General features: G+C 56.5%; 201 protein-coding genes, 10 tRNA genes, 1 pseudogene, 2 riboswitches and 1 other annotated feature (2 of these 215 only partly in view). Of the genes and pseudogenes, 25 read left to right on the top strand and 187 right to left on the bottom strand.

Annotation, left to right across the window (positions count from 1 at the left end):
• From ACFER_RS02855 to ACFER_RS02835, 6 genes are all read right to left on the bottom strand, one after another.
• On the bottom strand, window positions 1-577 hold the start of the coding sequence (locus ACFER_RS02855) for a gluconeogenesis factor YvcK family protein (protein WP_012937933.1). 797 nt of this gene lie to the left of the window's left edge; 577 of the gene's 1374 nt are visible here — the first part of the coding sequence; it begins with the start codon at window positions 575-577; its stop codon lies off the left edge, out of view.
• 10 nt (window positions 578-587) lie between these two features.
• Complete coding sequence (gene rapZ / locus ACFER_RS02850) at window positions 588-1448, bottom strand: RNase adapter RapZ (protein ID WP_012937932.1); 861 nt, start codon at window positions 1446-1448, stop codon at window positions 588-590.
• A gap of 81 nt (window positions 1449-1529) precedes the next feature.
• Complete coding sequence (locus ACFER_RS02845; RefSeq protein WP_012937931.1) at window positions 1530-2339, bottom strand: Cof-type HAD-IIB family hydrolase; 810 nt, start codon at window positions 2337-2339, stop codon at window positions 1530-1532.
• A gap of 113 nt (window positions 2340-2452) precedes the next feature.
• Window positions 2453-2722, bottom strand: coding sequence for a transposase (locus ACFER_RS02840; protein WP_041666084.1), 270 nt, complete (start codon window positions 2720-2722; stop codon window positions 2453-2455).
• A gap of 10 nt (window positions 2723-2732) precedes the next feature.
• On the bottom strand, window positions 2733-3170 hold the full coding sequence (locus ACFER_RS10955; protein WP_071818339.1) for a helix-turn-helix domain-containing protein: 438 nt from the start codon (window positions 3168-3170) through the stop codon (window positions 2733-2735).
• A 64-nt stretch (window positions 3171-3234) separates the two neighbouring features.
• Window positions 3235-3480 carry a hypothetical protein gene (locus ACFER_RS02835; RefSeq protein WP_012937930.1) on the bottom strand — a complete coding sequence of 82 codons (246 nt, stop codon included), beginning with the start codon at window positions 3478-3480 and terminating at the stop codon, window positions 3235-3237.
• A 176-nt stretch (window positions 3481-3656) separates the two neighbouring features.
• On the opposite strand from ACFER_RS02835, the gene ACFER_RS02830 reads away from it, so the two are divergent.
• Window positions 3657-4550 (top strand): LysR family transcriptional regulator, encoded by an 894-nt coding sequence (locus ACFER_RS02830; protein ID WP_012937929.1) that lies wholly within the window; start codon window positions 3657-3659, stop codon window positions 4548-4550.
• Window positions 4551-4629: 79 nt separating this feature from the next.
• Here ACFER_RS02830 and ACFER_RS02825 read toward each other — a convergent pair whose 3' ends face one another.
• The 14 genes and pseudogenes from ACFER_RS02825 to ACFER_RS02760 form a co-directional block, all read right to left on the bottom strand.
• Entirely contained in the window at window positions 4630-4833 is a 204-nt protein-coding gene (locus ACFER_RS02825) for a hypothetical protein (RefSeq protein ID WP_012937928.1), read from the bottom strand.
• A gap of 109 nt (window positions 4834-4942) precedes the next feature.
• A pseudogene (locus ACFER_RS02820) lies at window positions 4943-5311 on the bottom strand (carboxymuconolactone decarboxylase family protein); the annotation flags it as partial.
• Window positions 5312-5514: 203 nt separating this feature from the next.
• On the bottom strand, window positions 5515-6633 hold the full coding sequence (locus tag ACFER_RS02815) for a DUF362 domain-containing protein (protein WP_012937926.1): 1119 nt from the start codon (window positions 6631-6633) through the stop codon (window positions 5515-5517).
• 64 nt (window positions 6634-6697) lie between these two features.
• Window positions 6698-7150 carry a flavodoxin gene (locus tag ACFER_RS02810; protein WP_041666082.1) on the bottom strand — a complete coding sequence of 151 codons (453 nt, stop codon included), beginning with the start codon at window positions 7148-7150 and terminating at the stop codon, window positions 6698-6700.
• Between the two features lie 250 nt (window positions 7151-7400).
• Window positions 7401-8720 carry an SGNH/GDSL hydrolase family protein gene (locus ACFER_RS02805; RefSeq protein ID WP_012937924.1) on the bottom strand — a complete coding sequence of 440 codons (1320 nt, stop codon included), beginning with the start codon at window positions 8718-8720 and terminating at the stop codon, window positions 7401-7403.
• A 341-nt stretch (window positions 8721-9061) separates the two neighbouring features.
• On the bottom strand, window positions 9062-9745 hold the full coding sequence (gene tatC / locus ACFER_RS02800) for a twin-arginine translocase subunit TatC (protein WP_012937923.1): 684 nt from the start codon (window positions 9743-9745) through the stop codon (window positions 9062-9064).
• A 4-nt stretch (window positions 9746-9749) separates the two neighbouring features.
• Window positions 9750-9947, bottom strand: a complete 198-nt coding sequence (locus tag ACFER_RS02795; protein ID WP_012937922.1) for a twin-arginine translocase TatA/TatE family subunit — start codon at window positions 9945-9947, stop codon at window positions 9750-9752.
• 77 nt (window positions 9948-10024) lie between these two features.
• A complete protein-coding gene (locus ACFER_RS02790) occupies window positions 10025-10528 on the bottom strand; it encodes a flavodoxin (RefSeq protein WP_012937921.1) in 504 nt (167 codons plus the stop codon).
• A gap of 241 nt (window positions 10529-10769) precedes the next feature.
• On the bottom strand, window positions 10770-11396 hold the full coding sequence (locus ACFER_RS02785; protein ID WP_012937920.1) for a flavodoxin: 627 nt from the start codon (window positions 11394-11396) through the stop codon (window positions 10770-10772).
• Between the two features lie 15 nt (window positions 11397-11411).
• On the bottom strand, window positions 11412-11831 hold the full coding sequence (locus tag ACFER_RS02780; RefSeq protein ID WP_012937919.1) for a cupin domain-containing protein: 420 nt from the start codon (window positions 11829-11831) through the stop codon (window positions 11412-11414).
• Between the two features lie 126 nt (window positions 11832-11957).
• Complete coding sequence (locus ACFER_RS02775; RefSeq protein ID WP_049763433.1) at window positions 11958-12545, bottom strand: alpha/beta hydrolase; 588 nt, start codon at window positions 12543-12545, stop codon at window positions 11958-11960.
• A gap of 140 nt (window positions 12546-12685) precedes the next feature.
• Window positions 12686-12868 carry a hypothetical protein gene (locus ACFER_RS02770; protein WP_041666080.1) on the bottom strand — a complete coding sequence of 61 codons (183 nt, stop codon included), beginning with the start codon at window positions 12866-12868 and terminating at the stop codon, window positions 12686-12688.
• On the bottom strand, window positions 12861-13709 hold the full coding sequence (locus tag ACFER_RS02765) for an aldo/keto reductase (RefSeq protein ID WP_012937918.1): 849 nt from the start codon (window positions 13707-13709) through the stop codon (window positions 12861-12863). Before ACFER_RS02765 ends, ACFER_RS02770 begins: the two co-directional genes overlap by 8 nt.
• Window positions 13710-13734: 25 nt before the next feature.
• The gene (locus tag ACFER_RS02760; protein ID WP_012937917.1) at window positions 13735-14586 is read right to left on the bottom strand and encodes an aldo/keto reductase; all 852 of its coding nucleotides are present in this window, start codon (window positions 14584-14586) and stop codon (window positions 13735-13737) included.
• 188 nt (window positions 14587-14774) lie between these two features.
• Here ACFER_RS02760 and ACFER_RS02755 point away from each other — a divergent pair, with 188 nt between their 5' ends.
• Complete coding sequence (locus ACFER_RS02755) at window positions 14775-15602, top strand: LysR family transcriptional regulator (protein ID WP_012937916.1); 828 nt, start codon at window positions 14775-14777, stop codon at window positions 15600-15602.
• A 2-nt stretch (window positions 15603-15604) separates the two neighbouring features.
• Here ACFER_RS02755 and ACFER_RS02750 read toward each other — a convergent pair whose 3' ends face one another.
• The 8 genes from ACFER_RS02750 to uvrB all read right to left on the bottom strand — a co-directional run bounded on the left by ACFER_RS02750 (window position 15605) and on the right by uvrB (window position 27515).
• The gene (locus ACFER_RS02750) at window positions 15605-16726 is read right to left on the bottom strand and encodes an MBL fold metallo-hydrolase (RefSeq protein WP_012937915.1); all 1122 of its coding nucleotides are present in this window, start codon (window positions 16724-16726) and stop codon (window positions 15605-15607) included.
• 234 nt (window positions 16727-16960) lie between these two features.
• Window positions 16961-18130 carry an iron-containing alcohol dehydrogenase gene (locus tag ACFER_RS02745; protein ID WP_012937914.1) on the bottom strand — a complete coding sequence of 390 codons (1170 nt, stop codon included), beginning with the start codon at window positions 18128-18130 and terminating at the stop codon, window positions 16961-16963.
• Between the two features lie 170 nt (window positions 18131-18300).
• A complete protein-coding gene (locus tag ACFER_RS02740; RefSeq protein ID WP_012937913.1) occupies window positions 18301-19434 on the bottom strand; it encodes an alpha/beta hydrolase in 1134 nt (377 codons plus the stop codon).
• Between the two features lie 123 nt (window positions 19435-19557).
• A complete protein-coding gene (locus ACFER_RS02735; protein ID WP_012937912.1) occupies window positions 19558-20451 on the bottom strand; it encodes a LysR family transcriptional regulator in 894 nt (297 codons plus the stop codon).
• 128 nt (window positions 20452-20579) lie between these two features.
• Window positions 20580-20741: a rubredoxin gene (rd, locus tag ACFER_RS02730; protein WP_012937911.1), complete on the bottom strand. Its 162-nt coding sequence runs from the start codon at window positions 20739-20741 to the stop codon at window positions 20580-20582.
• A gap of 114 nt (window positions 20742-20855) precedes the next feature.
• Complete coding sequence (gene uvrC, locus ACFER_RS02725; RefSeq protein WP_012937910.1) at window positions 20856-22712, bottom strand: excinuclease ABC subunit UvrC; 1857 nt, start codon at window positions 22710-22712, stop codon at window positions 20856-20858.
• Entirely contained in the window at window positions 22709-25528 is a 2820-nt protein-coding gene (uvrA, locus tag ACFER_RS02720; protein WP_012937909.1) for an excinuclease ABC subunit UvrA, read from the bottom strand. The genes uvrC and uvrA overlap by 4 nt, the downstream gene beginning before the upstream one ends.
• Window positions 25521-27515, bottom strand: a complete 1995-nt coding sequence (gene uvrB, locus ACFER_RS02715; protein WP_012937908.1) for an excinuclease ABC subunit UvrB — start codon at window positions 27513-27515, stop codon at window positions 25521-25523. The genes uvrA and uvrB overlap by 8 nt, the downstream gene beginning before the upstream one ends.
• A gap of 135 nt (window positions 27516-27650) precedes the next feature.
• On the opposite strand from uvrB, the gene ACFER_RS02710 reads away from it, so the two are divergent.
• Together ACFER_RS02710 and ACFER_RS02705 are read left to right on the top strand one after the other, a co-directional pair.
• Window positions 27651-29207 carry a DUF4127 family protein gene (locus tag ACFER_RS02710; protein WP_012937907.1) on the top strand — a complete coding sequence of 519 codons (1557 nt, stop codon included), beginning with the start codon at window positions 27651-27653 and terminating at the stop codon, window positions 29205-29207.
• Window positions 29208-29374: 167 nt separating this feature from the next.
• Complete coding sequence (locus tag ACFER_RS02705; protein ID WP_012937906.1) at window positions 29375-29866, top strand: YajQ family cyclic di-GMP-binding protein; 492 nt, start codon at window positions 29375-29377, stop codon at window positions 29864-29866.
• A 67-nt stretch (window positions 29867-29933) separates the two neighbouring features.
• On the opposite strand, the gene ACFER_RS02700 is transcribed toward ACFER_RS02705, so the two are convergent.
• Complete coding sequence (locus tag ACFER_RS02700) at window positions 29934-30602, bottom strand: trimeric intracellular cation channel family protein (RefSeq protein WP_012937905.1); 669 nt, start codon at window positions 30600-30602, stop codon at window positions 29934-29936.
• Between the two features lie 9 nt (window positions 30603-30611).
• Complete coding sequence (locus tag ACFER_RS02695; RefSeq protein ID WP_012937904.1) at window positions 30612-31850, bottom strand: GspE/PulE family protein; 1239 nt, start codon at window positions 31848-31850, stop codon at window positions 30612-30614.
• Window positions 31851-31974: 124 nt separating this feature from the next.
• Here ACFER_RS02695 and ACFER_RS02690 point away from each other — a divergent pair, with 124 nt between their 5' ends.
• Window positions 31975-32484, top strand: coding sequence for a hypothetical protein (locus tag ACFER_RS02690; protein ID WP_012937903.1), 510 nt, complete (start codon window positions 31975-31977; stop codon window positions 32482-32484).
• Window positions 32484-33701 carry a type II secretion system protein GspD gene (locus ACFER_RS02685; protein ID WP_012937902.1) on the top strand — a complete coding sequence of 406 codons (1218 nt, stop codon included), beginning with the start codon at window positions 32484-32486 and terminating at the stop codon, window positions 33699-33701. The genes ACFER_RS02690 and ACFER_RS02685 overlap by 1 nt, the downstream gene beginning before the upstream one ends.
• On the opposite strand, the gene ACFER_RS02680 is transcribed toward ACFER_RS02685, so the two are convergent.
• From ACFER_RS02680 to nifJ, 21 genes are all read right to left on the bottom strand, one after another.
• Window positions 33619-34287 (bottom strand): NUDIX hydrolase, encoded by a 669-nt coding sequence (locus ACFER_RS02680; RefSeq protein WP_012937901.1) that lies wholly within the window; start codon window positions 34285-34287, stop codon window positions 33619-33621. The genes ACFER_RS02685 and ACFER_RS02680 overlap by 83 nt on opposite strands.
• A 100-nt stretch (window positions 34288-34387) precedes the next feature.
• Window positions 34388-35017, bottom strand: a complete 630-nt coding sequence (yihA, locus tag ACFER_RS02675; protein WP_012937900.1) for a ribosome biogenesis GTP-binding protein YihA/YsxC — start codon at window positions 35015-35017, stop codon at window positions 34388-34390.
• Between the two features lies 1 nt (window position 35018).
• Window positions 35019-37337, bottom strand: a complete 2319-nt coding sequence (gene lon, locus ACFER_RS02670) for an endopeptidase La (RefSeq protein ID WP_012937899.1) — start codon at window positions 37335-37337, stop codon at window positions 35019-35021.
• A gap of 68 nt (window positions 37338-37405) precedes the next feature.
• Window positions 37406-38677 carry an ATP-dependent Clp protease ATP-binding subunit ClpX gene (gene clpX, locus ACFER_RS02665; protein WP_012937898.1) on the bottom strand — a complete coding sequence of 424 codons (1272 nt, stop codon included), beginning with the start codon at window positions 38675-38677 and terminating at the stop codon, window positions 37406-37408.
• Window positions 38678-38718: 41 nt separating this feature from the next.
• On the bottom strand, window positions 38719-39312 hold the full coding sequence (gene clpP, locus ACFER_RS02660; protein ID WP_012937897.1) for an ATP-dependent Clp endopeptidase proteolytic subunit ClpP: 594 nt from the start codon (window positions 39310-39312) through the stop codon (window positions 38719-38721).
• A gap of 20 nt (window positions 39313-39332) precedes the next feature.
• Window positions 39333-40649 carry a trigger factor gene (gene tig / locus ACFER_RS02655; protein WP_012937896.1) on the bottom strand — a complete coding sequence of 439 codons (1317 nt, stop codon included), beginning with the start codon at window positions 40647-40649 and terminating at the stop codon, window positions 39333-39335.
• 190 nt (window positions 40650-40839) lie between these two features.
• Entirely contained in the window at window positions 40840-42246 is a 1407-nt protein-coding gene (locus tag ACFER_RS02650; RefSeq protein ID WP_012937895.1) for an alanine/glycine:cation symporter family protein, read from the bottom strand.
• Between the two features lie 156 nt (window positions 42247-42402).
• Window positions 42403-43230, bottom strand: coding sequence for a carbon-nitrogen hydrolase family protein (locus tag ACFER_RS02645; RefSeq protein WP_012937894.1), 828 nt, complete (start codon window positions 43228-43230; stop codon window positions 42403-42405).
• Window positions 43231-43376: 146 nt separating this feature from the next.
• The gene (locus ACFER_RS02640) at window positions 43377-44375 is read right to left on the bottom strand and encodes an NAD-dependent epimerase (protein ID WP_012937893.1); all 999 of its coding nucleotides are present in this window, start codon (window positions 44373-44375) and stop codon (window positions 43377-43379) included.
• A 9-nt stretch (window positions 44376-44384) separates the two neighbouring features.
• On the bottom strand, window positions 44385-45551 hold the full coding sequence (locus ACFER_RS02635; RefSeq protein ID WP_012937892.1) for a nucleotide sugar dehydrogenase: 1167 nt from the start codon (window positions 45549-45551) through the stop codon (window positions 44385-44387).
• Between the two features lie 96 nt (window positions 45552-45647).
• Window positions 45648-47675: an LTA synthase family protein gene (locus tag ACFER_RS02630; protein ID WP_012937891.1), complete on the bottom strand. Its 2028-nt coding sequence runs from the start codon at window positions 47673-47675 to the stop codon at window positions 45648-45650.
• 18 nt (window positions 47676-47693) lie between these two features.
• Window positions 47694-48980, bottom strand: coding sequence for an ATP-binding protein (locus ACFER_RS02625; protein WP_049763431.1), 1287 nt, complete (start codon window positions 48978-48980; stop codon window positions 47694-47696).
• 183 nt (window positions 48981-49163) lie between these two features.
• Window positions 49164-50156, bottom strand: a complete 993-nt coding sequence (locus ACFER_RS02620) for a glycosyltransferase family 8 protein (protein WP_012937889.1) — start codon at window positions 50154-50156, stop codon at window positions 49164-49166.
• 5 nt (window positions 50157-50161) lie between these two features.
• Window positions 50162-51094, bottom strand: coding sequence for a glycosyltransferase (locus ACFER_RS10950; RefSeq protein ID WP_012937888.1), 933 nt, complete (start codon window positions 51092-51094; stop codon window positions 50162-50164).
• Between the two features lie 45 nt (window positions 51095-51139).
• Complete coding sequence (locus ACFER_RS02615) at window positions 51140-52339, bottom strand: O-antigen ligase family protein (RefSeq protein ID WP_012937887.1); 1200 nt, start codon at window positions 52337-52339, stop codon at window positions 51140-51142.
• Window positions 52340-52360: 21 nt separating this feature from the next.
• Window positions 52361-53290, bottom strand: a complete 930-nt coding sequence (locus tag ACFER_RS02610; protein ID WP_012937886.1) for a glycosyltransferase family 8 protein — start codon at window positions 53288-53290, stop codon at window positions 52361-52363.
• A 34-nt stretch (window positions 53291-53324) separates the two neighbouring features.
• Window positions 53325-54074, bottom strand: coding sequence for a glycosyltransferase family 2 protein (locus ACFER_RS02605; RefSeq protein WP_012937885.1), 750 nt, complete (start codon window positions 54072-54074; stop codon window positions 53325-53327).
• 194 nt (window positions 54075-54268) lie between these two features.
• Window positions 54269-54343 (bottom strand) — tRNA-Gly (locus tag ACFER_RS02595).
• Between the two features lie 131 nt (window positions 54344-54474).
• A complete protein-coding gene (locus ACFER_RS02590) occupies window positions 54475-55014 on the bottom strand; it encodes an LOG family protein (RefSeq protein WP_012937884.1) in 540 nt (179 codons plus the stop codon).
• Between the two features lie 193 nt (window positions 55015-55207).
• Window positions 55208-56812, bottom strand: a complete 1605-nt coding sequence (locus tag ACFER_RS02585; RefSeq protein WP_012937883.1) for a Na/Pi cotransporter family protein — start codon at window positions 56810-56812, stop codon at window positions 55208-55210.
• Between the two features lie 185 nt (window positions 56813-56997).
• Window positions 56998-60513, bottom strand: coding sequence for a pyruvate:ferredoxin (flavodoxin) oxidoreductase (gene nifJ / locus ACFER_RS02580; protein WP_012937882.1), 3516 nt, complete (start codon window positions 60511-60513; stop codon window positions 56998-57000).
• A 209-nt stretch (window positions 60514-60722) separates the two neighbouring features.
• A riboswitch (TPP riboswitch) is annotated at window positions 60723-60819 on the top strand.
• 65 nt (window positions 60820-60884) lie between these two features.
• Between nifJ and thiC the strand changes: the two genes are divergently transcribed.
• On the top strand, window positions 60885-62192 hold the full coding sequence (gene thiC / locus ACFER_RS02575) for a phosphomethylpyrimidine synthase ThiC (protein WP_012937881.1): 1308 nt from the start codon (window positions 60885-60887) through the stop codon (window positions 62190-62192).
• Window positions 62193-62361: 169 nt separating this feature from the next.
• Here thiC and rpsI read toward each other — a convergent pair whose 3' ends face one another.
• The 30 genes from rpsI to recG all read right to left on the bottom strand — a co-directional run bounded on the left by rpsI (window position 62362) and on the right by recG (window position 93007).
• Window positions 62362-62754: a 30S ribosomal protein S9 gene (rpsI, locus tag ACFER_RS02570; RefSeq protein WP_012937880.1), complete on the bottom strand. Its 393-nt coding sequence runs from the start codon at window positions 62752-62754 to the stop codon at window positions 62362-62364.
• A gap of 20 nt (window positions 62755-62774) precedes the next feature.
• Window positions 62775-63212 (bottom strand): 50S ribosomal protein L13, encoded by a 438-nt coding sequence (gene rplM, locus ACFER_RS02565; protein WP_012937879.1) that lies wholly within the window; start codon window positions 63210-63212, stop codon window positions 62775-62777.
• Between the two features lie 127 nt (window positions 63213-63339).
• Window positions 63340-64239, bottom strand: a complete 900-nt coding sequence (locus tag ACFER_RS02560) for an ROK family protein (RefSeq protein WP_012937878.1) — start codon at window positions 64237-64239, stop codon at window positions 63340-63342.
• A gap of 4 nt (window positions 64240-64243) precedes the next feature.
• Complete coding sequence (gene gltX / locus ACFER_RS02555; protein WP_012937877.1) at window positions 64244-65710, bottom strand: glutamate--tRNA ligase; 1467 nt, start codon at window positions 65708-65710, stop codon at window positions 64244-64246.
• Window positions 65711-65738: 28 nt separating this feature from the next.
• Window positions 65739-66992, bottom strand: a complete 1254-nt coding sequence (locus tag ACFER_RS02550; RefSeq protein ID WP_012937876.1) for a DEAD/DEAH box helicase — start codon at window positions 66990-66992, stop codon at window positions 65739-65741.
• A gap of 174 nt (window positions 66993-67166) precedes the next feature.
• The gene (locus ACFER_RS02545) at window positions 67167-68357 is read right to left on the bottom strand and encodes a pyridoxal phosphate-dependent aminotransferase (RefSeq protein WP_012937875.1); all 1191 of its coding nucleotides are present in this window, start codon (window positions 68355-68357) and stop codon (window positions 67167-67169) included.
• A 15-nt stretch (window positions 68358-68372) separates the two neighbouring features.
• Entirely contained in the window at window positions 68373-70034 is a 1662-nt protein-coding gene (locus ACFER_RS02540; protein WP_012937874.1) for a nucleoside kinase, read from the bottom strand.
• A 24-nt stretch (window positions 70035-70058) separates the two neighbouring features.
• Window positions 70059-71315 (bottom strand): pyridoxal phosphate-dependent aminotransferase, encoded by a 1257-nt coding sequence (locus tag ACFER_RS02535; protein WP_012937873.1) that lies wholly within the window; start codon window positions 71313-71315, stop codon window positions 70059-70061.
• 91 nt (window positions 71316-71406) lie between these two features.
• Window positions 71407-71970 carry a hypothetical protein gene (locus ACFER_RS02530; RefSeq protein ID WP_012937872.1) on the bottom strand — a complete coding sequence of 188 codons (564 nt, stop codon included), beginning with the start codon at window positions 71968-71970 and terminating at the stop codon, window positions 71407-71409.
• Window positions 71963-74281, bottom strand: coding sequence for a prepilin peptidase (locus tag ACFER_RS02525; protein WP_012937871.1), 2319 nt, complete (start codon window positions 74279-74281; stop codon window positions 71963-71965). Before ACFER_RS02525 ends, ACFER_RS02530 begins: the two co-directional genes overlap by 8 nt.
• Window positions 74282-74291: 10 nt before the next feature.
• Window positions 74292-75815 (bottom strand): YifB family Mg chelatase-like AAA ATPase, encoded by a 1524-nt coding sequence (locus ACFER_RS02520; protein ID WP_012937870.1) that lies wholly within the window; start codon window positions 75813-75815, stop codon window positions 74292-74294.
• Between the two features lie 178 nt (window positions 75816-75993).
• Window positions 75994-76350, bottom strand: a complete 357-nt coding sequence (locus ACFER_RS02515) for a YraN family protein (protein ID WP_012937869.1) — start codon at window positions 76348-76350, stop codon at window positions 75994-75996.
• A gap of 87 nt (window positions 76351-76437) precedes the next feature.
• Complete coding sequence (locus ACFER_RS02510; protein ID WP_012937868.1) at window positions 76438-77250, bottom strand: ribonuclease HII; 813 nt, start codon at window positions 77248-77250, stop codon at window positions 76438-76440.
• A 2-nt stretch (window positions 77251-77252) separates the two neighbouring features.
• Window positions 77253-78140 carry a ribosome biogenesis GTPase YlqF gene (gene ylqF, locus ACFER_RS02505; protein WP_012937867.1) on the bottom strand — a complete coding sequence of 296 codons (888 nt, stop codon included), beginning with the start codon at window positions 78138-78140 and terminating at the stop codon, window positions 77253-77255.
• 228 nt (window positions 78141-78368) lie between these two features.
• Window positions 78369-78908 carry a signal peptidase I gene (gene lepB, locus ACFER_RS02500; protein WP_012937866.1) on the bottom strand — a complete coding sequence of 180 codons (540 nt, stop codon included), beginning with the start codon at window positions 78906-78908 and terminating at the stop codon, window positions 78369-78371.
• Window positions 78909-78969: 61 nt separating this feature from the next.
• Window positions 78970-79311, bottom strand: coding sequence for a 50S ribosomal protein L19 (rplS, locus tag ACFER_RS02495; protein WP_012937865.1), 342 nt, complete (start codon window positions 79309-79311; stop codon window positions 78970-78972).
• Window positions 79312-79441: 130 nt separating this feature from the next.
• Entirely contained in the window at window positions 79442-80203 is a 762-nt protein-coding gene (gene trmD, locus ACFER_RS02490; RefSeq protein WP_012937864.1) for a tRNA (guanosine(37)-N1)-methyltransferase TrmD, read from the bottom strand.
• Window position 80204: 1 nt separating this feature from the next.
• Window positions 80205-80699, bottom strand: a complete 495-nt coding sequence (gene rimM / locus ACFER_RS02485; RefSeq protein WP_012937863.1) for a ribosome maturation factor RimM — start codon at window positions 80697-80699, stop codon at window positions 80205-80207.
• A gap of 4 nt (window positions 80700-80703) precedes the next feature.
• Complete coding sequence (locus tag ACFER_RS02480) at window positions 80704-81111, bottom strand: YlqD family protein (RefSeq protein ID WP_012937862.1); 408 nt, start codon at window positions 81109-81111, stop codon at window positions 80704-80706.
• An 11-nt stretch (window positions 81112-81122) separates the two neighbouring features.
• Window positions 81123-81350 carry a KH domain-containing protein gene (locus ACFER_RS02475; RefSeq protein WP_012937861.1) on the bottom strand — a complete coding sequence of 76 codons (228 nt, stop codon included), beginning with the start codon at window positions 81348-81350 and terminating at the stop codon, window positions 81123-81125.
• Window positions 81351-81361: 11 nt separating this feature from the next.
• On the bottom strand, window positions 81362-81634 hold the full coding sequence (gene rpsP / locus ACFER_RS02470; protein ID WP_012937860.1) for a 30S ribosomal protein S16: 273 nt from the start codon (window positions 81632-81634) through the stop codon (window positions 81362-81364).
• 27 nt (window positions 81635-81661) lie between these two features.
• The gene (gene ffh, locus ACFER_RS02465) at window positions 81662-83008 is read right to left on the bottom strand and encodes a signal recognition particle protein (RefSeq protein WP_012937859.1); all 1347 of its coding nucleotides are present in this window, start codon (window positions 83006-83008) and stop codon (window positions 81662-81664) included.
• A gap of 2 nt (window positions 83009-83010) precedes the next feature.
• Entirely contained in the window at window positions 83011-83376 is a 366-nt protein-coding gene (gene ylxM, locus ACFER_RS02460) for a YlxM family DNA-binding protein (RefSeq protein ID WP_012937858.1), read from the bottom strand.
• A gap of 74 nt (window positions 83377-83450) precedes the next feature.
• On the bottom strand, window positions 83451-83852 hold the full coding sequence (locus tag ACFER_RS02455; RefSeq protein ID WP_012937857.1) for a hypothetical protein: 402 nt from the start codon (window positions 83850-83852) through the stop codon (window positions 83451-83453).
• A gap of 12 nt (window positions 83853-83864) precedes the next feature.
• Window positions 83865-84497, bottom strand: coding sequence for a thiamine phosphate synthase (gene thiE, locus ACFER_RS02450; RefSeq protein ID WP_012937856.1), 633 nt, complete (start codon window positions 84495-84497; stop codon window positions 83865-83867).
• Window positions 84494-85318, bottom strand: a complete 825-nt coding sequence (gene thiD / locus ACFER_RS02445; RefSeq protein WP_012937855.1) for a bifunctional hydroxymethylpyrimidine kinase/phosphomethylpyrimidine kinase — start codon at window positions 85316-85318, stop codon at window positions 84494-84496. Before thiD ends, thiE begins: the two co-directional genes overlap by 4 nt.
• Before the next feature lie 61 nt (window positions 85319-85379).
• Entirely contained in the window at window positions 85380-87368 is a 1989-nt protein-coding gene (gene tkt / locus ACFER_RS02440; RefSeq protein ID WP_012937854.1) for a transketolase, read from the bottom strand.
• Window positions 87369-87483: 115 nt separating this feature from the next.
• A complete protein-coding gene (locus ACFER_RS02435; protein ID WP_041666075.1) occupies window positions 87484-88338 on the bottom strand; it encodes a DMT family transporter in 855 nt (284 codons plus the stop codon).
• Between the two features lie 321 nt (window positions 88339-88659).
• Complete coding sequence (gene fusA / locus ACFER_RS02430; protein ID WP_012937852.1) at window positions 88660-90732, bottom strand: elongation factor G; 2073 nt, start codon at window positions 90730-90732, stop codon at window positions 88660-88662.
• Between the two features lie 211 nt (window positions 90733-90943).
• Complete coding sequence (gene recG, locus ACFER_RS02425; RefSeq protein ID WP_012937851.1) at window positions 90944-93007, bottom strand: ATP-dependent DNA helicase RecG; 2064 nt, start codon at window positions 93005-93007, stop codon at window positions 90944-90946.
• A 119-nt stretch (window positions 93008-93126) separates the two neighbouring features.
• On the opposite strand from recG, the gene rpmB reads away from it, so the two are divergent.
• Window positions 93127-93318 (top strand): 50S ribosomal protein L28, encoded by a 192-nt coding sequence (rpmB, locus tag ACFER_RS02420; RefSeq protein ID WP_012937850.1) that lies wholly within the window; start codon window positions 93127-93129, stop codon window positions 93316-93318.
• A gap of 53 nt (window positions 93319-93371) precedes the next feature.
• Here rpmB and ACFER_RS02415 read toward each other — a convergent pair whose 3' ends face one another.
• The 9 genes from ACFER_RS02415 to ACFER_RS02375 form a co-directional block, all read right to left on the bottom strand.
• Entirely contained in the window at window positions 93372-93803 is a 432-nt protein-coding gene (locus ACFER_RS02415; RefSeq protein ID WP_012937849.1) for a zinc-ribbon domain-containing protein, read from the bottom strand.
• 16 nt (window positions 93804-93819) lie between these two features.
• On the bottom strand, window positions 93820-94302 hold the full coding sequence (locus tag ACFER_RS02410; protein ID WP_012937848.1) for a PTS sugar transporter subunit IIA: 483 nt from the start codon (window positions 94300-94302) through the stop codon (window positions 93820-93822).
• Window positions 94303-94436: 134 nt separating this feature from the next.
• Window positions 94437-96509 carry a polyribonucleotide nucleotidyltransferase gene (locus ACFER_RS02405; protein ID WP_012937847.1) on the bottom strand — a complete coding sequence of 691 codons (2073 nt, stop codon included), beginning with the start codon at window positions 96507-96509 and terminating at the stop codon, window positions 94437-94439.
• A gap of 350 nt (window positions 96510-96859) precedes the next feature.
• Entirely contained in the window at window positions 96860-97300 is a 441-nt protein-coding gene (gene sufU / locus ACFER_RS02400) for a Fe-S cluster assembly sulfur transfer protein SufU (RefSeq protein ID WP_012937846.1), read from the bottom strand.
• 23 nt (window positions 97301-97323) lie between these two features.
• Window positions 97324-98544: an aminotransferase class V-fold PLP-dependent enzyme gene (locus ACFER_RS02395; protein ID WP_012937845.1), complete on the bottom strand. Its 1221-nt coding sequence runs from the start codon at window positions 98542-98544 to the stop codon at window positions 97324-97326.
• A complete protein-coding gene (locus ACFER_RS02390) occupies window positions 98507-99631 on the bottom strand; it encodes a SufB/SufD family protein (RefSeq protein WP_012937844.1) in 1125 nt (374 codons plus the stop codon). Before ACFER_RS02390 ends, ACFER_RS02395 begins: the two co-directional genes overlap by 38 nt.
• 16 nt (window positions 99632-99647) lie before the next feature.
• Window positions 99648-101114, bottom strand: coding sequence for a Fe-S cluster assembly protein SufB (sufB, locus tag ACFER_RS02385; protein ID WP_012937843.1), 1467 nt, complete (start codon window positions 101112-101114; stop codon window positions 99648-99650).
• Between the two features lie 16 nt (window positions 101115-101130).
• Window positions 101131-101868, bottom strand: coding sequence for a Fe-S cluster assembly ATPase SufC (gene sufC / locus ACFER_RS02380; RefSeq protein ID WP_012937842.1), 738 nt, complete (start codon window positions 101866-101868; stop codon window positions 101131-101133).
• 358 nt (window positions 101869-102226) lie between these two features.
• A complete protein-coding gene (locus tag ACFER_RS02375; RefSeq protein WP_012937841.1) occupies window positions 102227-103627 on the bottom strand; it encodes a GntP family permease in 1401 nt (466 codons plus the stop codon).
• Window positions 103628-103805: 178 nt separating this feature from the next.
• Between ACFER_RS02375 and ACFER_RS02370 the strand changes: the two genes are divergently transcribed.
• Window positions 103806-104798: a helix-turn-helix transcriptional regulator gene (locus ACFER_RS02370; RefSeq protein ID WP_012937840.1), complete on the top strand. Its 993-nt coding sequence runs from the start codon at window positions 103806-103808 to the stop codon at window positions 104796-104798.
• Between the two features lie 268 nt (window positions 104799-105066).
• Here the strand turns inward: ACFER_RS02370 and ACFER_RS02365 are convergent.
• The 7 genes from ACFER_RS02365 to polA all read right to left on the bottom strand — a co-directional run bounded on the left by ACFER_RS02365 (window position 105067) and on the right by polA (window position 110248).
• Window positions 105067-105153, bottom strand: a tRNA-Leu gene (locus ACFER_RS02365).
• 52 nt (window positions 105154-105205) lie between these two features.
• Window positions 105206-105291, bottom strand: a tRNA-Leu gene (locus ACFER_RS02360).
• Window positions 105292-105321: 30 nt separating this feature from the next.
• A tRNA-Leu gene (locus tag ACFER_RS02355) sits at window positions 105322-105408 on the bottom strand.
• 54 nt (window positions 105409-105462) lie between these two features.
• Window positions 105463-106062: a lytic transglycosylase domain-containing protein gene (locus ACFER_RS02350; RefSeq protein WP_012937839.1), complete on the bottom strand. Its 600-nt coding sequence runs from the start codon at window positions 106060-106062 to the stop codon at window positions 105463-105465.
• Window positions 106063-106199: 137 nt separating this feature from the next.
• Window positions 106200-106787 (bottom strand): dephospho-CoA kinase, encoded by a 588-nt coding sequence (gene coaE, locus ACFER_RS02345; RefSeq protein WP_012937838.1) that lies wholly within the window; start codon window positions 106785-106787, stop codon window positions 106200-106202.
• A gap of 10 nt (window positions 106788-106797) precedes the next feature.
• Window positions 106798-107619: a bifunctional DNA-formamidopyrimidine glycosylase/DNA-(apurinic or apyrimidinic site) lyase gene (gene mutM / locus ACFER_RS02340; protein ID WP_012937837.1), complete on the bottom strand. Its 822-nt coding sequence runs from the start codon at window positions 107617-107619 to the stop codon at window positions 106798-106800.
• Between the two features lie 10 nt (window positions 107620-107629).
• Window positions 107630-110248 carry a DNA polymerase I gene (polA, locus tag ACFER_RS02335; protein ID WP_012937836.1) on the bottom strand — a complete coding sequence of 873 codons (2619 nt, stop codon included), beginning with the start codon at window positions 110246-110248 and terminating at the stop codon, window positions 107630-107632.
• Window positions 110249-110544: 296 nt separating this feature from the next.
• Between polA and ACFER_RS02330 the strand changes: the two genes are divergently transcribed.
• Window positions 110545-111738 carry an aminotransferase-like domain-containing protein gene (locus ACFER_RS02330; protein ID WP_012937835.1) on the top strand — a complete coding sequence of 398 codons (1194 nt, stop codon included), beginning with the start codon at window positions 110545-110547 and terminating at the stop codon, window positions 111736-111738.
• Between the two features lie 53 nt (window positions 111739-111791).
• Here ACFER_RS02330 and ACFER_RS02325 read toward each other — a convergent pair whose 3' ends face one another.
• On the bottom strand, window positions 111792-113318 hold the full coding sequence (locus ACFER_RS02325) for an alanine/glycine:cation symporter family protein (RefSeq protein WP_012937834.1): 1527 nt from the start codon (window positions 113316-113318) through the stop codon (window positions 111792-111794).
• A gap of 159 nt (window positions 113319-113477) precedes the next feature.
• Here ACFER_RS02325 and ACFER_RS02320 point away from each other — a divergent pair, with 159 nt between their 5' ends.
• Complete coding sequence (locus ACFER_RS02320) at window positions 113478-115016, top strand: Na+/H+ antiporter NhaC family protein (protein ID WP_012937833.1); 1539 nt, start codon at window positions 113478-113480, stop codon at window positions 115014-115016.
• Window positions 115017-115101: 85 nt separating this feature from the next.
• On the opposite strand, the gene ACFER_RS02315 is transcribed toward ACFER_RS02320, so the two are convergent.
• The 10 genes from ACFER_RS02315 to ACFER_RS02270 all read right to left on the bottom strand — a co-directional run bounded on the left by ACFER_RS02315 (window position 115102) and on the right by ACFER_RS02270 (window position 122054).
• Window positions 115102-115536 carry a universal stress protein gene (locus tag ACFER_RS02315; RefSeq protein WP_012937832.1) on the bottom strand — a complete coding sequence of 145 codons (435 nt, stop codon included), beginning with the start codon at window positions 115534-115536 and terminating at the stop codon, window positions 115102-115104.
• 34 nt (window positions 115537-115570) lie between these two features.
• Entirely contained in the window at window positions 115571-116008 is a 438-nt protein-coding gene (locus ACFER_RS02310; RefSeq protein WP_012937831.1) for a universal stress protein, read from the bottom strand.
• A gap of 138 nt (window positions 116009-116146) precedes the next feature.
• Window positions 116147-116584: a universal stress protein gene (locus tag ACFER_RS02305; protein ID WP_012937830.1), complete on the bottom strand. Its 438-nt coding sequence runs from the start codon at window positions 116582-116584 to the stop codon at window positions 116147-116149.
• A 13-nt stretch (window positions 116585-116597) separates the two neighbouring features.
• On the bottom strand, window positions 116598-117041 hold the full coding sequence (locus ACFER_RS02300) for a universal stress protein (protein ID WP_012937829.1): 444 nt from the start codon (window positions 117039-117041) through the stop codon (window positions 116598-116600).
• Between the two features lie 14 nt (window positions 117042-117055).
• Complete coding sequence (locus ACFER_RS02295; protein ID WP_012937828.1) at window positions 117056-117499, bottom strand: universal stress protein; 444 nt, start codon at window positions 117497-117499, stop codon at window positions 117056-117058.
• A 60-nt stretch (window positions 117500-117559) separates the two neighbouring features.
• Window positions 117560-117910 (bottom strand): hypothetical protein, encoded by a 351-nt coding sequence (locus ACFER_RS02290; RefSeq protein WP_012937827.1) that lies wholly within the window; start codon window positions 117908-117910, stop codon window positions 117560-117562.
• 97 nt (window positions 117911-118007) lie between these two features.
• A complete protein-coding gene (locus tag ACFER_RS10765; RefSeq protein WP_012937826.1) occupies window positions 118008-118829 on the bottom strand; it encodes a zinc ribbon domain-containing protein in 822 nt (273 codons plus the stop codon).
• 127 nt (window positions 118830-118956) lie between these two features.
• The gene (locus tag ACFER_RS02280) at window positions 118957-120414 is read right to left on the bottom strand and encodes an SLC13 family permease (RefSeq protein ID WP_012937825.1); all 1458 of its coding nucleotides are present in this window, start codon (window positions 120412-120414) and stop codon (window positions 118957-118959) included.
• Between the two features lie 9 nt (window positions 120415-120423).
• Window positions 120424-120990: a chorismate mutase gene (locus ACFER_RS02275; protein ID WP_012937824.1), complete on the bottom strand. Its 567-nt coding sequence runs from the start codon at window positions 120988-120990 to the stop codon at window positions 120424-120426.
• Between the two features lie 83 nt (window positions 120991-121073).
• Complete coding sequence (locus ACFER_RS02270; RefSeq protein ID WP_012937823.1) at window positions 121074-122054, bottom strand: 4Fe-4S cluster-binding domain-containing protein; 981 nt, start codon at window positions 122052-122054, stop codon at window positions 121074-121076.
• Window positions 122055-122212: 158 nt separating this feature from the next.
• Here ACFER_RS02270 and fliB point away from each other — a divergent pair, with 158 nt between their 5' ends.
• On the top strand, window positions 122213-123085 hold the full coding sequence (gene fliB / locus ACFER_RS02265) for a flagellin lysine-N-methylase (protein ID WP_012937822.1): 873 nt from the start codon (window positions 122213-122215) through the stop codon (window positions 123083-123085).
• Window positions 123086-123136: 51 nt separating this feature from the next.
• On the opposite strand, the gene ACFER_RS02260 is transcribed toward fliB, so the two are convergent.
• The 11 genes from ACFER_RS02260 to ACFER_RS02210 all read right to left on the bottom strand — a co-directional run bounded on the left by ACFER_RS02260 (window position 123137) and on the right by ACFER_RS02210 (window position 131852).
• Window positions 123137-123589 (bottom strand): deoxycytidylate deaminase, encoded by a 453-nt coding sequence (locus ACFER_RS02260; protein WP_012937821.1) that lies wholly within the window; start codon window positions 123587-123589, stop codon window positions 123137-123139.
• Between the two features lie 3 nt (window positions 123590-123592).
• A complete protein-coding gene (upp, locus tag ACFER_RS02255) occupies window positions 123593-124219 on the bottom strand; it encodes a uracil phosphoribosyltransferase (protein ID WP_012937820.1) in 627 nt (208 codons plus the stop codon).
• 22 nt (window positions 124220-124241) lie between these two features.
• Window positions 124242-125489, bottom strand: a complete 1248-nt coding sequence (gene glyA / locus ACFER_RS02250; RefSeq protein WP_012937819.1) for a serine hydroxymethyltransferase — start codon at window positions 125487-125489, stop codon at window positions 124242-124244.
• Between the two features lie 53 nt (window positions 125490-125542).
• A complete protein-coding gene (locus ACFER_RS02245; RefSeq protein WP_012937818.1) occupies window positions 125543-126085 on the bottom strand; it encodes a TIGR01440 family protein in 543 nt (180 codons plus the stop codon).
• Between the two features lie 9 nt (window positions 126086-126094).
• Window positions 126095-126532 (bottom strand): ribose 5-phosphate isomerase B, encoded by a 438-nt coding sequence (gene rpiB / locus ACFER_RS02240; RefSeq protein WP_012937817.1) that lies wholly within the window; start codon window positions 126530-126532, stop codon window positions 126095-126097.
• Between the two features lie 67 nt (window positions 126533-126599).
• Window positions 126600-127706: an L-threonylcarbamoyladenylate synthase gene (locus ACFER_RS02235; RefSeq protein ID WP_012937816.1), complete on the bottom strand. Its 1107-nt coding sequence runs from the start codon at window positions 127704-127706 to the stop codon at window positions 126600-126602.
• Window positions 127672-128580, bottom strand: coding sequence for a peptide chain release factor N(5)-glutamine methyltransferase (gene prmC / locus ACFER_RS02230; RefSeq protein ID WP_012937815.1), 909 nt, complete (start codon window positions 128578-128580; stop codon window positions 127672-127674). The genes ACFER_RS02235 and prmC overlap by 35 nt, the downstream gene beginning before the upstream one ends.
• Before the next feature lies 1 nt (window position 128581).
• Window positions 128582-129658: a peptide chain release factor 1 gene (gene prfA, locus ACFER_RS02225; RefSeq protein ID WP_012937814.1), complete on the bottom strand. Its 1077-nt coding sequence runs from the start codon at window positions 129656-129658 to the stop codon at window positions 128582-128584.
• 12 nt (window positions 129659-129670) lie between these two features.
• Window positions 129671-130555: a DUF1385 domain-containing protein gene (locus ACFER_RS02220; RefSeq protein WP_012937813.1), complete on the bottom strand. Its 885-nt coding sequence runs from the start codon at window positions 130553-130555 to the stop codon at window positions 129671-129673.
• Between the two features lie 72 nt (window positions 130556-130627).
• Complete coding sequence (rpmE, locus tag ACFER_RS02215) at window positions 130628-130834, bottom strand: 50S ribosomal protein L31 (protein WP_012937812.1); 207 nt, start codon at window positions 130832-130834, stop codon at window positions 130628-130630.
• Window positions 130835-130892: 58 nt separating this feature from the next.
• Complete coding sequence (locus ACFER_RS02210) at window positions 130893-131852, bottom strand: LysR family transcriptional regulator (protein ID WP_012937811.1); 960 nt, start codon at window positions 131850-131852, stop codon at window positions 130893-130895.
• A gap of 166 nt (window positions 131853-132018) precedes the next feature.
• On the opposite strand from ACFER_RS02210, the gene ACFER_RS02205 reads away from it, so the two are divergent.
• The 3 genes from ACFER_RS02205 (at window position 132019) to sdaAA (ending at window position 134981) form a co-directional block, all read left to right on the top strand.
• Window positions 132019-133209: a dicarboxylate/amino acid:cation symporter gene (locus ACFER_RS02205; RefSeq protein WP_012937810.1), complete on the top strand. Its 1191-nt coding sequence runs from the start codon at window positions 132019-132021 to the stop codon at window positions 133207-133209.
• Between the two features lie 210 nt (window positions 133210-133419).
• Entirely contained in the window at window positions 133420-134085 is a 666-nt protein-coding gene (gene sdaAB, locus ACFER_RS02200; protein ID WP_012937809.1) for an L-serine ammonia-lyase, iron-sulfur-dependent subunit beta, read from the top strand.
• Between the two features lie 11 nt (window positions 134086-134096).
• Entirely contained in the window at window positions 134097-134981 is an 885-nt protein-coding gene (sdaAA, locus tag ACFER_RS02195; RefSeq protein ID WP_012937808.1) for an L-serine ammonia-lyase, iron-sulfur-dependent, subunit alpha, read from the top strand.
• Between the two features lie 38 nt (window positions 134982-135019).
• On the opposite strand, the gene ACFER_RS02190 is transcribed toward sdaAA, so the two are convergent.
• The 4 genes from ACFER_RS02190 to ACFER_RS02175 all read right to left on the bottom strand — a co-directional run bounded on the left by ACFER_RS02190 (window position 135020) and on the right by ACFER_RS02175 (window position 139531).
• Window positions 135020-135241, bottom strand: a complete 222-nt coding sequence (locus tag ACFER_RS02190; RefSeq protein ID WP_012937807.1) for a hypothetical protein — start codon at window positions 135239-135241, stop codon at window positions 135020-135022.
• A gap of 46 nt (window positions 135242-135287) precedes the next feature.
• Window positions 135288-136766, bottom strand: a complete 1479-nt coding sequence (locus tag ACFER_RS02185; protein WP_012937806.1) for a putative sulfate exporter family transporter — start codon at window positions 136764-136766, stop codon at window positions 135288-135290.
• Between the two features lie 456 nt (window positions 136767-137222).
• Window positions 137223-138611, bottom strand: a complete 1389-nt coding sequence (gene citX, locus ACFER_RS02180) for a citrate lyase holo-[acyl-carrier protein] synthase (RefSeq protein ID WP_012937805.1) — start codon at window positions 138609-138611, stop codon at window positions 137223-137225.
• 8 nt (window positions 138612-138619) lie between these two features.
• On the bottom strand, window positions 138620-139531 hold the full coding sequence (locus tag ACFER_RS02175; RefSeq protein WP_012937804.1) for a LysR family transcriptional regulator: 912 nt from the start codon (window positions 139529-139531) through the stop codon (window positions 138620-138622).
• A 241-nt stretch (window positions 139532-139772) separates the two neighbouring features.
• Here ACFER_RS02175 and citD point away from each other — a divergent pair, with 241 nt between their 5' ends.
• The 5 genes from citD (at window position 139773) to ACFER_RS02150 (ending at window position 145915) form a co-directional block, all read left to right on the top strand.
• Window positions 139773-140072, top strand: coding sequence for a citrate lyase acyl carrier protein (gene citD / locus ACFER_RS02170; protein ID WP_012937803.1), 300 nt, complete (start codon window positions 139773-139775; stop codon window positions 140070-140072).
• Window position 140073: 1 nt separating this feature from the next.
• A complete protein-coding gene (locus ACFER_RS02165) occupies window positions 140074-140985 on the top strand; it encodes an aldolase/citrate lyase family protein (RefSeq protein WP_012937802.1) in 912 nt (303 codons plus the stop codon).
• A gap of 1 nt (window position 140986) precedes the next feature.
• Complete coding sequence (gene citF / locus ACFER_RS02160) at window positions 140987-142549, top strand: citrate lyase subunit alpha (RefSeq protein ID WP_012937801.1); 1563 nt, start codon at window positions 140987-140989, stop codon at window positions 142547-142549.
• A gap of 303 nt (window positions 142550-142852) precedes the next feature.
• Window positions 142853-144187: a CitMHS family transporter gene (locus ACFER_RS02155; RefSeq protein WP_012937800.1), complete on the top strand. Its 1335-nt coding sequence runs from the start codon at window positions 142853-142855 to the stop codon at window positions 144185-144187.
• 393 nt (window positions 144188-144580) lie between these two features.
• On the top strand, window positions 144581-145915 hold the full coding sequence (locus ACFER_RS02150) for a CitMHS family transporter (protein ID WP_012937799.1): 1335 nt from the start codon (window positions 144581-144583) through the stop codon (window positions 145913-145915).
• Between the two features lie 57 nt (window positions 145916-145972).
• On the opposite strand, the gene malQ is transcribed toward ACFER_RS02150, so the two are convergent.
• The 38 genes from malQ to ACFER_RS01970 form a co-directional block, all read right to left on the bottom strand.
• The gene (malQ, locus tag ACFER_RS02145) at window positions 145973-149209 is read right to left on the bottom strand and encodes a 4-alpha-glucanotransferase (RefSeq protein ID WP_222831713.1); all 3237 of its coding nucleotides are present in this window, start codon (window positions 149207-149209) and stop codon (window positions 145973-145975) included.
• Between the two features lie 168 nt (window positions 149210-149377).
• Entirely contained in the window at window positions 149378-151009 is a 1632-nt protein-coding gene (gene glgA / locus ACFER_RS02140; RefSeq protein ID WP_012937797.1) for a glycogen synthase GlgA, read from the bottom strand.
• Window positions 150984-152975 (bottom strand): 1,4-alpha-glucan branching protein GlgB, encoded by a 1992-nt coding sequence (gene glgB, locus ACFER_RS02135; RefSeq protein ID WP_012937796.1) that lies wholly within the window; start codon window positions 152973-152975, stop codon window positions 150984-150986. The genes glgA and glgB overlap by 26 nt, the downstream gene beginning before the upstream one ends.
• Before the next feature lie 48 nt (window positions 152976-153023).
• The gene (locus ACFER_RS02130; protein WP_244830071.1) at window positions 153024-155381 is read right to left on the bottom strand and encodes a glycogen/starch/alpha-glucan phosphorylase; all 2358 of its coding nucleotides are present in this window, start codon (window positions 155379-155381) and stop codon (window positions 153024-153026) included.
• A 93-nt stretch (window positions 155382-155474) separates the two neighbouring features.
• The gene (gene glgD / locus ACFER_RS02125) at window positions 155475-156587 is read right to left on the bottom strand and encodes a glucose-1-phosphate adenylyltransferase subunit GlgD (protein WP_012937794.1); all 1113 of its coding nucleotides are present in this window, start codon (window positions 156585-156587) and stop codon (window positions 155475-155477) included.
• Entirely contained in the window at window positions 156580-157806 is a 1227-nt protein-coding gene (locus ACFER_RS02120) for a glucose-1-phosphate adenylyltransferase (RefSeq protein ID WP_012937793.1), read from the bottom strand. Before ACFER_RS02120 ends, glgD begins: the two co-directional genes overlap by 8 nt.
• A gap of 171 nt (window positions 157807-157977) precedes the next feature.
• Window positions 157978-159249, bottom strand: coding sequence for an O-antigen ligase family protein (locus tag ACFER_RS02115; RefSeq protein ID WP_012937792.1), 1272 nt, complete (start codon window positions 159247-159249; stop codon window positions 157978-157980).
• A gap of 4 nt (window positions 159250-159253) precedes the next feature.
• Window positions 159254-160534 (bottom strand): bifunctional folylpolyglutamate synthase/dihydrofolate synthase, encoded by a 1281-nt coding sequence (locus ACFER_RS02110; RefSeq protein WP_012937791.1) that lies wholly within the window; start codon window positions 160532-160534, stop codon window positions 159254-159256.
• 18 nt (window positions 160535-160552) lie between these two features.
• Window positions 160553-163207 carry a valine--tRNA ligase gene (locus ACFER_RS02105; protein ID WP_012937790.1) on the bottom strand — a complete coding sequence of 885 codons (2655 nt, stop codon included), beginning with the start codon at window positions 163205-163207 and terminating at the stop codon, window positions 160553-160555.
• A 36-nt stretch (window positions 163208-163243) separates the two neighbouring features.
• Window positions 163244-163442 (bottom strand) — a binding site (T-box leader).
• Between the two features lie 232 nt (window positions 163443-163674).
• On the bottom strand, window positions 163675-165399 hold the full coding sequence (locus ACFER_RS02100) for a VWA domain-containing protein (RefSeq protein WP_012937789.1): 1725 nt from the start codon (window positions 165397-165399) through the stop codon (window positions 163675-163677).
• A gap of 6 nt (window positions 165400-165405) precedes the next feature.
• Window positions 165406-166323: an AAA family ATPase gene (locus tag ACFER_RS02095; RefSeq protein ID WP_012937788.1), complete on the bottom strand. Its 918-nt coding sequence runs from the start codon at window positions 166321-166323 to the stop codon at window positions 165406-165408.
• Window positions 166324-166590: 267 nt separating this feature from the next.
• Window positions 166591-167061 carry a DUF805 domain-containing protein gene (locus ACFER_RS10760; RefSeq protein WP_012937787.1) on the bottom strand — a complete coding sequence of 157 codons (471 nt, stop codon included), beginning with the start codon at window positions 167059-167061 and terminating at the stop codon, window positions 166591-166593.
• Between the two features lie 137 nt (window positions 167062-167198).
• Window positions 167199-167735 carry a transcription repressor NadR gene (locus tag ACFER_RS02085; RefSeq protein WP_049763425.1) on the bottom strand — a complete coding sequence of 179 codons (537 nt, stop codon included), beginning with the start codon at window positions 167733-167735 and terminating at the stop codon, window positions 167199-167201.
• Window positions 167736-168580: 845 nt separating this feature from the next.
• On the bottom strand, window positions 168581-168811 hold the full coding sequence (locus tag ACFER_RS02080; protein ID WP_012937785.1) for a thioredoxin family protein: 231 nt from the start codon (window positions 168809-168811) through the stop codon (window positions 168581-168583).
• Window positions 168812-168837: 26 nt separating this feature from the next.
• Window positions 168838-169149 (bottom strand): ArsR/SmtB family transcription factor, encoded by a 312-nt coding sequence (locus ACFER_RS02075; protein ID WP_012937784.1) that lies wholly within the window; start codon window positions 169147-169149, stop codon window positions 168838-168840.
• Between the two features lie 12 nt (window positions 169150-169161).
• On the bottom strand, window positions 169162-170160 hold the full coding sequence (locus ACFER_RS02070) for a permease (protein ID WP_012937783.1): 999 nt from the start codon (window positions 170158-170160) through the stop codon (window positions 169162-169164).
• 145 nt (window positions 170161-170305) lie between these two features.
• Window positions 170306-170382 (bottom strand) — tRNA-Arg (locus ACFER_RS02065).
• Window positions 170383-170390: 8 nt separating this feature from the next.
• Window positions 170391-170464, bottom strand: a tRNA-Gly gene (locus ACFER_RS02060).
• Between the two features lie 11 nt (window positions 170465-170475).
• A tRNA-Pro gene (locus ACFER_RS02055) sits at window positions 170476-170552 on the bottom strand.
• 50 nt (window positions 170553-170602) lie between these two features.
• Window positions 170603-170678 (bottom strand) — tRNA-Val (locus ACFER_RS02050).
• 8 nt (window positions 170679-170686) lie between these two features.
• Window positions 170687-170761: transfer RNA gene (locus tag ACFER_RS02045), tRNA-Glu, on the bottom strand.
• Window positions 170762-170764: 3 nt separating this feature from the next.
• Window positions 170765-170839: transfer RNA gene (locus tag ACFER_RS02040), tRNA-Asn, on the bottom strand.
• 266 nt (window positions 170840-171105) lie between these two features.
• The gene (locus ACFER_RS02035) at window positions 171106-171738 is read right to left on the bottom strand and encodes a hypothetical protein (protein WP_148213904.1); all 633 of its coding nucleotides are present in this window, start codon (window positions 171736-171738) and stop codon (window positions 171106-171108) included.
• Window positions 171708-172052 carry a MotA/TolQ/ExbB proton channel family protein gene (locus ACFER_RS11735; protein ID WP_244830060.1) on the bottom strand — a complete coding sequence of 115 codons (345 nt, stop codon included), beginning with the start codon at window positions 172050-172052 and terminating at the stop codon, window positions 171708-171710. The genes ACFER_RS02035 and ACFER_RS11735 overlap by 31 nt, the downstream gene beginning before the upstream one ends.
• Window positions 172019-172360: a MotA/TolQ/ExbB proton channel family protein gene (locus tag ACFER_RS11730; RefSeq protein ID WP_227898383.1), complete on the bottom strand. Its 342-nt coding sequence runs from the start codon at window positions 172358-172360 to the stop codon at window positions 172019-172021. Before ACFER_RS11730 ends, ACFER_RS11735 begins: the two co-directional genes overlap by 34 nt.
• Before the next feature lie 56 nt (window positions 172361-172416).
• Entirely contained in the window at window positions 172417-172590 is a 174-nt protein-coding gene (locus ACFER_RS11515; protein WP_187287523.1) for a hypothetical protein, read from the bottom strand.
• Between the two features lie 497 nt (window positions 172591-173087).
• Window positions 173088-175025, bottom strand: coding sequence for a TonB-dependent receptor plug domain-containing protein (locus ACFER_RS02025; RefSeq protein WP_012937781.1), 1938 nt, complete (start codon window positions 175023-175025; stop codon window positions 173088-173090).
• 4 nt (window positions 175026-175029) lie between these two features.
• Window positions 175030-175494, bottom strand: coding sequence for a NanQ anomerase/TabA/YiaL family protein (locus ACFER_RS02020; RefSeq protein ID WP_012937780.1), 465 nt, complete (start codon window positions 175492-175494; stop codon window positions 175030-175032).
• Window positions 175491-176384 (bottom strand): amidohydrolase family protein, encoded by an 894-nt coding sequence (locus tag ACFER_RS02015; protein ID WP_012937779.1) that lies wholly within the window; start codon window positions 176382-176384, stop codon window positions 175491-175493. The genes ACFER_RS02020 and ACFER_RS02015 overlap by 4 nt, the downstream gene beginning before the upstream one ends.
• A complete protein-coding gene (locus ACFER_RS02010) occupies window positions 176371-177831 on the bottom strand; it encodes a lipase family protein (RefSeq protein WP_012937778.1) in 1461 nt (486 codons plus the stop codon). Before ACFER_RS02010 ends, ACFER_RS02015 begins: the two co-directional genes overlap by 14 nt.
• Window positions 177809-178429, bottom strand: coding sequence for a hypothetical protein (locus tag ACFER_RS02005; RefSeq protein ID WP_012937777.1), 621 nt, complete (start codon window positions 178427-178429; stop codon window positions 177809-177811). The genes ACFER_RS02010 and ACFER_RS02005 overlap by 23 nt, the downstream gene beginning before the upstream one ends.
• A 306-nt stretch (window positions 178430-178735) precedes the next feature.
• On the bottom strand, window positions 178736-189415 hold the full coding sequence (locus ACFER_RS02000) for an ESPR-type extended signal peptide-containing protein (protein ID WP_187287522.1): 10680 nt from the start codon (window positions 189413-189415) through the stop codon (window positions 178736-178738).
• Window positions 189416-189651: 236 nt separating this feature from the next.
• A complete protein-coding gene (tsaA, locus tag ACFER_RS01995) occupies window positions 189652-190353 on the bottom strand; it encodes a tRNA (N6-threonylcarbamoyladenosine(37)-N6)-methyltransferase TrmO (RefSeq protein ID WP_012937775.1) in 702 nt (233 codons plus the stop codon).
• The gene (locus tag ACFER_RS01990) at window positions 190350-190991 is read right to left on the bottom strand and encodes a YSC84-related protein (protein WP_012937774.1); all 642 of its coding nucleotides are present in this window, start codon (window positions 190989-190991) and stop codon (window positions 190350-190352) included. The genes tsaA and ACFER_RS01990 overlap by 4 nt, the downstream gene beginning before the upstream one ends.
• 160 nt (window positions 190992-191151) lie before the next feature.
• Window positions 191152-192552: a hypothetical protein gene (locus ACFER_RS01985; RefSeq protein ID WP_012937773.1), complete on the bottom strand. Its 1401-nt coding sequence runs from the start codon at window positions 192550-192552 to the stop codon at window positions 191152-191154.
• 99 nt (window positions 192553-192651) lie between these two features.
• On the bottom strand, window positions 192652-193968 hold the full coding sequence (locus tag ACFER_RS01980; protein ID WP_012937772.1) for an AMP-binding protein: 1317 nt from the start codon (window positions 193966-193968) through the stop codon (window positions 192652-192654).
• A 16-nt stretch (window positions 193969-193984) separates the two neighbouring features.
• Window positions 193985-195193: a thiolase family protein gene (locus tag ACFER_RS01975; protein ID WP_012937771.1), complete on the bottom strand. Its 1209-nt coding sequence runs from the start codon at window positions 195191-195193 to the stop codon at window positions 193985-193987.
• A 1-nt stretch (window position 195194) separates the two neighbouring features.
• On the bottom strand, window positions 195195-195773 hold the full coding sequence (locus tag ACFER_RS01970) for a biotin transporter BioY (protein ID WP_012937770.1): 579 nt from the start codon (window positions 195771-195773) through the stop codon (window positions 195195-195197).
• An 807-nt stretch (window positions 195774-196580) separates the two neighbouring features.
• On the opposite strand from ACFER_RS01970, the gene ACFER_RS01965 reads away from it, so the two are divergent.
• Entirely contained in the window at window positions 196581-197534 is a 954-nt protein-coding gene (locus ACFER_RS01965; protein WP_012937769.1) for a LysR family transcriptional regulator, read from the top strand.
• On the opposite strand, the gene ACFER_RS01960 is transcribed toward ACFER_RS01965, so the two are convergent.
• Entirely contained in the window at window positions 197495-198292 is a 798-nt protein-coding gene (locus tag ACFER_RS01960) for an MBL fold metallo-hydrolase (RefSeq protein WP_012937768.1), read from the bottom strand. The genes ACFER_RS01965 and ACFER_RS01960 overlap by 40 nt on opposite strands.
• Window positions 198293-198519: 227 nt before the next feature.
• On the opposite strand from ACFER_RS01960, the gene ACFER_RS01955 reads away from it, so the two are divergent.
• Together ACFER_RS01955 and ACFER_RS01950 are read left to right on the top strand one after the other, a co-directional pair.
• The gene (locus tag ACFER_RS01955; RefSeq protein WP_012937767.1) at window positions 198520-199809 is read left to right on the top strand and encodes a dicarboxylate/amino acid:cation symporter; all 1290 of its coding nucleotides are present in this window, start codon (window positions 198520-198522) and stop codon (window positions 199807-199809) included.
• A complete protein-coding gene (locus ACFER_RS01950; RefSeq protein WP_012937766.1) occupies window positions 199799-200635 on the top strand; it encodes an alpha/beta hydrolase family protein in 837 nt (278 codons plus the stop codon). The genes ACFER_RS01955 and ACFER_RS01950 overlap by 11 nt, the downstream gene beginning before the upstream one ends.
• 29 nt (window positions 200636-200664) lie before the next feature.
• On the opposite strand, the gene ACFER_RS01945 is transcribed toward ACFER_RS01950, so the two are convergent.
• The 8 genes from ACFER_RS01945 to ACFER_RS01915 form a co-directional block, all read right to left on the bottom strand.
• Window positions 200665-201036 carry a DUF488 domain-containing protein gene (locus ACFER_RS01945; protein WP_012937765.1) on the bottom strand — a complete coding sequence of 124 codons (372 nt, stop codon included), beginning with the start codon at window positions 201034-201036 and terminating at the stop codon, window positions 200665-200667.
• Window positions 201037-201054: 18 nt separating this feature from the next.
• On the bottom strand, window positions 201055-201216 hold the full coding sequence (locus tag ACFER_RS11510) for a hypothetical protein (protein ID WP_012937764.1): 162 nt from the start codon (window positions 201214-201216) through the stop codon (window positions 201055-201057).
• Window position 201217: 1 nt separating this feature from the next.
• Window positions 201218-202855 carry a hydroxylamine reductase gene (gene hcp / locus ACFER_RS01940; RefSeq protein WP_012937763.1) on the bottom strand — a complete coding sequence of 546 codons (1638 nt, stop codon included), beginning with the start codon at window positions 202853-202855 and terminating at the stop codon, window positions 201218-201220.
• 158 nt (window positions 202856-203013) lie between these two features.
• Window positions 203014-203799 carry a ZIP family metal transporter gene (locus ACFER_RS01935; protein WP_012937762.1) on the bottom strand — a complete coding sequence of 262 codons (786 nt, stop codon included), beginning with the start codon at window positions 203797-203799 and terminating at the stop codon, window positions 203014-203016.
• A gap of 34 nt (window positions 203800-203833) precedes the next feature.
• Window positions 203834-204445 carry a hypothetical protein gene (locus ACFER_RS01930; RefSeq protein WP_012937761.1) on the bottom strand — a complete coding sequence of 204 codons (612 nt, stop codon included), beginning with the start codon at window positions 204443-204445 and terminating at the stop codon, window positions 203834-203836.
• A gap of 1 nt (window position 204446) precedes the next feature.
• A complete protein-coding gene (locus ACFER_RS01925; RefSeq protein WP_012937760.1) occupies window positions 204447-205667 on the bottom strand; it encodes a phosphopentomutase in 1221 nt (406 codons plus the stop codon).
• A complete protein-coding gene (gene udp / locus ACFER_RS01920) occupies window positions 205664-206464 on the bottom strand; it encodes a uridine phosphorylase (protein WP_012937759.1) in 801 nt (266 codons plus the stop codon). Before udp ends, ACFER_RS01925 begins: the two co-directional genes overlap by 4 nt.
• A 90-nt stretch (window positions 206465-206554) precedes the next feature.
• Complete coding sequence (locus ACFER_RS01915; RefSeq protein WP_012937758.1) at window positions 206555-207145, bottom strand: hydrolase; 591 nt, start codon at window positions 207143-207145, stop codon at window positions 206555-206557.
• A 168-nt stretch (window positions 207146-207313) separates the two neighbouring features.
• Between ACFER_RS01915 and ACFER_RS01910 the strand changes: the two genes are divergently transcribed.
• On the top strand, window positions 207314-207874 hold the full coding sequence (locus ACFER_RS01910; protein WP_012937757.1) for an ECF transporter S component: 561 nt from the start codon (window positions 207314-207316) through the stop codon (window positions 207872-207874).
• 134 nt (window positions 207875-208008) lie between these two features.
• On the opposite strand, the gene rny is transcribed toward ACFER_RS01910, so the two are convergent.
• The 15 genes from rny to ACFER_RS01830 form a co-directional block, all read right to left on the bottom strand.
• Window positions 208009-209538: a ribonuclease Y gene (gene rny / locus ACFER_RS01905; RefSeq protein ID WP_012937756.1), complete on the bottom strand. Its 1530-nt coding sequence runs from the start codon at window positions 209536-209538 to the stop codon at window positions 208009-208011.
• Window positions 209539-209778: 240 nt separating this feature from the next.
• Complete coding sequence (locus ACFER_RS01900) at window positions 209779-210276, bottom strand: regulatory protein RecX (protein ID WP_012937755.1); 498 nt, start codon at window positions 210274-210276, stop codon at window positions 209779-209781.
• Entirely contained in the window at window positions 210266-211354 is a 1089-nt protein-coding gene (gene recA, locus ACFER_RS01895; protein WP_012937754.1) for a recombinase RecA, read from the bottom strand. The genes ACFER_RS01900 and recA overlap by 11 nt, the downstream gene beginning before the upstream one ends.
• A 59-nt stretch (window positions 211355-211413) precedes the next feature.
• A complete protein-coding gene (hslO, locus tag ACFER_RS01890) occupies window positions 211414-212274 on the bottom strand; it encodes an Hsp33 family molecular chaperone HslO (protein WP_012937753.1) in 861 nt (286 codons plus the stop codon).
• A 9-nt stretch (window positions 212275-212283) separates the two neighbouring features.
• Complete coding sequence (ribH, locus tag ACFER_RS01885; RefSeq protein WP_012937752.1) at window positions 212284-212745, bottom strand: 6,7-dimethyl-8-ribityllumazine synthase; 462 nt, start codon at window positions 212743-212745, stop codon at window positions 212284-212286.
• Window positions 212742-213968, bottom strand: a complete 1227-nt coding sequence (locus tag ACFER_RS01880; protein ID WP_012937751.1) for a bifunctional 3,4-dihydroxy-2-butanone-4-phosphate synthase/GTP cyclohydrolase II — start codon at window positions 213966-213968, stop codon at window positions 212742-212744. Before ACFER_RS01880 ends, ribH begins: the two co-directional genes overlap by 4 nt.
• Before the next feature lie 12 nt (window positions 213969-213980).
• Entirely contained in the window at window positions 213981-214619 is a 639-nt protein-coding gene (locus ACFER_RS01875; protein WP_012937750.1) for a riboflavin synthase, read from the bottom strand.
• Window positions 214620-214623: 4 nt separating this feature from the next.
• Window positions 214624-215739: a bifunctional diaminohydroxyphosphoribosylaminopyrimidine deaminase/5-amino-6-(5-phosphoribosylamino)uracil reductase RibD gene (gene ribD, locus ACFER_RS01870; RefSeq protein ID WP_012937749.1), complete on the bottom strand. Its 1116-nt coding sequence runs from the start codon at window positions 215737-215739 to the stop codon at window positions 214624-214626.
• A 62-nt stretch (window positions 215740-215801) separates the two neighbouring features.
• A riboswitch (FMN riboswitch) is annotated at window positions 215802-215914 on the bottom strand.
• A 246-nt stretch (window positions 215915-216160) separates the two neighbouring features.
• Window positions 216161-218104 carry a TonB-dependent receptor plug domain-containing protein gene (locus ACFER_RS01865; RefSeq protein WP_012937748.1) on the bottom strand — a complete coding sequence of 648 codons (1944 nt, stop codon included), beginning with the start codon at window positions 218102-218104 and terminating at the stop codon, window positions 216161-216163.
• Window positions 218105-218344: 240 nt separating this feature from the next.
• A complete protein-coding gene (gene truA, locus ACFER_RS01860) occupies window positions 218345-219082 on the bottom strand; it encodes a tRNA pseudouridine(38-40) synthase TruA (protein WP_012937747.1) in 738 nt (245 codons plus the stop codon).
• Entirely contained in the window at window positions 219079-219885 is an 807-nt protein-coding gene (locus ACFER_RS01855) for an energy-coupling factor transporter transmembrane component T family protein (RefSeq protein ID WP_012937746.1), read from the bottom strand. Before ACFER_RS01855 ends, truA begins: the two co-directional genes overlap by 4 nt.
• Window positions 219879-220742, bottom strand: coding sequence for an energy-coupling factor transporter ATPase (locus ACFER_RS01850; protein ID WP_012937745.1), 864 nt, complete (start codon window positions 220740-220742; stop codon window positions 219879-219881). Before ACFER_RS01850 ends, ACFER_RS01855 begins: the two co-directional genes overlap by 7 nt.
• On the bottom strand, window positions 220727-221563 hold the full coding sequence (locus tag ACFER_RS01845; RefSeq protein WP_012937744.1) for an energy-coupling factor transporter ATPase: 837 nt from the start codon (window positions 221561-221563) through the stop codon (window positions 220727-220729). The genes ACFER_RS01850 and ACFER_RS01845 overlap by 16 nt, the downstream gene beginning before the upstream one ends.
• Window positions 221564-221908: 345 nt before the next feature.
• The gene (locus ACFER_RS01840) at window positions 221909-223453 is read right to left on the bottom strand and encodes an AbgT family transporter (protein ID WP_012937743.1); all 1545 of its coding nucleotides are present in this window, start codon (window positions 223451-223453) and stop codon (window positions 221909-221911) included.
• Window positions 223454-224020: 567 nt separating this feature from the next.
• On the bottom strand, window positions 224021-225565 hold the full coding sequence (locus ACFER_RS01830; protein ID WP_012937742.1) for an AbgT family transporter: 1545 nt from the start codon (window positions 225563-225565) through the stop codon (window positions 224021-224023).
• Between the two features lie 237 nt (window positions 225566-225802).
• Between ACFER_RS01830 and ACFER_RS01825 the strand changes: the two genes are divergently transcribed.
• Complete coding sequence (locus tag ACFER_RS01825) at window positions 225803-226432, top strand: NERD domain-containing protein (protein ID WP_012937741.1); 630 nt, start codon at window positions 225803-225805, stop codon at window positions 226430-226432.
• A 67-nt stretch (window positions 226433-226499) separates the two neighbouring features.
• Here ACFER_RS01825 and rpoC read toward each other — a convergent pair whose 3' ends face one another.
• Together rpoC and rpoB are read right to left on the bottom strand one after the other, a co-directional pair.
• Window positions 226500-230555 (bottom strand): DNA-directed RNA polymerase subunit beta', encoded by a 4056-nt coding sequence (rpoC, locus tag ACFER_RS01820; protein WP_012937740.1) that lies wholly within the window; start codon window positions 230553-230555, stop codon window positions 226500-226502.
• A gap of 16 nt (window positions 230556-230571) precedes the next feature.
• Window positions 230572-230686, bottom strand: partial view of a DNA-directed RNA polymerase subunit beta gene (rpoB, locus tag ACFER_RS01815; protein ID WP_012937739.1) — the end only. The gene runs 3620 nt beyond the window's last position; 115 of the gene's 3735 nt are visible here — the last part of the coding sequence; its start codon lies beyond the right edge, outside the window; its stop codon occupies window positions 230572-230574.

Raw genomic sequence — 230686 nt, 5'->3', positions numbered from 1 at the left:
TGCTTTTGAACCGGTACTGCATGACTTTTTCCATCAGCGGTTCCGTATCGGACAGGGCCACCAGGCAGTTCCGCATATCCCCGGGAGGCAGGATTCCCAGTTCTTTCCGCAGCCGTCCGGAAGATCCGCCGTCGTCTGCGGTGGTCACCACAGCCGTACAGTTGTTGGTAATGAGCTTGATGCCCCGGAGCAGTACGGAAAGTCCCGTCCCGCCGCCGATGACCACCACGCTGGGTCCCTTGTCCAGCTTCTGCTGGGTAAAGATCAGCTCCCGAAGGGATTCCTTTTCTCCGGGCATCACCGCATTGATAATGGTCTTGATCACATGGGTGGCCCCCAGGCACATGCACAGGATCCCCAGGACCACACTGAAGGCTCCCAGCCCGGTAATGGTGGACTGGTAATACTCTCCTCCCACGGAACTGATGAACTGCAGCACCAGGGCTTCCAGGAGCCCTACAAACTGATAATTGAAGATTAAAGTGACTCCCACACAGGCCAGTACCGCGCCCAGCGCAAAAAGAAAGAGCCAGCGCTTCAGGTTCAGCCCCGGGTACAACCACTTAATCCATTTCATACGCATTCACCTATTTCTTTATCAAATCCCTATGGATGACCTGCACCCCGTACCCGCATTTTTCAATGAACCGGCCCAGGGCATTGGCAATGAACACACTCCGGTGCCGGCCGCCGGTGCAGCCCACGCCGATCATCAGCTGGCTTTTCCCTTCCTGGACATACTGGGGCAGCAGGAACTGGATCAGGCTGAACAGCTTCTCCTCGAATTCCCCTGTCACCGGCTTTTCCTGGATGTAGTCCATCACCGGCTGGTCGTTGCCGCACAGGTTTTTCAGTTCCGGGATGTAGAAAGGATTGGGCAGGAACCGCACATCAAAGACCATGTCGCAATCCAGGGGGATCCCATATTTGAACCCGAAAGACTGGACCACAATGTTCATGGGGGGCAGTTCGCCGCCCTTGCCGAAGAGCTGGACAATTTTCTGCCGCAATTCCTTGGTGGTGGTCCGGGAGGTGTCGATGATGGTGGTGGCCCTCTGCCGGATCTGGCTCAGGATGTCCCGTTCCCGGGCAATATCCGCACTGAGCCCGTTTTTCCCCGCCAGCGGGTGGCGCCGGCGGGTTTCCTTGTACCGACGGATCAGGGTGGCATCATCCGCATCCAGGAAGACCAGTTCGTAAGGTACGCTGCTCTGGTTCAGCTGGTCCAGGACCCGGTTCAGATCCTTGAAGAATTTGCCGCCCCGGATATCCACCACCAGAGCCAGCTGAGCCCCGCCGTTCTTGTTCTGCAGGCACAGTTCAATGAATTTGGGAATAAAGGTAGGAGGAAGATTGTCCACGCAAAAATAGCCCAGATCTTCCAGGGTCCGCATGACCTGCGTCTTCCCCGCCCCGGACATCCCTGTAATCAGTAACGTTCTCGCCATTTGCATCCACCCCCTGAAAAGTATAGAACGTTTTTATTATACAATGGAAAAAAAGTCTGTGTAAAGTCCCGGTGCATTCCTTCAGACGGGCACTTCCACCTGCCGGGTCAGGATGGTCCGGATGATCCGGGCCACTCCGTTCCGGGTATTGGGCGCCGTCACCACCCGGGCCGCCTCCCGCACCGGATCGCTGGCGTTGCCCATGGCCACCCCGAAACCGGCGTGGGAAATCATTTCCAGATCATTGTCCGAATCCCCCACACAGAGGATTTCTTCTTCCCGGATGCCTTCCCGGGCAGCCAGGGCCTGGAGGGCATGCCATTTGTTGGTGCCGGGGGCCGTCACTTCCAGGAACCCTTTGGAAGAGCTGACGATTTTGATCTTCCCTCTATACTTCTCTTCCAGTTCCGGCCGCAGGGTCCTGACCTGATCGGAAATCACCAGCAGTTTGTGGGGAGCCTGGGGCAGATGACGGATGGCTTCCGTCTTTACTTCATAAGGCACCCGGGAAAACCGGGAATAGAACCGGACTTCCTCACAGTCCCGGGGAGCCCACAGGGTGTCATCCACATAGGCCTGGACATAGATGCCCCATCCCAGCAGGTCATCCAGCACGGACTGGGCCACATCCAGGGGCAGGGGCCACTGGCCCAGGTTCTCTCCGGTTCCGGGATCCCGGATCAGGGCTCCGTTGTAGACCACCAGGGGATGGGTCAGCCTCAGTTCCTGAGCGTAAGGCAGGGCCGACCGGTACATCCGGCCGGTGGCCAGGGTCACATAGTATCCGGCAGCCACTGCATCCTTGACTGCAGCCGCATCTTCCGGAGCAATATTCTTTTCTTCATCCAGCAGGGTGCCATCCAGATCCATGGCAATCATCTTCAGGGACATGCATTTTCCTCCTTCGGGTTTTCCAACAAAAAAGGGTTCTTTGTCAAATGTTGGGGTAAGCTCCAATTCATCTACCACATACGGACGTGAGCGATTTTTGCTCACGTCTGTTTTTATTTTAATTTCACCATCGAAAGCAGTAAAATCCGAGAACGGAATCGTTCAAAGTTGCGAAAACCAAATGCTACTCTCTTTAACACCTTAATCTTATTGTTCATTCCTTCCGTAAAACCATTCGAATACGCTTGACTCAATCCTTCCAAAATCTCTGTCTTCCAATCAGTGAACGTCTTTATAACACTCTTGAATTCTTCAACCCCACTTTCTTCGACTAATGATAACCAACGAGATAAGAATGAAGCAACAGCAGACCGTTCTTTCATAGAAAATACCTTAAAGAATGCCTCTTTTAAGGCATAGGCTCTCTGTAATTCTTACGGTGGAAACAGAGACACCATGGCTTCTGGCAATGGCTTTAAAGCTCGCCAGTTCAGAACAGGCTTGGATGATACTGTTCTTTATATCGTTAGAACGCCGCTGGTAATGCTCGACGCCAGGAATTTTTTCATAAAATGTCTTATGGCAGCAAGGGCAAAAAAATCTTCTTTTATGAACAATAGCAGAAACAGGATGGGTGTTCCAGTGCCCTAAGAGGACTTTTGGGTCCCGATAGTCCTTACTATGGAGAATTTTATGATGACAGTAGGGGCAACGAGAAGCTGTAGAAGTGAATTCCACGTAAAGGAGGTGGCTGGATCCCAATTTTTCAAATTCTTTTATGGAACCCTCTTCCCAATGGAAGCTTTTTTCGATAAAATGAAAGAAAGACATATCTATTCTCCTTTCAGTTCTTCGTGGTGGTTGAGGTGAAATGTAGCTTAGATATGTCTTTATTTTACCGTAAGACAAGGGGTCTTGTGAACAGGAGTGTCCACAAGACCCCAACATTTATTATAGAACCGTGGTTGCTGAATTCCAGCACGCCCTGGAAGTACACCCTGCGGTGGAACACATAGTTCATGGCCTCCTGGACGCCCCGGAACAGTTTATCCCGCAGCAGAGGGTCCTCCGTCTGGAGCAGGGCCTTATACTCCTCGTCCGTGAGTACGGAATATTCCTTCAGCTTGTCCACCAGATCCACAATGCCCACCCGTCCTTTCGATGCGTCAGTTAGATATATTTATTATAAAGCCTAACTGCCGGCCTTGTCCACACCTCCAAATATTGACATTCCTACGATTTCTTATTATTCTTATGGTATAAATATTTTGCATAATATCTTGCTTGCCATACATGCCCAGTGAAAGGAGCGTCCTTATGGAAATCCGCACCCTGAAATATTTCCTGGCGGTGGCCCGGGAACAGAACATGACCGAAGCTGCCAATTTGCTGTTCGTCACCCAGCCTACCCTGTCCCGCCAGATGGCCGACCTGGAAAAGGAACTGGGCAAGAAACTGTTCATCCGCAGCAACCGCAGCACCACCCTCACCGAAGAAGGGATGCACCTACGCCAGCGGGCCGAAGAAATCCTGGCCCTGGTGGAACAGACGAAAAGCGAGATTAAGGATGAAGATCTGAACCTGACCGGCTGCATCCGCATCGGGGCCGGCATCACCTATCTGGTCCACTATCTGACGGATACCTTCGCCGACCTGCGCAAGGAGAATCCCCACCTGACCATCGAAATGCTCACCGGCAACGCCGATATCATCCAGGAAAAGCTGGAACACGGCCTGCTGGATTTCGGCCTGTTCATCCAGCCCTTCAACGTGGAAAACTACAATTATCTGGAGCTGCCGGGCAAGAACCGGCTGGGCATCGTCACCAGCATCCACAGCCCCTGGGCAAAGCTGGATGCCGTCACCCCGGAAAACATTCTGGGAATCCCCCTCATGACCTCCTCCCGGCACAACAACCGGTCCTTCGACCTAGAAGGCTGGTCCAAGGGCAAGATCTCTGTAGAGAAGCTGAACATCGTGGGCACCATGGACCTTTCCTGCAACACCAATCCCCTGGTCTTCCAGCAGGTGGCCAACTTGCTGTGCCTGGACCGGCTGGAGCACCACGAATCCCCGGAATTGAAATTCATCCCTCTGGAGCCGGCCTACGAAGTCTCCAGCCTGGTGGCCTGGAAAAAGTACCGCCTGCTCAGCCATTCCAGCCAGGTATTCCTGGAACGACTGAAGGAGAAAGTCAATCCAGAAAAATAATATCAAAAGAACCTGTCCTGTTTCCAGGGCAGGTTCTTTCCTTTGGCTAGAGACTAGTGACTACTGACTCGAGACTGTTTCAAGCTTGCTTCTCCAACTGGTACAGCAGATAATCCAGGTTCGTCAGCCGTTCCTGTTCCCGGTGCACCTTTTCCAGCAGGCAGCGCCGGTATTTCCGCAGCTCCAGGGTCTGCTGCTGTGTCCCCTCCATCTGCTGGACTTTCCGGATGACCTCATCCGGGCACCCGGCAGCCTCCAGATTCTCACGAAGTTTCTCGTCCATACCTGTTACCTCATCTTGATCTTGTTCTTTTCTTCAAAATTTGCCTGTGGCAAATTTTCTCCTTCGGCTGGTGACTAGTGACTAGAGACTAGTGACTGCCTCAAGCTTCGTACACTTCCTTGGCCAGCCGGAATGCTGCCCAGGCTTTGGGCCAGCCGGCGTAGAAGCCCAGCTGTGTGATGATCTGGACCATTTCTTCCTTGGTCACGCCGTTGTTCCTGGCGGACGTAATGTGGTATTTCAGAGAACTGTCCGTGATGCCCTGAGAGATCAGAGCGGATACGGTAACGATGCTGCGGTCGTGCAGGCTCAGTTTGTCATTGGCGCTCCACACTTCACCGAACAGGATGTCATCGTTGTAGCGGGCAAATTCCGGGGCGAATTCCCCCAGCACGTCTCTGCCTGCGGTTTGCACGATTTTGACCGGTTTCTTCGTTTCATTTTCCATGACTGCTGCCTCCCCATAATGTATGCCCATGCAAGTCGTCATGACCAGGGCCAGCGCGAAGCCAGCAAATTGTTTCAAGCGTTCGTCCATCATGATTCCTCCTTCGGGTTCTCTCTTGGGTGTATCATAGCAAATCTGGAGAGCCATGTTAAATGCTTATCGTTCATCCATGGAAATAGGAAAAACGTATGGAAAAAGGGGGATGTGAAAAATCATACCTCTTATCAGCTGTTTTACCCCTCAAAGGGCTTCACGTCCTTCACCGCATCCGCCAGGGTCAGGGGCTGGCTGCCATGGTCCAGGTCCAGCAGCACATACCGGTCGCAGCCCATGCCCAGTTCCTTCATGTAGCTCAGCTGGCGCAGGCCGTGGCGGCTTTCCATCCGTTCCACCAGGGCGTGGCGATCTTTTTCCGGCAGGGCATAGACCAGGTCTACGGAAGCCTGATCGGCCGCCAGGATGTCCGTGGACGCCAGGATACCGATGTTGGGCGTCACCACGGGCTGGGCCCCGGTCCCTTCGCAGTCGCAGGATACGGACATGTTGCGCAGCACATTGATGTAGGCGATGTGATTGCCGAAATGGTCCGCCGTGGCCTTGGATGATTCCGTCAGCCGTTCCATGAATTCTTCCTTATCGATGCCCCACTGGCTGCCGCCCTCGCCGGAATGGATCATCTTCTTGCCGATGCGGCCGTCGGCACAACCGATGCCGATATTCTTGTCGGAGCCGCCGAAGCCGCCCATGGTATGGCCCTTGAAATGGGTCAGCACCAGCAGGGAATCGTAGTTCAGCAGATGGGAACCCACGGACATCTCCGTGAACCATTTGCCTCCCTTGACGGGCAGCATGGTGGTCCCCTCTTCGTCCAGGATATCCACCGGCGCGAAATCCCAGCCGTTCACGGCCAGGGTCTTCCGGTGTTCTTCCGTGGTGTACCGGGCTCCGCCGTAATAGGTATTCGTCTCCACGATTCTGGCATTGGGCAGCTTCGCTTCCATGAGCTGCTTCACCCAGGGCCGGGGAATGATGTTGGGGCCATGGGGCTCGCCCGTATGCAGCTTGATGCCCACCCTGCCGGTCATGTTGCCGGCAATGGTCTCATAAATCTTCAGCAGGCCAGCCGCTGACAAGTCCCGGGTGAAGTACACCACGGATTCATTGCCCTGCCGTTGTTCCGGCGGGATGTATTTGTCACCGCCCGTACCGGCCACTTTTTCCTTGCCGGTGGCGGAGCTGCCGCCTCCCGTCAGCTGTGCCGAAGAAGCCGTCTGTTTTGAAAAGCCACAGCTACTCAGGACCAGGGCCAGTGCCCCCAGTCCGGAGATCTTCAAAAATTCTCTGCGGTCCATAAGGGATCCTCCTTTTCAAAAATGCCGAAAACGGAGCTGTGAAATTAATCCACATCTCCTATTCTTACGCCAGGTTTCCAGAAATGGAGCCGTTCAGCAGCACCCCGTTCGTGATGTTCAGTTTCGGGTAGGCCTTGCGCAGGTCCCGGTACGCCTTGGAAATACTGCTGCCGCCGCTGGTGGCGAACAATACGATGTCCACGCCGGTCAGCTTGTTCTGTTCCAGGAAGCTGCGGATGATGTGGGGCGCCGTGTACCACCAGATGGGGAAGCCGATGTAAACCGTGTCATACCCCGTCAGATCCAGCCCGTTTTCCTTCAGTTCCGGACGGCTGGCGGGATCGTTCATTTCCACCGTGCTCCGGGCCTTTTTGTTCGTCCAGTTCAGGTCCGCGTTCGTATATCTATCTTTGGGAGCGATTTCGTACAGGTCCGCCCCCACCACTTCAGCCAGTTTCTTCGCCTTGGCGGCTGTAACCCCGCTGGCAGAAAAATAGGCAACCAGTTTCTTCGTCATCATGAATTCCTCCTCCAGGATTCTTCCGGTTCCAGCATACCAAATCCTTGGCACAATGTTAAATGCTTATTGCCGATACGTTGCCATAGAAAAAGAGTATCCTTTTTTTTAAATCAGTTGTTTTTCTTTCCAGGATTCCAGGGTCGCTGCCGCCGTCATCATCATGCATTCCTCCTTCTATCGCTTACAGATTGGCCCCCAGTTGTTCTGCGCAGTTCAGGATGACGTCATGCATGGACAAATTCCTCCTTTACACCCGTCCAGCCATAGCCGTGTTGATGGCCTGGGCCATGGTCAGCTTCATATTCCAGTCGCCATGGATGCCGTCCAGGGCCAGTTCCGTCGGAAGGTCCTTCTGCTCGTCGAACTGGGCCGCCACATCGATGTGGTCCCGGCTGCGGATGTAATCGTTCACCTGGGCAAAGGACTGCCGCCAGTTTTCGTAGGTGGATTCATCAAAAGCCTTCTGGATGTTGGCCGGATTGATGGGCGGAAGCGTCAAATAGATGGGGGTGATGCCCCGCTCTCTTGCCTTCTCACCTATAGCGTCCAGATCCCGGATCACATCCTCCGCCGGTACGCCGGCCCGCAGGCTGTTGGTCCCACCCATGATCAGCAGGTATTTCAGCCGGAAGGCCGGTACATCTCGATCGAACCGTTCCAGCATCATGGCGCTGGTGTCCCCGCTCTGGGACAGGTTGATGGTCCGGAAGCCCAGATAGTGGCTGTAGCTGTAGGCGTAATCCACGGGGCTGTAGGAAAGGTGCCCGCCGCCGTGGGAAATGCTGTCGCCGTAGATGCCCACCTTGATATCCCCTTTGGGAACGGTGGTGAACTTCTGGGCTTCGCTCCATTCCCCCATAGGATTGCCGGCATCATCCATGCCTCGCACCCGCCAGTAGTAGGTGCCAATCCGGGGCTTTTCATCGTACAGGTCCGTCAGCTTCGTAGTCTGAGCGAATACCCGGTACCGGGAAGGAGCCGTCCCATTGGGATTTTCCGGCCGATGGTCCGTAACTTCCACCTCATACTGGGTGGCGCCGGGGTTGCCCGTATAGGCATATACAGGGTACAGAAGCTCGGAGCCGTTGTCGTCCATGCTGCTGCGGGGCACGGGGGCGTTCCGGGTCACCTTCTGGAGGCTGCCGCTCACGGGCTGCATCTGGGAGTAAGATCCCACCGGATTGCCTTCCAGATCGTAGGCCCGCACCCGGTAATACAGAAGGGGCTGTTTCTGCTTCCCCTTCAGTTCTCCCATGGGCAGCAGGATGGCACTGCCATACACATGGCCGTTGCGATAGATGGCGTCCGGACTGGGTTTGTCCGGATCCAGGCTGGCGGGGATGCCATCCAGGATCTCCACTTCGCTGCGAACCGCATCCAGCCGCTCCCGCCACTGGAGCAGCCCCAGGTCCACGGTGGCCGCCTGGACCGTTGCCTCCTGAGAAATGGTCGTATCGGTAGAAAGCCCAAGGCTCCGGCGGACGGTGCAGTTGCTCCCCAAAAGCAGCGGGACCACCAGAAGTGCCAGCAGGTTGGCTTTTAAAGAGTGACATACGGTCTTTTTCATGGCTTTTCATCTCCTTCCTTTTTGTTGTCCCTAGAATAACACGGTGTCAGTGGTATGTTAAATACTTATAATATATTATTTGATATACGATTTTTTCATCTTTATAAAATAAAAAAAGCCCTCGGAGGACCTGGGAACGGTCTCCCCTTACGGGTAGACCCTACGAAATTTTACCGTACGGTATATTGTTTTCGTAGGGACGGCCCATCAGGGACGTCCGAACCCAGGTCTGGAGGGTTTTATTCTTTATTCTTTGCCAGCGTGAGCTGGCTTCCATCGGCTCATGGCCCTTGCCATCGCTTTCAGCGACAAGCAGATAGCCTCCGCTACATACCTGCCATTTACCGTCCCAGCCCGAACCGGATCATGCCGTAGCTCAGCTCGTAGAGCAAAATCAGCGGCACGGCCAGCAGGCACTGGGTCACGATGTCCGTAGTAGGCGTCAAAATCCCCGCCGCCACGAAACTGCCGAAGATCACGAATCGTCTGGCCTTCCGCAGCTGCTCCGACCGGATGAGCCCGGCCAGGGCCAGGAACAGCAGCGCCAGCGGCAGGTTGAACAGCACCCCGAAAGGCAGCACCAGCATCACCATGAAATCCAGATAGCTTTCCAGGGAAAGCAGCGGCTGCACTGCCGGGGACGTGAACTCCAGGAAGAACGCCAGGCCCCGGGGCAGCACGATTTCAAAGGCGAAGACGCAGCCGCCCACGAACAGCAGCACCGAAAAAGGGACGAAGGCCAGCAGGGTCTTCTTCTCTTTCTGTGTCAGCGCCGGCAGCAGGAACGCCCACAGCTGGTAGAACCAGACTGGAGAAGCCAGCAGCAGCCCGACCACCGCCAGCACCTTGAAATACGTCATGAAGGCTTCGGCCGGTTTCAAAAAGTACAGGGTCCCGGCCGAACGGGTGAGAAAGGCCATGATCGGGTCCATGAAGAAGAACGCCGCTACCATGCCGATTCCCACGGCCAGCAGGGATTTCAGGATCCGCCGGCGCAGCTCCTCCATATGTTCCACCCAGGTCATATCATCAGTCCTGCTTTGCGTCCGGCTTGCCATCCTTTCCACCTTCTTTTTCCCGGCTTTCCACGGGAGCATAGAAGGCCTCCTTGAACTCCCGGATGCTCTTGCCCAGGGCGCTGCCAATGGTGGGCAGCTTGCCCGGTCCGAACACAATCAGCCCGATGATCAGGATCATCATCAATTCTGGTACGCCCAATCCAAACATCATGTCCTCCTTCCGGATCCTTCCAAAATCCACACTGCGTTTCCGCTGATTCTTGGAATCACTTTACGAACTATTTCTTATGCCAGACAGGTTTTCACCTGCTCCAGCCAGGCTTCCACCTGCTTCTGAGGCGTCACCTGGGTACTGCCGCCCTGGGAATCGAACTGTACAGCCAGCTCCGGTCCGAACTGGGCTCCGGGGCAGGCCTTCTTCAAATCGGCCAGTACATGGGCCGGCCAGCCGCCGTGGGTGGCAAAGGGGATCACCAGCTTGCTCTTCATATCCTCCTCATGGAGGAACGTCTTTATGGCCGGGGCCATGGTGTACCACCAGGTGGGCGTGCCCAGGGTGATGGCATCGTAGTCCTTCACTTTAAAGAAACGGGGCGCCAGGACGGGTTCGTAGCCCCGTTGCACATCCTTTTCCGCCTGATCCACCACCACCTGGTAGTCCTGTTCTTTATAGGCGGTCTTCGTATCGATCCGGGCCAGGTCGCCGCCGGTAACCTTCTGCAGCTCCTCCGCGATCTTTTTGGTATTCCCGTTGGACCAGGAATAATAGACAATCAGCAGTTTCTTCATAATTTATTTTCCCTCCTGTATCCGTTGTCTTCAGCATACCAGAAATTCGCAGTAATATGAAATGCTTATTGATTCTTATGCATGATACGAAAAATGTATGGATAAGTCACGAGTCTCGAGCTTATGGAAAGAACCCGCCCTTAGCGGACGGGTTCTTCTGATTTTATTATTTAAATTTTCTCCATCGGCTAGAGACTAGAGACCATTGACTAGAGACTGAGAACCGCAATGCGGCTCTCCCTTATTTCAGTCCCAGGCTGTCGACCCAGCTGTTCACCTTGCTGTCGTCGATACCGCCGGTGAAGCCCATGCCGCTCAGCCAGTTGCCTTTGCCGCCGGCCATGGCCTTCAGCTTACCCACGCTGCCGCCCATACCGCTGCTGGCGGAAGTGCTGAAGGGGATTACCGTCTTGCCGGTGAAATCGTTGCTCTTCACGAACTGGTTCAGAGGCCAGGCTGCTATGCCCCACCAGATGGGGTAGCCCACGAATACGGTATCGTAGTCTTTCCAGTTGGCCGGTTTGGCATTCTTCAGAGCCACATCCTGCAGTTTGGGATCCTCGTGTTCTTTATACACACGGGCGCTCTTGTTGTTGTAGTCCAGGTCCGCTTCCGTGTAGGGCTGCTGGGGGTCCAGCAGGTACAGGTCGCCGCCGGTCTTCTTGGCGATGTCCTTGGCTACCTGTTCCGTCCGGTGGCTGTTGGTATAGTACACCACCAGTACCTTCCTGGCTTTGGCCGGTGCCTTTTCCCCAGCGGCGGTCTGGGTGCCGCCACCCGTGGTATTGCTGGCCTGGCTGCCACAGGCGGTCACGCCCAGCAGGCTTACGGCCATGCAGATGATAGCAAAAAATTTCTTCAGTTTCATTGTGGTTTCTTCCCCTTATTTCAGCTTGTTGTATTCGTCCGGATCCACGGCTTCGCACCATTCGTTGCTGCAGCCTTCACCGGGTACTTCCAGGGCCAGATGCTGGAAGGCACAATCCTTGGCAGCGCCGTGCCAGTGCTTCACTTCCGGCGGGATGTTCACCACATCGCCCGGTTTCAGTTCCCGTGCCGGCTGCCCCCATTCCTGGTACCAGCCCCGGCCGGCGGTGACAATCAGCATCTGCCCGCCACCCTTTGTGGCATGGTGGATGTGCCAGTGGTTCCGGCAGCCCGGTTCGAAATTCACCACAGCCGTGGGCACCTGTTCCGTGGTCAGCATATCCAAATAACTCTTGCCGTCGAAATATTGGGCATAGGCCGTATTTTCCTCGCCCAGCCCAAAAGGCGTATGTTTCAGCATTTCTTTCAGATCCATCGTTCTTTCCTCCTTCAAGAAATCCGGCGATTCTTTATCCGTTGGCTACAGCATAGCACACCTCTGCTACAATATAAAATGCTTATTTGGTTTTGTGCAATATACGGAAAGTGTATGGTTGGGATTTTACAGGTTCTTCCCGAAGAATTCCTCGAACTTGGCCAATTCCTGTTTCACATAATCAGGCTGCCAGTAGGTCTTGATGTGGCTGGCGCCGGGGATCAGGTACAGTTCCTTGTCTTTGGCATTCGTTGCCTTCTTGAAGGCATCTTCCGTCATGTACAGGGTGTCTGCGGCGCTGCCGGCTACCATGAGCAGCGGCTGGTTGATCAGATCCATATGGTCTTCCACATCGAAGGTCATCAGCTTCAGGAAGAATTCCTTCGTGTAGCTGCCCGTAGCCCGGGACGAACGGTAAGATAAGCCGTAGTAATCGATGCCGTCCTTGTACAGTCCTTCCGGCTGGGCTTCCATGATTTTTCTCAGTTCAGCATCATCTTTGTGAGGCGGAAGGAACCCTACGTATTCCACATGCCCCTTCAATTCCTCGTTGCGGGCTTCGGAAGCTTCTGCCAGTCGCTGCTGGATGGTACCGATCTGTTTGTCCTGGAAACCGTTTCTCCGTACCCGGCCGCTGTTGAACATGGACAGGGTGGCAACGGCCTTGATCCGTTTGTCCGTCTGGCTGGCCGCCTTTGTGATGCTCTCCCCCACCAGGGTGAACGCGCCGCCGATCAGTACGGAAAACAGCAGAGACGTATGCAGGATTTTCCGTGCAGCGGCCTTATTCCCTCCGCCGATGGCCTGGGCCAGCAGGACGTTGGACCCCCGAGAAAGGCCTACCAGCAGAGAGATCAGCGGGAAATCACGGGCATGTCATTGCCCACTGCCGCCATAGCATCCGCCCCCACGAAATTCCCCCAAATGAGCACATCCGTGGCATTGACCAGCTGCTCACAGATAATGGTGAAGGCCACCGGCAGGGCAAAGCGAAAAAGTTTGCCTGCCAGCGGCCCCTTCAGGAAACTGTCAGTCATGGATCTTCATCTTGCCGATGAACAGAGCTCTCTGGGGATCCATTTCATCATAAATGGGGCTGGTCTTCGTATCCAGGCTGCGGATGGCCTGCATATCGGCCTCATCCAGCTGGAAATCGAATACATCCAGGTTCTCCTGCATTCGTTCTTTATGGACGGATTTGGGGATGACCACGATGCCCCGCTGTAGCAGCCAGCGCAGCATCACCTGGCCAGTGGTCTTACCATGCTTACGGGCGATTTCCTGCAGGACCGGGTTCGTAAAGACGTGATTGGCCCCTTCAGTAAAAGGTGCCCAGGCTTCCTGTTGGATGCCCTGCTGCTTCATGAAGGCTTCTTCCGCCCATTTCTGGTTCCACACATTGGTCTCGATCTGGTTCACAGCCGGTTTGATTTCGTTGCAGTTGAACAGGTCGGCCAGCCGTTCGTTCCAGAAACTGGTGACCCCGATGGCCCGGATGTGGCCTTCTCTATACAGCCGTTCCATGGCCCGCCAGGACCCGTAGTAATCGCTGTAGGGTTTGTGGATCAGATACAGGTCCAGGTAATCCAGCCCCAGCTTTTTCATGGAAGTATCGAAAGCCTTCAGGGTATTGTCATAGCCGTGATCCTGCACCCACAGTTTTGTGGTGACGAACAGGTCCTTACGGGGAATGCCGCTTTGTTTGATGGCAGCCCCAACCCCTTCTTCGTTGCCGTAGGAGGCAGCGGTATCGATCAGCCGATAGCCCAGTTCCAGGGCCGTTCCCACGGCTTTTTCCGTTTCTTCCGGTCTGGTCTGATAGACCCCGTACCCCAGCTGGGGCATCTTGACACCATTGTTCAGCGTTACAAATTCCATCGTGCTTGACTCCTCTCTAATCCGATTATCTCTCAAAGGGCAGATGCATCTGGGCATACTGCTCTTCCAGGGCATCACTGGCCGTATAATACCGTTTCGTACCATCCAGTTTGGCGATTTCCTGCATGTCTGCCTCCGTCAGGGCAAAATCAAAGATGTCGAAGTTGGACCGTACATGGTCCGGATTTTTAGAACCGGGAATGGTCAGCACATCCATCTGCACCGCCCAGCGCAGGATGGCCTGGACAGGGCTCTTGCCATATTTTTCCGCCAGCTTCCCGAATACCGATTCATGGATCAGCCCCGCGTCCCCATGGCCCAGGGGATACCAGCCCATGAGCTTCGTGCCATATTCCTTCAGCCGGTCCATCTGCGCGTGATGGGCGAAGTACGGATGGGTTTCCAGCTGGATTACATGGGGCTTGATTTCTGCCGCTGCCAGCAGTTTTTCCAGTTTGGCATCGTGGAAGTTGGAAATGCCCAGAGCCCGGGCTTTCCCTTCTTTGTACGCCCGTTCGATGTTCTGATAGCCCGCCACGAAATTGCCTGCCGGCTGGTGGATGAACAGCAGATCCACATAATCCAGTCCCAACCGGTCCAGGGTATCGGTGACGGCGTTCTTGCTTTCATAAACCGTAGGCCACAGTTTGGTGGAAATGAACAGATCTTCCCGTTTCACCAGACCTTCCCCGATGGCCCGGGTAATGGCCTTGCCCACCGCCGTTTCATTCAGATAGCCGTTGGCAGTATCGATCATGAGATATCCGCAGCGGATGGCTTCATAAACGGAGCGTTCCGTATCTTTAAGGCTCAGCTGGAACGTGCCCAGCCCCAGGAGAGGCGCCTTGACGCCGTTCGCTAACGTTGTGTATTCCATGGAAATCATCCTTTCATTATAACTTAAACGTTGGATTCTTTTTGTTGTTCTCTTTCTGACAGGTATTATCATAGTGCATTTTTCCTACAGAGTACAGTTCTCGTTTCACAGAGCAGTATATGTTTTATGCATACTACAACTTTCAAAAAAAACTCTTCTGTGCTACACTGACAGAAGAGGTGAAAACGATGCTTGAATTGAATCAGCTGGAACAGCTGCTGACTTTTGCCCGCTGCGGCACCCTTTCCGCCGCAGCCGAGGAACTCCATCTTTCCCAGCCGGCCCTGAGCCGCTCCATGCAACGCCTGGAAGCCGAGCTATCCGTGCCCCTGTTTACCCGGCAGAAGAACCGGATCGTGTTGAACGAAAACGGGGAACTGGCCGTGGAATACGCCCGGAAAGTGGTGGAAGACGCCCTGGATATGAAGGAAAAACTGGTGGCCCAGGAACGGGCCCGGCATACGATCTTCGTGGGTTCCTGTGCCCCGGCGCCTCTGTGGACCCTGCTACCCCAAATCTCTGCCGCCTGTCCGGATATGACCATCACGTCCGAAATTCGGAATCTGGACCGTCTGCAGAAAAGCCTGGAAGACCACACCTACCAGCTGGTGGTGCTACCCTTCGCTCCGAAGGACCCGAAGCTTCTCTGCCGCAAGCTGGGTGAAGAACATCTGTACTTCACCCTGCCGCCCGCCCATCCCCTGGCCAACCGGAAGAGCCTGCACCTGGCCGACCTGGACGGAGAGACCATGCTGCTGCGTCCTAACCTGGGTTTCTGGGGCCCCATCGTGAAGCAGGCCATGCCCCGTACGAAATTCCTGGTCCAGGATAACGAAGCCTTCAACGAACTGGTGAAGTTCTCCATCCTGCCCTCTTTCGTCACCGACCTGAGTCTGCGCCGGGAAGGGCCGCCCCCGGACCGGGTGGTGGTCCCCATCGACGACCCCTGCGTGCAAATCACCTATTACGCCTGCTGTGAGAAGAAGCTGGCGAAGCGGCTGAAACTGGGATTGTAGACTTACCCTTTCCACCACGCCCCGGAATCGGACGGTCTGTCCAACAGCACCAGGGCCCCGATTTCCGGGGTCAACAGGCGGTACGCTTTCCCCCGGCTGGCTTGCCGCAGTTTTTCCATGGGTTCCTGCCAGGGATGACGGGCCAGGGCGAATTTGCTGTTGTGAGCGGGAATGACCAGTTTTGCTCCCACGTCTTCTGCGGCCCGGGCCGTTTCTTCCGGCAGCATGTGGATGGCATGCCAGGCCAGGTTGTACTGCCCGTTTTCCGCCAGCACACAATCGAACCCGCCGAACTTTTTCCCAATGGCCTTGAAATGACTGCCGTAGCCCCCATCCCCCGTATAGTAGAGGCTGCGTTCCGGGGTGAGAAAAGCCATGCCGCACCACAGCGTGGGGTTCTGTTTTAAGAAACGTCCCGAAAAATGCTGGGAGGGCAGGATGTGGACCGTCAGCGTATCTGCCAGCCGGATCTCCGTATCCCAGTCCTCCTCGTGGATGATCTTGGGAGCAAAGCCCCACTGCTCCAGATAGGCACCCACACCCAGGGGGCAGACCACCTGACGGACCTTAGGCAGAAGAGCCTTCACCGTAGGGTAATCCAGGTGATCCCAGTGGTCGTGGCTGATTGCCAGCACATCAATGTCCGGGAAATCATCGGCCGTATACACGTTGGAACCGGGAAAAGCCTTGTTCACGAACCAGAGGGGGGAAGCGAAGCTGCTGAACACCGGGTCGATGAGGATGCGGTACCCGCCCAGCTGCACGTAAAAGCTGGAATGGCCCAGCCACACCACGGCGTCCTGCTGCCGGGGCAGGGCCTTCAGGTTCGTCTTTTCCGAAGGCAGGGACCCGTCGGGCCAGAGCCCCTTTTTATCACCGAACAGGAATTTCCAGGTGGCCGTGAAACGATTTTCCCGTTCTCCTTCTTTCTGCGACATGACCGGCACCGGTACCAGGTTCTCGAAATGGTCCCCGTGGTAATGGGGGGAAGCCTGCATGCGCCGCAGCCGGTCGCCGGTGGGCAGCTCGCCGAACTGGGGCAGATGCAGATACCGGTAGACTCCGCCCGCCGCGGTAGCGGCCAAAAGGCCCAGACAGGCCAGGATGAATTCACGTCTCGTCATAGGGTATGGGTTCCTTCCTGATAAAATCTTTTTCAGCATTTCAAGCATACCAGAAACGGGGCAGGAAAACCAATGCTTATTCGATCATCCTATCCATACAAAAAACGTATCCTATCCATTTCAGCACTCCTGGGGCGGGTCGCCTTGACCCGCCCGCAAAAAAAAATCCGCCCGAAGGCGGATTTTTCCTTATGCTGCTGACTAGTGACCAGAGACTGGTGGTGGCTGCTCCGCTCACATCGCCCGGCGGAAGATTTCCCGGATTTCTTCTTTCGTCAGTACCCGGTAGCCGCCGGTCAGGATCAGCGTACCGTTCACCAGGTCGTCCAGCATGTCTTCCGTGGCGCCCAGATCTTTCAGGTGCAGTACCAGACCCAGCTGCTGCATCCAGTCTTCCATCTTTTCCAGCCCTTCCTTGGCGATTTCCTCATCGGTCTTGCCTTCCGGCCGCACATCCCATACCACTTTGGCGAACCGCACGAATTTGGGCAGCCCGTCCTTCAGGATGAACCGGTAGTAAGGCAGGGAAACGGCAGCCAGAGTCATGCCATGGGTGGCATTGGTAACACCCCCGGCAGCCTGGCCCAGCATGTGGACCATCCAATCTGTGGATTTTCCCTTGGCAATCAGGGTGTTCAGGGCCCAGGTGGCATCCCACATCAGGTTGGACCGGGCTTCGTAATCCTGGGGATTCTTGACGGCAGTCCGGCTGGCTTCCACCACATTGCGCATGAGGCCTTCGGCCAGGTAATCGCTGGTGTTGTCATCCGTGCCGGAGAAATACTGCTCGCAGATATGGTTGAAGATGTCATAGATACCGGCCACCATCTGGTACTTGGGCAGGGTCATGGTATAGACCGGGTTCAGGATGGAGAACCGGGGCATGATTTTTTCATCGGCGAATACCTTGCCCATCTTCAGCTTCTTTTCCGGATAGGTGATGACGGCCCCGGCATTCATTTCCGAGCCGGTCCCCACCATGGTCAGCACCGTGCCCACAGGAATGGTCTCGCAGGTGGGTTCTTCAAATCTCACGAAATATTTTTCCCAGGGGTCTTCGTCGCAGTTCACAGAAACGGACAGAGCCTTGGAATAGTCGATGACGGAACCGCCGCCCACGGCCAGGATGAAATCAGCGCCGTGCTTCCGGGCAATGGCGATGCCTTCCCGCAGCTTGTGGATGGTGGGGTTGGACATAACGCCGGCGATTTCGGCCACGTCCTTGCCGGCTTCCGCCAAAATCTTCGTCACCGCATCATAGATGCCGTTCTTTTTGATGGAACCGCTCCCGTAGACCAGGACCACCTTCTTGCCATACTTGGCCAGTTCAGCCGGCAGGTTCTGCAGGGCATCCTTACCGAAGTACAGTTTCGTAGGGTTGCAGTAGGTGAAATTTCCTAACATGATATTCTCTCCTTTGTAATCAGCAATTCTTTTTCCAATACTACCAACATAACAGAAACATACGGGAAAATGAAATGCTTATTGGGTTGGCCATTCCATACATAAACCGTATGACAATGGAAGCGGGTCGATCAAAACGATCGACCCCTGCTGTATTGCGTTACCGCAAATCACTTCAAATACTTCTGGAAGAATGCCGTCATTGTATCGAAGGGAATCTTTTCCAGATTGTCGTAGAGATCCGTATGATTGGCCCCCGGGATGATCAGCAGTTCTTTGTTATCGCCTTTCAGCTTCTTGAAAGCATCTTCTCCGAAGTACCGGGAATGGGCCTTTTCCCCGTGGATGACCAGCACGGCACTTTCGATTTCATCCGCATAGGAAAGCAGCGGCATATTCATGAAGGACAGGGCACTAGTGGCATTCCAGCCTTCGTTGGAATTCAGGCTGCGGGGATGGTACCCGCGTTTCGTCTTGTAGTAGGCATAGTAATCTTTCACGAACTGGGGAGCATCGGCCGGTAACGGATCCACCACGCCTCCGGCCCGTTTGAACGTACCCGTGCGGAAGTCTTCCGTCCGCTGGGCATTGAGAGCCCTGCGACTTACCATCCGCTCCTTTTTCAGGGTGGCGGCATCTTTCGTATAATCGAAATATCCGTTGGCCATCACCCGGCTCATATCGTACATGGTGGAAACCACCGTGGCCTTGACCCGGGTATCGATGGCCGCATCGTTAAGTGCCATGCCGCCCCAGCCGCAGATGCCAATCAGGCCGATCCGGTTGGGGTCCACGTCTTTTTCATTGGACAGGAAATCCACCGCAGCGGAAAAATCTTCGGTATTGATGTCCGGAGACGCCACATTGCGCACCCCGTTCACACCCCCGCTCTCGCCCGTAAAGGAGGGATCGAAGGCGATAGTCAAAAAGCCCCGTTTGGCCATTTCCTGGGCATACAGACCGGAAGCCTGCTCCTTGACCGCCCCAAAAGGTCCGCTGACGGCGATAGCGGCCAGTTTGCCCTTCACATTTTTCGGCTCGTACAGATCGGCAGCCAGCTCGATGCCATACCGATTGCGGAACGTCACTTTCCGATGATTCACTTCTTTGCTTTCTGGAAATACCTTATCCCATTCCTTTGTCAGTTTCAATGGACTTCCTCCCTGTTCCTTCGTCTGGACGGCTGCCTTAGCCTGTTTCGTCTGTGGAGCCGCCTGGGCCTCTGCCCCAAATACCCCCAGGGCACAGGTCATCCCCAGCACAGCCATTGCCAGGACCCGCTGCAGCTTCTTTTTTCCGTTCATAAAAAACACCTCTTTCTGTATTCCAAACCAGTCATTTGCTCTTTCCAATGGTTTCAGTATACAGCAGAAGGTGATTTATTACCAATACTTATATGATTTTGTTTACTATGCTTAAAAGGTATATTAATTGTGAGGTCCGAACACTTCCTCCAGCCGGGCATGGACCACGCCGGCAGCCCGGGAAAAGACCTGATTCTCCTTCCAGATCAGGTAGTTATGAGAATGCAGGGCCGGCTGCAGCGGCCGGAAGGTCAGCTGGGAATGATGATCCCCATCCAGGGCCAGCAATCCCCCAAAAGAAAACAGCAGACCCATGCGCTGCTCCGCAAGGAAAGCTGCATTATAGATCAGATTGTATGTGGCCCGCACGTTCAGCTTCTCCGCCTCGATTCCCAGCCAGTGGTTGAAGATATGATTGTTCAGCAGCTGGCGGGACAGGATAACCGACTCTCCGGCAATATCAGCCGCGGTAATGGCGTCCTTCCGGGCCAGAGGATGATCCTTGCGCAGATAGATTCCCCAGGTATCGTCATAGGGGATTTTGCGGTACACCACCCCTTCCGGCGGCGTCTCCAGGCACAGGAGCCCGAAATCCAGCGTCCCCCGCTGCAGCCCGTCAATGGTCTGTTCCTCGTTGCCACTGTAAAAATGGAAATGGACCTGGGGATAGGCACGGCCCAGGGGCGTCAGGGCCTCCATCACCAGCTTCATGGCCTCCGTCTCCCCGCCGCCGATGTACACATCTCCGGCCACGAACTCCTCCAGATGGGCGAACTGGTCCAGTGTCTTTTCTTCCAGGGTGGTCATTTCCTCAGCCCGGGCCTTGAGAAAAAGCCCGGCTTCCGTCAGTTCTATCCGGCGTTTGGACCGGATGAACAGCGGCGCTCCCAGTTCCTTTTCCAGATCCTGGAGCTGCCGGGAAAGGGTGGGCTGGGTCACGTGGAGTGCCTCTGCCGCCCGGGTGATGTTCCCCTGCCGCGCCACCTCCAGAAAATACCGCAATACACGAAGTTCCATACCGGTTTACACCTTCCTTTCAAGATACCGCGAGTCGATCACGACGATTGCCCTCTGCAGTGTCCCCCTGAAAGGGGGAAAGGACAAAAAAAAGGCTGCCGCTTTTGTGCGACAGCCCTTCCGGCTTTTTAGGCTTCTTCGGAGAACTGATCTTTGCCTACGCCGCAGATGGGGCAGACCCAATCTTCCGGCAGATCTTCGAATTTGGTGCCGGGAGCAATGTTGTGTTCCGGATCACCGGCAGCTTCATCATATACATAACCGCAAACGTCACAAACGTATTTTTTCATTGTGTTTATCCCCCTCAGGATTATTTGTTTTCGCCCTCGATTATACCAGAGCTTCTGTCTTGTGGCAATAGGTTTTACAAGATTTTTCAATAAAAGTTATTGAAAAAGAATCTTTTATTTTTCTTTTGTGCCGGCTCCCGTTTCCAGCAGCGCCGTTTTTTCCAGCAGGCTGCCCTGGAGAAAGGTATGGACCCGCTCGGCTACAGTCCGGTTCATGGTGTCCACTGCTGCCAGATCCTCCACCGAGGCCTGGCGCATGGCATCCAGGGACCCGAACCGTTTCCACAGGGCCGCCCGGCGCTTGGGCCCCAGTCCCTCCAGATGGTCCAGGACCGACACCAGGTTCCGTTTCCCCAGCCGCTTCCGATGGTAGGTAATGGCAAACCGGTGGGCTTCGTCCCGGATATGCTGGATCAGGTGCAGGGCCGGGGACATTTTGTCCAGCAGGATGCTGGTGTGGGCCCCTTCCTTGAAGATTTCCTCTTCCCGCTTGGCCAGCCCGATCACAGGGACTTCCTCCGGAGTGATGCCCAGCCCCCGGATCACCTCACAGGCGGAACTGAGCTGCCCCTTGCCCCCGTCGATGATGATCAGGCTGGGCAGATCCTCCAGATCCCGGTACCGCCGGTACACAACTTCCTGCATGGATTTGAAGTCATCAGGCTTGCCTTCCGTGGACCGGAGTTTGTACCGCCGGTAGTCCTTCTTGCTGGGGACCCCGTCCCGGAACACCACCATGGAGGCCACGGTTTCCCGGCCCTGGTTGTGGGAAATATCGAAACAGTCCATCCGTTCCAGCGGTTTGGCCAGTCCCAGGGCTTTCTGGAGCTGTTCCGCCGCATCCAGGCCGGTCTGGCCAGAAGCATGGCCCCGGCGCAGCCTTTCTTCCAGGTTCTTTTTTGCGTTGTTCACGGCCATAAGCACCAGGTCGTGCTTCAGTCCCCGCTGGGGCACCAGCAGGTTCACCGGCTTTTCGCAAAGACTGCTCAGCCACTGCCCCAGCAGGGTCCGGTCACTGTCGGCCAGTTCGGCACTGACCAGGATTTCCCGGGGCGGCCGGTGGTTTTCGTGGTAGTACTGCTTCAGGAAATCCCCCAGCACTTCCCCATCCGGCTCACCGATTTCCTGATCCAGGAAAAAGCTGTCCCGGCCCAGGATCTTTCCGCTGCGGATGAAGAACACCTGGACGCAGACTCCGCTGTCATCCATGGCCAGTCCCACCACATCCCGGTCGCCGCTTTCGGTGGTGGCCTTCTGTTTTTCCGCCAGTTTCCGGAGGCTCAGCAGAGAATCCCGGTACCGGGCCGCCGCCTCGAATTCCAGGTTGTCCGAAGCCTGCTGCATCTTGGCGGTGAGATCTTTTTCCAGCTGGGTCACCTTCCCGTCCAGGAGCAGCAGGACGGCATCCACCATCTGCCGATATTCACTGACCGGCACCTTCCCCGTACAGGGGGCCAGGCACCGGTGGAGATGGTACTGGAGACAGGGCCGTTTGGCGTTCAGGTTCCGGCAGTGGCGCAGGGGGAACATGGTCCGGATCAGTTTCATGGTGTCCCGGAGGGCTCCCGCGTCGGCAAAGGGCCCGTAATACCGGGCCCCGTCCTTCAGCACCCGCCGGGTGAGCACCATCCGGGGATAGGCTTCCCCTACGGTGATCTTCAGATAGGGATAGGTCTTGTCGTCCTTCAGATCGATGTTGTACCGGGGCCGGTACTTCTTGATCAGGTTGCACTCCAGGATCAGGGCTTCCATCTCACTGGCGGTGACAATGGTTTCAATGGAGGCCACATGGGCGTTGATGGCCCGGACCTTGGGGGACACCTGGCTGGCCGGGCGGAAATAACTGCGCACCCGGTTCTTCAGGATCACCGCCTTCCCCACATAGATCACCTTGCCGGAGGCATCGTGCATGATGTAGACCCCCGGGGCGTTGGGCAGCACCGCCAGGGTCTCTTTGATGGCATCGTTCATTCCAGTACCTTCTTTACATACTGGCCGGTGTAGGATTCCGGCACCTGGGCCACCTGTTCCGGGGTCCCGGTGGCAATCACCGTGCCGCCCCGGTCGCCCCCTTCCGGCCCCAGGTCGATGAGCCAGTCAGCACTTTTGATCACGTCCAGGTTGTGCTCGATGACCACCACGGTACTGCCCGCATCCACCAGCCGCTGGAGCACTTCCAGCAGTTTGTGCACATCGGCCATGTGGAGGCCGGTGGTGGGTTCGTCCAGGATATACAGGGTCCGTCCGGTGTTCACCTTGGCCAGTTCCGTGGCCAGTTTCACCCGCTGGGCTTCCCCGCCGGACAGGGTGGTGGCCGCCTGGCCCAGACGGATGTACCCCAGGCCCACGTCTTCCAGCACCTGAAGCTTCCGGAGGATCCGCTGCTGGTTGCTGAAATACTGACAGGCCTCGCTGACGGTCATATCCAGGACTTCCGCAATGTTCTTGCCCTTGTAGCGGACTTCCAGGGTATCCCGGTTGTACCGGGTGCCTTTGCACACTTCGCAGGGCACATACACATCCGGCAGGAAGTTCATCTCGATTTTCAGCATCCCGTCCCCATGGCAGGCCTCGCACCGTCCCCCCTTCACGTTGAAGCTGAACCGGCCCGGCTTGTAGCCCCGGAGTTTGGCATCATTGGTGGTACTGAACAGGGTCCGGATCAGGTCGAAGGTGCCGGTGTAGGTGGCCGGGTTGGACCGGGGCGTCCGGCCAATGGGGCTCTGGTCGATGTTGATCACCTTGTCGATGTGCTGGATTCCGTTGATCCGGTCATGGGCCAGTGGCCGTTCCCGGGCTCCCATGAGCTTTTTGGCCAGAGCCTTGTACAGAATATCGTTGATCAGGGTGCTTTTGCCGCTGCCGCTGACCCCGGTGACCACCGTCAGGGTCCCCAGAGGAATGGACACATCGATGTCCTTCAGGTTGTTGGCCCGGGCTCCCTTGATGGTGAGTTGTTTCCCGTTTCCTTTCCGCCGCTCTTGGGGCACCGGAATCTTTTTCCGGCCGCTGAGATACTGGCCGGTAATGGATTCCGGCACCTGGCTGATTTCATCCGCCGTGCCCTGGGCTACCACATAGCCGCCGTTTTCCCCGGCTCCCGGTCCGATGTCGATGATCTGGTCCGCCGCCCGCATGGTGTCCTCGTCATGTTCCACCACAATCAGGGTGTTTCCCATGTCCCGGAGATTCTTCAGAGTTTCCAGCAGCTTGTCATTGTCCCGCTGGTGCAGGCCGATACTGGGTTCATCCAGGATGTACAGCACCCCCACCAGACCGGAACCAATCTGGGTGGCCAGCCGGATCCGCTGGGCTTCCCCGCCGGACAGGGTGGCCGCCGCCCGGTCCAGGGTCAGGTAATCCAGCCCCACATTGTTCAAAAAGCTCAGCCGGGCCCGGATTTCCTTCAGGATCTGTTTGGCAATGAAGGCGTCCCGATCCGACAGCTGCAGTCCGTTGAAGAAAGCCAGACATTCCCGCACCGGCATCCGGCACACCTGCTGGATGTTCTTTCCATCCACGGTGATGCCCAGGACTTCCGGACGAAGCCGGGCCCCATGGCAGGTGGAACATTCGATGGCGGTCATGAAGGATTCATAGTCCAGCCGCTGGCTTTCACTCATGGCCTCTTTCAGCCGCCGTTTCAAGACCGGGATGATCCCTTCAAAGGGTGTATTGTGTTCGTTGATTTCCCCCATGAGATTCTGGTAGGAAAAGGTGAAGATTTCGTCCGGGATCCCTTCCAGAAGCTGCTGCTGGAACTTCCTGGGCAGATCCTTCCAGCAGTTCTGGAGGGAATAGCCCCGGCTTTTCAGCACCGCCGCCAGCTGGCAGAGAAAATAGGATTTCACATTGGAGCTGACCGCCGCAATGGCCCCCTGGTCAAAGGGTCTGGTCTTGTCCGGGATGATCAGATCCGGATCGAACTCCATATGCTGTCCCAGGCCCATGCAGTCCGGGCAGGCGCCATAGGGTGCGTTGAAAGAAAACAGCCGGGGTTCGATTTCCGGCAGGCTGATGCCGCATTCCGCACAGGCGAACTTTTCGCTGTACACATGGGTCTCACCTCCGATCTCTTCGATGGCCACGGTCCCTTCTCCCAGTTTCAAAGCGGTTTCCAGGGAATCGGTGAGCCGGCTTCCCAGTCCCGGCCGGGCCACCAGCCGGTCCACCACCACGGAAATGGAGTGTTTCTTCTTTTTGTCCAGCTGGATTTCCTCATCCAGGGTATACAGGTGGTCATCCACCTTCACCCGCACGTATCCTGCCCGGCGGACGGTTTCCAGGATGTTTTTGTGTTCCCCTTTCCGGCCCCGCACCACCGGTGCCAGGATCATGAATTTGGTTCCTTCCGGCAATTCCAGCACCTTGTCGGCAATCTGCTGGGGGGACTGGCGTTCGATGACTTTCCCGCACTGGGGACAATGGGGGATCCCGATCCGGGCAAACAGCAGCCGGAGATAGTCGTAGATCTCCGTTACCGTTCCCACCGTGGACCGGGGGTTCCGGCTGGTGGTCTTCTGGTCGATGGAAATGGCCGGGGACAGTCCCCCGATATAGTCCACATCCGGTTTGTCCATCTGTCCCAGGAACTGCCGGGCATAGGCCGACAGGCTTTCCACGTACCGGCGCTGGCCTTCCGCATAGATGGTATCAAAGGCCAGGGAGGATTTCCCGCTGCCGGACAGACCGGTGATCACCACCAGTTTGTTCCGGGGGATGTTCAGGGATATATTCTTCAGGTTGTGCTGCCGCGCCCCCTGGATTACAATGACATCTTCATTCATGAGCTTTCCGCTGCTCTCCTTTCAGCAATATCAGCTGGTCCCGGTATTCCGCGGCCAGTTCGAAATCCAGCTGTTTGGCCGCTTCCTTCATTTTCTTTTCCATGAGCCGGATCTGCTTGTCCAGCTCCCTGGGCTTCAGTTTCTTCACCGTTTTGGCCGTATAGCCTTTGGCGGCGGTATTGTCTTCCTCCACCTTGGTGAGCTTGATCAGATCCACCACTTTTTTCTGGATGGTCCGGGGCACAATGCCGTGGACCTTGTTGAAGGCCTCCTGTTTTTCCCGGCGCCGGGCGGTTTCGCTGATGGCCCGCTCCATGGAACCGGTGATGGTGTCCGCATACATGATCACCCGGCCGTGGGCGTTCCGGGCTGCCCGGCCGATGGTCTGGATCATGGCCGTATCACTGCGCAGGAACCCTTCCTTGTCCGCATCCAGGATGGCCACCAGGCTCACTTCCGGCATATCCAGCCCTTCCCGGAGCAGGTTGATGCCCACCAGCACATCGAATTTTCCGGCCCGGAGATCATGGATGATTTCCGCCCGTTCGATGGTGGCGATGTCCGAATGGAGATAGCGGACCCGGACTCCGGCGGTGGTGAGGTATTCCGTCAGATCTTCCGCCATCTTCTTGGTCAGGGTGGTCACCAGCACCCGTTCCTTCTGGGCCGTCACCTTGTGGATCTCGCCCAGCAGGTCATCGATCTGCCCTTTGATGGGCCGCACTTCGATTTTGGGATCCAGCAGCCCGGTGGGCCGGATGATCTGTTCCACCACCTGGTCAGTGGTTTCCATTTCGTAGGAGCCCGGGGTGGCGGACACATAGATGATCTGTCCCCGCTGGGCCTGGAATTCATCAAAGGTCAGGGGCCGGTTGTCAATGGCCGAGGGCAGCCGGAAGCCGTACTTCACCAGCTGTTCCTTCCGGGCCCGGTCCCCGGCGTACATGGCCCGGAGCTGTGGCAGGGTCACATGGCTTTCGTCGATCACCGTAAGGAAATCCTTGGGGAAATAGTTCACCAGGGTAAAGGGCGGTTCTCCCGGTTTCCGGCCGGTGAGATGCCGGGAGTAGTTTTCTATGCCGCTGCAGTATCCCAGTTCCTGCATCATTTCCAGATCGTAATTGGTCCGCTGTTCCAGCCGTTGGGCTTCCAGGAGCTTGTTCTCCCCCTTCAGCACCTTCAGCCGTTCGTTCAGTTCCCGGCGGATGTCCTTCCGGGCCCGCTCCAGGTTCTCGTCGCTGGTCACATAATGGCTGGCGGGAAAAATGGCCACATGGGTCCGTTTGTCCACCACCTGGCCGGTGAGCACGTCGATTTCTTCCAGGCTGTCCACTTCGTCCCCGAACAGTTCGATGCGGATGGCTTTTTCCCCATAGCTGGCGGGCACCACTTCGATCACGTCCCCCCGGACCCGGAACTTGCCCCGCTCCAGGGACAGGTCGTTCCGGTCATAGCGGATCTTCACCAGTTTTTCCAGGATGGCATCCCGTTCCACCGTCTGGCCGATGCGCAGGGACAGGACACTGTCGTAATAGTCCTTGGGCCCGCCCAGGCCGTAGATGCAGGAAACCGACGCCACCACGATCACGTCCCGCCGTTCCATCAGGGCGGAAGTGGCCGAGTGGCGCAGCTTGTCGATTTCATCGTTCATGGAGGAATCTTTCTCGATGTAGGTATCCGTGGCCGGGATGTAGGCTTCCGGCTGGTAGTAATCATAATAGGAAACAAAGTATTCCACCGCATTGTTGGGGAAGAATTCCTTGAATTCGCTGCACAGCTGGGCTGCCAGGGTCTTGTTGTGGGCAATGACCAGAGTGGGCTTCTGGACTTTCTGGATTACCTGGGCAATGGTGTAGGTCTTGCCGGTACCAGTGGCCCCCAGGAGCACCTGGGTGTGCATCCCTTCTTCCACCCCTCTGGCCAGGGCATCTATGGCTTCCGGCTGATCTCCCGCCGGAGCAAAAGGAGCATGAATTTCAAAAGGCATAATGGTTTCTCCTTGTTCTTTCATATTCTTCTCCATTATATCATACGGAAAAACTACTGACTGGCAAGTCAAAGTACTTTCTTTTGTCCGTAGAGATAGTGTATAATAAAATGATACTGTTACAAGGAGGAAACCATGCATTTTTCGTTGAAATCGGTCCTGGCAGGCGGACTGCTGCTGTTTTCCCTGATGGGAACTGCGGAAGCTTCTCCCAAGATCCTGTATGTCCCTCTGGACAACCGGCCCGTCTGTCTGGAATATACGGTGGATACCGCCAAAGCCGCAGGCTATCCCCTGACGGTGCCGCCGGAAAAGGATCTGTCCGACCACCGGGGTTCCGGAAACAATGAAGCCCTGTGGAACTGGCTGGAAAAGGAGGCTCCCCATGCGGAAGCGGCGGTGATCGCCACGGACAGCCTGAACTACGGCGGACTGGTGGCATCCCGGAAGCACCACCATCTGGAAAAATATCTGAAAGCTAAGGTCCAGCGGCTGGAAAAGCTGAAAAAGGACAATCCAGGCCTGAAGATCTACGCCTTCAGCACCATCATGCGGACGCCCAAGCAGAGCATCGGCAAGGTGGAACCGGGATACTACGAGGAATTCGGTCCCAAGATTTTCCGGCTGTCCCAGCTTCAGGACAAGGAAGACCAGGACGGCTCCCTGACCTATTCGGAGATCCAGGAACGGCAGACCCTGCTGGCCCAGATTCCCAATATGGTCATGCAGGACTGGCGGACCCGCCGGCTGATGAACTTCCAGACCAACAAACGGCTGATCCGGCTGTGCCAGAACGGGGTTTTCCACTATCTTGCCCTGGGCAAGGATGACGATGCCCCCCTGTCCCAGACCCATATGGAAGCCCGGCACCTGAAATATGTGGGAGATGGGATTACGGAGAACCGGTTCCAGATCCTGCCCGGGGTGGACCAGGTGGGGCTTCTGCTGGTGACCCGGGCCATCAATGAAATCCGGGGAGAGAAACCCAGGGTCTATCCCCTGTTCGCTCCCGGAGTGGGCGGTGACACCATTCCCCTGTATTCCGACGAACGGGCGGAAGATTCAGTCCGGAACCAGATCCTGGCCAGCGGCGGAGTGGAAACTTCTCATCTGAAAAAAGCGGATCTGGTGCTGGCAGTGAACACACCGGAAAATGGGGTCTGCCTGGATTCCACCGCCAATGACAACGCCCCCTATGCCAGCCGGATCAACCGGGAATTCGCCGCCGAACTGGCGGAACTGGAAACCCGGAAACCGGTGGCCCTGGCGGATATTTCCTATGCCAACGGCGCGGACAACGGGTTCATGCTGGCCATGACCGACGCCAAAGCGCTGCTGGGCCTGACCGCCTATTCCGGCTGGAACACCGCGGACAACAGCATTGGCTATGCCCTGAGCCAGGGGATCCTGGGAAAACAGATCAGACCGGAAGAACGGGAACGGCTGCTGAAGACACGGCTCCTGGATGACTGGATCTACCAGGCCAATGTCCGGTACCGGATCAGCCTGGGGATCGACCAGCATGATTTCAAGCTGAAATACGATCTGGGCAAATACTACAACCGGATCCTCAGCGGCACCAGCCGTCTATTCCGCCAGTATGTGGAAGACGAACCCACTTTGAAAGGCACCCCCTATACCGTGGAATTCCCCTGGAACCGGATGTTTGAGGTGGATGTAAGGGTGAAGTGAGGGAAACGATGCCAGGCATCGTTTCCCTGTCAGCGGTCAGCTGTCAACGGTCAGCGGCCGAATGATAAAATTTGCAGGCAAATTTTGAAACAAACCAATCAATCAATTGGGCGTCCGTATGAACCCGGCCGCCCGTAAAAAAAGATATTTACAGGAGGATTTATTTTATGGCCAAGAACAGCTCTTTCGACATCGTTTCCCAGATTGACATGCAGGAACTGGACAATGCTCTGAACCAGACCCGGAAGGAAATCGAACAGCGGTATGATTTCCGGGGCTCCAATGCCACCATCGAACTGGCGGACGGAGACCTGAAACTGGCTGCCGAAGACGAATACAAACTGGGTGCCATCCTGGACATCCTGCGGCAGCGGATGGCCAAACGGGGCCTGTCCCTCCGTTCCCTGGATCCGGGCAAGGTGGAACCGGCCGCCAAAGGCACCGTACGCCAGACCGTGAAACTGAAACAGGGCATCGACAAGGAAACCGCCAAAAAGGTCATCGCCGCCATCAAAGGGGCCAAAATCAAGGTGACCACCCAGCAGCAGGACGATCAGATCCGGGTTTCCGGCCCGAAAAAAGATGATCTCCAGGCCGTGATCCAGCTGGTCAAAGGACAGGATTTCGGAATCGACATGCAGTTTATTAATATGAGATAAGAAAAGAGGTGCTGCCGGGCAGCACCTCTTTTCTGGTCACGGGTCGCGACCAGGGAGGTGAAAATCTTCACCTCCCATTTTTTATTCCTTCTCCCCTCTTCCTCCGTTCCATGGGATGGATCAGCTGCCAGCGGAAACGGACGGCGAAAAAGCGCAGGGCCACCACCATGAAGGCCCCCAGCCAGGGCGCCAGGTCCTGGCTTTCATAATGCCAGCACAGGCACATGACCAGGCTTCCGGCCAGGGAAGCCGTGGCGTACACGTCCGTACTCAGGACACTGGGGATCCGCTGGGCCATCAGGTCCCGGAGCACACCGCCGCCCACCGCCGTCAAGAGGCCCAGCATAATGGGATAGACGAAGGTGTGGGGTCTGCCCTGGGACAGCCCGGTCAGAGTCCCGGTGACCGTAAAGGAAGCCAGCCCCACCGTATCTGCCGCAATATAGAAGAAGGTCACGATCTGCCGTTTCCGTCCGGCCACCCGATAGGAAGCGAACAGCCAGGACATGGCCAGGGCCGTCAGCACCGACAGCAGCAGATTCCCCGGATTCTCCAGGGCCATGGGCGGCGTATAGCCAGCCAGCACATCCCGGATCATCCCCCCGCCTACGGCAGTGAGCACAGCCAGTACCGTGATCCCGAACACATCCATATTCCGGGTCATGCCCACAATGGCTCCGGAAACCGCAAACGCAATGGTCCCGGCAAATTCAAACAGATTCCACAACTGCAGCATACAGCCTCCTTATCCCAATACCCGGAGCAGTTCCTCCGCACTGGTCTCTCCGGCCAGCACCTTCTCCCGTCCGTCATCCCGGAGGGACCGGAATCCGGTCTTCCGGGCTTCTTTTTCCAGTGCTTCTTCATGCCACCCGTCCAGGATTCCCTGGCGGACGGATCCTTCCACAAGCAGTACCTCCTGCAGGGGCAGCCGTCCCCCATACCCGGTATGCCGGCAGCGGGGACAGCCCTGGGCCCTGTACAGCGTCCGGGGTTCCTGCAGCCCCAGATAGCTCCATTCCCAAGCCTGCTCCTGTACAGTATACGCCTTTTTGCAGTGGCTGCACAGTCTTCGGACCAGAAGCTGCCCGGCCACCCCCTGGAGGGCAGAGGCTGCCAGATAGGGTTCCACCCCCATGTCCAGGATCCGGTTCACCGCTCCGGCTGCGGTGTTGGTGTGAAGGGTGCTCAGGACCCGGTGCCCGGTAAGCGCCGCCTGGATGGCCATGGCGGCGGTTTCCCCGTCCCGGATTTCCCCAATCAGGATGCAGTCCGGATCCTGGCGCAGGATACTTCGGAGACAGCGGCTGAAGGTCAGGCCGATTTTGGGCCGGACGGCCACCTGGCGGATTCCCGGCAGCTGATACTCCACCGGGTCTTCCACGGTAATGATTTTCTGATGGTCCCGGTCCAGGGCGGCCAGAGCCCCGTACAGGGTAGTGGATTTTCCGCTGCCGGTGGGACCGGTGACCAGGAACAATCCATGGGGTTTCTGCAGACACCGGTCCAGCCGTGCCCGGTTGTGGTGGCTGAATCCCAGCCGGGAGAGATCCAGGGCGACGTTCTCCTGGTCCAGGAGCCGCAGCACCAGACTTTCCCCATGGAGGGTGGGCAGGGAGGAAACCCTCACGTCCACCTGCCGGTCCTGCCAGGCTTCCTGGAACCGTCCGTCCTGGGGCAGCCGTTTTTCTCCGATGTCCATGCCGGAAAGAATCTTAAACCGGGAAACCAGCGGGTCCTGGAGATTTTTCGGCACGGTCCGGAGCTTCTGAAGCACGCCGTCCAGCCGGCAGCGGATCACCATCCCGTCCGTTTCCGGTTCCAGATGGATGTCACTGGCCCCCTGTTCCAAAGCCTGTTCCACCACTTCCCGGGCCAGGAGCACCGCCGGGGACACAGGACCGCTCCCTACCCTTCTTTCCAGAGGATCCTTCCACCGGAATGGTCCGACGTCCCTTTCTATCCCGCAGGAATGCCCAAACATAGCATCGACTCCTTTCTGACTGTCCATTCATATCCCTTTTTTTCCCTGTAATGACGGTTGGGGTAGGAAAGTTTCCTGAAATTTCCTATAATGGAACCTGATACCAATCAGTAAGGAGGTTCCCATGTTTTCCCACAAGATTTTGCCCACCGTCTCTCTTTCCTCCAGGATGGCCCTTTCCCTTGGTCTGGCCGTTCTGGGCACCGGATCCCTGCTGTTCCTGTTCCCTTCCCCCGCTCTTCCGGATTTTCCCTCCCTGCCCGCTCTGGCAGAAGCGGAAGGCCGGACATCGGAACCGGAAATCCGCAAACCCGGCAGACTTCCCCGGCGGGACCCCTTCCGCCCCCTGGATCATCCCAGCCTCCCGGCTTCTTCCAAACCGCCGGTAGTCCCGGCAAAGGCTCCCGTCCCGGCCGCTCCTGCTCCGGCTGCTCCACCGGCGCCGGCTCCCTGCCGCCGTCTTCTGGGAATCCTGGAACACCGGGGGAAACGCAAGGCGCTGGTAGCCCTGCCGGAAGGCACCCGGCTCCTGGGTCCGGGGGACCCGCTTCCCTCCCAGGGCATCATCCGGCAGGTGCTGCCCTCCGCCCTGGTCTGCGAAGAGGCCACCCTGGCCATTGGGGAGGTGTGGTAATGAAGCTTCTGCTCCTGTTCTGTATTTTCTGTATTTTTACCCCGGTCCGCTGGGTCCTGGCTGCTGAACCCCTTTCTCTTTCCGTACAGGAAGCGCCGGTCCGGGACGTGCTCCAGAGCATGGCCCAAATGGCCGGACGGAATCTGGTGCTGGATTCCCAGATTCCCGGGACCCTGTCCCTGGAAATCCAACAGCTGCCTTTTCCCCAGGCACTGGAAATGGTCACCCGCAGTCAGGGCCTGTGCTTCCGGGAAGAAGGGAACACCCTGTGGGTGGCCTCTCCGGAACGGATGGATGCCTTGTATGGCCGGCTCACCGTCCATCCCCTGGAATATATTTCCGCCCGGGAAACGGCGGAAACCCTGAAGCCCCTGTTTTCCACCCCCCTGGCCTGGTCCCGGGACACCAATGCCATTCTTTTCCATGGCTCCCCGGGAGAAGAAAACCGGCTGAAGGAAGCCCTGAAGGCCCTGGACCGGCCCACCCGGCAGATCACCCTGGAAGCCCGGATCCTGTCCCTGGGGGAAAGTGCCTCCCGGGAACTGGGACTCCAGTGGGACTGGAGCGCTCTTCCGGAAGGCCGGAAAAAGGGCGAAGGGGGCTTTGGCGGGCGGCTCCATCTGGGCCACAGCTACGGTGCCAGTTTCCAGGCCCGGCTCAGTGCTCTCTGTCAGGAAGGCAAAGCCAAGGTCCTGGCCACTCCCCGGATCATCACTCTGCCGGGGCGGGAAGCCAGCATCTTCATCGGGGACCATATCCCGGTGGTCACGGAAAAGGTCACCAACAGCACCACCACCAGCACCACGGAATATGTGGATGCCGGCATCCGGCTCTCCTACACTCCCTATCTGAGCCAGGACGGCCTGATCACCGCAAAGGTCCATACGGAAGTGAGCACCCCTACCCTGATCGCCGAACTGAAGAATTACCGGATCACCAGCCGGACGGCAGATACCCATGTACGGCTCCGGGAAAAGGAGACCCTGGTAATCGGGGGCCTGATCAGCGAACAGGAACAACACCGGATGGAAGCCATTCCCCTGCTGTCCAAGCTCCCTCTTCTGGGAGAACTGTTCAAATTCCGCAGCAGGAGCCGGAACCGGACGGAAGTCTGCATGTTCCTGACCCCGTATCTCAGCGGTCCCGGTCAGCCTCTTCCGGCAGCAGTCCTCCCTGACGCACCCGTTCCAGGAACTGGTGGAGGATCCGGGCAGTAATGCCCCAGATGATCCGCTTTTTCCAGGGATAGAAGAACACTTCATAACCGCCCCGGATATTCCATCCGTCCTGGAAGCCATAGGCCCACTGGGCCGGGAATCCCGGCTCCTGCCGGCTGGCGAGAGAAAGTTTTCCCACCACCGGATGGATGGCCAGCAGATCCTTCAGGGGGACGGCGAACACCTCCTCCACTTCCGTATGATCCAGACGGAGAGGGGGCTGGGCCGGAAGGATCCCGGCAAAGGGATAGATCAGGGGCCCGGAATAGCCGTAAAAATAGTCCAGGGGCCCCAACACCTGGATCTTATCCTCCGGGATTCCCAGTTCTTCCCGGGTTTCCCGAAGGGCTGTGGCGCAGAAACTGGCATCCGTTTCCTCCCGGTGGCCTCCGGGAAAACAGATGTCTCCCGGCTGCCATTTCATGGTGGCGGCCCGGACCTCAAAGAGGATTTCCCACCCGTGCCTTGTCCACCGCAGGGGCAGCAGCACAGCACTTTCCCACAGACGCAGGGTCCGGTCCACCCGCTGCCGCTGGTCCTTCCAAAGCCCGGCCAGCAGCCGGCGCTGTTCCAGTTCCTGACTCATCGCGGTTTTCTCCCTTCATTTTTGTATCGAACATAACAGAATTGTACAATATTTCAAGGAAATGGTAAAGGGGCTGTTGCTTTCGCAACAGCCCCTTCTTTTATTCCAAATGCTCCATGATCCGGTTGATCAGTTCTTTCCGTGTGGTATGGCTGGTGGAACTGTAGGTCATGATCTGCTCATCCCGCAGACCAAAGGTTTTCTTGTACAGTGCCTTCTGGCTGGCCACGGCTCCCTTGCTCAGCTTGTCGCTTTTGGTCAGGATCACCATGATGGGCAGCCCCAGATTCAGCAGCCACTGGTAGCAGTCGATGTCACTTTCCATAGGTGCATGACGGATATCCATCAGCACACAGACCAGTTTCAGATACTGGGAGTTCTCCATGTACTTGCAGATGAATGCCGACCACTGTTCCTTGTTTCCCTTGCTGGTCCGGGCAAATCCATACCCGGGCAGGTCCACCGCATAATAGGTGTGCCGTTCCGGTTCATCCTCCAGCTGCCGTTTGGCCTGGAAGGAATAGAAATTGATGGTCTGGGTCTTGCCGGGAGAACTGCTGACCCTGGCCAGGCCTTTCCGCCGGGCCAGGGAATTCAGCAGGGATGATTTCCCCACATTGCTCCGTCCGATAAACGCCACTTCATCAATGGTATCCTGGGGATACTGGGTGGCCTTCACCGCCGAAGCCACATAGGAAGCACCGATGATGTCCCATTCTTTTCCTGCCATATCATGCCTCCAGGGCCAGTTTGGTCACCTGGTCCATGCTGTCCACCGGAATAAAGGTCATGTCGTTCCGGACCTTTTCGGGGATTTCCTCCAGATCCTGCTGGTTCTGGCGGGGGATCAGCACGGTCTTCACCCGGTACCGGTGGGCGGCCAGGACCTTTTCCTTCAGGCCCCCGATGGGCAGTACATGGCCGGTGATGGTGATTTCCCCAGTCATGGCCAGATCCGCCTTCACCTTCCGTTTGGTCAGGGCGCTTTCCATAGCCGTGGCCATGGTGATCCCGGCGGAAGGCCCATCCTTGGGAATGGCCCCTTCCGGCACATGGATGTGGATATCCACTTTCTCATTGAAGTCAGCAGGCAGCCCCAGTTCCTTGGCCCGGGACCGGATGTAGGTAAAGGCCGCCTGGGCGCTTTCCTTCATCACATCCCCCAGCTGGCCGGTGAGGACCAGTTTGCCCTTGCCTTCGCAGACCACCACTTCGATCTTCAGCAGTTCGCCGCCCACGCTGGTCCAGGCCAGACCGGTGCAGACCCCCACTTCGGACCGGGCCCGGAGGTCGCTTTCCAGGAAAATGGCCGGCCCCAGGTAGTCTTTCAGATGGGCCGGGGTGACGCTGACTTTGGCCACTCCGTCTTCCACGATTTTCCGTGCCGCTTTCCGGCATACGGTGGCAATCTTCCGTTCCAGGTTCCGGACCCCGGCTTCCCGGGTATAGTCCCGGATGATGTGCTGGATGGAAGCGGCGCCCAGGCTCAGCTGCTTTCCGGTGAGGCCGTTGGCCTTCCGTTCCTTGGGCAGCAGATGGAGCTGGGCGATCTTCAGTTTTTCCTCGTCGGTGTAACTGGACAGTTCGATGACTTCCAGCCGGTCCAGGAGCGCCGGGGGAATGGTTTCCACGGTGTTGGCGGTAACGATCCAGAACACGTTGCTCATATCATAGGGAAACTCGATATAGTGGTCGCTGAAATGGCTGTTCTGTTCCGGATCCAGCACTTCCAGCAGGGCAGAGGCCGGGTCGCCCCGGAAATCCGCCCCCATCTTGTCCACTTCGTCCAGCAGGAACACCGGGTTGTCGGTGCCGCAGTCGATCATCCCGTTGATGAGCCGGCCGGGCATGGCCCCGATGTAGGTCCTCCGGTGGCCCCGGATTTCTGCTTCATCCCGGATGCCCCCCAGACTGATCCGGGTGAATTTCCGGTTCACTGCCCGGGCAATGCTCTGGGCCAGACTGGTTTTGCCCACACCGGGAGGCCCCACCAGGCAGATGATGGGTCCCCGATTGCTTTGGGTCAGGGCCCGGACCGCCAGATAATCCAGGATCCGTTCCTTGACTTTCTTCAGGCCGTAATGGTCCTTGTCCAGTACCGCAGCAGCTTTCTTCAGGTCGTAGTTGTCCTGGGTCATCTTCCCCCAGGGCAGGCTCAGCACCGTATCCAGGTAATTCCGGATCACGGCGCTTTCTGCCATCATGGGCGGCATTTTGTACAGACGGTCCAGTTCCTTGTCCATTTTTTCCTGGACATCCTGAGGAAGCTTCAGCTTCTTCATCTTTTCCTGGTATTCCTTGACTTCGGAGCCTTTTTCGCCCCCTTCGTCCAGTTCCTTGTTGATGGCTTTCAGCTGTTCCCGCAGATAGTATTCCCGTTGGTTCTGCTCGATCTGTTTCCGCACCTGCTGGGAAATGTCCTTTTCCAGGTTGACGATTTCCAGTTCCTTGCACAGGTACCCATAGAGCAGGTGGAGCCGGTCCTTCACATTGACCGCTTCCAGGAGTTTTTCCTTTTCCTCCACGTCAATGGTCAGGTAGCCGGCGATCATGTCGGCGATCTTCCCGGGATCCGGCTGATCCTTGAAGGTGAGCAGCACTTCCGTATTCACTTTTTTGCTGGCCAGGACCCACTGTTCAAAGGTCTCCACCAGCATCCGCTTCAGGGCTTCCACTTCATTGGAGTGGTCGTTCACGTCTTCCCGTTCCGCCACATAGGCTTCCAGGTTCATCCCCACGGCATCCACCACGGAGATCACTTCCACCCGGGTCAGCCCTTCCACCAGGATCCGCATAGCCCCGTTGGGCAGCTTCAGCAGCTGCTTGATTTCCGCAATGACGCCGAAATTGTACAGGCTCTTGGCGGTAGGGTCATTTTCTTCTGCGGACCGCTGGGTCACCAACAGGATCCGCTTTCCCATATTCATGGCGCTTTCCACTGCCCGGATGGAGCGGTCCCGGCCCACATCCAGGTTGATGATCATCCCCGGGAAAACCAGGATTCCCCGCAGGGGCAGCAGCGGCAGTCTCATAGTATTGGCATCCAACATCTTGTTTCACCGTCCTTACTGAATAGAGAAAAAGGGAAAAGGGATGCCAGCACCCCTTTTCCTTTTCTCTAGGCATTCTTTCTTGTATCGTTATCTTCCTGCTTCAGCAGCAGCTTGGGGTCCTTGTGTTTGGTTACCACATCTGCTGTCACGATGCATTTTTCCACATTGTCCCGACTGGGAACCTCATACATCACATTCTTCATGATGCCTTCGATGATGGCACGCAGTCCTCTGGCGCCGGCATTCCGTGCCAGGGCTTCGTGGGCAATGGCCTTCAGGGCTCCTTCTTCGAAATCCAGTTCCACATGATCCATGGCCAGCAGATGTTCATACTGCTTGGTCAGGGCGTTCTTGGGTTCCGTCAAGATCTTGATCAGTGCCTTTTCATCCAGGTTGTCCAGGGTGACCACCACCGGCAGCCGTCCCACGAATTCGGGGATCAGCCCATACTTCACGAAATCCTCCGGCAGCACCTGCCGGAAGGGATTCTCGCTTTTCTTTTCTGCCTGGGTGGGGATTTCCGCCCCGAAACCCATGCTCTTTTTCCCGGTCCGGGCGTTGATCACGTTTTCCAGACCGGCAAAAGCGCCGCCGCAGATAAAGAGGATGTTGGTGGTATCGATCTGGATCAGTTCCTGGTGGGGATGCTTCCGTCCTCCCTGGGGCGGAACATTGGCCACCGTCCCTTCCAGGATCTTCAGCAGAGCCTGCTGGACCCCTTCCCCGGATACATCCCGGGTGATGGAAGGATTCTCGGATTTCCGGGAAATCTTGTCGATTTCATCGATGTAGACAATGCCCCGTTCCGCCCGGGCAATGTCGTAATCCGCATTCTGGATCAGCCGCAGCAGGATGTTTTCCACGTCTTCCCCAACGTATCCGGCCTCGGTGAGGCTGGTGGCATCCGCAATGGCAAAAGGAACTTTCAGGATCTTGGCCAGGGTCTGGGCCAGCAGGGTTTTCCCGCTGCCCGTGGGCCCCAGCATCAGGATATTGGACTTCTGGAGTTCCACGTCCTGATGATGGCCCTGTTCATAATTGATCCGTTTGTAATGGTTGTATACAGCCACAGCCAGGGTCTTCTTGGCTTCTTCCTGGCCGATGACATATTCGTCCAGGATGGCCTTGATTTCCTTGGGTTTGGGCAGATCCGTGATGGTTTCTTCCGCCGGAGCCTTCAGGTCTTTCTCCAGCATCTCATTGCACAGGGCAATGCACTCATCACAGATAAACACATTGTGGCCGGCGATCAGTTTTTTCACCTGGCTCTGCTTCTTTCCGCAGAAGGAACAGGTATAGTCCGGACCGTCCAGACTGTTCTTGTCATCGTAACCCATCTGAAACCCTCCTTACAGCCAGGGCAAGATGGACTTACCCCTTATTTCTGGGTCTTGATCTGATGGACCACCTGGTCGATCAGACCATAATTCGCGGCTTCCTCAGCAGTCATGAAATGATCCCGTTCCGTATCCAGACGGATCTGTTCCGGGGTCTGACCGGTGTGGCTGGCCAAAATCTGGTTCATCTCTTCCCGGATCCGCAGGATTTCACGGGCATGGATCTCAATGTCCGTGGCCTGGCCCTGGGCCCCGCCCAGAGGCTGATGGATCATCACTCTGGAATGAGGCAGGGCATAGCGTTTCCCTTTGGTACCGGCCGCCAGCAGTACGGAAGCCATGGAGGCCGCCATCCCCACACAAATGGTGGAAACATCCGGCCGGATGTACTGCATGGTGTCATAAATCGCCAGCCCGGCGCTGACACTGCCGCCCGGGCTGTTGATGTAGAGATGGACATCCTTATCCGGATCCTCGGATTCCAGGAACAGCAGCTGGGCAATGATCAGGTTGGCCATGTGATCTTCGATCTCCCCGGTGACAAAGATGATCCGATCTTTCAGCAGCCGGGAATAAATATCATAGCTCCGTTCGCCTTTACTGGTCTGTTCCACCACAATAGGCACATAGCTCATGCCGTCCACCTCCTGGGGTTTTATTTTTCTTCAGCAGCTTCGGCCTTGGGAGCGTTCTTGGCGCTGTCAATAACCACACGGGCTGCTTTCCGGCGGGCAATGTTGCTCACCAGGACAGCCAGGGAGCCGTTTTCCTTCACGATTTTTTCCACCTGTTTCAGAGTGGCACCGTGCATGGCACCCAGCTGTTCCATTTCGCTGCGGATTTCATCTTCCGTAACTTTGATGTCTTCCTTCAGGGCGATGGCATCCAGTACCAGATCGGTCTTGATGTTTTCCAGAGCCACCGGTTTCTGTTCATCCCGGTAGGTCTTCACATCTTTGCCCAGGTACTGCAGGTACAGAGGCAGGCTCATTTTGTGGGCCTCCAGGTTCATGGCCAGTTCATCCATCATCTGGTTGGCCCGCTGGGTCACCATCACATCCGGCACTTCAAACTTGGCGTTTTCCACAGCCTTTTTGATCAGGTTGGTTTCGTAGTCGGACTGTGCCCGCTGAGCTTCTGCCTTTTTCAGACGGTCCATGGTCTTTTCCCGGAATTCAGCCACAGTCTTGCTGTCGCTGTTGGCAGCGATCAGTTCGTCGGTAACTTCGGGAACTTCCTTCACTTTCACATCCTGCACATTGACTTTGAACACAGCCTTCTTGCCGGCCAGTTCCTTGGAGAAGTAGTCTTCCGGGAAGGTTACGTTCACATCAGTGGATTCGCCTTTCTTCAGGCCCACCAGCTGATCTTCAAAGCCGGGGATGAAGCTGCCGCTGCCCACTTCCAGAGGATAGCCTTTGCCTTCGCCGCCTTCGAAAGCTTCGCCGTCAATGGTGCCGGCAAAGTCGATGATGGCCAGGTCGCCTTTTTCCAGAGCCTTGCCTTCCGGAGCTTCCACCATCTTGGAAGCCCGTTTCTGCAGGTTTTCCACTTCCTTGTCCACGTCAGCGTCAGTGATTTCCTTTTCGTCCTTGGCAACGTCCAGGTCTTTGTACTGACCCAGTTCCGGTTCCGGACGCAGGGTGACCACCAAGGTCATTTCCATGGGCTGGCCTTCTTCGAACTTGGAATCTTTGATTTCAGGATCGGAAACGGGAACCCACTTGTTTTCTTTCAGGGTTTCTCTATATTCACTGTTGGCAGCGATTTCGAAAGCTTCTTCTTTGATGGCATCTTTGCCCACGTGCATTTCCAGCACACGGCGGGGAGCTTTGCCCTTACGGAAGCCAGGGATGGTAACCTGTTTGTTGATCTTGGCAACGGCTTTTTCAAAAGCCTTGGCTACGTCTTCTACCGGCAAAGTGACTTTCAGGGTTGCTTCATTACCTTTTCTTTCTACGGAAACGCTCATTTAAAAAAATCCTCCTCACATGCTGTCAGCCATTCTCACCTATCATGCTTAACAGTCTGTCTGTAATTGCTTAAAAAACCGCTCATATAGCATAGCACAAAAGGTGGAAATACGCAACCAAAAGTCAGACTTTCCGGGCAAAAGAAAAACTCTCCCTGCGAGGAAACAGGGAGAGTTCTGAGGGAAAAAATCATTTCCAGTAATCCAGATTGGAATCGTCCAGACCGATATCGGAAGCCTTGAACACCGGGTTTTCCACCCCGGCATCCAGCTGCCGGCCGTAGTCATCCATAACGGCGATGGCCGTCCCGTTCAGGGCCAGGATGGAAGGGATGTTGATCAGGCACATGAAGGCCATGCAGATATCCGCTACAGCCCAGGCGTTGTCCATGGACATGCCGGCCCCTACAAAGATCACCAGCACCGCCACCAGACGGAAAATCTTCATAAAGCCCGCGCTGGGGGTCTTTTTCCCGTTCAGGTAAGCCAGGCAGTTGTCCACATAGAACAGGTTCCCGATCAGGGTGGTGAAGGCGAACAGCACCATAGCCACCGTGATCATGATGGGTCCGAAGGCTCCGAAATCCGTCTGGGTAGCAGCCTGCACATAGGGGGCCCCGGCCATAGCCTTGGTAGGCGTCACACCGGAGAACATGCACATGAGGGCGGTAGCCGTGCAAAGCACCGTATCGATGAACACGGACAGCATCTGCACCAGCCCCTGCTGAGCCGGATGGGAAACATCCGCTGCAGCCGCCGCATTGGGAGCGGACCCGACACCGGCTTCGTTGGAATACAGACCCCGCTTGATGCCGTACATCATGCAGGAACCGCTGATGCCGCCCAAGATTTTCTGGAAATCAAAGGCATCGGCGAATACGGCGGACAGGACGGAGGGGATCATCCCGATGTGCATCACGATGATCACCAGGGACAGCAGCACGTACAGCACCCCCATGAAAGGTACCAGTACTTCCGTGATCCGCAGGATCCGTTTGCCCCCGCCCATGAGGCAGTAGCCCACCAGCACGGCCAGGACGGCGCCGATGATCCAGGAGGTGACTCCTTTCACGTAGAACCCGTACACACTGAAGGTGGACTGGAGGTTGTAGGAAGCCAGGGCATTGAACCCGCCGGCATAGGTAATGATCAGGAAGAAGGCAAAGGCCCCGGCCAGCAGTTTGTTGTGCAGGGCATTTTCAATGTAGTAAGCCGGCCCGCCGTAGCTGTCCCCATTGGCATCCCGGCGTTTGTACACCTGAGCCAGGGTGCTTTCGATGAAAGCCGTTGCGCCCCCGATGATGGCAATGGCCCACATCCAGAACACGGAGCCGAAGCCCCCCAGACACAGAGCGGTGGAAATCCCGATAATGTTCCCGGTACCCACCCGGGAAGCGGTGGAAACCATCAGGGCCTGGAACGAAGAAACGGAACCTTCCTTGCTGGGTTTCTGCATGACCACGCGGATGCATTCCCGGAACCAGCGGAACTGGATCAGACGGGTGCGGACGGTGAAGAAGAGACCGGCCGCCAGCAAGACGATGATCAGGATGGGATAATACAGTACGTCGTCCATGGTGGTGAGTAGTTGTGACATTGACATTTGTCCTCCCTTTCATGGCTTTTTCCCTATCCTCATCAGGAAAAAGCAGAATATTATACTTATTATTATACACTATTTTAAAATCAATTTTGCAAATTGATTTTAAAACAGGATATACCGTAGGGGCCGTATGGACGGCAGCGCCTTTCTTTACAATTTCCTCAACTGATACACGTCCGGCCGGCGGTTGTCCAGGGTGAAGGTGCTCTGACGGACTTTGGTCACATAATCCAGGTCGATTTCCGCGGTGATGACCCCTGGTTTGTCCGAGGCCCTGGCGATCACCGTGCCCCAGGGATCCACCATCAGGGAATTCCCGTAGGCGGTGAACCGGGGCTTCTTCCCCATCTGGTTGGGGGCGATCACGTAACATTCGTTTTCAATGGCCCGGGCCCGGAGCAGCACTTCCCAGTGGTCCTTTCCCGTATTCACGGTGAAATTGGCCGGCACGGCAAAGAGCTTCGCCCCTTCCAGGGCCATGATCCGGAACATCTCCCCGAACCGGATGTCGTAGCAGATGCCAAGGCCCACTTTCCCCAGGTCCGTTTCCGCCACAGTCAGTTTCTTCCCTGGGCACACCCGGTCGCTTTCCCGGCTGGTAACCCCGTTGGGCAGTACCACATCAAAAGGATGGAGCTTGGCGTATTTGGCAGCCAGTGTTCCGTCCGGACAGATCAAAAAAGTGGTGTTAAAGGGACGGGCCGGATCTTCCGGATTGCTTTCATAGATGCTTCCGGCTTCCAGCCACAGATCCAGCTCACGGGCCAGGCCGGACAGCCGCTGGAAAGTAGGTCCCCCGGGGATGGCTTCCGCTTCCTGAGCCATATCCCGGCCGATGTAGTTCATGGATTCCGGCAGTACCACCAGCCGGGCTCCCCGGGCGGCAGCTTCCCGGATATACCTTTCCGCAGCGGCCAGGTTGGCCATTTTGTCATCCTGGGAATCCATCTGGACAGCAGCAGCAATGAATTTGGTCATGTGGTTCTCCTTTCAGCGGGGCGCCGGACCTGCGCCCCTATGGCATCGGTGTTGACAGGCAGGGAAGCCGGCTGGCGCCCCCTGTATATCCGCCCTTTTCAAGGGCGGGGGACCAGCCGCAAGGCTGGTTGCGGGTTCGTCACTCTTCACTCAATATGATAATACTCCCGGTACCAGCGGGCGAATTTTCCCAGTCCTTCCGCAATGGATGTGCTGGGCCTGAATCCGAAATCCTTTTCCAGTTCGCTCACATCCGCATAGGTCTGGTACACATCCCCGGGCTGCATGGGCATGTATTCCTTTTCCGCCGTTTTCCCCAGGGCCTTTTCCAGGGTTTCGATGAAGGTCATGAGTTTTTCCGGATGGTTGTTGCCGATGTTGTAGATCTTGTACCGGTCCCCTTCTCCATTGGGTTTGGGCGGGCAGCATAGCATATTCTGGATACCGGTGACAATGTCGTCCACATAGGTGAAATCCCGGTACATATCCCCCTGGTTGAAGATGGTAATGGGTTCCCCCTTCATGATTTTGTTGGTAAACTTGAAATAGGCCATATCCGGCCGTCCGAAAGGTCCGTACACGGTAAAGAACCGGAGACCGGTGGACGGGATCCCGTACAGGTGGCAGTAGGTGTAGGCCATCAGTTCGTCGGATTTCTTGGTGGCCGCATAGAGGCTGATGGGATGATCCACATTGTCCGTGGTGGCAAAAGGAGTCTTCTTCTGGTTGCCGTACACGGAAGAACTGGAAGCAAAGAGCAGATGCTCCGGCTGGTAATGACGGCAGGCTTCCAGGATGTTGAAGAACCCGATGATGTTGGAATCGATGTATTCCCGGGGATGGTCGATGCTGTACCGGACCCCGGCCTGAGCCGCCAGGTTCACCACAATATCCGGCCGGAATTCTTCGAAAATCCGGTTCACCGTTTCCCCGTCCGCCAGGTCTCCCTGGGTGAAGGAAAAGGCCGGATACAGTTCCAGCCGGGCCAGCCGGTCTTTTTTCAGCTGCACGTCATAATAGGCGTTCATATTGTCCAGGCCGGCCACCTGCACCCCCAGGGACAGCAGCCGTTTGGCCAGGTGATAGCCGATGAATCCGGCCGCTCCGGTAATGAGGATTTTCTTGTTGGTGTCAAAAGATTCCATAACCGCTCCTTAGTCCCGGTCAAACAGATCCCGGGTATAGACTTTTTCCTTCACGTCTGCCAGGTCCTGGGACCAGCGGTTGGCCACGATCAGGTCGCATTCCTTTTTGAACCGGTCCAGATCCCGGCATACGGGGGACCGGAAAAATTCCGGTTCCTGCAGGGTGGGTTCATAGACCACCACCGGGATGCCCTTGGCCTTGATCCGTTTCATCACGCCCTGGATGGCGGAAGAACGGAAATTGTCCGACGCGCTTTTCATGGTCAGCCGGTAGATACCCACGGTTTTGGGCTTCCGGGCCAGGATCTCATCAGCGATGTGGTCCTTCCGGGTCCGGTTGGCCGCCACAATGGCGGAAATCAGATTCTGGGGCACGTCCTGGTAATTGGCCAGCAGCTGTTTGGTGTCCTTGGGCAGGCAGTATCCACCGTATCCAAAAGAAGGGTTATTGTAGAAATCCCCGATCCGGGGATCCAGGCAGACCCCCCGGATAATCTGGAACGTGGACAGTCCCCGCATTTCCGCATAGGAATCCAGTTCGTTGAAATAGGCCACCCGCAGAGCCAGATAGGTGTTGGCAAACAGCTTGATGGCTTCCGCTTCCGTGGAACCGGTGAACAGCTGAGGAATATCCTCCTTTTCCGCCCCTTCCGCCAAAAGAGCCGCAAATTCCCGGGCCCGGGGAGAATCTTCCCCCACCACAATCCGGGTCGGATGGAGATTGTCATACAGGGCCTTCCCTTCCCGGAGAAATTCCGGAGAGAAAAGGATATTGTCCGTGTGGTAGCGCTCCCGGATTTCTTCCGTATACCCCACCGGTACCGTGGATTTGATCACCATCACTGCTGCCGGGTTGATGGCCAGCACTTCCTCGATGACCTTTTCCACAGAAGAGGTGTCAAAGAAGTTCTTCTGGGGATCATAGTTGGTGGGGGTGGAAATGATGATATAGGAAGCTCCTGCAAAGGCGTCCCGGGGATCCAGGGTAGCCCGGAACCGGATGTCCGTCCGTTTCAGGAACTGGGAAATATCCGCATCCACCAGAGGGGACCGGCCTTCGTTGAGCATTTTTACTTTTTCCGGCACAATGTCCAGCGCCACCACTTCCTGGTGCTGGGCCAGCAGGAGCCCGTTGGAAAGGCCCACATAGCCAGTGCCTGCAATCGCGATTTTCATAAAAAAGGCTCCTTTCCTGCAATAAGATTATTATACCATAAAAAAAGGGGCTGTTGCGTGTGCAACAGCCCCCCGTCAACGGTCAGCTGTCAGGCTTTATCTCCCCAGCACCTCCGGATGCCGTACCAGATACCCGGTGAGATCCATCCATGCTTCCCGTTCTTCTGTGTAGGGTTTGGGTCCCTCTTTCAGGTCTTCCGGGCCGTACTGCCGTCCCAGGGGCTGGTAGAAATCCTGGCTGTAGCTGCCGTAGGCATCCTTCCGCAGCCAGTGATAGGGCGACACCACATGGTCGATGGGTTCCAGCAGGGACGGATACAGGGAATAATAGGTGAATCCCGCCGGAGCGATCAGTTCGAAGATGGTGGGCGCAATGTTCATATGGCCGCCGATGGTGTTGTCCGCCAGGCTGTGGGCATCCAGTTCCCGGTGGTTCACCAGCAGCACCGGGCTGTGCCGTTCCCGCAGATTGCAGTCCCGTCCCATCAGGGAAGTCTTGCCCAGTACCGGGCTCATATCGATGGAATGGTCCCCGGTGAGGATGAACAGGCTGTCCGGATAGGCCTGGCGCATGGTTTTGATGAATTTTCCCAGGGCCTGGTCCGAGAACCAGAAGGTTCCCAGGTTTTTCTGGATTTCCTTGTTCCGCCGGATATCCCGGGGCGCCTCCGGCATCACTTTTTCCGGATCATAGCCATAGTCTGCCAGAGGGATCTTGAAAGGACCATGGTAACTGGTGGTATACAGGAAATGGAACTGGTAGGGCCCGTTGGCCTCCTCCTGCTGCTGGATCAGTTCCGCCGCCTTTTCCAGGAACACATTGTCATAGATCCCCACCCAGGTCTTGGGCGCATCCTTTCCGCAGAAATCCGTGGCGGTCATCACCTGGTCGAACCCGCAGGCGGGAGCAAACTGGTTGAAGTTCCCGTAGGTCACATTGCCGCCGTACCAGTAGGTGGAATGGTATCCCAGTTTTTTCAGCTGACGGGGCAGGGCCGTGGGCAGGTTGTTCCGCCAGAAGCTTTCCTTTTCGTTCAGTTCCAGTCCCGCATCGAAGATACCGCTCATCAGGCTCACAATGGACGGACGGGAAATGATACCGGCAGAAAGGGCACTGGTAAGGGACGCCGTATGGGGGTCCTCCATCAGCTGCCGTCCCCCGGATACCAGATTCAGACAGGCAAACTGGGGATCGAAGAACTGCTGGAGATAGGTTTCTCCCACAAAAAGGAATATATGGGTGGGTTTGGTGATCCGGGCTCCCTGGGCCGTCCGTCTGAACCCATAGGCCGGGTTGGGCAGGTCCTTGATGGGCATCTTCTCCGTGAGGAAAGGCTGGATGGCCTGCAGATCCTGGGCATCGGTATGTTCATAGGCCGGATTCAGCTTGTGTTTCATCACCTGTTCCAGGGCCACCAGATCGTCCACGGTAGCCTTGGCAAAGAAAATGTCCTTTTTCACCACACTGGGGATGGTATCCCATTCCGGCTTGTCGTCATGCCAGAAGGTTCCCCCGTACCGGAACCAGTAAAAGGCTGCGATGGATCCCAGGAAAATCAGCCCATTGTACACATACTGGAGCACCGGGCTGAAAAAGATCAGGTACTGGAAACTGGGCAGCTGGAGCAGTTTGCGGATACAGAAGCCGCAGAGGCCCAGATAGGGCAGAATTCCTGCCAGGATCCAGGCACCATGGTCCTGGTGGAAGAAAATATCCACCAGATTGTGCTTTTCCGCTTTGGCCCCCAGCTTCATGGTCTGGTTGTAGATATCGTGGAAGTGCTTGTAGAACAGCATTTTCCCGGCAAAAGCCAGGTACAGCACCAGACTGTAGGTAAGTCCTCCGGCCAGCCGCAGCAGATCACCCCGGCGGTACCAGGAAGGGAAAAAGGCCCCGGGCAGGGACAGGACCACCAGCGGGATCAGGAACACATAGGCGTTGAAATCCATCCCCCACCAGAATCCGTACCGGAAACAGTGCCAGAGGACTTTCCCTTTTCCCTTCAGACTGCGGTAGGGATTGTAGACCATAATGAAGATCAGACGAAAAACCGCACACAGAATGGGAAAGAACAAAAACAGCTTCGCATTCTGCTGCAGGGATGCGTAGAATAGACTGAACAAAATTATCCTCCTTCTCAATTACTGCCGCTGATAGCGGGTACCCCGGCCTTTCCCCACTTTGAGAACAGCCTTTTTCCCCACCAACCGGTTCAGCAGGCGGATGACTTTGGTTTTTTCAAACCCGGTAGCCTGTTCGATTTCCTGACGGCTCAACAGCCCGTTTTCCGGAAATACGGCACAGACCTGCTGTTCTTCCTGGTCCAAAGGAGGCATGCCATCCACCAAAGGCAGCGTCACCTGGATGATATGCTCTGTCACCTGGAAATCCGGCTTGACCCGGCTTTGGCGATAGGCATAAAGGATTCGCTGGATGCCTGTTCCAAAAGCTTCAATATAACCAAGCCGGTAAAATACATTGGCCAGTTTGGGATTCCGCAGAATGGAAATCTGATGATGGAGATATTCCTCCTGGCTGATTCCTGCAGGAAGCCCTCCCGGAGATGTAATTTCCACCTTGTCCGGATACATGGCCACCCGGATGGCGGTGGGAATATCCCATGTCCGATGAACCAGGGCATTGGCCAGGGCTTCTCTGATGGCCTGACTGGGAATCTTTTCCACCATCCGCCGCTCCACTCCATCAATTTTCTCCACCTGATACTCCCGGGCAATCCGTTCCACAGCCTGGTGGAACAGGGACAATACGGAACATCCCTGGATTTTGATCCGTTCCCGGATTTCATTGATGGACCGGCCAAAGATCATCATGTCCACGCCTGGAAAAGGATTTTGATCCGAAAAAAGTTCCGCCACATGGGTCGATTTTCCTTCTGCCGTATAAAAGCCAAGAGTCTTCAGCACATCCGTATTCACTTGGGAAACACCCAGCTGTTTTTTCATTTCCCGGGCCAGGACAGAAAAAGTCAAGGGAGCAGTACCAGCTGGTAAGTCCTCATAATAACGATGGGAGCCTTCCAGAATCAGACGATTCAGAGCAACACGGTCCACTTCAAGAGAGGCGGAATCACTCCGTCGATACGCTTTGTTTTTGTACAGATATGGTGGATTGTCTCCTTTTTTTACCGTCAGGACAATGGTCTGGTTATCCTCATTGATTTTCAGCATATAATCAGGCTGCGGTGAAATACTGTCATTGATTTTGTTTTCTATATCCAAACATTTTTGCACGGCTTGGGGAATCCCCTTAACCGTACCATCATCTCGGACACCAAAAATGATTTTTCCATCCTGATAATTGGCAAAAGCACTGACGGTCTTCAAAAAGGTGTTGGTCATATCTTCCTTATATTCCAAGGTACTGCTTTCCCGTTCCACAAAATCATCCTCCTTCCTGTTTCGTTTCATTTGCGTTGCACTAATTATAACAACGAATGCAACGTAAATGCAACGTAAATTTTTCGTTGCATTTGCGTTTGCAACGAAAAAAAAGAAGCCGTTGCAGCCAACAGCTCCTTTTTACATTTATAATCCATCAATCAATTTTATTTTTATAATAAATTGACATAATGAATATTCCTGTGATTCCATTTACAGTTTGTATCTAATTTTTAATATTCCATACCAAAATAGACATTCTAACTCTTTGAGATGATTTCCTTTTTTACTATATACTTGAGCCAATTTTTTAAAGCTGTGATAATATATTGGCCTCTTTGGAGGCATAGGATTAGGCATGCTCGGCCACGGTGAAATATCTAAATAATGTCTCCATAATTCGTCATCTTCATCTAGTACAATTTCCCATGGTTTATCTCTTCCCGAATAATGGATTAGGATTCCATCGACACTAAAATCCTTATCCATATGGTGAAATAATGCAGGAATAGGCTGTACATTCCCATCAAGGACAAGGTTCATTAAATCTTGTGTCTGACCTTTAAAACGAGCAGGATCTGCCCCTTGATAGGAAAATACTCGTTCTGTTACCCTCTGTTTAATCCATTCATCAACATTAATCCACATCAGCCCATCTGAAAAATAAACATTTCCCTTCATTTTCAAAAATGCAATTCTTTCGGGCGTATCGTACACTAATGCACCTACCGCTTTATCTTTTAAGTCATAATTGAAAAATACCCTCAAGCTCTTTACGCATACCATATCAGCATCCAGATATAGATAACGATTGGTCACATTTCGTAATACCCATGGCATCACAATTCGAATATATGTAACTCTCGAAAATCGCTTAACTTTGATATGAAAATTTTGGTATATACTCATATCCATTTTATAAAGATATGCGTTACAGCCATATTTTTCAGCGGTTTTCCTAAGATTTTCCTTGTTTTCATCACTACAAGAATCAACAAAAACATGGAAATTAAGTGCAAGATCCTTATTATTCTCACAAATCGAAGTCAATAAAACTCCCGCCGGTTTAAAAAACAAATCATTGACATTGCAGCAAATATGTAAAATATCTTTTTTCTTATTCTCTGCAGTCATATATTCAAAACTATCCTTAGTTAAATACAGTTTGTGCGTTTGAAAATATTCAGTATTATAAGGATTTTCCATAGGACTCAGTTTTCTCCTTTATAAATTTTAATATTCTTTTTACAGAGTAAAACTAGAAAACGAATTTTTCGACTAAAATCCAGCCATTTAAGTATATCATATTTTTGTTTCTTTTTTATGGCAATCACTTGACACCTTGAATCATTAGAACGGATATAATGAAACAACTCCCTTGCTAATTTCCTTTTTAGCTGAACTTTATATTTTTCTGTAACGATTCCATCTTTAGGTAGATCCTTTATTAGGAGGCTAGTACAAATACATATATCCCAAGGTTTTATTTTATGTGCACGAGTAATTCCATCTGGATTCATCCAATAATGATGAAGTACCTTGCTAGTGATCCATATTCGTTTGCATCTAAATAAATATCTACCTGAAACATAGTTATCTTCAGATTGGTGCCCCTCTGGCGAAAGGATTCCATCTACAATGTCTCTTTTATATACTGCATTCCACACAACTTTACAAAGAAATTCATGAAAGTATAGGTCCAAGCAAGTATTATTTTCATAAACTCGATTTGCATATTGTTTTGATGGGGTTTTGAGTCGGTGAAAAGAACCATCCGTTTCATCAATTGAACAGCGAGCCACATCGAGATTATTTTTTTCCATAAGGCCAATTAGTGTTTCATACATGTCGGGTTCAATCCAGTCATCACTATCTAAAAAGGCAATGTACTCCCCTCTAGCTTCGATTAAGCCTCTATTTCTTGCGCCACTAAGACCTTTATTTGACTGATGAATAACCTCTATTCTAAAGTCCTTTTTCGCATAGTAATCACAGATTATCCCAGAATTATCCGGAGAACCATCATCTACCAAAATAATTTGCAAATTCCTGTATGTTTGTTTTAAAAGAGATTGAATACAACGATCCAGAAATTTTTCCACTTTATAAACTGGAACTATCACAGAAAGTAGTTTTTGCGCCATATTTATCCTTTCAAAATTATAGAACCTGTTTATTCAAAAACAAATCTAATGCATATCACAAGCATCTTGTTTTAATGAAATTAAAACAGCTTCTAAAAACCACATAATTCTTACTCCCGAAGTTAAGTCAAGTGTGTATTCAATTTGCCCAAAAAAAACAACATATCCTAAAAAGCTTATGCAGGCCATTAAATCATAGGGATTTTTATTTTTCTTCCAGTTGATAAAACTTCTGCTTACAAAGTAAACAGTGAAATATAAAAGGCCCAAAAGTCCTATAATACCAGTCTCTGCCAATATATGAAAGTAATTACTATGAGCGTGCGGCAATTTCTGTGTATCTTCTGGAGTCCAATATTGAGTGCCATATACTTTACCCCATCTGCCAAGACCAATACCAGTCAACGGATGATCTTTTACCATTTGGATACAGGATTTCCAAGCAACAATCCGGTCCCCATTGGATCGGTCAGTGGTGGTATTGGCAATAGATTCAAATCGTTTCAAATATTTGGGAGAAGAAACCATAAATACACCGGAAGCCAGGAAAAACACGGCTATCACAGCCAGCGCTTTTTTGGAATGTTTGATATAATTCCATGCGGACACAGGTACCAGGATCATATTGGACAGCCAGGCCCCCCGGCTTTTATTGCAGAACAGCCCTATCCAGTTGCAGATCAGCGTAACTCTCGCCACATTTTTCAGCCGTTTTTCGAAACTTGAATCTAAAATAATGATGAATGTAATGGGCAGCATCATGCACATGATGCTGGCAATCCCCAGCTGACTGCCCCCCAGCCCCCATCCTCTGTCATTGTTTCCCAAATGGAACAGGACCTGGATCAGTGTCAAAAAACAATCTACACCGAAAACAGCCATATAAGCCGTCAGCATATTGATCAGATAATCTCGTTTCTTAATAAATACAACTATGGGTAAAAAAACTACAAACCGCCATACCCACATCTGCAGGAACTCATGGACTCCTTTTGAAACATTACCTCCAAAAATAACCGAGGGCAAGGTGCAGAGGACAAAAATGAGATAGGCTTTCAAATACCCCTTCAATTCAGGAGAAAGATGGATTTGCTTACGGTTGTAATAATACAGGATCAATCCAAACAGCAAAACCAATCCATTCAGCACTTCTCCCAGTGCCATAGAAATCCGGGTCATACAGGCCATCCCTGCAGCACAAATTGCCAATGCCTTGATTATTTTCTGCTGTGTTGCCTCTGACATTTCTTAACTCCCCCAACTTCCTTAAAACAGTTTCTTCCACAATTCTGCCAGCTTCAACCGCCACTCCTGACGGGTAAAGGATTTCCCCTTCATATCCTTTCCCGGTTGGGGCATCTTGGCCCCGGCAAAAGCGGTCCTGGCCAGATAGGTATAGTATTTTTCATTGAAATGGCCCTTGGGTGGAAATTCCCAGGGTTTGTACCGGCCTGCCCAATGGAACACCGCCGGCCGCTCCAGGGCTTCCAGGGCCAGGTTCCGCCAGCGGGATTTTTTCAGCACCTTCACCGGCAGGGTGAACACCGGCGGAATCACATTCCACCGGAGGGGCAGGGGCTGCCAGTTGTCCTGGAATACTTTGTTCAGCCCGTCCTGGTCGTGGTGGCGGAAGTTCCCCTCTTCCACACACCGGATCACCTGGTCCCCGTACTGCTTTTCCCGCCAGGCTTCCAGTTCCATGACCATGACCCCGGAATTGAAATACAGTTTTCCCTCTTGGATTCCCAGGGTCTCTTCCTTCTGCCGGCGCATCCGGGAAGAAGCCAGGATGCCAAGGTCAGGCACGGCTCCCACCGGTTTCCCCTGAAGATCCATTTCCCACAGTTCCTGGATATCATCCAGCACCACCAGGTCCGTATCCAGATAGATCACACGGTGCACCGCCTGGGGTACCAGCTCCGGGATCAGCAGCCGCAAATAGGCGGCCCGGTTCACATGCCCGCTGGTATGGGCCTGGATTTCTTTCCCGGCTGTGGGGATGAAGGTAATGGACCCTTGCAGACCGGTCACCGTTGCGGCAATGCCTGCCTGTTTCTCTTCGCTGATGCCGTCGTCAAAATAGTAAAAATGGATGGGCCGTTCCCCCCGGTGGTTGGCCAGGATGGAGGCACAGGCCACCGCCCCGTGCTGGGCGTAATTGTCATCAGAAGCCAGGACAATGGAAATCTCGTCCATTTCTGTCACCTCTTTTGCTGTTTGATGGGTCTTGTCACTTTCTGCTGCAAAGCTCCGCCAGTTTCATGTACTTCATGGCGGTATAGATTCCGTGCTGAAGCGCTGCAATGAATCCCATGCTCCCTTCCAGGAACCCGCCTTCCAGCACATAGGCTTTCACCATCCCCAGCAGGGCATGTCCGGCAGCGGTCCGGGCCGTAGCCTTTTTGCCCCGTTCCCGGGCTTCTTCTGCCCACAGGGAGGTATAATGGCCGGCCTTGTTCCACCACTGGGCAAAGGAATCATAGGTGTAATGGTGAAGGGATTCTCCCAGCTCCGTCACCGGCAGTGGACATTCCGGCCGTTCGTGGACTTTTCCCACCCAGCAGACTTTTTCCCGGGGAAACAGCCGCTTCACCCGGTCCGGGCTGAAGGCTCCATGATGGAATTCATGGCCGAAGGCTATGTTGATCCGTTTGAAGGAATACTGATGGTCCTGGTTTCCTTTTTTAATGGCATTGATTTTTTCCACCAGCGCCGGGGTCAGCCGTTCATCGGCATCCAGATACAGGACCCAGTCTCCCTTGGCCTGGGAGAGAGCAAAATTCCGCTGAGCGGCAAAGTCCTCATCCCATTCCCGGAAGGCGATTTCCGCTCCGGCCTCCCGGGCCAGGGACACGGTATGATCCGTGCTTCCGGAATCCACCACCAGCAGCTGATCGGCACAGGGGCGGGCGGAATCCAGGGCAGCCAGGATGTGTTTTTCTTCATTTTTCGTCAGGATAGCTACCGTACAGGTTCCCATAATGCGTCTCCTTTTCTCATTCAACTTTAAGTCTACCCTAAAGATAGAGGAAAGGCAAGGCGGCAAGGTGGATTTTTTAGCCAGAGGCAGTCACTCGTCTGCAGTCACCAGTCTCCAGCCGAAGAAAGCCGGCTTTTTGCCGGACTGGAACAAAACAAGGGCCGTTGCCTCAGCAACAGCCCTTTGATTCCGTATGGAGCGGAAAACGAGATTCGAACTCGCGACCCCCACCTTGGCAAGGTGATGCTCTACCACTGAGCTACTTCCGCAAATAGATTACTTGTACAGTATATTACAGTTTTGGATTTATGTCAAGAGAAAGAAGTATTTTGCGGGCCGCCCGGCGTACGGCCCTCCGGTACCGTGCGGGGCAGCCGGAGTCCATTGATTCCGCTTTCCCCTATTTTCTTTCGCCGCAGTACCGCTCCAGTTCTCCCAGATCCCTGATAAAGGGGATTTTTTCCACCCATTCTTTCCACACAAACCCTTCTCCGGCCATCCGGTCCAACAGGGTCTTCATGGGCTGCCAGTAGCCTTCGTAATCCAGGAAGGCAAAAGGGTTGGGCATCATATCCAGCTTGTTCAGGCTCATGATTTCGCTGATTTCTTCCAGGGTTCCGATACCCCCGGGAAAGGCCAGGAACAGATCTCCCAGTTCCAGCATCTTCTGTTTCCGCTGGGCCATATTCTCGGTAACGATCAGTTCCGTAAGGCCTTCATGCTGGAGTTCCTTTTCCATGAAGAACCGGGGTTCCACGCCAATCACCCGGCCGCCCTGTTCCAGGGCCCCGTCAGCCAGGTTTCCCATAAGACCGGTACGGCTGCCCCCATAGACCAGGGTATGGCCGTGAATGGCGATCCACCGGCCCAGTTCATAGGCATACCGGGCGTATTCAGGCCGGTTTCCCGGGTTCGCCCCCAAATAGACAGTGATGTTCATGTGTGCCTCCTTTTTTGCAGTCACTAGTCTCTAGTCACTAGTCTGCAGCTTATGGAAAGGACCCGCCTCTAAAAGGCAGGTCCTTTTGATGCTACAAAATCATTAAAATTTGCTTGCAAATTTTTACCATCGGCTAGTAACTATTCGCTAGTGACTAGTGACAGGATGTGAAAAAAGTATTTTTCACATCCTCTTAGAAGTCCCCCAGCACCAGCTGAGAAATGTTCTTGCTGTGGTCGCTGACCCGTTTCATGTTGATCAGCAGTTCCAGCATCACAAATCCGGTTTCCGGGGTGCAGACCCCTTCGTTCAGCCGTTCCACATGGCTCTTCCGCATGGCCTTCTGCTTGATCTTGACCTGATGGGAGAAGTCCAGGGATTCCCGGGCCAGGTCCTTGTCATTGTTTTCCAGGGCCTTGATAGCCTTGGTGGCGGCGGACACCACCAGGACTTCCAGTTCCTTCATTTCCCGGTTGGCTTCGGGAGAGAAGGTGGTGCCGTCTTCCCGCATGCTCCGGACCCGTTTGGCAATGATTTCCGCATGGTCACCGATCCGTTCGATGTCATTGCAGGCATGGATCAGGCCAGTGTGGAGATTGGACATCTCCTTGGTCATGTTCTTTTCGCTCATCTTGGTGAGATACACGGTAATGGCCTCTTCCAGACTGTCGATCACCGGTTCATGCTCCAGGATGAAATCCACATCTTTCTTGTTGTAGTTGTCCACACAGGCAAAGGATTTCCGGATGTTCTCCAGGGCCAGATCCCCCATCCGGACCACTTCCTTGGCAGCCAGTCCCAGAGCCACGGCCGGAGTATTCAGCACGTTTTTGTCCAGGTACTTGGGCTGATAGGAAATGTCGTTTTCTTCCCCGGGCATCAGTTTTTTGATGAACCGGGTGAAGTAAGGCGCCAGAGGCAGGAAAATACAGGTATTCACCAAGTTAAAGGTGGTATGGGCATTGGCAATCTGCCGGCCGATGTTCCCGGCTGGAGAAATATCCTTTACAAAGGAAATGAAAAAGGGCAGAAGGATCAGGGCGATGATGCTCCCGCACAGGTTGAACATCACGTGGGAGCAGGCCACCCGCTTGGCATTCAGTCCGCTTTGGAGAGTAGCCAGGACGGCAGTGATGCAGGTACCGATGTTGTCACCCAGGATAACGGGAATGGCCCCTTCCAGGGGAATCAGGCCCTGGCTGGCCATGGCCATCAGGATACCGATGGTGGCGGAGGAGGACTGGATCACCAGGGTCATCACCAGACCGGTGAGCAGCCCCATAAGAGGATGGGTGGAGAATTTGCCCAGGATATCCACAATCCGGGGATCCTGCCGGAGAGGAATCACCGCATTGCTCATCATGCTCATGCCCAGCATCAGGATTCCGAAGCCCAGGAGCACCGCCCCCAGATTTTTCAGTGTCCGTTTCTTGCACACGATCTGCATGACGAACCCGATGGCAATGATCAGGGTGATGTAATCAGTCAGGTTAAAGGCAATCAACTGGGCGGTCATGGTAGTCCCGATGTTGGCCCCCATGACAATCCCAAAAGCCTGTTCCAGGTTCATGAGCCCGGCGTTCACCAGACCCACGGTCATCACCGTGGTGGCACTGGAAGACTGGAGCACTGCCGTAACCCCTGCCCCCAAAGCCACCCCATAGATGGTCTTTTTCGTCAGCTGCCCCAGGATCTTCTGGAGCCTGGCTCCTGCCGCCTGCTGCAGGCCGTCGCCCATCATCTGCATGCCGTACAGGAAAAGAGAAATACCGCCTAAAAACAAGAATAGCTGAACCAAAATGATCTCCTCCGCAGTTTGCGTTCCATTGTTCTATTGGTTGATGAAATTGGTATACATTTTGATTTTACCACATCTCAGCTGTTTTCACCAGTTCACTATGGAAATATGCAACATTCTGAACATTTTAGTGCAAAAAAAATCTCCTGTCACTTTCGTGACAGGAGATTTTGAAGAAACGAGGCTTATTCAGCGTCCAGTTTTACATAGCCGGCCAGACGTTCTTCAGCGTCTTTCTTGGTCTTGGCATACAGAGCTTCTGCAATGTCAGGGAACCCTTTGGCCAGGGATGCATACCGTACTTCGCCCTTCAGGAAGTTTTCGAATTCATCGAAGTTCGGAGTCTTGGTGCTGTCCAGGAAGAAGGACTTCTTGCCTTCAGCCTTCAGAGTCGGGTTGTACCGGAAGCAGCTCCAGTAACCGCAGTCAACAGCAGCCTTGGCTTCCAGGAAGGAGTGCTGCATGCCTCTCTTGATGCCGTGGTTGATGCAGGGGCTGTAGCAGATGATCAGGGAAGGACCATGGTAAGCTTCAGCTTCCCGGATGGCCTTCAGAGCCTGGTTCTTGTCAGCGCCCAGGTTGATCTGAGCCACATATACATAGCCATAGGTCATGGCCATCATGCCCAGGTCCTTCTTCTTGGTCCGTTTGCCGGATGCGGCGAACTGAGCCACAGCAGCTTCAGGAGTGGACTTGGAGGACTGACCGCCGGTGTTGGAGTAAACTTCGGTATCGAATACCATAACGTTTACATCGTCGCCGGAAGCCAGGACATGATCCAGACCGCCGTAACCGATATCGTAGGACCAGCCGTCGCCGCCGAAGATCCACTGGGACCGTTTCACGAAGAACTGTTTGTTTTCATACAGAGCTTCCAGTTCCGGTTTGCCGGCTTTTTCAGCTTCCAGCAGTTCAACCAGTTTTTCAGCCCGGGCACGAGAGCCTTCGCCTTCATCTTTGTTGGCGATCCAGTCTTCCATGGCAGCCTTCAGGTCAGCGGAAGCAACAGCTTCAGCAGCCTTCATTTCATCAACCAGACGATCCCGGACAGCTTTTACGCCCAGGTACATACCCAGACCGTATTCAGCGTTGTCTTCGAACAGGGAGTTGGCCCAGGCAGGACCATGGCCCTTGTGGTTGGTGGTGTACGGCATGGAAGGAGCAGCAGCAGCCCAAATGGAGGAGCAGCCCGTAGCGTTGGCAATCATCATACGGTCGCCTACCAGCTGGGTTACCAGTTTGGCATACGGAGTTTCGCCGCAGCCTGCGCAGGCACCGGAGAATTCCAGCAGCGGCTGTTCGAACTGAGAACCCTTCACCGTAGCGGTGGTCATGGGGTTGGCTTTCGGAGCAACCTTGTTCACAACATAATCCCAGATGGGAGCGCGGCCTTCCTGGGTAGCGAACGGCTTCATGGCCAGAGCCTTGTTGCCTTTCATGCCCGGGCAGGCATCCACGCAGTTGGAGCAGCCCTGGCAGTCCATCGGGCTGACGGTGATGCAGAAGTTCAGGCCTTTTGCACCCAGAGCCGGTTTGGTCTGCAGACCTTCCGGAGCGTTCTTGACTTCTTCGTCAGTCAGCAGGAACGGACGGATGGCAGCGTGCGGGCACATGATGGCGCACTGGTTGCACTGGATGCAGTTTTCAATGTTCCATTCAGGAACGTTGATGGCAATACCGCGTTTTTCATAAGCAGCAGTACCGGAGGGGAAGGTACCGTCGGCCTGGCCCATCAGAGCGCTGACCGGCAGGCTGTCGCCTTCCTGTTCGTTCATGGGAATCATGATGTTGTCGACGAAATCGTTGCCAGTCTTCTGGTACAGGTCTTCGTCTTTTGCATCAGCCCATGCAGCGGGGATTTCTACCTTGTTGATGGCATTGACGCCCTGATCAACAGCAGCGTTGTTCATGTCAACGACCTTCTGGCCTTTCTTGCCATAGGAGGTGACGATGGATTCCTTCAGATACTTCACAGCATCATCCACGGGGATAACGCCGGTCAGTTTGAAGAATGCAGCCTGCATGATCATGTTGATACGGCCGCCCAGACCGATTTCGGAGGCGATCTTCACAGCATCAATGGTGTAGAATTTAATGTCGTTGGTTGCCAGGTAACGTTTCAGCTGGCCAGGCAGTTCCTTGTCCAGTTCTTCAGCGTTCCAGGGGCAGTTCAGCAGGAACACGCCGCCTTTTTTCAGGCCGGAGGCTACGTTGTAACGATGTACATAAGAAGGATTGTGTACAGCAACATAGTCAGCGAAGTTGATCAGGAACGGCATATGGATCGGAGTATGGCCGAAACGCAGGTGAGATACGGTGATACCGCCGGACTTCTTGGAGTCGTAAGCGAAGTAGCCCTGTGCGTACATGTCGGTCTTGTCGCCGATGATCTTGATGGCGCTCTTGTTGGCACCAACGGTACCATCGGAACCCAGGCCCCAGAATTTGCAGGAGATGGTGCCTTTCGGGGTGATGTCCAGGGTCTTTTCCTTCGGCAGGGAGGTGTTGGTCACATCGTCCACAATGCCTACGGTGAAGTGGTCTTTCGGTTCAGCAGCCTTCAGGTTGTCGAACACAGCCAGAGCATCGCCAGGATAGAATTCCTTGGAACCCATGCCGTACCGGCCGCCAATGATCAGAGGCCGTTCAGCCTTGTTGTAGTAGATGTCGCGGACATCCAGGTACAGAGGTTCACCGTTGGAACCAGCTTCCTTGGTCCGGTCCAGAACAGCAATCCGTTTTACGGTTGCGGGCATAGCCTGGAAGAAGTGTTTGGCGGAGAACGGACGGTACAGATGTACGTTCAGTACGCCGACTTTTTCACCCTGAGCGTTCAGGATCTTGACAACTTCTTCAACAGTCTGAGCGCCGGAACCCATGATGACAACAACGTTTTCTGCATCGGGAGCACCGGTGTAGTTGAACAGTTTGTAGTCACGGCCGGTCAGCTTGCTGATTTCGTTCATGTAGCCTTCTACGATTTCCGGCAGAGCTTCGTAGTATTTGTTTACAGCTTCACGGGTCTGGAAGTAGATATCCGGGTTTTGGTTGGTACCACGGATAACAGGATGATCCGGGTTCAGCGCATTTTCACGGAATTTCTTCAGTTCATCGTAGTCAACCAGTTTTTTCAGTTCATCATAGTCCAGCAGTTCGATCTTCTGGATTTCGTGAGAAGTACGGAACCCATCGAAGAAGTTCAGGAAAGGCACATGGCCTTTGATGGCGGACAGGTGAGCAACTGCGGTCAGGTCCATAACTTCCTGAACGCCGCTTTCTGCCAGCATGGCAAAGCCGGTCTGACGGCAAGCCATAACGTCACTGTGGTCACCGAAGATGTTCAGAGAGCTGGTAGCCAAAGCTCTGGCTGCAACGTCGAAAACGGCGGGCAGCAGTTCGCCAGCGATTTTGTACATGTTCGGGATCATCAGCAGCAAGCCCTGGGATGCGGTGTAGGTCGTGGTCAGAGCACCGGAAGCCAGAGAACCGTGCACAGCACCAGCTGCACCAGCTTCGGACTGCATTTCCATGATCTGTACCGGGCGATCGAAAATGTTCTTCTTGCCATGAGAAGCCCATTCATCACTTGCTTCTGCCATAGGAGAAGAAGGAGTGATCGGGTAGATCGCTGCAACTTCCGTAAACGCATAAGAAGCATATGCGGCCGCGGTGTTGCCATCCATTGTCTTCATTTTTTTCATTTAAATAGCCCCTCTTTCTAAGAGATACTGACTACGATAGTAAGACTTCCATAGTCCCCCTAGTCGCCTATAATTATATATCAAAATGAACAGAATCTCAAATAAATTTTTTCTTATTTGTAGACAATTTATTATGAATTGTCTAACAACTCCCAAGAGTACATTTTGAATTTTCCTGTTGCATTCTTTTCGTTTTTTTGTTAAAGTTGAAGCATCACTAGGGGCGCTATCGCTGAGAGACCTGACGGTCGACCCTTTGAACCTGATGCGGTTAATACCGCCGAAGGAAAGTGGTAAGGCTGTTTTTTCGGGCCGCTTTCCTTTTCCCAGGGAAGCGGCCCTTTTTGCATCCATGAAGGAGGATATGTTTTATGCTGACCCAAAGACAAGCTGCGCTGCAGGGAAAAATCACTGACCAGATGGCGGAAGTAGCCCGCCAGGAGGGAGTCACCCCCGAATTCATCCGGGACGGAGTGGCCAAAGGCACCATCTGCATCCCAGCCAACATCAACCATAAGAACCTGGTTCCCCGGGGGGTGGGCGAAGGCCTTTCCACCAAAGTCAACGCCAATATCGGTACTTCTTCCGCTTTCCCGGATCCCGCTCCGGAACTGGACAAACTGAAAGCGGCCATCGACGCCGGTGCGGATGCGGTCATGGATCTTTCCACCGGGAACAACATCGATGCCTCCCGGAAGGCCATCATCGAACATTCCACCGTCATGGTGGGTACGGTTCCCATCTACCAGGCCACGGTACAGGCCATCAAAGCTCATGGCAAAGTGACCGAAATGGACAAGAACGACATTTTCACCGTGGTGGAACAGCAGGCCAAAGACGGGGCTGACTTCATGACCATGCACTGCGGTCTCACCCGCCAGTGCCTCCACAACCTGATCAGTGAAGGCCGGGAAATGGACATTGTGAGCCGGGGTGGTTCCTTCCTGTCCGGCTGGATGCTCCACAACGGGAAGGAAAACCCCTTCTACGAATTCTACGATGAAATCCTGGACATCTGTGCCAAATATGACGTGACCATCAGCCTGGGCGACGGCTGCCGTCCCGGTTGCCTGGCGGACGCCACCGACCGGACCCAGATCCAGGAACTGCTGAACCTGGGCGAACTGACCCAGCGGGCCTGGGCCAAGGGCGTACAGGTCATGGTGGAAGGACCGGGCCACGTCCCCTACAACCAGATTGCCACCAACATGCAGCTCCAGAAACGGATCTGCCATGGTGCTCCCTTCTATGTGCTGGGGCCTCTGGTCACCGATATCGCTCCCGGCTATGACCACATCACCTCCGCCATCGGCGGCACCCTGGCCGCCTTCACCGGCGCCAACTTCCTGTGCTATGTGACCCCGGCGGAACACCTGGGCCTGCCGGACATCAACGATGTCCGGGAAGGGGTCGTGGCCGCCCGGATCGCCGGCCATGCGGCTGACGTGGCCAAAGGGCTGCCCTCTGCCGTAGCCCAGGATCTGGCCATGGCCAAAGCCCGGAAAGTACTGGATTGGGACAAACAGCTGAGCCTGGCCATCGATCCGGAAAAAGCCAAAGCCATCCGGGCCGCCAAGAACAAGAGTAGCGAAGAATACTGCTCCATGTGCGGCGACTACTGTGCCGTAAAGATCATGAACGAATACATGGACGAAGTGAAAGCGAAGAAGAACAAGTAAAAAAGGGGCCTGGACGGCCCCTTTTTTCAACGGTCAACGGTCAGCTGTCAGCGGCCGATGGAAAAGACCTGCCCCACGATCCGGGGCAGGTCCTTTTTTTGCAGAAGAACAAAAAACGCACCTCCCGCAGGAGATGCGTTTTGCACTTTCCATAATCCGGAACGGAAAATTACCGTTTGGAGAACTGGGAAGCCTTTCTTGCTTTTTTCAGACCGTACTTGCGGCGTTCCTTTTCCCGAGGATCGCGGGTCAGCAGGCCGGCTTTCTTCAGCAGGGGACGGAAGTCAGCGTCCACTTTCAGCAGGGCACGGGCAATACCATGACGGATTGCACCAGCCTGGCCGGAGATGCCGCCGCCAACAACGTTGGCCAGTACATCATATTTGCCCAGGGTTTCAGTGGTGTCCAGCGGCTGCCGAACAACCAGTTCCAGGGTCTTCAGGCCGAAATATTCACTCAGTTCACGGCCGTTTACAACGATCTTGCCTTCGCCCGGAACAAGGCGAACACGGGCAACAGAGCTTTTGCGGCTGCCAGTTGCATCATACGTAACTTTTGCCATTTTCTAGTTCTCCTCTCCTCTTAGCGAATATCGATGGTCAGAACTTCAGGCTTTTGTGCAGCATGAGGATGTTCAGAACCAGCGTATACATGCAGTTTTTTGATGATCTGATTGCCCAGACGGTTATGGGGAACCATACCCTTGACAGCCAGTTCCACCATTCTTACAGGGTTATTTTTCAGCATATCCCCTGCTTTGGTGTATTTGTCGCCGCCCAGATACCCGGAGTGACGGAAGTAAACCTTCTGCACCAGTTTTTTGCCGGTCAGTTTCACCTGAGCAGCATTGATGATGATCACGTGATCACCGGTATCCATATGCGGGGTAAAAGTCGGTTTATTTTTACCGCGGAGCACTTTGGCAACTTCTGCAGCCAGACGGCCCAGAGTCTTGTCAGCGGCATCCACTACATACCATTTGCGTTCAATGGTAGCCGGGGTGGCCATGTATGTTTTCATCCTTATTCCTCCTAATAAAAACTCATTCTTGAAGTGTATCCGGTGATGAGTCTTTGGGTACGGGCCGGGGCTAACGGCGCATGCTCAAAGTGATACCGTAATATTGTACAGTATATTACAGGTATTGTCAACTTCTTTTCTTTTCCCGGGCCAGGAAATTGTACAGGGCTCCAATCAGGCCCGCATCATTGCCCAGGCCGGCAAAAGCCACCGTGGTCTTGTCCAGCACCACCGGCAGCAGTTCTTTTTTCAGGCTGTCCTGGAGCATGGGTTCCAGCAGTTCCTGCTGGGCCATGATGCCCCCGCCCAGGATCACACGCTGGGGATTCAGCAGATAGCAGATGGCGGCAATACCGGTGGCCCACTGATGGACGGTTTCCCGGAGCAGCCGGTGGAGGGGCTTGTCCCCGTGCCGGACCATCTCACAGAGGATCTTCCCGTTGAGGGTCTCCGGCTCCACCCCTTTCAGGCGGGCAGCTTTCTGGACCAGGGCCGTTACCGAGGCGGCGTCTTCCCAGTGGAGCCGTCCTCCCAGTTTCGCCTGGCCCACTTCTCCGGCGGTGCAGGAATGGCCGGGCCACAGTTTTCCGTCCAGCACAAAGGCGCCGCCGATGCCGGTACCGATGGTGATGCAGAACAGGCTTTTTGCGCCCCGTCCGTTCCCCAGCCAGTATTCTCCCAGGGCCGCTGCATTCACGTCATTTTCCACCCAGCAGGGCAGCTGGAGTTTCCGGGCCACCAGCTGGACCAGATTGGTACCGGTGAGCCCGGGAAAATGAGGGGCCGCATGGAGCACTTCCCCGGTGCGGGGATTGATCATGCCGGCCATGGAAATGGCTGCCCCCTGGATCTTGAAATACTTCTGGTAGGATCCGATGAGTCTCAGCACCTGTTCCAGGAATGCATCCACCCCGTCTTTGGCAATAACATTGGGGAGACTGTCCTTGTTGAACAGTCTCCCTCTGCTGTCTGCCAGGCCGTATTTGATGGCGGTGCCTCCAATATCCAGGCAGATGTATTTGTCCATGGTGTCAGCCCTGTGCTTTGATAAAGGAAATGGCCTTTTCCAGCCGTTCCAGGGTCTTTTCCCGGCCCAACAGCACCATCACATCGAACATGCCCGGGCTGAAGGTCCGGCCGGTGAGGGCCAGGCGGGTGGGATGGATCACCTTGCCCAGGGACAGCCCCAGTTCTTCCGCCAGTTTGTTGTAACATTCCTCGGTGGTCTTCAGATCGAACACCGGCAGGGCTGCCAGGGCATCGTGGGCCTTCTGGAGCAGGTCGGCGGCTTCCGGCTTGAAGGATTTGGCTGCCCCTTTGGGATCGTAGCTGTCGAAATCATGGAAGAAATAGCTGGACCCGTCCGCCAGTTCTTCCAGGGTCTTCACCCGTACCCGGACCACATCCACCAGATGGTCGAAGTATTCCTGGTGGGCCGGCAGATAGCTGTCGTCGATGAGCCCGGCTTTCTTGAAGAAAGGCACGGCCGCGTCAGCAATTTTCCGCAGAGGCAGGTTGGACAGGTACTGGCCATTGAGCCAGGTGAGTTTCTTCACATCATAGACGGCGGCCTTTTTGGACATTTTGCTGAAGTCGAAGGCTTTCACCGTATCTTCCAGGGTGAAAATTTCCTCATCGTTCCCGGGAGCCCAGCCCAGCAGGGTCAGGTAATTGATGATGGCTTCCGCCAGGTACCCTTTGTCCCGGAATTCTTCCACGGAGGTAGCCCCATGCCGTTTGCTCAGCTTGCTCCGGTCCGGTGCCAGGATCATGGGCATATGGCCGAATTCCGGTGCCTTCCAGCCCAGGGCCTCATAAATCACCAGCTGCTTGGGAGTGTTGGTCAGGTGTTCTTCTGCCCGGAGCACGTGGGTCATACCCATGAGATGGTCATCCACCACCACGGCAAAGTTGTAGGTGGGGATGCCGTTGGTCTTCATGATGACGAAATCATCGAACTGGTTCCAGTTGAAGGTCACATCCCCATGGATCATGTCATGGACGGTAATGGTACCGTCGTGAGGCAGTTTGATCCGGATGGAATGGGGTTCGCCGGCTTCCACCCGTTTTTTGGCTTCCGACGGATCCAGGTTCCGGCAGGTGCCGGCATAATGGAAGGGCTGCTTTTTCTTCCGCTGTTCTTCCCGCTGGGCTTCCAGATCAGCGGCGGAGCAGAAGCAGTAGTAAGCCTTGCCTTCATCTACCAGCTGCTGGCAGTATTTCCGGTACAGATCCAGCCGTTCAGACTGGTAGTAGGGGCCATGGTCCCCGCCCACTTCCGGGCCTTCATCCCAGTCCAAGCCCAGCCATTTCAGGCTGGTGATGATCTGGGAAACGGAATCTTCCTTCAGCCGGTCCCGGTCCGTATCTTCGATCCGCAGGATCATCTTCCCGCCCTGGCTCCGGGCAAACAGCCAGTTGAACAGAGCCGTCCGGGCCCCGCCGATATGCAGATACCCCGTAGGACTGGGGGCAAAACGTACACGTACTTCACTCATGGTAAGCACCTCTCCCTTTCAATTGCCTTTATTTTTCCTTGCGTTTCTGTTTCCGGGACGCTTCCGCGTATTTGGTTCCCCGTTTGTTGGGCCCCACGGCGCTTTTTCCCCGCTTTGGCACCCGTTTCTTTTTGGGGCGCACCGGTTTCACCGTCCGCCGGACTGTTTCCCCGGCCAGGTTCTGCCGTTCCAGGGTGATGTCCAGCTTCTTTTCCAGATTCTGGAGCCACCGGGTCTCATCAGCCGTATAGAACGTGATGGCCGTCCCTTCGCTGCCGGCCCGTCCGGTCCGGCCGATCCGATGGACATACCAGTCCGGATCGTGGGGGATGTCGTAGTTCACCACCTGGGTGATGCCTTCCACATCCAGCCCCCGGGCGGCGATGTCGCTGGCCACCAGGATCTGGAGCTTGGCCTTCCGGAAGTTTTCCATCACCTGCCGGCGCTTGGTCTGGGACATGTCCCCGTGGAGCACGTCCACATTGAACCCTTCCCCGTAGAGCCAGTCAGACAGCTCGATGGCCCGTTCCTTGCTGCAGCAGAACACCAGCATCAGGAAGGGATTGTATCGGCGGATCAGGGATGCCAGGGCATCGGCCTTGTGGTCTTCGCTGACCTTGATGCAGATCTGATGGATGGTGGAAGCGGTGGATTCTTTAGGGGCAATGTCGATGACCAGGGGATTGGTGGTCAGCTGCCGGCCCAGTTTCCGGACTTCCTCATCCAGGGTGGCGGAACACATCATGGTCTGGTGGGGCTGGGGCATCAGGCTCAGGAGGGTTTCGATATCTTCTCCGAAGCCCTGGCGGAGCATTTCATCCACTTCATCCAGCACCAGGTATTTTACCCCGCCCAGACTGGTGTTCCCTTTCCGCAGGTGGTCCAGCAGCCGGCCGGGGGTCCCCACCAGCACCTGGGCCCGATGTCCGATTTTCCGTTTTTCTTCTTCAAAATCCCGTCCGCCGCTGACTGTCAGGGTGCGGATGCCCGTATCCCCCTCCAGTTTCCGAATCTCTCCGGCCGTCTGCTGGGCCAGTTCCCGGGTGGGGGAAAGAATCAGGGCCTGGACAAATTCCTTCTGGGGGTCCACTTTATCAAACAGGGGGATCACAAAGGACAGGGTCTTCCCTACCCCGGTCTGGGCACGGGCGATTACGTCCCGTCCGTTCAGGAGGGCCGGGATGGCACGCTCCTGTACAGGGGTGGGGATGTCCTTCCCCGTCCGATGGAGCTTCTCCACCATCGTTTCGTCCACTTTCAGCTGGGCAAAACCTGCCGCCATGGGATCATCTCCTCTCAATTTTCAATCGTACCCTTTATTATAGCGTAAAAAGGAAAGGAATGGAAGGAAAAAGGGGTGCCAAGGCTCCTGGGGTATCAGCAGTTGACCGCTGACAGAAAGGGAGGGTACTGCAAGCGTAAACTTTTCACGCTTCCAGCACCCTCCCTGCATTTCTTATTTCCTTCCCGGGTACTTCTTCAATCCTTCCGCCAGGATGTGCATGGCCTTTTTCAGGTCATCGGCATTGAGCACGTAAGCCAGCCGGGCTTCATCCTGTCCCCGCTTCACATCGGAGGCATAGAATCCGTTGCCGGGGGTGATCATCACGGTTTCCCCGTCGATGTCAAAATCTTCCAGCAGCCATTTGGCGAACTTTTCCGTATCGTCGATGGGCATTTTCACCATCACGTAGAAAGCCCCTTTGGGATCGGAGGAAATCACCCCATCCATCTGGGCCAGGCAGGCTTTGATGGTATCCCGGCGTTTGGTGTATTCCTTCTTCACACCTTCCCAGTAGGATTTGGGCGTGGTGTAGAGGGCCGCCGCTCCCAGCTGCTCGATATTGGGGCAGGACAGCCGGGCCTGGCAGCATTTCAGCAGTTCCTGCTGGAGTTCTTTGTTCCGGGTGATCACACAGCCGCTCCGGGCACCGCAGGCGCTGTACCGTTTGGACACGGAGTCGATGAGCACCAGGTTGCCATCCAGTTCCCGCAGCCGTCCGAAGCTGGTGTATGCTCCGTCATAGACGAATTCCCGGTACACTTCATCAGCAATCAGAGCCAGATCGTACTTCCGGACGATCCGGGACAGCATGTCCATTTCCTCCCGGGTATAGATCACCCCGGTGGGGTTGCCCGGATTGGAAATCAGGATGGCCCGGGTCCGGCTGTTGATGTATTTTTCCACCGTGGCTTCATCAGGCAGATGATAGCCGGTATCCGGAGATGTGGGGACCCCATTGATTTCCACATTGTACGCCCCGGTGAAACTTTTGTAGTTGGCGTAGAAGGGCTCGAACATCAGCACATTGTCCCCTGGATCACAGATGGTCATAATGGCAAAGGAAATGGCTTCACTGCCTCCGTTGGTGACAAAAATGTCGTCCAGGGCGTAGTCCATATCCCAGGCGGCATAATATCCCTGGATGGCCTTCAGCAGTTTTTCATCTCCCTGGGATTTTCCGTAGGCAACCACTTTGGGATGGTAGGAGGCCACCCCTTCAAAGAAACTTTCCGGGGTGGGGATGTCCGGCTGTCCGATATTCAGGTGATAGATTTTTTTTGTTTTTTCCACCCGGTTGGCAATGGGAGCCAGCTTGCGGATGGGTGATGTGGGAATGTGCAGTGTCCGTTGGGAAATGTGCATCGTTCTTGCTCCTCCTTACAGTAAATCTCCAAAAATGGAATGGCCGATGAATTCCCGGATGATGGAGTTGTTGGGAATGGCCTTGTCATCAATGGATTCCACGATCTGCAGCATATCCAGGAAGTTCCGGGCCACCGGATATTCTGCTGCATCCCGGGGAATCTGCTCCAGCAGGGGACAGGCATACTTTTTGAACACTGCCAGTTCGTAGATGAGGGTGGTGTTGAACATGATGTCCGCCTCTTCGCTGAAGGGAAAGATATTCTTTTCTTCGCCCTGGCGCACCTTGGGCCAGTTCTGGATGGTCTGCCGGGCGTCATGGGACCGGAACTGGGAATCCCGGACCATCCGCCGCAGAAGGCGCATGTCCGTAGTGGGGATCCGGTTGTAATCGTCAAAGGAAAGCGGTGTCAGGGCACTGATGTAGATCTTCATCTTGTTCCGCCGGCGGACCCGGGCGGATAGCTTCTCGTTCATGCCGTGGATGCCTTCCACCACCAGCACGCCATCGTCTCCCAGGAACACCTTCTGGCCCCGGTATTCCCGGTGGCCGGTCTTGAAGTTGAAATAGGGCAGTTCCACGGTTTCGTCCCGGAGCAGCCGTTCCATATGGTCGTTGAACAGCTCTGTATCCAGAGCCTCGATGGATTCAAAATCAAAGCTTCCGTCCGGCAGCCGGGGTGTGTTTTCCCGTTCCTTGAAATAGTTGTCCAAGGAAATGGGAATGGGCCGGAGTCCGTTCACCCGCATCTGGACAGCCAGCCGCTGGGAAAAGGTGGTCTTGCCGGAAGAGGAAGGCCCGGCAATGAGCACCAGCCGCACATTCCGCCCGTCCGCATCGATCTCGTCAGCGATCCGGGCAATGGATTTTTCGTGGTAGGCTTCACTCATCTGGATGATGCCCCGGCTGTTCCCTTCCCGGATGTACTGGTTCAGGGCCGCCACCGTAGGACAGTGCATCACCTGGCCCATTTTCTCCGAACCGGCATAGACCGCCGCCAGTTTCTTCCGTTCCACATAGGGTTCCAGCCGGTCCAGCTGGTCCTGCCGGCCGTACCGGAGCAGGATCCCGGAGCCCATCCACCGCAGTTCAAAGACTTTCAGACAGCCCAGATTGGGCAGAAGCGGAGTAACTGAATAAGCCAGCCGGTGCCCCCCCACCCCATAAAGATTGATCTGGTAATTCTCCGGCAGTACATCCAGGAGAGGCGCCTCGTCCCGGTAAAAAGCCGGATTCACGTAGTTCCAGGCCTCATCCCGGGTGATCTGCTTCACCTGGACCGGTTCCTGGTCCCGGATCATCTCTTCCATGCAGCGGGTCACATCTTCCAGGTCGTACTTGCTGAGAAAAATCTTGTTCTTCACGGCACAGTACAGCCCGTGGCCAAAGGTGTTTTCCACTTCCAGCCGGATTTCCGGGCGCTGCCGGCGCATGGCTTCGATCAGGGCAAACTGGAAGGTGGCGATGTAGGCCCGGTACCCCGGTTCACTGTCCAGGGCATAGAAGGTCACATGGTCCCCTTCCTGAGGGCACAGCTGCAAAGGCCGGAGCTGACCGTTCACCACGCCCAGGGCAATGGTGCTGGAATACATTGACTGGTATGTTTTGGCGATGACGCCCAGTGGTGTATGATCCTGGAATGATTTTGGTTTACCGTCCGGCCCGATGATCTGCATCTTCTCTGCTCTCCTTTTCTTTTTTCAGTCTTCTCCTACTGCATCCATGGCCGCTTTGATCTTGGCCGCCATGCCGTAGACCTTGTGTTTGGGCACGCCGCACACAGCCACCCGCACGCCGGCCGCCAGAGGCACACAGAAGATATTGTCTTCATGGAGCCGGTTGCACACGGCTTCCGGATCTTTGGCAGGAATGGACAGGAAGAACCCGGAAATGTAGGGCAGCATTTTCAGGCCGCACTGTTTGGCTTCTTCCGTGAAGATGTCCCCCCGTTCCTGGATCATGCTGTAGTAATGGGCCCGTTCCTTCTGGATGGTATCCAGCAGTTCCGGATTGCTGTAAATGGTGTCCAGGGTATCCATGGCGCCCCGGTTGCAGTTGGACCAGCAGGCCCGGCTGGTGTATTTGTTGGCGTTGATGAATTCCAGGATCTGTTTTTCATCGCTGGTGACCCCGATGAGAGCCCCACAGCGCTGGCCGTACATGGTAAAGCTCTTGGACAGGCTGTAAGCGATGAGACCGAAGATGTTTTTGGGCAGGTTGGACAGTTTCCGGAAGATTTTCCGGACTTCTTCCCGTTCCCCGGCATAATCGATGTAGGCCACATCCAGGCACAGGGTGGCGGTCTTGTCGGTGCCGGCAACGGCATTTTCCAGCATCTTCAGTACATTCTCGATGTCTTCCGGCGTCAGGCTGAAGCCGGTGGGGTTGTGGGCCGGGGTATTGATGATCAGCAGGATCCGGTCCTGATGGGCCAGGATTTCCCGGACTTTTTCCTCACAGGCAGCCAGGTTGAATTTGTGGTCCGGCGTGGTCATGGGATAGGTGGCCAGGTGCCGGTCCATGTCTTCACAGATCTGGTTGTAGGCACCCCAGTACCAGGCAGAGGTCAGGATGGTATCCCCGGCTTCCGCATAGTTCCAGACTGCATGGTGGATGGCACCGGTGCCGCCGGCCGTGGCGATGGCTGCGGTGAATCCTTCCGGACGGGACTGGCTGAAGCAGGCGTTCTGGACCAGTTCCAGGTATTCCGGCAGTCCCATGATGGGAGCGTACTTGAAGTATTCCGCATCTTTCAGTCCACGGAATACCTTGCTGACTGTGGGCAGCACCACAAAGTTTTCATCGTTGTCCAGGATGCATCCGATGGTGGCGTTGATCACTGCATCTGCGCCGATTTCACTGATCCGTTTCTGGGCGGCTTCACTGGCCCCGAAAATACGGTCCTTGGACGGTTTTGTCTTTTTCTGCGCATGTGGTGCTACACAGCTGTTCATCATAATGATAGGTCCTCCCCTCAGTAAAAAGCGAACGTTTTAAAAACGAAAATAATCGTTGTACATTCTATTATCTCATTATTAACGAAATCGGTCAATAAGAACTGGGTATTTCTCTTGATTTGGAACTTTTTACAGGACCTGTTATAAATTTTCCGTGAAACAGGACTTTTTTTCCTCTTTCCCGGGTTTCCAGACGCCCATCTCTGGTATAGACACCGGGATACCGGGTTTCCCACTGGCGGAAAAAGGTGAAGAGCTGAGGGAAGGATCCTTCCAGATCAGCTTCCAGCCCGGAAGGCAGCGCTTTGCCCTCCGGGTTCAGAGGTGCCAGCCGGAGTACCTGGAGCCCGGACCGGGCGGCTTCCGTCTCCAGACACCCTGCCCAGGCTTCCGGGCTCTGCTGTCTGTTTTCCCTGGCATACCGGTCCAGCCGTCTTTTTTCTTCCCCAGACTTTTCCGGATCCCACTGGCCGGCAAAGACGGCCAGCTGCCGGATCCGGTTCCTCATTGCTCCGTTCTGCCGGTTCCGATCCAGGATGTCCCGTCCCAGGGGAAGCAGCAGACAGATCCACAACAGAAAGAGCCCCAGGCAAAGCCCCAGGCCCCGGAGGTTCCTTCCCCCCAGGGGAAGGACTCGTCTCTTTTTCTCAGCCATGGGCCTTCTCCCCTTTCAGCTGGATCCGCAGGGAAAAGCCTGTAAGATCCGATTCCCGTTCTTCCTGTTCCATCCGTTCCAGCTTCACCTGCGCCAGTTCCGGCTGCTTCCGAAGACGGCTGACCAGGGCCAGCGCTCCGTCCCGTTTCAGGCTCCGGCCTTCCAGGACCAGGGTCCGCCCTTCTTTCTGCTGCTCCACCCGGGTCAGACAGCAGTCGGAGGGAACCTGGTTCCCCAGCAGTGTCAGGAATCTTCCCCAGGAAACCTGCTGCTTCATCCGTTCCCTGGTTTCCTTTTCCTGCCGGACCAGGAGCTTCCGCCTCTCCTGCTGCTCCGTCCAGCGGCTTTCCCAACCAGCCGCCTGCCGGAGATGTTCCCGGCAGCGGGTTTCTTCCCGCAGGCACAGAAACCGGGCCCCCAGGCCCCACAAAAGGAGTGCCAGCGTACCTGCCGCCATTTTCTTCCCCAGATCCAGCCAGGAGATGCCGGACAGCCACCGTCCCCTTTCCCCGCCGGAAGCAAAGCAGAATGCACTGGGCCTGCCTTCGGACAGTACGGCTCCCAAGGCCCCGCAAAGGCCGGAGGTCAGCCCGGAAGGCTGCTTTTCCGTGTAATAAGGCGCCCATTGGAACTGGGCCTTTCCCTCCAGGAGCCGGACCGGACAGTCCCACTGCTGCTGGAAGAATTCCTTCCATGCCTGCTGTTCCTCTTCCGTGCCCCCTGCCAGATACAAGCCGGTGGGCCCTGTCTGGAACCGTTCCCGGATTCCGGCCGGCAGTTTGTCCCACAGGAGCCCGGCTGTTTCTTCCGGCATTGCCTCTTCCCCATCGGCCAGGGGAAGATTCCGCAGGGCCAGCAGCCGGCCGTATCCATACCAGGCGCCCTGGATCCGGTCCAGGTCCCGGACCAGGAGAAAAGCAGCAGGTTCCTGCTCCATCCAGCGTCCCCAGGCTGCCGGCGCTGCTTCCTGGCGGAGCAGTTCCCAGTCCATTTGCCGGGCAATGGTTTCTCCAGTTTCCAGAAGAGCCAGGGGGACGGCGGCAGCCAGGATATCTTCTCCCGTTTCCGGTCCGGCTTCTACCCCCAGGGCAAAGGTCCCGGGAGGATATTCGATTTGCTGGAGGATTTCCCAGGATGCCGCCTCCGCCTGTTCTTTCCGGGACAAACCGGGCAGGAGCAGGTTCCGGAATTCCATCAGGTCAGGGCTCAGGGTCCACAGCACGGAGGAAGCGGTCAGCCCCCGTTTGGCACAGACCTCCTGGAGCCACAGGGCCACTTCTTCTCCCTGGTCCCGGGAAAAAGCCCGGCGGATCCGTTCCGGCCAGGCCAGTTCCAGGAACCGCTCCACTTCCCAGCCGCCTTTCTTCCTTTGTACCTGGACCAGGGTCACCGTCCTGGCGCCGGCCTGGACGGCCAGCAGATGCCCGGGCCAGGGAGCCAGATGCCGTCTGATCCACTCCCCGGCCCTGGACAGCCAGTACCGGCCCTTTGTCCGGTCCAGTTCCAGGATTCCCAGGAAGCAGAACAGTTCCGGCATCCCGCCTGTATCCACGGGGCCCAGGAGAGCCCGGCTCCGCAGCAACAGTCCCGCTCCAAAGAAAAAAGGAGCCAGGGGGACCTGCATGGCCATGTGTTCCTGCCACCGGCTGTGGGTCTTGAACCCCAGGAAAGCCACGGACAGGAAGGCCATGCCCATGGCCAGGAAAAAGCTCCGGAGTCCCAGGACCGGTCCCAGCCACAGGCCCATCACCGCAGCCAGTTTGGGATCTCCCGCTCCCATGCCCTCAGGGACCTGCCAGTGGATCAGGGCCAGCAGCGCCCACAGGATGGCCGCACCTGCCACCGGCCCCAGGAAATCCCCATCCGTCAGTCCATGGAGGATCAGGAACAGCAGTCCCAGAGGAGGGAAAAAATCTTCATACAGCTGGAGTTCGTCCATGTCCAGCCAGGAAACCACCAGCATCAGGGACAGGCAGAGCAGCCGTACGGCCAGTACCGCCGGAGAGCCGGGCATCCGGGCCACCAGGACAAAAAGGGCCCCGCAGGCAGCCTCCCGCCAGAACAGGGAACCGGACAGTTCCGCTCCGCAGTGACGGCAGCGTCCCTTCTGGGCCAGCCAGCTCACCAGGGGGATCAGTTCCAGAGGACCCAGCACCGCACCGCAGCTGTCACAGTGGGAACGGGGACGAAAAATGGATTCCTCCCGCCGGATCCGCTGGGCCCACAAATCCAGGAAGCTGCCCAGGCAGCAGCCCACGATGCCCCAGAACATTCCGGGGAGGTATGATATCATATATTCTGTCATTGCCATCTTCTCCCTTCTATCCCTGGATACTGGTCCGCAGCTGGATGGCTTCCCCCAGATGGAGGGGTGTGATTTCCCGGCTGCCGGCCAGATCCGCGATGGTCCGGGCCACTTTGATGATCCGGTCATGGCTCCGGGCGCTGAGCCCCAGGCTGACGAAATATTTTTCCAGCAGGGCTTCCGCCTGCGGAGTCAGGGGACAAAAGGCTTTCACTTCCCTCCGTCCCATGCTGGCGTTGCAGAAAAGATGGGTCCCTTTCAGCCGTTCCCGCTGGATCTGCCGGGCCGCCACCACCCGCTGCCGGATCACCGCTGAACTTTCTTCTTTTTTCCGGCTTTTCATCTCCTGGTACTGGAGCCGGGGCACATGGATCTGGATATCGATCCGGTCCAACAGTGGACCGGAGATTTTTTTCTGATACCGGGCAATATCCCCGGGCCGGCAGGTGCACTGATGGAGATTGTCCTCTTCTCCCCAGAAACCGCAGGGACAGGGGTTCTGGGCCGCCACCAGGATGAACCGGGCAGGATAGGTCAGGGACGCCTGGACCCGGCTGATGGTGACCATCCCGTCTTCCAGAGGCTGCCGGAGCACTTCCAGAGCACTCCGGGAAAATTCCGGCAGTTCATCCAGGAACAGGACCCCATGGTGGCTGAGGGTCACCTCTCCCGGATGGGGGATGCTGCCCCCGCCGATCAGGGCCGACTGGGACACGGTATGATGGGGACTCCGGAAGGGCCGTTCCACCATGATGCCGTGGCGACCCTTCAGCAGCCCGGAGATGCTGTAGATTTTGGTCACTTCCAGAGCCTCTTCTTCCGTCATGGGAGGCAGGATGGAAGGCAGACGGCGGGCCAGCATGGTCTTGCCCGCACCGGGAGCTCCCACCATCAGCACATTGTGTCCTCCGGCAGCGGCGATTTCCAGAGCCCGTTTGGCCACCTTCTGCCCCTGGACATCGGCAAAATCCACCGTATCCTCCAAGGGCTTTTCCAGTTCCAGCACTTTCTTGGCCAGGGGTTCCAGAACCTGTTTCCCCTGGAAATGATCCACAATCTGCCCCAGATTGTCCGCGGTATACACGGCAATCCCGTCCACCAGTTCTCCTTCCGTGGCATTGCCGGTAGGGATGAACATGGAAGGCAGGCCTTCCGCCCGGGCCCGGAGGATCATGGGCAGGATCCCGTTCACCGGCCGCAGGGACCCGTCCAGGGCCAGTTCTCCTGCAAATACCGGCATGGGTTCCGGCAGTTTCACGTATTTTTTAGCCGCCAGCACCCCCAGGGCGATGGGCAAATCCAGTCCGGCTCCGTCTTTTTTCAGGTCTGCCGGGGCCAGGTTGACGGTAATGTGGGTATCGGGAAACCGGAAGCCGGAGTTCTTCACTGCCGCCTTCACCCGCTCCCGGGCTTCTTTCACCGCCGTATCCGGAAGGCCCACCATTTCAAAAGCCGGCATGCCGTTGGTCACATCCACCTCCACCGTAACCATTTCTCCGTTGATGCCTCGGGTGGTCTCCCCCCAGGTCCGTGCATACATGGAATCAGCTCCTTTGTCGTGTATCGTTCATCGTGAGTCGTTCATCGTTTGTCGTGAGTCGTTCATCGTTTGTCGTTCATCGTAGGTAAAAAAGAAGGCTGCTGTCTTTGCAAAGCCAGCTTCGCTGGCTTCCTTCGGCAGTTGACCGTTGACAGCTGACCACCGACAGAATTTACTTTTAAAAACAATTCTTCAAATGATTCAGAGAAATTTTCCCATACAGATCCAGGATTTCGATGATATCGAACCGGCTCCGGTACCGGAACACCTGGTTTTCCCTGAGATAGCACCAGGCGGTTTTCCGGAGACGGATCTGTTTTTCCCGGGTCACGGCCGCAGCGGGACGGCCGAATTTCAGACTGTGCCGGGTCTTCACTTCCACAAAAGCCAGGACGCCCCGGTACCGGGCAATGATGTCGATTTCTCCCCAGCTGCTCCGGTAGTTCCGATCCAGGATTTCATACCCCCGGGTTTCCAGATAGCGGACAGCCGCATCCTCTCCCCAGTTGCCAAATCGGCGGCGCTGGTGGACCATGACTGTTTCCTCCTTTCAGCATGATGCAAAGCCAGTTCTGCTGGCATCCTTCAGCCGTTGACAGGCTGTTGCAAAGGCAACATCCCTTTACTTCAGCTGCAGCAGCTGATTTTCGCTGACGCTTTCTTCTTCCAGGTCCATGGATTTCAGCGGTTCGAAACTTCTCCGGTGCCAGGGCGTGGGCCCGCAGTCCAGGATGGCCTGGATGTGCCGGGCGGTGCCGTATCCCTTGTGTTTGGCAAAACCATACTGGGGATACTGCCGGTCCATGTCCTCCATGAGATGATCCCGGGTCACCTTGGCAATGATGGAAGCCGCTGCCACAGCCGCACTTCTGCTGTCTCCGTGGACCAGATCTTCCACCTCCATGCCCGGGATCTCCAGGGGCATGGCATCGGTGACGGCTGCCTGGGGCCGGACCTTCAGATGGGTCAGGCACAGGGTCATGGCGGTTTTGGCCGCCTGGTAGATGTTCAGCCGGTCGATTTCCCGGGGCCCCAGGATGCTCACGGTCACACTCACCGCCTGTTCCAGGATTTCCCCGTACAGGATTTCCCGCCGGGCCGCCGTGACTTTCTTGGAATCGTTGAGGCCCGGCAGCCAGATGGAATGGGGCAGGATCACAGCAGCCGTTACCAGCGGACCGGCCAGAGGTCCCCGGCCCGCTTCATCGCAGCCGGCCACCTGGTCCATGCCCCTTGCCCAGAAGGCCCGTTCCAGATCCTGGAATCTTTCCAGCCGTTCCCGTTCCTCTGCCTGGGCCTTCTGTTTCCGGTCATAGGTTTCCAGCAGCTTCCGGACTCCGGCCCGGGAATCCTGCCGCCACCGTTCCAGTTCGGCAGGTTCCGGCCTCCCCTTCAGTTTTTCCCGGATCTGCTGGATGCTTTCTCCTGTTCCCATGGTCAGGCCTCTTCCCGGGGCGGCGCTTCCAGGGTAAAAGAACCCAGTTTCCCCGTCTTGAAGTCCCGGAGGATCATCTGGATGGTCTTGTTCATGTCCAGGACGCCGCCGGCTTTCAGACAGCCCCGGGCCCGGGCGATTTTTTCTTCCACGGTTTCCACCGTATCTTCCGGAGCCAGTTCAATCCTGTAACTGGCGGACAATTCCTGAGGATACAGTTTCAGCAGCCGCTGGACCAGGATATGGACGGCAGTTTCCTGATCGAACACCTCTTCCCGGATGGCTCCGGTGACCGCCAGACAGAATCCGGTTTCCGGATTGTCGAACTTGGGCCACAACACCCCCGGGGTATCCAGCAGTTCCAGCCCCTTGCCCAGGATCACCCACTGGGGTCCCCGGGTCACCCCCGGCTTGTTCTGGGCCGCTGCCTTGTTCTTGCCCAGCAGACGGTTGATCAGGGTGGATTTCCCCACATTGGGGATCCCCACGATCATGACCCGGATGGAGCGGTTCCGGACCCCTTTTTTCCGCCATTTTTCCAGGGTGGGTTCCCCGGCTTTCTGGATGGCGCTGACCAGGGCCTTGACTCCTTTGCCTTTCTGGCAGTCCACTTCCAGGGCTGTAAAGCTGTTTTTCTTGAAATAAGACAGCCAGGCCTGGGTCCGTTCCGGATCTGCCATATCCGTTTTGTTCAGCACCACGATTTTCTGCTTGGCGCCGATCAGCTGCTGGAGCATGGGGTTGGCACTGGACCGGGGAATCCGGGCATCCAGCAGTTCCACCACCACATCCACCAGTTTCAGGTTGGCTTCCATCATCCGCTTGGCTTTGGTCATGTGACCGGGGAACCACTGGATGTGGAATTTCTTTCCGCTGATTGTATTTTCCATGAAAACTTCCTTTCTGATCCAATCAGGCAGTCCGCACTGCCCGCCAATATGCATAGGCTCCATTATACCATGATTCCCTGTGAGAAGCGAATTCTGGAAAAATCGGGTCATTATTGGGAATTTGGTGCAGTAAAAGGGGGTGTGAAAAAATAGCTTTCACACTCCCTGTCAACGGTCAGCTGACAAAAAAAAGGGTGTTGCACAGAACGTGCAACACCCCCCCCTTTATCACGGCAGCGCCCTTACCTGGCCCAGGGGCCAGAAAATCACGCTGGCCTTGCCTTTGACCAGGCTCAGGTCCACAAAACCCACATCCCGGAACCGGCTGTCTTCCGAATTGTTCCGGTTGTCCCCCATGACAAAGATATGGCCGACAGGAACGGTGGTCCTGGGCAGGTTGGTATGGAAGGGTTCCCGGATGTAGCTTTCATCCAGGGCTTCCCCGTTCACATAGGTCTTCCCGTCCCGGATCTCAATGGTATCTCCGCCCACGGCAATGACCCGCTTGATGAAATCCCGGCGGGTATCACTGGGATACTTGAATACGATGATCTCCCCCCGTTTGGGCTGGCGGGTGTAATAGACCAGTTTGTTCACCAGCAGCCGTTCCCGGTCCTGGAGGGTATTCATCATGGAAGGTCCGGATACCATATAGGGTTCCACCAGGAAGGTACGGATCCCGAAGGCCAGGACCACCGCCACGATGATAGAGATCAGCCAGTCACTGACCGTATCCTGCCAGGAGCCGGATTTCTTTTCTTCGCTCATGACGTTCTCCTTTGCAACAATAAAAAAGGCAGTTGCCGGAGCAACTGCCTCATTGATCCGATTACCGACGTTCTCTGATACGAGCGGCTTTACCGGTCAGTTTACGCAGATAATACAGTTTGGCTCTGCGTACCACACCTCTGTGGGATACAACGATCTTTTCCAGACGCGGGGAATGAACAGGGAACATTCTTTCCACGCCCACGCCGGAAGCAACACGGCGGACGGTGAACATTTCCCGGGCACCGGAACCGCTCCGGGCGATGCAGACGCCTTCAAACAGCTGAACCCGTTCACGGGTACCTTCCACAACCTTCACATATACCTTCAGGGTATCGCCAGGACGGAATTCGGGAATGTCGGAACGCAGCTGTTCCTTTTCGATTGCTTCAATAACGTTCATTTATATTTTCCTCCTCAGAATCCAAGACGTTCATGTCTAGCCACGTGCTAACAGCGGACCGCCCGTTAATGCATACGCTGTATTATACCATACAGCCGGCTCCCAGTGCAACCGGAAAACCTGGGTTTCTTCAGTCTTCCCGGTGCCTCTGGGACTTCTCTTTTTCTTCTTCTTTCATGGCCAGGAACAGTTTCCCATCCCCCTTCTGCCACTGCATGGACCGCAGCAGCTCCGGACGGTAGCGGCAGGTGGCCCGCAGGCTTTCCTTCCGCCGCCATTGGCCGATTTTTGCGTGGTCGCCGGAGAGCAGGAGCTCCGGCACGGATTTCCCTCTGTACGCCACCGGCCGGGTGTACTGAGGATATTCCAGCAGACTGTGGTGGAAGGAATCCTCTTCCGCACTGACCTGTTTGCCCAGTACCCCGGGAATGAACCGGGCCACCGCATCCATGACGCACAGGGCCGGCAGTTCTCCCCCGGTAAGCACAAAGTCCCCGATGGAAAGCCGGAGATCCGCTTCCTCGAGGATCCGTTCATCAAATCCTTCGTAGTGTCCGCAGAGCAGGATCAGATCCCGTCCGCTCCCGGCCAGATCACACACCCGTTCCTGCCCAAGGGATTCTCCCACCGGCGTCATGGCCGCCACCAGGGCCCCCGGTGCCAGTTCCCGGGCCCGGTCCAAAGCCGCCAGAAAGGTCTGTGGCTTCAGCACCATGCCGGCTCCGCCCCCGCAGGTGGTATCATCCACACTCCGGTGACGGTCCGTGGCATAGTACCGGGGATCCACACACTCTACGGACAGCAGGCCTTCCCGGGCCGCCCGGCCCAGGATGCTCCATTCACAGGCGCTGCGGATCATTTCCGGAAACAGGGTAACAAAAACAAATTTCATATCAGATCCACTCCGGCAGCACTACGGTAATCTGCTTCTTTTCCCAGTCGATGTTCCGGATGTTGTCCCCAATGGCGGCCACCAGGATATCTTCCCCCTGGGGCGGAGCAATCACGAACACATCGGTGGAACCGGGACTGAGCACATCCTTCAGGGTCCCCACCGTTTCTCCTTCCGGAGTCACGGCGGCAAATCCGATGATGTCCCGGACGTAGAACTGGCCCTCCGGCAGGGGAGGCAGTTCTTCCGGACGCAGGACGATGGTCCGGCCCCGGAGGGTTTCCGCATCGTTCATGGAATCGATGCCTTCCACCTTCATCAGGTATACATTCTTGTGCTGACGAAGGCTGACCACCGTATATTCCCGACCATTGTCCAGGGTGATTTTTTTCATTTTGGCGTACCGCTCCGGATGATCCGTCTGCGGCATAATGCGAAATTCGCCCCGCACGCCATGCGGGGCGACAATTTTGCCAATCACGATATGCTGTTCCATAGGCTTATTCTCTGAACCCGACGACTTTGCCGTCTTCCACGACGATTTCCGCCCCCATCAGGGCTTCCAGGTCGCTGCCCACAGTGATTTCTACGGAACGTTCCAGTGTACCATGACCGACTTCACTGCCGATTTCCAGGTTTTCAGCCCGTTCCAGCTTGTCTTTCAGCTCCTGGAGAGCATGGCCCCGCTGGGCCTTCTCGTATTCGATCTGCTCCTGGAGCCCACGGACAGCTTCCGGACCGGCAGGGGCCTGTTCATTCAGTGCCCGCTTGGCATTGAACTGGAACTGTTCAAAATCCAATTCCGCCGCCTGGACCTGACGTTTCATATCTGCAATGATCTTGGCTTTCAGGTCTTCAGTGACCTTGGCCTTGATGACTACAGGCACCCGAACGATCATTTTATCCATGGTAACCACCTTTAGTCGATATCAACGATGACTTTCACGTTTTCGCGGGTAGCAGCTGCTTTCATCACCAGACGGATGGCCTTGGCAATGCGGCCTTGTTTGCCGATCACTTTACCCATATCTTCAGGCGCCACGTGGAGTTTCAGGATCACGGAAGATCCGGTCCTTTCTTCCTCCACCTGGACCTCGGAGGGATTATTCACGATAGCCTTAGCAATCACTTCAACTATCTCTTTCATAGTCTTCCTCCTTATTTGGCTGCCTTTTCGCCAGCCAGTTTCGCCATCAGACCCTGTTTGCTGAACATGGAGCGAACCGTATCAGTCGGTTGTGCCCCCTTCTTCATCCAGGACAGAGCTTTTTCTTCGTCGATGGTAACCACGGCGGGATCAACGGTAGAATCGTAGGTACCTACGGTTTCGATGAAACGGCCGTCACGGGGAGCCCGTTCGTCAGCAACGACGATACGATAGAAGGGGCTCTTTTTGGCACCCATACGTTTCAGACGGATTTTAACTGCCACAACATTCACCTCCTTGCCAGATTGGTTTTATTGCATGAAAGGCAGTTTGAATCTGCCCTTCCGTGCATACTTGTTCATGCCCTGCATGGTCTTCATGAGCTTTTTGCTCTCTTCGAACTGCTTCAGCAGCCGGTTCACATCCTGCACCCGCTGACCGCAACCGGCGGCAATGCGCTTGCGCCGGGACCCGTTGATGATACGGGGATTCTGCCGTTCCTGGGGCGTCATGGAATAGATGATGGCTTCCAGCCGACGGACTTCCTTGCCGTCCAGATCCACCCCTTCCAGCTGCTTGGCAAATTTTCCCATGCCGGGGATCATGCTGAGAATGGATTCCAGGGACCCCAGTTTCTTGACCTGTTTCATCTGATCCAGGAACATATCCAGGGTGAATTCATTCTTTTTCAGGGATTCTGCCATCTTCTTGGCAGAGTCCACATCGATGGCTTCCTGCGCCTTTTCGATCAGGGACAGTACATCCCCCATACCCAGGATCCGGGAAGCCATCCGGTCAGGATAGAAAGGCTGGAGAGCATCCAGTTTTTCCCCCATCCCCACGAACTTCACCGGGCAGTTGGTCACTGCCTTCACACTGAGTACGGCACCGCCCCGGGCGTCACCGTCCAGTTTGGTTACGATCAGCCCTGTGATGCCCAGGGCCTTGTTGAAGGAATCGGCCACCGTAACGGCGTCCTGACCGGTCATGGCATCCACCACCAGCAGGATCTCATCCGGGTTGACCGCAGTTTTCATGTCTTTCAGCTCATTCATCAGGGTTTCGTCCACATGGAGACGGCCGGCGGTATCGATGAGCACGGTATCGCACAGCAGGGCATTGGCCCGTTTCAGGGATTCTCTGGCGATTTCCACCGGAGAGACCTGATCCCCCATGGAAAAGACCGGCATATCCAGCTGTTTGCCAATGACTTCCAGCTGGGTGATGGCTGCAGGACGGTATACGTCACCGGCCACCATCAGCGGCTTTTTCCCGTTCTTTCTCAGGTAATTGGCCAGTTTGCCCACCGTGGTGGTCTTGCCGGCGCCCTGAAGCCCCACCAGCATGATGACCGTAGGCGGATTGGCCGCCACGTTCAGCTTGCTCTGGGTACCGCCCAGGAGCTCGATCAGCTCTTCATGGACGATTTTCACAATATATTGGCCGGGAGTGAGATTGGGGTCAACCTGCTGCCCCATGGCCCGCTCCCTGATCTTTGCGGTAAATTCCTTGACGACCTTGAAATTCACATCGGCTTCCAGGAGAGCCAGCCGCACTTCCCGCAGGGTCTCTTTCAGATCCTGTTCGGAAACGGTTTTCTGTCCCCGGAGCTTCTGGATGGCTGCCGTCAGTTTGTCAGTTAGGATTTCAAAAGCCATAGTTACCTGCTTTCGTCAATGATGCTTTTCAGGATGCCTTCCACCTTCCCCAGCCGGGGATCGGTGCTGTCACTGGTGCGGCAGGCTTCCAGGAGCTTTACGGCTCCCCGCAGCCGGAACTGCCGTTCCTGATCCTGGTGCAGCAGGTGGAGCCGGCTTTCGTACTTTTCCAGGGTCTGTTCCACCCGGCGCAGCAAATCATAGACCGCCTGCCGGCTGGTCCGGGTATTTTCCGCGATTTCCCCCAGTGACAGGTCATCGTAGAAATACTCTTCCATGATTTTCTGCTGTTTCTCCGTCAGCAGACCGCCATAGATGGCGTACAGCTGACCGAAGCGGATCCGTTTTTCAAAGCCTTCATCCTGCATGAATATCACCGGGTGCTATTGTACTATAAAGAGAAAAACCTGTCAAGGATTTTTCCTTGACAGGCGTGTTTTTTTCAAAAAAGACTTTCCTGGTCCGGTCCTTTCTTTCTGACGGTCTTTTTCTCCTCGCTGGGTCGGGGATTGGGAGTGAACAGGTCCCGGTCCCCGTACAGGACCTTCTTCTGGACCTCCAGATCCTCTTTCTCCCACCGGATGGCATGGCGGGTGTACTTTTTCAGCAGCGGGGACTGGGGATGGGTTTCCTTGTTCAGGTTCACCAGATCATAGGCTTCCGTGATCATCCGGCCCAGGACGGAGTTGACCCCGTTGGAGGAACTTTCCCGGACCAGGGCCTGGTATTCCTGGTACAGTTCCGGATCCTGCTGGAGGAACAGGAATACCTGATCCGTCAGCTGCCGGGTAAACCGGGACAGGAGTTTTTTTCCCAGTTTTTCCGTTTTCAGGTCGCTTGCCATAACTGCCTCCTGTTATTTCTCCCGGGCCCGGATCCGTGCCTTCATCCGTTCCACCGCAGCTCCAATATCTTCAGCTCCCAGGATGGCGCTGATCATGGCACAGCCTGCCGCTCCCTGATCCAGCACCTGATCCAGCTGGGCTTCATGGATGCCCCCGATGCCCACCACCGGGATTTTCACTGCCTGGACGATCTTTTCCAGCATCCCGGGTGCCAGCAGGGACGCATCCTTCTTGCTGCCGGTGGGATACAGGGCCCCCACGCCCAGATAATCGGCACCGCTTGCCTGGGCTTTCAGGGCTTCTTCCAGATTGTGGGCGGAGATGCCGATGATGGCTTCCGGCCCCAGTACGGAACGGGCTTTTTCGATGGCATCGTCTTCCTGTCCCAGATGGACCCCGTCCGCTTCCAGGATCCGGGCGGCCTCCACATTGTCGTCCACCAGGAAGGGCACCTGGTATTTCCGGCAGAGTTTCCGGACTTTCCGTCCTTCTGCCACCAGTTCTTCCAGCCCCATGTCCTTTTCCCGTAGCTGGAGCAGTGTCACACCGGCCCGGAGAGCTTCCTCCACCGCTTCATAGAAATCCCGTCCCCGGAGACAGTGCCGGTCCGTCACCAGGTACAGGCTCAGATCGAATTTTTTCATTTGCCTTCCTCCCATCCGGCTTTCCGGTACAAATCCACGAAATGATGGATGGGTCCATGGCCATGGCCCACCGCCAGTCCGTGCTGGATGCCCAGGGCCACATAGGCTTTGGCTTTTTCCACCGCTTCCGGCAGGGAGGCTCCGGCCGCCATTTCAGAAGCCAGGGCGGAGGACAGGCTGCAGCCGGTGCCGTGGGTGTTGGGATTGGCAAACCGCTGGCCCGGGAACCACTTGCCCTGGAGCCAGTTCCCTTCTCCGGGATACAGCAGGTAGTCGTCAGCGGTTTCCGCCAGGTGTCCCCCCTTCAGGAGTACGGCCCGGGCACCCTTCTGGCAGATCACCGCCGCTGCCTTCTCCATGTCTTCCCGGCTGTGGATGGAAAGACCCGACAGGGCTTCCCCTTCCTGCATGTTGGGGGTGATCAGGGTGGCCAGGGGCAGCAGCTTTTCCTGGAGATCCTTCCGGGCTTCTTTTTCCAGGAGATAACTGCCGGAGGTGGCCACCATCACCGGATCCACCACCAGAACAGGGGGTGCATACTGCTGCATTTTTTTGGCGATGGCACGGATCAGGGCGGAATTGGACACCATCCCCACCTTGACCCCGTCCACCCGGATATCCTGGAACACCGCATCGATCTGGGCTTCCACCACCTCCGGATCGATGTTCTGGATGGCCGTCACTCCGGTGGTGTTCTGGGCCGTCACAGCGGTGATCACGCTCATGCCGTAGCAGCCATGGGCGGCAAAAGTCTTCAGGTCTGCCTGGATGCCGGCGCCGCCGGAAGAATCCGACCCGGCAATGGTCAACAGATGGAACATGATTTTCTCCTTCTTTCATAAAGGGGGTTGCTGCACCATGTGGGCAGCAACCCCCGATCCGTTACTTCAGTTTCTTCACCATATCCACCACATGGTCCACGGTGAATCCGAATTCTTTGTACACTGTCTTGCCGGGGGCGGAAGCACCGAACCGGTCGATGCCCAGGACTCTGTCCTCACTGCCGGTATACCGGGCCCAGCCGGTGCGGACACCGGCTTCCAGTGCAATGGCCAGAACATCCTTGGGCAGGACTTTCTTCTTGTAGGCGCTGCTCTGCTGTTCGAACACATCCCAGCTGGGCATGGACACCACATTGACACCGATGCCCTTTTCTTCCAGGGCCTTCTGGGCATCCAGGGCCAGGTGGACTTCACTGCCGGTGGCAAGGAGGACGGCCTTCACCTTGTCTTTGGAAGACGGGCTCAGCACATAGGCTCCTTTGGGTGCTCCCTTGGCAATGGTCTTGGCATAGTCATGGAGCACCGGCAGCCCCTGACGGGTCAGCAGCAGGCAAGTGGGCTGCTTCCGGTTTTCGCAGGCGGCTTTCCAGGCCACAGCCGTTTCCAGGGCGTCCGCCGGACGGAATACGGACACATTGGGGATCAGCCGCAGGCTCATGGTCTGTTCAATGGGTTCATGGGTAGGACCGTCTTCCCCTACGAACACACTGTCATGGGTATAGACGAACACGCTGCCGATGCCCATCAGCGCCGCCATCCGCACCGTGGGACGCATGAAGTCAGCAAACACCAGGAAAGTGGCGCCGAAAGGCAGGATGCCTCCATGGAGACACAGGCCGTTGACGATACAGCCCATGGCATGTTCCCGGATGCCGAAGTGGATGTTCCGGCCGGTCCGGTCTTCTGCAGAGAAGAACCCCTTGCCCTTCATTTCCGTTTTGTTGGAAGGCCCCAGGTCGGCGCTGCCGCCGGTAAGGGCCGGGATCCGGTCCGCCAGCAGCTGGAGCACCGTGCCGGAAGCGGCCCGGGTGGCCACACTGTCCGTATCCTTGAAGGCACCCATCAGTTCCTTCAGATCCAGGTCCATTTTCCCGTCCAGCCGGTCGGTCAGTTCCTGGGCCAGTTCCGGATAGGCTTTGCTGTAGGCTTCCACCAGTTTGTTCCAGTCTTCTTCATTTTTCCGGCACTGGGGCAGTTTGGCGTCGAAATGGGCCTTCACTTCTTCCGGTACCACAAAGGACTGGCTGCCGTCCCAGCCGGCGGCTTCCTTGGTCTTTGCCACGTTTTCCGCACCCAGGGGTTCCCCGTGGGCACTGGCCATGTCCTGCCGGGGACTGCCGAACCCGATATGGGTCTTCACGATGATCAGGGACGGTTTCTTCGTTTCCTTTTTGGCGGCTTCGATGGCTTTGGTCAGGGCTTCCACATCTTCCGAAGAAGCCACCCGCAGGACCTGCCAGCCATAGGCTTTGAACCGGGCTCCCACATCTTCCCGGAAAGCGATGTCCGTGCCGCCTTCAATGGTGATCTTGTTGTCATCATACAGGAAGATCAGTTTGCCCAGCCCCAGGGTCCCTGCCAGGGAAGCGGCTTCGGAAGCCACCCCTTCCATCTGGTCCCCGTCGGAGGTGATGCCGTAGGTGTAATGGTCCACCACTTTGTACCCATCTCTGTTGTACCGGGCAGCCATCATTTCTTCCGCCATGGCCAGACCCACAGCCATGGCAAAGCCGTGGCCCAGAGGACCCGTGGACACATCCACCCCGGGGGTCACGCCGTATTCCGGATGGCCCGGAGTCTTGCTGCCCCACTGACGGAAGTTCTTCAGGTCTTCCAGGGACAGGTCATAGCCGGCCAGATGGAGCATGGCATAAAGCAGGGCACTGCCGTGGCCCGGAGACAGGACGAACCGGTCCCGGTCGAACCAGTTGGGGTTTTCAGGATTGTATTTCATGAACCGGTCCCAGATGGTGTACATCAGGGGTGCGGTTCCCAGAGGCAGTCCCGGGTGGCCGGAATTGGCCGCCTGCACCTCATCGATGGACAAAAAACGCAGGGTGTTGATGCTTTCAGTATCAATATTTTGCATGAAAAAAATCCCTCCATACCGGATATAAAAAATGCCAACTACAGTCATTCATTCTGATTATAGGCCATTTAATGGGGTAACGCAAGGGGTGCTGCTTCATGGGCAGCAGCACCCTTCACTGTTTCAGCAGCAGCACGCTCCCCAGAACGATCAGGCTGCCGCCCACCCAGGAATACAGGGTCAGGGTTTCTCCCCACAGCAGGACCCCGGCCAGGATGTGGAACAGGATCCCGGTGTACATGAGGAAATTCACCATGGTGGGATGGATGTGGGTGCAGCCCCAGGTCAGACACACCTGCCCCAAAAGGGCCGACAGGGCCAGTTCCAGGATCCACCCCCATTCCGCTCCCACCGGCAGGGCCCAATGTCCCAGTCCCATGAGCAGCAGGCCCCCCAGAGCACTGTACAGCTGGAAGTAAAACACCAGTTCCGTCTGGGTATGCCCGCCCCGTTCCGTCATGATCCCGATGCACACATAGGCACAGGCGGCAAAAAAGGCGGACAGGATCCCAAAGACCGCGAACAGATTGAAGGAATGGTAATTCCACACCTGGAGGACAATGGCCGCCCCCAGGGCAATCATTCCCAGCCGGGGCACCGCCCGTTTCTGAAGCTTCCCCTTCAGGAACACCGGGGACAGCAGGCACATGAAAAAGGCGGAAAGCTGGGTCAGGATCTCTGCATCCCCCAGGGTCAGTCCGTTGAGACAATAGAAGAAAAACAGCAGACAGGCACAGCCGAACAGTCCCCGGAGATGGAGCAGCAAATGGTCTTTTCCGGAAAACACCGGACGGGATTCCATCCGGGCCATAAAGGGCAGCAGCAGAAGCCCGATCACGCCCCGGAAGAACGTGATTTCCCCGGTCCCCAGATGGATCAGTTTTTTGGCCCCCACATCCATGGTGGTGAAGAACACCGCCGCCAGGATGGAAGCCAGAATGCCTTTTTTTGCCGTAGACAATGTCACCATGCTTTCCCCCAGTTCTCTTCCTTTCTTTTTAGTGTACAAAAGGGACTGTAGCATGAGCAACAGCCCTTGTCAACTGTCAACGGCCAAATGAGGCCAGCAAAGCTGACGTTGGATAATGGCAACAGTTGTATCAATCGTTTTCGTAGGGACGGCAGGCCCGGCCGCCCGCCAACTCAGCAGTTGACCATGTGTTTTGCGGGGCGCCGGGCCTGCGCCCCCTACAGTTTATGCTGTTTCAAAATCAATTTGCAAAGTTGATTTCCAGCGGCCGCTGAAAAAAAAGGGGCATGTGTGAGTTTTTCACACATGCCCCCCCTTATCTTATTTCTTTTCTGCCGCTGCCTTGGCGTCGGCAATGATCTTTTCCGCCAGTCTGGGCGGCACATCTTCATAATGGTCGAATTTCATTTCAAAGGTCCCGGTCCCCTGTGTCAGTGCCCGGAGATCCACTGCATAATCCAGGATTTCCGCATAGGGCACCTGTGCCTTGACCACAGCCCGGCCGTCTTCTGCGGACTGCATCCCCAGGATCCGTCCCCGTTTGCTGTTCAGGTCGGAGATGATATCCCCGGTCATCCGTTCATCACAATACACATCCAGGTTGTAATAGGGTTCCATCAGTACCGGTTTGGACAGTTCCGCCGCTTTCTGGAACGCCATGTGGGATGCCACTTTGAAGGCCATTTCCGAAGAGTCCACCGTATGGTAGGAACCATCCAGCAGGGTGATCTTCAAATCCACCACCGGGTATCCTGCCAGGATCCCGTGTTCCATGGATTCCTTCATGCCCTTTTCCACTGCCAGGATATACTGCCGGGGCACGGCGCCGCCAAAGATCTTGTCCTCGAACACGAACCCGGATCCCGGAGGCAGGGGTTCCATCTTGATGACCACATGGCCGTACTGCCCGTGGCCGCCGGTCTGTTTCTTGTATTTGCCTTCCACTTCCGCAGAACCCCGGATGGTTTCCCTGTATTCCACCATGGGCGGTTTCAGCACGGCATCCACCCCGAATTTCCGTTTCATCCGCTCCATCAGGATATCCAGATGCTGGTCCCCCATGCCGCTGATCAGGGTTTCCTTGGTCACCGGGTTCCGGCTGACGATGAAGGTGGGATCTTCATCCATCAGTTTGTTCAGGGCCGATGCGATCTTGTCTTCGTCCCCCTTCTTTTTGGGAGCGATGGCCCGGCTGTACATGGGCAGCGGATATTCAATGGGAGCGAACTGCACCGGTGTCTCTTTGGCGCTCAGGGTATCCCCGGTCATGGTAAACTGGAGACGGGAAATCACTCCGATATCCCCGGCAGGGATCTGTTTCATGGGGATCTGGTTCTTGCCCCGGAGGGTGCAGATGGTCCCCACTTTTTCCACTTCATCCCGGCTGGCGTTGTACACGGAGCTGTCGGCTTTGATGACCCCGGAGAACACCCGGACGAAACTCATCCGGCCCACAAAGGGATCGGAGGTGGTCTTGAACACCAGGGCCGCCAGCGGGGCGTTGGAATCCCGCCGTTCCACTTCACCATTCTTCAGGTTGGTCACATGGTATTCGTTCAGGATAGCCGGGAAGGTGTAGTCCACAATGGCGGACAGGGTCCGGCCCAGTCCGATGTTCTTGAAGGCGGAGCCGCAAAGCACCGGGAAGATGATGCCCTGCCGGATGCCCTTCACCAGACAGCTCATCACTTCTTCATCGGAAATGGGTTCTCCTTCCAGATACCGTTCCATGATTTCATCATCGGCTTCCACTGCCGCTTCCACCATTTTGTCATGGGCATCCTGGACCCAGTCCTTCATGTCGTCCGGGACTTCGATTTCGTCAGCCCCGTTGCCGTTGCCCTTGTAGGCTTTCTGGTTGAACACGTCGATGACCCCGCAGAAATTCTCTTCCTTGCCCAGGGGCAGTTCCAGGGGCAGGATCCGTTTACCGATCTTGGCCCGGAGATTGTCCAGGATATTGTCATAATCCGCATTTTCCCGGTCCATCTTGTTGACAAAGATCAGCCGGGGCAGCCCGGCTTCTTCCGCCAGTTTCCAGCACTGTTCCGTGCCGATCTGGACACCGCTGGTGGCACTGACCACGATCAGCACGCTGTCCACCGCCCGGAACGCCCCCTTCACTTCCGCCACGAAATCCGCAAAGCCCGGGGTATCGATGAAGTTGATCTTCACATCCCGCCATTCCACAGGAGCCAGGGTGGCGCTGACAGAGACTCCCCGTTTGATTTCTTCCGGTTCAAAGTCCGTGGTGGTCTGTCCGTCTTCCACTTTGCACATCCGGCTGATGGCCCCGCTGCGATAGAGCAGCGCTTCCGTCAGGGAAGTGGTGCCTGCGCCCCCATGACCTACAATTGCCACGTTTCTGATTTTATCACCTGTATACTCTTTCACTGTACAGCCCCCTTTGTTCCGTATGGTTGTGGGATTGCCGGCTGCCGAAGCCAGAGTCCCAAACTGTCTGATGGTACTCTTTTTCGGGGCTCCTTCCCGTTTTTCCTGCTTTTAACAGAAAATTTTCCCTATTCTCCCAAAAGAAAAAGGAATGTGTAACGATAGATACACATTCCTTTAGTCGAGGGCTGTTTCTCACGCAACAGTCCCCTCACGCATTGAATATCCTTTCGAACCGGCCGTCGAACTGGGTGACGGCTGCGGCCCGGATCACTTCTTTGGCGATTGACGGATTCCCCATGGCCCACTGGGCCGCTTTCCGGGCTTCCACCAGGGTATCCGTATCCCGGAGGATGTCCGCAATGTACAGGTCGCTGAGCCCGTGCTGCCGCAGCCCGAAGAACTGGCCGGCCCCCCGGAGCTCCAGGTCCTTTTCCGCCAGCAGAAATCCGTCACTGCAGCTGCGCATGATCTGGAGCCGTTCCAGGGTCACCGGATTGGTGGAGGCCGTCAGCAGCACACAGTAGGACTGGGCGCTGCCCCGGCCCACCCGGCCCCGGAGCTGGTGCATCTGGGCCAGGCCGAACCGGTCCGCCCCCTCGATGACCATCAGGGTGGCGTTGGGCACGTTCACCCCCACTTCCACCACGGTGGTGGTGATCAGCACCTTGGTCTCGTTCCGGGCGAAGCTTTCCATCACCGCATCCTTTTCTTCCGGTTTCAACCGTCCGTGGAGCAGGCCACAGGGAATCCCCCGGAGATAGGTGGAGGTCAGTTCCTCATAGAGTTCCTCCGCCGCCTTGGCATCCACCCCTTCGCTTTCCTCGATCAGCGGGCATACCACATAGGCCTGATGGCCCTCCCGGATCTGATGGACCATTCCCTGATACACCGCCGGCCGTTTCTCCTCCGTATAGCACAGGGTCCGGACCGGTTTCCGTCCCGGGGGCAGCCCCTTCATCAGGGACACATCCAGGTCTCCGTACACCGTGAGGGCCAGGGTACGGGGAATGGGCGTGGCGGTCATGACCAGCACATGGGGCGCGTACTGGCTCTTGGCCTGGAGTTTGGCCCGCTGAGCCACCCCGAACCGGTGCTGTTCGTCGGTAATGGCCAGGGCCAGGGAGTGGAACACCACCTTGTCCTGGATCAGAGCATAGGTCCCCACTACCGCCTGGATGGAACCATCCGCCAGCCCTTCCAATACCTGCCGGCGGGTTTTGGCAGAAAGTCCCCCGGTCAAAAGGGCCGTACGGATGCCGGCCGGTTCCAGCACCTTCTGCATCTCCTGGTAGTGCTGCTCTGCCAGGATTTCCGTAGGCGCCATCAGGCATCCCTGATAGCCGTTCTCCACCGCCTTGGCCAGGGCCAGGAGAGCCAGGGCCGTTTTCCCGGAGCCCACATCCCCCTGGACCAGCCGATTCATGGGCTCCGGACTCTGCATATCATCGTCGATTTCCTGCCAGGCTTTTTTCTGGCTGTCCGTCAGGGAAAAGCCCAGGTTGTCCAGAACCTTCCGGACCAGCGTCCCGCACCGGGCCATTTTAATGCCCTGGCTGTCCTTCTTGATCTCCACCCGGTGGTGGAGCAGGCCGCACTGGAGAAAGAACAGTTCCTCGAAAATCAGCCGCTGCCGGGCCTTTTCCAGAAGTTCCGGACTTTTGGGAAAGTGGATGTTCTCCAGGGCTTCCAGCCGGGGCAGGAACTGTTTGGCCCGGAGGATTTTTTCCGGCAGGCATTCCGGCAGTTCCTTCCGGGCCAGGGCCAGGGCCTGGCGCACTGCTCCCCGGACCTGGTTCTGGGTCAGGCTGCCGGTGAGGGCATAGGTGGGAAGAATCCCCGGTGCTTCCGCTCCGTCCTCTTTTACATGGGACAGGGACGCCCCCGTAACGCTTTTGGCCGTGCGTCCCGGCATCACCTTGCCGATGACCAGCACCTCATCCCCGGTGTGATAGACCCGGGTCATGTAGGTCTGGGCCCCGAACAGGACGATTTCCGCAAACCCGGTGCCGTCCCCGATGGTGATGGTGGCGTACTTCAGGTTCCGGGCACTCCGCCGGTTGTTCATCCGTACGATGGTCCCCCGGAACAGCTGCATTTCCCCTCCGGTGGTCAGCTCACCGATGGTCCGGATATGGGAATAATCCAGATAGCATCCCTGCCGGGGAAAATGGTTCAGCAGGTCGCCGATGGTTACAACATTGATATTTTCGAATTCCAGGGCCTTTTTGGGCCCGATGCCTTTGAGTCTGGTTACTGGTTCCTGCCACCACATGGTCATTTTCTCCTTTTCTCATGGTTTTCTACTTGCAATTATAATCCAATTTGTGTTAAAATAGCTACATTGAGTTTTAAAAATAAAGCATTGCCTTATAACTTGAAGGAGGTGGGACCATGGCATGCATCTGTGAAATCTGCAACAAAGGTGAGCTGTCCGGCAACAACGTCAGCCATTCCAATAGACATGTAAAACGTTCTTGGAAACCTAACGTTCAAAAGGTTAAAGCGGTGGTAGACGGTGAAGTGAAGAGCATCAACGTGTGCACTCGCTGCTTACGTTCCGGCAAGGTAACCCGCGCCATCTAAGCTATAGGTTACGACATAAAAAAGCTGGCTGCTTCGGCAGTCAGCTTTTTTTGTTACAGTTTTGCCCCGCAGAAGGGACAGAAAGCCACGTTCTTCGGCAGGGCCGCATGGCACTGGGGGCAGATCCGCCGGTCCAGATAGGCCTGGGCCTTTTCTTCGAACAGGGCTACGAACTTGTCCGTTTCCCGGTTCTGGGGTGTCAGGCTGTAGACTTCCATCCGCTTTTTATGGATGTCCAAGATCACCGTACACCCCTGTTCCAGGGGCTGCACGGCAAACACGATTTCCTTCCGCTTGGGTTTCCCGAACAGGAAGGATTTTTCTTCGGAAACCAGGGATCCGTTCAGGAGCATCCCGGCATCATCCTGCTGGGCCACATCCACCTGCATCTCCCGGCACACCTGGAGTCCCAGTTCCCAGGCCACTGCCGGAGCCAGGTTGTAGACCTGCTCCACAAAACTGCCGCCGCTGCCTTTTACCTGCATGTTCCCACCTCCCGTCTCAGCTGAGGGTAATGATCAGCACCGGATCATGCCCGGCCTGCACCGGACCGGATGGCACCTTTTCCATTTTGCCCACCTTATTTCCGTTGGTGATCACCATGGGGGTGGCAAGATCACAGCCGGCCTTTTCCAGACATTCCTGGTCAAAGGCCAGCAGGGGCTGCCCCATTTTGACCATATCCCCGGTTTTCACCAGGGCACGGAATCCCTTTCCCTGCTGTTCCACCGTATTCACGCCCACATGGAGCAGGATCTCCAGTCCATGTCCTTCCGTCAGGGCAATGGCATGGGCCGTATCCGGCACATAGGTGATTTTTCCGTCACAGGGAGCCACCAGTTCTCCTTTTTCCGGCCGGACGGCCACCCCATCCCCCAGCATTTTCTGGGCAAAGGCCTGGTCCGGAACCTGTTCCAGGGGAATCACCATCCCGGTCACCGGAGCCATCAGCTTCACTTTCGTCTTTCTGAAAAACAATCCCATAGTATGATCTCCTTGTTTCTGTGTGTACGGTATCATTGTAGCATAGAAAGGGGCTGTGAAAAAATGAGAAATCATTTTTTCACAGCCCCTTTTTTGTCAGCTGTCAACGGTCAGCTGTCAGCAGTCCCCTTTTTTTATTTCAAGCAAGCCTTCCGGGACAGGTTCAGCCGTCCTTTGGAATCGATTTCCACCAGTTTGACCACGATTTCATCGCCCACATTGACCACGTCTTCCACTTTTTCCACCCGTTCCTTGGCCAGCTGGGAAATGTGTACCAGCCCTTCCCGGCCGGGCATGAATTCCACAAAGGCCCCGAAGTTCATGATCCGGGTCACTTTGCCGGTATAGATCTTGCCCACTTCCGGTTCCGCAGTGATATCCTGGATGGTCTTGATGGCCGCATCAGCAGATTCGCTGTCAGCAGCGGCAATGTATACGGTGCCGTCATCGTTGATGTCGATCTGGGCTCCGGTATCTTCCACGATTTTCTTGATAATCTTGCCCCCAGGCCCGATGATGTCTTTGATCTTCTCCGGGTTCACCTTGATGGTGGTGATCTTGGGCGCATATTTCTTCAGCTGTTTCCGGGGTTCCGCAATGCATTCCAGCATCTTGCCCAAGATGAAGGCACGGCCTTTCTTGGCCTGGGCCAGGGCAGCCTGGAGGATGTCCTTGGTCAGTCCGTCCACTTTGATATCCATCTGGATGGCGGTGATCCCTTTGGAGGTACCGGCCACCTTGAAGTCCATATCCCCGTTGGCATCTTCCAGCCCCTGGATATCGGTGAGGATGGTGAAGTTTTCTCCTTCCTTCACCAGGCCCATGGCCACGCCGGAAACAGGCGCCTTGATGGGCACGCCGGCATCCATCAGGGACAGGGTGCTGGCGCAGGTGCTGGCCATGGAGGAAGACCCGTTAGATTCCAGCACTTCAGACACCAGACGGATGGTGTAGGGGAATTCTTCTTCAGAGGGAATCACCGGCAGCAAAGCCCGTTCTGCCAGGGCCCCATGGCCGATTTCCCGGCGGCCCGGGCTGCGCAGAGGTTTGGTTTCGCCCACGCTGTAGGGCGGGAAGTTGTAGTGGTGGATGTACCGTTTCTGGATGTCGCCGGCCAGGGTTTCCAGGTTCTGTGCTTCCCGGAGAGGCGCCAGAGCCAGGCAGTTGAGCACCTGGGTCTGTCCACGGGTAAACAGGCTGCAGCCGTGCGGACGGGCCAGGAGACCCACTTCGCAGCTGATGGGACGGACTTCGTCCAGGGCACGGCCGTCCGGACGGATCTTGTCCACGGTGATGATGTGCCGGAATACCCGTTTCACCAGTTTGGCCACCACATGGGCAATGTCGATTTCATTGTCCGGATACAGTTCCGTAAAGTGGGCCAGGATCTCTTCCTTGGCTTCGCTGACCATTTTGTCCCGGTGCAGTTTGTCCGGATCCATCAGGGCATCGTGGATCTTGGGTTCCCCGTAGGCTTCGATTTCCTTCGCCAATTCTTCAGGAGGCGTGTAGACCTCAAAGTCCATTTTGGGCTTGCCCACTTCCGCCTGGATCTTTTCCTGGAATTCCACCAGTTTCTTGATTTCCCCATGGGCAAACCAGATGGCATCCAGCATCACTTCTTCGGAAACTTCCTTGGCTCCGGCTTCCACCATCAGGATGGCATCCTTGGTGCCGGCCACTGCCAGGTTCAGTTCGCTGACCTTGGCCTGTTCCACCGTAGGTTCCACAATGAACTGGCCGTCGATGAGCCCCACCCGCACACCGGCAATGGGCCCTTCAAAGGGAATATCGGAAATGGACAGGGCACAGGATGCACCGATCATGGCCGGAATGTCCGGAGCGTTGTCCGGATCCACGGATACCGCCGTGCATACGATCTGCACATCGTTGTGGTACCCGTCCGGGAACATGGGACGGATGGGCCGGTCGATGAGCCGGGAAGTCAGGATGGCCGTTTCTGCCGGCCGCCCTTCTCTCCGCAGGAACCCGCCGGGGATTTTGCCCACCGCATACATTTTTTCTTCAAAATCCACTGTCAGCGGGAAGAAATCCACCCCTTCCCTGGGAGTATCGGTCCCCGTTGCAGCCACCACCACGGCGGTTTCGCCGTAGCGGACCAGAACAGCCCCATTGGCCTGTTTGGCAATCTTACCGGTTTCAATGGTAAGGGTCCGGCCTCCAAAATCCGTGCTAAAACTATGCATCCTCTGCATCCTCCTTCTGTTTCACTCTTGACATTATGGGTAGATTATACTACACCGGCGGGGAAAAAGCCATAAAAGGGGGGTGAAAATATATTTTTCACACCCCGTCGCGGGCCAAGGGTCATGGGTCGCGGGCCTGGACAGCCATGTCGCAACTCCATGCAGCATACAAGAAGCTGGACTTCCCTCTTCTTTCAACAAAAAAGTGTTGTCCGTCCAAAAAGCACGAACAACACTTCTTCAAATTTTAGTTCTATTTCTCAAAATGCACAAACAGGGTCATTTCGACAAGCATTGGAAAATCCCGTTGATTGCCGACAAGCCCGCTTCCGGTGCTGCGAACCAGGACCTTATTTCTCCTCTTCCTTCTCCAGGGCATCCTTCAGGGTGTGCCAGGCAAGGACCGCGCATTTTACCCGGGCGGGCATGTTGGAGATGTTTTTCAGGGCGATGGCTTCGTCCAGTTCTTCCAGCTTGCCGTCATCCGTTTCTTCCCGCTTGATCATGGCCAGGAACAGATCCACCAGCCGGAGAGCTTCCTTGACGGATTTCCCCCGGATCAGATCGATCATGATATCCGTGGATGCCTGGCTGATGGCACAGCCGTGGCCGGTATAGGCGGCATCTTTGATGATCCCGTCCTGGATATCCGCCTGGAGGGTGATGTCATCCCCGCAGCTGGGATTGTGACCGTGTTCCTGGAGATTATGGGGATCCAGCTCATGTTTGTTGGCCTGATCCTGATTGTGTTCCAGGATAATGTCAGAATACAGTTGGTTCATGTCTTCCATTATCGTTCACCTGTTTCCTTCTATCAATCTTTGAAGCCCATGACTTTCCGGACTTCCGGCAGTTTGGAAAGGAAATAATCCACTTCTTCCAGGGTGTTGTAGATGTAGAAGCTGACCCGGTTGGACGCTTCCACATGGAGATGGGCCCCCAGAGGCTGGGCACAGTGGTGTCCGCTGCGGATGGCAATGCCGTAGCTGTCCAGGATGGTGGCCGCATCGTGGGGATGGACCCCGTCGATGGTAAAGGAGATGACCCCGGTCTTTTCTTTGGGATCCGTGCTCCCCAGGATATGGATATGGGGCATCTTCAGCATCCCTTCCAGGCACCGGTCGGTCAGTTCCCGTTCGTGTTCCTCCACCTGGTCCATGCCGATGTCGTTCAGGTAATCGATGGCCGCATGGAGGGCCACGGCCCCTTCCACATTCTGAGACCCGGCTTCGAACTTGTAGGGCAGTTCATTGAAGCTGGTGGTCTGTTCCTGGACATATTCGATCATATCCCCGCCCAGCAGGAAGGGTTCCATTTCTTCCAGCAGGGCCTTTTTCCCGTACACCACCCCGGTGCCGGTGGAACCCAGCATCTTGTGGCCGGAAAAAACGTAGAAGTCGCAGTCCAGATCCTGGACATCCGTCTTCATGTGGGGGGTGGACTGGGCTCCATCCACAATGGCGATGGCCCCCACCTTGTGGGCCCGTTCCACCACTTCCTTCACCGGCCGCACCATGCCCAGCACGTTGCTCACCGCTGCAAAGGAAACGATTTTGGTCCGTTCGTCGATCTTGGCCAGATCTTCTTCCGTAAAGTGCCCGGTTTCATCCAGGTACATATAGACCAGTTCCGCACCGGTCTTCCGGCAGGCTCTCTGCCAGGGAACCAGGTTGGAATGGTGTTCGGAAATGGGGATCACCACTTTGTCGCCCTTTTTCAGATGGGTTTCCCCATAACTCCGGGCAATCAGGTTCAGGCCTTCGGTGGAGTTCCGCACAAAGATCACTTCTTCGAAATGCTTGGCGTTGATGAACTTCCGCACCGCTTCCCGGGCCTTGTCATACAGTTCCCCGGCTTCGATGGACAGCACATGGGCTCCCCGGTGGGGGTTCCCGTTGTGGTGTTCCAGCAGGTCCACCAGAGCATGGATCACCTGATAGGGTTTCTGGGTGGTGGCCGCATTGTCCAGGTACACCAGAGGATGTCCGTTGTGGACTTTAGTCAAGATGGGGAAATCTCTGCGTACATTTATCATGGCAATTTCCTTTCTGGTGGCAGAACTGCATTTTCGTCCGTACAGCCTGGAGCGCCCTGTTTTCCAGATTTTCATCTCCCAGCTGGTCGATTACCGGCCGGATGTTGCTTTCCACGATGATCAGCTGGGCACCGGCTTCATTGAAGCCCCGGCTCATCAGATAGAAGAGCATATCCTGGTCGATCTGGCCGGAACTGGAGGCATGGTTGCCCACCACATCATCTTCCTTGCACAGAAGCAAAGGAACGGAAATGGAATGGACGCCCTTGTTCAGCAGCAGGCACACGTCGGATTCGTTGCCCACAGCCTTCTTGCCGCCCCGGAGGAAATCGATGGTCCCCCGGAAATATTTCTTGCTTTTGCCCATCAGTGCACCGGTGGTCAGGATGTCCGTATCCGTCTTGCAGCCCTTGTTGGGCACCCAGTAGGAATAGTCGAACAGCTGGTCATCGCTGCCCAGATACATGGAAGCGCTTTTGAATTCCGCTTCGTCGTGATCCAGATCCGTGCGCACGTACACCAGGTTCTGACGGCCGCCCACTTCAGCGCTGACAAACTTCACACGGGCTTCCTTCCCTTCCCGGGTCAGCCGCTGATCGATGTGCCGGACCTGTTCCCCGTGCACCTGGACCTTGCTGATGGTAACCTGGGCCCCGTCTTCCGCTTCCACAAACTGGAGCAGGTTCACCAGACCCTCTGCCGCATCTCCTTCAAACAGCTCGTACACATGGAGCCGGCTATCCTTCCCTGCCTGGATCTTCAGCTGCCCCACCAGACGGGGAACCGCTTCCGTTACCGTATAGTTGATCCACACAGAAGCTTCTTCCCCTGCAGGGACCGTTACGCTGCAGTTCACATTGCCACCCTGCCGGGCCTGGGCCAGGGCTTCCGCACTGGCACCCTGGAAATCCCCCAGATCCGGCAGCCCGTTGCCTTCATAGGTGCGTACCTCTGCCGTGCCTTCCTGACGGACGGCCAGTTCCACCGGCGCCAGGGCTTTTTCAGCCAGGGGATCCAGTTCCAGGTGGTTCACTTTCATCCACCGGAAAGTGGGACGCGGAAGTGCGTTGAATTGTTCTTTGGTCATGATCTCCGCCTCCCTTTTACATGGAACCTTTCAGTTCCAGATTGATCAGATTGTTCATTTCCACCGCATATTCCAGAGGCAGAGCCTTGGAAACCGGATCCACAAAGCCCCGTACCAGCATGGCCCGGGCTTCATCCTCGCTGAGGCCGCGGCTCATCAGGTAGAAGATGGCTTCATCGGAAATCCGGCCGATCTTGGCTTCATGGCCCAGATCCACATTGTCGTTCTTGATCACAATGGCCGGAATGGTATCGGACTGGGACTGTTCATCCAGCATCAGGGATTCGCAGCTCACATTGGATTTGGATCCTTCCGCACATTCGTTGATCACCACGCTGCCCCGGTAAATGCACACCCCGCCGTCCTTGGAAATGGACTTGGAGTTGATGTTGCTGGTGGTGTGGGGGGCATTGTGGACCACTTTGGACCCGGTATCCAGATACTGCCCCTTGCCGGCAAAGGTGACCCCGGTGAATTCACAGTGGGCTCCTTCCCCGTTGAGGATGCTCATGGGATACAGGCAGGAGGTGTGGGATCCAAAGGACCCGGTCACCCAGTTGATGGTACCGTTCTTCCCCACAATGGCCCGTTTGGTGTTCATGTTGTACATGTTCTTGGACCAGTTTTCAATGGTGGAATAGGTCAGGGTGGCGTCATCCCCGATGAACAGTTCCACCGCCCCGGCGTGGAGGTTGGCCACGTTGTACTTGGGGGCGGAACAGCCTTCGATGAAATGGACCTTGGCACCTTTTTCCACAATGATCATGGTATGTTCGAACTGGCCGGCTCCCGGTGCGTTCAGCCGGAAATAGCTCTGGAGGGGAATGGAAACATCCACCCCTTCCGGCACGTACACGAAGGATCCCCCGGACCATACCGCCCCGTGGAGAGCCGCAAACTTGTGGTCCGTCGGCGGAATCAGCTTCATGAAGTGCTTCCGGACAATGTCTTCATATTTCTTGACGGCCGTGTCGAAATCAGTGTAGATGACCCCCTGCTGCACCAGTTCGTCCTGGATGCTGTGGTACACCACTTCTGAATCGTACTGGGCTCCCACCCCGGACAGGGAAGTCTTTTCCGCTTCCGGGATCCCCAGACGGTCAAAGGTATCCTTGATGTCTTCGGGCAGGTCGTTCCAGTTGGCACTCATCCGGGCATTGGGCCGCACGTAGGTGACGATGTTGGCCATGTCCAGGCCGCTGATATCCGGGCCCCACACCGGATAGGGGATCTGGTAATACAGATCCAGGGATTTCAGCCGGGCATCCAGCATCCATTGGGGTTCATCCTTCTTGGCGGAGATTTCCCGGACCACATCCGGCGTCAGCCCGGCTTCCGTCTTGTATTCGTGATTGGAATCCTTTTTGAAATCGTACATGTTGCTGAAATCAGTCAACGCGTCGATGGTCTTCCGTTCTTTCTGCAGTTTCTGTTCGTCAGCCGCGGTTTCCCCGGCCAGCGCTGCTTTCTTTTCTTCGGTCATTCTGCTCACCCGCCTGTTATTTCTTGTAAGCGTCGTAGCCGTTGGCTTCGATTTCTCCGATCAGGGAAGCATCCCCGGTCTTCACGATCCGGCCGTTGATCAGCACATGGACCACATCCGGATGGAGTTTTTGCAGGATTTCGCTGTGATGGGTGATGATCAGCAGGGAGTTGTTTTCGTCATGGTATTTGTTCACTGCCTGGGAAACGATCCGTACGGCATCCACGTCCAGACCGGAATCGATTTCATCCAGCAGGGTCAGTTTCGGTTCCAGCATACACATCTGGAGGATTTCATTCTTTTTCCGTTCCCCGCCGGAGAACCCGTCATTTACATACCGTTCCGCATAGCTCCGGTCCATGGACAGGGCATCCATTTCCTGGTGGAGTTTCTTCCGGAAAGGCATGATCCGCTGTTTTTCCCCGGAGATGGTGCCTTTGGCGTTGCGGATGAAGTTTTCCACGGTAATCCCCTGGACGGAGATGGGAGCCTGGAAAGCCATGAAGATCCCGGCTTTGGCTCTTTCGTTCACCGGTTCGTGGGTGATTTCTTTTCCTTCAAAGTAAATGTGGCCTTCGGTCACAACGTATTTGGGGTTGCCCATAATGGTGTTGAACAGGGTGGATTTGCCGGCACCGTTGGAGCCCATGATCACATGAGTTTCACCCTTGTTGATGACCAGATCCAGGCCTTTCAGGATTTCCTTACCTTCAACGGCAACTTTCAATCCTTCCACTCGCAATAATTCACTCATACTAACCTCTCCTACCCACAGGCCCTTCAACGCCTGTGTACTGAATTTAAACCTTCTTTGTATCTTACCGCTCCGGATCCCGCCCTGCGCAAAGGAACGGAACCGTGGGGAAATAAGAAAAGGGATCGGATCCCGGTTCTACTGTAATCAAAAAATATTCACCTGAATCCTTTCCCTATTATAAATGATTTTCCCTGGTTCGACAATATATCATAGTGCAGTCAGGGGAATTTTTTTGAAGATTTTTTGAAAAATCCTGTTAGAGATGAAACAGAAAAAGAGGGACTGTGAAAAAATGAGAAATCATTTTTTCACAGCCCCTTTTTTGACAGCTGACCGTTGACCAATCCCTTTATCCTCACCCCAGAATCAGATACAAAATATACACATTGATCATGGCGGCGATGCCGGTTACCAGGGTCCCCATGGTCTGGGCCCGGTAGCCGTCCTGGACTTCCATGTCCCCGAAGTTGGTGACCACCCAGAAATAGGAGTCATTGGCATGGGACACCGTCATGGCACCAGCCCCGATGGCAATAACCGTAATGGCGGCCAGCATGGGAGTCCCCAGTCCCAGGGTCCCCATGAGGGGTGCCATGATCCCGGCCGTAGTGGTGATGGCCACGGTGGAAGACCCCTGGGCCGTCTTCAGGATGGCGGACAGCAGGAAGGGGAAGAAAATCCCCAGGCTGGCCAGGGTGCTGGAATTGGCCTTGATGAAGGCCACCATGCTGGTGGAAGCGATGACCTTCCCCAGTACGCCGCCGGCGGCGGTGATGAACAGGATGGGCCCCACCACTTTCAGGGTGTCATCGGTAATCTGGTAAAAGGCTTTCATCTTGTCCTGGATGCTGCTCTGCATCAGGACCAGGATCCCCAGGAGCACCCCTACGCTAATGGCGATGATGGGCGTCCCCAGGAAGGTGATGATATCCGTCCGGTTCCCGCTCATGGCCATGGCACTGGACAGCCCCATGAGGATAATGGGAACCACGATGGGGGCAAAGCTCATAAAGGCACTGGGCAGCTGGCCATAGCTTTTGATCAGGTCTTCATAGGTCTGCTGGGTCTCTGCGGGATCCGCTCTTTCCGCCTGTTCTTCCTTGGATTTCACTTTGGAGCCGATATAATTGGCATAGAAATAGGCGGCGATCATGGGCAGGATGGAGGACGCAGTCCCCAGCCCGATAATCAGGATCAGGTTGGGTTCCATGCCCATCCCTTCATAAATGGTGTTGGCAGCGGCAATGGGCCCTGGTGTGGGCGGAATGAAGCAATGGGAGATATACAGCCCCATGGACATGGCCACAGCCGTTGCCACCGCAGAGCAGTGGGTCCGGCGGACCAGCGCCTTCCGGATGGGGTTCAGGATGACGAACCCACTGTCACAGAACACCGGAATGGATACGATCCACCCCATGATCAGTACAGCCAGGCTGGTGTTGTTCTTCCCCACCAGGCGCACCACGCAGTCAGCCATTTTCAGGGCCGCCCCGGTCTTTTCCAGGATGGTCCCGATCAGGGCCCCCATGATGATCACGATGCCGATGCTGGTAAAAGTCCCGGCGAACCCGGCACTGACCACATCAGCGATTCCCAACACTTTCCCGTGCTTGACCAGAGGGATTCCGCCGATCAGACCGAAGATCACGGAAACACCCAGGATAGCCAGGAAAGGATGGATACGGAATTTGGAAATGGCTACGATCATAACGATGATGGCAATCACAAAAGCAAAAATTAACGGTAAGCCAGTCATTTTCCACACATCCCCTCAAAAAAGTTAGAATATTTCGGCCTCTCGGATTATAGTATACGCTGTTTCCCAAAAATGTAAACTGTTTTTTCAGCGGCCGGACTCTTTTCTTCTTTTTCTGTTCCCTTTTCTTCCCGGAAAAGGTATCATAGAAGAAAAACGTCCAGGGAGGAAAACTGCCATGACCAAAGGGATCAACCAGAAACAGAAGATGCTGTACCTGGAAAAGATTTTCCAGGAGGAAACCGATGATGACCACGGTCTCACCCTGCAGCAGATTGCAGAATGGCTCCAGAAACACGGGGTCAATGCGGACCGGAAGACCCTGTACAGCGATTTTGACGAACTGCGGAACTTCGGTCTGGACATCATCAGTTCCAACAGCGGACGGAACTGCACCTACCACCTGGGCAAACGGGAATTCGAACTGGCCGAACTGAAGCTGCTGGTGGATTCCGTCCAGGCCGCCCGGTTCATCCCGGATAAAAAATCCCATGCTCTCATCAGGAAACTGGAAAAACTGGCCAGCCGGGAACAGGGAAAAAGTCTCCAGCGCCAGGTGGTCATCGCCGGCCGGGTGAAGACCATGAACCGGAACGTGTATCTGACCGTGGACAAACTCCACCAGGCCATCAACACCAATGTCCAGGTCCGCTTCCACTATACCCGGTGGAACACCCGGAAAGAACTGGTGCCCCGGAACAAGGGGAACTGGTTCCAGGTCAGTCCCTGGCTGATGATCCTGTCCGATGAAAACTACTATCTGGCCGCTTACTATGGGGAAACCGGAGAAATCCGCCACTACCGGGTGGACAAGATCAAGGATCTGGAACTGCTGGAAGACCAGCCCCGGGAAGGCCAGAAAGCCATTGCCCAGCTGGATATCCCCAAATATGCCAATATGCATTTCGGCATGTTCAATGGAGAACAGACCGATGTGGAACTGAAAATCAGCCAGGACAAGGTGGGCATATTCATCGACCGGTTCGGCAAGGACATCATGCTGGTCCCCGACGGGCCGGACCAGGTGCGGCTGACGGTAAAAGTGGAAGTCAGCGACCAGTTCCTGGGCTGGATCATGGCCCTGGGGACCGGAGTGGAAATCACCAGTCCCGGCTGGGTGCGGGAAAAGATGGTCAAGGAAGCAGAACGGATTTTGGGAGTATATAAATAGAGGGGGGCGCCAGGCGCCCCCCTCTGTTTGTCAATGGTCAATTGCTGATGGAAAGAACCCGTGGCTGACAGGTTCTTTCTAATAAAAACAGGACTGTGCTTTTCTTTTCATCCTTTGCTTGTTTTGAGTTCTTCTGGAGAGGCAAGGACAAACCAAAGGCGCGTCCGATCCAGCATCATACAATGAAAGGCAGCCGCAGCCCGGCGGCCCATTTCCCTTTCCACGCACAAAAAAAGCACACCGCTTTCACGGTATGCTCACTTTTGAATGGTGCGGGCAAGAGGACTTGAACCTCCACGGGGTTGCCCCCACTAGCTCCTGAAGCTAGCGCGTCTGCCAATTCCGCCATGCCCGCATATGAAATTTGTTGTCGAGCCCTCTCGTTTTTCCCCGCGTGTTTGGAAAGTTGGTGCGGTTGGCGGGACTTGAACCCGCATGAGGTTTCCCTCACCAGCCCCTCAAGCTGACGCGTCTGCCTTTCCGCCACAACCGCAAAGTTGTGTGATTGCTGAGGTGAAAAGTTTGGTGCGGGCAAGAGGAATTGAACCTCCACGGGGTTGCCCCCACTAGCTCCTGAAGCTAGCGCGTCTGCCAGTTCCGCCATGCCCGCTTGTTTGTTTCTCAATCGGCAACAAAGAAATAATACCACAATCGGGAATTCCCGTCAATAGTTTTTTAAAGTTTTTTTGTATAAATTTTGGTAGTTGTTCCGGTCGTCCAAAACCTTCTGCACATAGGCCCGGGTGTCGCTGAAGGGAATCTGGGAGATGCTGTTGAAATCATAGCCCCAGCCGTTGTCCTTCATCCATTCCTTCACCGTGCCCCGGCCTGCATTGTAGGCCGCCAGCATCAGCACTTCATTGCCGTGGAATTCATGTTCCAGTTCCGCCAGATACCAGCAGCCGAATTTGATGTTGAGCTCCGGCTTCAGCAGCATGGAATCCCGGAAATTGGGGAAATCCGTGCATTTGGCGATCCATGCGCCGGTTTCCGGAGTAATCTGCATCAGGCCCAGGGCCCCGGCCTTGGATTTGGCCTCCGGTTTGAAATTGCTTTCATTTTTGATCACAGCCACTGCCAGAAAAGGATCCACCCGGTACTGGGCGCTGTACAGATGGATTTCCCGGGCATAGGGCCAGTTGTACACGAATTTCCGCTGGGCCGTATCCGTTTTCCAGCCAAAATAGCCGGCCACCATCAGCAGCAGGAAAATCAGCACCACCGGCAGACATCCTGGCCGTTTTTTGTTTCTTTTCCGTTCCAATCCTATCCCTCACAATATATCTGCTGCGCCGTTGGAGGAAACATCCGCTTTCCGACCGGCGCTCATTCTTTTTTATCTATTATCATATCAAATCTGCTGATGGTGTTTCAACCGCTCTTTGCAACAATCCGGTAAACTCAGGGGAGGATCCGTGCCAGTTCCCGGTCCACCTGCCGGTACAGGGCCTCCAGGCTGCCCTGGTTGTCCAGGACCACCTGGGCTTTTTTCTTTTTTTCTTCCAGAGACATCTGCTTCCGGATCCGGTCCGTCACTTCTTCCCGGGTCATGCCGGACCGGATCATGGCCCGTCGGATCTGCTCCTCTTCCGGGAGGTAGACCAGCCATACGGTATCCGTCACCTTTTCCCAGCCGCATTCCAGCAGCAGCGGAGCATCCAGGATCACCACCGGATCCTGCCGGTGGGCAGCCAGGAACCCATCCCTTTTCTGCTCCACTGCCCGGTGGACGATGGCATTCAGCTGCTGCAGGACCCCGGGATCATGGAAAGCCCGCCGGGCCATTTCCTTCCGGTCCAGTTCCCCTTCCGGGGTCAGGATCCCTTCCCCGAAAGCATCCGTCAGCTCCCGGAGACAGGGGGACCCGGCCTTTTCCACCTCCCAGGCCGCTCCGTCCGCATCGAATACGGGAATCCCCTTTTCTTTCAAATAGGCACTGACGGTGCTTTTTCCTGAAGCAATGCCTCCGGTAAGACCAATGACTGTCATGGCGTCCTCCTTATTTCTGGCAGTGGGGACAGTATACGCTGCCCCGTCCGGCCACTTTGATCTGTTTCAGCAGGGTGCCGCAGCGCCGGCAGGGCAGCCCCTTCCGGTGGTACACCTGGAGATACCGGCTGTTGTCCCCCATTTTCCCATCCGCATCCTGATAGTTTCGGAAGGTGGTCCCGTGATGCTCCAGTCCCTGATGGATCACCGCCCGGACTCCGAGGGTCAGAGCTTCCCATTCCTTCCGGGTCAGGCGGTTCACCCGGCGGGTGGGTCGGATCCCGGCGGCGAACAGGGCCTCATCCGCATAGATGTTCCCCAGGCCGGCGATCACGGACTGGTCCAGGATGAACCCTTTCACCACCGTGGTTTTCCCTTTGGCTCTGGCCCGGAGGTACTCTGCGGTGAGGGCCGGTTCCAGAGGTTCCGGTCCCAGGCTTTCATACCCCTTGTCCCTCCAGCCGTCCTCTCCCACCAGAGCGGCCACCCCAAAGGTCCGGATATCCGTAAAATACAGGTTCTCCCTCCCGGACAGGAAAAAGGCCATCCGGGTGTAGGGCGGTTCCTGCTGGTCCTTGGGCAGGGCCAGCAGGGCGCCGGTCATCCGGAGATGGACCAGCAGCCAGTCGCCCCCTTCCAGTTCCAGCCCCAGGTATTTGCCCCGACGCCGGACACCGGTGAACCGGGCTCCCTGGAGCCGGCGTGCAAAGGCGTCCGGATCCGGGTGGAGGATCATTTTGGGCAGATCCACCCGGACCTTTTCGATGGTTTTTCCCACAATATGGGGCAGCAGGCTGATCCGCACCTGCTCCACTTCCGGCAGTTCCGGCATGGCATCCTCCTTACTTGGCCCGGGCCCAGTTCTTCCCTACGGCCACATCGGCCACCAGGGGAACGGCCAGATCCACGGCATGTTCCATGGTTTCCTTGACGATTTTCCCTACGGTTTCCTGTTCAGCCGCCGGGATTTCCAGTACCAGTTCGTCGTGGACCTGGAGCAGCACCCGGCTCTTCACCCGGGCTTCCTTCAGGTTCCGGGCCACCTTCAGCATGGCCACCTTGATGATATCCGCCGCCGTCCCCTGGATGGGGGTATTGATGGCAGTCCGTTCCGCAAAGCTCCGGCGGTTGAAGTTCTTGGCGTTGATGTCCGGCAGATACCGGCGGCGGCCGAACAGTGTCTCCACATAGCCCATTTCCCGGGCCTTCTGTTTTTCCCGTTCCATATACGCCTTCACCCCGGTGTACCGGGCAAAATAGCTTTCAATATATTGGGCCGCTTCGCCCCGGGGCACCCCCAGCTGCCGGGCCAGGCCGAAATCGCTGATGCCGTAGATGATCCCGAAGTTCACCGTCTTGGCCTTGCTCCGCATGTAGGGCGTCACCTGGTCCAGGGGCACTCCGAAAATTTCCGAAGCCGTCCGGGCATGGACATCCTGGCCGTGGCGGAAGGAATCCAGCAGCAGTTCGTCCTGGGCGATGCTGGCCATCACCCGGAGCTCCACCTGGGAATAGTCGCAGCTCATGAGCAGGTCGTACCCTTCCCCGGGCACGAACATTTCCCGCATCCGTTTGCCCACTTCTGTCCGGGTGGGGATGTTCTGGAGATTGGGTTCCGTACTGGACAGACGGCCGGTGACTGTTGCCATCTGGTTGAAATGGGTGTGGATCCGTCCGGTGGCAGGGTTGATCAGGGGATGGAGCCCCAGAAGATAGGTGGAAAGCAGTTTGGACAGCTGCCGGTAACTGATCAGGGTTTCAATCAGAGGATGTTCTCCCTGGAGGGCTTCCAGAACGGACACATCGGTGGAATACCCGGTCTTGGTCTTTTTGATGATGGGCAGCCCCAGTTTTTCAAACAGCAGCACCCCCAGCTGTTTGGGGGAATTCAGGTTGAACTGTTCTCCTGCCTGATCCCAGGCCTGCTGTTCCAGTGCCTGGACCTTTTTCGTCATTTCCCCTGTGACCTCATCCAGCATGGCCTGGTCCACCGCAATGCCGGTAAACTCCATTTCCGCCAGATTTTCCGTCAACGGCAGCTCGATGTCTTCATAGAGCCGGGTCAGTCCCCGTTCCTCCAGCTTTTCCCGGAGCACCGGCACCAGGGCCGCCGTATCCTGGGCCCCTTCTCCGCTGGCGGCGGGCAGGAATTCTTCGCCCAGTGCCTGGATTCCGTATCCGGAGGCGCCCGGTTCGTAGAGATAGCCGGCCAGAGCCGGGTCATCGGTAATGCCCTGGAGATTCTTTCCCTGCCCCATCATGTATTTGTACAGTTCTTTGGGATCCGCTGCCGCCTTGGAGATGGCAGGATCCTGGAGCAGGGACAGTACCGCTTCCTTCCCGGCGGTTTCCGGGCAGAACACATAGTGTTTCCCGGCAAAGGCCAGATCCAGCCGTTCCATTTCCAGCACCGGCAGGCTGCCCTTCAGCTGCCAGGCCAGGGCCACCTGTTTGCCCCGGGCGCGGATTTCTTCCACCAGAGCTTCCCCCTGGGCATCGCTGGTGATTTCCACCGTATCCAGGGTTTCCGCCGCCACCGGCTGCCCGAACAGGGAAAGGGGATCGCTGCTGCCGGCGTCCGTCCCGGCGGCACAGCCCAGTACCGGTACGAACCGGTCCCACAGGTTCTTGAACTGGAGTTCCTGCATCAGCTGCCGGCTTTCCTCCGTAAGCCCGGTGAGCACATAGGCTCCGGGATCCCGGTCGATGGGCACCTGGAGACAGATGGTGGCCAGGTCCTTGGACAGAAGGGCCTGTTCCCGGTTGTTCCGGAGTTTTTCCTTCAGGGCCTTGCCTTTGACTTCTTCCGCATGGTCCAGGACATTTTCCACCGTCCGGTATTCCGTGATCAGCTTCAGGGCCGTTTTGGGCCCCACCCCGGGCACTCCGGGGATATTGTCGCTGGTATCCCCCATCAGCCCTTTCAGATCGATGATCTGCCGGGGCTGCAGCCCCTGGTATTCTTCCCCGAAGGCTTTTTCATCATAGACGGCGATATTGGAGATGCCCTTTTTGGTGAACAGCACCTGGACATTGCCCTTAATCAGCTGGAACTCATCCCGGTCCCCGGTGACGATCCGTACCTGCACATTCTCCGGAGCCCCGCTGGACAGGGTTCCGATAATGTCATCCGCTTCATAATTGTCCACTTCCAGGGTGGGGATCCCCATGCTCTGGAGCAATTGGATGGACAGGGGGAACTGTTCTTTCAGTTCCGGAGGGGTGGCTTTCCGCTGTCCCTTGTATTCCGGGAATTTTTCTGTCCGGAAGGTTTTCCGGGATTTGTCAAAAGCCACCAGCATATAGCTGGGCTGGATTTCCTGGAGCAGCTTCAGGATCATGTTGCACAGGCCGTACACCGCCCCGGTGTTCACGCCGTTTTTATTGGTCAGGGGCGGCAGCGCGAAGAAAGCCCGGTGGATCAGGCTGCTGCCGTCGATGAGAAGGAATTTTTCGTCCATGTCGCACCATCCTCAGTGTATTCTAATTCCTTCCATTATATCATACTTGCCCCCGTTCATCGTGAACCGTTGCCGATATACCCGGATGCTCTAATTCATGGCATTTCAGTATGCTTATAAATACTGTTCTATTTTTGTACAAAACGATACAAAAATGAATATATTCATATTTTGTATACTGGATATTAAATTCATTAGCTTGACGGTAAAAAAAGATAGTGATAGCATTTTCTAAGATAAAATGAAATTGGGCCTGTCCGGAAAGGACAGCTGATTTTTTGGGGAGGTTTTTGATTATGGAATACAAATTTGCCAAACGCATGGCCGGGATGCAGGCTTCCGCCGTCCGGGAAATCCTGAAGGTGACCCAGCGTCCGGAAGTGATTTCCTTTGCCGGAGGACTGCCGGCACCGGAACTGTTCCCGGTGGAGGAAATCGGCAAAGTCTGTCAGGAAGTCTGCGCTGCGGAAGGCCACAAGGTGCTCCAGTATGCCACCACGGAAGGCCGTCCTTCCCTGCGGGCCAAGATTGCCGACCGGATGAACCGGAAATACAAATCCCATCTGGGTGCCGAAAACATCCTGATCACCACTGGTTCCCAGCAGAACCTGGATATGGCCGGGAAGATTTTCTTTGACGAAGGGGATGTGGTGCTGATGGAAAGCCCCACCTACCTGGCAGCCATCAACGCTTTCAAGGCCTACCAGCCCGTATTCAAGGAAGTCCCCACTGACGACAAAGGGATGATCCCGGAAGAACTGGACAAGATCCTGGCGGAAACGCCCCGGGCCAAACTGATCTACGTGATCCCGGATTTCCAGAACCCCACTGGCATCTGCTGGAGCCTGGAACGGCGGCAGAAATTCATGGAAGTGGTCAACAAATACAATATCCCCGTACTGGAAGACAACCCCTATGGGGAACTCCGGTACGAAGGGGAAACTCTCCCCTCCCTCCAGAGCATGGACACCAAGGACCTGGTCATGGCCATGGGGACCTTCTCCAAGACCTTCTGCCCTGGTCTGCGGATTGGCTGGCTGGCGGCTCCCGTCACCCTGATGAAAGAATTCGTCAAGGTAAAACAGAGTGCTGACCTGCACACCTCCGCCTTCGATCAGGCCATCATCGACCGGTACATGGATGAATACAGCCTGGATGAACATGTGGCAGAAATCAACAAACTGTACAAACACCGCCGTGACCTGCTGCTGAAGACCATGGAAGAAACCTTCACCGACGGCACCACCTGGACCCGTCCGGAAGGGGGCCTGTTCCTGTGGCTGACCTTCCCGGAAGGAGTCAGCGCCCGGAAGGTCTTCGACAAATGCATCGAAAAGAACGTGGCCGGTGTGCTGGGCGAATTCTTCTATCCCAACATCAAGAACGACCGGCACATGCGGATCAACTATTCCAACATGCCGGATGACCGGATTGTGGAAGGGGTCAGACGGATGGCGGAAGCGCTGAAGGAAATCAAAGAAGGGAAGTAAAATAAAAAAAAGGGCTGTTGCACGTGAAAAATACGTGTGTAACAGCCCCTTTTTTATTTCCTCGGCCAGCAGGGGGTATCGATCCCCAGGATTTTCTTTCCGTCAAAGGGTTCGGTGCTGCCGCTGACAAAGTGGCGCTGAGCTTTCAGCACGTACTGGAAGCCTTTGTACAGCAGAGGCACGTTGCAGTAGACCATGACGATGTTGGCCAGATCGGAGAAGGCCCACAGGTTGCTCAGGTCATAGCCGGCAATGTTCACCAGGATCCCGAAAGCGGCCACCAAAAGACACAGGCAGCGGACGGCAACGATGACCCGGGGATTTTGGCTCAGCCGGGCCGAAGCGATTTCCGAGAAGGAAATCATCCCAATCAGGCAGGTATAGGCGAACAGGCAGAAGCACAGGGTCAGGGCCAGTGTCACTGCAGTGTTGATGCCCGCCGTAGGGGTCATGCTGGTTACGGACAGCAGATACCTGGGCAGCTTGCCGGCGGCTTTCCAGGCCGTGGGATCCTGGGTCCAGGCATGGGCCATGATCACAATGAACCCGGTCATGGTGCAGATGATGTGGGTATCCAGGAACACCCCGGCAGCGGACAGAAGTCCCTGTTCACAGGGATGTTCATCATCGGCGGAAGCCGCGGACATGGTAATGGTTCCCTGGCCGGCTTCGTTGCTCATGAGCCCCCGTTTTACCCCTTGTACCAGGACGGTGCCGAACACCCCGCCGAAAAAGGCTTCCGGCCGGAAGGCCCCGGTAAATACCGCTTCAAAGAAATAGGGAACGGACTGGACATTGGTCACGATCAGCAGCACCGTAGTGGCCACATAGATCACGGCCATCACCGGCACCATGGCATTGGTGGCCCGGGTGACTTTCTTGATGCCCCCGAAAGCCAGCACAGCCGTAAAAAGCAGGACCACCGCCGCTGTTCCGTAATAAAAGAACGATTTGGTGGGAACCTCCACCCCGGAAACCAGGGATCCGATGGCGCCCACGGAAGAAACCACATTATATCCCTGGGCCGGCAGACAGCCCAGGGCATAGAAAATGTACAGCAGGGAAAGAAAAATCCCCACAGTCCGGCTGCCGCCGAACAGGGCCCTGCCGTAAAAAGGCAGACCGCCTACAAACTGTCCCCGGCGTTTTTCCTTGAACAGCTGGGCCATGGTCCCTTCCACAAAGGCGGTACCCATACCGAAAAAGGCGGAAACCCACATCCAGAACAAGGCTCCCGGTCCTCCTACGGAAATGGCCCCGGTGACTCCCAGGATGTTCCCAGGACCCACCCGCATGGCGGAACTGAGCATAAAGGCGGCCAGAGGCGATATCCCCGTTTCTGCACTGCGCCGGCGGATCAGGAGACGGATGGCCTCCCCCATGTGGGTCAGCTGGATGCAGTGGAGCCGCAGGGTAAAGTAGATCCCCGACCCCACCAGGACGATAATGGCGAACGAAAAGCTTCCCAACAAAGGCAGATTTTTGTACCAGGAAAACTGGGTGGGAATGTCCCAGAAAAAGTCAGAAAGGGGGCCGACAAACTTCAGAACGGAATTGATCCATGCAAACAAATTTTCCATGAGCATCTCCCTCATTCGTATTTGATTTCTTTTACTATAACACAGTCTGAAAGATTTTCAACAAATTCAGGCATATTTGTGAAATGACAGGAGAAATATGATAAAATAAAACATATTTTTTAAACCAACCTACAATTTCTGAACAAAAAGGAGTCGATTATGGAACCTGTTGATGTGGGGATTCTTTCCCTGCTGCCCCCGATTATTGCCATCTCTCTTGCGCTTGTCACCAAAGAAGTGATTTCTTCCCTGATGCTGGGGATCCTGTCCGGCGGCCTGATTTATGCAGCTGCTTCCGGCGGCGGTCTGGTGGCCATGAGTTCTGCCGCTTTTGAAATCATGTCCAAGACCGTAGGGACCCCGGACAAATTCAATATCATCCTGTTCCTGGCCCTGCTGGGTGCCCTGGTCTGTGTGGTGAACAAGGCCGGCGGTTCCCAGGCCTACGGCCAATGGGCCACCCGGAAGATCACCAGCCGGCGGGCCGCGGAACTGGCTACCAGTATCCTGGGCATCCTGATCTTCATCGATGACTACTTCAACTGCCTGACCGTGGGTACAGTCATGAAGCCGGTGACGGACAAATACCGGATTTCCCGGGCCAAGCTGGCATATATCATCGATACCACCGCCGCCCCCGTCTGCATCATCGCCCCCATTTCCAGTTGGGCGGCAGCCGTGGGCTCCACGCTCTACGAAACCGGAGCCTTCCCCAACGAAATGTCCGCCTTCTTCGCCACCATCCCCTACAACATGTATGCCATCCTGTCCATCCTGATGGTCACCGTCCTGTCCCTGACGGATCTGGAATTCGGTCCCATGGCCAAAGTGGAATACCTGGCGGAAACCAAGGGTGAACTGGGGGCCATTGACCAGAAGGCCGCCCAACAGCAGCAGCCGGTAACCGCCAAAGGCACGGTGTATGACCTGCTGATTCCCATTGCCGCCCTGATTGTCTTCACCATCCTGGCCATGCTCTACAACGGCGGATACTGGTCCAAGGGGCTTTCCTTCCAGGCAGCCATCGGCAACAGCAACTCTTCCGCCGCTCTGGTACTGGGCGGATTCTGGGCCCTGCTGGTGGCCTTCTTCCAGTTTGTTCCCCGGAAACTGCTGACCTTCCGGCAATTCATGGACAGCATCGGTGCCGGGATCAACACCATGGTGCCGGCCTACATCATCCTGACCCTGGCCTGGACCATTGGCACCCTGTGCCAGAACTACCTGGGAACCGGGAAATTCATCGGCATGCTGGTCCAGACCAGCCACCTGCCCATGGAACTGCTGCCGGCCATCGTCTTCCTGGTGGCCGCCGGCCTGTCCTTCTCCATCGGCACCGCCTGGGGCACCTTCGGACTGTTCATCCCCATTGTAGTGTTCATCTGCCAGTCCGCCACCCCCACCATCATGACCGTCACCCTGTCTGCCACCCTGGCCGGCTCCGTGTTCGGGGACCACTGTTCCCCCATTTCCGATACCACCATCCTGTCCTCTTCCGGGGCCGGCTGCAGCCACATCCAGCATGTGGGCACCCAGATCCCCTATGCCTGTGTGGTGGCCGCCTGCTGCTTCGTGGCTTACCTGGCTGCCGGTTTTTCCGGCGGCAGTGCCCTGCTGACCCTGGTCACCGGCATCGGCCTGCTTCTGTTGTCCCTGTTCCTGCTCCACAGACGAGCGAAGAGGAGATTGGCGAAATGAAAAAGGGGACTGTGAAGAAATGAATTTCTCATTTCTTCACAGTCCCCTTTTTATTCCAGCGTTTGGAGTTGTGGTGATCCCGCTCTTACTTCACAATGGTCACCGGGCAATGGGCACTCTGGGATACTTTGGTGCTGACACTGCCCAGGAAGAATCCGGCCAGCACACCCATGCCCCGGTTCCCCATGATGATCAGATCCGTATCGTCCTTTTCCGCTTCGGCACAGATCCGTTCTGCCGGATCGATGTCCACCACTTTCTTGAAGGTGATTCGTTCATACCCTGCCTTCTTGGCTTCCTTTTCCGCTTCTTCCAGCGGAGTGGGCGCCGCGGCTTCCACCGGGATCACATTGCCGTTCTTGTCTCTCCGAGGAGGTTTGATCCGGCTCAGGTCATAGGGCACATCGATATTGATGACAATGATTTCCGACCCGAATTTGCCGCCGATCTCCATGGCAAATTCCAGGGCACGGAGCGCAATCTTCGAACCGTCTACAGGAACCAGGATTTTGTTGATCATAGAGACTCCTCCTTTGCAGGAACTTGTATTCCCTTTATTTTACGATCAGTACCGGTACGTCGGCATACTGGGAAACCTTGCTGCTGACGCTGCCCAGGAAGAACTCGGCAATGCCGCTGAGACCCCGGCTGCCAATGACGATAGCCGTGCATTTCTTTTCCTTGCACACGGCCAGGACCCGTTCGGACGGATGACCCACTTCCAGGTCGAATTCCGCTTTGCCCTTGAAGTCCTTCAGTTTTTCCTTGGCCGTATCCAGTACGCTGTTGCCGATTTTCGTCAGTTCTTCATTCCCCTGACTGATGGTAGCCTGATCCAGGGGCACCACCAGCATGGCCGAATTGTTGTAGGGCTGGATCACATTGACCACCAGCAATTCGCCCTTGAAGGCCTCTGCCAGTTCTTTGGCTTCTGCCAGAGCTCTCCAAGAAGTTTCGGAACCATCCACCGGAACCAAGATTTTTTCAAACATACAACCACCTCCAACGCATTTTCCTTTACATTTCTTTTCTTACTATAGTATATATTCACCGCAAGACTGTAAAACCCTGCTTCTTTTCAAAAAAATTGCTGCCGAAGCAGCAATTTTTTTGCCCGTTATGAAAAACTGTTATTTTACCACCACAACCGGAACTTTGGCATACTGGGAAACCTTGCTGCTCACACTGCCCAGCAGGAATTCCTCCACGCCGCTGAGGCCCCGGCTGCCGATGACGATGGTATCACAGCCTTTTTCCTTGCATGCATCCAGGATCAGTTCCGCCGGATTCCCGGTTTCTTCCAGATATTCCACATCCCCTGCGTAACTGCCCAGTTTATCCTTGGCCATATCCAGGGTGGCAAAGCCGGCCTTTTTCATGGCTGCATTGTTCTGATCGATCAGGGTCTGATCCAGGGACATCTGCAGGAAGCTGCCGGACCCATAGGGGATCATCACCGTAATCACCAGCAGCCTGCCATCATATTTTTCCGCCAGGGATCTGGCAGTATCCAGTGCCTTCCAGGAAGTCTGGGAGCCATCCACCGGTACCAGGATTTTTTTGAACATAGACATGCCTCCTTTATTTCACCACAAGAACAGGAATTTCCGCATACTGGGTCACCTTGGTGCTGACGCTGCCCAGCAGGAATTCCGTGATCCCGCTGAGGCCCCGGCTGCCCATGACCACCGAATCAGCCCCTTCTTTCCGGGCTACGGAGAGGATCAGTTCCGCGGCATTTCCCTCTTTTTCCACAAAATCTGCCTTCCCGGCAAAACCTGCCTTTTCCAGTCTGGCCTTGGCATCATCCAGCACATCGAGGCTGGCCTTTTTCATGGCCTTCAATGCCTTTTCCAGGACCACCCGGTCCAGATGCATGGACATGCTGCTGATGGCGTCATAAGGTTCCACCACATTGACGACCACCAGGTCCCCTCCATACTTTCCAGCCAGAGAAGCTGCCGTATCCAATGCCTTCCAAGCCGTCTTGGATCCATCCACCGGAACAACGATCTTCTGGAACATACCAACACCTCCCGTCATTTCACCACAAATACAGGAACTTCCGCATACTGGGAAACTTTGGAGCTGACACTGCCCAACAGGAATTCGGTGATCCCGCTGAGCCCCCGGCTGCCCATGACCACTGAATCACAGCCATCTTCCCGGGATTTCTCCAGGATCAGTTCCGCCGGATTCCCAGCTTTTTCTTCATAGGAAACCCCGCCTTTGAAGTCATATTCCGTGAGTTTTTCCTTTGCTGCATCCAGGATCGCCAGGCTGGCTTTCTTCAATTCCCGGTTGCTGCGGTCCATGATGTTTTCATCCAGGGTAATCTGGAACAGGCTGAGGCTGTCATAGGGTTCCGTCACGGTGAACACCTGCAGCTCTCCCTGGAATTTTTCTCCCAGGACAGCCGCTGTTTTCAGGGCTTTCCATCCTGTTTCAGACCCATCTACAGGGACCAGGATTTTCTGGAACATCTGCTCATCCCCTTCCTTGTTCTTTATGGATAGTATTCGTCTTTTTGGAAAAAATCCCTTTTATTTTTTTACTTTTTTCTGATTTCTTTTCTGGTACCGGCGCATTTTCCGGTCCGGAGTGAAGCCGTTCTGTCTCCGGGCAAGTTCCAGGGGTTCCGGATTCTCTTCATACTTTTTCCGGGCATACAGGAACAGCCCCACCACCGCCAAAATGGGCAGAGCGGCCAGCACCCAGCGAAGAGGCTCTCCCTGGATCACTACCAGGAAATCCCAGCCCACCACACAAAGAGGCGTCAGGATATACTGGACCACCTTGGATCCCTTGAAAAACCGCAGGGTCAGACCGTAGCAAAGCACGGCCATACAGAAAGAAACTACGGACAGCATTACCACAAAGAGAAAAAATTCCATATGATCAAAACCTTTCCAGTATGTTTTCAGTGTCAGCTGTGCCGGACTTCTTCTCCGGAGACCTGATTGAGGCCCGGAGGAAATCCGTCAGCCGCGGTTACAGCATGATATGATTGGCATTGGCATTTTCGTGGAGGGCCTGCATTTCCGTCAGCACCAGGTTGGCCAGATCCACATGGCGCTGTTCCTGGAGATAGCCATGGTAATGGGACGGCCTGGCACCTGCGCCGGTATTCAGCATACCCGGCACCACTTTTCCCTCCCCGTCAAAGGAATACTGGGCATAGATGGGGATCACATGGCTGGTTCCATCCCAGTATCCGGCTTTTTCATCCTCTCCGGGTTTCTCATTGAGGACTCTCATCTGGAAGATGACAGGAGGAAGATTCCCTGTACGGTGATTGATGAACTGGTACAATTTTGAAGTGGCTTCCACGAAAGCCTTCTGGTGATTCTTTTCATCGATGACCAGAAGGCGGCGTCCCTTGCCCCCGATCAAACTCAGACTGCCGTTGGGATCATGCCCATAGGACGTGGCCAGGACTTTTCCGGAAATGCCTTCCTGTTCCATGATTTTCTGGACGGTCCCGATGGAGTCATTGGCTTCCTGTTTCTCCGCCGTTTTTTCCTTCTTTTCCTGTTTGGCTTCCTGGGCCGCTATGGCTGCCGCCTGGGAAGCATCCCGGGATTTCTGCTGCTGGATATAAAAAGCGCCGCCTCCCAGGAGCAGCAGCACAACGAGCCCTCCCGCCAGGATCCTGTTTCTGCTGCCGGAAGCCGGTTTGCTTTCAACCGGTCCGGCCGTCTGTGTTCCCCCTGCTCCCTTGCTTTCTGTTTCCGGAACCGCTTTCCCACAGGAAGGGCAGAACCGCACACCCGGTTCCAGTTCCTTCCCGCAATGAGGACAAAATCTGACCATCGTTCCCGACCTCCTGTCATTTGCTTTCCTGTTTATTATAGCAGAACAAAGGGAGTGCGGCACGTGCAGCACCCCCTTTGTTCTGTCAGCCGGCTGCTGACAGCTGACCGTTGACAAAATACAACCCCTACCCCAAAATCACGCTCCCGATGGGATAGCCCACGAAGGTCATGGCCAGGATGGCCAGCAGGGCGAAGATACCGCCCCAGACGAACATATCCCGGGCTGTGGTCCAGCCGGACCCGATGGCCACCGTATTGATGGTGGACTGGCCCGCCGGGGTCATGTTGCAGATACCGGCCCCGAAGCCGATCAGGCAGACCACCGCTCCCACGGAAATCACTCCTGCCGGCAGGGCCTGGCACACGGACAGGGCCACGGCGCTGACCACGGTGGTGGTGACGATGTTGGAAGAGAAGTTGGTCTCCAGCACGCACCAGGCAAAGAAAAACAGGATCAATCCCAGTACGGGCAGCCCGCTGGCCACGGGAGCCAGCATGCCGCTGAGCCAGGCCTTGATGCCCATTTCATTGTGGGTCAGGGCGGAACCCAGCATGGTGGCCGCCCCGGTCATCACGATGGAAGCCCACAGCACTCCCTTGGTCATCACTTCTTTAAAATTCATGATGGGTTTCCCCTCATGACGGGCAATGAACAGGATGATGCAGCCCAGAAGGGGAGGCATGGCCGTGGTCAGGCTGCTGATGCTCTTGTAAAGGCCGGGATTCCAGCCCTTCACCAGACTGGGCCCCACCCACAGCAGGACCGTCAGGGCCATGGTCCCCAGGATGATCTTTTCCCGGCTGTCCGCCCGGGGCACCGTTCCCCGGAGCCCCATTGCCTTCTGGGGATCGATGGCGTGGATATCCGCCGGACGGAACAGGAATTTGAATACCAGCAGCAGCAGGACCACCAGGAGCACCCCGGTGGGGATCCCCATGGCCATGTACTGGAACTGGTTCACATCCCGGCCGGTGGCCGCCGTATAGTACCCCATGGCCATGGTGGGCCACACATGGCCGATGGCGGTCATCCCGGAGGACAGGCTGATGCAGAAGGCCGTCCCCAGCATGATCATGTTGGCGGAAGGACTCCCCTTCTTCAGCCCCAGCACCTGGAAAATATCTTCCAGGAAGGGCATGAAGGCCACAAACAGCACGGAGGGCGAAATGAACAGCCCCATGAAGGTGACGGCAAAGAACAGGAAGGCCACAAAGGACCAGGGCCCCCGCCGGGCAATGGCGTTGGTGATGAAGGTCACCGTGCAGCGCCGGACGAAATGTGTCTGGGAGAGGGGATACACCAGCATAAAGGTGAACAGCAGAAAGGCCACCGTGGTGTTCCCAAAGGTTCCCTTCAGGGTGTTCCCAAATCCGAAATGGGGCAGGAAACCCAGCAGGAACACAGTGATCAGGCTGGGCCAGTCAATGGAAATGGTGATCCACATCATCAGGGAAGTAAGGAAAATCCCCAGAACAGCCAGCCCTTCCTGGGTCAGGGGCGCCGGAGCCGGCAGGAAGCGGACGGCGAAACCCGCAGCCAGAGAAGCTGCCAGCCAGAATATGTCTTTTTGTGATTTTGTCATGGCAGCCTCTTATTCGTTCTTCAGAATCTGGAAATCCTGACTTTCCTTGGACAGCTGGAACATGAGCTTCTGCATGTTGGTTTCGCTGAGATCTCCCAGGATGGTCAGATCAAAGGTCACGGTCTTTTCCGGTTTGTTGAAATGGAGCAGTTCCATGTACTGCATATTGTATCCGTAATCTCCCACCATGTTCAGGATGCTGCTCATGGCGTTGGGCTGATCCGGACGGGTGAGCCGGACCACCACCCGGGTGCCTCCGGGCCGGATTTCAATGTTTTCGGCCAGTTTGGCAAACAGCTGGGGATTCCAGTCAAAGAGCATGCCATACTGGTACATCCGGCTGGTCTCCATGATTTTCCGCACCACCGCCAGATATTCCGGCAGCCGGTCTTCCGGGACTCCCTGGGACAGTTTTTTCAGGATGGCCTGTTCCCGGTCCGCCCGGTAAATATTGATTTCCCCGGCTTCCTGCTTGGCTTCCGCCACCATTTTGGAGCAGTCCAGCCGTTCCATGAGAAGAGAACGGATCTGGGGGTCGATGGCATCGATTTTTTCACGAACCTGATCAAGTTTCATAACAATTCTTCCTTTCCTACCCTGCTTCTGGATTTTTTCCCATTATAACAAAGGGGGTGCTGCAAGGCAACACCCCCTTTCCTTCACACCGCCGTGCAGGGTTCCGCACCCAGCAGGGCTTCTTCTTCTTCCTCCACCTGACGGGCCGGTACCCGTTCCAGCCATTTCAGGTCGTACGGTTCGAATTTGCAGTGGGCATAGGCGTCCACATCCATCACCGTCCCATCCCAGTCAGAATCGATCCGGCCGTTCTGTTTGATCAGGATATCGTACAGGATGGCATAGGTCTTCCCATCCTCCGGATCCTTTTCCACAATGGTGCTGTAGGGCAGGGTCTTGTGGTACACCAGTTCCAGATCCTTGTAACGGAAATGGAAACCGCAGCGCATCCGGCAGCCGTCCAGTCCCGTATAGCAGGCCACCTGCTTCAGATCCCGGAGGATCTGGTCATGAGGCTCGTCATACAGGTTTTCCGGCGTGGTTTCCGTATAGTCGAACCGGAACTGGATGGAAGGGGCATGGACCTTCCGGAACCGTTCCATAAAGGGAATCAGCTGATCCTTGGGATACTTTTTGTACAGCACGCAGTTGATCCGGAACCGGACCGGCAGACGGGCCAGCATCTGGTCGTTGGACTCTTCCACATAATGCTGCATGTGCCGGGAAATGTTCAGACAGGTGATTTTCCCCGCATTTTTTTTCAGGAAAGCCAGGACTTCCTCTTCACTCTGTTCCCGGCTCACCGGCAGGGTGGTGTTGATGTACACCTTGTGGGTATCGGACACCTGGTCCAGCATCGCCTGGAGGCTTTTCAGGTTGGCCAGCGGTTCCCCGCCCGTGAAAACGAAATCACAGTAGGGAGTCAGGGCATCCATTTTCCGGATGCTCTGGCAAATGGCTTCCAGGGAAAACCCCGTCATATCCGCATATTCTTCTTTATTCACACAGAACGGGCAGTGGTTCCGGCAGTCATACGGCACGAAAACGGTCACCGTGGCCCCGCCGCTGCGGGTCTTGTACGGATGGACGGCTGCTTCCACTGCGGTTTTTTCTCTCTTGATCATGGTCAATCCCCTCGAACTTCTATTCCGGCCCCACCGGGGACCGAAGGCAAACTTTACATACGAATCTAGCTTATATTTTACCATAAACCGTGAAAGTGTTCCAATTTTTTCAGAAGAACTTCCATGGTATAATAAAACCATGAAAAGGAGGCATTTCCATGATTTCCATCATCCCGGAAGGGTTCAACGATTTTTCCTGCAAAGGAGGAGCCTGCCGCCACACTTGCTGCCAGGTGTGGGAAATCGACATCGATGAAGATACGGCGGCGTACTACAGTCAGCTGCCGGGAAAACTGGGAGACGATCTGCGCCGGGCCATGGTCCGGGAAAAAGACGGTACCTGGCACTTCCGGCTGAATCCGGAGGGGTACTGTTACCTGCTGGATCCTGACGGTCTCTGCCGGGTAATCAAAGAACAGGGAGAAGACGCCCTCTGTGACATCTGCACCGTCCATCCCCGGTTCTTCACCTACGTGTATGAATACATTCTCTGCGGCACCGGTCTGTGCTGTGAAAAGACCTGCGAGATTCTGTCCGCCCTCCCCGGCCCTCTCCACTTCACCCAGGAAGAAACCGGGGAATCGTTTACCTTTCCGGAGCTGCTGGAAGAAATGGGACTGGAAGCCCTGCCGGAAGACAGCCTCCATTTTGCCCCGGATCTGACCCTGGAGGAACTGAAACGGATCATCCGGGACCTGGGAGCCACGGAACCCATTGACGCTGCCTGGACAAAGGACCTGGCGGCCATCCGGGAAAATCTCCCGGCCGCTCTGGACCGGTACCGGGCCTATACGGAAAAAACGTCTCTGGCCTTTTTCGACCGGCTGTACCAGTTCATCTTCTACCGGCAGCTGGATCAGGAAGAACCATACGGCATGGAGCTCCTGGCCCGGTACGCCCTGGACAGCACCCGGTTCATCCTGCTCCAGGCCGCCCGCACCGGGGATCCTCTGGAAGCCGCCCGCCGCTGGTCCGAACAGATTGAATATGATACGGAGAATGTAGGTCTGCTGCTGTCGCAGCAGACCTGACAGCAAAAAGGGATGTTGCACATGAAAAATATATGTGCAACATCCCCTTTTTCACTTCTTATGAAACTCTTCCAGCTCCAGGGACGTATCCGCGTGGAGCATTTCCTGCGCCAGTTTGTCCGGATAGGGATTGGCGTAGACGATCCGCTTGATGCCGGCGTTGATCAGGATCTTGGAACATACCACACAGGGCTGATGGGTGCAGTACAGCGTGGCCCCCAGGGTGGATACCCCGTTCACCGCCGCCTGGATCACCGCATTCTGCTCCGCATGGATGCCCCGGCACAGTTCGTGGTTCTGTCCGCTGGGCACATGGAGCTTCTCCCGCAGGCAGCCCACCTGTTCACAATGGGGCAGCCCCTTAGGGGTCCCGTTGTACCCGGTGGCCAGGATCTGCCTGTCCTTCACCAGTACGGCTCCCACCTTTCTCCGCAGGCAGGTGGACCGCTTGGAAACCACTTCTGCGATTTCCATGAAATAACTGTCCCAGTCAGGTCTTTCCATGGCTTATTCCACCGTCCCGAACACCCGGTCCCCGGCATCTCCCAGGCCCGGTACGATGTATCCGTGCTCGTTGAGATGGTCATCCAGGGCTGCAGTGTAGATGGGAACATCCGGATGTTCCCGGTTCACCAGTTCCACCCCTTCCGGAGCGGCCACCAGACACATGAACCGGAAGTGTTTGTATCCTTCTTCCTTCAGCATGGTCAGGGCTGCTGCCGCACTGCCGCCGGTGGCCAGCATGGGATCGATAAGGATGATTTCCGCATCCTTGTCCTTGGGGATCTTGCAGTAATATTTGATGGGTTCCAGGGTTTCCTCATCCCGGGTCAGGCCGATATGACCCACCCGTGCTTCCGGGATCAGGTCCAGCACCGCGTCCAGGAAGCCCAGCCCGGCCCGGAGGATGGGCACTACGGTAATGCCGCTGATATCCAGGGCATAGCCGGTGGTTTCCGCAATGGGTGTGGTCACCGGCACTTCCCGGATGGGCAAATCCCGGGTCACTTCAAACAGCAACAGCTGGGCAATTTCATCCAGCAGCCGCCGGAAGTTCCGGGGAGCTGTTTTTTTATCCCGCAAATGGGTCATCTTTTCTTTGATCAGAGGATGGTTCACAACATGGATTTGCATGGATTTCAGGCTCCTTTCCCAATTACAGATTCGGATAGAGAGGATGTTTGTCGCACAGGACGGCCACCCGGGCAGCCGCTTCCTTCTGGGCTTCTTCTTTCCCGGGATTGCTCAGCACCAGGCCGATGATCCGGGCCACTTCCCGGAAGTCCTCTTCCAGGAATCCCCGGGTGGTGGCAGCCGGTGCACCCAGACGGATGCCGCTGGTCACAAAGGGACTGGCCGGATCATTGGGGATGGTGTTCTTGTTGCAGGTGATGCCGATGGCATCCAGCATATGTTCCGCATCCTTGCCGGTCAGGTTCTTGGACCGGGTATCCACCAGCACCAGGTGGTTGTCCGTGCCGCCGGAAACCAGCCGCAGGTCCTGTCTGGTCAGCTCATCCGCCATGGCCGCCGCATTTTTGATGATCTGTTTCTGGTAATCCCTGAATTCCGGTTTCAGAGCTTCACCCAGCGCCACCGCCTTGGCAGCGATGATGTGCATCAGGGGACCGCCCTGGGTGCCGGGGAATACTGCCTTGTCGATCTGTTTGGCGTATTTTTCCGGGCACAGGATCATGCCGCCCCGGGGTCCCCGGAGGGTCTTGTGGGTGGTGGTGGTCACCACGTCCGCATAGGGAACCGGACTGGGATGGAGCCCGGCTGCCACCAGACCGGCAATGTGAGCCATATCGATCATCAGGAAGGCTCCCACTTTGTGGGCAATGGCCGCCATCCGTTCAAAGTCGATAATCCGGGGATAGGCGCTGGCCCCGCCGATGATCATTTTGGGCCGGCATTCTTCCGCGGTCTTTTCCAGTTTGTCATAATCGATCCGTTCCGTTTCCGGATCCACCCCATACGGGACGATGTGGAAATATTTCCCGGAAATATTCACCGGGGATCCGTGGGACAGATGGCCCCCTTCAGACAGGTTCATGCCCATCACCGTATCTCCCGGCTGGACAAAGGCAAAGAACGCCGCCAGATTGGCATTGGCACCGCAGTGGGGCTGCACATTGGCATGTTCCGCACCGAACAGCTCACAGGCTCTCTGCCGGGCCAGTTCTTCCACCTTGTCCACGAATTCGCAGCCCCCATAATACCGGTGGCCGGGATACCCTTCCGCATACTTGTTGGTGAGGACCGTGCCCATGGCTTCCATCACCGCGGGAGATACGAAGTTTTCCGAAGCAATCAGCTCGATCTTGTGCCGCTGTCTGCCCAATTCATCTCCGATTGCGGCGGCAATCTGAGGATCTGCCTGACGCAGTTCCTGGTTGTTCATCTCGTTTCTTCCTCCTTGTTGGATAGGTACGGAACGGGCCGGGGCCCTCCGTTTTATTTGTAGACAGCCCGTTCCCCACCGATGAGAGGCGGACGGGTCCGTGCTGCCGTCAGCACCGCATTGCCCAGTTTCTTCCGGGAAAGGCGCACCGGCACCGCCACCCGCTTCAGGTGCATGCCGATCAGTGTCTGGCCGATATCCAGTCCCATATCCGCCTGGATTTCTTCCACCACCACCGGATTCTTCAGTTCATTGTACGCAGTGGCGGCAAAAGCGCCGCCGGCATGCTCGATGGGACGGACCGTCACCTGCTGCCAGCCGAATTTTTCCATGGCTTTCTGGTCCACCACCAGGGCCCGGTTCAGATGCTCACAGCACTGGGCGGCCAGGATCATCTTGTGTTTCCGGCACACTTTCCGCAGGGTGGTGTACAGCACCTTAGCCACTTTCATGGAGCCGCCGGTGCCGATTTTGTTCCCCAGCACCTCGCTGCTGCTGCAGCCCACCACCAGGACCTGGCCGGATTTTCCCTTGGCCACACTGATCAGTTCTTCCGCGTCTTCTTCGATTTCCTGTGCAAGGGCTTCCAGATTCATGCCATCACCTTATTTCTCCAAGTCCATGATCTTCTGGACCCGCTGGGTATGGTAGCTGCCCAGGAAAGAAGCTCCCAGATAGGCATCCACGATCTGTTCCGCCAGGCCGGTGCCCAGCACCCGTGCCCCCAGGCACAGGATGTTGGCGTTGTTGTGTTCACGGGCTTTTTCCGCGCTGTAGCAGTCTCCGCAGACCGCTGCCCGGATGCCGTGGATCTTGTTGGCGGCAATGGACATGCCCAGGCCGGTGCCGCAGATCAGGATGCCCTGGTCCGCCTTGCCGGCAGCCACCGCTTCTCCCACTTTTTTGGCATAGTCCGGATAATCCACCCGGTCCGGGGTATAGGCTCCCGCGTCTTCCACTTCATACCCCTTGTCCGCCAGATATTTCTTCAAAACTTCCTTCAATTCAAAACCGCCGTGATCACAGCCGATCATGATTTTCATAAGTTTTGCCTCCCTGTATCAAAGTACCATGCGGTCTCCGCATATCGTATTTATTGTAACACACCTGTTACTCTATTACCATTCCCTGCAGGAACTCCGGCACCTGGCCGCTTTTTTTCCGGAACAGGCCCCGGTCGTAGACCAGGATGTTGTGGCCGGCACTTTTCCGCATCCGGTTCATGATGGCCAGGCCCAGTCCCCGGGTGGACACCCCTTCTCCCAGGATGATGTCCACCTGCTGCCGGTCGAATTCCCGGAGTTCCGTGTACAGGTTCTCCGCCAGGTCCCCCAGATCCTTTCCGGCGTTGCAGATTACCAGATGGGCGGCATGGGGCAGATGCCCGACCGTTTCATCCAGGGCCAGCACCCCCACTTTCAGGCCCCAGGCTTCCGCCATGATGGCCGCCCGGATCACACCCAGGCCGGCTTCCGGTCCTTCAATGAGCACCATGGGAGCCTTGGGGGCATAATGCCGGTACTTCATGCCCGGCGCTTTGGGTTTCTGGTCCGGCCGCACCAGTCCCGGATCCAGTTCCACTTCTCCCATGACCTCCTGGATCATCTCTTCGGTGATGCCCCCTGGACGGAGGATCACCGGCACCGTCCCGGTGGTATCGATGATGGTGCTTTCCACCCCGATGTCACAGGCACCGCCGTCCACCACGCCGCCGATGATACCGTCCATGTCCTGGAGCACATCCTGGGCGTTGGTGGGGCTGGGCTTCCCGGATTTGTTGGCGGAGGGAGCCGCCAGAGGCCGTCCGGTGAGCCGGATCAGCGCCCGGGCCACCGGATTGCTGGGGAACCGGACCGCCACCGTTTCCTGTCCGGCGGTGACCACCTCCGGGATCCGGTCCGACTTGGGCACAATCAGGGTCATAGGACCGGGCCAGAAGGCTTCCATGAGTTTTTCCGCCATGGGAGAAAGACCAGAAGTGAGAGGCAGGATTTCTTCCTTTTCACTGATGTGGAGGATCAGCGGATTGTCCGCCGGCCGTCCCTTGGCGGCAAAGATCTTCCGGCAGGCCTCCCCGTTCAGGCCGTCCGCCCCCAGACCGTACACCGTCTCCGTGGGGAAGGCCACCACTTCCCCCTGCTGCAGCAGGCGGGCCGCCGGGGCCAGCTGGGCCTCCAGTGGTTCATCGTCCTTTAATTTCCAGTATTGCGTTTCCATAGACCGTACCCCCTTTGGCGGCAAAGACCATCCGGTCCATGTCCCCATAATCTTTCCGTACTTTCACACAGTCAAGGCCGGCTTCCCGGCACAGACGGGCCACATCTTCTCCCTGGCCCTGGCCGATTTCAAAAGCGGCCATCCCTTCCGGATCCAGATACGACCACAGATCCCGGAGGATCCGCCGGTAAAAATCCAGTCCGTCCCGGCCTCCGTCCAGGGCCCGCCGGGGTTCCCGGTGGACTTCCGCCTGGAGCCCGGCCAGATCCCCTTCCGGAATGTAGGGCGGGTTGGAGACCAGCACCTGGAATTTTTCCTCCCGGGGCACTTTTTCGTAGAGATCGGACACCACCGTTTCCAGCCGGTCCCCCACCCCGAGGCTTTGGGCATTTTCCCGGGTCACCGCTGCCGCCCCTGGACTGATATCTACGCCCATGCCCCGGGCTTCCGGCAGTTCCGCCAGCAGGGAATCGATGATGGCCCCGCTGCCGCAGCCCAGATCCAGGATCCGTACCGGTCCCCGGTCCCGGTTCAGGCTCACCAGCTGTTCCACCAGGAGCTCTGTTTCCGGTCGGGGGATCAGGGTGTCTTTTGTCACCTTGAAATCATACTGGAGGAACCCCTTGTGTCCCAGGATGTAGGCCACCGGTTCCCTGGCTGCCCGCCGGGCCACATAGCCCCGGTACTGTTTCAGTTCCTGTTCTTCCAGGGGCTCATCAAAATTGGTGTACAGCTGGATCCGGCTCTTGTCCAGCACAGCACAAAGCAGCACTTCCGCATCCAGGCGCGGATTTTCCACGCCTTTGGACTGGAAGTACTGCTGGGTCCACTGAAGGATTTTCAATATGGTCCAAACGGTTTTTTGTTCCTGCATCTTATTTCACCTGCTGGAGTTTTTTGGCCTGTTCCGCCATCATCAGGGCATCCAGGAGCTCATCCAGATCTCCGTTGATGATGTCCGGCAGCTTGTGGAGGGTGAGCCCGATCCGGTGGTCGGTGACCCGCCCCTGGGGATAATTGTAGGTCCGGATCCGTTCACTCCGGTCCCCGGTCCCCACCTGGCTTTTCCGTTCCGCAGCCGTGGCAGCCCGCTGTTTTTCCTGCTCCGCTTCCAGTATCCGGGACCGGAGCACCCGCAGGCACTTTTCCCGGTTCTTGGCCTGGGATTTTTCATCCTGGCACTGAGCCACGATGCCGGTGGGGATGTGGGTCATCCGCACGGCGCTTTCCGTCTTGTTCACGTACTGGCCCCCGGCTCCGCCGGCCCGGTAGGTATCCACCCGGATATCCGCCGGATTCAGTTCAATGTCCACTTCCTGGGCTTCCGGCATCACCGCCACCGTCACCGTGGAGGTATGGACCCGGCCCTGGGATTCCGTATCCGGCACCCGCTGGACCCGGTGCACGCCGCTTTCGAATTTCATATGGCTGTACACGTCGGTGCCGGACACCATAAATACCACTTCCTTGAAGCCCCCCAGGCCCGTGGGACTGGAATCCATCAGTTCCACCTTCCACCCCTTCTGCTCCGCATACCGGGTGTACATCCGGAACAGGTCCCCGGCAAACAGGGCCGCTTCGTCCCCGCCGGCTCCGGCCCGGATTTCCATGATGATGTTCTTTTCATCATTGGGGTCCCTGGGCAGCAGCAGCAGGGTCAGCTTTTCTTCATAGGCTTCCAGCCGGGGCTGGAGTTCCTGCATTTCCTCTTCCGCCATGGCGGTCAGTTCCTGGTCTTCCCGGGCTTTGACAATGGCTTCATCGTCCTTCCAGGTGTCCACCAGTTTCTTGTATTCCCGGTATACCGTGACGATTTCCGTCAGTTTGGCATGGGCTTTGGTGTATTTCAGCCATTCCTCCTGCCGGGCGATCACCTCCGGATCGCTGATCTTGGCTTCCAGGTCCAGGTACCGGTCTTCCAGATCCTGGAGTTTGTCCAAATTCTCAAACATAATGATTCCCCGTTATTCAATGATTTCTTCCGGCGGCAGCACCGCTTTCAGGGAAGCGATGGCCACTTCGATCTGGTCGTCGTCCGGCTGGCGGGTGGTCAGTTTCTGGAGCGCCAGGCCCGGCAGGATGGCTGCCCGGACCCAGGGTTTTTCCATATGCTTCCCGGCGAACCGGATGATTTCGTAGCTGATGCCCGCCACTACCGGCATCAGCAGGATCCGGGACAGGATCCGCTCCCACAGGCTGGGCCAGCCCAGGAAAGTAAAGATGAAAATGCTGATGAGCATGACGATCATCAGGAAATTGGTGCCGCACCGGGGATGGAGAGTGGAAAAGGGCCGCACGTTCTCCACCCGCAGGGGCAGCCCGTGTTCATAGGTATAGATGGTCTTGTGTTCCGCCCCGTGGTACTGGAACACCCGCTGGATATCCTTCTGCCGGGAAATCCCCCAGATGTACAGCAGGAAGATTCCCAGCCTCAGCAGGCCTTCACACAGATTCAGCACCATGGGACTGAACCCCTCATTCTGGAGCAGCTTCATGGCCCCCGTGGGCAGCACCACGAACAGCAGCACCGCCAGCCCCACGGAAACGGCAATGGTCCCCGCCAGTTCCAGACTGCTCATGCTCTCTTCGCCCTCTTCTTCCTCCCCGGAAGCCTGGGCGGAAAAAGACAGGGCCTTCATCCCGTAGCTCAGGGATTCCACCAGGGACACCACGCCCCGGAGAAAGGGCTTCTTCAGAATGGGGTACCGGTCGCTGACGCTCCCGGCGTCCTTCAGGTCCACGGTGATTTCCCCGTTGGGTTTCCGCACCGCCACGGCAAGCTTCCCCGGTCCCCGCATCATCACTCCCTCGATGACCGCCTGGCCACCGACACTTAATTTTTTGGTCATACCATGACTCCCCGGATACAAGAAAAGGAGTGCTGCAATGTCTGCAAGTCACTCCCTGTTCATGCGCATTTTTTATTTTGCGTCTTTGCCGTACCGTTTGTTGAATTTTTCGATCCGGCCTCTGGCAGACATATCACGCTGTTTACCAGTGAAGAAAGGATGGCATTTGGAGCAAACGTCCACGCGCAGTTCCTTTTTCACACTGCCAGTTTTGAATGTATTCCCACAGCCACAAATCACGGTGCATTCACCGTAGTTAGGATGGATTCCCTTTTTCATTCCTGAAACACCTCTTTCTGAAATTGCATTAATATATCCCGACATTAACGCTTGACAATTATATCATACTCCCCCCTTCCGTGCAAGGGTCCTCCTCCGGATTTCCGGAAAAATCGGGGATTTTCTCCCCGTCTTCCGGAGGATTTTCCCGGACAGCCAGCTGAAGGAATACTTTCATGGCCTGGGTCAGCCATTTGTCCTTGTGGTAGAACAGCTGCCGGTACATGTGCATACGGAAATCCCGTACCCGGAGGATATGGAGCCGGTCCTGCCACAGACTGTTTTCCACCACGTACTGGGGCAGGAAGGACAGTCCCAGATTCCGTTGGACCATGTCCAGGATGAACCCGGTGTCACTGACTTCCAATAAAGGCTCCAGGGCACACTGCCGGGCCGCCAGATGCTGATCCAGACTCAGCCGGTAATTGTCCTCCTTTTCCGTCAGGAAAAAAGGCTGCCGGATCACTTCTTCCAGCTCCACTTCCTTTTTCCGGGCCAGGGGCGAATCCTGGGAACAGACAAACACGATGTTTTCCCGTTTCTGGAACACTTTCACCCATTTTACATCAAATAAAGGTTTGTCCAGCACATACACCAGATCCACCTTGTTGTGGTTCAGGGCATCCAGCAGCACACTGGGGGAATCAATGGTAATCGTAATGTGGAGATCCGGCAGGTTCCGGGCCGCATACTCCATCACCCGGGACATGTGGGCCTTGCACAGGCTTTCGATCATCCCCAGCCGCAGGGCCTGGGCCGGCGGCCGGTTGTGCATCACGTTCTCCACTTCCTCCACTTGCTGGAGAATGGGCAGTGCCCGGCGGGCCAGTTCCCTGCCCGGGGGTGTCAGGACCACCTGCCTGCCCAGCCGGTCAAAGAGCCGGACCCCCAGTTCACTTTCCAGAGAATGTATTTGTACACTCAGAGCGGACTGTGAGTATCCCAATTCCTTCGCCGCCCTGGAAAAACTTTGCACTTCCATAATTTTCAGAAAGCTTTTTAATTCTCTTAGTTCCATTCTGTCAACCGCCTTTTTCAATTATGAGAAATTTTCATCGATTAAATCGAGTTTATTAATTTGCTTTATGAGCACAACCATAGTACACTGAATAAACAGAAAAGTCAAACGTGATCTCCCAGCCGGCGGGACAGGGTTTGTCAAGTTCAGGGGAGGTTACATTTTCATGAAACTCGGTCTTGTACCAAAAATCATCATTGCCATCATTATCGGTATCCTTATTGGACAGTATCTGCCGGAAGATATCTGCCGCACCGTCGTTACCCTTTCCGGCATCTTCAGCAATTTCCTGAAATTCGTCATTCCTTTGATGATCCTGGCCTACGTGACCATGGGGATCGCCGATCTGTCCCAGGGAGCAGGGAAACTGCTCCTGATTACTGCCGTCATCGCCTACGGTTCCACCCTGGTGGGAGGCACCTTCTCCTTCACGGTGGCTGACACCCTTTTCCCGTCCTTTATCAGCGCCGGGGTGCTGGATGAACTGGCCAAGACCGCCGGCAAGAGCCTGCCGCCCTTCTTCTCCATTACGATCCCGCCCATCCTGGACACCATCTCCGCCGTGGTGCTGGCTTTCATCATCGGCCTGTGCCTGTCCTCCCTCCGGGGCAAGGAAATCGGCGACACCCTGTACAACGGCTTCAAGGATTTCTCCAAGATTATCGACCAGGTCCTGACCCACGCCATCGTCCCCTTCCTGCCCCTGTACATTTGCGGCACTTTTGTGGACATGACCCGTTCCGGCAAGACCTTCGTGATCCTGAGTGTACTCTGGAAAGTTTTCCTGGTGGTCATCGCCATGCATCTGATCTTGTTGTTTGTCCAGTTCATGATTGCCGGTTCCTTCAGCGGGAAAAACCCCTTCACCCTGATGAAGAACCAGATCCCGGGCTATACCACCGCCCTGGGGACCCAGTCTTCCGCAGCCACCATTCCGGTCAACCTGGAATGCTCCAAGGCTGACGGGGTCTGCGAACAGATCCGCAACTTCGTGATTCCTCTGTGCGCCAACATCCACATGTGCGGTTCCATGATCACCATTACTGCTTGTGCCACGGCGGTCTGTCTCATGTACCAGATCCCCATCCACCTGGGCACGGTCATCCCCTTCATTATGACCCTGGGCGTTGCCATGGTGGCTTCTCCGGGTGCTCCCGGCGGATCCATCATGACGGCCCTGCCCTTCCTGTGGATGATCTTCGGGAAAGAACAGGGAGACCCCAATGGTCCCATCTGCGCCCTGATGGTGGCCCTGTACATTACCCAGGATTCCTTCGGGACTGCCTGCAACGTATCCGGGGACAACGCCATTGCGGTGATTGTGGACAAGATCTACAAAACCTGGATCAAAAAATAATTTCTGCCAAAAGCGTTCCATCTCCATCTGATCCCCATCTGCAGCTGTCTGCTTGACAAGTTTCAGGCACCATGGGTATAGTTGTCAGGGAAAAACAAGTCAATCCTTCCTATTGCAATCCCCTTTTCCCTGACTTCTTCCCCCTGCTCCGGTTTTGGTCGGAAAAGGAGACTGGGACGTTTTTTCTATCTATTTTTCAGGAGGTTTCCCATGAATATATTTGATATCATCGGGCCGGTGATGATCGGTCCCTCCAGTTCCCATACAGCCGGTGCCGTCCGTCTGGGACGGGTGGCCAACAAACTGCTCCAGAGCGAGCCCAGGGACATCCGGATCGAACTGTCCGGTTCCTTTGCCAAGACCTACAAGGGTCATGGCACCGACAAGGCCCTGCTGGCCGGGATCCTGGGCTACCACAGCTATTCGGAAGAAATCCGCAGCATCTTCTCCATTGCCGACAAAAAAGGCATCCATTATACATACATCCCCACGGACATCCCCAATACCCATCCCAACACCGCCCGGATCCAGGTAACCTGTGAAGACGGCAGCCAGCATACGGTCCAGGGGGCCAGCATCGGCGGCGGCAACATCCGGGTGGACTATGTGGACGGCATGAAAGTGGACTTCACCGGAGAACGGAATACCATCCTGGTGCCCCACTACGACCGTCCGGGGGTCATTGCCGCGGTGACCAACATCATGTGGCAGAAACACAAGGACGTGAACATCGCCAACTTCAAGCTGTCCCGTCCGGTGAAAGGCGGCATTGCCATGATGACCATTGAAATCGACGGGATGCCCCCGGCGGACGTGATCGAAACCATCCGTTCCGTCCAGTACGTGACCAACGTGGTCCTGATCCGGGCTATTTGAGGAGGAATCTTATGTTTACCTATACATCCATTGCTGAACTGGTGGAAGCCGCAGAAAAAAGCGGAAAAAAAATCAGTGAACTGGTCCTGGCGGACCAGGCAGAATCCATGGAACAACGTCCGGAAGAACTGTTCGACAAAATGTCCACTGATCTGGACGTAATGGCCGATGCAGTAAAATTCGGAGAAAAGAAAGACCAGCGCTCCACTTCCGGACTCACCGGCGGAGAAGGCTGGAAAATGAACGACTATGCGGCACGGACCCAGGGAGGCCTGTCCGGCACCATCATTGACCACGCCATTGCCCGGGCCCTGTCCGTGGCCGGCTGCAATGCCTCCATGGGCCGGATCGTGGCCACCCCCACCGCCGGCAGCTGCGGCATCCTCCCCGGCTGTCTCCTGACCATGATGGAAGAAAAGGGCATGGACCGGAAAGATGTGATCATGTCCATCTTCACCGCCGGTGCTTTCGGCATGGTCATCGCCCAGAACGCCTGCATCGCCGGTGCCCAGGGCGGCTGCCAGGCAGAATGCGGCAGCGCTTCCGGCATGGCAGCAGCAGCCCTGGTGGAACTGGCCGGGGGGACGCCCCAGCAGGCTGCCGATGCCTGTGCCATGGCCATCGCCAACCAGCTAGGCCTGGTCTGCGACCCGGTGGCCGGACTGGTGGAAATCCCCTGCATCAAACGGAATGCCAGCGGGGTGGTCATCGCCTTCTCCGCAGCGGATATGGCCCTGGCCGGGATCCGCTCCTGCATTCCCGTGGATGAATGTGTGGAAGCCATGCGGGCCGTGGGCAATGCTCTCCCCGCCTCTCTCCGGGAAACTGCCGGAGGCGGCCTGGCCGTCACCAAAACGGGGATAAAGCTGAAGGAAAAGGTGTTTGGGAAGGAATAAAAAAGGGGAGCTGTTGCGCATGCAACAGCCCCTTTTTTTCATATTCTCTCAAACACTCCAATAAACACCGCCATCAGGGTCAGCCCCACTCCCAGGGACCAGGCGCAGAGTTTTTTCTCGATGGGCTGGAGGGGGAAGTATTCTTCTTCGTCGGCGTCCAGCTCGGCAGCGTGGACCCGGGCCCCGGTGGGACGGACCACCTGTTTTTCATAATACTGGTCCGCCGTGGAATGGACATTGGTCAAAATTTCGCTTTCCATATTATATACCTTCTTTCTTGGACAGAATGGGACTTTCAACCCTTCCTTACAGGGTGGGCGGCAGGATGCCATGATAGAAAATGTAGGAAATGCCCAGCCCCACCCAGATGATGAATCCGGCCAGGGCAACGGAATACACCCCGATTACCCGGCTCAGGCCGGCCTTCCACAGTTTCCGCACATTGGTCACCAGACCGATGGAGAAGAAGCAGAGACCGAAGAACACCGCCCGGAGCAGGTTGGCCTGCCCGGCACCGGCTTTGGCGCCGGCCACAATGGAGGGATGGGCCCAGCCGGCCAGGAAGATCCCCACCAGGGCCAGGACGAAGCCCAGGATGAATTTGGGGAACCGGTTCCAGATTTCCCCTTTGGAAACCCTGCCGCTGCCGGCAGCTGCCTTGGGGTCGTTCAGATGGTATACGGACCAGACCACCGCCAGGATAAAGGACCATACACCGATGAAAATGTCGATGAATACCTTGGAAGTGGTGGCGGCCATGAGGATCCAGCCTTCCTGGTAGCGGACTCCGAACAGTTCCAGGGCACGGCTGCGGATCAGGCTGTCGGCAATGGCCCCGGAGGCCACGGCCCCGCCGTCACTTTTCACCACCAGCCCCAGCCAGGAGCCGGCCACCATGGGATCCCCCGGCAGGAAATAGGCGGCGGCAAAGGGCAGGATCAGCAGTTCAACCGCCACGAAGACAATGATCACCGACGCCAGGATGGTGGGGATGATCTGCCGGGCCTTGATGGCGCTGCCGGTGGCAATGGCGGCAGCCACCCCGCAGATGGAGATGCCGGAAGCCATGGGAGCGGCCCATTCCGGCGTGAATTTGAAGAATTTCCGGGCCACAAAATACACCACCGGCCAGTAGATCAGATAGGCTTCCACCACAGCGCACAGCCCCCGGAGGATGACGGTGCTGGCCAGGCCCAGGGCACTGATGGCCTGGATCCCGATGTTGGCCCCCAGGATCACGATGCCGGTTTTAATGTACCACTCCGGTTTGGCCGCATGGGACAGGTACCGGGCCAGACCCGGGAAGAAGTTGCCGATCACCAGTCCGGCCAGCAGGGCGAACACAAAGCCCAGTTCCCCCAGGCTCAGGGACCAGCCGATGTGGAAGGCTTCCCGTTTGTTGGGGGTGGCGGCCAGATAGGCGTAATTCCCCAGGATGTTGGACAGGATGGTGATCCAGTAGATCACGGAGAATCCCCCGGCGAACTTCTTCACATCCGCCTTCATGAAATGGGCGCCCAGGGAAGTGACCCCCAGGGTGAACAGCCAGGTGGCCGCCAGCGCTCCGGCGCTGCCCAGCCAGGCATAGGCCTTGGATCCGGTGCCCACCGCCTTGGCGGGATCGATCCACACCCCGAAAGTGGCGGCCCAGCCCAGCAGGTCAAAGCCCCAGATTTTCCCCAGGCCCAACAGGGTAATGAACAGGCCCAGCCATACCGCCCACCAGTCTTCGCTGCCCAGCAGTCCTGTGGGACGGACCGCCGGAATCGTTTTTTCGTTTGTCATCATGAACCACCTCATCTGCATTTTTTTCAGGAGGCGTAAAAAATGCGCCACCTGTCCGACAGATGGCGCGCAAAAGAATCAACCATGGGTCTGCACAGACTCATCTGCCGGGCTATTTCCCGCTGGCAGCACCATCGGAACCATGTTCCATCGGCGGCAGCTTCCCAGGGGCCAGTCCCTCCGCTGCGGATGATTTTCTGTGCAGTCTTTTCACTTGTCCGGATGCCGGTTACCGGCCTCCCGTTCCGCTGTGGCTGCACATTCGGCAACAACAGCAGCACATGTTCAGAATTCCCATGATTTCTTCTCCCCATTTCCAGATTTGTAATTCCTATGATTTCAATATGCATTTTTCTGCATAGGGAAAGTATAGTTAATTGGTGGGGATTTGTCAAGAAAAAAATGGGCCGTAAAAAAATGATTTCTCATTTTTTTACGGTCCATTTTTGTCAGCAGTCAACGGTCAGCTGGACCCAGCCCCTCCATCTTCTCCAGGAAGATGGCCAGGATCAGCAGATCGGCACAGCCGCCGGGGCTGATGTTCTTCTCCACGAAGCTTGCGTTCAGATCCCACACCGCCTGGATCCCTTCCGGGGTGAAGGCACCGCCCCGGTCCAATACGGCCCGGGCTTCTTCCTGGGCCTGCCGGAGGGTGGCGGCATCGGACCGGCTCAGGATGTTGGTGTCTTCCACCTGGCTCAGGAGCAGCAGCAGGGTCTGGATATAGGCCTCATTGTCCGGACGTCCTTCCTGCCGGAACCGGCGCAGAGCCGGCAGGGCGATCCGGGCCACTGCCGGGAATCCGTCCATGGCTTCGCCCCGGATCCCCCGGCAACCCTGCTCCACATACAGCACTTCCCCATGGGTATGGGGATGATACCGGTCGATTCTGGCAAAATCCCTTTCCAGGAGAGGGGTTACCGCTTCCCCGATTTCCCGGAGCACAGCTTCGCTTTCCACTTTCCCTGTCCGGGCCAGATGCCAGAGGGTGAAGCTGGTCACCAGGCCCAGGGAAAAGATGATGCCCTTGTGGGTATTCACATTGCCCGTAGCCCGGAACATGGCCTTTTCGGCTGCCGCCCCCATGGGCCGCAGAGCCGCGAACAGCGCTTCTCCCGTGCCTTCCCAGTCCCAGCCTTTTTCTCCCATCTGCCGGAGATGAGGCACAATGGCATCGGTGCTCCGGGCAAAGGTATGCCAGTCCATATCCCGGTGGGCTCCCGGATTGTCCCGGTCCACCAGTCCCGGTTTGGGGGTGGCGTCCACTTCCCCCTGGAGGCCCTGGCGCAGGGCGTCCTCCACCCGGTCCATGAGGAAATCCCCCAGCACCCGGTGCACGTTCCGCACCAGTACCGGCACACTGTGCTTCCGGCTCCGGGCACAGGCCTGGGCCGGCTGGGAACATATCAGGCACAGCCGCCCGGGGAGCCCGATGTCCGTCCGGGAAATCTTGTGTCCGTCTTCCGCCAGTACATCCATGTCGTAGAGACGGCCCAGCCGGTCCTGTCCCTCTATGGCGCAGGCGATTTTCTTGATGGCCAGGGCGTTCCCGTCCAGCACATAATATTTTTCATAGCCGGTTTTCCATTCAATGGTTTTCTGGAACAGGATGGGGATCCCGGCTTTCTCCAGGGCTTTTTCCAGCCGACGGATCCCTTCCAGGAATCCCAGATGGATCAGGACGGACGTCTTCACCGGTCCCGGGATGTTCTGGGTGAAGAACAGCAGGGGACGATGATACCGTTCCAGGAGCTTTTTCTGGGCTGCCGCCCGGCCGTCCCGGGCCAGGAGCATGTCCGGCACTTCCACAGCAGGGCCTGCCAGACGGATTACAGGTTCTTTCATAATGGTCTTTATTCCTTCCTTGTTTTCCCCAGGGTCCGGATCAGTTCAATGAAGGCCCGGGCATAGGGGCTGAGATAGGCGTCCTTCCGGCAGCAGACATAGCAGTACCGTTTGTTGGCCACACCCAATAAAGGATACAACACACACTTGTCCTGTGACAAGAAGTAATCATCCAGATATACATCCGGACAGATGAACACCGCTTCCATGGCGGAGACCAGCCGCTTGCCCACTTCAATGCTGGAAGTTTCCAGGATCACATTGGGTTTGATTTCATACACGCTGAACAGGGTATCCTGGACCCGCCGCACATTGTGGCCTTCCGTAATGGAAACGAATTCCTCATTCTTGGCTTCGGTGATGTGGATGGGCGTCCCCGCCTTCACCCGCTGGGCCAGTGTGGTCATCTTGTTGGCCACAAGCACCACATCTTCCGTTTCCACCAGTTCATACTTCAGTTCGTCATTGGTGGGGGTGGTGGTCAGGATGGCCAGGTCCACGCCTCCGTTGAGCACTTCGTTTTCCGTGATGTTGCTCCCGGCTTCATGGATCTGGAGCTTGATGTGGGGATACCGCTGACGGAATATCGGCATCACCGCCGGCAGCATCTGCATGGCCCGCTGGACCGGAATCCCCAGCCGGAGGGTGCCATACCCTTCATACTGGATGTCCGCCACTTCATGGAGCAGATTGGAACTGATGGTGATTACCTGCTTCACAGCGGCAATGTACTTTTTCCCGGCCTCCGTCAGCACAATGGGGTTGGTGTTCCGCAAAAAAATCGGCGCTCCCAGATATTTTTCCACCGCCTTGATGGTCTGGCTCAGCGCCGGCTGGGAGACATGCATGGTCTTGGAAGCATTGGTGATGCTCCCTTCCTTGATGATCTCCATAATGTACTGCGCATGTTTCAGATTCATAAGCCCCTCGCTTTCCGTTTCCCCAAAATCCTTCTATTTCCAAAGAAATTTTAATTTCGCATATTTTGACACAATTGAATGAATCCCCAAACTCCGCATGGAATGGGAGTTTTCGCCCTATAATAAGGAATGGCTTATACAGATTATATCATTATTTATATTCGATTTCCATTTTTTCCTGTGATACTATCAAAGTGCACCAAAATGTACATTGTACCGATTTTCAGAAGGAGTGATTTTAATGGAATTGAAGAAGGCAGCCATGGCTGGCACTGTTGAGTCTTCCGATGCCCAGATCACGGTTGAACCCGGGACCAACGGCATTGAGCTCACTGTTGAAAGCAGCGTCATCCATCAGTATGGACGGCAGATCAAAGCTGTTGTCCTGGAAACCCTGAAGAAACTGGACGTGACCAACGCGAAAGTTTCTGTTGTGGACAAGGGCGCTCTGGACTGCACTTTAAAAGCACGCGTGGAAGGCGCAGTGTTCCGTTCTGTCAACGAGGATCCTGATACGCCGAATCCCTGGGAGGTGCTGTAATATGGTTATCAATACGAATCCGAACTTCAAGCGTCTGAGAAGATCCATGATGTTCCTGAACGCGCAAAAACCGAGCCTGGTCAAAGACCCGTATGTATATAAACCCGATTCCATTATGCTGGACCTGGAAGATGCTGTGGCAGAAAACCAGAAGGATGCTGCCCGCTACTCCCTGTTCCATGCCCTGAAAGAAATCGATTATCATGGCTGTGAAAGAGTGGTCCGGATCAACGGTCTGGAAACTCCTCACTGGAAAGAAGATATCCGGGTTTCCGTTGCCGGTGGCTGCGATGCCATCCGTCTGGCCAAGACGGAATCCGGCAAAGACATCAAGACTGTGGAAGAACACATCCTGGCTGCAGAAAAGGAATTCCACCGTCCCATCGGCAGCACCCTGATCATGGCTGCCATTGAATCCACCAAAGGGATGCTGAACCTGTATGACATCTGCACCTCTTCCGACCGTCTGTTCGGGATTGCCCTGTCCGGCGGGGACTACACCCGTGACCTGCAGACCAGCATTTCCAAGAGCGGTGTGGAACTGATGGGCGCCCGTCAGCAGATGGTGATCACTGCCCGTGCCACCGGCCGTATGTGCTTTGATACTGTTTACACCGACCTGGACGACATGGAAGGCTTCCGCAAAGACGTGGAAATGATCAAACAAATGGGCTTCGATGGGAAATCCATCATCAACCCCCGTCAGATCCCTGTCTGCCATGACGTATTCACCCCGACTGAAAAACAGATCCACTGGGCTGAAGCTGTGGTACGGGAAATCGATACCAAGAAAGCCATGGGTATCGGTGTATTCCAGCTGAACGGCAAGATGCTGGATATCGCCTTCTATGACGGCGCCAAGAGAACCATTTCCATGGCCAAGGCTGCCGGTGTGTACAAGGGGGATTTATAAGATGAAGAACGCAGTAGGTAGAGAGATTCCGGAAGAAATCCTGAAGCTGACCGGGAAAGAAGCTTTTGCCGGCAGCTATGCAAAACATCAGGCTGTATACCAGGCCGCAACCCACAAAGTTGCTCCTGTAATCGATCCCAACTACAGCAAAGTAGTGGATTCCATTGAAGAAGTCCTGAAGAAATGCGGCATCAAAGACGGCATGACCCTGGGCTTCCACCATCATTTCCGTGAAGGGGACTATGTGGTGAACATGGTTATGGAAGCTGTCCACAAAATGGGCATCAAAGACCTGACCATCTGCGCCACCTCTCTGGGGAAAGCCCAGAACGCCATCGTTCCCATGATCGAAGACGGCACCATTACCAACATCCAGGCTTCCGGCGTACGGGGCAAGATCGGTGAAGCCATCTCCAACGGCAAACTGAAGGGCCTGGCCATCATGCGCAGCCACGGCGGCCGTGTCCGTGCCATCGAATCCGGCGAAACCCACATCGACATCTCCTTCATCGGCGCTCCCAGCGCTGACGACATGGGGAACTGCCGTGCCATCGGCAGCCAGAACGGCGCTGACTGCGGCGTGCTGGGCTATGCCGCCATCGACGCCCAGTATGCGGACAAAGTGGTTGTGGTCACCGATACCCTGGTACCCTTCCCCAACGTTCCTGCCTCCATCGATATGACCAACGTGGACTATGTGGTAAAAGTGGATGCCATCGGCGATCCCACCAAGATTGCCACCGGCGCTGCCAAACCCACCACGGACCAGAGAAAGCTCCTGATGGCCAAGTATGCCGCTGACTTCATGGTGCATACTCCCTGGTACAAGGACGGCTTCATTTACCAGACCGGCGTAGGCGGTGCTTCCATCGCTTCCACCAAGTTCCTGGCTGAACATCTGCGGAAAGACAACATCCATATCGGGGTTGCCATGGGCGGTATTGCCCAGGCCATCTGCGAACTCCAGCATGAAGGCCTGATCGACAAAATCGCCGACACCCAGGATTTCGACATGGCTTCCATCGAAGACATCAAGACCAACCCCAACCATTACGAAATCACCACCTCCCAGTACGCTGATCCCTTCAACAAGGGCGCTTATGTGAACAAGCTGGACTATGTCATCCTGGGCGCACTGGAAGTGGATACCCACTTCAACGTCAACGTTGTGGTAGGTTCCGACGGCGTGATCACCGGTGCCCAGGGCGGCCATCCGGATACCGCTGCCGGTGCCAAATGCACCATCGTCATCGCTCCCCTGCTGCAGGGCCGTATCCCGGCAATCTGCACCGAATGCACCACGGTTACCACTCCGGGTGAAACCGTTGACGTGGTTGTCACCGACTACGGCATCGCCATCAACCCCCGCCGTCAGGACATCATCGATGCAGTAAAAGACACCGATCTGCCCATCTGCACCATCGAAGAACTGCGGGATACCGCTTACAAGATGGTAGGCACTCCTGACCCTGTACAGTTCGGCGACCGGATCGTGGGCATCATCGAAGCCCGTGACGGTTCCGTCATGGACGTTGTACGCCAGGTGAAGAAAGCTGAATTCTGATTGAATCTGTAAAAAGGGGGTTGTTGCACGTCCTGTGCAACAACCCCCTTTTATTAAAATTTTCTCAAATTATCTTTATTTATGTTCAAATGAAACAATTTTAAATTTCGGCGGGAACCCGCATCCTGCCTGGCTCTGCAGGCGTTCTATAAGCATATACTTATGGGGTTTATTCCGATTTTTATATTCGTTTTCAAAATGTTCCTATGGTACTATGTATGAGTGTTATGCACTACTTTCCGGTTTCTGGGGCTTGCCCGTCTCAGAGACACCCATTTTATTTCCAAAGGAGGAAATTGCACTATGTTTTTGGGCGTTGTTGGTTTCTTGATGGTTGTCATCATCGTGGCAGCTCTGATCCGTGGTAAATCCAACCCGGTTCCTCTGTTCGTGATGGTTCCCGTCATCGCTGCTCTGATCTGCGGGTTCACTCCTGTAGAAATTTTCGGATTCGTGAAGGCTGGTGTGGCCAAGACCTGGTCCACTGCCGTACTGTTCATCTTCTCCATCGTTTACTTCTCCATGATGGGTGATATGGGTCTGTTTGATCCCATGGTAAACTGGCTGGTGAAAAAAGCCGGTGACAACATTGTGATGGTTACCGTGGCCACCGCCTGCATCGCCGTTATCTCCCACCTGGATGGTGCTCTGGCTTCCACCCTGCTGATCACCATCCCCGCCATGCTGCCCATCTACAAGAAGCTGCACATGCGTCCTGTGGTGCTGGTCTGCATCATCGGTGCCGCCATGTCCATCATGAACCTGCTGCCCTGGGGCGGCCCTGTGGCCCGTACCGGCGTGGTGCTGAATGCGGACGTTAACGTTCTGTGGCAGCAGCTGCTGCCTCTGCAGGGTGCCGGCCTGGTGATCCTGCTGATTTTCGCCGCTTACATGGGCGTTATGGAAAAACGCCGTGGCGCCGGCCTGAACGCTACCGGCAAAGCAGCTGAACTGTCCGAAGACGAAGACGAAAAATCCGCTGACGACGATCTGTCCGCTGACGACGCCGCTTTCATGCGCCGTCCCAAGATGATCTGGTTCAACGGCATCCTGACCCTGTTCGTCATCGGCCTGCTGTGCTTCACCAAGATTCCTCTGTACGGTGCTTTCATGTTCGGTCTGGCTGTAGCCCTGATTGCCAACTTCCACACCGCCAAGGACCAGGCCCGTGCCATTAAGATGCACGCTGCCACTGCTCTGACCATGCCCATGATCCTGCTGGCTTCCGGCGTGTTCCTGGGTGTGCTGTCCAAGACCGGCATGATGAAAGCCATGGCCCAGATGCTGATTAACATCATTCCGGCTGCTCTGGGGCCCCATCTGCAGGATGTGTTCGGATTCTTCGCCGTGCCCATCGGCATGATGCTGGGTACCGACTCCTACTTCTTCGGCCTGCTGCCTCTGGCCATCGGTGTTGGCCAGCAGTTCGGCGTTGATCCTCACAACATGGCCATGGCCATGCTGATCGGCAAGAACTACGGCGTTATGGTCACTCCTCACGCCGCCACCACCTTCCTGGCCTGCGGCCTGGCTGGTATCTCCATCAAAGAACTGCTCACCTTCTGTGCTCCCCGCCTGTGGGTCCTGTCCTGGATTTCCCTGGCCTGCGGCCTGGTGCTGGGTCTGTTCCATCTGTAAGATTCAAGAAAAAAGCCATCTCCTTTCGGGGGTGGCTTTTTTTGTCAGCTGTCAGCGGTCAGCGGCTGTTCGATTTACCCATTCAGAAAATTTGTCGGCAGATTTTCTCCATGGGCTCCGGACTTCATCAGTCTCGCCTTTGCCGGGATTTCCCAAGTTATTTTTATTGCCGGTTACTTCAGATAATTGTTCTCATCCCCGTTTCCCCGCATCCCGCCTTGCTTTGGGCCCGTTTTATAAGAATTTTCTTATGGCTTTTATATTCATATTTATATTAGTTTTCAGAAAGTTCATATGTTACACTGGAGCCATAGAAAAAAGGATTCATCCAATCCGCTTCCGGCGGCCTGCCCGCCCCGGAAGCACCAGTCCAATCAAAGGGGGAAATGCATTATGTTCTTGGGCGTTGTTGGTTTCCTGATGGTTGTGATCATTGTGGCGGCCCTGATCCGCGGCAAGTCCAACCCTGTACCGCTGTTCGTGATGGTTCCTGTCATCGCGGCACTGATCTGTGGGTTCACTCCTGTAGAAATTTTCGGATTCGTGAAGGCTGGTGTGGCCAAGACCTGGTCCACTGCCGTACTGTTCATCTTCTCCATCGTTTACTTCTCCATGATGGGTGATATGGGTCTGTTTGACCCCATGGTGAACTGGCTGGTGAAAAAAGCCGGTGACAACATTGTGATGGTTACCGTGGCCACCGCCTGCATCGCCGTAATCTCCCACCTGGACGGTGCTCTGGCTTCCACCCTGCTGATCACCATCCCCGCCATGCTGCCCATCTACAAGAAGCTGCACATGCGTCCCGTGGTGCTGGTCTGCATCATCGGTGCCGCCATGTCCATCATGAACCTGCTGCCCTGGGGCGGCCCTGTGGCCCGTACCGGCGTGGTGCTGAATGCGGACGTAAATGCGCTGTGGCAGCAGCTGATTCCCCTCCAGGGCGTTGGCCTGGTAATCCTGCTGATCTTCGCCGCTTACATGGGCATGATGGAAAAACGCCGGGGCGCCGGCCTGAACGCCACCGGTAAAGCAGCTGAACTGTCTGAAGACGAAGACGAAAAATCCGCTGACGACGATCTGTCCGCTGACGACGCCGCTTTCATGCGCCGTCCCAAGATGATCTGGTTCAACGGCATCCTGACCCTGTTCGTCATCGGCCTGCTGTGCTTCACCAAGATTCCTCTGTACGGTGCTTTCATGTTCGGTCTGGCTGTGGCCCTGATTGCCAACTTCCACACCGCCAAGGACCAGGCCCGTGCCATTAAGATGCACGCTGCCACTGCTCTGACCATGCCCATGATCCTGCTGGCTTCCGGCGTGTTCCTGGGTGTGCTGTCCAAGACCGGCATGATGAAGGCCATGGCCCAGATGCTGATTGCCATTGTTCCGGCTGCTCTGGGGCCCCATCTGCAGGATGTGTTCGGGTTCTTCGCCGTGCCCATCGGCATGATGCTGGGTACCGACTCCTACTTCTTCGGCCTGCTGCCTCTGGCCATCGGTGTTGGCCAGCAGTTCGGCGTTGATCCTCACAACATGGCCATGGCCATGCTGATCGGCAAGAACTACGGCGTTATGGTCACTCCTCACGCCGCCACCACCTTCCTGGCCTGCGGCCTGGCTGGTATCTCCATCAAAGAACTGCTCACCTTCTGTGCTCCCCGCCTGTGGGTCCTGTCCTGGATTTCCCTGGCTTGCGGCCTGGTGCTGGGTCTGTTCCATCTGTAAGATTCAAGAAAAAAGCCACCTCCTTTCGGGGGTGGCTTTTTTGTCAGCTGTCAACGGTCAGCGGCCCCATTCCCTCACCATCTTTCTCAATCTTTCCGCCAGCTCCCGGGGCAGCTGGCCTTTTTTCAGCTTCCACTGCCAGTTGCCCTCGGGGGTACCGGGAATGTTCATCCGGCTGCCGGAGCCCAGGCCCAGGAGATCCTGGCCCGGCACCATGGCCCACCTGGCATTCCGGCTGTACAGGTACCGGAGCAGGGGCTCCGTCATTTCCCTGGCCCGGCTCCGGTCCGGAGCACCGGCTTCCCCGGGCATCACCATCTGCCAGATCCGGGCGAAGGTTTCCTCATCCAGATCTTCCTGGAGCCAGCCCAGCAGGGTATTGTTGTCGTGGGTCCCGGTATAGGCCAGGCAGCCGGGCTCCGTGGCAAAATCCGTGAGCCCGTCCTGCCGGGTCCGGGTATGGAACTGGAGGATCCGCATCCCCGGAAAGCCCAGCCCTTCCCGGAGTTCCGTCACCGGCCGGGTGATGAGCCCCAGGTCTTCGGCCACAAATCCCAGGTCCGGCACCGCCTGTTCCACTGCATGGAACAGGGCAGCGCCGGGACCCGGTTTCCACCGGCCCTGACGGGCATCCCGGGCTCCTGCAGGCACCGCCCACAGAGCCTCAAAGCCCCGGAAATGGTCGATCCGCACCCAGTCCGCTTCTTCGCCCAGTACCCGGAACCGTTCCTGCCACCAGCGCCAGCCGTCCTGAGCCATGGCATCCCACCGGTACAGGGGATTCCCCCACACCTGGCCCTGGGCGCTGAAATAATCCGGGGGCACCCCGGCCACTTCCGTAGGATAGCCGTCCCCGTCCAGCTGGAAATATTCCCGGTGGGCCCACACATCGGCGCTGTCCGGAGCCACGAAAAGGGGCATGTCTCCCAGGAGGGTGATGCCCCTGTCCCGGGCCGCCCGGCGGATCTTCCCCCATGCCTTGAAGAACACATACTGCTTTCCGGCCGCCCGGGTCACTTCTTCCGCCAGCTCCTGTCCGGCCCTGGCCAGGGCTTCCGGATTCCGTTCCTTCAGGGCTTCCGGCCACTGCTGCCAGGGCATTCCTCCATACTGCTTCCGGATGGCCTGGAACAGGGCATAGTCCTCCAGCCAGTACTGCTGTCTCCGGCGGAACACAGCAAATTCCGGATCATCCGCCCGGGGCAGGGGAAAAGCTCCGGCCAGCAGTTCTTCCTGTCCGGCAAAAGCCGAAAGAGAGAGATAGGGAGAATCCCCCAGGCCCGGCGGATTCAGGGGCAGGATCTGCCAGATCTTCTGGCCGGCGGCCTGGAGGAAATCCAGGAACCGGATGGCGGATTCCAGGATCTCCCGGCCGTTTTCTCCCGGCAGGGAAGTGGGATGGAGCAGCACCCCGGCTCCCCGTTCCATCCGGGGCCGTTCCGGCGGCAGAGCCTTCTTTTCCCGGCACCGGTAGATCAACCCACTCCGGGGCGGCAGGTCCAGGACAAAATCCCCGCCTGTCACCGGAATGGGCTTTGGAGCCTGTTTCGGTTCCTTTCCTGTATCGCCATACCCCATCCAGTCTTCCAGGCTCCAGAGAGGCTCCAGTTCGCCCCAGGCCGGTCCATCTGTCTGGACCTCCACCTGCAGAGCCTGCTCCCCCCGGTTCAGGGCGGTAACAAAGACCCCGTTTTCGCCCGGCTGACCGAACACATCCCGGCCCCCTTCCAGGAACCGACCGTACACATACACATCTCCCCGGGCCAGGAAGGTCTGGAACCGGCCGGTGGACAGGGCGGTGTGCTGCCGGCGGAGATGGATCAGGCTCCGGCAGCAGCCTTCCAGGGAAGGCTCTTCCTTCCCCCAGGGAAAGGGCTTCCGGTTCTCCGGGTCTTTGCCCCCGGTCAGGCCCGCTTCGTCCCCATAATACACCGAAGGAGCCCCCGGCAGGGTCATCTGCCAGGCCCGGAGCAGCCCTTCCATCCGCAGGGCCTCCCCTCCGGGATACCGGGCCTCCAGCAGGGTCCGGATCCGCTCCACATCATGGCTGCCCAGCAGGTTCAGCATGGCGTACAGGTTCTCCCGGGGATAGTTTTCCGCCTGGTGCCAGTACCGGCGGTCCGCTTCCCCTGCATCGGCCCGTCCCAGGGCAAAATCAAGCATCAGATCCCGGAGCACATAGTTCATCACACTGTCCAGTTTTCCCCCGGACAGATACTGGCGCTGGACCCCGTAGCTTTCCTTGTTGGAGGCATCCTCCCACACCTCCCCGATCAGCACCGCTTCCGGATCCTTCTGTTTCAGTTCCCGGTAGAAACAGGTGAGGAATCCGTCCGGCAGTTCATCGGCCACATCCAGCCGCCAGCCGCTGATTCCTGCATCCAGCCAGTGCTTCAGCACGCTGTCCCGGTCCCGGATGATGAAATCCAGGTAGGAGGGCTCCGTTTCCGTCACTTCCGGCAGGGAATGATCCCCCCACCAGCAGGCATAGTCCTCCCCACCGTCCCGGAACTGGTACCAGCCATAATAAGGGGAATCCGGTCCCTGCCAGGCCCCCGGCTCCCCATAGGTCCCTTCCCGGTTGAAGTACCGGCTGTCCGCTCCGGTGTGGCTGAACACCCCGTCCAGGATAATCCGCATCCCATGGCGCCGTGCTTCCCGGCACAGGGTCCGGAAGGTCTCCTCCGTGCCCAGGAAGGGATCGATGGCTTTGTAGTCCCCGGTATCGTACCGGTGGTTGCTCCGGGCCTGGAAAATGGGGTTCAGGTACAGGCAGTTCACCCCCAGCTCCTCCAGGTAAGGCAGTTTTTCCAGGATTCCCTCCAGGGTCCCACCGTAAAAATCGTAATACCGTACCTGGCCCCGTTCATCCTTCACATAGCAGGGATTCCCTTCCCAGGTGCTGTGGATCAGGGCCCCCGGCTTTCCCTGGAACCGGTCTGCAGATACCGGTCCCCGGCAGAACCGGTCCGGGAAGATCTGGTACACCACCGCCTGTTTCAGCCAGGCCGGCGTCACGGAATCCCGGTCATACACAGTAATCTGGTAAGAGGGAGGCTCCCGGTCCCACAGCCGGCCCATGCCTCCCTGCCGGGCCTCATTGTTCCCGTAATACAGGGTCCTCTCCCCCAGACGGAGGACAAAATAATACCAGACCAGGGTTCCCCGGTCCGGCACGGAAAAGGTCACCCCGTACCGGCGTTCCCGGATTTCCGTCCTGTCCGGCGGCTCCGGTTCCGTCTCCCTGCAGGCCATGGGCAGGAGGATTTCCCGGTTGTCCTGCCAGAGACGCAAAAAAACAGCTTCCGTCCCGTCGCCCTGCACCGTAAGATGCAGGGTAACGGCAGTCCCTCCGGGGACCGCTCCAAAGGGAAAACGGCAAGCTGTCTGGCGTGAATCATGATAAGCAGTAATCTCCACGTTCCTATCCTTGTCTTTCTGCCATCCTGCCGCCGGGATCCCTCAGCGGAATTCCGGCTTTTTCCGGACGGCTTTCCGGACCGTTGCTTTCCGGACCGGTTTCTTTCTTTCAGTGGTTTTCCGGACGGTCTTTTTCCGGGTCCCGGCGGCTTTGGCCCGGATCCCGTCTCCCGCCGGCTTTTCCGGCAGCGGCATATCCGCTTCCTTCAGGGTCAGCCGGGGTGCCGGTGCTTCTTCTCTCCGGCCCGCCAGCTTTTCATACAGGGCTTTGTAGGCCCGGGCGGATCTGTCCCAGCTGTTGTCGCTGTGCATGGCGTTCAGCACCAGTTTCTCCCACACCGTGTCTTCCTCATAGTCGCTGAGCCCCCGCTTGATGGTGAACAGCAGCTCATGGGCATTGAAATGGGCAAAGGACAGCCCGTTGCCCTCCCCGGTGAATTTCTGAAAATCCTGCACCGAATCCTTCAGGCCGCCGGTGGCATGGACCACGGGAATGGTCCCGTACTTCATGGAAATCATCTGGCTCAGGCCGCAGGCTTCGTACCGGGAGGGCATCAGGAAGAAATCCGCCCCGGCATAGACCCGGTGGGCCAGATCCTCGCTGAACAGGATGTTCACGGACACCTTGTCCGGATACCGGGCTGCCAGGGCCGTCAGGGCCTGTTCATAGGCCTTGTCCCCGGTGCCCACGATTACCAGCTGCACATCCTCCTGGAGCATTTCATCCATGATGCAGGTGAGGAGATCCAGTCCCTTGGCCTCCACCAGCCGGGAAATCATGGCAAACACCGGGATCCGCCGGTTCACCGGCAGCCCCAGTTCCTTCTGGAGGGCTTCCTTGTCCAGGGGTTTCCGGATGAACACATCCTTGTCCGTATACCCATAAGGGATCCGGGGATCCTCCGCCGGATCATAGGCCTTTTCGTCCATACCGTTGAGGATGCCGGTGATTTTCCCCCGGCAGAGCCGCACATACCCGTCCAGCCCTTCCCCGAAATAGGGATACTGGATTTCCTCCGCATAGGAAGGACTTACGGTGTTCACCGCGTCCGCGTATTCCATCCCCGCCTTCAGGTAGTTCACGCAGCCGTTGTTCTCGATCCGTCCACTGTCAAACAGGCTCCGGGAGAGTCCCAGCACATCCTCCACCACTTCCGGGGAGAAGATGCCCTGGTATTTCATGTTGTGGACGGTGAACAGGCTCTTCATCCCCTGGTAGAAGGAATCCTTCTGGAAATCCTCCTTCAGGTAGACCCCCACCAGCCCGGTGTGCCAGTCGTTGCTGTGGATCACATCCGGCCGGAACCCGATATGGGGCAGCATGGCCAGCAGGGCCCGGCAGAAATAGGCGAACCGTTCCCCGTCGTCATAGAACCCGTACAGGCCGTCCCGTTTGAAATAGTATTCGTTGTCGATGAAGAACACCGGGACCCCGTCCAGGACGATTTTCTCCACCCCCACGTACTGCCGGCGCCAGGCCAGGTCCACCGTGCCTTCCCAGACCGTTTCCATCTGGCTGCCGAACCGTTCTGCCACCCGGCTGTACTTGGGGATCACCAGGGCCGTTTCCACCCCTTCCCGGCGCAGTTTGGCCGGCAGGGCCCCCATTACATCGGCCAGTCCCCCGGTTTTGATGAAGGGCACAGCCTCAGACGCTGCCAATAACACTTTCATGGGAATCACCTTCCATTTTCTTTTTCCCCAGAGGGGTATTCTGTTTTTCTGCTGTTTCCTTTTTCCGCTGGAAATACACCACTGCCAGAGGCGGCAGTGTCAGCACCAGGGATTGCTCCCGGCCGTGGCAGGGAACCTTTTCCGTCCGGATCTCCACTTTTCCGTTTTCCTGGAGGGTGCCGCTCCGGACTCCGCTGCCCCCGAAGGCTTCTGCATCACTGTTGAACACTTCCTGCCAGGTTCCCGGCTCAGGAGCCCCGATCCGGTATTCCCGCCGGACCACCGGGGTGAAATTGCACACCACCACCGTTTCCGTCCCCGGCTCTTTCCCGGTACGGACAAAGGCAATGACGCTGTTGTCCCGGTCGTCGCAGCTGATCCACTGGAACCCCTTCCAGTCAAAATCCTCCTGCCAGAATTCCGGATGGTCCAGATAGTACCGGTTCAGATCCCGGCTGTAATCCTGCATCTGCCGGTGCATGGGGTAGTCCAGCAGCAGCCAGTCCAGCTGCTCCGCATACCGCCATTCGATGAACTGACCGAATTCCCCGCCCATAAAGAGCAGTTTCTTCCCGGGATGGCTCATCCAGTACCCGTAAAAGGCCCGGAGCCCGGCGAATTTCTGCCAGTAATCCCCAGGCATCCGGTCGATGAGGGATTTCTTCCCGTGGACCACTTCGTCATGGGACAGGGGCAGGATAAAATTCTCGGAAAACGCATAATACAGGGAAAAGGTAATCAGGTCCTGGCACCCTTTCCGGAACAGGGGATCCGTGCTCATGTACTGGAGCATGTCGTTCATCCAGCCCATGTTCCATTTGTAGTTGAAGCCCAGGCCCCCCTGGTCCACCGGCCGGGAAACCAGCGGCCAGGTGGTGCTTTCCTCGGCCACCATCAGGGCCTGGGGCATTTCCCGGAACACCGCCGTGTTCAGCTGCCGGAGGAATTCCACGGCTTCCAGGTTCTCCCGTCCTCCGTACTTGTTGGCCTGCCATTCTCCCTCTTTTTTCCCATAGTCCAGGTAGAGCATGCTGGCTACCGCATCGATCCGCAGCCCGTCGAAATGGTATTCCTCCAGCCAGAACAGGGCGCTGGAAATCAGGAAACTCCGGACTTCCGGACGGCCGTAATCAAAGTTCATGGTGTCCCAGTCCTTATTTTCCGCCAGCAGGGGGTTCCCGGATTCATACAGGGGTTCCCCGTCGAAATGGCGCAGGCCGTGGGCGTCCCGGCAGAAATGGCCGGGCACCCAGTCCAGGATCACCCCGATGCCGTTCCGGTGGCACTGGTCCACCAGATACATCAGGTCTTCCGGCTCCCCGTACCGGCTGGTGGGTGCAAAATACCCGGTGGCCTGATACCCCCAGGATCCGTCAAAGGGATATTCGCACAGGGGCATCAGCTCCACATGGGTGTAGTTCATGTCCTTCACATAGGGGACCAGTTCCTCCGCCAGCTCCCGGTAGCTGTAGAAACTGCCGTCCGGGTGCTGCCGCCAGCTGCCTGCGTGGACTTCATAGATATTCATGGGACGGCTGTAGGAATCCCCCGCTGCCTGTTTCTTCCGCCAGGCCCCGTCCCGCCACCGGTAGTTCAGGGACGCCACCACCGACGCCGTATCCGGCCGCAGCTGGGCCCGGAACCCGTAGGGATCCGCCTTCAGGATGGTTTCTCCCGAGGGGGTGACAATGGCATATTTGTAAAGAGTCCCTTCCGGCAGATCCGGGATGTAGCGTTTCCAGATCTCTCCGTCCTCCGCCCGTTCCATGGGGTGGGTTTCCGGATTCCAGTCATTGAAATCCCCCACCACGCTGACTTTTTGGGCATGGGGCGCCCAGACGGAAAACCGGACACAGGGCTTCCGGCGCCATACCGTCCGATGAGCCCCCAGCAGCCGGCAGCTGCTTCCGTTGGTCCCGTTGTGGAACAGGTACATACTGTAAGAATCAATGGCACTGAGACGCATAAGGACTCCTTTCAAAATGATTCCGGCCCCGGTGGGGACCGGGGCAGATTACACCCGTATGGGCTTGACCTTCCAGATATCCCGGGCGTACTGGGACACGGTCCGGTCGCTGGAAAAATGGCCGGACTGGGCGATGTTCACCGCCGACGCCCGGAGCCAGCCCGGCCGGTCCTGATACCGGCGGAGGATCTCCTGATGGGCTTCCCGGTAGGCGGCGAAATCCTTCAGGACGAAATATTCATCATTCCGCCGGAGCAGGTCTTCATACAGCTGGCTGAACAGGGGATTCTTCTGGAACACGTCCAGCACCCGGCGGATTTCCTCATCCTGCCGGTACAGATCCCAGGAAGAATACCCCCCTTCCCGGTAGTACTTCTGGACTTCTTCCGCCCGGAGGCCGAAGATCACGCAGTTTTCGTCCCCCACCAGCCGGTGGATCTCCACATTGGCCCCGTCCAGGGTGCCCAGGGTAATGGCCCCGTTCATCATGAACTTCATGTTGCCGGTGCCGGAGGCCTCCTTGCTGGCCGTGGAGATCTGCTCGCTCACATCCGCCGCCGGGAACAGCCGCTGGCCCAGGGACACGTTGTAGTTTTCCAGGAACAGCACCTTCAGCTTCTCCCGGACCCGGGGTTCCTGGTCGATGAGCCGGGCCACGGTATGGATCAGCTTGATCACCACCTTGGCTTCCCCGTAGGACGCCGCCGCCTTGCCTCCGAACAGGAAGGTCTGGGGCAGGGGCACCGCATCCGGATCATCCAGCAGCCGCAGATACAGGGAATACACATGGAGGATGTTCAGCAGCTGCCGCTTGTACATATGGAACCGTTTGATCTGGATATCGAACAGGGAATGGGGATCCACCGCCACTCCCCTGGTTTCCTGGATCCACCGGACCAGGGCATCCTTCCGGTCCTGTTTCACCTGGGCCAGTTTCTCCTGGAAAGACGGGTCGTCCCGGTAGGGCAGCAGTTCCTTCAGTTTCTTCGGATGCCGGATCCAGTCCGTACCGATGGTGTCCGAAATCAGCGCCGCCAGGGGCGGATTGGATTCCAGCAGCCAGCGCCGGTGGGTCACCCCGTTGGTCTTGTTGTTGAACCGTTCCGGATACACTTCGTAGAAGGGATGGAGGGTGCTCTCTTCCAGGATCTTCGTGTGGAGTTCCGCCACCCCGTTGACACTGTGGCTCCCCACCACCGCCAGGTTGGCCATGCGCACCTGGCCGCCCCAGAGGATGGCCACCTGTTCCGCCTTGTCCTCCCGTCCCGGGAATTTTCTCCGATAGGCCGCCAGCCAGCGCCGGTTCAGTTCCTCCACGATCAGATACACCCGGGGCAGCAGGCTCTGGAACAGGGGAATGGACCACCGTTCCAGGGCTTCCGGCATAATGGTGTGGTTGGTGTAGGAGGTGCTGGCTACGGTGATCCGCCAGGCTTCCTCCCAGCCCATCCCTTCCTCGTCCATCAGGATCCGCATCAGTTCCGGGATCAGAAGGGCCGGATGGGTGTCATTGATGTGGAGGGCCACATACCGGTCGAACTCCCGGAGATCCCGGTGCTGGCCCCGGTAATGACGGACGATGCTCTGGAGTCCGGCGGACACGAAGAAATACTCCTGCATCAGCCGCAGCTTCCGGCCCTCTTCCGTGGAATCATCCGGATACAGGAACCGGGAAATCTGCTGGGTGGTGTCCCGGTACTGGAGCACTTTCCGGAAATCGCCCCCCTGGCCCTGGCCGAACAGCCCGTCCGGGGTGTATTCCGCCTGCCACAGCCGCAGGGTGTTCACCGTATGGTTCCGATACCCGGGCACCGGCACATCGTAGGGGATGGCCAGCACCGAGCTGTACCCTTCATGGACACATTCCAGTCCCCCCTTGCCGTCCGGCCGCATGTAGGCGGAGCCCCCGTACCGGACATGGACCGCCTTGTCCGACCTTTTGGTTTCCCAGGGGAATCCGTCCTGGAGCCAGGTATCCGGCAGTTCCACCTGCTGGCCGTCCACAATATGCTGTTCGAAGAGACCGTACTGGTACCGGATGCTGCACCCGTGGCCCGGCAGCTGGAGAGCCGCCAGGGAATCGATGAAACAGGCCGCCAGACGGCCCAGGCCCCCGTTGCCCAGCCCCGGATCCGCCTCCAGGGGCATGATGGCATCCAGGTCGAATCCCAGTTCCTTCAGGCCCTCCCGGGCCATGTTCTCCATGCCGCAGTTCATCAGGTTGGCATCCAGCAGCCGGCCCAGCAGGAATTCGATGCTGAAATAATACACCTGTTTGGTCTGCCGGGCGTCATACCGCTGTTCCGTAGCCAGCCAGTCATCGTAAATCAGGTCCTTCACCAGGTTGGCCAGCACCAGGTACACTTTTTTCGGTGTCAGCGCTGCCGGTTCCTCATTGAAAAGGATCTTGGCCTTCTGGGTGAAGAGACAGACAAATTGTTTCGGACTTTTCCAGTTTTTCGTAATGACCCCTGCCTTCCTGTTCCTCTGCCCCCAGGGTCAGAGGATATCGTACTGGGTTACACACAGAGGTGCCTCCGGTTTGCCGTTCAGATAGGCTTCCGGCTGGATTTCCTGGTTCTTGTCACAGATCACCCGGTCCACCCGTGCTTCTTCCCCGATTTCCGTATTCTGCATGATGATGGAATTCTTCACCACCGCGTTCCGTCCCACCCGCACCCGGCGGAACAGGATGGAATTTTCCACGGTGCCTTCGATGATGCAGCCATCCCCCACCAGGGAATTGGTCACCTTGGCATCCGCCATGTACTTGGCCGGTGCCTCGTCCTTCACCTTGGTGTAGATCTTCCGGTCCGGCCGGTAGATGGCCTTCCAGTTTTCCAGCTGCAGCATGTCCATATTGGCTTCGTAATAGCTTTTGAGAGAGTGGATCCGTTTGGCATAGCCCCGGTATTCATAGCCGTAGATCCCGGGACGGGACACGTTCCGGGCCAGCACATCGATCAGGTACTGGTTGGGATCCTGGGCAAAGGCCCGGCGGACCATGGCCACGAACAGGTTCCCGTCCATGAGCACGCTGCCCAAAAGGATCCTGTCTCCTTTTTTCAGTTTGCTGGTCTTTACCAGACGGGTCACATGGCCGGCCTCGTTGACGGATACCGCATACCCTTCCCCTTCATAATCCTTTTCCAGGGTCTTGTAGGCCAGGGTCACATCCGCATTCCGGTTCCGGTGATAGTGGAGCATCTCCTTGTAGTCGATGTTGTGGACCACATCGCAGCGGCTCAGCAGCAGGTAGTGGTTCTGTTCCCGTTCCACGAACCGCAGGTTCTTGTAATAGGTGCGGATGTCCCCCACCTGGGGATTGGTCACTTCCCGGGCTTCATCCACCGGCAGATAGAACAGACCGTGCTGTTTCCGGGCCAGGCTCCAGTCCTTCCCGGACCGGACATGATCCAGGACGGAACGGCTGTGGAAAGGCAGCAGCAGCCCCACCGTGTCCACCCCGGCGTTGACCATGGTAGACAGGGCGAAATCGATGAGCCGGTATTTGCCGGCAAAGGGTTCGGAAGCCATGGGACGCTTCCGGCTCAGTTCTTCCATGTAATTGGGCCCCTGCAGATTGATCAGGCCGATGATGTTGTTATCCATTGACCACCGCTCCTTTTTCCTTGGATTTCATTTCTCCGACAGCGCCGGTAACCGGCTGGGCCGAGGATTCCAGCACATCCGTTCCCGGCACCACATCGTCATTGCCGTACACCTGGATGCTGCCTGCCGCTCCCCGGACCACACAGCCGGCCCGTACCCGGCAGCGTTCTCCCAGGATGGCATGGTCCACCACGGCGCCTTTTTCCACCACCGTGCCGGGCATCAGCACCGAATCCGTCACCGTGGCCCCTTCTTCCACCGTTACATTGTAGAAGATCACCGAATGGAACACATTCCCCAGGATCACGGCCCCTTCCCCGGTGAGCGAGCTGATCACCGAAGCATTGGGCCCCACATAGTGGGCGGGCAGGGACTGGTTCCCGGAATAGATCCGCCAGTGGGGATCGTTCAGGCTGATGGGCGGATTGTCGGACAAAAGGTCCATATTGGCCTGCCACAGGCTTTCAAAGGTTCCCACGTCCTTCCAGTACCCTTCGAAGGGATAGGCGTAGGTGGGCACCTGGTCTTCCAGGAGCCGGGGGATGATGTTCTTGCCGAAATCGTGGTCGGAATCTTCCCGGGCCGCGTCTTCCATCAGGTATTTCTTCAGCACATCCTTGTTGAAGATGTAGATGCCCATGGAAGCCAGGGTGCTTTTGGGATGGGCGGGCTTTTCCTCGAATTCCCGGATGCTCATGTCCTCATTGGCGTTCATGATGCCGAACCGGGAGGCTTCGGAAAGGGGCACCCGGAAGGTGCTGACGGTGACCTTTGCCTGATGTTTCTTGTGGAAGGCCAGCATGGTGCTGTAATCCATGGAATAGATATGGTCCCCGGACAGGATCAGCACATACTCCGGATCGATCATGTCCAGGAAATTCAGGTTCTGGTAAATGGCATCCGCCGTGCCCTGGTACCAGTTGGAGGAATCCTTGTCGTTCATGTAGGGCGGCAGCACAAAGGTGCCCCCGTTGTCCCCGCTGTCCAGATCCCAGCTGCTGCCGTTGCCGATGTACCAGTTCAGTTCCAGGGGCTGGTACTGGGTCAGGATCCCCACGGTGCCGATGCCGGAATTCCGGCAGTTGCTGAGGGTAAAGTCGATGATCCGGTATTTGGCGCCGAAAAGCACCGCCGGTTTGGCCACATTTTTCGTCAGGACCCCCAGCCGGCTTCCTTTGCCGCCGGCCAGGATCATGGCAAGACATTCTATTTTTCTCAAGGTCATCGCCTCCTGTTTCTATGGGTGCCGCGTCCATTGTCAGTACATTGTTCCAGATGGTTTAACGGACAGGACTCTCGACAGCTGCACCATGACTGTTCTTCTGTTTATTTTACCATATTTACGAAAAAAAGGGGGCTGCTGCAAAAGCAACAGCTCCCTTTTTGAAAGTCACAGGCAACGGGAAGAGGCTGCGCCGCTTCTTCCGCTGCTCAGCCGGTCCGCTATGAGCAGGATGGCATTCCCTGCCCAGAACAGCATGCCCAGCTGGCTGTTGAACAGGGTGTGGTCCGTCAGTCCACTGATGAAGATTCCCACCAGGGACGCCATGTACCCGCAGGCCACCCCCCGCAGCCAGGGCCGGGTCCGCTGCCGGTGCCGGATTTCCCGGGCCAGCAGGAACAGCCGGACCATCACATACAGGAACAGCAGCAGCCCGGGGATCCCCAGTTCCGCCGTCACATTCAGCAGCAGGTTGTGGCTGTGATACATGAACACTTCTTCATCGATGAAGAAATTGTAGTCCGGGAAAGCATAGCCGTACCCGTACCAGCCCACCCCGAAGGGATGGTCCCGGATCATGTCCAGGGAACTTTCCAAATAAAAGAACCGCAGTTCCGCCGAGGTGTCATGGACGGAAAAAATGGACATGAGCCGTTCCGCCAGCTGGTTCCAGAACAGATACAGCACCCCCAGCCCGCCCCCGATAAAGGGCAGAAAGGCCTTGTGGTAAAAGGCCCCGGCAAAAATGAACAGCACCCAGAAATAAGCCACCCAGTTGCCCCGGGAAAAAGTCAGGATCAGGCAGGCCGTGGCCAGGAGAAAAATCCCCACCAGGGCCCACCGGGTCCTCCCCCCTTTCAGGGGCGCAAAGAGTCCTTCGCAGTAGGCCACCGTGGTCACCAGGAAGGTTCCCAGGATATTGGGGTTCACCAGGGTGGAAAAAGCCCGCCGGGACAGATGCTTGAAGGCCTGGTGGTCGATCCATTCCAGGTTCTGGAGACTGCTGCTGAAAAAGTACTGCCAGATGCCGTAGGCCGCCACCAGTCCGGCGGAGATCATGAAGATCTTGATCAGGAACAGGGTCCGCCGTCCGGTGCTGGCATACCGGAGCACCAGATAGAAGATCCCCGCCTCCTGGCCCACCACCCACAGCCAGTTCAGGGCACAGGCAGCCGGGTTGGCCGACCACAGGGTGCTGACCCCGCTCAGGAGGAACAGGGCCCACAGGGGCCGGCTGATGGTCCGGGGAATCTGGATGGCCGGCCAGAACTGTCCGGTCTTCCAGATGTTCACCAGGTTCAGCGCAAAGCAGATGCCGAAGATGATCCCTGCTCCCAGCTGGTGCAGGGGCAGCACGAAAAACAGTACGCAAAGGACCCCGAAAGTAATCTGGTTCAGGTTCCAGGATGCTGGGAGGCCCCAGCCTCTCGGTCGCTCCATGATCCTACCGGTCCAGTCCCAGTTCCTTGAAGGTGCCGATCAGATACAGGGATCCGCAGACGATCACCACATCCTCCGGACCGGCTTCCTGTACCGCCCGGCGGTAGGCCGCCGCCAGTTCATCCATGGGCACCGCATTCTTGTGGAGCCGCCGGGCCAGTTTCTCCGGTTTTTCCGACCGGTCTCCCTCGTGGGCCAGCACCGTGTAGATGGTGTCCTCCGGCCGGAACAGGATCTCCGATACCTGGCTCACATCCTTGTCCGCCATCATGCCGAACACATAGATCCGCCGGGCCCCGGGATAATATTCATCCAGGGCCTTCCGGAGCACCGTCACCCCGGAGGGATTGTGGGCCCCGTCCAGGATGATGTCCGGATTCCGGTGGATCCGTTCCAGCCGGCCCGGCCACCGGGCTGCGTCCATGCCCCGGAGCATGGCGGCCTCATCGATGCTGCCGTCCTTTTCCCGGAGGATTTCCGCTGCCGCAAGGGCTGCCGCCCCGTTGAGGATCTGGTGCTCTCCCGGCAGATGGATGGTCACTTCCATTTCCTTTTCTCCCATCCGGTACAGGAAGGTCTGGGCATCCATGGAACTGGTCAGTTCTTCCGTAGAGAAGTCATCCCCGTACACATACAGGGGTGCGTGGCTGGCTTCCGCCGTGCCCCGGATCACTTCCAGGGCCTTGCCTTCCGCTTCCGTCACCACCGGGACCCCCGGTTTGATGATCCCGGCTTTCTGGGCGGCAATGGCTTCGATGGTCTTCCCCAGCCGATCCGTGTGTTCCAGGGTCACATTGGTGATCACCGAAACTTCCGGAGTGATGATGTTGGTGGAATCCCACAGGCCTCCCATGCCCACTTCGATCACCGCGTAATCCACCTGTTTTTCCGCAAAATACAGGAAAGCCATGGCAGTGATGAATTCAAACTGGGTGGGCTGTTCGCCCCCTTCCGCCAGGAACCGGTCCAGGGCGGCTTTGGTCCGCTCCGTCACGGCGGCGAAATCCTCGTTGGAGATTTCCTCCCCGTTCAGGCAGATCCGTTCATTGTAGCGGACAAAATGGGGGGAGGTGTAGCTCCCCACCTTTTTCCCCGCCTGCTGGAGCATATTGGCCAGGAACGTGGTGACACTGCCCTTGCCGTTGGTCCCGGTCACATGGATGGTCCGGATCTTCCGTTCCGGATGGTCCAGAAGGGCTGTCAGGCCCTGGATCCGTTCCATCCCCAGATGGATGCCGAATTTTCCCAGGCTTTCCACATATGTTACTGCGGCCGAATATTCCATAGTCTGCTCCTTTCCCTTTTACAGGCTGCGCAGGGTTGCGATCCGTTCCTTCAGGCCGTCGATCCGCGCCAGGATCTCCGTCTGTTTGTTTTTTTCCTTTTCCACCACTTCAGCAGGTGCCTTGGCCAGGAAGTTCTGGTTGCTCAGTTTCCCGGCAGCCCGCTTGGCTTCCTTTTCCGCCCCGTCCAGTTCCTTCTGGAGCCGGGCCAGTTCCTTTTCCACGTCGATCAGGCCCTTGAGGGGCAGGTACACTTTGGCGCCATTCACCACAGCGGCCATGGCGTTTTCCGGAGCTGCATCCTCCATGGCACCCAGGGTCAGTTCATCCACCGTACCCAGCTGCCGGATGTAATCCCCGTTGCCGGCGAACACATCCTTCAGGTCTGCATCCACCAGCACCGTAGCCGGAGCCTTGTGGCCGGGAGCCGCATTCACTTCCGCCCGCATGTTCCGGATGGCCTTGATCACGTCCATGACGGCGGTCATCTGTTTTTCCACCGAGTCGTCCATCAGGCTGTCATCAGCCACAGGCCAGGGAGCGATCATGATGCTCTGGCCTTCGTGGGGCAGGTGCTGCCAGATTTCTTCCGTAATGAAGGGCATATAGGGGTGCAGCAGCTTCATGGCGTCTCCCAGTACCCGGCACAGCACCGTCTGGGCCGTGGCCCGGGCAGGGGCATTTTCCCGGTCGTAGAGACGGGGTTTGGCCAGTTCGATGTACCAGTCGCATACTTCGCCCCAGATGAAGTCGTAGATCAGCCGGCCCGCTTCGCCCAGTTCGAATTTCTCCAGATAGGTGGACACGTCCTGGATGGTGTGCTGGAGCCGGGACAGGATCCATTTGTCCGCCAGGGTAAGGGGCGCCTTTTCCGCATCCTTGTCATAGCCGTCCAGGTTCATCAGGGCGAACCGGGAGGCGTTCCAGATCTTGTTGGCAAAGTTCCGGGTGCTTTCGATCCGGTTCCAGTAGAACCGCATGTCGTTGCCCGGGGTATTGCCGGTGATCAGCATGAACCGCAGGGTATCCGCCCCGTACTGGTTCACCACTTCCACCGGGTCGATGCCGTTGCCCAGGGATTTGCTCATCTTCCGGCCCTGTTCATCCCGTACCAGACCGTGGATGAACACGTGCTTGAAGGGTTCCTTGCCCATGAATTCTTCGCCCATGGTGATCATCCGGGCCACCCAGAAGAAGATGATGTCATAGCCGGTGACCAGCACGCTGGTAGGATACCAGTGTTCCAGTTCTTCCGTCTTGTCCGGCCAGCCGAAGGTGGAGAAAGGCCACAGGCCGGAGCTGAACCAGGTATCCAGGCAGTCTTCCTCCTGATGGATGTGGGTGCTGCCGCATTTGGGGCAGGCAGTCAGGTCCGTCCGGGAGGCAGCCACTTCCCCGCAGTCGTCGCAGTACCAGACCGGGATCCGGTGGCCCCACCAGATCTGCCGGGAAATGCACCAGTCATGGATGTTTTCCATCCACTGGAGATAGGTCTTGGTGAACCGGCTGGGCACGAATTCCGTGTGGCCTTCAGTGACGCATTTGATGGCGGCTTCCGCCAGGGGTTTCATCTTCACGAACCACTGGGTGGACACCATGGGTTCCACCACATGGTGGCAGCGCTGGCAGTGGCCTACGGAGTGGGGAGCGTCTTCGATCTTCACCAGCAGGCCCATATCCTTCAGATCCTGGACAATGTGCTTCCGGCATTCATACCGGTCTTCCCCTTCATATTTGCCGGCTTCCCTGGTCATCTTCCCGTCCAGACCGATGACCACGATCTGTTCCAGGTTGTGCCGCTGGCCCACTTCATAGTCGTTGGGGTCATGGGCCGGGGTGATCTTCACCGCGCCGGTACCGAATTCCAGGTCCACATATTCATCGGCGATGATGGGGATTTCCCGGTTGGTGGTGGGCAGGGCGATTTTCTTCCCCACCAGTTTCCCGTACCGTTCATCCTTGGGATTCACGGCCACGGCCGTATCCCCAGGGATGGTTTCCGGACGGCTGGTGGCAATGGTCAGATACTGGTCCTTTTCGCCCACGATGGGGTAGTTGATGTGCCACAGGGCCCCTGCATCATCCTGGTGTTCCACTTCCACGTCGGACAGAGCCGTGCGGCAGTTCACGCACCAGTTGATCATCCGGGTTCCCTTGTAGATCAGGCCCTTTTCATAAAGGCTCACGAAAGCTTCCCGGACAGCCCGGCTCAGGCCTTCATCCATGGTGAACCGCTGCCGGTCCCAGTCGCAGGAAATCCCCAGGCTCTTCAGCTGGCGGACGATTTCGTCCCCGTAGGCTTCCTTCCATTTCCAGACCCGTTTCACGAATTCTTCCCGGCCCAGGTCGTAGCGAGTCAGGCCTTCCTTCTTCTTCAGTTCTTCTTCCACCTTGATCTGGGTGGCCAGGCCTGCATGGTCATAGCCCGGCAGCCAGCAGGTGTTGTCCCCCATCATCCGGTGCCAGCGCACCAGGATGTCCTGGAGGGTATTGTCCAGGGCATGGCCCATGTGGAGCTTGCCGGTGATGTTGGGAGGCGGGATCACCACACTGAAGGGTTTCCGGCTCTTGTCCACCGGCTGATGGAAAAAGCCCTTTTCGGTCCAGTATGCATACCATTTTTTCTCCACCGCAGCCGGATCATAGACCTTGGGGATGTTGTTTTCTTCTGCCATAACTCTGCCTCCTTAAAAAAATAAACCCGTCCTGCTGTATAGGACGAGTTGTTCGCGGTACCACCTACATTCTCAATTGCTTGAGCACCTCAAAGGCGTAACGTGCCGAAACGGGCAGGTCTTTCCTCCTGCCGGCTCAGGGACGACTTCCAGCGCATTGCCCGGATGCTTCCACCAACCGCATCCTCTCTGCCGATGCAAGGGGCGCTGTACTCCTTCCCGTCACAGCCTCTGACTGTATGGGTGTATGGAGTCATTGTAACAAGGGGGCGCAGGATTGTCAATGGGGAATGGAAGATGTCAGTTTGCCCGCAATCAACATAAAACCGCAGGGGGTGCAGGCCCGGCGCCCCGCAGAATGCACCGCCAGACGATCATCCAGCGGGCCGCCCGGCGTGCGGCCCCTACAGCATTGCAATGCAGCATTGGATTTCCACCGTTCCTGGCTCTTCACCCTGCACTGCTTTTCACAGCGCCTCGATCTGCCGGGTGAGCATCCTGCCCACGCTGTCGGCCATTTTGTCCAGGTCCCGGACTTCCACACAGTCCTCCCCGAAGATCTTCCGGGCGTCTTTCATGATGTGCTGGTTCTCCCCGTTGATCAGGCCAATGATCCGGATTCCCTCCCGGCGGAGGGCGGCAGCTTCATCCGCCGTATTGGCCACGGCCTTTTCATCCCGGTATTCTGAGGAACTGAACAGTCCGTCCCCCACCAGGGGCTTGTCGTCGTTGGGTTCCCCGTCGGTGAGCATAATCAGGATTTTTTTTGTCCGGGTAAAATCCCCCATCAGCTGCCGGGCACCCCGAAGGGCCAGGCCGTCCCGGTTCCAGCCGGTTGCTACATAGTTGAAGATGTTGGTACACCGCTTCTTGTCGGCATAATCCTTGAACAGGGTGAGCACCGTATAATTCCGCAGGGTGCAGAAGGAATACACCTGGTAGGGGATCCCGCACTGGCGCAGGCTTTCAGCGATCACATAAGCCTGGGAAGCAATCACCTGCTGGTATTCGCCCCGGGATGCCGAAGCATCCAGCATCAGATCCACGGTAAAATCCGGGCTGGAGACCGTTTCCCGCTGGTAGAACACCCGGGGATCATTCACCTTCAGTGCCCGCCACACCATTCCGGGCACCAGTTCCCCTTCCTTGGCGGGCACCGGCAGTCTGGTCCGGGCCATGCGCATGACGCTCCGGAGCTGGGTGGTGAGCCGGGCAATGCTCTTCCGGCACTGTTCTCCGTGATCCTTGTAGTAGGCCAGGTTCTTCACCCGCTGGGCATGGGCTCCCTGGAGCCACCGGGAGGCTTCCCCCGTGGCGCCTTTGCTACCCAGCCGGCCCCGGGTAAAGTGCAGGTGACAGCCCTGATGGGGCCCGCTGCACCAGGCCTGGTCGATGTCCAGCATTTTCCGGGGCGGATAGATGCTGGCCCCGAAACAATCCACGATGTACTGGTAGTTTTCCGCTGCGGTCTGGCCGGTGATGATGGCCATCAGTCCGTTGTGGGCCTTTTTCCCGGCCAGGATATCCATGGCCTGTTTCTTGGAATACAGGAAATTGAACACGCTTTCCTGCTTCCGGAACACATGGGGCAGCAGCCAGTCCATGAAATCCCCCAATCCCTTGCTGATGATCACCTTTTCCAGGCTTTCCCGGACCAGGAAATGGGAGACGAAGTACTTTTTGGTGATTTTCCGGAAATGGTCACACAGGGTCCGGGTATCCCAGGAAGGATCGAAGCACAGATTGGCATACAGCCCTTTGGCCCAGGGATCGTGGAGATCCAGCCCTTCTCCCAGCACTTCGTGCCACCGGGCCGCCTGCATCTCGTGGGCCACCCCGGTCTTGTCCAGTTTGGTGCCGTCAAAATAGGCCCGGGCATGCTGCTGCCGCAAATAGGGCAGCACCGGACGCACCGGAGCCTCTTTGGCATAGGTGGCGTATTCCAGTCCCAGCCAGAACAGGTCCGTAAAAGTATCCCGGAGGGCGCTGTCCTCCATTTCTTCGAACATCTGGTGGATCAGCTTCACATCATAGTATTTCCGGGTGAACCCCACCACCGCATTCAGATACAGATCCGGAGTGCCCTGCTCCGTATAGGCCAGGAAATCCGGATTGAACCGGTAGTCCCAGGATACATCCCATACGATATTCAAAGCCCGGCGGCGTTTGGCATCGTATTTCAGTTTTCCCATGGTTCCTCAGTCCTCGAAAATGTCCTTTTTGGTATAATTCCCGGGAATGTGGAGATTGATCACATCCCGGATCAGCCCCGGTTCGTATTCATCAAAGGACTTGTTCACAATCCCCAGATCCAGGGCTTTGTGGGCTTCCAGCCCCGCTTCCATCAGATGGATGGCATCCAGCATCCCCCGCAGGTCCAGGGCTTTTTCCGAAATTTCGCTTTCCCGGCATTTCTTTTCCAGATCCTTGAAGATCTGGCAGAAAGCCTTCAGGGATTCCTTCCGGAGGGTGGGGAATTCATCCCGGAGCAGCCGTTCCAGGGCATCCATGGAAATGGATGGCAGCTGGATCACTGCAAACCGGGAAGCCAGGGCTTCGTTCAGTTCCCGGGTGCCGGAATACCCGTAGTTCATGGTGGCGATGAACCGGCAGGCCTTGTCCGCATGGAGCAGGTCATAGCCGGGGATATCCACCGTATGACGGAAGTCCAGCAGAGAATGGAGTACGGCCATGGCTTCGTTCCGGGCCATGTTGATTTCATCGAAGACCCCGAAGCCGCCTTTTACCGCGCACTGGTACACGGGACCGGGGCGGAATTCCACTTCTCCGTTTTTAAAGGTATCGGTTCCCAGCATCCCGGTGGCATCCATATTGATGTGGAAGGACACGTTCCACATGGGCCGTCCGAACACCGCCGCCAGGTTTTCCGCCAGCACGTTCTTCCCGGTGGCCTTGGGGCCGGCCAGCAGCAGGTTCTGCCCGCACAGCAGGGCGGCAATGGCCTCTTCCCACACGTCTTTGCCATAATAATGGAAGTGAGGGATGGGGACCCGGGCCTGGAGTTCCGCCGGCGTGGGGAATTCTTTCCGATAGGCCTCCAGTCCCCGGAGCAGGTCCGGATTGATATGTTCATTCTCTAAAAATTCCAGCATCATAAGGGCTCCCCTCGATTGACTAGTCGTTGCATCAGTATTTATTATAGCACAAAAGGGGGGTGTGAAAGAAATTCACACCCCCCTGTCGCGGGCCGCAGGTCACGGGTCGCGAGCCTGGACGTCTAAACCGTTCGTCCTTTTTCTATAGAATGATAAGACAAATTCGACCGGAATCCGTAAAGCTGAATCTTCGGTCTGCAGCAACAAACCCGCGACTCGCGACCCTCGGCCCGCGGCCAGAAGTTCTGCCGCCCCTGCAGCAGAACCTCACTCCGGCACCCCTCCGAACCGGTTTGCTCCCGGGGTGCCCTTTTTCGTCATCAGGTAGATGTAGGTGGCCAGGTTGACGATGGGCACGCAGAACAGCATCACCCACCAGCCGCTTTTGTCCATATCATGGAACCGGCGGGCCAGCAGGGACAGCCCGCATAAAAACATGACAAAATAGGTCAGCAGCCACAGGCCCATCAGGGCAATGGCCCCCACCCCGCTTTCAAACAGGGTAAAGAGAAAGACACAGCCCATCAGGAAAAACGTCAGGCAGCTGGCGCCCCCCAACAGGAGCGCTCCCCGCAGGGCCAGTTCCACCCGGCCCAGACGGCCGTGGAAGTTCAGATACAGAGCAAGCAGGGACGGCCAGTCCCGGGGAATCTGCCGGGCGAAAAAATGCTGTTCCATCCACTGGTAGGGAGAAAGATTCTCCAATTTGTTTTCAACCATTCCGCCATTCAAGTCCATACATCCTCCTTACCATCAGCGATTCCTATCTATTCAGTCGAAAGATATTATATCCATTTTTGCCCGGAAAGAAAAGGGGCAGGACATAAAAAAGACGCATTTTACAGGAAAACCATGCCTGTAAAATGCGCTCCTGCTTACTTCTTTTCTCCGTCCGTTTCTTCCACCAGGAAACCGCCTTCCGCCAGTCCATCCCGGATGGCTTCCAGTTCTTCCTGGGAATCCGCCGCTACGGAAAGAGTATGGACCCCCTGGGACAGGGTGGCGATCAGCGGAATGTTGTACTTGCGGAAATTCTCCAGATACTGGTTCACATCCCGCCGGTTCTTCAGGTTCAGGAATGCCTGGATGGGACCGCAGAAATCCGGCACCAGGGTAATGCTGACGATCATGCCCCCGTTGTCCACCACGATGTTCATTTCATCCCGGGCACTGTCCGTATCCATGGCTTTGTACCGGCATTCGAAATCCATGGTCAGGCTCCGTCCATTGATCTGGTAACCCCGGCGGGTGGAAACAATGGCCGTACCGGCGCTCCGCAAAAGGGCCATATCCAGGACGATCACCTGCCGGGACACATTCAGGTCCTTGGCCAGCTGATCCCCGGTCACCGGACCGTTGCTGTTCCGTAAGATCTCCATGATTTTCTTTCTGCGTTCTTGATTCTTCATCATACCCCTCCCCCTAAGATTTCTTTTGGATTCCCTGCGCCGGGAACAGATGCGCAATGGCTGTACGGCAGGGTGTCATTCCTAGAGCATTCATATGTATTCTATCACAATTACTTATAATTGTCGAAATGCAATCATACAAAAAAAGGGGGGGTGAAAAAATTTCACATCCCCCTGTCAACGGTCGGCGTTTGTCCAGGTGTTATGCGGGACGCCGGGCCTGCGCCCCCTACGGTTCATGCTGTTTAAAATCAATTTGCAAAATCGATTTCCATCGGCCAGTGGCTCGTGACCGTTGGCCAGTAACAAAAAAGAAGCTGTGAAAATTTGTTTTCAATTGGTGACCCCGGAGCGATTCGAACGCTCGACACACGACTTAGAATTTAGCAGGTGAATCGCAATTACAAGTTGGGCACCCTCCACCAGGCAGCAGCCTGGTGGATTCGGTCTATTTTCTCCTCGAATATTTCATCAGTTTTTTATGCCCCAGGACCTTTCTTGGGAGGCAGTTACACCAGGTCTCCACATCGGAGATCTGCTGACCAGTTAAGTCATCATTGAGGACAGCGCATCCTACACAGGCGTCCAATGACCAGCCATCTCCTGTAAAGCATTTACGTACATAATTGAGAAATGCTGATCTACTCAGAAAGCCTATGAAGATAACTGTGCTTGCGGTTATCTTCATAGGCTTTCTGAATGGCAGACGCCTTATAACGTGTCACGTGGCCGTTATACTATGAATGCAACAGGAAAGGCAGGAAGCATACTCCATCCTGTATCTTTGGAGCATCTTCCTGCCCAAGCAGCTCCGGATTCAGTCCTGCTCCCAGGACACAGATCATTTTTCAACCTAAGAGTGATTCGATTTCCTTGGTCTTCAGTACGCGTCCAGATGAAACCACCTTTCCATCAATAACCAGAGCTGGAGTACTCATGATTCCCTTGCCGGCAATGATGGCAAAATCCGTAACATATTGGATTTCCGCCGTTTTCCCCGTATGGGCCACCGCTTCCTTGACATTTTCCAGCAGCGTTTCACATTTGCTGCATCCTCCGCCCATGACTTGAATAACCATATTTTCTCATCCTTTCTTATTGCTTTCTATCTTCCGCTTTCATCCATGCAGCTGCAGGCTCTCCCTTTTCGGCAGGTCAGCGTTCCTATATAATTCCTGAATGCCGTGAGAGTTTCACAGTTCAGGGAATAATAGGTATTCTTCCATTCCTTCCGGCTGCAGATCAACCCACATTCTGCCAGTACCTTCATATGGTGGGACAGGGTAGGCTGGGTAATGTTAAAATACTCCAGCAGTTTGCAGCCACACAGTTCCCCCTGGGTCAGCAGCTCCACGATTCGGATCCGGTTGGAATCTCCCAGGGCCTTGCAGATTACTGCCGCGTCCATTGCATTCATGTCTTCACCTCCTTACAGCAGCCAGGCCTGGAACAGATTGAATCCATATCCTACGGCAATGATTCCCGCCGTACAGATGGCCACAAACGTCCGCAACAGTTTGGGTTTCACCGCCTTGCCCAGCATGATCATGGAGGGCAGGCTCAGGGTGGTCACCGCCATCATGAAGCTCAGTACCGTCCCCAGCTGGGCTCCTTTTCCCAGCAATGCCTCCGCCACCGGTATGGTGCCGAAAATGTCCGCATACATGGGTACCCCCACCAGTGTGGCCAGCACCACTCCAAAGGAGTTCCGACTCCCAAGTACAGCCGTCACCAGATGTTCCGGAACCCATTCATGGATCACTGCCCCGATGCCCACCCCCAGGAGAATATAGGGAAAGACTTTCCGGAAGGTGTTTTCCACCTGCTCCCGGGCAAAAGCGGTCCGCTGCCCGACCGTCAGATGTTCCGGAGCCAGGCTGGTTTCTATCCGGGCCTGCCGAATGAAATCCGCCACCTGATCCTCCATATGGAGATGTTCAATCAAAGTCCCGCCGGCCACGGCAATCACCAGTCCCATCACCACATAGGCCAGGGCGATTTTATAACCGAATACTCCCATCAGCAGTACCAGGCTCCCCAGATCTACCATGGGAGAAGAAATCAGGAAAGAAAAGGTAACCCCCTGGGACAAGCCGGCGCTGGTAAATCCCATGAAAAGGGGAATGGAGGAGCAGGAGCAGAACGGTGTCACCGTTCCCAGAAGGGCCCCAATCAGATTGGCACCCAACCCATGGAATCGGCCCAGGATCTGTCGGCTTCGTTCCGGCGGGAAGTAGCTCTGGATATAGGAGACACAGAAAATCAGCACTACCAGCAATACAGAGATCTTGATCACATCGTACAAGAAAAACTGCACACTGCCCCCCAGCCGAGACCCCAGGTCCATCCCTGCCGCCCCAAGACCGGCCCCAATCAGACGGTTCAGCCACTGCATTCCCAGGATTTCATTTTGTATAAATGTCCACATTTCTTTCTGCCTCCATCATATTGATTATTATCTATCTGATACCAGTATAGCATAATATAGATGATTGTCAATATGAAAAAAATAAAATAAAAAAGAAGCTGTGAAAAATGATTTCTCATTTTCTCACAGCTTCTGTGGTTTCAAGTGGTGACCCCGGAGTGATTCGAACACTCGACACACGGCTTAGAAGGCCGTTGCTCTATCCAGCTGAGCTACGGGGCCAAATAAAATGGAGCGGGTGATGGGAATCGAACCCACGTAACTAGCTTGGAAGGCTAGGGCTCTACCATTGAGCTACACCCGCAAAGTGAAAATTGGTCGGAGCGACAGGATTTGAACCTACGACCCCCTGCTCCCAAGGCAGGTGCTCTACCAAACTGAGCTACGCCCCGTCGCACAAACAGGCCAACTTGATTATAAGCAAAAAAGGGTAAAAAAAATATGGTGGGCGCTAACAGGATCGAACTGCTGACATTCTGCTTGTAAGGCAGACGCTCTCCCAGCTGAGCTAAGCGCCCAAAAGAAGTGGTGACCGGAGGGGGAATCGAACCCCCGATACCGCCGTGAAAGGGCGGTGTCTTAACCGCTTGACCATCCGGCCACTTGGCTCCCCGAGTAAGACTCGAACTTACAACAACTCGATTAACAGTCGAGTGCTCTACCATTGAGCTATCGGGGAATTTCTTGCGACGCTCATGCGCTGCGAGTGTTATTATATAAAAGATGGTACAAAATGTCAACAGGTTTTCTAAAATTTTTCAAGAAAATTTGAGATGCCCTGCCTCACGCTAAAAAAGATGTCAGAGTAGGTCAGATGCGCGAAAGCAGGGATTTTCGAATGCGGCATAGTACTAAATGGTACATGTCGCTTTCGAAAATCCCCGCTGACAAAACAGCTGGATTCATATCGTGCGCCTGGGTTACGCGGCAGCAGTAATGGTAGCGTTAGCCCTGCTCCGCCACCCTTGCCTCCGCTGCTTTCCCCTGTTCCGCTCCTTCCATGAGCAGTTCCACACATTCCAGGACCGTCTGGGTCATGTTCACTTCCCAGAACTGTCCAGCTTCGGTAAGATGATACAGATATCCATTGTGCTTCCAGAGCCCATACTCTTCCCATAGGTCACCCAGCCACTGGAGGTCAGAAAGACGGCTGTCCATACGGGCCAAGTCCTCCAAATCCAGACGGCACTGGTTCAGCTGAGCCTGGATCCGGTCAGCGATCCGGGCATAAGGCGATTCCTGCTGGAGGAACATAAGGGGTTTCTGACCGGCGGATACCATTTTTTCGTACATGGGCAAGGTCCGGTGGAGCATGGTGGAAATACCGTCCACATGGCCTCCAGCCCCGCAGCCGAAGGGGAACAGATGGACTCCGCCCCGGGCCAGGGTGTTATACAGGCTCCGTTCCCGGTTGTTCCGGGCCCAGTGACAGAAGCTGAGCCGCTTGTACCCCAGGGCATCCAGGTATTTCTTCCCGAAGGCGAACATGGCGGTCTGCTCCTTTGTGGTGGCAGCCGGTGACAGATTCCCCCGCTTCTTCAGCTTGATCATGCCCGCCTCCGTTCCGGATGGCAGCATACGCTGCAGGTTTCCTTCTTGCGCACGGCTTCCAGCAGGGTATTGCCCATTTCCTCGATGTTCAGGGTGATGATTTTCATCCGCCGTTCAAAGTATCCATGGAAGCACACGGCCACAATGAAAATGCACAGTCCGAATACGGTGGTGATCAAAGCTTCTGCCAGGCCGGCCGTGACCCCCATGGGATTTTCCATCCGCTGGGTAATGTGGTTGAAGGCACCCATCATCCGGGTAACCGTGCCCAGAAGCCCCAGTACCAGTGCCAACGTCACAATGATGTTCAAATAGGGCAGGTTCTGTTCAAATTTGTCCAGGGCCCGCTCTGCCCGGTAGCTGATGAAATTTTCCAGGAACTCATAATTTCCATGGCTGCCATGACAATGGTGGCCAGTTTGACAATTTCTCCCCGGGTGGTATCCGCCAGCTGTTTGGCCGCATCCCAGTTGTTTTCTTCGATATACGTGCAGAACTTCTCGGTGAATCCCCGTCCGCTGTCCGCTTTCCGGAAGTACAGGGTCCGTTCCACCCCAATGGCCAGTGCAGCGATGGAGCAGACCAGCAGGGGCCACATGACCCAGCCCCCTTTGATGAAATAATCGATTCCTGCTGCAAACAGATTCATAGACGTCGTTCCTCCTGTATTTTTAACGTTAGTTTTAGCTAACTAATAGGTACTATTTACCGGATTTCTCCATACACCAGGACGGGTCGTTTCCGTCCCGGCAGTTTGACCACATCACAGTCCACCTGGTAGACTTCCTTCATCATCCGGGGCGTGATAATTTCTTCCGGTGGCCCTTCCGCATACTTTTTCCCGTCCTTGATGACTACGATCCGGTCGCTGACTTCCATGGCTCAGTCCACCACCCGGTCATCTTTCTCCGTATTGCCCCCGTGCCAGTTCTGGTAGGGTACACGTCCAAAGCTCACCAGATCCCGTACGGTGAAATCCAAGTGCTGCCCAGGCCCAGGGCCAGCAGGCAGAGCGCCCCCAATACCATCCATTTTTTACCCATAAATTAGTTTCTCCTAACTATACAGTGGCATAACCTAGTAACTTATTCATTTGTCATTCTCGATAAGTTAGTGTAATCTAACTAAACATGGTATAACTATACCATCACATAGAAAAAATGTCAAAAAAAAATATGACCCTCCGGGTGACCTGGCGACGGTCTCCCCTTACGGGTAGACCCTACGCATGATTTCGCAAATTCCGTTTTTATGCGTAGGAACGTCCGAACCAGGTATCCGGAGGGTATATTCTGTTAAAATTTGCCCCGGCAAATTTTATCCTTCGGCGTATGACGTATGACAGGGGGGTGGAACTTCCACACCCCCTGTTTTCCTTACCATTTCAGCTCGACCCCGGCTTCCCAGGTGCGGCCGTACAGCCCCATCAGGTCCTCCCGTCCGAACTTCTTGTCGAACAGGTTGTCCACCCCCAGCTGCAGGGTGGTCCGGTGCCCCAGGTCCTTCACGGCGTGGAACCCGGTCAGGCTGTACGTATACTGCCTGCCGTCGTCGTTCAGGTAATCCCGGTACCACCTGTTGTCCAGGGTCAGGGTCCAGGGATGGGCCCCGCCGTCCTTCCAGGAAAGTTCCACATTGCCGCTGGTGCGGGCGTCCCCCGTCAGCCGGCTGTGGTCCTTCCGGTTCCGCGCATCCAGATACGTGTACCCGGCCCCCAGGCTCCAGTGGCGGTCGAAGGCGTACTTCCCCTCGGCCTCCACCCCCTGGGTCTGTGCCTTGTCGATATTTTCGTACTGATACCGCAGCCGGCCGCCGTAGAATCCCAGCAGATGGGTCCGGATCATATCGTCGATTTTATTGTGGAAATACCGCACGCTGCCGCTGCTCTTGCCCCGCTGCATCTCCAGGGCGAAGTCGAAGTCCCGGGATTTTTCCGGCCGCAGGTCCGGATTGCCGTCCACCTCGTATACCATGCCCATGGCCCGTTCCATACGGGCGTACAGCTCGAAGATGGTGGGCGCCCGGTAGCCCCAGCCGTAATTGGTCTTCACGGACAGGCCCGGTGTCATCTTCCAGGTGAGCCCGGCCCTGGGCGACCAGCGGCCACCGAAGCTCTGATAATGGTCGTACCGGAGCCCGGGCACGAAATACACATTGCCGCCCAGGTCCCACTCATCCTGCAGGTAGGCCCCGCTGGTCTCCACCTGGGCCGAAGACCAGGGCTTGGCCTGGCCGCCGGACCATTCCAGCCGGTAGTCCCCGGTGCCCCGGCCCATGCGGGTGCCCCCGGCCTTTTCCTTCCTGTATTCCGCCCCGTAGGTCAGGATGTGCCGGTCACTGGCCGTATATGCATTTTTGAATTCCGCGCCCCAGGTCCGGTATTCACTGTGGTCGAAATCCCGTCCCAGCAGGGGCGTGGCCGTGTGGGACTCCTTTCCCAGCCGGTTGGTGTACAACAGTACATTGTAATCATTCCGGGCATCGCTACCGCTGTAGCGCAGGTGGTAGTCCTGTCGGTTGTTGTCGTTCCATTCCCGGCTGGCCACGGAGCTGTAGCCGTGCATGGGCAGCTTTCCCGCCGCCGTATCCTGGCGCAACTGCTCCCGCAGGTACGAAGCCCCGAATTCCAGGCTGCGACTGCTGTCGAACCGATACGTCCCCGTAATGTCCAGGAACCGCCGGGGTCCGTAGAAATTGGAATAACCCCCGTTGGTCATTTTCCGCAGGTCCTGGAGCTTGGCGTCGACGGAAAGGTCCAGCTTGCCCACCTTGCCCGTGGACACGCCACCGTACACCGTTTTTTCCCGGGTACCGATCCGGGTGCCGGCATAGCCCCCCGCCCGGCCGGGCTTCCGGGTGAAAATCTGGATGATGCCACCCATGGCATCACTGCCGTACATGGCTGAAGCCGCACCCCGCACCACTTCGATGCGTCGCACCCGATCCAGGTTCAGCCGGTTCAGTTCGTACACATTCATGGTCTGGGGCGAATCTTCGCCGGCCAGTCGCCGTCCGTCCACCAGGATCAGGGTACTGCCATTGCCCATACCCCGCAGGGACACCTTATTGCCGGTCATGCCCCCTTCCACCACGTTCAGGCCCGGGACCCGCTCCAGGGCATCCCGTACCGTCAGGGCCCCGGTCTTTTCCCAGTCTTTTGGCGTCAGCACCGTCACCCCGGCCGGCACCCGGTCCTCCCCGGTGGCGTTCCGGGTGGCCGTAATCACGATTTTCTGAGGTGCCGCCTGGACCGCCGTACAAACCAGCAGCACCAGAGCGGGGACCCCTCCCCACAGCAGCTTCCTTTTCCGCATCAACTTACGCCCGTACCTTCACCACGATCTTCTTCACCGTTTCCGGTCCCTCTCCAAACCAGCAGTTGGGCCGATGGACTTCCCAGGGGAAGAAAATGGCGAAATCTCCTTTCTCCAGCTTCACAAAGTTCTCTTTTCGGGTGCTGCCATAGAACACCACATCGTCCTTTTCCCGGCGGTCCTCCGTCAGGCTGCCGACGTTTTCCACATCCGTGTACCCGATGGATTCCCGGCCGGCGCCCAGCACCTGGATGTCGATGTACTGGAAATGTTTTTCCGGCCGCCGGTCTTCCACCGGTTCCGTTTCATATTCATTGACACTGGCGAAGATGTCCTCACCGGCCAGGGGCGTTTTCCCCACCGGCAGTTCCGTCACGTCCCGTTCCGCCAGCAGTTCCAGGGCTTTTTTCACCGGTCCGGTGAGCTGACCGGCCAGCCGGTCCAGATGGTCCAGATTTCCTGTAATCATGCGTTTCCCTCCTTGGGCAAAAGGCCCAGCAGTTTGGTATACACCCGCAGGGCGTTTCTGTAGAAAAACTCCTCATGGTGGGCTTCCGGCACCACCAGTTTCATGTTGTCGATATAGCTTTGGATGTTGATCAGGGGCCAGTCGGTGCCGTAAAGCACCTTGTCGTACCGGTTCACATAATCCAGCCACATCCGGATGTAGCGGAAATAATCCCGATGTCTTTCATAGAAGAGCGCCCCGTCGAACTTCCCTTCCAGAAGTCCGGACAGATCCACATACACATTGGGGTTCTTGGCCACCACTTCCATGGCGTCCAGGATCCAGGGATTGCCGCAGTGGGCGATGACGAACTTCACCCGGGGGAACTGGGACGCCACCTCGTCGATGGTGAGGGGATGGGCGTATTTCAGCAGCCCGTGGCCCCCGGCGGTATCTCCCGTGTGGAACACCACCGGCACCTGGTAGGCTTCCGCCAGTTCGTACAGGGGAAAATGCCGGGGATCGTAAGCATAGACCTGATTGTAGCCGGTATAGATCTTGATGCCCACACAGTGGGGATTCCGGACCACCGGTTCGAATTCCCGGGCGGTTTTTTCGCAGTTCTCCTCCGTCAGGCCATTGCTTTCCAGTCCGGCGCAGAAGGCAATCTCCGCCGGCTGGTTGTAGGGCTCCAGGGTGCAGGGGCCCGCCAGATCCGGCACCCGGGGCACCACCCCTCCGAACCGGCTGGGCCCCAGGGGCGCATTGCCCATGGCCACCGACAGCACCACGTTGTTCTCCCGGCAGGCCTGGAGATAGTTCTCCACTGTATTTTCGTGACCGGCGGCTCTGGCCACCTGGTCGAATCCGGCGTACCGGAAAAAATGCATATGGGCATCAATGATTTTCATCCCAAGTCCCCTCTTCTCGTAAAAATATCCATAACGGCTCCTGATCCCGGGTTTCCGGCAGGGCCTTCTTCAGTTCTTTTTTCTGGTCTTCCCACAGGCTCAGGAGGCTTTGGACGACCCCCTGTTCAAAGCGCACCCGGGTGCTGCCGGCGGTGACGGAATGGACGCCTCCCGGCTGTAGGCCCACCACTTCCTGGCCCAGCAGGATGGACCATTTATCCGTCTGTCCCAGCCGCTGCCGTTCCACCTGGGCGATCACCAGCACATCGGCCCCGGCCTTCCGGGCTTTCTGCCGCAGTTCTTCCTGGAAGGCGGGAAGATCGCTGCCGGCGGTGTGCCGGTAATCCAGCACCACATACCGGGGCAGCGCCCCTCTGTATTCGTCCAGCAGGAACTGGCCCAGATCCGGGGAAAACCGGGTGTCCGCCCCATTGTCCAGGCACAGCACCGCCAGAGCTGCCAAAGGCCCCTCCCCCTTTCTCCGTTCCAGGGGAACCGGGGCCCACAAACCGTCTTTTTCCGCCTGATCCCGCTGCCGGTAATAATCCTGCACCGCCAGGTCCAGGTAATAGGAAATGGGATGCTGGTAATCGGTGTACTTGCCGGACAGGGCGTATTCCTTTTTCTCCCCGAACTGCTGGTACCCGGACCGGGTCACGGTCTGGAGGGCGCCGGCCACCGGGTCCAGGGTGGTTACCACCCGGAGCAGATCGATTTTGGATCCGTACCTCCGGGCAAAATCCCGGTTCCCCACCGCCGGGGCTCCGAAGGTGATCACCGGGATCCGGTTTTTGTCCACTCCCTGGCGGACTAGTTCTTCTCCCGCCAGGGTAGCGCCGGCTCCTCCCAGGCTGTGGCCGGTGAGCACCATCTTTTCTTGGGGATGCTCCTTCAGATAGGCCGCCAGGGTTTCCTCCCGGCCGTCCCCGTCCACATCCAGAGGCCGGGAAAGGGCCGCCCGGGCATACCGGAGGAACCCTTCATGGACGGCGGGACCTTTCTCCTCCCCATCCTGATTTTTCCGGGCATTGCTCCCTTCCGGATAGGGCACTGCCTTCATCTTCATGTTCAGCTTCCAGTCGTCCCGGGTGGCACTGCCCCGGAAAGCCAGTACGGTCCAGTTTTTACCCCGGAGCAGTCCCTGTTTCCGGGCCAGGGTGAAGTTCACTTCTGTGTCCCCATCCTTCAGGGTATAAGGGGTCATGGTCCAGCCATAGTCTTCCAGATACCGGATCTCCCGACTGTTTTCCGGGTGGTAGCTGCCGGCGCACACAGCTGCGGCCATGGCCGTCATGGCCGCCTGTTCCACCGGATGGTCCGGAGACACCGGAGCAGCGGCCCGGGCCGCCTGGGGAAGGCCCAGGGCAGCCAGGCAGAGCCCCGTCACCAGTACCCGGCCCAGCCGCTGCTTCCAGCCGTTCCGGTCAGACACGGGGATTCCGGGCATTCAGTTCCCGGAGATCCTGCTGGGTCAGCCGGATGTACACCGGCCCGTCCAGCAGGGTGCCCAGCTCGTCGGTCTGGAACAGGACGGAAATGCTGCCGTCCTGGTTCAGGAAGAAGTCCTCCGGCACCCGGGTCACCTGCTTCGCCGGATGGATCTTCACATCACTGCTGTTGTAGCACTGGGTGGCCAGATAGCCGTTCAGGTCGCTGACCGTGACCCGGACAAAGGCGGACAGAGGCAGCCGCTGGCCGCTGGCCAGTTCGTACACCACGCCGCTGGTCCGGACCTTGTTGTTGCCGCCCTGGGTCCGCAGGTCGCTGAGCACCAGGGATACCAGCTGGGTATCTTCGTATTTGGTTTCGTACCAGGTACGGCCTGCAGTGAATTTCCGGTCCACAAAGCCACCCCGGAAATCATCCATGAAGGTCTTGATGTCCTTGTTGATCAGGGTATCGGCTTTTTTGTTTTTCGTATGGACCACCGGCCAGGTCATTTCCAGGTTCCCCACCTGGGCCTGTTCGCTTTCCACCTCGGCAAAAGCCGGGACGGACAGGCTGAGGCAAAGGGCCATGGCCGCCAGAGTCGCTTTTTTGAACATGGTTCCACGCTCCTTTTTTCCTTAATAGTCCTAGTATAACACAAAAAGATGCGGTTGCATAAGCAACCGCATCTGGTCGGAAGTCGGGAGTCTGAAGTCTGAAGCCTCAGGATAGAATCCGCCTGGCAAGTCGGATTCTTTTGATTGTGTAAAACCGTAGGGGCGCAGGCCCGGCGCCCCGCAAAATACACAGACTGCCGGCAAATCGGCGGGCTCCCCGGCGTGGATCCCCTACAGATTCGATTTACACCTTCAAAAATTTGCCTGCAAATTTATCCTTTGGCTCCCGACTCTTTTATCCGTTTTTTATCCCTTCACCATCTTCAATTCTCCCCGGAACTCGCTGGCCATCCGGTTCAGGCTGTTGTCACTGTTCAGGGCCGGGTTGGTGGTGGCCCCGTTCTTCAGGGCGGTGTAGAGGATCCGGGCGAAGTCCTTCCGGGTCAGGAGAGGATTCCCCTCCACCTGGAGCCCGCCAAGGCCTTTCAGCACCCCGGCCTTTTCCATCTTCAGGGCACATTCATAGGCCCAGTGGTTTTCCGGCACATCGGTGAACAGGTCGTCTCCGCTCGCTGCCGGTGCTGCCGCCGGAACCGCTTTCTGTTCCGACAGTTTCTCCAGGATGGCGGTCTGCCGGGCCAGCAGTTCCATCAGCTGGGCATTGGTGTCCGCCGTTCTGACCGGAGCCACAGCCGGCTGTACGGGCCGTACCCGGGCCGCAGGAGCCACCAGTGCCACCGTTTCCACCGGCCGGACGGAAGTCCGTACCACCACAGGTCTCACTGCCGGTGCGGTTTCCACAGGACGGACCGGTGCCGCCGCTGCCGTGGAAACAGGTACCAGGGCAGGAGTCCCAGGAGCCGCTTTCACCGGTACCGGCTGGGGTGCAGCAGGTGTCCGCCGGCCCAGTTTCCAGGTAACCCCGGCGTTCACCATGTTTTCGCCGCCGCCCATGGCAACCCCCATGGACAGGATGGTCCGTTCATCGGGATGGTAATACATACCCACGGCCGCAGCGCTGGCGCCCCGGTAGTTGCCGTACCCGGCGGAGAAGTCCACTTTGTCGTTGGGATCATAGGCTCCCGGATGGAGGGCGGCCAGAGCCGCAGCACCGGCGCCCACCCGGTCGATCCGGGAATCCAGTTTGTCCACTTCCCGGCCCAGCTGGGAGATGTTCCGGGCATTCTGTGCAATGCCTCCGGCCAGCTGTTCATCGGCTTCCCGGACCTGGCCCACATTGGCCGCATCCGTATCCGCCGTGCCCGCCTGGACATTGGTGATCTTCTGGCTGTTGGCGTTCAGGCCGTCGCTGGAGATGTAGGTCTTGTTGCCCACCTTGTATTCTTCTGCCGTCACGGTCTTGGCCGTCACAGCCCCGCTCTTGCCTTCGATGGTCACTTTGTCCAAGTCGATTTTTTCCCTGTTCAGGCTCAATTTGTAGTCCGTGCCGCCGGATTCATTTTTGGCAGAATGGTCCACAACGATATTGCTCTCGGAGCTGACAGAGGAATGCTGACCGGCCGTGGTGTAAATGTTGTCCATCCGGTTATCCAGCCCAGTTACCCGGTCATCCAAGTTGTTCAAAGCTCCGGTGACATTCTTTTTTCCATCGGCATTTTTCAGGGTATCGTGTAGATCACTTACATTCCCCAAATCACTGGCCTTGGCCACATCTTTGATGACCACATGTCCTTTGACAGCTTCCGGTTTGGAACCATCTCCGGTAATAATGTCAATGGATACTCCCTGAGACTTCGATCCATCCCCATTGTTTATGGTCTGGACACTGTACTCACCATTTCTGATATGTTGCTCATTCTGGGCAGCCGTAGAAGTAGCTGTGGAGATAGCTTCTGCCAGCTGGCTTTCCGTGGCAGCTTTGGTGGAACCCTTATAGCCGCCAGCCGATGCTTCCTGGTTGACTTTAGCTGTCTCCCAAGTGGTATTGCTCAGATTGCTGACCGTTCTTTCTGAATCACTGCTGCTGATTACAATTCCATTGTTTCCTACGGTGACCCTGTTGTTCTTCAACGTTACGCCGCCTGCCTGGAGAGATCCGTCCGTACCCAGATCGATGTGCTTGTTCAGGCTGACTTTGATATGCCCATTGGGATCCGCAGTCGTCGTTTCCGCAGTAGTGGTAATATTGCTGTCCCCTACAACTCCGATAGCCTGGCCCAGTACCTGGGAAACTTCGTTATTGTTATCGTCAGACAGCTTGAAACCGCCGGACTGGGAAGCCAGGGTCACCTGTTGAATGGCGGAAGCCAGCTGGGCTTCCGTAGCCGCCCGGTTCTTTACATAGTTGGACTGGTTCCAGGATGTATTGTCCAGACCGGTGATGTAGTACCCTTCATCGTTGCTTACCCCGTCTTTCTGCTTGCCGATGACCAGACTGATAGGATGTCCGTCAGCGTCATTTCTCGGAGTAAAGGTAATGGTATTCATGCCAGTCAGATTCGCCTGGAGCCCATAGGTGAAGGAAGCTCCGTTCTGGACCAGGGACAGGTTGTTCCCGGCATTGAAGGTTACCGTATCTCCGGCCGAAATTTGTTTGTCCACAGGGTTGGCCGTTTCATCCGTATGGCTGCCGCTGCCGAATGTTCCGGAAGCCGCCGTCCAGTACGTCTGATTGATGGTTTCCGCCACGTTCTTGGCGGTAGCCAGACCATCCTCTGCCGTATCAACGGCAGATACTTTGCCATCCACAGCCGTCAGTGCCTTGGTCTTCAGTCCATAGGTCACATTCGCTGCATCAGTTCCGGCAGATTCTGTGTTAGCGGTCAGATACTGGCTGCCCGTCTTGAAGGATACCTTCTTGCCGGCACCGATATCCGCGACCTTCTGTCCATCATTACCGGCAATCTGCCAGCCGCTGCCCACCTTGTCATTGACTTCTTTTAGCTGGGCTACATTGACTGCATCGGCATCATCTGTACCTTTTCCAACTCCGGTAATCTTATTACCGCCATTATTCAGGCCAGTATTGGTCAGTTTCACAGGAGACTTGGTCTTATCAGAAGACGTCAGGGTAATGCCCTGTCCGTTCTGGATATAGGTATTGCCCGCGGCGTCAGTGGTCGTAATCCCCTTCGCATCCTGAACCGTGGACCCATTCGTCGCATCGGACGTAGTGACTTTGGAAATACTGATTTCTGAATTCAGTCCATAGGTAAAGGTAGTACCATTCTGCACCAAAGTCAGGTTGCCATCCTTGGCAAAATGGATGGTATCCCCGGCTTTGACTGAGGTCTTGTTGTCCGGCGTATTATCGGCTACTACATTGATAGCTGCGCTGTTGATGGCGTTGGCCACATCCTGGGTCGTTGCCAGGCCCTTAGCCGTGGAAGTGACTGTACCAGCTTTGTCGCCAGCTCCCGAGCCAAAAGTGCCGGTAGTCACATCCACCTTCACCGTGGCATTGCCAGTACTGTCATCCTTCGTCACCACGGACTTGGTATAGTTGCCGTTATCATAGGTCACGGTCTTGCCCTTACCGATATTGGCGCTTACATCTGCATTCGCCGTATCCTTGCCTTTGATTGTCCAGCCTGCATTGATATCCGACTGAACAGCTTTGAGCTGAGATATATTGACGGCATCGTTGTCGCCAACGCCATTAGCAACGCCAGTGATTGTCTTGCCTCCAGCGTTAATCCCGCCAGCTGCAATCGTCGGGCCGCCCGAGATAGCCAAGCCATTGGTATCCAGGGTTGTATTACCAGCCTTCACAGAGTCAAGGTTGATATTCTTATTCAGCTTTACCGTCAAGGTAGCATTGCCTTGTCCATCATCTTTAGTTACTACACCGATGTTGCCATCCGACAGCTTGCTGGTATCATTGGTTCCGCCTACCACATTAAGCTGCTTGCCAAGTTTCACCTTCTTAGCAGTTACATCATCGCCTTTGACGTTGAAGCCTGTCTCAGTCGTACCACTAGCCGAAGCCTGCACCAGACGCTTGACATCGCTGATATTGGCCGCATTGGTGTCTGTATCGCCGCCGCTTGCCACATCAGTGATCTGCTTGCCACCATTGTTCAAGCCGTTGGCAGTCAAGGAGACCGACTTATTGCCAGTACCCGACGAAGCAATTGTCACGCCACTTGCGGCAAGAGTCGTAGTGACTCCATCCTGAGCAGCAGTCGTCAGGCTCTTGATACCAGTCAGCTCATCCTTCAGTGCATAGGTGAAAGCCGTGCCACTCTGGGAAAGTGTCAAGTTGTTGCCCGCCTTGAGTCCGACAGTCGTTCCAGCCTTGATTGCAGTAGTATCATTATCGTTGGCCTTGATTTTCCAAGCCGCACTGTTGATGGCCTCAGCTACATTCGCTGCCGTCGCTACGCCGTCAGTTGTCGGCGCAGTTATCGTGCCATTGGCACCAGTAGTGAGTTTGGCCGTATTGATATCATACTGAACATTAGCCCCATCCGTGGCCTGGGTCACCTTCGCGGTCGTATAATTGCCATTCGTGAAGGTGACTTTCTTGTCGGCACCGATATTGGCAGAGGTCGTACCGTCAGTTACCTGGAAACCGCTTGCGACTTTATCGCTGACGGATTTCAGCTGATCTTCTGTAGCCGCCCGGCCTGCCTCGTAGGTGGTCTGTCCGACTGTCCAATTCTTATTCTCCAATCCGGTGACGTAGTTCTTGTTGTCCGCCCCCTGCTTGCCAACTTCGACATTGCCTGCCTGAATGGAGTTACTTGCCGTAATGGTATCAATATTAGTGATGTCCTTCTTTAGGTCAAACGTCACCTTTCCATTCGACACCGTGGCCGACGTATTGGTTCCATCCGCAAAATTGATGCCATCAGCCAACGTGACTGTACCAGCCGCCGTGCCATTCTGTTTCAAGCCCAGGTTGTCGACATTGACCGTATAAATTTTATGCTGATCCGTCTGATTGGTCTCTACCGTCCCCAACGATGCATTGGTTCCAGCCTTGACTTCAGTCGATGCGGCTGCCTTCGCTGCATTCATGTCTGCTGTGCTGGCAGCGCCCAAATCACTAAGGCTCAAAGTCGTTTCCGGAGTGGTGCCGTCGTTGCTGGTGAACGTGACAGTCTTGGCTTCGGAGTCTTTCGTGACCGTAAGATGCGTGTTCTTGATATCAACAGACGCAGTATCACCATCATTGCCGGTGATGGTCAGCGTGGACACATCATTGGACTTTGGCGTCAAAGTAGCTGATTTCAGAGCATTGTGAGTGGCACTGATGGTGAAGGTTTTGGACAGGCCATCCGTACTGGTGGTCTCTACCTTTACATTCGAACCGGCAGACATATTGATGGCATCCTTGGCCTGTGTCTTGATGGCATCATTGGACACATTGAAGGTAATAGCGCCATTGTCACCAACAGAAGCAGTGGTGTTGGTGCCGTTGCCAAAGACGAGACCTTCGCTGAGCGCAACGCTCTTCTTCTGTCCATCAGCCACCTTGACACCCAGATTGCTGACATTCACTTTGTAGATATGGTGACCATCAGCAGAAGTAGTATCATCATCTACACTATCAACGTTGGTACCCTTGATTACCGTCGTGGTTGCTTTGGCCGCAGCCTTTGTCAGTGCTTCATTGCTGGCACCATCGAGATCATCCAGAGAAATGCTGACCGGGTTGCTTCCATCATTGCGCTTGAAAGAAATGGTGTGATCCGTATTCTTAGAAACGGTGGTATAGGTGTCAGTCAGATTCAGCGTGGTTTCGTTACCATCCGTATCCTTCAGTTTCACCGTCGTCTGGTTGCTGGAATCAGACGGCTTAGACGCCGTATAGGACGCAGAATCCAATTTGTTGTGGGTAGCGCTGATGGTCACTGTGCCATCCGTATCGACGGTCGCCGTGGTATTCGTACCATTCTTAAAGTTGATGCCGCCATCCATGCTGACAGATGCCTTATTGGTGCCATTGGCTTCGAGCGTCAGGTTCTTGGTATCGATGGTGACGTTGCCACTGGCATCGACAGCACTGGTAGTGTTGGTACCGTTCTTGAAGTTGATGCCATTGGCCAGTGCAACAGAAGCATTACCATTTGCTGCTTTCACTGCCAGGTTATCCACATTCACCGTATAAATCTTGTGTTTATCGGCTGCACTGGTCTCCACTGTTCCCAAGGATGCATTGGTCCCGGCTTTCACTTCTGTCGTTGCTTCAGCAGCCGCCGCATTCACCTGTCCCACATTGGCCGCATCTGCATCATCCGTACCTGCCGTCACATGGTTGATTTTCTGGCTGGCTGCATCAATGCCGCTGCTGGTGAATTTGGGCCCATTGGCAATCGTAAGGCCTGTGGTATCCAGGGTAGTCTTTACGGTTCCATCAGCACCAGCCAATGTCATCTGGCCGCCGGTGGTCCCGGTGCCGTCGAGCTTGATGGTTTCTTTATAACTATCTCCACTGCCGGAACCCAGCTGAGCGGTGTTCAGATCCTCCAGATTGCTGGCCAGCTTCACCGTCAGGGTATTGTTGGTGCTGTCAGCCAGGACCCCGATGTTATTATCCGTAAGCTTGGTGGTATCTTTCTCACCACCAATAATATTCAGGGTTTCATTGGAGCCCCGGGCCACTACGTTCTGGTCATCGGCCGTAGTGGTACCGAAGCTGGAATTGTCGCCGCCAAAACGGATCTGCCGGGTCAGGGCATAGAGCTGGGACCCGTTGACAGCATCGGTGCTGGAAGCGCTGACCAGGCCGGCGGCCACGTTCTGGATCCGGCGTTCGCTGCCTGCCTTGCCTACGGTCACCACGCCCACCGGACTGGAACCGGCATAGGTGTAACTGGTACCATCATCATAGGTGGTATCGGTATTGAGTACCTCTGTTCCGGCAGTGGACCCTTTATTGGCTTTCATGGCAGCCAGCTTGACTGCATAGCGTGCCTTGGCCTTGGCATCGCTGAGGGCAGTGGTTTTTTCATCATCGGTCATGCCCGTGGTATCCACTGCATTGGCCGCGTCCGTTTCCGCTTTGACCAGGGTATCGGTGTCTGGAGAATTGGCATTCTTGGCAGCCGAGCCAGTACCCAGGTAGACGGAATTCCCCAAAGTTGCGGTCACATCATTGCCCAGAATCTGGGTATTCGCCAGAGAAGTAGTGGCCTCTTTCTGATTGACCTTATTGCCATAACCGATAATGGACGTGCGGGTCAGCTGGTTCCAGGTCTTGCCCATGTAGTCGGAGCCTGCCCCATCACGGCCAGTGACTTCATTGTTTCCGCCAATCACAGTGATGTTGGCCGTGGTCCCTGCATTGGCTTCATCACTGCTGGCACCGGTAACACTGTTGCTGTTACCCAGAATAGAGATATTCTGTACCGTATCAGAATAGGATCCCTGGCCGATGGTATTGCTGTTGCCGGTGATGAAAAGGCTGTCCATGCCGTGTTTCGTATTGCCCGACGTATCAGATACCGGATTGACGATGTTCTTGCTGCCATAGAGACCGCTATAGGTAACGGCTCCCCAATTGCCATTAACCTTGTTTTCACTGCCTACGGTATAGGTATTGCTGCCGTTGACGGTATTGCTCTTGCCCAAAATGCCGGAAGAGGCACCATTAGCCGTGCTGGATGTACCGAGAACGATGGCATCGGTTCCCTGGGCATAGGCGCCGTGGCCGATAGCTGTCGAACCATTGCTATAGGCCTTGGCATCACTGCCGATAGAGGTAGCATTACTGTTTCTTGTTTCAGCCTGATAGCCAATGGCAATGGACTGCTGGCCGACCTTCATTGTTGTACCGGTCGTCTTGTCCGTCATATCTGATGTATAAACGGATGCGCGAGTACCTAAAGCAACAGAATTATCGGTCTGAGCAATGGCTGACGTACCGATGGCCACACTATTTACCCCTTCGGCGGAAGTTACATGGGGATTGGCGCTGGTATTACCGCCTGCTGCAACAGTTGTACTTGTGGCCGGATTATCTGCCGTGCCGAGGGCGATACTTCCCTTGCCGCTGGCGGAAACGTTGTTGCCAATGGCTACGGCCTTGGCGCTGGTGGCAGTAGCGTTAGGACCGATGGCCATGGCGTCGGCAGCGCCAGTAGTGCTGGCCCCATCATTGTTCACATTGGCCGTCAGGGTATCACTGGACGGATTGATGGAAAAATATTTGGTCTGGGATGCAGTGATTTTTCTCTCTACAGTGGAAATTTTGGAATCGATGGCCGACTGGGTGTAGGTATCCGTAATTTTATTATCGGTGGTCTTGATGGTACCTTCCAAATTCGTATAAGCCTGTTTCAACTGGGCTACCGTAACTGCATCCTGATCGGCCGCCCCATCGGCAACATTGGAAATCCGGCGCAGGACCGTAGTGCCCGTGGCACTGGTAGTACCGCCTACGGAAATATAGCCGTTAACAGAAGTGCTGCCGGTCAGATACCCTTTGTCATAGGATGCAACAGCCGGAGCCTGGGAACCGCTGCCGATGGCAATATTCCCGCCTCCCGCACTGGCGTTGTCTCCCAATGCGATACTGTCTGTATCAGCAGCTGTGGCATTGTACCCCAAAGCCATGGATTTATCTCCCGACGCCGCTGCTCCCGTACCTAAAGCTGTTGCCTCAGACACCGCATTGGCACTGTGCCCAATGGCGATGGATTCCTTAATGTTTTTGGCATTGGCATCAGCACTCTGGTAATTGGCTTCGTAACCAATGGAAATGTTGTAGCCATTCTGAGGATTGGAATCGGCAGCGGCTGCATAGTTGATGCCGGACCCGGCATTGGACCCGATGGCCACGTTGTAACTGCTCTTGACGTTACTGCCGGCCCCGCTGCCCAGGGCCACGTTCTGCATGCCTTTGACATTGTTGCCTGCATTGGTACCGATGGCAATAAGGGAACCATAGCCACTGGTACGGCCCTCGGCCGTATCCTTGCCTGCCTGATGGCCGATGGAAATGGAATCATTGGCATTGGCCTGGGCCCCGTTGCCGATAGCAACCGCATCGGTATTATTGGACTCCGTTTTTACTGCATTACCAGCGTTATCTGTCGCATAGCCAATGACAATGGACTTGCCAGATACGCTGGTACCGCTGCCGATGCTGATGCCGCCTTCTGTGGAGGTGGATGTATTTTCACCAATAGCGACCGCCCCTGCGCCGGTAGCACTGGCGTTGTAACCAATGGCAGTGGTATTAGAGGTATTGGCCTTGGCCCCATTGCCCAATGCTATGGCATTATCTGCCCCACTGGCAACGGACGCACTGGTACCCAAAGCCATGGCATCTTTTGCCGTCGCTACAGAAGCACTCTTACCGAGGGCCAGGGAATCATCAGCATTGGTTCCCGTTCCTTCGACTTTTGCACCGCTCCCGAAAGCCACAGCATCGTTGGCGCCGGTAACGACAGCGCCGCTGCCGATAGCTGTACTGCCGGAATTGACTGTCTTGGTCACGGTGGTACCGGACTGGGTGGTATAGTTGTTGACCTGTGCTCCCTTGCCCAGAGCCAGGGCCGTGTTGCCGCTGGCCTTGGCAGAAGTCCCCAGAGCCACGCTGTTTTCACCGCCCACAGCAGCCACATTGGCCGTTACATCGCCAACTGTCACAGTTCCTTTGTCTTCTCCTGTGACTGCATTTTTACCAAAGGCAATGCCGCCCGTTGCCGTTTCGTTGACCTGAGCACTCGTGCCGACAGCCGCTGCATCCGTTGCGCCGTTGACCTTGGCACCATTGCCGATAGCTGTGCTGCCAGAAATCGTCGCTGTCGTCTTACCCGACTGATCTGTCGTATTGAGAACCTCGGAGCCATAGCCCAGGGCCACCGCCTGATTGCCATTGGCCTTGGCACTGTCGCCCACAGCGGTGCTGCTGGTGCCGCCGGTCACAGTCGTCGTGGAAGTGGTGGCATCTGTCGTGCTTTCGCCGGCCTGGGCGCTGGGGCCGATGGCCACCGCGTTCGTGCCGTTGGCGGCGGCGTCGGGGGCATACGTCGTGGTGGTCGTCGTGCCATCCGTGCTGGTTGTAATCTTCGGATTGACCTTGAAGTATTTATTCAGCTTGGACGTATAGCTCTTCGTCGTATCATTGACATCCAGCCCCAGGGCATTGACCACGTTCACCAGGTTCGTATCCAGAGCCAGCAGATTGGCAGCCGTGGTATTTCCTGCCAGAACATAGGTGCCACCCGTCGGCCGCAGTTCCGTATACATCGTACCGCCGGAAACCAGGTTCGTATCGCCGACGGAAATGGCCCCATTGTTGGCCACATTGATGGTATAGATCAACGTGCTGTCATCATCTTCCGAACCGGTGGTGCTGACCGTGGCATTGCCCGTAGCGGCCACTTTCACCGCCTGCTTGGCCTGCTTTTTGATGACAGTTTTCCCGGCATCTGTAATGTTGGCAAGATCCTTCAGGTCTGTAATATCCGAAGCGTTGGCAGCAATACTGGTTTTATTGGAAGTTATGGCAGTTGTGTTGTTGGCAATATTTGTTGTGTTGGCTGCAATTTTTTGGGTATTGGTGGAAATGGCAGATGCGTTTTTGTCAATGGCCGTCTTGTTATCCGCAATGGCCGTTTTATTCTCAGAGATATTGGTTGTATTCGTCGCAATATCCGAGGTATTCTTGCTTATTTTTGTCTTGTTGGAATCAATAGATGTTTTGTTGGCTTCTATATCGGCTCTATTTGCAGCAATATCGGATTTATTGGTATCCGTCGTAGATTTGCTGGCAGCGATATCTTGAGCATTCTTGACTACCTGCTTGTCCAGAGCCTGGATATTCTGGGCTTCTGTATTGGTATCAGAGATATAGGTAGTATCCCCGCTCCCTGTACTGTTCCCATCCGCCGCATACCCCGGGGATGCGATCATCAGGGTGGCCAGGAAGGTGAGCAGGACTTTGGCCAGCCCCCGTACTCCTCCTTTCCGGGATTCTGACACTTCTTTGCCTCTGTTTTTGGCATATTCTGGCACCACCTGGACCAGCTGGCGGTTCCTGTTGAAAATAACCTTGAAAATCCGATTCATAAATACAACCCCTTTGACTGCTGTCCCTTCGACAGTCAGCATGTGTATAGACTCTTTAGTCAAAATTATATACCTTTTTCTTACACAATTTCAACATTCAGATTTTAATTGTAAATATGGGCTGCGTTTTTCTTAAAAAGAAAAGGGGGTGTGAAAAAATAGCTTTCACACCCCCTGTCAACGGTCAACGGTCAGCTGACAAAAAAGAGGCTGTTGCATGGCAACAGCCCCCTTCCTCATCCTTTTTCCAAACCAATGACCCGTACCATTCCCTGTTCCACCTGGAACTTTACATTCCATTCTCCAAAGGCCATGCCGTAGATCCGGTCCGGATCGTTCTGGTAATGGGGCCTTGGATCCTGGGCCAGGACCCCCAGCAGGGCAGCCCGCTGGTCTTCCGGCAGTCTGGCCAGAAGGTCCGGCGGGCACTGGACTTCCAGGGTGCCGTCCGCTCCCTGGGCAAAACCGCTCCGGGCCTCTGGCCGGGCATCGGCGTAGGGCACATAGGGCTTGATGTCGTAAATGGGCGTGCCGTCCATCAGGTCCGCCCCCTTCACCTGCAGTTCCGGACCATGGGGGCCATCCCAGACCACCTTTTCCAGTTCCACCAGGGAAAGCCCCAGAGGGTTGGGCCGGAAAGGGGACCGGGTGGCGAACACCCCCAGCCGGGTATTGCCCCCCAGCCGGGGCGGCCGCACGGTGGTGGACCAGGTGTGATTCCGGGAAAAGCCCCAGACCAGCCACACATGGGAGAACCCTTCCAGTCCCCGGAGGGCTTCCCGCTGCCGGAATCCTTCTGCCATTTCCACCCGTCCGGCCAGATCCGGCACCAGACCGCTCTGCCGGGGCAGGCCGAATTTCTCCGGCAGCAGGCCCCGGTACCAGGCCACCGGGCGGATCGTCAGCAGGCCTTCTTCCGGATGCTGCGGTTCCGTCATTTCACCACCGTATCCACGTTCAGGTCCTTGTCCACGTAGAACCGGGTGCCTTTCACCGTAAGATCCGCAGCCAGGCCCTTGGTGGTCACCTGGTACATCCACATGCCGGGGGCCACCTGGAAGGAGCCTTCCAGGGCATCCCCGCTGACCCCGTCTCCGGCGGCGGCCACCGCTTCGCCCCCAAAGGACCAGCCTTTGGTGATGAAGGAATTGAAGGCGTCTTCATTGCCGAACACGAAGATGATGTTGGACTGCCGGACCCCCAGGCCCAGGCCCACTTTCATCTCACCCATTTTCATGAATACTTCCCGGCCGCTGTGCTGGTTGATGGCCCTACCCCGGCCATGGCCCCCACCCAGGATTCCCAGGCTGTAGCTGGTATCCACGAACACCGCATAGCCGAAGGCGTTCTGGATGGCCTTCCGGGAGTTGGGCTTCTTCTGGTACAAGTCCAGCAGGGCCTTATAGGTCTTGGTCCGCAGTTCCGCCCGTTCCTTGTCCTCTTTGGTCACCGTGGCCGCCGCTGCAGGCTGCGTCCCGGCAGCAGCCTGCACCACCGCCGGTACCGCTCCCAACGCCGTGGCACTCAAGGTGAGTGTGGCCAGCAGCGTTGCTGCCATCGTTCTTGCTTTTTTCATAGAGATCACCTCATCCTGGTAAGATGTCAGACCGCCCTGACGGGCTCAAAGATGTCAGAAGCCAGCTTGTTCCAGAAAACCGACCGTCTGACTTTCTGTCAACTCGCTGCTATCTGACATCTCAAAGGCCACAGCGTGGCCGCTCTGACTTCTTATTGAATTATTTATTCGGCTTCAGATACCCGCCGCCCTGGAGCTCGTAGGTCTTGCCTCCCAGCCAGGCGTTGGCGGCGTTGCTGCTGTTGTAGAACAGGGTATGGCCGTTGCCTTTCAGGTTGGTCAGGGCCGTGGTCCCGTCGGTAAAGCCATCCACATGACAGTCAGCCGTCAGGGACCAGCTGGAGGAAGCGTCCAGGTTCACATCGATCTTTTTGGCGGAATTGTCCGTGTTGATGGCCCCGGACCAGTGGCTGCCGTTCTGGAGATCCATCATGATGGTGCTGCTTCCGTCAGCGGACACATTGCCATAGAGCCCCTGGTTGTTGGCCATGAAGGTCAGGTCGCCGCCGTTGGAGCCGGCATCTCCAAACTGGTTGGCTTCCACCCGGATCAGGGTGCCCCCCAGATACTGCATGGTGGTCATTTCCGAATAGATCCGGGCCGCCGTGTTGGTCACATAGAACAGGGGGCCTTCCTTCAGGCTCCGGAGAGCGGAACCTTTGGCGGAGAACCGGCCCAGGCCCTTGCCGTCAGCGCCGTTGTCCCGGGACTTGTTCTGGTAGAGCATCACCCCATGGGTTCCGTTGCCGGACAGGTCCACATATTCCAGATGGATGGCATTGTTCCCTTCCACCACGGCGATTTCACTGGCACCGGCCGTACCCTTGGCTTCGCTGACTTTGATGGAGCCTTTGGAATAGATGAGAGGGGATCCTTCCCCGGAGGTGTTGATGGTACTCTTGCTCACGGTGACGCTGGCACCGGAGGGTTCCGTGGCCAGGGCGGCGGAACGGATCCCGGCGGTGCCGATGTTGATGTTGTCCGCGGTGATCTTGCCCCCTTCGGTGGCGTCCAGACCCCGGGAGGAAGCGCCAGTGGTCCGGATGTTGGAATCGTGGAGCTTCACGCTGCCCTTGGCGCCGGTGGCGAACACCGCATTGGCCCCGTCCGCTTCCGTGCGGATGGTGCAGCCATCCATGGAGAGGGCCCCATCTGCGGCCAGCACGGCGGCATTCTGGCCGTGGAATTTGCTCCCCAGCACATCGGTGGTGGCGCCGCTTTTGGTAATGGCCCCGTGGGACAGTGTCACCTCCGCCCCGTTCTTCACCAGCAGGGCGCTTTCGTCCGCTACCAGTGCCGCATAGCTGTCCGCCAGGGCGGTCTTTTCTCCGCTGACCACCTTGGCGGCACTGTAGCTGTCCGCCGGCAGAGGTTCAGCCGCTGTTTCGGCAGCCATTTCCGTGGCTGCGGCAGTCTTTTCCGTCTTGGCCGGTTTTACCGTTTCTGTCTGGGCGGCCGGTTTGGCATCCGCAGCTGCCCCAGTCTTATGGGCTGCCCAGGCACAGGGACTGGACAGTAAAGAGGCCATAATGGCCAGAGTTAAAATTTTTGAACTTTTCATGGGAATCCCTACTTTCCTGTATAGACTTCTACATAGTATAGTATAACGCAAAAGGGTGCCACCGTAAACGATGGCACCTTTTTGTCACGACTTCAGACTTCAGACTCCCGACTCCAGATTATCCCTCACCTTCCTGCAGTCCACCTTCCCCACCCCGCTGAGGGGCAGGGCTTCCCATGTCTTCCACTGGCCGGGGATCTCTCCCGGAAGCAGGTTCTTCCGGAGCGCTTTCCGCACCTGGGCCAGGGGGATGCCCGGTTCCAGCACCACCGCCGCTCCCAGGTCTTCTCCCCGCTCTTTGTCCCGGATGGGCACCACGCAGGCATCCCGGACTCCGGGGACCTTCATCAGGGCCTGTTCCACCCGGCTGCAGCTGACGGTGAGGCCGCCCTTGTTGACCACCTGCCCCCGCCGTCCCTGGAAGATCAGATACCCATCCCGGTCGAAATATCCCATGTCTTCCAGGGTGCAGGGCCGGGGCATGCCGTCTACCCGGTAAGGCGTATCGATGTAAATCATTCCCTCCCGGATCTCCACCTTCACCCCGGGACAGGGCTTTCCCACGCTCTGGGGATGGGCCAGCAGTTCCTCATAGGTGAGCCAGGTGATGTAATCCAGTTCGCTGGCTCCGTAATACAGCAGGATCTGGCTCCGGGGAAAATGCTTTTTCAGGGCCCGGGCCGTTTCCGCATCCAGCAGCTGGGAACCGGCCAGTACCATTTTTAAAGACGGATACTCCTTTTCCAGTACCTGGAGCAGCAGCTTCAGCTTCACCGGCACCAGGTACAGCAGGGTCACCGGATACCGGTCCAGCAGGGCCCGCCAGCGGGTGCTCCGAAGGCTCGTGGCCAGCACCAGGGTGGCTCCGGCATGGAGGAGCTGGGCCCACACATTCAGGTTTCCGGTAAAGCTCATGCTGCCTTCCGCAAAGCCCAGGGTATCCCGGTCCACCTGGAATTTCCTGTCCTGTTCCGGAAAGAAATCCCCCCAGCTTTCCCAGGTCCGGAACATCAGCTTGGGAAGACCGGTAGAGCCGCTGCTCAGAACTCCCATGCACCACTCCGGTGCCGGCACCGGTGCGTCCCCACAGCCGGGCCGCAGGTTCCCGTCATCGATCCAGCCGATCTGCCGCACCCGGGCCAGTTCCTCCGCTCCTTCCAGGGACAGATCCGGATGTCCCAGCACCGGCACCCAGCCCGCCTGTTCCGCCCCCAGAAAGGCGGCCAGCTGGTCCGCCGGTTCCTGACGGACGATCAGCACCGTCTGCCGGGGGATTTCCAGCCCTTCCAGTTTTTTCCCGTATGCCCGGGCCAGGGCGGCCATCCGGCCATAGGTCAGGGTCCGTCCCTCTTCCACCAGACAGGGTTTGTCCGGCTGGATCCGGGCCCATTGTTCCAGTATTTTTGCATAATCCATTTTTTTCTTCTTTCTGCTACAGCGTTTCCAGGAGCACCCCGGCTCCCGTTCCCCCGGCACCGGCAATGGCGCACAGGGCTTTCTTTCCTTCCTGGCCCTCCAGGGCTGCCAGAGCATGGAGCACCAGCACGGCTCCACTGCACCCATAGGGATGGCCGTAGGCCAGAGCACCCCCCAAGGGCAGGTATCGGTCCGTACAGGTGGGGTAATGCCGGGCAAACAGGGCGGAGATCACGGCAAAGGCTTCATTGTATTCAAAATCATCGATGGCCTCCACCGGCAGGCCGGTTTCTTCCAGCAGCTTTTCCCCCACTGCCAGGGCTCCCAGGGGACTGAACCGGGGATCCACCCCTGCCGCCGTGCAGTGGAGGATCCGGGCCAGAGGGCGCACCGGCTTTCCTGCCCGGCGCCACTCCGCCAGTTTTTCTCCGGAGGCCAGCACCAGGAACGCCGCCCCGTCCTGGGTCAGGCAGGCATTGGCCGCGGTCAAGGTGGGGGTGCCGTCCCCCGCCAGTTTCGCTTCTTCCGGGGTCAGCAGGATTTCCGTTTCCTCCCGGGTGAACAGGGTGGGCATCCGCCGGGCCAGCCGTCCGTTCATCCGGGGCCGGATGCTTTCATCCCGGGTACTGCCGAACAGGGACACCACCCAGGGTTCCAGCCGTCCTTCCTCCCAGGCTTCCGCCGCCTTCCGGTGGCTGCGTACCGCCCACCGGTCCAGTTCCTCCCGGGAAACCCCGTACACCTGGGCCGTCCGTTCCGCCCCTTCCAGCATGGCCCGGGGGCTGTGGGTATCCGGAGAAAACTGGGCGGTCATATATCCTTCCGGAGTGTACCGGCTGTCCCAGGGCTGGTACACCCGTCGGGGCTGCAGGGAGGACGATTCCACGCCCCCGCACAGCACCAGCTCCAGCTGACCGCTGGCGATCTGCCCCCAGGCCAGGGATAGGGCTCCCAGGGCGGAAGCGCACTGCATGTCTAGGGTCATGGCGGGCAGTTCCGCTGGCAGTCCGGCCGTCAGGGCCATGAGCCGCATCAGGTTGCCGCCACTGCCCACGGCGTTGCCTCCAATGACCAGCTGAGCCTCCCTGGCCACCGGCACCTGGACGCAAAGCTGCCGGAGAAGGGCAGCGCCCAGCTTCTCCGGCGGAACTTCCTTAAATATGCCATTCTGTAATCCCAGGTGGCTGCGCAGCCCGGCCACCAGATAGACGTCACGGCCCTCCATATCAGAACCCGTACCGCTGCAGCCGGTTGGCCAGGAACGCAGCCAGTACCACCTTCAGGGTATCCCCGATCAGGAAGGGGAACACGGCCATGACCAGAGTCTTCCACACGCCCACTTTGGCCACCGCGTACATGCTGATGCAGCCGCCGATGTAGATGATGGGCATGCCCACGCAGATGCCGATGGCTACCAGTTTCTTGAAGGAACGGCTGTTGCCCCGCACAGCGCTCATGGCGATGGCCGCCACCAGAAAGCCCAGGTTAAAGCCCCCGGTAGGCCCGATCAATTTGATCAGCCCGGACGTACCGCCCACGAACACCGGCACCCCCACAGCCCCCAGTAGCAGGTAGATGCCCAGGATGATCCCTGCCTGTTTTGGTTTCATGACAAAGGCCACCAGGTTCACCATGATGGTCAGTGCCGTCACCATGGCCGGTGTAAAAGGCAGCGGAAAAGAAATGTACGCCGAGACGGCCAGCAGCGCGACACAGACCGCACTGGCCGTCATCACCCGTACCTGTTCCCGCTGGCCGGTCACTGCGGCCGCAGATGGATGCAAATTCTCTCTCATTTCGCTCATTCTTTTCTTCCTCCCTGATATAGATCATGTTTCCCGCATGGACGGGAACGTAAAAGGCCATATGGAACCGCTCCGGTTCTCCCAGCTGTTCGAACAGGCTCCGCCACAGCAATAACCCCTGGACCACCGGAACCACACCCAGATGGATAGGATTCGTGTCTCCGGTAACCCGGGCAAAGGCCCGCAGTTCCTCCGACGAAAAACTCCGCCAGGGGGTATAGCCTTCCAGGCTTCCATCTTCTGCTTTTTGTAAACCTATTTTTTCGCTATGGTTTACCTTTTGGGCAAAAAAGAGCAGCTCCGCCTGGAGCCAGCCCACCTGTTCACCCCGTTCCCAGCCTTCCACCAGCAGCTGCTGGTAATTCTTCCGCTGCCGCCGGCACCGGGCTGTGAACCGGGTTTCCGGTCCTGCCGGCTGGAAGCGCCGGTAATGGAGCCGGCCGATATAGCTGTTGTCGTAAGCGGGACCCTGGAACGCACCCAGGCCCCTGATGTAACCATCCATGTTTTCTCTCATAATACGTATAAGCGTAGCAGATTTTTGCTTTCTGTTCAACTATTTTCGCAAGCAGGTTAACGCAAATGGTTCCTTATTTTCTCCCTATCTTTCCGGTCGGGCAGCCTGCCGACGTTCCGTAAATTGTATAATCAAGGCATCTGAACAAAGAGGAGGCCTTTCCATGAAAATCAATGCCTGTTATGTGAACCAAGAATGGGCCGGTGGGTGCAAAAATGCGTGGAAACACCCTCTCTTTCCCGGTAACTATGGTATCATAGAGAAAATACGGCACGGCAGGAGGGATGGTTATGAACCAGAAACAGCTGCAATATTTTCTCGATTGCTGCGAAACAAAAAACATGCAAAAGACGGCGGACCGGCTTTTTGTCTCCCGTCAGGGCGTCAGCAAAATGATCCGGGACCTGGAAACCGAATTGGGGACACCGCTGTTCCACCGCTCCCAAAAGGGGCTGGAACCTACGGATTTTGCGTTTTCTCTGATTCCCCATGCCCGGAACCTGCTGGACGAATACGCGTGCATCACCGGCATGAACACCCTGGCCGGCCAGAAGCAGAACGTGGTCACCCTGTATGCACTGGACCATGTCCTGGAATACCTGTCTGCGGATTTCCTGCGGGATTTCCGGAAAGCGTTCCCCCATACGATCCTGAGTACGGTGGAAAGTACGGATACAGGAGCGCTCAACGGCCTGCTTGCGCAGGAAGCCGATTTCGCCATCACCACCGGTCCCATCGACAGCACCCGTTTTACCGCTGGCCCTCTGTTCTATTCCCGTTTCTGCTTCCGCATGGCCGCCGATCATCCGCTGGCACGCAAAGAAAAACTGACCTACCAGGATCTGGCAGGTCAGAAAATCATCAGCAAGGGGCGGGCGTACCGCTGTTTCCGCACCCATATGGATGAAAAGATTCTGGGTGCCGGCATCGCCGTGGATATTTTTGCCGAAACGTCGGATGAAACCATCGCTCTGGACCTGATCCGGAAGGAAGGGGTCATCTCCATCGGTTACGACTATATGGATTTGCTGCATCCCGCCCCGGACATCGCCGTCCGTCCCCTGGACGCTTCCGAATCGGGCTCGGAGCTCTATCTGGTCACCTTGAAGAATACCCTGCCCCGGAAAAGCGCCCGCCAGTTCCGGCAATTTCTGCTGGACTGGATCCCAGCCCATGGCAAAGATCAGATTGCCTGGCCAGGAGCTCAATATTCTACAGTCTCCCCGTCTTCCGGCATATCGTAATCGGTGATGCCCCGCTTCTGCAGACGGCCGCGCATTTCCATACGGGTAATGGAAGCATGGGATACATTGTCAAAGTGCGTGAGGAAGAGCTTCGCTTCCGGCAGAGTCTGGTGGACGCAATCCACATCTTCGTCATCCATGATCAGACGGCCGAAGCCCACCAGTTCCGCGGCACAGGCGTTCAGCGTCACCACATCGGGCTTGTATTGGAGCAGCGTATCCTGGACGCCCTGATACCAGACCGTATCCCCGGTGACGTACAGTTTCTTTTCGCCGGCTGCCTCGAAAACCACCCCGCAGGCTTCACAGGATGCCTTGACCAGACCGTGACGGGCCGGAGCGCGATGCAGCGTCACGTTCCCGAAAGAGACGCCTTCTGCCGTCAGCAGACGGACATCCGTAAAGCCGGATTTCCGCAGGACCGCCGCATCGGCTTCATCCTGGGTGAAGATCGGCAGGCTGTGGTCCAGAGGAGCACCGATGGTCCCCTGGGCCATATCCATGTCGATGTGATCGGGATGGATATGGGTCAGGATATAGGCGTCCACGCCGGCCAGGATGGATTCCACTGATTCCGGCAGACCGAATAACGGCATAGGGATCTGCTCCTTCACCGGATCCGGCACCGTAAACGGATGGCCGGGAATGGTAGCAACCGTGCCAATGCCATACTGCGGCGCCAGCCAGGGGTCAAGCAGGAATGTTTTGTCCCCGAATTGGATCTTATTGGTTGCGTTGCGGATCTGTTCGATTTTCATATGATCTACCTCCTAAAATGCCTTCTCAAGGCAACTTGCTCTTTGGTTCGTTTCGTTGTGTTCATTATACAGGGAGAGGCGCTGGCAGGAAAAGAACAGAAATCCATGCAGTCCGCAACCATTTGATTGTCAGTACATATTTTTCACAAATTCTTGAATTTACCCTAGTAAAGTTCTATAATTTGTTCATATCTTCATAATCCATTTTATACAAGGGGGAGATTTGTATGACAGCCGCAAACGGCAAATCCCGGTCCACACTGGCCAACTACCGGGATCCCATCATCCTGATCACGTTCTGCGTCCTGGGCGCCATCCTGGGACTGCAACTGGGGCCCAAGGCCGCGTTCCTGAAGCCCATCGGCCAGATTTTCCTGAACTTATTGTTCTGCCTCATCGTTCCTCTGATTTTCTTCTCCATCGCCGGTTCCATCGCCAACACCAAGGATACGGGCAAGGTGGGGAAGATGATCGGCTACACCCTGATCATCTTCATCATCACGGCCACCATCTCCGGTGGCCTGATCCTGCTGGTGACCCACTTCACCGGAGTGCCCACATCCTTTAGTGTGCCCACAGCTGCCGCCGGTGCCGCCGCCGGGAAACCGGTGACCATCGCGGACCAGATCGTCAACACCCTGACGGTGGGGGATCTGCCCCTTTTGATTTCCCGGTTCCACGTGCTGCCGCTGATCATCCTGACCATTTTCTTCGGCATCTGCGTTTCCATGATCGGGGAAGCGGCCAAACCGGTGGTGGACTGGATGAACGCCATGAGCCTGATCTGCTATAAAATGGTGGCCATCCTCATGAAGGCGGCTCCCATCGGTCTGGGTGCCTATTTTGCGGATCTTACCGGTACCTACGGGGTGGATCTGCTGAAGACGTACGGAAGCGCCATGGCCGTGTTCTACACCGTGGTGTTCGTCTACTTCTTCGTGTTCCTGGGCTTCTACGCCTGGCTGGCCGCCGGCAGCTGGGGCGTTCGGAACTACTTCAAGGTCATCCTGGCTCCGGCCCTGACCGCCCTGGGTACCCGTTCCTCCGCCGCCACCATCCCTCTGCAGATGGAAGCCTGCGACAAGCTGGGCGTGCCCCGGGAGATTTCTTCCGTGGTGGTTTCCATGGGTGCCACCTGCCACATGGACGGTGCCTGCATCGCCGTGGTGTACTCTGAAGTGCTGGCCACGGCTCTGTTCGGCCATCCTCTGGCCGGTTTCGACTTCATCCTGGCCCTGTTCCTGGGCGTGTGCGCATCCGTAGCCACCTCCTCCGTACCCGGTGGTGGTGCAGCCGGTGAAACCATGATCGTCTCCGTGTTCCACCTGCCGGAAAGTGCGTTCCCCATCCTGCTCATGGTCATCGAGCTGTTCGACCCCGGGTGCACCCTGCTGAACTCCTGCGGCGATACGGTGGTGTCCATGATGATCAGCCGCATTTTCTACGGCAAAGACTGGTATAAAAAGAATCTCAACGGAAATCTGCCCGGAAAGGAAGCTCTCGTCCATGAAAATTGATGCCCGCTATCTGCTGGAAGAACCGGAACTGGGTGACGCCGCCCTGCCCGATTCCCTGGAACTGGACCTGCCCATCGAAGGGGACCGGGTGCTGGGAGAGATTTACCTGCCGGCAGGGATCTATGATGCCCCCCACCCGGCAGTGATCCTGTGCCACGGTATCCCGGGCACCAACAACAATGACGACCTGGCCCAGTGTCTGCGCCGGATGGGCTGTGTGGTGATCCGGCCCTACCACCGGGGTGCCTGGGGCAGCGAGGGGATCTATTCCTTCTCCCACTGTATCGAAGATGCCATTGCCCTGGCCCGCTGGGCCCGGGAAGAGGTGGCGAAAGCCTATGACATCGACCCGAAGAACATCTTCCTGGCCGGCCATTCCAACGGGGGCAACACGGTACTGAACGCTGCCCGCTACCTGCCGTTCCTGCGGGGCGTCATCGCCTTCTGTCCCTACGACCACCAGGCCGGACTGGAGCACATCCCCCACCAGGACCTGAAGACTGCCTTCGAGGAAGCCGCCGCTGTGCTCCATGTGGGCCGGTTCGAAGACCTGTGGCAGGACAGTGTGGAGCACGCCAGCGAATGGAGCTTTACCGCCAATGCCCACCGGTTCCAGGACCGGAACCTGCTGCTCATCGGCGGCCGCCGGGACACGGTGGCTCCGCCGGAATGGATGATCGAGCCCCTGTGGCAAGAGCTGGAAGCCATGCCCACCCAAAGCCATCATAAAAAAGTGCTGCTGGATACCAACCACGGCCTGGACAACGCCCGTCTGGAGCTCATCCGGACCATGGGCCAATGGATCCAGGAAGTCGTGGTAGACTGATTCCGGGGCATCAAAAAAGAGTGCCGCGCTCATTGCGCAGCACTCTTTTTTTCGATCCACTCTTTCAGGACCACCGCATTGTTGTGTTCCGGATCTTTGGCACCATAGAGAAGCGTTACGTTGCCGGTCTCCAGGAACGATTTTATTTTTTCCAGAAAGGCACCACTTTCCGGACTCTTTTCCAGCTCGTCCTCATACTTCTGGGCGAAGGCCGGGAACTTTTCCGGATCATGGCCGAACGCCTTCCGCAGTTCATTCGTGGGAGCGATGGCTTTCTCCCAGGCGGTCAGCTCTGCCTTTTCCTTCTTGATGCCCCGGGGCCACAGCTGGTCCACCAGGACCCGGCTGCCGTCCGTTTCTTCCGGAGCTTCATAAATCCGTTTCACTTGCAGCTTTCCCATGGAAAAGCCTTCTTTCTGTTATTTCGCCTGCCGTTTTTCCTTTTCGGCCACCTGTTCACAGGCCGTCAGAGGGTAGCGGTCGGAATTGTGATGGAACTCGATGCAGGGTTCACAGTCCTTATACCGGGGGCAGTCGAAATTCTTGCACGGGCAGGTGTCCGGATCGTACAGTTTAATCATATTAGGCACCGAAGAACAGTTTCATGTCGTCTTCCACCGTGCCGATACCAGCGATGCCGAAGTTCTTCACCAGGACGTTGGCCACGTTCGGGCTCAGGAAGGCCGGCAGGGTGGGTCCCAGATGAATGTTCTTCACACCCAGGTACAGCAGGGCCAGCAGCACGATGACAGCTTTCTGTTCGTACCAGGCAATGTTGAATACCAGAGGCAGGTCGTTGATGTCTTTCAGACCGAAGACCTCCTTCAGTTTCAGAGCGATCAAAGCCAGGGAGTAAGAGTCATTGCACTGACCGGCATCCAGGACACGGGGAATGCCACCGATGTCGCCCAGGTTCAGTTTGTTGTATTTGTATTTGGCGCAGCCGGCGGTCAGGATGACGGTATCCTTCGGCAGAGCTTTGGCAAATTCCGTGTAGTATTCACGGCTCTTCATACGGCCGTCGCAGCCAGCCATGACCACGAACTTCTTGATGGCGCCGGATTTCACAGCGTCGACCACTTTGTCAGCCAGGGCGAAGACCTGTTCATGAGCGAAGCCGCCCACGATGGAACCGGTTTCGATTTCAGTAGGAGCCGGGCAGGTCTTGGCCTGTTCGATCAGGGCGCTGAAGTCCTTGTGCCCGTTTTCGTCAGCAGCTACATGGTTGCAGCCAGGATAGCCGGCAGCACCGGTGGTCCACAGACGGTTCTTGTAGCTGTCTTTCGGAGGAACGATGCAGTTGGTGGTCATCAGGATGGGGCCGTTGAAGCTTTCGAATTCTTCCTTCTGTTTCCACCAGGCGTTGCCATAGTTGCCGGCGAAGTTCTTGTATTTCTTGAAGAAAGGATAGTAATGAGCCGGCAGCATTTCGGAATGGGTGTATACATCCACGCCAGTGCCCTGGGTCTGATCCAGCAGCATTTCCAGGTCTTTCAGGTCGTGACCGGAAATCAGGATGCCCGGGTTCTTGCGCACGCCGATGTCCACAGTGGTAATTTCAGGGTTGCCGTAAGCCGTGGTGTTGGCTTTGTCCAGCAGAGCCATGCCCTGTACGCCGTATTTACCGGTTTCCAGAGTCAGGGCAACCAGGTCGTCCACGGATTTGGTATCATCCAGGGTAGCAGCCAGAGCGCGTTGGATGAAAGCATCCACTTCTTCGTCGTCCTGGGCCAGTACGTTGGCATGTTTGCTGTAGGCAGACAGACCTTTCAGGCCGTAGGTGATCAGTTCCCGCAGGGAACGGATGTCTTCGTTTTCGGTAGCCAGTACGCCCACGGTCTTGGCTTTGGCATCGAATTCTGCTTCAGCGCCGTTCCACAGAGCAGCTTCCAGCAGGTCAGCGGTGTCACCCAGCTGAGCCAGCAGGTCAGCTTTCACTTTCAGGGTATCTTTGATCCGGTCGATGATGGCTTCCCGATCGAAGTTGGCGTTGGTGATGGTGGTGAACAGGTTGACAGTCACCAGATGGTTCACGTTGCGGTCAACGTTCTTTCCGGCAGCCCGCAGAGCGGTGGTCACAGCAGACAGACCCTTGGTCACGTAGATCAGCAGATCCTGCATAGCAGCCACTTCCGGCTTCTTGCCGCAGACACCCACGATGGTGCAGCCTTTGCAGCCGGCGGTTTCCTGACATTGATAGCAGAACATCTTGTTTTCCATTTGTATAACTCCCCTTTTCTGATTGAAACTCTCGCAGGTTGTTTTCTTCACTCGATGGCTCTATTATAGTCCGGTATAAAAAAACAATCCGTTGTTTGAACAACATACTTAAAAAATTACGGAGCAGCGGGGAAACCGCATTTCCGGCTGCTGCCCCTTTACCCCAGTGCCACGTCCAGGGTCATCATCACGGTGAACCCCAGGGCAAAGGTGAGCACGCCGATGTTGGAATGTTCTCCTTCGGACATTTCCGGGATCATTTCCTCCACCACCACATAGAGCATGGCCCCTGCGGCAAAGCTGAGGAAATAGGGCAGCAGGTGCCCGATGATGCTGGAGGCCAGGATGGTCCCCAGGGCCGCAAGGGGTTCCACGATGCCGGACAGTACCCCGCCGGCAAAAGCCTTGTGCCGGTTCATCCCCGCCGCCCGGAGGGGCAGGGAAATGATGGCCCCTTCCGGAAAATTCTGGATGGCGATCCCCAGGGACAGGGCAATGGCACTGCCCAGGGAAATGGAACCCGGATCCGTGACGAACCCGGCGTAGATCATCCCCACCGCCATTCCTTCCGGGATGTTGTGGAGGGTCACCGCCAGCAGCATCATGGTGGTCCGGCCCAGATGGCTCCGGGGTCCTTCCGGTTCATCGGTGTTCATGTGGAGATGGGGGATCGCCACATCCAGCAGCAGCAGGAACAGGATTCCGGCCCAGAATCCCACCACCGCCGGCACAAAGGCGAAATGCCCCAGGGCCGCACTTTCTTCCAGGGCCGGGATCAAAAGGCTCCAGATAGAGGCCGCCACCATGACCCCGGCGGCAAAACCGGTCAGTCCCCGCTGGACATTCCGGTGGAGCTGTTCTTTCATGAAATAGACACAGCCGGCTCCCAGGCTGGTCCCAAGAAAGGGAATCAGGATCCCCTTCCAGACATCTGCACTGATCAATGGGTCACCTCCTTTTTAGTGAGTCCCAAAGAACTCAAATGAGTTCCTTGCCCTCCATGGTCATGGCCAGGTTGCTGAGGGCGTACTGGATCTCTTTTTCCGGATGGACCGCCAGGGCCACATCGGTGGTTTCCACCTTCCGGAGCTTCTTCTTCATGTATTTCCCCGTATCCTTCCGGTACAGGTACATGTCCGCCCCGGAAATCACCCGCAGCAGGGTATCCGGTCCGTCGTCATCCCAGCCGCCGTAGAACAGGGGCTGGATGTAGAATTCGTCCATGGCCCGGACCACCAGGATCCCCACCACATCGGCGCCGGTCCGGTCCGCGATTTTCTCCATCACCTCCTTTGCGATGGGATATCCGTCTCCCCCGAACTGGGTCAGTACTTCGTTGGCCCCTTCCGCCGCCTGGGGATCGGGCAGGAAGGCGAACTGGGACCGGGGATAGGCCTGGCGCACCTGGCGCTTCCACACTTCCTTCATGGAAGCCGTGGCCTCTCCCGTATGGTCATAGACCACAAAGGCGATGTTTTTCCGGGCCAGAGGTTCCCTTCCCGCCGTCCCCGCTGCTTCCGCCGGCACCAGCAGGAACAGTCCTCCCAGGAGGAAACAGAGGGTCAGCAGCAGGTTTCTTATCCTTTTCATTTCAATACACCTCCTGGGCTTTTCCCCGGGTCAGTTCCAGCCCCAGATGGCGGGCCAGGATCTGTCCCCCATCACCATAGGTATCCATGGGCTGCAGGGCCCCCGGTCTGACTCCGGGACCAAAGAACAGCATGGGCACGTGTTCCCGGGTATGATCCGTTCCCTTCCAGGTGGGATCGCAGCCATGATCCGCGGTGACCAGCACCAGATCTCCGGGCTGGAGCCGGGCCGCCAGTTCCGGCAGTCTCCGGTCGATGGTCATGAGCCCTTCCCCGTAGCCTTTGGCATCCCGCCGGTGGCCGTAGGTGGAATCGAAATCCACAAAGTTGGTGAAAATCAGGCTCCCGTCCCCGGCAGCCTCCAGGGCCTCCAGTGTGGCATCGAAAAGTACATCCAGACCGGTGGCATGCCAGGCCCGGGTAATACCCCGGTGAGCGAAGATATCGGCAATTTTCCCCACTGCATAGACCCCTCCGGCCTTTTCATACACCTCATCCAGCAGGGTCTTTTCCGGGGCCGGCACGGCATAATCGTGCCGGTTGCCGGTGCGGGTGAATTCCCCGGCCTTTTCTCCCACAAAGGGACGGGCGATGACCCGGGCGATGTGGTAGGGCTGGACCAGTTTGTAGGCGATTTCACAGAGTTTGTACAGGTTCTCCAGGCCGAAGGTCTTTTCATGGGCGGCAATCTGGAGCACCGAATCCGCCGACGTATACACAATGGGCTTGCCGGTGCGCATGTGTTCCTCCCCCAGTTCCTGGATGATCACCGTGCCGGAGGCATGCTTTTCTCCCAGCACTCCGGGGAGATGGCCTTCCCGGATCAGCCCGTCGATGATGTCCGGGGGAAAACAGTGGGGTTTGTCCGGGAAATAGCCCCAGTCGAACATCACCGGCACCCCGGTCAGTTCCCAGTGGCCACTGAGGGTATCCTTGCCGCTGCTCACTTCCCGGGCATAGGTGTAAGCCCCTTCCAGGGGCTCCGCGGCCCCGATGGATACCGCCAGTTTCTGTCCGGTACTCATTTCATGGGCCCGTTCCAGCCCGTATCGGGCCAGATTGGGCAGGGCCAGCAGCGGGGCGGACGGGTCCTTGGCCCGTTCTTTCCCGAACCAGCGGGCAATGTGCCCCAGGGTATCCGCTCCCTGGTCTCCGAACCGTCCGGCGTCTTCCGCGCCGCCGATGCCAAAAGAATCCATCATCAGGATGATGCTGCGTTTCATTTTTTTCCCTCCCTTGCCAGCAATTCGTTCAATGCCCGGCGGACAATGGTCTGGAACCGGTTCTCCGCCAGCCGGTAGATTTCCGGCGAGGCAATGCTTTCACTTTCCGTCCGTTTGGCCACCACTCCGCACAGGCTGGCTGCCTGCAGCCCCAGTGCCTGGGCGGTGACGAACACGGTGGCTGTTTCCATTTCATAGTTGGTGACGCCCAGCTGCTGCCATTCCTTCATGCTCCCCTGGAACCGGCGGAGCACATAGCCGGTAAAGCTGTCATACCGTTCCTGGCCGGGCCAGAACGTATCGGAACTGCAGCAGATGCCCACCTGATGGGGCACACTTTCCACCAGGGCCGCATAGGCCAGCAGCTGGGTCAGCTCAAAATCCGCCACTGCCGGGAATTCCAGGGGGGCATAGTGGGCACTGGTTCCCTCCAGCCGTACGGCGGCCTTGATGATCACCACATCCCCCAGTTCCAGCCCTTCCTGGATGGAACCGGTGGTCCCCACCCGGATCACCCGTTTGATGCCCAGCCGGGCCAGTTCTTCCAGGCAGATGGCGGTGGAAGGGCCGCCCATGCCGGTGGAGCACACCAGTACCGGCCGGTTCTGGACCTGGGTCAGGCAGCTGGTGTATTCCCGGTGGCTGGTGAGATCCACCGTGGGACCCATGGCTTCCGCCAGGGACCGGACCCGGCCGGGATCTCCCGGCAGCAGGGCCGTATCCGCCCCCATCAGCATTTCCCGGGACAGCTGGGTGTGGTACATCACTTCATGAGGTTCCGCATAATGATGATCCATGGTATCACTTCCTGTTACAGTGCTCTTTTCTCCTATTATACGAAAGAGCAGGACCCCTGTTCAAGGTCCCGCTCCCCCGTTTTTCAGCCCTCAGGCCTTTCCTTCTTCCTTTTCCATGGTTTCCCGTACGCTTTCTTCACAGGACCGCATGGCCAGGATGCTCTGTTCAAAAAGTTTGTTCAGATCCCAGCCCAGCAGGTCCGCCCCCTGCTGGATCACGTCCCGGCTGCAGCCGGCGGCAAAGTGTTTGTCCTTGAACTTCTTCTTCAGGGATTTCACTTCCATATCCTGGACGCTTTTGCTGGGCCGCATAAGGGCCGCTGCCCCGATGAGCCCGGACAGTTCGTCCACCGCATAGAGGACCTTTTCCATTTCCTCTTTGGGTTCCACATCGCTGCACCGGGGCCAGCCGTGACTGGCCACCGCATGGATCAGCCGGTCGTCCCAGCCCTTTTCCTTCAGGATCTCCGCTTCCTTCCGGCAGTGCTGTTCCGGATACTTTTCAAAGTCCAGATCGTGGAGCAACCCCACCAGGCCCCAGAAATCCTCTTCCTCTCCATAGCCCAGTTCCCGGGCAAAATAGCGCAGGCAGCCTTCCACCGTCAGCCCATGCTGGAGATGGAAGGGTTCCTGGTTGTATTCCTTCAGCAGTTCCCATGCTTCTTCTCTTGTATTCGGCATTTCTGTCTCTCCTTCCCGTGTCATTATCCCCAGTATACCACAAGGAAATCAGAAGGAGAAACAAATCTTTTCAAAAGAAGCACATTTTTTGCACAAAATCGTTCAAACTGTGCATTTCCATACACCGGTTCCCCCACTATAATAGAGGGCTGTAAGGAGTTGATACCCATGCAGGAACAAAAAATCAAAAAACTGACCCTGGCAGGGATGTTCGCCGCTCTGGCCTTCGCCTGCTTTTCCTATCTCCGGATCGAAATCCCCATGGGCCTGGGGCTCACCGGGAAAATCTACGTAGGCCACGCCTTCATCCTGCTGTCCGCCCTGGTGCTGGGAGCAAAATACGGAGCCCTTTCCGGGGCCATCGGCCTGGCCCTGGCAGATCTGCTGGCCGGATACACCACCTCCGCGCCCCCCACCTTCCTGGCCAAGTTCCTCCTGGGCTGGTCCACCGCCTGGGCCGCTCAGCACCTGTGCCATCTGGACCGGCAGACCGATGACAGAGCCCGGCTCCGGGCCGCAGCCCTGGCGGCCGTTTTCGGTTCCGTGGTCAACGTGGTCACCGAACCCCTGATCCGGTTCAGCTTCAAGTTCTTCATCCTGGGGATGCCCCGGCAGATTGCCTACATAAGCGCCCTCAACTGCGCCGTAAGCATGGCCGTAAGCAATGTGGTGTCCGTGGTGCTGACGGTAATCCTGTACAAGGTTGCAGAAAAAAGCATCCGGATATAAAAAAGGGGATGTGAAAAAATGATTTTCACATCCCCGTCACTAGTCTCTAGTCACTAGTCTCCAGCCGATGGAAGCCAGCTTACGCTGGCAAATTTAAGGCGCTGTGAATGATTTTTTCACAGCGCCTTTTTGTCTTACTTTGCGTAATCCACCGCTCTGGTTTCCCGTACGATGACCACTTTGATCTGTCCCGGATATTCCATATCCTCTTCGATCTTCTTGGCCACATCGTGGGCCAGGATAGTGGCGGCATCGTCGTCCACCTTTTCCGGTTTCACCATGATCCGGATTTCCCGACCGGCCTGGACGGCATAGCATTTTTCCACGCCGTCGAAGGATTCGGCAATTTCTTCCAATCGTGTCAGCCGTTTCAGATACGTTTCCAGGGTTTCCCGACGGGCTCCCGGACGGGCAGCCGAAATGGCGTCGGCGGCAGAAACCAGCACGGCCTGGACGGACGTGGGTTCGCAGTCCCCGTGGTGGGACATGATGGTGTTGATCACGATATCGGATTCGTGATACCGTTTGGCCACTTCCGCCCCCAGGTCCACATGGGACCCTTCCACTTCGTGGTCCACGGCCTTGCCGATGTCGTGGAGCAGCCCGGCCCGCTTGGCCGAGTTCACGTCCACGCCCAGTTCGGCGGCCATCAGGCCGGCCAGATGAGCCACTTCCGTGGAATGCTTCAGCACATTCTGCCCGTAGCTGGTCCGGTATTTCAGCCGGCCCAGCAGCTTGATCAGTTCCGGATGGATGCCATGGACACCCACCTCGAAGGTGGCCTGTTCCCCGGCTTCCTTGATCTTCTGATCCAGTTCCTTCTGGGCTTTTTCCACCATTTCCTCGATCCTGGCCGGATGGATCCGGCCGTCGTTGATCAGCTTCTCCAGGGCGATCCGGGCCACTTCCCGGCGCACAGGGTCGAAGCCGGAAATGATCACCGCTTCCGGCGTATCGTCGATGATCAGGTCGATGCCGGTCAGGGTTTCCAGGGTCCGGATGTTCCGGCCTTCCCGGCCGATGATCCGGCCCTTCATTTCATCGTTGGGCAGGGGCACTACCGTAACCGTGGTTTCCGCCACCTGATCCGCCGCACACCGCTGGATGGCCAGAGAGATGATTTCCCGGGCCTTCTGGTCCGCGGTATCCTTGGCTTCCTGTTCCATTTCCTTGATCAGGCGGGCTTTGTCATGTTTGACTTCTTCCCGCACATTGTCCAGCAATTCCTGTTTGGCTTCTTCGCTGGTGAGCCCGGAAATCCGTTCCAGTTCCACCATCTGCTGGTCATACAGGGCATCGACTTTGGCCTGGGCTTCCCGCAGGCGGTTGCTTTGTTCCAGAAGTTTTTCTTCCTTCTTTTCATAAGCATCCATCTTTTTGTCGACGTTTTCTTCCTTCTGGACCAGACGCCGTTCATTTTTACTGAGCTCTGCTCTTCTTTCCTTGTTTTCCCGTTCCATTTCGGACCGGAGACGGTGGATTTCTTCCTTGGCTTCCAGCAGCGCTTCCTTCTTTTTGGCATCGCCTGCTTTTTTTGCTTCTTCCAGGATCTGTTTGGCAGTCTCTTCTGCGGAACCGATTTTGCCTTCTGCTACGTTTTTACGAGCCAGATATCCGCCTCCAACGCCTAATAAACAAAGGACTACAGCAATAACTACACTCATGGGATCTATGATGAGCACCTCCTCTTTTGCGTATTTTTCATCAAACCCTACTCATACAATAAATAAGGCAACCCGAGGTCGCCTTAACACCCAATGAACACGATTGGACAGAAATATTTTATAGTATTTTCACAGAGGTGTCAATAAAAAGGGGCTGTTGCCTGGGCAACAGCCCCTTTTTAGTCTCTAGTCACTAGTCCCCAGTCTCTAGCCAGTGGAGGGAACCCGGGCTGCGGGTTCCTATAAATCCTTTGAAAAATCTTCCAGTGCGCTGGCTATGGCGCCGCTGCCGAAGCCCCGGCTGGCCAACATCCTTGCCAGAGCGGCCTTGGCTTTCCGGTGATCTTCCGGATATTTCCGCCGGATTTTTTCCCCCTGGGCTTCCGCCAGGGCCAGGGCCCGTTGGGTTTCTTCCTCTTCCGTCACGTCTCCCAGCGCGTCCCGGGCCTCTTCCCCGGACAGGCACCGCCGGGTAAGCATCAGCCGCAGGTACTGCTTCCCGTAAAACTTTTTCCGGCGCCAGGCGTCCAGCACCGAATGGGCACAGCGAAAATCATCCACAAAATGATGGTCCGCCAGCTTCTGGATCACCTGGTCCTGGAGTTCTTCCGGGCAGCCCCGTTCCCCCAGCTTCTGCCGCAGTTCCCGGGTGCTGTGGTCCCGGAGGGCCAGTTTGTCCAGGCAGTAATTGTAGGCTTCCGCATGGGTGGTCAGGGATTTTTTGGATTTACTCCACATGGTCTCCATCCGTTTCCGGAGTCATCACCAGTCCGTCCGGTTCCTGGGCCGTTTCCTGGACCGGCACCGGTTTTCCGTCCGCCGGCAGGCCGGCAGCCGCCCGGATCCGGGCTTCCACTTCTGCGGCCATATCCGGATGTTCCTTCAGGAAGGTCTTGGTATTTTCCCGTCCCTGACCGATCCGCTGGTCTCCGTAGGAATACCAGGCACCACTCTTGTTCAGGATGTTGTACTGGACCCCCAGATCCACCAGACAGCCTTCGTGGGAAATCCCTTCCCCGTACATAATGTCGAATTCCGCCTGTTTGAAGGGAGGCGCCACCTTGTTCTTCACCACTTTCACCCGGGTGTGGTTCCCGATGATGTCGTTGCCGCTCTTCAGGCTTTCCACCCGGCGCACATCCATCCGGATGGTGGAGTAGAACTTCAGGGCACGGCCCCCGGTGGTCACTTCCGGATTTCCGAACATGACCCCTACTTTTTCACGGATCTGGTTGATGAACACCGTCGCCGTCCGGGATTTGGCAATGACCCCGGTGAGTTTCCGCAGGGCCTGGCTCATGAGCCGGGCCTGGAGGCCCACATGGGAATCCCCCATATCCCCTTCGATTTCCGCTTTGGGCACCAGGGCCGCCACCGAGTCGATGACGATGATGTCGATGGCACCGCTGCGCACCAGGGCGTCACAGATTTCCAGAGCCTGTTCCCCAGTATCCGGCTGGGAAATCAGCAGGTTGTCGATGTCCACTCCCAGGTGCCGGGCATATTCCGGATCCAGGGCGTGTTCCGCATCGATGAAAGCCGCATAGCCGCCCCGTTTCTGGGCTTCGGCGATCATGTGCAGGGCCACGGTGGTCTTCCCGGAAGATTCCGGTCCGTAGATCTCAATGATCCGGCCCCGGGGAATCCCCCCGACCCCCAGTGCAATATCCAGGGACAGGGCCCCGGTGGGAATGGTTTCAATATTCATTTTGGCGCTGGCGGCTCCCAGCTTCATGATAGATCCCTTGCCGAAATCCTTTTCGATCTGTTTCAGGGCCGCATCCAGCGCTTTATTTTTCTCCGCATCCAAACTCATGTTGTCATCTCCTTGTACCACAGTTGCTCTATCTAGTATATAAACGTTTGTTCGTAAAGTCAAGCTTTTCTGGGGAGATCTTTCAGTTCCTGCTGGGTGAATACGTAGGATTTGTTGCAGTACTGGCAGTGGACTTCGGTCTGGGGATCCTGGAGGATCTCTTCAAAGTCTTTCTGAGGCAGACCGCAGAGCATCCCGGCCACCTTTTCCCGGCTGCAGCCGCAGTGGAAGGAAACAGGATGGGATTCCAGGATTTCCACCGGCAGCCCCTTGGCCACCTTCCGGATCATCCCTTCCGCATCCAGACCGGTCTGGAGCAGCTCCGTCACATAGGGAAGGGTCAGGATATTGTCTTCCAGGGTCTTGATGGTTTCTTCCGAAGCATCCGGCAGCAGCTGGACGAAGTACCCGCCGGAAACAGCCACGGACCCGTCTTTTTCAATGAGCACGCCCAGGGCCACACTGGAGGGAGTCTGTTCGGACACCGCCAGGTACCGGGTGAGATCCGCTGCGATTTCCCCGCTTTTCAGGGTGGAAACCCCGGTGAAAGGTTCTCCCTGGAGAGGGCACCGGGTCACGGTGACCACCCCATAGTGGCCCACGCCGCCGCCCACGTCCAGCTTGCCGTTTTTCGGCGGCAGCATCACTTCCGGATGCATCACAAAGCCCCGGACCTGATAATCCCGGGCATCGGCCATCACCTGGCCCAGGGGGCCATCCCCCTTGAACCGGACCGTCACCGCTTCCCCGGCCTTCATGGTGGCGGCCAGCAGCAGGGCCCCGGCAGCGGTACGGCCCAGGGCCGCCGCTGCCAGAGGGGTACAGTGATGGATCTCGTTCATGTGCTGGGTCAGATGGGTGGTGGTCACGGCATAGATCCGGGCATCCCCGGCAGTGGCCTTGACTAACACGTCTTCCATAGGCACCTCTTACAGTTCCTTGGTCAGGTTGACCATTTCAATGACTGCCATGGCCGCATCGGAACCCTTGTTCCCGGCCTTGGTGCCGGCCCGTTCCACAGCCTGTTCGATGTTTTCAGTGGTCAGCACCCCGAAAGCCGTGGGGACTTCCGTTTCCATGTTCACCAGGGCCACCCCTTTGGACACTTCGTTGCACACGTAGTCGTAATGGCTGGTGGCACCCCGGATCACGGCGCCCAGGCAGATGATGCCGTCATATTTGCCGCTTTTGGCCATTTTCTTGGCAATCAGGGGGATTTCAAAGGCACCGGGCACCCAGGCCACAGTAATGTCGTCCTCATTGGCCCCATGCCGGCGCAGGGTGTCTTCCGCCCCGCTGAGCAGTTTGCTGGTGATGAATTCGTTGAAACGGGACACCACGATCCCGATTTTCAGACCTTCCGCTAACAGTTGACCTTCCAGAATTTTCATTTTGCATCCTCCACATCTTCATGTAATTCGTGGCCCATCCGGACCTGTTTGGTAACCATGTACCGATGGTTGTAGCAATTGTCTTTCATAATGATGGGTACGGTTTCCGTAATGGTGATCCCATAACCGGAAAGCCCTGCCCGTTTGGCCGGGTTGTTGGTCATCAGCCGGATGCTGGTGAGCCCCAGATCCGCCAGGATCTGTGCCCCGATGCCGTAATCCCGCATATCCGGTTTGAAGCCCAGCTTCACATTGGCATCCACCGTATCCAGCCCCTGATCCTGAAGTTCATAGGCCCGGAGTTTGTTGGCCAGGCCGATACCCCGGCCTTCCTGCTGCATGTACAGCACCACGCCGCAGCCTTCCTTTTCGATCATCTTCAGGCTGGTGGCCAGCTGATCCCCGCAGTCGCAGCGGAGGGACCCCAGGGCATCCCCGGTGAGGCATTCCGAATGGACCCGGACCAGCACATCCTTCTTGCCGGCCACATCCCCTTTGATGATGGCCACATGGCATTTGTCGTCCAGGTCGTTTTCGTAGCCGATGGCCCGGAAGGTGCCGTATTTGCTGGGCAGGGCCACATTGGCGATCCGGTGGACCATTTTTTCATTTTTCTTCCGGTAGGCGATGAGATCCGCCACGGTGATGAAGGTCAGGTTAAATTTCCTGGCGAATTCGATCAGTTCCGGAGTCCGGGCCATGGTGCCGTCTGCGCTCATGATTTCGCAGCAGATACCCACCGGTTTCAGTCCGGCCAGCCGGCACAGGTCCGTAGTGGTTTCCGTGTGGCCGGTACGCCGGAGCACCCCGCCTTCCCGGCTGCGCAAAGGGAACACATGGCCGGGCCGGCGGAAATCTTCCGGTTTGGCGCTTTCGTCGGTGCATTTCTTGATGGTGTAGGCCCGTTCCACGGCAGAGATCCCGGTGGTGGTGTCCTTGTGGTCGATGGAAACGGTGAAGGCCGTTTCATGGTTGTCCGTGTTGTTGGCCACCATGGGTTCCATCTGGAGCCGGTCCAGGATGGCCCCGTCACAGGGCATGCAGATCAGGCCTTTGGCGTGGGTGGCCATGAAATTGATGTCGTCCGGAGTCACATACTCCGCACTCATGATCAGGTCCCCTTCGTTTTCCCGGTCGGGATCGTCAGTGACCAGGACCATTTTCCCGGCCCGGATGTCTTCAATGGCCTGTTCAATGGGGGCAAACTGAAATTTTTTATCCATGATTTTCTCTCCTTACATAAATCCATTTTCGAAAAGGGTGGCTTTGGTCAGCCCCCCGGATTTTCTGGTTTCCAGCATCCGTTCCACATATTTCCCCAGGATGTCCGTTTCCAGGTTCACCTTGTCTCCGGTCTTTTTGAAGCCCAGGGTGGTGAACTGGACGGTGAGGGGGATCAGGGAGACGGAAAAGGTGGTGTCCGTCACTTCCGTGATGGTCAGGCTGATGCCATCGATGGCAATGGATCCCTTGGTGACCATGCCCCGGAGCAGCTCCGGGCTGCAGCTGATGGTGGTGACTTTGGCAATGCCTTCCGGGCGGATCTTCACAATGGTTCCCACCCCGTCCACATGGCCGCTGACAATGTGCCCATCCAGTCCGTCCCCTACATGGAGGGTCCGTTCCAGGTTGATCCGGTCCCCCTTCTTCAGGGAACCGATGGTGGTCCGCCGGGCGGTTTCCGGCATCACATCCACGGTGAAGCGCTGGCTGTCAAACTTCGTCACCGTCAGGCAGGCCCCGTTGCAGCAGACGCTTTCCCCGATTTTCAGCAGGGGCGGAATGGTCTGGGCGGCAATGGTGAGCCGGTAGGAATTCTGTTCCCGGCGCAGGTCCTCCACCTTGCCCAGTTCCGCAATGAGTCCCGTAAACATGGCCTCAGCTCCTTTCCAACAGGCCCGTGACCATCAGGTCCGTGCCGAAGGCTTCGTACTGAGGTTCCTGGAGGGTCACCCGCAGGTCCATGTTCCGGGCCCCCCGGCCCCCGATGGCACCCAGGTTCCGCTTGCCCCCGATCAGGCAGGGAGCGATGAAGGCATAGACCCGCTGGGCCAGCCTGCCGTCAAAGAAGGCACCATGGACCTGGCTGCCTCCTTCCACCAGCACGCTGGTCTTTTCCTGCTGTCCCAGTCTGTCCAGCAGGATGCCCAGATCCAGGGCCCCGTTCTTTTCCGGGATCTGCCATACGGTCACCTGGTCCAGGGCCTGGAAGGCTGCCGCTTTGTCCCGGTCCGCTTTCAGGGAGGTGACCAGGAGGGTCCTGGCTTCCCCGTCGGTGAACACCTTCCGGTCCATGGGCAGCTGACAGTGGCTGTCCAGGACGATCCGCAGGGGATTCTTTCCTTCCACCAGCCGGCAGGTCAGGGACGGATCGTCGTTGAGCACCGTGTTCTTTCCCACCAGGATGCAGTCGTAGATGCTCCGGAGCTTGTGGGCATAAGTCCGGGACTGCTCATTGGAGATCCATTTGGAATCTCCGGAGGCCGTGGCGATTTTCCCGTCCAGGGTCATGGCGTATTTCAGGGCCACAAAAGGACGGCCCGTCTTCATCCAGTGCATGAACACTTCGTTCTGCCGGTTGGCTTTGTCCGCCAGTACCCCCCGGACCACTTCCACCCCCGCTTCCTGGAGCCGGGCAAAGCCCCGTCCGGCCACTTTCGGGTTGGGATCGTCCGCCGCCGCCACCACTTTTTTGATGCCGGCCCGGATCAGGGCCTCACAGCAGGGGCCCGTACGGCCGTAATGGGAGCAGGGCTCCAGGGTCACATAGGCGGTGCAGCCTTCCACCTGGTTCCCGGCATCCGCCATGGCCATGATTTCCGCATGGGGCTGGCCGGCTTTGTGGTGGTAGCCTTTGCCAACGATCTGCCCTTCCGGGTTTACGATGACGCAGCCCACCAGAGGATTGGGACTGGTGCAGCCCCGGGCTTTTTCCGCCAGGTCCAGGGCCATCTGCATATATTCTTCGTCTGTCACTGTTTCACCCGCTTTCATGATTTGCCAAATACAAAGCCGTGCCATCCGGGGAGGATAGCACGGCAAATATACTTTTCCGAACCTGTCTTTTCTCATCCAGACTGTACTGTCGGTATCGGAATTTCACCGATTCGTGCCAAGGCTCGCGGACTTTACCGCCGGTAGGGAATCGCACCCCTCCCCAAAGACAAAACTTATGATGTTGTTCCGGAAATATTATATCATATCTGTATGGGATTGCAAGAAGCCAGATACGGCGCGGTGCGCCTTGAAAAACTCATATCGAACCGCAGGGGCCGCAGGCCCGGCGGCCCGCTGGATGCACGGACAAGCAGCGGTTTGGCGGGCTGCCCGGCGTGCAGCCCCTACAGGATCGCAACGGGGTATCGGATTCCAGCCGTCCCGTTCTTCACTCTGCACTCTTCCCTTTTTCCTGCAATCAGAAGGAGTATTCCGCCCCTACGATGATCCGCCGGCCGGGCATGGGATAGATGTCCTGGTTTTTGAATACACCGCTGTATTCCGCGTAGGCTGCATTGTTCAGGTTGTAGAAGTTGGCAAAGCCGGTCCAGTTGTGGGTGAACTTGTACCGGGCAGCCAGGTCCAGGGTGAAGTAATTGTGTTCCCCATACTTTTCGCCGGACAGCCCGGAACCGCCCCGACCCGTCAGGGACACGTTCCACTTGGTGTCGTGGTAGCGGACCCCGGCCTGGTAGTAATTGGGGGCATAATTCACATCCTTCACATAGCCCTTTCCGTCATTCCTGTTGTCTTCCACCTTCACATAGGTGTAGGCGGCATTCAGTTCCCACAGTTTGTTCAGGTGATGGGTGACGGACAGGCTCATGCCCCGTTTCTTCTGCTTGTTGATGTTTTCTGCCTGCCAGTAATACCCATAATCAGCCCACCGGATGGCATCGTTCAGCTGGCTGTAGAAACCGGTAATACCAACGTCGGTTTTTGAATCGATTTTGAAGTTGTATCCGGCGCTCCATACATTCCCGGTTTCCGGTTTCAGATTTTCATTGCCCCGCATGAAATCATAGGAATCCCGATAGAACAGATCATCAGTGGTAGGTGCTCTGAATACGGAGTTCCAGCTGATATAGGCATTGCTGTCCTTGCTGAATTTCTTGTTCACCGCCACGCTGCCGGTGGTCCGGTTCCCGGCCTTGCTGTGGTCATCATACCGGACGCCGGTATTCAGCTGCCAGGTGGGAGCGAATTTCCACTGATCCTGGAGGAACACGGCTTTGTTGTTGTATTTGCCATCAGTATAGATCCCCACATGATCCACTTTGGCATTCCGGTATTCCAGACCTGCCACCAAAGTATTGGTATCGCTGAGGACGAAATTCTGCTGTCCTTCCAGTCCCCAGTCTGTTTCATTCATGTCACCATCATTATAAGAGAATGTCCCGAAATTGGTATATCCATAGTAATTTCGGTAAGCCTGCACATATCCGGCATTCCCGGCCTCCCGATTCCATTCATACCGGATTCCCACATTGTTGGTCTTTTTCGTTGCATGACGCTGGTCCGTATTGGGATAATACGCTTTTGAATAAGAATCATAGGTATACAGTCCGGAACGGAAATTCCCGTCCAGATTGGAGTAATCGTAGTTCACCGTCAAGCCGTCGCTTTTGGTAAAATCCTGGGTCAGTTTCAGGGAAATGGAATCCTGGGTGTAGTTGGACTGTCCGTCCCATCTTTTGGTATCCCCATTGGTGTCTTTGTATTTCAGGTAAGAAGCCTTGTTCCGGTTGATTCCTACCTGGAAGCCGGTCTTATCCTGCTTTCCGCCGAAAGAAAGTCCCAAGTCCTGGGTACCCCAGGAGCCATAACCCACATGGACTGTGCCGGTGGTCTCTTCCGGAGTCTTGGTGATGATGTTGATGACACCTCCCACCGCATCAGCCCCGTACAGGGTGGAAGCCCCGCCTTTCACCACTTCGATCCGTTCGATCATGCTGACCCCAGGAAGGGTATTGGCGTCAAAAGTGGATTTCCCATTGGTGGAGCCCATGCTGTAGTTGATCCGGCGGCCATCCACCATCACGACCACCCGGTCGTCCCCGTTCAGAATCACCCGCCGTTCAAAAGCCGGACCACTGGCATCCAAGACCCGTGCCCCTGGCACATCCTCCAGGGCATCGATGACCGTCCGGTAGCCCCGGTCGGAGATCTGCTGGCTGGTGATCACGGTTACATCCGCCGGCGTATCCACCTTCTGGTTCTTCAGCCGGTTGGCCGTGATCACAATTTCCTGGGCAGGTTTTTCTGCCTGTTCCTGTTCTGCGGCCCACACCACAGACGTACTGCCGGCCAGTACGGCCGTCAGCACGGCGGCAGCCAGTTTTTGATTCCACACTTCTTTCATCCGATAACTTCCCTTCTTTTTCATAGAATAGTTTTCTATTAGTCTATCCTATCTGCTGTTATAACACAAGTAGACTGAAGTTATGGACTCCTATAGATTAAAGGAATAGCAAAAGGCGCTGTGAAAAAATCATCCACAGCGCCTTTATTTCGCCAGCGTTAGCTGGCTTCCATCAGCTAGTGACTATTGACTAGTGACTAGTGACGGGGTGTGAAAAAGCATTATTTCACACCCCCTGTCTCAATAACTCACATGCATCAGATACAGCCCCTGGGCCGGGGCAGCCATGCCGGCCTGTTTCCGGTTTTTGGCCGCCATCACCCGGGCGAAATCTTCTTCATTCCACTGGCCCGTGCCCACCCGGACCAGGCAGCCCACGATGTTCCGGACCATCCGGTACAGAAACCCGTCCCCGGTAATGGTGAAGGTGTACAGATTTCCGTCCTGGACCCAATGGGCTTCGGTCAGGGTCCGCACCGGCGAGGTATCCTGGCTTCCCTGGTTCTTGAAGGAGGTGAAGTCATGCTTTCCCAGGAGCAGGGCCGCCGCCCGGTTCATGGCCTCCACATCCAGTTTCTCCCGGATCTCCCAGGTAGTGTTCCGCTGGGTGGGATCCGGCAGGGGGGAATAATAGATTTTATACTGGTAGGTCTTGTCCACCGCGTCGAACCGGGCGTGGAAATCATCCCGGACCACTTCCGCTTCCCGGATGGCAATGTCCGGCGGCAGATGGGGTTCCAGTGCCCGGCGGTAGTTTTCCGGCGGGATCCGGGAACTGGTGGCAAAGGAAATCACCTGGCCCAGGGCGTGGACCCCTGCATCGGTCCGTCCGGCGGCCTTGATCAGGATGGGTTCCTTCAACACTTCCGTCAGGGCCTTTTCCAGCACCTGCTGGACCCCCACCCCGTTTTTCTGCCGCTGGAACCCCTGGTAACGGGTTCCGTCATAGGCCACTGTGGCTTTAATGGTCCGGATCATGCGGGGATCCCCCAGCGCAGGAAAGCCAGCAGGACAAACAGGGCCAGCATCACCAGCCCGGTCAGGGCATCGGCTTTGCCGTAGACCAGTTCATGCATCCGGGTCCGTCCTTCCCCGCCCCGGTAGCACCGGGCTTCCATGGCCAGAGCCAGTTCGTCCGCCCGGCGGAAGGAGGAGATGAACAGGGGAATCAGGATGGGCAGCATGTTTTTGGCCCGCTTCATGATGTTCCCGGAGGAAAAATCCGCCCCCCGGGACATCTGGGCCTTCATGATCCGGTCTGTTTCCTCCAGCAGGGTGGGAATGAACCGGAGGGCGATGGTCATCATCATGGCCAGTTCGTGGGCCGGCACCCCGATTTTTTTGAAGGGACGGAGCAGGGATTCAATGCCGTCGGTCAGCACAATGGGAGACGTGGTGAAGGTCATCAGGGAAGACACCAGGAGCAGCAGGACCAGCCGCAGGGACATCTTCACCCCCAGCACGATCCCTTCTCTGGTGACGGTGATGAACTTCCAGTGCCACAGGGCTTCCCCCGGATCCGTGACAAAATGGATCACCATGGTCAGCAGGATGATGATCCACAGGGGCTTGATGGACCGGAGCAGCAGTCCTGCCGGCAGTTTGGCCAGGGCAGCCCCCAGCACGATGAACCCGATGAGGATCCCGTAGGAAAGGGGCGAATTGGCCAGGAATACCATGACCATATAGAACAGCACCGCCAGGATCTTGGTCCGGGGATCCAGCCGGTGGATGCAGGAATTCCCGGGATAGTACTGTCCCAGGGTAATGTCTGTCAGCATGTTTTCCACCCCTTTGCTTTGTCAATGGCCCGGATCAGTTCTTCTTTGGTGAGGGGCGTCCCTTCAATGGGCAGGCCCTGGTTCCGGAGTTCTTCCGCCAGTTTCACGCTTTCCGGCACGTCCACGGAAAGGGATTCCAGTTTTTCCCGTTCATGGGTGAACAGCTCCCGGGCCGGACCGTCCAGCTGGAGCCGGCTGTCACTCATGACCAGGAGCCGGCTGGCGTACTGGGCGGCTTCTTCCATGCTGTGGGTAATCAGCAGCACCCCCATTTTCCGTTTCTCGAAGATTTTCCGCAACTGGCCGAAGATGCTGTCCCGGCTGATGGGATCCAGCCCGGCACTGGGTTCGTCCATGATCAGGTAATCCGGTTCCATGGCCACCACCCCGGCAATGGCCACCCGGCGCATCTGCCCCCCGGAAAGCTGGAAGGGTGACCGCTGGGCGAAGGTGTCGAAATCCAGGTCCACGAATTCCATAGCGCTGCGCACCGCTTCTTCCACCTCCGGTTCGGACTTTCCCTGGTTCCGGGGCCCGAAAGCGATGTCTTCGTAGATGGTTTCCGCAAACAGCTGGTGTTCCGGATACTGGAACACCATACCCACCCGGTTCCGGGCCGTCTTGGCTTCCGGAGTCTTTGCCGCCAGGTCCACCCCGTCCACCAGCACCTTCCCCGCCATGGGATGGAGCAGTCCGTTGAGATGCTCCGCCAGGGTGGATTTGCCGCTGCCGGTATGGCCGATGAGAGCCACGAACTCCCCTTTTTCCAGGGTGAAGCTCACATCATCCAGGGCCTTCTTTTCCAGGCTGGTATGGGTCATATAGGTATAGGAGATATGGTCTACTTGGATGGACATAATGCTTCACACAACTCCTTATGGGTAATGATGGGCGGCAGCCGGTGGCCCTGTTTGTCCAGGGCATCTGCCACTTCCGCCGCCAGGGGGCATTCCAGCCCCAGGCCCCGGATCCGGTCCACCTGGGTGAATACTTCCTTGGGTGTCCCTTCCAGGACGATCTTCCCTTTTTCCATGGCGATGATCCGGTCGGCCAGGATGGCCTCTTCCATTTTATGGGTAATGTACACAATGGTGATATGCTTTTCTTTGTTCAGCTTCAGCACCGTGGAGACGATTTCCTTCCGTCCCTTGGGATCCAGCATGGCGGTGGGCTCGTCAAAGACGATGCACCGGGGTTCCAGGGCCAGCACCCCGGCAATGGCCACCCGCTGTTTCTGGCCTCCGGACAGCCGGTGAGGGGCCCGTTTGGCATAATCCAGCATATCCACGGCCGCCAGGGCTTTTTCCACCCGGGGACGGATTTCCGGCCCGGGGACACCGATGTTCTCCAGCCCGAAAGCCACATCTTCCTCCACAATGGCTGCCACGATCTGGTTGTCCGGGTTCTGGAACACCATGCCCACGGTCTGGCGCACGGGCCAGAGATTTTCTTCTATGGCGGTATCCAGGCCGCCCACCAGGCAATGACCGCTGGTGGGGGTCAGGAGACCGTTGAAATGACGGGCCAGGGTGGATTTTCCACTGCCGTTGGTCCCGATAATAGCCACAAATTCGCCGGGAGCAATGGACAGGTCGATTCCCTGGAGTGCCGTCATTTCCTGATTTTGCCCATCCACATAGGTATGGGTCAGATTTTTCGTTTCAATGATCGGTTCCATAACATCCTCCATAAAGTTAAATTATAGCTTCGTTTACTGGAATCAGTCAATAAAAAAGGGGGGTGTGAAAAAATGCTTTTTCACACCCCGTCACTAGTCACTAGTCTCTAGTCACTAGCCGATGGAAGCCAGCTGACGCAAGCGAAATAAAGGCGCTGTGGATAATTTTTTCACAGCTCCTTCTCAGTCAGCGGTCAGCAGCCGTTGGAAATCAATTTTGCAAATTGATTTCGAAATGGGAAAACCAATGATTCTCCGAAATCGTTTCATCGTTGTTCAAAGCCAGCTTTGCTGGCTTCATTTGGCCGTTGACAGGGCTGTTGCATATGCAACAGCCCTGCACACTTACAGCACCCCTGCGGGCAGAGTCATTTCCACTCCCGGTCCGATGGGCAGGCCCAGGGTCATCCAGACAATCAGGAAGATGATCCAGACGATCTGCAGGCAGACGGCAATGGGGATCAGGTTGGAGACCAGGGTCCCGATGGCGGCCTTGGGCATGTATTTTTCCTGGGCCACACTGAGGATCATCCACAGATAGGGGTTCATGGGCGTAAAGCAGTTGGTGGGAGAATCCCCCAGCCGGTACAGCAGCTGGGTAAAGCCCGGATGATACCCCAGCAGCATGAACATGGGGATGAAAATGGGGGCGAAGATGGCCCACTTGGCGGACCCGGAGGACATGAAGATATTCACCAGGCTGGTAATCAGCACAAACAGCACGCACATGGGCAGTCCGGTAAAGCCCACGTTCTTCAGGAAGTCAGCGCCTCCGATGGCCAGCAGGGTCCCCAGATGGGTCCAGCTGAACAGGGCCTGGAACTGGCCGCAGAAGAAGCAGAACACCACAAAGGCGCCCATGCCGCTCATCTGATGGACCATGGCCTTGTTCACATCTTTGATGCAGGTGAAGGAACCGGTGGTGAAGCCATAGGTGAGCCCGGCCAGGCTGAACATGACGAACAGCAGGGGAATCAGGCCTTTCAGCAGCGGGGAACCCACAAAAGTGTGCCCGTCCTTGGACAGCACACCGGTGAAGAACCCGGCAGCCAGGATCAGGATATAAATCACCACCACAAGAGCGGCCCGGTTCAGCCCCTTCACTTCGATGGGCTTCACCTCTCCCAGTTCTTCATCGGCCCCCGGTCCGTCATAGACCCCGAAACGGGGTTCCACGATCTTGATGGATACCAGGGCGATGATCAGGGCACAGAGGAAGGTGGATGCGAACATGAAGTACCAGTTGCAGGTTACATCCACCGCAAAGACCCCGGCCTTGCCGAAGAACCCGTCAATGGCCTGGTTGGTCAGCCCCTGGAGCAGGGAATCAGTACCGGCGATCATCAGGTTGGCCCCGAAGCCGGCTTCTGCCCCGGCAAAGCCCACCATCATCCCCACTACAGGATGTTTCCGCACCCCGATGTAAGCAACGGCCGCCAGGGGCGGGATCACCACCATGGCCGTATCGGAGGCGATGTTGCCGCAGACCCCCAGGAACGCCACGATGAAGGGCACCAGGGAAGGCGGTACCCCTTTCATGCACCGGCGGAGCAGAGCCGCCAGCATGCCGGATTCTTCACAGAACCCGATGGCCAGGGTCATGGTAATCACCAGGCCCAAAGGAGCAAACCCGGTAAAGTTCTTCACCAGGGTGGTCAGCAGCCATTGGATGCCGGCCTTGGTGAAAAAGTTCTGGGAGGTGACGATTTTGTGGGAAGCGGGGTTTTCCAGAGCAAATCCCGCCTGGGTGCAGATGGCCCCCACCACGGCTGTGATCACAAACAGGATGCAGAACAGGATGGCCGGGGGCGGCAGCCGGTTGCAGACCCGTTCCACGGTATTGAGAAAACGGTCCAGCAGACTGCCTTTTGTTGCGTTCTTTGTTTCCATTGAGAGTCCTCCTTTGATCCAGGTTCCTTTGGGAAGAGACAGTTCCTTTCTCTCTGCAAAAGAGCCCTTTGTTCTCCGAAAGATTTTTCAGAGACAATGTTAAAAAAATTACAAGAATTCCTTTATATTATACCAGAAAGCGGGACAGAATTGTTGAATTTTCAATACTTTTCTGAAGAAAAGTCCATTTCATACGGACATTGTCAGATTATTTTCCGTTTTTTGTTCCGGTTCCTGTGCCCTCCTGTTTTCAGTCCCGTTAGCCCTACTGTAAGTACACCTTTTTATACTTTTTACAGAATATTGTACTTTCTTGCTTTTCCACTCTAAAGTGTATTCCCCAATGCCCCGGAAAGAACAGCACCATCCGCCAGCACTGTCCCCTGTCATTTCCATCCAGTTTCCCCATGGTTCCGGCAACAAGGATCATCGTTCGGATGCCCCTCTTCTCCACTATGGATTCTGCAATAAAAAAAGAACCCGTCCGTTTGGGACGGGTTCTATCCATCGGCTCGAGACTCATGGCCCGAGACCCAAGACCGTGTGCCGCCTGGCGGCACACAAAACTTACAGCACTCCGGCCGGCAGGGCAATGCCCACGCCCGGTCCGAAAGGCAGACCCAGCATCATCCAGATCACCAGGAAGATGATCCAGGCGATCTGCAGGACAACGGCAATGGGGATCATGTTGGAAATCAGGGTCCCGATGGCGCAGTCCGGCATGTATTTTTCCTGAGCCACACTGAGGATCATCCAGATGTAGGGGCTCATGGGCGTGAAGCAGTTGCCCGGAGAGTCACCCAACCGATACAGCAGCTGGGTAAAGCCAGGATGGTAACCCAGCAGCATGAACATGGGAACGAAGATGGGGGCGAAAATGGCCCACTTGGCAGAACCGGAAGACACGAAGATGTTCACGATGGCGGAGATCAGGATGAAGGCGATACACATGGGAATCCCGGTGAAGCCCACACCCTTCAGGAAGTTTGCCCCGCTGATGGCCAGCAGGGTGCCCAGTTTGGTCCAGTTGAACAGACCCTGGAACTGGCCGCAGAAGAAGCAGAACACCACATAGGCACCCATTCCGCTCATCTGTTTCACCATGGCGGAGTTGATGCTCTTCACATTGGTGAACTTTCCGGTGGTCTTCCCATATACAATACCCGCAATACTGAACAGAAAGAACAGCAGCGGGATCAGGCCTTTCAGCATCAGGGATCCCACCACGGTCACACCGTCCTTGGACAGGACCTGGGTCTTGAAGCCCACGATAACGATGGCAATGTAGACCAGGCAGGCCAGGCCGGCATTGTGCAGCCCCTTGATTTCCAGGGGAGTCACTTCTTCCATCAGGGATTCTTCTTCGGATCCTTCATATTTCGGGAACCGGGGTTCGATGATGTGGATGGAAACCCAGCCGATGACGGCACCGCAGAGAAAGGTGGATACAAACAGGAAGTACCAGTTGCAGGTAACATCCACAGCAAACAGCCCGGGCGCTCCCAGGAACGCATCGATGGCCTGGTTGGTCAGGCCCTGGAGCAGGGAGTCAGTACCGGCCACCATCAGGTTGGCGGTGAACCCGGCCTGTGCCCCGGCATACCCCACCATCATGCCCACTACCGGGTGTTTCTTGACCCCGATGTACACAATGGCTGCCAGAGGAGGAATGACGATCATGGCCGTATCGGATGCGATGTTCCCGCAGGTTCCCAGAAAAGCGATCAGATACGGAACCACACCGGGCGGCACATTTTTCAGAGACCGTCTCAGCATGGCCACCAGCAGACCGGATTCTTCACAGAACCCGATGGCCATGGTCATGGTGATTACCAGACCCAGAGGAGCGAATCCGGTAAAGTTCTTGACCAGGTTGGTCAAAAGCCACTGGACCCCCGCTTTGGAGAACAGATTCTGAGAGACAACGGCTTTCCCCGTTGCCGGGTTTGTCAGGCTGAAGCCCGTACTGGTCAATCCGGCACCAATCACAGCAGTAATGAGGAATAAGACCACGAAAAGGATGGCGGGCGGCGGCAGTTTGTTGCATACCGTTTCGATGGTATTCAGGAAACGGTCCACCCACGTTTGCTTTGCTGCGTTTTTTGCAACCATTGAATGACAACCCCCTTAAATAAAATATTTGTATGCTGAATGCAGTATATCAAAAACTGCATCGCAACCAGAATATCAAACATTTTTATTCATAGTCCTTGAATCGTTTATATAATAGCACTGTTTTCCTTTCCTTGTCCAGTGATTCTTTCCTCTGGACGTGTATACTTTCAATATGTTATAATCTGTACAAGTTTTCACTTATAAATTTGTAACAGGAAAGGGCGGAACACAAAAATGGAAGAAGTTGTGATACAGATTTTCCCCAATATGACCGTGTGGAAGCTACATTCCCTGAAGGAATACCTGGTTTTCTTTCTGATGCTCCTGGGCGGATTCCTGGTGTTCCGGTTCTGGATCCGCCGGATGAAAAAGAACCGGACATGGGAAGGCGGCAGAAAAAGGACATTGGATGCGGTAAAATCGGGATCCCGGAAGGATTTCACCGATGTTTCTTCCTATACATTCGATTTTTCCCCGGATTCCCTCTGTATTCTCCTTCCCCATGACATCCTGTTGTTACGGGTAGTGTATCATGGATACAGGATACAAGGTTCGGAACGGAGTGAACAATGGGAGTTGAAAGACAATTCTGGAATCATTTCCGTACCCAATCCCCTGCAGCTTTTGGAGAAAGAGCGGGAAAAGCTGGAAAAATCGCTGGAAGCCGCCCACAGTCCCCAGCTGCCCATCCATACCTTCGTCATCGGAGCGGATAATTATGCAGAACCGGTGTTCCAGCTGGACGAAGGAGCCCGGTCCCACGCCTTGAGCCTGCCGGAACTGAAAAAATGGATCCGCCAGCGGAACCTGGATCCCATCACCGAAAAAAAACGCCAGGAAATCCTGGCTGTCTTTGGCCGCTGACTGTTGACAGTTGACAAAAGAAGAGAGTGTTGCACGTTTCGTGCAACACTCTCTTCTTTTGTATTGTTTATTCTTCCACCGGTGCTTCTGCAGCAGGAGCTTCTGCGGCAGGGGCTTCGGATGTCACAGCGGGAGCTTCCTCGGCGGCTTCTGCCGGACGATGGATCTTCAGCTGGATGTTCCGGTACTTGGGCATGCCCGTACCAGCCGGGATCAGTTTCCCGATGATAACGTTTTCTTTCAGGCCCAGCAGCGGATCCACCTTGCCCTTGATGGCGGCATCGGTAAGGTTCCGGGTGGTTTCCTGGAAGGAAGCGGCGGACAGGAAGGAATCGGTGGCCAGAGAAGCCTTGGTGATCCCCAGCAGGATGGGATGGCCGGTAGCCGGCTGTTTCCCTTCGGCCAGGACTTCATCATTTTCGTCTTCAAACTGGGCGATATCCACTACGGAGCCCGGCAGCATGTTGGTGTCGCCGGCTTCGTCGATCTTGTACTTCCGCATCATCTGACGGACCATGACTTCCACGTGTTTGTCGTTGATTTCCACGCCCTGGGATTTGTAAACGCCCAGAACCTGCTGCACCAGATAATGCCGGGTGGCGGCAGGACCGGAAATCCGCAGGATGTCGTGGGGGTTCAGGGAACCTTCGGTGAGCCGGTCGCCCACTTCCACTTTGTCCCCTTCTGCCACATGGATCTTGGCACCATACGGAATATGGTAGGATTCTTCCGTACCATCTTCCTTGCGGATGACCACAAAACGGCCTTCGTCCTTTTCCTGGATATCCACAGTCCCGGCCACTTCGGTCAGGATACCAGGATGTTTCGGTTTCCGTGCTTCGAACAGTTCTTCGACACGGGGAAGACCCTGGGTGATATCGTCAGCACCGGCAACACCGCCGGTGTGGAAGGTTCTCATGGTCAGCTGGGTACCCGGTTCGCCGATGGCCTGGGCAGCGATGGTGCCGACGGCTTCGCCCACTTCCACCTTCTTGGCGGTGGCCAGGTTGCGGCCGTAGCAGGCACGGCAGACCCCAAAGTGGGATTTGCAGGTCAGTACGGAACGGATCTTCACTTTTTCCCGCAGGTCAGCGATCACATCGGCCATGTCTTCGGTGATGTAGTCGTTGATATGGTAGATGACCTTGCCGTCTTTGTCAGCAATGTCTTCGGCCAGGGTACGGCCCACCAGACGGTCACGGAGAGATTCCAGCACCGTGCTCTTGTTTTTGCCGGAGGTGATGGCTTCCACATAGACACCATCCACTTCGTTGTTCCGGATTTTCAGTTCCTTCACAGTCCCGTCTTCCAGGATCTTTTCGATCACGTCAGCGGTGAACTTGTCGCCGGCTTTGGCCAGGACTTCATCCTTTTCGTTGACAATGTCTTCTTCCACCTGTTTGTCCAGGAAGTGATGGGTCATGTGTTCCCGGAAGGCAGCCTTGACTTTGTCTTCCGGCACGTTGATGGCCAGAGTTTCCGGTTCTTCGCCGCTTTCCTCGTCAGCCGGATACAGGCTGATTTCCAGGATATGGGCGGCCATGAGACGGTCGTACACTTCTTCCGTCACCACCGTATCGGCTTCGGCCAGGATGGAATCCCCTTCCGGATCCATCACGCTGGCAGCCAGGGTACGGCCAATGGCATAGTCCTTCAGTTTATGCTGGCTGGAACCCAGGACGGCTTTGCAGAACCGTGCCCGTTCCCGGACCAGATTCATGCCGGTCACGTCGCAGTCGTCTTCCCGGACGATAACGTCCTGGGCCACGTCTACCAGACGGCGGGTCAGGTAACCGGAGTCAGCGGTACGCAGTGCGGTATCGGTCAGACCTTTCCGGGCACCGTGGGAAGAAATGAAGTATTCCAGAATGGTCAGGCCTTCACGGAAGTTGGATTTGATGGGTCGGTCGATGATCCGGCCGGAAGGGTCAGCCATCAGACCACGCATACCGGCCAGCTGACGGATCTGCTGCACGTTACCACGGGCACCAGAGTTGGCCATCATGTATACAGGGTTGAAGGGGTCCATGGTGTGTTTCATCAGGGCGTTGGCCACGTCTTCGGTGGCTTTGTCCCAGATGGCGATGACCTTGCGGTACCGTTCGTCATCACTCATGAGACCGCGGTTGAAGATGGTTTCCACTTTGTCGACCTGCTTTTCAGCGGCGGCCAGGATGGAAGCCTTTTCTTTCGGGATCTTGATATCGGAAGCGGCGATGGACAGACCGGATTTGCAGGCGTTGTCATAGCCCAGCTTCTTGACGATATCCAGGACCCGGGCAGTACCGAAGTTGCCGTACAGTTTGTGGGCTTTGGCAACCAGGCGGCCCAGTTCCTTCTTGTCGATCAGTTTGCCCAGCAGCCAGGTGCCGTCTTCCTGCTTGGAATAATACCGCATTTCCACAGGCAGTTCGCAGTTGTAGATAATGTTGCCCATGGAGGTGGTCACCAGGCTTTCGCCCTGGTCGGAGGGTTCCGGGAAGATTTCCGCATTGGGAACCTTCACCTTGATCCGGGCCTGGAGGTCGATCACATGGTTGAAATAAGCCAGACGGGCTTCGTCAAAGCTGATGAACCGGCGGCCTTCGCCTTTGGCTCCATCCTTGAAGATGGTCAGGTAGTAGGCCCCCAGAACCATATCCTGGGTAGGAACGGTAATGGGTTTCCCGTCTTTGGGTGCCAGGATGTTGTTGACGGACATCATCAGCACCCGGGCTTCGGCCTGGGCTTCAGCGGACAGGGGCAGATGGACAGCCATCTGGTCCCCATCGAAGTCGGCGTTGTAGGGGGTGCAGACCAGAGGATGCAGCTTGATGGCCCGGCCTTCGGACAGGATCGGTTCGAAGGCCTGGATGCCCAGTCTGTGCAGGGTCGGAGCACGGTTCAGCAGTACAGGATGTTCTTTGATGACATCTTCCAGTACATCCCATACGGCATTGGTGGCCCGTTCCACCATCCGTTTGGCGCTCTTGATGTTGGTGGCGGCGCCGGTTTCCACCAGGCGCTTCATCACAAAGGGCTTGAACAGTTCCAGTGCCATTTCTTTCGGCAGGCCGCACTGGTGCATCTTCATTTCAGGCCCTACCACGATTACGCTACGGCCGGAGTAGTCAACCCGTTTCCCCAGCAGGTTCTGACGGAAACGGCCCTGCTTCCCTTTCAGCATATCGGACAGGGATTTCAGAGGACGGGTGCCGGGACCCGTTACGGCACGGCCGCGGCGGCCGTTGTCGATCAGGGCATCTACGGCTTCCTGGAGCATCCGTTTTTCGTTCCGGACGATGATGTCCGGAGCCTGGAGTTCCTGGAGCCGTTTCAGACGGTTGTTCCGGTTGATGACCCGGCGGTACAGGTCGTTCAGGTCACTGGTGGCGAAACGGCCGCCGTCCAGCTGGACCATGGGGCGCAGGTCGGGAGGGATGACCGGGATCACGTCCATGATCATCCATTCCGGCTTGTTGCCGCTCTTCAGGAAGGCTTCGCACACATCCAGACGGCGGACAATGTTCCGTCTCTTCTGGAGGCTGGTTTCGGTCTTCAGGGCAGCCCGCAGTTCTTTGGTCAGTTCTTCCACGTTGATTTCATGGAGCAGTTCCTTGATGGCTTCTGCACCCATGCCAACCCGGAAGGTGGGACCGTATTCATCCAGTTTTTCCTGGTATTCCGCTTCGGTGAGCAGCTGTTTCTTGGTCAGGTTGGTGTCACCGGGATCCAGGACGATGTAGCTGGCAAAGTACAGGACTTTTTCCAGGGCTCTCTGGCCGATGTCCAGGATGGCCCCCATCCGGCAGGGAATCCCCTTGAAATACCAGATGTGGGATACGGGAGCAGCCAGTTCGATGGAGCCCATACGGTCACGGCGGACCTTGGAGCGGGTGACTTCCACGCCGCATTTGTCGCAGACAACGCCCTTGTAACGGATGCGTTTGTACTTGCCGCAGTGGCATTCCCAGTCCTTGGTGGGCCCAAAGATCCGTTCGCAGAACAGACCGTCCCGTTCCGGTTTCAGGGTTCTATAGTTGATGGTTTCCGGTTTGGTCACTTCCCCGTGGGACCAGGCTCTGATCTTCTCCGGGGAGGCCAGACCGATTCTCATAGAATGAAATTTATTTACGTCCAACAAGAGCGCTCACTCCTTCCTACTCTGCATCAGACCCGTTGTCATCGCCATCATCATGGGAATCATCCAGACTCATGTTCCCGATATCGGCAATCACGTCGAAGTCGCTGCCTTCCGGCTGGTCTTCATCCGGG

The sequence above is a fragment of the Acidaminococcus fermentans DSM 20731 genome (assembly GCF_000025305.1).
Taxonomy (GTDB): Bacteria; Bacillota; Negativicutes; order Acidaminococcales; family Acidaminococcaceae; genus Acidaminococcus; species Acidaminococcus fermentans.
The sequence above is the reverse complement of the archived record's forward strand: the minus strand, read 5'-3'. Positions and strand labels throughout refer to the sequence as shown.

What these genes read in the sequence shown, in the direction of transcription:
- rapZ (WP_012937932.1), bottom strand. Translation starts at nt 1,448, where the DNA reads ATGGCGAGAACGTTACTGATTACAGGGATGTCCGGGGCGGGGAAGACG.
- ACFER_RS02845 (WP_012937931.1), bottom strand. Translation starts at nt 2,339, where the DNA reads ATGTCCCTGAAGATGATTGCCATGGATCTGGATGGCACCCTGCTGGAT.
- ACFER_RS02840 (WP_041666084.1), bottom strand. Translation starts at nt 2,722, where the DNA reads ATGAAAGAACGGTCTGCTGTTGCTTCATTCTTATCTCGTTGGTTATCA.
- ACFER_RS10955 (WP_071818339.1), bottom strand. Translation starts at nt 3,170, where the DNA reads ATGTCTTTCTTTCATTTTATCGAAAAAAGCTTCCATTGGGAAGAGGGT.
- ACFER_RS02830 (WP_012937929.1), top strand. Translation starts at nt 3,657, where the DNA reads ATGGAAATCCGCACCCTGAAATATTTCCTGGCGGTGGCCCGGGAACAG.
- ACFER_RS02825 (WP_012937928.1), bottom strand. Translation starts at nt 4,833, where the DNA reads ATGGACGAGAAACTTCGTGAGAATCTGGAGGCTGCCGGGTGCCCGGAT.
- ACFER_RS02815 (WP_012937926.1), bottom strand. Translation starts at nt 6,633, where the DNA reads ATGGACCGCAGAGAATTTTTGAAGATCTCCGGACTGGGGGCACTGGCC.
- ACFER_RS02810 (WP_041666082.1), bottom strand. Translation starts at nt 7,150, where the DNA reads ATGACGAAGAAACTGGTTGCCTATTTTTCTGCCAGCGGGGTTACAGCC.
- ACFER_RS02805 (WP_012937924.1), bottom strand. Translation starts at nt 8,720, where the DNA reads ATGAAAAAGACCGTATGTCACTCTTTAAAAGCCAACCTGCTGGCACTT.
- tatC (WP_012937923.1), bottom strand. Translation starts at nt 9,745, where the DNA reads ATGACCTGGGTGGAACATATGGAGGAGCTGCGCCGGCGGATCCTGAAA.
- ACFER_RS02795 (WP_012937922.1), bottom strand. Translation starts at nt 9,947, where the DNA reads ATGTTTGGATTGGGCGTACCAGAATTGATGATGATCCTGATCATCGGG.
- ACFER_RS02790 (WP_012937921.1), bottom strand. Translation starts at nt 10,528, where the DNA reads ATGAAGAAACTGCTGATTGTCTATTATTCCTGGTCCAACGGGAATACC.
- ACFER_RS02785 (WP_012937920.1), bottom strand. Translation starts at nt 11,396, where the DNA reads ATGAAACTGAAGAAATTTTTTGCTATCATCTGCATGGCCGTAAGCCTG.
- ACFER_RS02780 (WP_012937919.1), bottom strand. Translation starts at nt 11,831, where the DNA reads ATGGATCTGAAAGAAATGCTGAAACATACGCCTTTTGGGCTGGGCGAG.
- ACFER_RS02770 (WP_041666080.1), bottom strand. Translation starts at nt 12,868, where the DNA reads ATGACTGACAGTTTCCTGAAGGGGCCGCTGGCAGGCAAACTTTTTCGC.
- ACFER_RS02765 (WP_012937918.1), bottom strand. Translation starts at nt 13,709, where the DNA reads ATGGAATTTGTAACGCTGAACAATGGTGTCAAGATGCCCCAGCTGGGG.
- ACFER_RS02760 (WP_012937917.1), bottom strand. Translation starts at nt 14,586, where the DNA reads ATGGAATACACAACGTTAGCGAACGGCGTCAAGGCGCCTCTCCTGGGG.
- ACFER_RS02755 (WP_012937916.1), top strand. Translation starts at nt 14,775, where the DNA reads ATGCTTGAATTGAATCAGCTGGAACAGCTGCTGACTTTTGCCCGCTGC.
- ACFER_RS02750 (WP_012937915.1), bottom strand. Translation starts at nt 16,726, where the DNA reads ATGACGAGACGTGAATTCATCCTGGCCTGTCTGGGCCTTTTGGCCGCT.
- ACFER_RS02745 (WP_012937914.1), bottom strand. Translation starts at nt 18,130, where the DNA reads ATGTTAGGAAATTTCACCTACTGCAACCCTACGAAACTGTACTTCGGT.
- ACFER_RS02740 (WP_012937913.1), bottom strand. Translation starts at nt 19,434, where the DNA reads ATGAACGGAAAAAAGAAGCTGCAGCGGGTCCTGGCAATGGCTGTGCTG.
- ACFER_RS02735 (WP_012937912.1), bottom strand. Translation starts at nt 20,451, where the DNA reads ATGGAACTTCGTGTATTGCGGTATTTTCTGGAGGTGGCGCGGCAGGGG.
- rd (WP_012937911.1), bottom strand. Translation starts at nt 20,741, where the DNA reads ATGAAAAAATACGTTTGTGACGTTTGCGGTTATGTATATGATGAAGCT.
- uvrC (WP_012937910.1), bottom strand. Translation starts at nt 22,712, where the DNA reads ATGAACGATGCCATCAAAGAGACCCTGGCGGTGCTGCCCAACGCCCCG.
- uvrA (WP_012937909.1), bottom strand. Translation starts at nt 25,528, where the DNA reads ATGAATGAAGATGTCATTGTAATCCAGGGGGCGCGGCAGCACAACCTG.
- uvrB (WP_012937908.1), bottom strand. Translation starts at nt 27,515, where the DNA reads ATGCCTTTTGAAATTCATGCTCCTTTTGCTCCGGCGGGAGATCAGCCG.
- ACFER_RS02710 (WP_012937907.1), top strand. Translation starts at nt 27,651, where the DNA reads ATGCATTTTTCGTTGAAATCGGTCCTGGCAGGCGGACTGCTGCTGTTT.
- ACFER_RS02705 (WP_012937906.1), top strand. Translation starts at nt 29,375, where the DNA reads ATGGCCAAGAACAGCTCTTTCGACATCGTTTCCCAGATTGACATGCAG.
- ACFER_RS02700 (WP_012937905.1), bottom strand. Translation starts at nt 30,602, where the DNA reads ATGCTGCAGTTGTGGAATCTGTTTGAATTTGCCGGGACCATTGCGTTT.
- ACFER_RS02695 (WP_012937904.1), bottom strand. Translation starts at nt 31,850, where the DNA reads ATGTTTGGGCATTCCTGCGGGATAGAAAGGGACGTCGGACCATTCCGG.
- ACFER_RS02690 (WP_012937903.1), top strand. Translation starts at nt 31,975, where the DNA reads ATGTTTTCCCACAAGATTTTGCCCACCGTCTCTCTTTCCTCCAGGATG.
- ACFER_RS02685 (WP_012937902.1), top strand. Translation starts at nt 32,484, where the DNA reads ATGAAGCTTCTGCTCCTGTTCTGTATTTTCTGTATTTTTACCCCGGTC.
- ACFER_RS02680 (WP_012937901.1), bottom strand. Translation starts at nt 34,287, where the DNA reads ATGAGTCAGGAACTGGAACAGCGCCGGCTGCTGGCCGGGCTTTGGAAG.
- yihA (WP_012937900.1), bottom strand. Translation starts at nt 35,017, where the DNA reads ATGGCAGGAAAAGAATGGGACATCATCGGTGCTTCCTATGTGGCTTCG.
- lon (WP_012937899.1), bottom strand. Translation starts at nt 37,337, where the DNA reads ATGTTGGATGCCAATACTATGAGACTGCCGCTGCTGCCCCTGCGGGGA.
- clpX (WP_012937898.1), bottom strand. Translation starts at nt 38,677, where the DNA reads ATGGGTTACGATGACAAGAACAGTCTGGACGGTCCGGACTATACCTGT.
- clpP (WP_012937897.1), bottom strand. Translation starts at nt 39,312, where the DNA reads ATGAGCTATGTGCCTATTGTGGTGGAACAGACCAGTAAAGGCGAACGG.
- tig (WP_012937896.1), bottom strand. Translation starts at nt 40,649, where the DNA reads ATGAGCGTTTCCGTAGAAAGAAAAGGTAATGAAGCAACCCTGAAAGTC.
- ACFER_RS02650 (WP_012937895.1), bottom strand. Translation starts at nt 42,246, where the DNA reads ATGTCACAACTACTCACCACCATGGACGACGTACTGTATTATCCCATC.
- ACFER_RS02645 (WP_012937894.1), bottom strand. Translation starts at nt 43,230, where the DNA reads ATGACCAAATTCATTGCTGCTGCTGTCCAGATGGATTCCCAGGATGAC.
- ACFER_RS02640 (WP_012937893.1), bottom strand. Translation starts at nt 44,375, where the DNA reads ATGGAATCTTTTGACACCAACAAGAAAATCCTCATTACCGGAGCGGCC.
- ACFER_RS02635 (WP_012937892.1), bottom strand. Translation starts at nt 45,551, where the DNA reads ATGAAAATCGCGATTGCAGGCACTGGCTATGTGGGCCTTTCCAACGGG.
- ACFER_RS02625 (WP_049763431.1), bottom strand. Translation starts at nt 48,980, where the DNA reads ATGAAACGAAACAGGAAGGAGGATGATTTTGTGGAACGGGAAAGCAGT.
- ACFER_RS02620 (WP_012937889.1), bottom strand. Translation starts at nt 50,156, where the DNA reads ATGGAAAATCCTTATAATACTGAATATTTTCAAACGCACAAACTGTAT.
- ACFER_RS10950 (WP_012937888.1), bottom strand. Translation starts at nt 51,094, where the DNA reads ATGGCGCAAAAACTACTTTCTGTGATAGTTCCAGTTTATAAAGTGGAA.
- ACFER_RS02615 (WP_012937887.1), bottom strand. Translation starts at nt 52,339, where the DNA reads ATGTCAGAGGCAACACAGCAGAAAATAATCAAGGCATTGGCAATTTGT.
- ACFER_RS02610 (WP_012937886.1), bottom strand. Translation starts at nt 53,290, where the DNA reads ATGGACGAGATTTCCATTGTCCTGGCTTCTGATGACAATTACGCCCAG.
- ACFER_RS02605 (WP_012937885.1), bottom strand. Translation starts at nt 54,074, where the DNA reads ATGGGAACCTGTACGGTAGCTATCCTGACGAAAAATGAAGAAAAACAC.
- ACFER_RS02590 (WP_012937884.1), bottom strand. Translation starts at nt 55,014, where the DNA reads ATGAACATCACTGTCTATTTGGGGGCGAACCCGGGAAACCGGCCTGAA.
- nifJ (WP_012937882.1), bottom strand. Translation starts at nt 60,513, where the DNA reads ATGAAAAAAATGAAGACAATGGATGGCAACACCGCGGCCGCATATGCT.
- thiC (WP_012937881.1), top strand. Translation starts at nt 60,885, where the DNA reads ATGCTGACCCAAAGACAAGCTGCGCTGCAGGGAAAAATCACTGACCAG.
- rpsI (WP_012937880.1), bottom strand. Translation starts at nt 62,754, where the DNA reads ATGGCAAAAGTTACGTATGATGCAACTGGCAGCCGCAAAAGCTCTGTT.
- rplM (WP_012937879.1), bottom strand. Translation starts at nt 63,212, where the DNA reads ATGAAAACATACATGGCCACCCCGGCTACCATTGAACGCAAATGGTAT.
- ACFER_RS02560 (WP_012937878.1), bottom strand. Translation starts at nt 64,239, where the DNA reads ATGGACAAATACATCTGCCTGGATATTGGAGGCACCGCCATCAAATAC.
- gltX (WP_012937877.1), bottom strand. Translation starts at nt 65,710, where the DNA reads ATGAGTGAAGTACGTGTACGTTTTGCCCCCAGTCCTACGGGGTATCTG.
- ACFER_RS02550 (WP_012937876.1), bottom strand. Translation starts at nt 66,992, where the DNA reads ATGGCGGCAGGTTTTGCCCAGCTGAAAGTGGACGAAACGATGGTGGAG.
- ACFER_RS02545 (WP_012937875.1), bottom strand. Translation starts at nt 68,357, where the DNA reads ATGCACATTTCCCAACGGACACTGCACATTCCCACATCACCCATCCGC.
- ACFER_RS02540 (WP_012937874.1), bottom strand. Translation starts at nt 70,034, where the DNA reads ATGCAGATCATCGGGCCGGACGGTAAACCAAAATCATTCCAGGATCAT.
- ACFER_RS02535 (WP_012937873.1), bottom strand. Translation starts at nt 71,315, where the DNA reads ATGATGAACAGCTGTGTAGCACCACATGCGCAGAAAAAGACAAAACCG.
- ACFER_RS02530 (WP_012937872.1), bottom strand. Translation starts at nt 71,970, where the DNA reads ATGGCTGAGAAAAAGAGACGAGTCCTTCCCCTGGGGGGAAGGAACCTC.
- ACFER_RS02525 (WP_012937871.1), bottom strand. Translation starts at nt 74,281, where the DNA reads ATGGCAATGACAGAATATATGATATCATACCTCCCCGGAATGTTCTGG.
- ACFER_RS02520 (WP_012937870.1), bottom strand. Translation starts at nt 75,815, where the DNA reads ATGTATGCACGGACCTGGGGGGAGACCACCCGAGGCATCAACGGAGAA.
- ACFER_RS02515 (WP_012937869.1), bottom strand. Translation starts at nt 76,350, where the DNA reads ATGGTCCACCAGCGCCGCCGATTTGGCAACTGGGGAGAGGATGCGGCT.
- ACFER_RS02510 (WP_012937868.1), bottom strand. Translation starts at nt 77,250, where the DNA reads ATGGGAACAGGAGAAAGCATCCAGCAGATCCGGGAAAAACTGAAGGGG.
- ylqF (WP_012937867.1), bottom strand. Translation starts at nt 78,140, where the DNA reads ATGGAAAATACAATCAGCGGAAAGAAATTCCACATCCAGTGGTTCCCC.
- lepB (WP_012937866.1), bottom strand. Translation starts at nt 78,908, where the DNA reads ATGAGCGAAGAAAAGAAATCCGGCTCCTGGCAGGATACGGTCAGTGAC.
- rplS (WP_012937865.1), bottom strand. Translation starts at nt 79,311, where the DNA reads ATGAACGTTATTGAAGCAATCGAAAAGGAACAGCTGCGTTCCGACATT.
- trmD (WP_012937864.1), bottom strand. Translation starts at nt 80,203, where the DNA reads ATGAAATTTGTTTTTGTTACCCTGTTTCCGGAAATGATCCGCAGCGCC.
- rimM (WP_012937863.1), bottom strand. Translation starts at nt 80,699, where the DNA reads ATGGAACAGCATATCGTGATTGGCAAAATTGTCGCCCCGCATGGCGTG.
- ACFER_RS02480 (WP_012937862.1), bottom strand. Translation starts at nt 81,111, where the DNA reads ATGGATAAAATGATCGTTCGGGTGCCTGTAGTCATCAAGGCCAAGGTC.
- ACFER_RS02475 (WP_012937861.1), bottom strand. Translation starts at nt 81,350, where the DNA reads ATGAAAGAGATAGTTGAAGTGATTGCTAAGGCTATCGTGAATAATCCC.
- ffh (WP_012937859.1), bottom strand. Translation starts at nt 83,008, where the DNA reads ATGGCTTTTGAAATCCTAACTGACAAACTGACGGCAGCCATCCAGAAG.
- ylxM (WP_012937858.1), bottom strand. Translation starts at nt 83,376, where the DNA reads ATGCAGGATGAAGGCTTTGAAAAACGGATCCGCTTCGGTCAGCTGTAC.
- ACFER_RS02455 (WP_012937857.1), bottom strand. Translation starts at nt 83,852, where the DNA reads ATGGCAAGCGACCTGAAAACGGAAAAACTGGGAAAAAAACTCCTGTCC.
- thiE (WP_012937856.1), bottom strand. Translation starts at nt 84,497, where the DNA reads ATGAAAAAATTCGATCTGAGCCTGTACCTGGTGACGGACCGGCACTGT.
- thiD (WP_012937855.1), bottom strand. Translation starts at nt 85,318, where the DNA reads ATGTTCCATCTGTTGACCATTGCCGGGTCGGATTCTTCCGGCGGCGCC.
- tkt (WP_012937854.1), bottom strand. Translation starts at nt 87,368, where the DNA reads ATGCAAAATATTGATACTGAAAGCATCAACACCCTGCGTTTTTTGTCC.
- ACFER_RS02435 (WP_041666075.1), bottom strand. Translation starts at nt 88,338, where the DNA reads ATGGTGACATTGTCTACGGCAAAAAAAGGCATTCTGGCTTCCATCCTG.
- recG (WP_012937851.1), bottom strand. Translation starts at nt 93,007, where the DNA reads ATGTGGTGGCAGGAACCAGTAACCAGACTCAAAGGCATCGGGCCCAAA.
- rpmB (WP_012937850.1), top strand. Translation starts at nt 93,127, where the DNA reads ATGGCATGCATCTGTGAAATCTGCAACAAAGGTGAGCTGTCCGGCAAC.
- ACFER_RS02415 (WP_012937849.1), bottom strand. Translation starts at nt 93,803, where the DNA reads ATGCAGGTAAAAGGCAGCGGCGGCAGTTTTGTGGAGCAGGTCTACAAC.
- ACFER_RS02410 (WP_012937848.1), bottom strand. Translation starts at nt 94,302, where the DNA reads ATGGGATTGTTTTTCAGAAAGACGAAAGTGAAGCTGATGGCTCCGGTG.
- ACFER_RS02405 (WP_012937847.1), bottom strand. Translation starts at nt 96,509, where the DNA reads ATGCATAGTTTTAGCACGGATTTTGGAGGCCGGACCCTTACCATTGAA.
- sufU (WP_012937846.1), bottom strand. Translation starts at nt 97,300, where the DNA reads ATGGAAGACATGAACCAACTGTATTCTGACATTATCCTGGAACACAAT.
- ACFER_RS02395 (WP_012937845.1), bottom strand. Translation starts at nt 98,544, where the DNA reads ATGATAAATGTACGCAGAGATTTCCCCATCTTGACTAAAGTCCACAAC.
- ACFER_RS02390 (WP_012937844.1), bottom strand. Translation starts at nt 99,631, where the DNA reads ATGACCAAAGAACAATTCAACGCACTTCCGCGTCCCACTTTCCGGTGG.
- sufB (WP_012937843.1), bottom strand. Translation starts at nt 101,114, where the DNA reads ATGACCGAAGAAAAGAAAGCAGCGCTGGCCGGGGAAACCGCGGCTGAC.
- sufC (WP_012937842.1), bottom strand. Translation starts at nt 101,868, where the DNA reads ATGAGTGAATTATTGCGAGTGGAAGGATTGAAAGTTGCCGTTGAAGGT.
- ACFER_RS02375 (WP_012937841.1), bottom strand. Translation starts at nt 103,627, where the DNA reads ATGACTGGCTTACCGTTAATTTTTGCTTTTGTGATTGCCATCATCGTT.
- ACFER_RS02370 (WP_012937840.1), top strand. Translation starts at nt 103,806, where the DNA reads ATGACCAAAGGGATCAACCAGAAACAGAAGATGCTGTACCTGGAAAAG.
- coaE (WP_012937838.1), bottom strand. Translation starts at nt 106,787, where the DNA reads ATGACAGTCATTGGTCTTACCGGAGGCATTGCTTCAGGAAAAAGCACC.
- mutM (WP_012937837.1), bottom strand. Translation starts at nt 107,619, where the DNA reads ATGCCGGAACTGCCGGAAGTGGAGCAGGTGCGGATCAGCCTGCTGCCC.
- polA (WP_012937836.1), bottom strand. Translation starts at nt 110,248, where the DNA reads ATGGACGAAAAATTCCTTCTCATCGACGGCAGCAGCCTGATCCACCGG.
- ACFER_RS02330 (WP_012937835.1), top strand. Translation starts at nt 110,545, where the DNA reads ATGGAATACAAATTTGCCAAACGCATGGCCGGGATGCAGGCTTCCGCC.
- ACFER_RS02325 (WP_012937834.1), bottom strand. Translation starts at nt 113,318, where the DNA reads ATGGAAAATTTGTTTGCATGGATCAATTCCGTTCTGAAGTTTGTCGGC.
- ACFER_RS02320 (WP_012937833.1), top strand. Translation starts at nt 113,478, where the DNA reads ATGGAACCTGTTGATGTGGGGATTCTTTCCCTGCTGCCCCCGATTATT.
- ACFER_RS02315 (WP_012937832.1), bottom strand. Translation starts at nt 115,536, where the DNA reads ATGATCAACAAAATCCTGGTTCCTGTAGACGGTTCGAAGATTGCGCTC.
- ACFER_RS02310 (WP_012937831.1), bottom strand. Translation starts at nt 116,008, where the DNA reads ATGTTTGAAAAAATCTTGGTTCCGGTGGATGGTTCCGAAACTTCTTGG.
- ACFER_RS02305 (WP_012937830.1), bottom strand. Translation starts at nt 116,584, where the DNA reads ATGTTCAAAAAAATCCTGGTACCGGTGGATGGCTCCCAGACTTCCTGG.
- ACFER_RS02300 (WP_012937829.1), bottom strand. Translation starts at nt 117,041, where the DNA reads ATGTTCCAGAAGATCGTTGTTCCGGTGGATGGATCCAAGACGGCTTGG.
- ACFER_RS02295 (WP_012937828.1), bottom strand. Translation starts at nt 117,499, where the DNA reads ATGTTCCAGAAAATCCTGGTCCCTGTAGATGGGTCTGAAACAGGATGG.
- ACFER_RS02290 (WP_012937827.1), bottom strand. Translation starts at nt 117,910, where the DNA reads ATGGAATTTTTTCTCTTTGTGGTAATGCTGTCCGTAGTTTCTTTCTGT.
- ACFER_RS10765 (WP_012937826.1), bottom strand. Translation starts at nt 118,829, where the DNA reads ATGGTCAGATTTTGTCCTCATTGCGGGAAGGAACTGGAACCGGGTGTG.
- ACFER_RS02280 (WP_012937825.1), bottom strand. Translation starts at nt 120,414, where the DNA reads ATGACAAAATCACAAAAAGACATATTCTGGCTGGCAGCTTCTCTGGCT.
- ACFER_RS02275 (WP_012937824.1), bottom strand. Translation starts at nt 120,990, where the DNA reads ATGAAACTTGATCAGGTTCGTGAAAAAATCGATGCCATCGACCCCCAG.
- ACFER_RS02270 (WP_012937823.1), bottom strand. Translation starts at nt 122,054, where the DNA reads ATGATCAAGAGAGAAAAAACCGCAGTGGAAGCAGCCGTCCATCCGTAC.
- fliB (WP_012937822.1), top strand. Translation starts at nt 122,213, where the DNA reads ATGATTTCCATCATCCCGGAAGGGTTCAACGATTTTTCCTGCAAAGGA.
- ACFER_RS02260 (WP_012937821.1), bottom strand. Translation starts at nt 123,589, where the DNA reads ATGGAAAGACCTGACTGGGACAGTTATTTCATGGAAATCGCAGAAGTG.
- upp (WP_012937820.1), bottom strand. Translation starts at nt 124,219, where the DNA reads ATGCAAATCCATGTTGTGAACCATCCTCTGATCAAAGAAAAGATGACC.
- glyA (WP_012937819.1), bottom strand. Translation starts at nt 125,489, where the DNA reads ATGAACAACCAGGAACTGCGTCAGGCAGATCCTCAGATTGCCGCCGCA.
- ACFER_RS02245 (WP_012937818.1), bottom strand. Translation starts at nt 126,085, where the DNA reads ATGAATCTGGAAGCCCTTGCACAGGAAATCGAAGAAGACGCGGAAGAA.
- rpiB (WP_012937817.1), bottom strand. Translation starts at nt 126,532, where the DNA reads ATGAAAATCATGATCGGCTGTGATCACGGCGGTTTTGAATTGAAGGAA.
- ACFER_RS02235 (WP_012937816.1), bottom strand. Translation starts at nt 127,706, where the DNA reads ATGGAAACGCAATACTGGAAATTAAAGGACGATGAACCACTGGAGGCC.
- prmC (WP_012937815.1), bottom strand. Translation starts at nt 128,580, where the DNA reads ATGCAGGAACAAAAAACCGTTTGGACCATATTGAAAATCCTTCAGTGG.
- prfA (WP_012937814.1), bottom strand. Translation starts at nt 129,658, where the DNA reads ATGTTTGAGAATTTGGACAAACTCCAGGATCTGGAAGACCGGTACCTG.
- ACFER_RS02220 (WP_012937813.1), bottom strand. Translation starts at nt 130,555, where the DNA reads ATGACCAAAAAATTAAGTGTCGGTGGCCAGGCGGTCATCGAGGGAGTG.
- rpmE (WP_012937812.1), bottom strand. Translation starts at nt 130,834, where the DNA reads ATGAAAAAGGGAATCCATCCTAACTACGGTGAATGCACCGTGATTTGT.
- ACFER_RS02210 (WP_012937811.1), bottom strand. Translation starts at nt 131,852, where the DNA reads ATGGAACTAAGAGAATTAAAAAGCTTTCTGAAAATTATGGAAGTGCAA.
- ACFER_RS02205 (WP_012937810.1), top strand. Translation starts at nt 132,019, where the DNA reads ATGAAACTCGGTCTTGTACCAAAAATCATCATTGCCATCATTATCGGT.
- sdaAB (WP_012937809.1), top strand. Translation starts at nt 133,420, where the DNA reads ATGAATATATTTGATATCATCGGGCCGGTGATGATCGGTCCCTCCAGT.
- sdaAA (WP_012937808.1), top strand. Translation starts at nt 134,097, where the DNA reads ATGTTTACCTATACATCCATTGCTGAACTGGTGGAAGCCGCAGAAAAA.
- ACFER_RS02190 (WP_012937807.1), bottom strand. Translation starts at nt 135,241, where the DNA reads ATGGAAAGCGAAATTTTGACCAATGTCCATTCCACGGCGGACCAGTAT.
- ACFER_RS02185 (WP_012937806.1), bottom strand. Translation starts at nt 136,766, where the DNA reads ATGACAAACGAAAAAACGATTCCGGCGGTCCGTCCCACAGGACTGCTG.
- citX (WP_012937805.1), bottom strand. Translation starts at nt 138,611, where the DNA reads ATGAAAGAACCTGTAATCCGTCTGGCAGGCCCTGCTGTGGAAGTGCCG.
- ACFER_RS02175 (WP_012937804.1), bottom strand. Translation starts at nt 139,531, where the DNA reads ATGAATCTGAAACATGCGCAGTACATTATGGAGATCATCAAGGAAGGG.
- citD (WP_012937803.1), top strand. Translation starts at nt 139,773, where the DNA reads ATGGAATTGAAGAAGGCAGCCATGGCTGGCACTGTTGAGTCTTCCGAT.
- ACFER_RS02165 (WP_012937802.1), top strand. Translation starts at nt 140,074, where the DNA reads ATGGTTATCAATACGAATCCGAACTTCAAGCGTCTGAGAAGATCCATG.
- citF (WP_012937801.1), top strand. Translation starts at nt 140,987, where the DNA reads ATGAAGAACGCAGTAGGTAGAGAGATTCCGGAAGAAATCCTGAAGCTG.
- ACFER_RS02155 (WP_012937800.1), top strand. Translation starts at nt 142,853, where the DNA reads ATGTTTTTGGGCGTTGTTGGTTTCTTGATGGTTGTCATCATCGTGGCA.
- ACFER_RS02150 (WP_012937799.1), top strand. Translation starts at nt 144,581, where the DNA reads ATGTTCTTGGGCGTTGTTGGTTTCCTGATGGTTGTGATCATTGTGGCG.
- glgA (WP_012937797.1), bottom strand. Translation starts at nt 151,009, where the DNA reads ATGAAAGTGTTATTGGCAGCGTCTGAGGCTGTGCCCTTCATCAAAACC.
- glgB (WP_012937796.1), bottom strand. Translation starts at nt 152,975, where the DNA reads ATGCGTCTCAGTGCCATTGATTCTTACAGTATGTACCTGTTCCACAAC.
- glgD (WP_012937794.1), bottom strand. Translation starts at nt 156,587, where the DNA reads ATGGATAACAACATCATCGGCCTGATCAATCTGCAGGGGCCCAATTAC.
- ACFER_RS02115 (WP_012937792.1), bottom strand. Translation starts at nt 159,249, where the DNA reads ATGGAGCGACCGAGAGGCTGGGGCCTCCCAGCATCCTGGAACCTGAAC.
- ACFER_RS02110 (WP_012937791.1), bottom strand. Translation starts at nt 160,534, where the DNA reads ATGGAATATTCGGCCGCAGTAACATATGTGGAAAGCCTGGGAAAATTC.
- ACFER_RS02105 (WP_012937790.1), bottom strand. Translation starts at nt 163,207, where the DNA reads ATGGCAGAAGAAAACAACATCCCCAAGGTCTATGATCCGGCTGCGGTG.
- ACFER_RS02100 (WP_012937789.1), bottom strand. Translation starts at nt 165,399, where the DNA reads ATGGGAAAACTGAAATACGATGCCAAACGCCGCCGGGCTTTGAATATC.
- ACFER_RS02095 (WP_012937788.1), bottom strand. Translation starts at nt 166,323, where the DNA reads ATGATGCTGGAATTTTTAGAGAATGAACATATCAATCCGGACCTGCTC.
- ACFER_RS10760 (WP_012937787.1), bottom strand. Translation starts at nt 167,061, where the DNA reads ATGGACTTGAATGGCGGAATGGTTGAAAACAAATTGGAGAATCTTTCT.
- ACFER_RS02085 (WP_049763425.1), bottom strand. Translation starts at nt 167,735, where the DNA reads ATGATGAAGAATCAAGAACGCAGAAAGAAAATCATGGAGATCTTACGG.
- ACFER_RS02080 (WP_012937785.1), bottom strand. Translation starts at nt 168,811, where the DNA reads ATGGTTATTCAAGTCATGGGCGGAGGATGCAGCAAATGTGAAACGCTG.
- ACFER_RS02075 (WP_012937784.1), bottom strand. Translation starts at nt 169,149, where the DNA reads ATGAATGCAATGGACGCGGCAGTAATCTGCAAGGCCCTGGGAGATTCC.
- ACFER_RS02070 (WP_012937783.1), bottom strand. Translation starts at nt 170,160, where the DNA reads ATGTGGACATTTATACAAAATGAAATCCTGGGAATGCAGTGGCTGAAC.
- ACFER_RS02035 (WP_148213904.1), bottom strand. Translation starts at nt 171,738, where the DNA reads ATGCTGCCATCCGGAACGGAGGCGGGCATGATCAAGCTGAAGAAGCGG.
- ACFER_RS11730 (WP_227898383.1), bottom strand. Translation starts at nt 172,360, where the DNA reads ATGAATCTGTTTGCAGCAGGAATCGATTATTTCATCAAAGGGGGCTGG.
- ACFER_RS11515 (WP_187287523.1), bottom strand. Translation starts at nt 172,590, where the DNA reads ATGGAAGTCAGCGACCGGATCGTAGTCATCAAGGACGGGAAAAAGTAT.
- ACFER_RS02025 (WP_012937781.1), bottom strand. Translation starts at nt 175,025, where the DNA reads ATGCGGAAAAGGAAGCTGCTGTGGGGAGGGGTCCCCGCTCTGGTGCTG.
- ACFER_RS02020 (WP_012937780.1), bottom strand. Translation starts at nt 175,494, where the DNA reads ATGATTACAGGAAATCTGGACCATCTGGACCGGCTGGCCGGTCAGCTC.
- ACFER_RS02015 (WP_012937779.1), bottom strand. Translation starts at nt 176,384, where the DNA reads ATGAAAATCATTGATGCCCATATGCATTTTTTCCGGTACGCCGGATTC.
- ACFER_RS02010 (WP_012937778.1), bottom strand. Translation starts at nt 177,831, where the DNA reads ATGCCCGGAATCCCCGTGTCTGACCGGAACGGCTGGAAGCAGCGGCTG.
- ACFER_RS02005 (WP_012937777.1), bottom strand. Translation starts at nt 178,429, where the DNA reads ATGTTCAAAAAAGCGACTCTGGCGGCCATGGCCCTTTGCCTCAGCCTG.
- ACFER_RS02000 (WP_187287522.1), bottom strand. Translation starts at nt 189,415, where the DNA reads ATGAATCGGATTTTCAAGGTTATTTTCAACAGGAACCGCCAGCTGGTC.
- tsaA (WP_012937775.1), bottom strand. Translation starts at nt 190,353, where the DNA reads ATGACGGAACCGCAGCATCCGGAAGAAGGCCTGCTGACGATCCGCCCG.
- ACFER_RS01990 (WP_012937774.1), bottom strand. Translation starts at nt 190,991, where the DNA reads ATGAAAAAAGCAAGAACGATGGCAGCAACGCTGCTGGCCACACTCACC.
- ACFER_RS01985 (WP_012937773.1), bottom strand. Translation starts at nt 192,552, where the DNA reads ATGAAAAGTTCAAAAATTTTAACTCTGGCCATTATGGCCTCTTTACTG.
- ACFER_RS01980 (WP_012937772.1), bottom strand. Translation starts at nt 193,968, where the DNA reads ATGGATTATGCAAAAATACTGGAACAATGGGCCCGGATCCAGCCGGAC.
- ACFER_RS01975 (WP_012937771.1), bottom strand. Translation starts at nt 195,193, where the DNA reads ATGGAGGGCCGTGACGTCTATCTGGTGGCCGGGCTGCGCAGCCACCTG.
- ACFER_RS01970 (WP_012937770.1), bottom strand. Translation starts at nt 195,773, where the DNA reads ATGAGCGAAATGAGAGAGAATTTGCATCCATCTGCGGCCGCAGTGACC.
- ACFER_RS01965 (WP_012937769.1), top strand. Translation starts at nt 196,581, where the DNA reads ATGAACCAGAAACAGCTGCAATATTTTCTCGATTGCTGCGAAACAAAA.
- ACFER_RS01960 (WP_012937768.1), bottom strand. Translation starts at nt 198,292, where the DNA reads ATGAAAATCGAACAGATCCGCAACGCAACCAATAAGATCCAATTCGGG.
- ACFER_RS01955 (WP_012937767.1), top strand. Translation starts at nt 198,520, where the DNA reads ATGACAGCCGCAAACGGCAAATCCCGGTCCACACTGGCCAACTACCGG.
- ACFER_RS01950 (WP_012937766.1), top strand. Translation starts at nt 199,799, where the DNA reads ATGAAAATTGATGCCCGCTATCTGCTGGAAGAACCGGAACTGGGTGAC.
- ACFER_RS01945 (WP_012937765.1), bottom strand. Translation starts at nt 201,036, where the DNA reads ATGGGAAAGCTGCAAGTGAAACGGATTTATGAAGCTCCGGAAGAAACG.
- ACFER_RS11510 (WP_012937764.1), bottom strand. Translation starts at nt 201,216, where the DNA reads ATGATTAAACTGTACGATCCGGACACCTGCCCGTGCAAGAATTTCGAC.
- hcp (WP_012937763.1), bottom strand. Translation starts at nt 202,855, where the DNA reads ATGGAAAACAAGATGTTCTGCTATCAATGTCAGGAAACCGCCGGCTGC.
- ACFER_RS01930 (WP_012937761.1), bottom strand. Translation starts at nt 204,445, where the DNA reads ATGAAAAGGATAAGAAACCTGCTGCTGACCCTCTGTTTCCTCCTGGGA.
- ACFER_RS01925 (WP_012937760.1), bottom strand. Translation starts at nt 205,667, where the DNA reads ATGAAACGCAGCATCATCCTGATGATGGATTCTTTTGGCATCGGCGGC.
- udp (WP_012937759.1), bottom strand. Translation starts at nt 206,464, where the DNA reads ATGGATCATCATTATGCGGAACCTCATGAAGTGATGTACCACACCCAG.
- ACFER_RS01915 (WP_012937758.1), bottom strand. Translation starts at nt 207,145, where the DNA reads ATGCCGAATACAAGAGAAGAAGCATGGGAACTGCTGAAGGAATACAAC.
- ACFER_RS01910 (WP_012937757.1), top strand. Translation starts at nt 207,314, where the DNA reads ATGCAGGAACAAAAAATCAAAAAACTGACCCTGGCAGGGATGTTCGCC.
- rny (WP_012937756.1), bottom strand. Translation starts at nt 209,538, where the DNA reads ATGAGTGTAGTTATTGCTGTAGTCCTTTGTTTATTAGGCGTTGGAGGC.
- ACFER_RS01900 (WP_012937755.1), bottom strand. Translation starts at nt 210,276, where the DNA reads ATGTGGAGTAAATCCAAAAAATCCCTGACCACCCATGCGGAAGCCTAC.
- recA (WP_012937754.1), bottom strand. Translation starts at nt 211,354, where the DNA reads ATGAGTTTGGATGCGGAGAAAAATAAAGCGCTGGATGCGGCCCTGAAA.
- hslO (WP_012937753.1), bottom strand. Translation starts at nt 212,274, where the DNA reads ATGGAAGACGTGTTAGTCAAGGCCACTGCCGGGGATGCCCGGATCTAT.
- ribH (WP_012937752.1), bottom strand. Translation starts at nt 212,745, where the DNA reads ATGAAAATTCTGGAAGGTCAACTGTTAGCGGAAGGTCTGAAAATCGGG.
- ACFER_RS01880 (WP_012937751.1), bottom strand. Translation starts at nt 213,968, where the DNA reads ATGGATAAAAAATTTCAGTTTGCCCCCATTGAACAGGCCATTGAAGAC.
- ACFER_RS01875 (WP_012937750.1), bottom strand. Translation starts at nt 214,619, where the DNA reads ATGTTTACGGGACTCATTGCGGAACTGGGCAAGGTGGAGGACCTGCGC.
- ribD (WP_012937749.1), bottom strand. Translation starts at nt 215,739, where the DNA reads ATGAAAGCGGGTGAAACAGTGACAGACGAAGAATATATGCAGATGGCC.
- ACFER_RS01865 (WP_012937748.1), bottom strand. Translation starts at nt 218,104, where the DNA reads ATGAAAGAAGTGTGGAATCAAAAACTGGCTGCCGCCGTGCTGACGGCC.
- truA (WP_012937747.1), bottom strand. Translation starts at nt 219,082, where the DNA reads ATGATCCGGACCATTAAAGCCACAGTGGCCTATGACGGAACCCGTTAC.
- ACFER_RS01855 (WP_012937746.1), bottom strand. Translation starts at nt 219,885, where the DNA reads ATGCTGACAGACATTACCCTGGGACAGTACTATCCCGGGAATTCCTGC.
- ACFER_RS01850 (WP_012937745.1), bottom strand. Translation starts at nt 220,742, where the DNA reads ATGTCCATCCAAGTAGACCATATCTCCTATACCTATATGACCCATACC.
- ACFER_RS01845 (WP_012937744.1), bottom strand. Translation starts at nt 221,563, where the DNA reads ATGGAACCGATCATTGAAACGAAAAATCTGACCCATACCTATGTGGAT.
- ACFER_RS01840 (WP_012937743.1), bottom strand. Translation starts at nt 223,453, where the DNA reads ATGGAAACAAAGAACGCAACAAAAGGCAGTCTGCTGGACCGTTTTCTC.
- ACFER_RS01830 (WP_012937742.1), bottom strand. Translation starts at nt 225,565, where the DNA reads ATGGTTGCAAAAAACGCAGCAAAGCAAACGTGGGTGGACCGTTTCCTG.
- ACFER_RS01825 (WP_012937741.1), top strand. Translation starts at nt 225,803, where the DNA reads ATGGAAGAAGTTGTGATACAGATTTTCCCCAATATGACCGTGTGGAAG.